We start from the raw sequence: 224,465 nt of genomic DNA, 5'->3' as shown, positions 1-224,465 counted from the left end.
AACTTGCGGAACCCACGCACGCGCCGGTACCGGCAAGGCCATACTAGGGGCCGCCACCGACAGCAAGGGGTGGTTATGGAGAGACAGAGAGACAGCGCAGTGTGAGGGGGCTCGAGGGTGGCAACCGGGACGACTGTGTTCAGCCGGGTGACGGTGGTCGCGCCAAGAACACGTATCGACGTGGCGCTCCCCGCCGGTGTCGCGGTGGCCGACCTGCTGCCGATGCTGCTCGAGATGGCCAAGGAGGCCACCCCGGACGGCGGCGCGCGGCACGGCGGCTGGTGCCTCGCCAAGCTGGGTGAGTCACCGCTCGACCCGAGCAGGACGCTCGCGTCGCTCGGTGTCGTGGACGGCGAGCTCCTGCAGCTGCGCAAGCGGGCCGAGAACCCGCCGCCGCCGCTTTACGACGACGTGGTCGACGCCATCGCGGAGTCGACGCCCGACAGCTACCGGCCGTGGACCAAGCAGACGGCGAACCGGATCGGCTACATCGCGGGCACGCTCGCGCTGGTCCTCGCCGCCGTCGCGGTGCTGATGACCGGGCCGCTGTTCGGCGGGGACGCCCTGCCCGCCGCGATCGCCGCCGGTGCGGCCGCGATCGTGTGCGTCGCGGTCGGCGCCACCATCGCGCGTGGCTACCAGGCGAAGACGGCCGGTGTGCTGATCGCCGCCGCGGGCGGCTTACCCATGGCGTTCGTGGCCGGCCTCTACATCGTGCCTGGCGCGACCGGGCGGGCCGGGCTGCTGCTCGCCTGCGCGCTGGTGCTGATCGTGTCCTCTGCGTCGATCATGCTGATCGGCGCGGGGGTGACGGTGTTCGTCGCGGCCGGTTCCGCGGGCCTCATCGGCGTCATCGCGTTCGCCATCGGCACCCTGATCGCCCACCCCGCGCCGGGCATCGCCGCGGGCACGGCCGCCGTGTCGCTGGCCGCGCTGTCCATGCTGCCCAGGATCACGATCCAGCTGGCGAGGCTGCCGCTGCCGAACGTCCCCGGCAACGCGGAGGACCTCAAGGAGGACAGCGGCTTCCCGGACTACCGGTCCATCGAACGCCGCGCGGGCCTCGCACACGAGTACATGACCGGCATGATCATCGGCCTCGGCTCGGCCACCGCGATCTCGGCGATCATCACCGCGAGCAAGGCCGACATCTGGGCCGTCCTCACGGCCATCTCGGCCACGCTCGTGCTGCTGCTGCGTGCCCGCACCTACGCCAACGGCAGCCAGGCCATCGCGCTGCTCGCCACCGGCATGTTCTCCGCTGCGGGCATCATGATCGGCTGGCTGTTCGCGACGGACACGTTCGGCCGCCTGCTCTGGGTGTTCGGCTCGCTCGTGCTGATCGCCGCCGCCGCACTGGTGCTCGGCGTGATCTTCCCCGAGCAGCGGTTCTCCCCGCCGCTGCGCCGGACCGTGGAGATCCTCGAGGCCGTGTGCATCGCGGTCATGCTGCCGCTCGCGCTCGCCGTGATGAACCTGTACGGCACGCTGCGGCACGTGAACATCCTGCCTGCCAACTAAGGCGTCGAGCCCGGTCCGCCCGGGCTGGCCGCCGACTGTGGAGTCCTCACATGGCGCTAACCCGAGCGACTCGGGTCCTGTCCGTTCTCGCCGCCACCTCGCTGCTGCTGGCGCCTGCTCTGCCCGCCGCGGCGCAGCCGTCGTCCACCCCGTCGGCGCCGGGACAGGGCATGGCGGAGCCGCCGCCGCTCCCGTCGGACTTCCCGCTCCCCGACGACGACGGGGCACCGGACCGGACCTATGAGAAGAAGACGGAGTGCGTGCGCTCGGCTGGGTCGCCGACGGTGCTGCAGACCAAGCCGTGGGGCCAGGACATGCTCCGCTTCGACGAGATCGCCAAGTTCGGGGCGACCGGCGCGGGCCAGAAGGTCGCGGTCATCGACACGGGGGTGACACCCCACGAGTTCTTCGGCGGCCGGATCAGCGGCGGCGGCGACTACGTCGTCGCGGGCGGCGACGGCCTCGAGGACTGCGACGGCCACGGCACCGAGGTGGCGGGCATCATCGCCGCGAAGCCGACCGACCCGGGGATCGGTTTCCGAGGCATCGCGCCGGACGCCGAGATCATCAGCATCCGCCAGTCCAGCGGGAACTACGAGTTCAGGGACGAGGCCACCAACCAGACGTTCAAGGCCGGCAACCTGAGCACGCTGGCGAAGGCCATCGTGCGTGCCGCGAACTCGGGCGCGGGTGTGATCAACATGTCGGTGGACTCCTGCCGGCCCACCTCGGCGGGTGCGATCAGCCCGCCGGAGCAGCAGGTGCAGCGGGCGCTGGAGTACGCCGTCGACGAGAAGAACGTCGTGGTCGTGGCGTCGGCGGGCAACCTGCCCGAGGGCGACTGCAAGGAGCAGAACAGCCCCGACCCGAAGAACCCGACGTGGCTCGTGATCCCGCCGTGGTTCTCGGACTACGTGCTGTCGGTCGCGGCCGTGCAGCGGGACGGCCAGGTCGCGGAGTTCTCGATCAACGGGCCGTGGGTGAGCGTCGCCGCGCCGGGCACCGAGATCATCTCGCTGGACCCGGCGAGCACCGGTCTCGCGAACCAGTCGGTCGACGAGAAGGGCAACGCCCAGCCGATCCAGGGCACGTCGTTCGCGGCACCGTACGTGGCGGGGCTGGCCGCCCTGGTGCGGCAGAAGTACCCGGAGCTGAACGCCCGCCAGGTCATGGAGCGGATCAAGTCGACGGCCGCGCACCCGGCGGCGAACGGCGGCCACGACAACCTCGTCGGCTACGGCATGATCAACCCGATCGCGGCGTTGACCGCGTTCATCCCGGCCGAGGAGGGCATCGCCCCCGACAAGGCCATCAAGGTGCCGTTCAGGATGCCGCCCGCCTACGAGCGGGACTGGACGCCGATGCAGGTCGCCATGATCGGTACGGGCGGCGGGCTGGGTGCGCTGCTGCTGACGCTGTTCGTGGTGCACACCGTGCGCCGCAACCGCCGCGACGACGAGGAACCTGCTCCGCGCGCCAGGGGTTGATCAGCGGGTCCTCAGCGCCATCGTGCGGACCTCGGCACGCAGGTCGTCGCGGGACAGCGGGTTCACGCTCATCCACTCGGCGTCCCCCGCCAGGCGGAACCGGCCACGCTCGGTGTCGAGCCAGCGCAGCTCCTCACCCATACGTGTCCACATCTCCTCGGTCTCGTCCCGCCTGGCGAGACCGATCTGACCGCTGCCTGCCACGGGCTGCAGGTGCGACACCATCCGCCGCGTCACGCGGTCGTCGATGCCCTGGGACCGGAGCACCTCGTCGACCTCCGGCGCCGTCAGCGGCTCGCCCCGCTCGACCAGCGCGGCGAACGCCTTGTCCAACGCCTGGCGGGGCAGGCTGAACGGCGCGGTGATCGGCGCCTCGGCACGCGGCACCAGCCGCACGAGGTCGTCGAGCGCGGCGTCGAGGGTCGCCGGCTTCATCCGGAGCATCCGCTCGGGCGACGCGAGGTCCTGGGTCACGAGCAACGCCTCGTCGCGGTGCACCAGCACGGCCGCGGCCAGCGTGATGTCCTCCTTGGCCAGCACCATGTCGACCACGCCGGTGCACGACCGCAGCAGGAACACGAAGTCCTCGGCCACGCCGAGCGGGCCGCTCTCGTCGGCGAGGCCGCGTTCGGTCAGCTGCTCACGGGCGGCGCCGAACAGGGCGCGCTGCTCGACGTCGGACTGCCCGGACGCCGGGATCTCCAACGGGAACGGGGCCTCGACCTCGGCGAACACGCACAGCAGGTCCACCTCGACCGGGTGCAGCAGGGTGCCGGCGTTGACTCTGAGGTCCACCCGTCAACCGTACTTGTAGGTACTCGCGTTGTCGGCGTCCACCTGGAGGTACGAGCTGGCGGTGTGCTCGGCCGCCAGCACGAACTCCTCCATGTGCGTGACCGCCAGGTTCAGCTGGCCGCGCAGTCCCTTCTCGCTGCCGAGCCGGTCGGTGAACTTCTCCGCAAGCTCCTGGCCGACCGGGCTGGTGCCCAGCATCGGCGCGTAGTCCGGGCTGGCCAGGTCCTCGACCTCGCGGGTGATGAGGTCCAACTGCTGGCGCACGTCCGCGACCGCCTGGGCGAACGCCTGCACCTGCGAAGGATCGACGGCCCAGCCGTCAGAAGAAGAGCCGCCACTCGTGTCGTCGACGTACATCCCTACCCCCTAGAGCCCGATCACCGGTGGCGCGGCCTTCTGGTCCGACGAGAACAGGTCCTCCTCCAGCGGCACTGTCCTGCGGTGCTCGCCGTCGTCCTCGCCGTCCTCGCGCCTGCCACCGGCGGCACCGCCGCCCTGGCCGAACGCGCCCGCCTTGCTGAACCGGCCACGACCGCGGAACTCGCGGTCGCCTCGGCCACCCGCGCCGCCCATCCCCGGGTAGCCCGAGCCGCCACGTCCGCCGGCTCCCCTGCCGCCCGCGCCACGTGCGCCCGCACCGCCCCGGCCCATCGGGCCGCCGCCCATCCCGCCCGCGCCACGCGCGCCGACGCCACCGCGCCCCATGCCCGCGGGCATCCCACCCGGGAAGCCGCCAAGGCCGAGCCCGCCGGTGCCACCGCCGGTGCCGATACCCGGCGTGCCGGGAGCACCGCCGCCGGGACCGAGCCCGGTCAGCGACTGCCAGCGGTCCGTCGGCCCGAACACGAACGACGGGTCGGTCGTGTGGTTGCCCTCGCTGGGCGTCGGGCTCGGCTTGACCACGCCACCGCCGGGCGGCGGCACCACCGGCACGCCGGGGCGGTCGATCGGCTGGCCGGGGCGCGAACCCGGTCCCTCACCGGGGTCCGAACCGTCCGACGGGCCGCCGAACTGCGGGGTGACCTGGTCGATGCCGAGCAGCGCGCCCTCGTAGCGCTCCATCGTCTGCACGGCCTTGCGCTTCATCTTCTTCTTGCTGTTGCCGAAGCCGAACGCGCTCGCGATGCCGCCGATGGCCGCGCCGAACGCGGCGCCGATGGGACCGCCGACCGCGAACCCGGCCGCCGCGCCGCCACCGGCGGTCGCCAGCCAGTTGTTCTTGGGCATGCCGGGCATCGTGTCCTGGGCGGAGCGCAGTGCGCCGCTCGCGTCGCGGATCGGGCCGGACATCTGCTGGGCGGTGGTGCCGAGCTCACCGATCCAGGCGGCGTTGGTCATGACCTTGCGGGTCGCCTCGTCGGCGGCCGTGCCACCCCAGAACTGCATCAGCTTGCCCAGTGCGCGTTCCAGGTCGTCCGAGGCTCGTGACACGTTGCCGCCGTGGCGGCTCCACTCGCCCGCCAGCGCCTCGAGCTGGGCCGGGCTCGACCGGTCCGCGACCATTCTGATCAGCGACTCGAGACCGAAGCCGTTCCAGTTGACCCCGCCTGTGACCCAGAGGTCGTTCTCCTCGCGCCTGCGCCTGCGGTCGTCCTGGGCTGCCTGCGCCGCTTGCAGGGCTTTCGCCCTGGCGTCCGCGACCTGCTGGAGGAGCTGCTCGAAGCCCACGGCCCCCACCCTCCGATCATCGATTCCGACGATCACGGTAGCGGATGACACCGACACAAAGCAGGCGAACCGGCCTCAACTTTCCGCAGGCAAACACTTCACCCGCGCACCGAGAGCGCCAAACCCCGCACGGCCGCCGCGAGATCGTGTCCGTGCATGGGGTTCACGGAAAGCCAACCACCGTCCTCGGTGTCGACCAACTGGAACCTTCCCCTTTCCGTGTCGAGCCAGCGCAGCTCCGCGCCGGCACGCCGCCACTGGTTGGCGTAGCCGCCCCGGGTCGCGAGACCCATCTGGCCGTTGCCCCTCACCGGCTGCAGGTGGGTGACGAGCCGTCGCGCGAGCCGGTCGTCGATGCCGTGCGCGGCGAGCAGCTCCTCCCACTCGGTCAGGTCCAGCGGCCTGCCCTGTCTGCCGAGCAGGTACCGGTAGACGCGGTCGAGCGCCGCCCTGGGTAGCGAGAAGGGCGCCGCCATCGCCGCGGGATGCTCCGGGACGAGCCGCAGCAGCTCGTCGACGGCGTCGTCGAAGGGCAGCTCCGCCATGCACACCGACTCGGGCGCGGCCTGCTCCTGGGTCACGAGCACGGCGAGGTCCTGCCTGACCAGCAGCACCGCACCGAGTGTGTCACCACCCACCGACAGAACGAGGTCGAGCGTCAGGCGGGCGTCCTGGAGCAGGTACGCGAAGGCCTCCGCGACCCCGAGCGGGCCTCGTTCGTCCGCGAGGCCGCGGGCGGCGAGCCGCTCACCCGCGGCACGCAGCACGGCCCGGCGCTCGGTGCTCGTGACCCCGCCGGAGGGCACCCGCAGTGGGAACGGCGGCGCGGCGTCGGCGGCCGCGCACAGCAGGTCGATCTCCGCTACGCCCACGGCCACCGCGGACCTGGCGCTGATGATCATCCGCCGTGTTTCACCGACGGTCGGTGCTCGTCGTGGCGGCGGAAGGAGTCGACGGTGTCGTCCTCGCGCTCCTGGTAGGCGCGGGCGGCCTCCTCCGCGCTGGTCACGAAGTCCTCCATCCGCTTCATCGCCTCGACGAGCATGGCCCGCAGCCCGTCGGCCGAGTTGAGGCGGTCGTCGAACTTGTTCGCGAGCTGCTGTCCGACGGGGCTGGTGCCCAGCTGCGGGGTCAGCTCGGCACCCTGCATCCGGTCGACCTTCGCCTGGACCGTGTCGAGGTAGGACCTGGCGCGGACGACGGCGTCGGTGAAGGCACGCAGCTCGTAGGAGTCGACCTGCCAGCCGTCCGGCTTCCCGGCGGGTGCGGCTAGCGAGGTCGGCTGCTGCGTGCCGGCCTGGGGCTTCGGGTCGGCGGGCGCGGGCATCTCGGCAGGTGGCGGCGGGGCGTCCGCCTCCGGCATCGGTGGTGGCGGCGGCGGGGCGTCCTCCGTCGAGGCCACGGTCAGGTTCTCGGCAGGCATGTCGTTTCCCCTTCGGTTGGCTAGAGCCCGATCACCGGTTTCGACGCCTTCTCACCCGTGTCGAACGGGTCCTCGCCGTCGAAGGGAACACGTCTGCGGTGCTGCTGGCCTGCCGCGGCACCCATGGCACCCATCCCGCCGCCGGTCACGGGCGCGCCGATCGGCCCGGTCATGCCGGGGGTCGAGGGGTGGGGTGGCGTCACGACGCCACTCGCCGCCGTGGGGATCGGCACGCCGGGCCGCCCGCTCACGCCACCGAGGCGCTCCGGGGAACCCGCACCGTCGCGTCCCGCCACCGGGGCCATGACGCCGGCACCGCCGTCGCCGCCGACCGTGCCACCGCCGACGGAGAAGCCGCCGAAGTCGTCGGGCACCGCGGCACGCCGCGCGGCGGACGCGCTGGTGTCGGTCATGCCGGTGAGCAGCTGCCAGCGCGGGTCGACGCCGTTCGTGGCGTTCACCTGCCCCAGCCACTGGTCGCCGCCCGGTGTGGTCGTCGACTCGTCCTCGCGGGGCCGCAGCACGGTGCTCTGGCCCTGGAACTGCGGTGTGGCCTGGTCGATGCCGACCGCGGCCGCCTCGAAGCGCTGCATCGTCTCGACCGCGACGCGCTTCATCTCCTCCTGCTCGGCCTGCGCCTGGAAGGCACTCTCCGAGCCCGCCGCGGTGGCGCCGACCGCGGCGCCGAGCGGGCTGCCGTCGGTCGCGGAGGAGGCCGCTTCCGCGCCGAGGGGCGCCGACCCGGGTACTGCCTGGGGCGGGGTGGCGGGGAGCCTCGGCATGGCGTCCTGCGCGGACTTGAGCGCTCCCGCCGCCTCGTCGATGGGGCCGCCCATGTCCCTCGCGGTGGTGCCGAGGTCACCGACCCACTGCGCGTTGAGCGCGACCGTGTTGCGGGCCTGGTCGGCGGACTCGCCCGACCAGAAGTTCATGAGGTCGTCCAGTGCGTCGGCCAGGTAGTCGGCTGCCGCGGTCACGCCGTCACCGGTCTCGCGCCAGTCGTCGGCCAGCCGTTCGAGCTGCGGCACGCTCGCCTTGTCCGAGACCATGCCGACCAGCTCCTCGAGGGTGAACGCGCTCCAGTTCACCCCGCCGCTGACATACTGGTCACCGGTGTTCCCCATTGGGTTCCCCGCTCCCGTTGGCCCCGACCTACGTACCTGACTGTAATGGGTCGTGAGCGGCGACGGCACTAGCCTGATCAGACGTCCGCCGTAGGCTCGATGACGTGCCACGAGTCCTGACCGTCTCGGACGAGGTCGTCGAGTCGCTGTGGACGGACCGGCTGCCGGAGCGTCACGGCGACGTCGACCTCGTGCTCGCCGCCGGCGACCTGCCGTTCGACTACCTGGACTTCCTGGCGTCGGCGCTGGACCGGCCGCTGGTGTTCGTGCCGGGCAACCACGACGCGGACCTCACGGGGTACAGCCCTCGGCGCGGCATGTGGCTGCACTCCGGTTTCCCGGCGCGGTACCCGGGACCGGCGGGCGCGATGAACGCCGACGGGCTGGTCGTGGAGGCCGCAGGTCTGCGGATCGCCGGCCTCGGCGGGTCGATCCGCTACAACGACGGCCCGAACCAGTGGACGGAGCGCCAGCAGGCCCGCCGCGCGTCCCGCCTGGTCCGCGCCGCGCGCCACCGGCCCGTGGACGTGCTGCTGACCCACTCGCCGCCCAGGAACGCAGGCGACCGCGAGGACCCGCCGCACCGGGGTTTCGAGTGCCTGCACACGGTCGTCGACCAGCTGGAGCCCGCTGTCCTCGTGCACGGCCACATCCACCCGCACGGACAGCCGGTGCCGGACCGTGTGCTGGGGAGAACGAGGGTGCTGAACACGGTCGGATACCGCATCCTGGACATGCCATGAACCGAGACACCGGCTTCCCGGTAGCCGACGCGGAGAACGACTTCCTGAGGGCCCGCCGCAGGCAGGTCCTGTCCCGTCTTGCCGCGTGGCTGCGGCGGGCGCCCGACGACGTCAACATCATGCTGCCGTTCGACGAGGTGGTGGCCGCGCTGGGTCGTCTCGGCGAGCGACGCCTCGGCCTGCAGGTGATCACCCTGGACTCGATCGTCGGCAGCGTGGACCGGTCGAGGGAGTTCGACCGCCGCTTCCGGCCGACGTCCGGGCAGGTCCGCGAACGCTGGCAACGCCTGGCGCTGGCCCAGCGCAGGGGCGAGTCGATCCCGCCGATCGACGTGTACCGGGTCGGCGACATGCATTTCGTGGTGGACGGGCACCACCGCGTGTCGGTGGCCCACGCGTTGGGGCTCAAGACGATCGACGCCTATGCGACGGAAGTCGTCACCCGCCTTTCCCCCAGCGGCATCCGCTATCGCGGCGACCTGCTGGTCAAGGACTACCGCCGAATCTTTCTCGACCGGGTACCGCTGACGGACGAGGCGCGCAAAGCCGTGAACCTGACGGACCCGTGGGACTACGCGGAGCTGGCGGAGGCGGTCGAGGCGTGGGGCTTCCGCCTGATGCAGGACGAGGGCCGCTACCTCGACCGCGCGACGGTGGGCCGGCGCTGGTACGAGGAGGAGTTCGTGCCGGTGGTCCGCATGCTGCGGCAGGCCGGGATGATCGAGACCCAGACCGAGGCGCAGGCCTACATGTGGGTGGCCTGCGAACGCTACCGCCTGATCAGGACCCATCGCTGGGACGACGAGGTAATCACGGCGGTCCAGAACAACAAACGCCGCTGACCCGTTCTTCGGCCTTTGTCAACCCCACCGACCCCGTCTGTGGACAACCCCGCCCTGTGGACAACTTTTTTTGCCATTCGCACCCCCTCCACCAGGATCGATATCGCGCCGCAATTCCGCGACGCCCATCGAGGGGAGTCCACAGAAATGAAAATTCTCGCCATCCCGGTCGTCATCACCGCCTGGCTGCTCGTCGCCACCGCCACGGCGACGGCCGACCCACAACCGTGTGAACGCGGCGAGTTCTGCGTCTGGCCCGCCGAGTCCTACGAGGGCGAGGTGTTCCGCGCAGCGTTGGAGAACACCAATCCCGGCGAATGCGCCCCACTACCGGAGGGATTCGACGCACGCTCGTTCGCCAACCGGACGAAGCGACCCGTCACCGTCTACCAGGGAAGGGACTGTTCGACCGAAGGTGAGTTCGACACGTATCCCGGCGGCGGCACGTTCGTCCCGGAAGCCCCTTATGTCGTGAGGGGGTTGCAAATCTGGGACAACTGACGCGACTGAGGCCCGTCTCAGCCCCGATGCTGAAAGGTGGAGGCACGTACGTGCGTTGATCCACGCAGGGGGTGGGGGCGATGTATGGCGACCCGGCGACGCCAGGGGCCCGACGGGGCCCATCGCTGGGCGGCTTCCTCGTCCTGACCGCCATCCTCTCCGTGGTGTCCATCGTCGCGATGGTGCGGTCCCTCGCGGCGATGACGTACCTGAACCTCCACTACCGGGCGGAGGTGGACCCGTTCTCCCGCGCCGTCAGCTACTACGTCTTCTACGGCGACGGACGCACGGAGTTCGCCACCGCGGTGATCGTCATGGCGGGCGGCACCCTCACGACACTGCTCGGCCTGCACGCCGCCGGTGTCCGGCTGGGCGTGCGTGCCGGGGTGTTCTTCGGCGTGTGGTGCACGAGCCTCACGCTGTGCGCGATCTTCCCGACCGACAACAGCAAGTCGATCACCAGCGTGTCCGGGCTGATCCACCAGGTCGCGGGGGCCTCGCTGTTCGTCAGCCTGCCACTGGCAGGCCTGGCGCTCGCGAGGCGGCTCGTGGCGGACGTGCGGTGGTCGCTGGTCGGGCGGGTGGTGCGGCGGATGGCCATGGCGGCGATGGGGCTGGCCGCGGCGTACCTGGCCACGAGGCTGCCGGACATCTTCCCAGGTCTGGCGATTCCGGGCATCCTGGATGGACGGGGCGTCTCCGGGCTCGTACAGCGCGCGCTGTTCGGACTTGAGATGCTGATGTTGATGGCGCTCGCGGTCCACCTGTTGCGAGTCACGGTCAGCGCGGCTCGTGGGCGTCGTCAGGAGCCAGCGAGAGCCGAGGCCACCGGATGATCGCACTCGCCATCGTGTTCGCCGTGCTCGGCGCGTGTTGCAGCGCGGTCGGGGCGCACCTACAGCACAAGGGCGTCCGCTCGGCCACGAAGGACACCGCCCTACGCCTACGCGCCGCGACGGCGTTGGTGCACAACCGCTCGTGGCTGCTCGGGTTCGCGGTGCTGTTCGCGTGCGCGGTGCTGCAGATCCTGGCGCTGGCACTGGCCCCGGTAACGATCGTGGCCCCGATAGTCGTGCTGGCACTGCCCGCGGTGGCCGTGCTGAACGCAAGATCGTCGGGCGAACACCTGGACAAAACGGCCATAGTCGCGACAGGAGCAAGCACCCTGGGCGTGGCACTGTTCGTAGCACTGGCCTCGAGCCACGCAACGGCAGTGCACTTCCCAAGCTCGGCCGTACTGCTGGCCTGCCAACTGACGGCCGGCGCAGTCACCCTGCTCGGCGTGGCAGGCGCTCTGTCCCACGGCCTGACCCGCTGCGTCCTGCTGGCAACAGGCGCAGGCTGCGCCTACGGCCTGGTATCGATCCTGGTGAGAGACGTGACGTACACCTTCCAAACCGAAGGCCCGGGCGGCGTCGCCCCACTATCGATAACCGCCCTGGTAGCAACCTTCGCCATAGGGTCGTGGTTCATACAGCTGGCCTACGCAAGCGGCCCACCAGACATAGTGGTGGGCTGCCAAACAGTGCTGAGCCCCCTGGCAGCCACAGCCTTCGCGATCTCCCTACTGGACGAGACAACAGAAGCAGGCGGCTGGACCGGCCTGGGCCTGGCAGCCGGCGCAGCAGTAGCCATCACGGGCGTGCTCCTGCTGGCCCGCCACCACCCAGAAGCAACGTCCCGAGCAACCCCCCACGCAGCAGAACACCACCTCTTCCGCACCACCCCACACCACTAACCGCCAACAGGAACCTCCACCCACCAGCACACCAAACCCTCAAACACCACGCGCCACGCCCCACGGCACCACCACGCCACCACACGGCCGAACCGCCGAACCGCCGAGCCACCGAACCACCGAGCCACCGAACCACCGAGCCACCGAGCCACCGAGCCACCGAGCCAAGGACGCACCAACCACACCATCGAGAACGCACCAACCACCACGCCGTAGCCGCGGCGTGGAGCCGCAGCATGGTCGCCTCGCCGAGCCCGCCTGCCCCGCCGACCACGATCGCCGAGGTCGCTGCCTGAACGTGGTTCGCAATGCCTCTGACACCACCGCTCCTGGCCGCTCAGCAGCACCGGCACCACCGCGCGGCCAGCGCCACCGGGCCGCGAGAGATGACCAACGGGCAAGGAGCACACCATCGGTGACGCACCAACCAAACCACCGCACCACCACCAACCGCATCGCGGCACCACGGCACCACGGCGAGGTAGACGGCCGAGTGGCCGTTTACCTCGATCATGTCGAGCCACGCGGTGCCATGATGTTCACCACGTCGTCCGGTTCGGTATTGCCGCGGTTGTGGCGGAACCGCCGTCAGAATGCCGAGGCGGGGCGGACAGCTCCTGTCGAGACTGGCTCGCTCGTTCGGCGCCATCGACGGACTCACCTGTACGGGTGAAACGTTCCACCGGGGAGCCGCGAAATCGCCAGGCCGGGTCGCGACGTCGCGACGTGCCCACGCCCGCTTGAGCACGGAACGGCTCACTCAGGCGCCGACAACGCCCGCAGTGCGAGGGTCACCCATCGCGCGCGGGCGGCCTCGGCCACGGTCTCGTCGGGGGCGGTGGCCAGCAACAACGTCAGGTCCTCCGCCGTTACGTCGGGTCGCAGCGCGCCCTCGGCTCGGGCGCCAGCCACCAAACGGGCGAGGACCTCCGCCGCGTGGTGCTCCACGCCGGGCGGCAGGGTGCCTGCCGCGTCGCGCAGCACTCGGTCGGCGGCCATGTCGACGACTATCCGTCGCAGCAGGCCGGCTATCTCCTCGTGCGCGGTGACCGCCCCACTTTCCACACGCGAGATGGCTGCGTCGAGCATCGCGCTGATCTCCCCGCCCAGCTCGGCCATGATCGCGCCGACCAGGTCTCCTTTCGTCGGGAAGTGCCGGTAGAGGGTGCCAACGGCGACACCCGCCCGTGCGGCGATGTCGTCCATCCCGGCGTCCGCCCCGCCGGCCACGATCATCTCCCTCGCCGCCGCGACTATCGCCGCGCGGTTTCGGATCGCGTCAGCTCTCATGGCCATCCCTTGTCGCGAAGGTGAACATCGGGTTCATGATATAACCTGAACCACTAATTCACTTTACTGGAGGCCTGCGTGTGGACCGAGGCGGACATCCCTGACCAGACCGGCCGGGTCGCGCTGGTGACCGGAGCGAACACCGGCATCGGCTTCGAGACGGCTCGGGCACTGGCGGCGCGCGGCGCCACCGTTGTGCTCGCCTGCCGCGACGACGCCAAGGCTCGGGCCGCGGTCGGCCGCATGGCCGAGACGAACAGCACCACCACCTCCGCGCCGGAACCGGTGGCGGTCAGGCTGGATCTCGCCTCGTTGGCGTCCGTTCGGGCGGCGGCAGCCGAGGTGCGGAAACGGTTTCCCCAGCTGGACCTGCTTGTCAACAACGCGGGAGTGACCAACCTCCAGGGCACCACCGCCGACGGGTTCGAAGCGCAGTTCGGGATCAACCATCTCGGGCATTTCGCCCTCACGGGGTTGCTTCTGGACCGCATCCACGGGCGGATCGTGACCGTCAGCAGCATCGGACACCGGTTCGGGCGGGCACGTGACTGGGAGTCGCCGCGCAACGCCTACGCGCGGGCCAAGCTCGCCAACCTTCTCTTCACGTTCGGCCTCAACCGGCGGGCCGACGGCCGAGCTGTTGCGATGGCAGCGCATCCTGGGGGCGCCACGACTTCGATCTTCCGGTCGTCGCCTGGCTGGTTCCGGGGGCTGAACCTCGCGGCTGCGCGGGCTCTCGGCCGCACACCGGCCATGGGCGCCCTGCCCACCCTTCGCGCGGCCACCGATCCGGCCGCGCGTGCCGGCGACTACTTCGGGCCGGACGGGCTCCTCGAGATCCGTGGGTATCCCACCGTCGTGGCCGCCTCGGCTCGGGCCCACGACGTCGACGCGCAGGACCGGCTCTGGACTCTTTCCGAGCGCCTCACCGGGGTTCGGTTCTGATCGCGGACGCCAGGGGTGCCCCGCCCGCCGGGACGGGGCACCCTCGGCGAAATCACTCCGCGTACGTCAGGTTCTTGCCGTTCGACGGGTCGAAGAGCTGGATCTTGTCCGCGTCGAACCAGACCTCCAGCGAGTTGCCCTCGTGGGCACTCGACGCCGCGGACAGGCGGGTCACCAGTTGCGAGCCGCTTTCCGGCACGTCGGTGGCACCCGCGTCGGCGGCCAGCTCCTCCAGTTCCGCCGACGTCGCGGCCTCTCCCTCGACCGTGAAGTAGGCGAACTTGTCGGAACCCATGGACTCCAGGACGTCGACGGTCGCGGTGAACGTGCTGCCGCTCGCCAGCGTCGTCTCGTCGATGACGCCCGCGTCCTCGAAGTGTTCCGGGCGGATGCCCGCGATCACCTCGCGCGGGGCGTTGGCCGACTCCGCCATCCGACGGATGCGGTCGGACAGCGCGACCTGACCAAGGCCCGTCGACAGTTGGCCGTTCTCCAGCGTGCCCGGCAGGAAGTTCATGGCCGGGGAGCCGATGAAGCCCGCCACGAACAGGTTCGCCGGGTTGTCGTACAGCAGCTGCGGCGAACCGATCTGCTGCACCATCCCGCCGCGGAGCACGACCACCCGGTCGCCGAGCGTCATGGCCTCCGTCTGGTCGTGCGTCACGTACACCGTCGTCGTCGCCAGCTGCTTCTGCAGTTTGGACACCGAGGTGCGCATCTGCACGCGGAGCTTCGCGTCCAGGTTGGACAGTGGCTCGTCCATCAGGAACGCCTTGGGGCTGCGGACGATCGCACGACCCATGGCGACACGCTGGCGCTGGCCACCGGAGAGGTTGGCGGGCTTGCGGTCGAGGTGCTGTGTCAGGTCGAGGATCTTCGCCGCCTCCTCGACCTTCTGCTTCACCGTCGCGTCGTCCACCTTCGCCAGCCGCAGCGGGAACGCCATGTTCTCGCGGACGCTCATGTGCGGGTACAGCGCGTAGGACTGGAACACCATCGCGATGTCCCGGTCCTTCGGCGCCTTCTCGTTCACGCGCACGCCGTCGATGCGCAGCTCGCCCGCGGAGATGTCCTCCAGGCCGGCGATCATGTTCAGCATCGTCGACTTTCCGCAGCCGGACGGGCCGACGAGGATGATGAACTCGCCATCCGCGATCTTTATGTCCACTTCGGACACGGCAAGGGCACCGTCCGGGTACCGCTTGCTCACCTTGTCAAGGACGATCTCTGCCATTTACCTCAGCCCTTCACGGCACCCGACGTAAGCCCCGCGACGATGCGGCGCTGGAAGAACAACACGAAGAGAATGATCGGGATGGTGATCACCACGGCTGCCGCGGAGATCGTCCCGACCGGGGCCTCGAACTGGGAGGCACCCGTGAAGAACGACAGCGCCGCAGGCACGGTTCGCGACGCCTCGGTGGACGTCAGCGAGATGGCGAACAGGAAGTCGTTCCAGCAGAAGATGAACACCAGGATCGCGGTGGTGAACACCCCTGGCGCGGCCAGCGGGGCGATGACCCGCCGGAACGCCTGCGCCGGTGTCGCGCCGTCCATCTTCGCCGCCTTCTCCAGCTCCCACGGGATCTCCCGGAAGAACGCCGACAGCGTGTAGATCGCCAGCGGCAGCGCGAAGGTGATGTACGGCAGGATCAGGCCCGGCCACGTGTCGAACAGCCCGAGGTTGCGCTCCATCTCGAACAGCGGCGAGACGAGCGAGACCTGCGGGAACATCGCGATCAGCAGGGACACGCCGACCAGGACCTGCTTGCCAGGGAAGTCCAGGCGCGCGATGGCGTAGGCGGCCATCGTGCCGAGCACCACCGCGATCAGCGTCGCGATGATCGCGATGCCGATCGAGTTGATCAGTGCCCGGAGGAACTCGCTGGTCGAGAAGATGTCCTTGTAGTTCTGGAAGGTCCACGCCGTCGGCCAGAAGTACTTGTCGGTCTGTGCCTCCGGCGTCTTGAAGGACAGGGAAAGCGTCCACAGCACCGGGACCAGTGCGTAGACCACCACCACGATGTCCACGATGGTCCAGCGGAGCTTGCGGCCACCGATCGTGGGACCGGAGGACTTCGCTTGCGCGGTGGTGGCCGCGGGAACGGCGACGTCGGTCATCAGCGCTTGCCTCCCGGGTCGTTTCCAGGCGCCGAGGCGCCGAACAGCTTGATGAAGATGAACGCGATGATGGCCACCGCGATGAAGATCAGCACGGACATGGTCGACCCGATGCCGAGGTTCAACCCCTTGATCAGGTTGTTGTACGTCTGCATGGACACCGACGACGTGTCGTTGGCGCCCTTGGTGAGCACGAAGATGTTGTCGAAGATGCGGAACGCGTCGAGCGTGCGGAACAGCAGCGCCACGAGGATCGCCGGCTTCATCACCGGGACCATCACCTTGGTGAACCGCTGCCAAGCGGTCGCGCCGTCCATCGACGCGGCCTTCAGCAGGTCGTCCGGCACCAGCGCGAGACCCGCCATCAGCAGCAGCGCCATGAACGGCGTGGTCTTCCACACCTCGGCGAGGACGATGATCGCGAGCGACGCGAACCGGTTGGTCAGCGGTGCGTCGGCGTTGAACAACGCGGTCAGCCAGCCGGTGTCGGTGTTCCACGCGTAGAACCACGAGAACGCCGCCACCACGGTCACGATGCCGTACGGGATCAGGGAAACCGTGCGGACCAGGCCGCGGCCGACGAGCGTGCGGTGCATGACCAGCGCCAGCACCATGCCGAGCACCAGCTCGATCACCACCGACACGATGGTGATCCCCGCGGTCACACCGAACGCGGTCCACCAGTAGCCGTCCGACAGCACGGCGATGTAGTTGTCCAGGCCGACGAACTGGCGCTGGTCGGGGAAGCGCAGGTCGTACCGCTGCAGGGAAAGCCAGATCGAGTAGATGATCGGCCAGCCCGTGACCGCGATCATCACGATCGCGGCGGGCGCGCACAGCAGTAACCCGAGTCTGCGTTCGGCCTTCTTCCCTTCGGACAGCGCCGGCTTGCCTTTCCTGGCCGGCACCGCGGCCGGCGCCTCAACCGTCTGGCTCATGCCGTCCCCTCCCCCGCTACGGCGCGCCGGAACGCTCCGCAGGCTCCGCTACACCGGCGCCCTTCGCGGTCTCGGTGACGGCCTGAATATCGATGATTCGCTCCGCTCATGGCAGCACCCCCTTGGAGTCCAGGGCCTTCTGCAGTTGGTCACGTAGTTCGTCCGCTGTGGACGACGGATCGATGTCCTGCGGCGGCGACAGGATCTTCGCCGTGATCGTCGACAGGTTCTGGTACACCACGGTCAACGGCCGCACCGATGCGTCCTGCAGCTCGTCGAGAATCGTCTGCCACATGGGGTAGGCCTTGACGAAGTCCGCGTCACCCTTGTCGTACACCGACTGGATCGTCGGCGGCACCCCGTCGTTGATCGCCGAGTACCGCTGGTTCTCCTTGCTGCGCAGGCACAACGCGGCCTCGAACGCCTCCGGCTTGTGCTGCGAGTACGCGCTCACCGCGAGGTTGTAACCGCCGACGGTGACCTTGCCTGGACCGTCGATGCCCGGGTAGTGCGCCCACTTGAAGTTCTTGGCGCGGTCGGGGTTCCCGGTCTGCATGGCCGCGTACACGTACGGCCAGTTGAGCTCGAACGCCGCCTTGCTGCCCTCGACCTCGAACGCCTGCTGCGTCTGCTGCTCCTGGAAGTTGGTGAGCGAAGGGTCGGTGATGCCCTGGCTCGTGATCTCCTTCAGCAGCTTCAACGCGTCCACGGCGCCGGAGTCCATGACGACCTTCTTGCCGTCGTCGGACAGGATGTGGCCGCCGTAGGAGGCGACCAGCGTGTTGTAGAAGACGACGAGGCCCTCGTACTGCGCGCCGGTGAAGACGACCTGGTAGGGCTTGCCCTGGTCCTTGAGCCGCTTCGCCTCGTCGATGATCTCCTGCCACGTCTCCGGCGGGGTCGGCGTCACCGTCGAGTCGTACCAGAGCAGCTGGACGTTGGTGTTCTTCGTCGCGGCGTAGAGCTTGTCGTTCCACATGGCCGTCTTGAGCGGCCCCTCGAGCACGTCGTCCTCGGCCTGCGACCTGTTCGAGCCCGTCCACTCCTCGAGCCACTTGGCCTCGGCGAACTCGGGCACCCAGGTCACGTCGAGACCGAGCACGTCCAGATCGGTGTCACCGGCCGCGAGCCTGCGGACCATCTGCTCGCGTTGGCCGTCGGCGTCGCGGGGCAGCTTGCGGTAGACGATCTCGTAGCGCCCGTTCGCCTTCTGGTTGCACTGGTCGATGACCGACTGGAAATGTTCCTCCGGCGCGTAGTAGACGTTGATCTCCGTACCGCCGTCCGAGCCGCAGGCGGCGACCAAGGGCGCCACCGCCAGCGCGACTCCGCTGACAGCGAGCATCCGCCATCGCATGTGAACCCTGCCTCCCTTCCCGCCCGCACGGGAGGCTGGCACCTCGACGTGCCGGGGGACGCGTGTGTCACGGTTCACTGAACCTAGGCCCGATGATCACGGGCCGCAAGCCAGACGGGCAACGATACGGTCAACGTGTGTAACACATCGACCGTGCGTGACGAATTACTCGATCACCGTCGACGGCCGCATCGCCAGCTTGGCGAGGAGGTCGCGCCCCTTCTCCGCGTTGCGGGGCTGGGCGAGCACGTCGTAGCGGCCCGCGACCAGTTGACTCGACGACGCGATCTCGCGGCCCGCACTGCGCGTGGTCGCGTACCCGACCGCGGCGAACACGAGCCCGAAGATCACCCCGGCGACCAACCCGACGAGGATGGGCGCGAACGACATCGTCTGGGAGCTGAACAGGCCGAGGAGCAGCCCAACGAACAGGCCGAACCAGGCCCCGGACAGCGCACCGGTGCCGAGCACCTTGGGCCAGGAGAGTCGGCCGATGACCCGCTCCACCAGCATCAGGTCAACCCCGACGATCGTGACCTCCTGGACCGGGAACTCGTTGCCGGCCAGGTACTCGACCGCGCGATGGGCCTCCTGGTAGGTGTTGTAGGACCCGATCGGCCAGCCAGTTGGCGGCGTCGGCACCTTGGGGAGCGCCTGTCCTCCCCGTGCCGAGCCGGAGAACGCACCGGTCACCGTTGCTCACCTCTGTTCAGCAGTTGACCCCATCCTGCCAACACAGGGCGAACGGTGCTAACCCGACACCACCAGCCCACATGCGGTTCCCGACACTCAGGACTCCGGCACAGTAGTTCCCGCAGGTCACCGAGTCACGCACCAGGACCCCGCGCCTCCGCACACGGCAGGCGAACCGCGGGGAGTGCGGCCCCCTGACCAGCGCGCACGGGATCTTGACCGCCCGTTCGCCACGCCGGACCCTCACCCGATCCCAGCAGGTTCGGACCCGATCAGTTGAACGGCCACCGCAGGTCAAACCGCATCGGCCAGGGCCGGCATGGAGGTGGTCGAACCCAACAGCCGTGCGGACGCCCCGATCGAGGCCCGAAACTGCTTCCCACAGCATCAAGTGGTCTCACGCCAGCCCCCACCCGATCCCGGGGGCACCCCGCCACGCCAGTTTACCGGGTGGGGGTGACGGGGAGGGGGTTGTCGATCTTGCCTGTGGATAACCGGTACGGCTGTGGACAGCTCAGCGGGTCCTGTACTCGCGCAGCAGGCCGCGGCTGATGATGGTCTTCTGGATCTCGCTCGTGCCCTCGCCGATCAGCAGGAACGGGGCCTCGCGCATCAGGCGTTCGATCTCGTACTCCTTGGAGTAGCCGTAGCCGCCGTGGATGCGGAAGCTCTCCTGCGTCACCTCGGCGCAGTACTCGGACGCCAGCAGCTTCGCCATGCCCGCCTCGACGTCGTTGCGTGCGCCGGAGTCCTTCAGGCGGGCCGCGTTCACCATCATCAGGTGCGCCGCCTCGACCTTGGTGGCCATCTCCGCCAGCTTGAACGCGATCGCCTGGTGTTGTGCGATGGGCTTGCCGAAGGTGCTGCGCTGCTGTGCGTAGTCCACGGCCAGCTCGAACGCGCGGATCGCGATCCCGCACGCGCGGGCGGCCACGTTGACGCGGCCGACCTCCACGCCGTCCATCATCTGCGCGAACCCGCGGCCCGACGCTCCACCCAGCACCGCCGAACCGGGCACCCGGTAGTCGGAGAACACGGCCTCGGTGGTGTCGACGCCCTTGTACCCCATTTTGTCGATTTTCCCGGGAATGGTCAGGCCCGGTGCCACCTCGCCGAAACCGGACGGCTTCTCCACCAGGAACGCCGTCAGGTTCTCGTGTGGCTTCTCCGCGTCCTCGTCGGTCCTCACCAGCAGCGCGATGAGGTTCGAGCTGCCGCCGTTGGTCAGCCACATCTTCGCGCCGTTGACGACATAGTCCTCGCCGTCGCGCCTGGCGCGGGTCTTGATCGCCGCCACGTCCGAGCCCAGGTCCGGTTCCGACATGGAGAAGGAGCCGCGCACCTCACCGGTCGCCATCCGGGGCAGCAGGCTCTGCTTCTGCTCGTCGGTGCCGTGCTGGCGGACCATGTGCGCCACGATGAAATGCGTGTTGATCACACCGGACACACTCATCCAGCCCCGCGCGATCTGTTCCACCACCAACGCGTACGTGAGCAGCGACTCGCCGAGACCGCCGTACTCCTCGGGAATCGTGAGGCCGAACAGCCCCATTTCCCTCATCCCGTCGACGATGTCCTGCGGATACTCGTCGGCGTGCTCGAGCGCCTGCGCGTGCGGAATGATCTCCTTGTCCACGAAGTCGCGGACCGTGGCGAGGATTTCCTGCTGGACATCGGTCAGGCCAGCGGTCTGCGCGAGGCGCGCCATCTGCGTGCTCCCTCCGGACGGCAACCGAGCTAGTTACCGGCCAGTATCCACCGGTTAACGCTCGTTCGCGCGAAGGTTGTGCGCAGGGCCACTGGACGAAGTCGCCGTCGGCTCAGCCGACGCTGTACTCGAACCTCGAGCCGCAGTCGCGGCAGTCGTCAGCGAGGACGTACACGTCCGCGCCGCACTGGCGGCACGAACGAAAGCTGCGCTCGAAGAGGTCGTCACGGCGGGAGCGGCCGAACAGGCGCGGCCCTCTCGCGTCGTCCCTGCCAAGTCGATGCTTACCCATGCCGGACAGCTCACCCGGACCACCCGCTGGGTGCCAAGTATTCTTCGTTATCTGTGCGTTATATCACCGCAACCTTCGACAATCCGTGACGTCGGCGAGCTGCTGGGTAATGAAGATGACCGAGCGTGGTCACATCACGACTGGGGAAACAACCGGGTGAACACTTCGCCGAACCCACCCTCGACGCGCACCTCGATCCGGCCCTCGTGATCACGTCGGGTTATTTGCTGGAAGTACCCGTCGTGCCACCAGTACACGTGCGGGCTGATCGGCCCGACCTCCATGTCGTAACCCGCGACCGCGTTGCCTGCCATCGCGTTCAGCGCCTCGACGACCTGGGCGTCACGCGGCACGTGGTACAGCAGCTGGTGGCGGAAGGGCACCGCGACGAGCACCCCGTTGGGCAGGTGGGCCTCTCCGGTCGTGCGCAGCACGACGTCACGCAGCACCAGCACGGTCGACGCCATGAACATCGACCCGACGAGGACCTCGACGCCGTCGTAGGTCGCGCGCTCGTCGGCCTCCTCGCGGCGCAAGTTGGCGAGGCCCGCCTTCCGCAGCCGCATCAGGCCGTGCTTGGCTACCTGTTCGTCGTTGAACGTGGCGACCGAGTCGGGCAGGTCCAGCGCGAGCAGTTCGAGCACTCCCGGCAGCGCCTCGCGGCCGTAGGACCACCAGTCGCCGTCCGGCAGCGTGCCGGCCTCGTACAGGCGCAGGTACGTGCGCTGCAACAGGTCGTCGGTGGGGACGTCGAACTCGTCCGGCCCGTCGAGGCTCGCGAGGAGGCGTCTGATGTGGTCGTCGACGATGGACGGCCACTTCTTGGCGGGCACGCGGGGATCGCCGAGGCGGCGCGCGAGGCTGCCGAGCCCGAACTGGCGGCCGTCGGCGTCCTCGACGTGTCCCGCGTAGACGGTGACCTCGTACCCCGCGACGGCCATGCTGCCCCGGACGAGGTCACGCAGGCGCTGTGCGGCACTGACGGTGAGCTCCGGCAGGGTCTCGTCAGCCGGTTCGTCCGGTTTATGGCTTCGGTTGAACAGCCCCACCGGGCAACCCTATTCGGCGGGCTTCTCCCGGTCTCCGGCAGTGTCCTCCTCGGACTTCTGTGGCAGCACGGAGTTGGTGCTGCGCTCGAGAAACCGCAGCAGCTCGACGGGGAACGGCAGCACGAGCGTGGAGTTCTTCTCGGAGGCGACCTGCACGACCGTCTCGAGCAGACGCAGCTGGAGTGCCGCGGGGGTGTCGCTCATGACCCGCGCGGCCTCGGAAAGCTTCTGCGACGCCTGGAACTCGCCGTCCGCGGAGATGACCCGCGCGCGACGTTCCCGTTCGGCCTCCGCCTGCCGCGACATCGACCGCTTCATCGACTCGGGCAGCGCGACGTCCTTGATCTCCACGCGGTCGATGTGCACGCCCCACTCGAGTGCGGGGTTGTCGATCATCATCTCGAGGCCCTGGTTGAGCCGCTCGCGGTTGGCGAGCAGGTCGTCGAGGTCGCTCTTGCCGATGATCGAACGCAGTGAGGTCTGCGCGACCTGCCCGATGGCGAACCGGTAGTCCTCCACCTTGACGACTGCGGCGACCGGGTCGACCACCTTGAAGTACACGACCGCGTCGACCCGCACCGTGACGTTGTCGCGGGTGATCCCGTCCTGCGCGGGGACCGGCATGGTCACGATCTGCATGTTGACCTTCTGCAGCCGGTCCGCGACGGGCATCAGCATCGCCAGCCCCGGCGAGCGCACGCTCGGCTGGACCCTGCCGAACCGGAAGACCAGCCCTTGTTCGTACTGCTTGACCACCCGAATGCTGGACGACGCACCGATCACGACCACCACGAGGATCAGCAGGATGATGTAGGCAACCATTGGCGCCTCCCGCGGCCAGTACCCCTCACGGCCGATGCTACGCCCGGCTCACCGCTCGGGTGTGGTGTCGCCGACCGCCTCCGCCATGGCCAGGGTTCGCCTCGCGTCGGCGACGTGGAGGTTCTCGATCATGCGACCGTCCACTGTGGCCACACCGCGGCCTGCCGCGCTCGCCTCCTCGAAGGCGGCGATCACCCGGTGGGCGTGTTCGACCTCCTCCGGCGACGGGGCGAAGATCTCGTTGCACGGTGCCACCTGGCTCGGGTGGACGAGCGTCTTGCCGTCGAAGCCGAAGTCCCTGGCCTGACGGCACTCCTGGGCGAACCCGTCCGCGTCCCGGACGTCGTTGTACACGCCGTCGAGGATCACCCGACCCGTCGCCCTGGCTGCCAGCACACACATCGACAGCGGCCCCAGCAACGGCGCCCGGCCGGGGACCTGCGCCGCCGTCAGCTCCTTCGCCAGGTCGTTCGTGCCGAGCACCAGTACCGTCAGTCGCTCCGAGGCCGACGCGATCGACACGCAGTCCAGCACCGCCACCGGGGTCTCGATCATCGCCCAGATGCCGGTGTGGTCCGGGGCGTGTGACAGCGCCTTCTCTATCGCGTGGACCTCGGCCGCCGAGTTCACCTTGGGGACCACCACGGCCGACGGGCCCGCCGCACCCACCGCCCGCAGGTCGTCGGCGTGCCAGGGGGTTCCGGCGCCGTTCACGCGGATGGTCACCTCGCGGTCGCCGTACGAGCCGACCGCGGCGCACACCCGTTCCCTGGCCGCCACCTTCGCGTCCGGGGCGACGGCGTCCTCGAGGTCGAGGATCAGCGCGTCGGCGGGGAGCGTCTTGGCCTTCTCCAGGGCGCGTTCGTTCGCGCCGGGCATGTAGAGCACGGAACGGCGCGGCCTCATTCGCCTGCCTCCTTGTACGCGGCGGCGAGTTCGGGGTCGCGCGCCGCCAGGTCGTCGGCCAGCGCCACGACCACCTGGCACTGCTTGACCGTCGCGTCGTCCTGCATCTTGCCGTCGAGCATGACCGCGCCGGTCCCGTCGCCCATCGCGGCGATCACGCGCCGCGCCCAGGCCACCTCGGCCGCGTCCGGGGAGAACACCTTGCGGGCTATGGCGATCTGCGCCGGGTGCAGGCTCCACGCGCCGACGCATCCCAGCAGGTAGGCGTTGCGGAACTGGTCCTCGCACGCCACCGTGTCGCGGATGTCGCCGAAAGGCCCGTAGTACGGCAGGATTCCGGCCCGCACACACGCATCGACCATGCGTGCCACCGTGTAGTGCCACAGGTCCTGCTGGTAGGTCGTCCGGCCCTCGGTCAGGCTCTCGCCGGTCGGGTCGGTCCTCACCAGGTAGCCGGGATGCCCGCCGCCGACACGGGTCGTCTTCATCCGACGGCTCGCGGCCAGGTCGGCAGGACCCAGCGAGATGCCCTGCATGCGTGGGCTCGCCAACGCGATCTCCTCGACCTGGGCCACGCCGCTCGCCGTCTCCAGGAGGGCGTGCACGAGGAGCGGACGCCGCAGGCCGGCACGCGCCTCGAGCTGGGCGAGCAGCCGGTCGACGTAGTGGATGTCCTCCGGGCCCTCGACCTTCGGCACCATGATCACGTCGAGCCTGTCACCGACCTCGGTGACCAGCGTCAGCAGGTCGTCGAGCACCCACGGGGAGTCGAGGCTGTTGACGCGCGTCCAGAGCTGCGTGTCGCCGAAGTCGACCTCGCGGGCGATGCGCACCAGGCCGGCCCGGGCGACCTCCTTGCGGTCGGCGGCGATGGCGTCCTCCAGGTTGCCGCACAGGACATCCGCGGTGCCGACCATGCCGGGGACCTTGGCCGCCATCTTCTCGTTGCCCGGATCGAAGAAGTGGATCATCCGGGAGGGGCGGAAGGGGATCTGCCGCAGCGGCTCGGGCGCGCCGACGGCCAGCGGTTGGAAGAAGTCCTTCGGTGACCTCACTACGAGCCTCCCTTGGCGCTACCTGCCGGTAACTTTAGGGCCTCGGAAACTCGCTCGCCGTACACGTGTCGGCTACGCCACCCTGTCATCGTGTCCTTGACCGTGCCAGAAAGCTTCAGCGAGGGGTTCGGCGAGGACGGCGCGGACTGGCTCGCCCGGCTGCCGGCACTCACCGCGTCGTGCCTGGCAGCCTGGGACCTGACCGTCGACGGGCCGGCCATGCACGGCGCCTGCGCCATCGTGCTCCCCGTCCGCCGGGCCGGCGGGGAACCGGCCGTGCTCAAGGTCACCTGGCCACACGACGAGGCGGAGCACGAGGCCCTCGCACTGTCCATCTGGGACGGTGCGGGCGCGGTGCGCCTGCTGGCACACGACCCCGAGGCCTGGGCGCTGCTCCTCGAACGCCTCGACCCGGCCGTCACGCTGGAGAGCGAGCCACTCCACGAGGCGCTGGCGGTCCTCGCGGGCATGATCCGCAGGCTGGACCGGCCGGGCCCACCCGGTGTCCGGCACATGCGCGACGTCGCCGCCCGCTGGGTCCACGAGCTCCCCGTCGAGAACGCGACCGGCCTCGTGCCGGACGAGCTGCTCGCCCAGGCCGTCGCCTACTGCCGTGAGCTGGGTCCGAGGGCGGGAGACCACCTGGTCAACGAGGACCTGCACTTCCAGAACGTGCTGCGCGGCGAGCGCGAGCCCTGGCTGGTGATCGACCCGAAACCGATCGTCGGCGACCGTGAGTACGGGCTGACGACGCTGCTGTGGAACCGCTTCGACGCGACCTCGGTCCGCGGCCGCCTCGCCACGGTGGTCGACCTCGCCGGGCTGGACCACGACCTGGCCAGGCGGTGGACGTTCACCCGCGTGGTCGACAACTGGCTGTTCGCGGGCGAGGGGAGCTGGCTCGCCGACCGGTGCGCCAGGATCGCCGTCGAGCTGGCCTGAGTCCGATCACCGCTGACCGCCGGGTGGGCCCGGCCGGGGACGGCTAGCCTTGCCAGCGTGAGCAGGGTGTTCGTCGCGCAGCTCGTCGGCCTGCCGGTGTTCGGGCCCGACGGCGAGTCGATCGGCAGGATTCGGGACGTCGCGGTCGTGTTGCGGACAGACCGCACACCACCGCGAGTGCTCGGCGCCGTCGTGGAGCTGACGACCCGGCGACGGATCTTCGTGCCGATGCTGCGGGTCACCTCGATCGACGCGAACGCGGTCACCCTCGCGACCGGGTCGGTGAACCTGCGGCGCTTCCACCAACGCCCCAACGAGGTGCTGGTCGTCGGCCAGCTGCTCGACGCGCGGGCGCTGGTCGTCGACACCGGGCGCCACGCCGTGCTCGTCGACGCCGCGATGGAACCGACCAGGACGCGTGACTGGGTGCTGAGCCGGGTCGCCATCCGCGAGCGGGGCGGCAGGCTCAGCAGGCGCGGCCCCATCCAGGTGCGGCGCTGGGAGGAGATCGAGGCACCCGGCGTCACGGACCTTGCGTCGGCGCCGCAGGAGACGACCCACCTGCTCAGTGTCTTCGAGGGCATGCGGGCCGCCGACGTGGCCGCAGCGCTGCGGGAGCTGCCCGCCAAGCGCCGCTACGAGGTGATCGACGGCCTCGACGACGAGCGTGTCGCGGACGTGTTCGAGGAGATGCCCGAGGCCGACCAGCGCGAGCTGCTCGCACACCTCGACGAGGAACGCGCGGCCGACATCCTCGAGGCCATGGACCCCGACGACGCGGCCGACCTGCTCGGCGAGCTGTCCGAGCTGGACCGCACGCGGCTGCTGTCGCTGATGGAACGGCAGGAGTCCGACCCGGTGCGCAGGCTGCTGGCGTACTCGGCGGACACGGCGGGCGGGTTGATGACCCCGGAGCCGATCGTGCTGATGCCGGACGCGCCGATCGCCGAGGCGCTCGCGATGGTCCGCAACCCGGACATCACCCCGGCGCTGGCGAGCATGGTGTTCGTGTGCCGACCGCCGTCCGCGACGCCGACCGGCCGTTACCTCGGCTGTGTCCACCTGCAGCGCCTGCTGCGTGAGCCACCGGGCGAGCTGGTCGCGAGCGCACTGGACACGGAGCTGGCGCGGTTACAGCCATCGGCGTCGCTCGGCGAGGTGACGAGGTACTTCGCCGCGTACGACCTGGTGTGCGGCCCGGTGGTGGACGAGACGGACCACCTGCTCGGCGCGGTGACCGTCGACGACGTGCTCGACCACCTGCTGCCCTCCGGGTGGCGGGACGCAGGCAGCGAGGAGCCAGCGGATGCCTGACCTGATGTCCCGTCGCCGCCTCGACCAGCCGAAACGGCCCGGCTTCCGGTTGTCGATCGACCCGGAGACGTTCGGGCGGCTCTCCGAGCGGCTCGCCAGGTTCCTCGGGACGGGCAAGTTCCTGTTCTGGCAGACGCTGCTCGTGGTCGTGTGGATCACGCTGAACCTGGTCGCGGTGTCGTTCCGCTGGGACCCGTACCCGTTCATCCTGCTCAACCTGGCGTTCTCGACGCAGGCGGCGTACGCGGCGCCGCTGATCCTGCTGGCGCAGAACCGGCAGGACAACCGGGACCGGGTGGCGCTGGAGGAGGACCGGGCCCGCGCGGCGCGCACCAAGGAGGACACGGAGTTCCTGGCGCGGGAGCTGGCGGCCCTGAGGCTGGCGGTCGGCGAGGTCGCGACCCGCGACTACCTGCGCAGCGAGCTGGACCGCCTCCGAGGCGACCTCAACCCAAAGAAGCCCCGCAAGCCCCGCCCGTCAGCGGAGACCGTGCGCGACGACCACCGCTGGGCCGACACCCACGCCGACTAGGCCCGCACTGAAGGACGCCTTCCTAACGCTGGGCGTAGTGAAGGACGCCTTCGTAACGCTGGGCGCACCGAAGGACGCCTTCGTAACGCTGGGCGCACCGAAGGACGCCTTCGTAACGCTGGGCGCACCGAAGGGCCCCTTCGTAACGCTGGGCGCACCGAAGGACGCCTTCAGTGCGTTGGGGCCGTCAGTCCGTCAGGCGGCTGCACAGGTCGCCGAAGGAGGCCAGCTCCTCGCGGTCGAAGTGGTCGACGAAGTGGCGGACGACGCCCGCGAGGTGGGTCCTGGCCGCGGCACGCAGGGTGTCGATGCCCTTCGTCGTGATGACCGCCACCACGCCCCGGCCGTCGCCGTCGAAGCGTTCACGGGTGACCATCCCGGCCACCTCCAGGCGGTCCACGAGACGGGTGACGCCCGAGCGGGACAGCAGCACCAGGTCGGCCAGCTCGGCCATGCGGAGTCGGCGCCCCGGCGCCTCCGCCAGCTGGACGAGCACGTCGTAGGCGCCGAGGGTGATCGGATGGTCGGCGACCAGCTCGGTCTCCAGCACACGCACGAGCCGCGCGTGGGCGCGGAGGAACGACCGCCACGCCTCGATCTCGGTCGGCGTCGGCAGTCGTGTTACCCCGGGTTCAGGCACGAGACGATCGTACGGAACGTGCCCGTAGCATGGTGGGGTGACCACACCAGATGTCGAGGCTGTGCGTGCGGCACTGGCCAACGTGCAGGATCCGGAAATCCACAAACCGATCACCGACCTGGGCATGGTCAAGAACGTGTCCATCGGTGACAACGGCACCGTGCACGTCGAGATCTTCCTGACGGTCTCCGGCTGCCCCCTGCGCGACAAGATCACCCAGGACGTGACGTCGGCCGTCTCGGCGGTCGAGGGCGTCCGGCACGTGACGGTCGAGATGGACGTCATGTCCGACCAGCAGCGCACCGAGCTGCGGCAGAAGCTGCGCGGTACCGCGGAAGAGCCCAGGATCCCGTTCGCCGAGCCCGGCTCGATGACCAGGGTGTACTGCGTCGCGTCCGGCAAGGGCGGCGTCGGCAAGTCCAGCCTGACGGTCAACCTCGCGGTCGCGATGGCCGCCCGTGGCCTGTCGGTGGGCGTGGTCGACGCCGACATCTATGGCCACTCGGTGCCCCGCATGCTCGGTGCCACCGGCAAGCCGACCCGCGTGGAGAAGATGATCCTCCCGCCTGCGGCCAACGGCGTGAAGGTCATCTCCATCGCCATGTTCACGCCGGGCAACACCCCGGTCGTGTGGCGCGGGCCGATGCTGCACCGCGCGCTGCAGCAGTTCCTGGCCGACGTCTTCTGGGGCGACCTCGACATCCTGCTCCTCGACCTGCCCCCGGGCACTGGCGACATCGCGATCTCCGTCGCCCAGCTGCTGCCCAACGCCGAGTTGCTGGTCGTGACCACGCCGCAGCAGGCGGCTGCCGAGGTAGCCGAGCGGGCGGGTGCCATCGCCATGCAGACGCGCCAGCGCATCGCGGGTGTCATCGAGAACATGTCGTGGCTGGAGCTGCCGGACGGGTCACGCATGGAGCCGTTCGGCTCGGGCGGCGGCCAGACGGTCGCGGACTCGCTGTCGAGGACCATCGGCGCGAACGTGCCGCTGCTCGGTCAGGTCCCGCTCGACCCGCGCGTGGTCAAGACAGGCGACGACGGCGAGCCGATCGTGACGTCGATCCCGGACTCGCCCGCCGCGGTGGAACTGACCCGCATCGCGACGAACCTGTCGACGCGGGCCCGCGGCCTCGCGGGTCGCATGCTGTCGGTCTCCCCGGCCTGACCGGACGCGCGACGTAGCCCGGACGTCAGGTGGCGTCCGGGTCGAACTTCGCGTCACCCGTCGCCGTCGGCTTCGGCTCCTCGGGCGCCGGGACGGGTGGGGCCGCCGGGGGCGGGGTGTGGCCGTTTGGCTTGGGCTCCGCCACGTCGATGTCGTCGAACAGGTGCCTGGTCACCGCGCGGCGGGGGTCGAAGTTACGCAGCTGCTGCAGGTCCTGCAGCGGCTTGCGCAGCTCGTCGAAGTCGTCGCCCATCTCGTTGCGGAGCTGCTCACGGGCGCCGGTCGCGTACTCGCGTACCTTGCGCACGTTGCGGCCGAGCCACGCCGCCGCCGACGGGAGTCGTTCCGGGCCGAGGATGAACAGGCCCGCCACGACCAACACGAGGATCTCGGACCAGCCGATGCTCTCGAACACTGCGCCAACCTCCGCAAACACCGCCCCGGCGACGCCTTCCAGCGTAGCCCGTCAATCGGACTGCAAAGTCACCTGAACCGTGAGCTCACTGCCGTCCCTGGCCAGCACGACCGGCACGGTCTGACCGATCTGGTAGTGCCGGACCGCGACGATCAGCTCCGCCGCGTTCGCGATCACGCGGTCGCCGACCTTGCGGATCACGTCGTTCTGCTTGATCCCCGCCTTGTCGGCGGCGCCGCCCTGGCGCACGTTCTGGATCCGCGCGCCCTCGGCCGTCTCCGCGGACACCGACGACGCGTTCACGCCCATGTCGGCGTGGTTCACCTTCCCCGACCTGATCAGCGCCTCGGCCACCGGCCGAGCGTCGTCGATCGGGATGGCGTAGCCGAGGCCGATGCTGCCGCCCTCGGACGAGGTGGAGATGATCGAGGAGTTGACGCCGACCAGCGCTCCGGTCGAGTCGACGAGCGCGCCACCGGAGTTGCCCTGGTTGATCGCCGCGTCGGTCTGGATCGCGTCGTAGGCCGCCGGCTCGCCGTCCTCGCCGCCGAGCACGACCGGCCGGTTCAGCGCGCTGACGATGCCCATCGTCACGGTGTCCGCCTGGTCCAGCGGCGAGCCGATGGCGATCACGGTGTCGCCTACGGCCAGGTCTGCGGACTTGCCGAACTGGATGACGGTGCTGACGTCGACATCGACCTTCACGACCGCGAGGTCCATCTTCGGGTCGGTGCCGACGAGCTTCGCCTCGGCGCGCTTGCCGTCGTTGAACACGACGGTGATCTTCTGCCCCTGGGACGCGGAGCCCTCGAGGGTCACGACGTGCTCGTTGGTCAGGATGTAGCCGCCGCTGTCGATGACGGCACCCGAGCCGACTCCCGCGCCCTGGTCCGTGCGTACCTCGATGGTGACGACCGCGGGCCGCACGCGCCGCGCGATGTCGGCGACCGAACCCGCCGGCCGCTCCTTCGCGGGCTCGACCTGGGCGAGCGTCGCGTCGCTATAGAGCTGGTCGCTGCGGTCGGCCACGAGGTAGGCGACGATGCCGCCGCCGATCCCGATGACCAGGGCGATCACGCCGAGGATCACCAGCGCGGACACCTTCACCCGCCTGCCGAACAGCACCTCGGGCAGGCTCAGCAGCTGCCCGGCGGGCCTGGCCGCCGGTTTCTCGTCGGTGCTCTCGCTGTCCGGCCCCACCGCGGGCGGTCCGATCACCGCACCGGCGGACGGGTCGCGCCACGGGTCGTGAGCCGCGGCCGGGTCCCACGGGTCCACGCCGTTGACCCCGTACTCGTCACCGGGTGGGCGCTGCAGGATCTCCCGGCTGCCGTCCGGCCTGCCGAACGCCGACGCGAGGGACTCCGGTGCGGGCGGCGCCGTCTTCAGGTCGCCGAGCGCGGGTCGCTGCGCGGTCTGGGGGGAGAACGCCCCGTCGACCCCGGACGGCCTGCCGAACACGGCGGCGGTCTGCGGGTCGACGTCGGGGCGGTGCAGGGGGCGTGGCCCGAGCCGGGGCCGGTCGTCGCCGCCGGGAACGGCGCTGCCGTTCGACGGCGTGCCCGGCTCGGAGTTCCACTGCTCGTTCATCGTCGCCAAGGGTGCCGTAGGAGCGGTGAAGTCAGCGTTCTATTCACGGGGTACGGACTTCACACCGATTTCACACGTGCCGATCAGCGCGCGTTGGTGGTACGCAGTGTCGCGTACCCGGCCTGCTGCATACTGCCGCCGACCACCGAGGGCCGGTCCCCGTTCACGGGTGAGCGCGGCGCCTGGTCGGCACTGCCACCGGTCGTCCCGACGACCGCCAGCGCACCGAGCACGAGCCCGGACACCACGACGCCTGCACCCTGTGCGGCGCGGCGACCCGGTCGGCGGCCGAGGACCGCGCGGCCCTCACCGAGCTTGGTCGAGGTGCCCAGTGGCGCGGTGCCGCCGAGCGCGGGCACCCGGTCGGGGCGCTGCACGGCGACCAGCTGGCCGTCCTGGGTCATGGCGAGGCCGTCCGGCATGTCCGGCATGTCGACCTCGTCGGGGATGGCACGCAGGCTCGCGAGCAGGCCGGCAGGCGCGGTGAACGCGTTGCCGGACTGGACGGCCGACGCCGCCTGCCGCTGTGCCCTGATCTCTGCCGCACAGAACGTGCATCTGGCCAGGTGCGCGGACGCCCGGTCGTGGGCCGTCGGCGAGAGCTCGCCGTCGACGAACGCCACCACCACGTCCGGGAGCAGATGCTGTTCGGACAGACCCCAACCGCGCTCGTCGGTCACGACCTACCCTCCCGTACGAGTTCCCGCCGCCGCTCGAGCGACGCGCGCAGTGCCTGTCGTCCCCGGTGGATCCTGCTGCGCACAGTACCCAACTTCACTCCGAGCGTGGCGCCGATCTCCTCGTACGAAAGGCCTTCGACGTCACACAGCACGACCGCGGCGCGGAACTCCGGGGGCAGCTCGTCCAGTGCGGCCTGCAGGTCCGGGTCCAAGTGCGTCTCGACGTAGACCTGCTCGGGGCTCGGGTCGTCACCGGCGAGCCGGTCGGTGTCGTCCGGGAGCCCCTCCATGCGCAGCCGCGAACGGCGGCGCGCCATGTCCAGGAAGAGGTTCGTGGTGATGCGGTGCAGCCAGCCCTCGAAGGTGCCGGGCTTGTAGTTCGCCAGCGACCGGAACACCCGGATGAAGGTCTCCTGGGTGAGGTCCTCTGCGTCGTGCGCGTTGCCGGTCAGCCGGTAGGCGAGGCGGTACACACGGTCGGCGTGCTCCCGCACCACCTCGTCCCATGACGGCGGTGTCCAGGTGGACGCGTCGTCGAGGGCTGCTACGGGTGCGGCGTCGGCGGTCTGCGTGGACATCGGGCGGTCTGCCACCTCTTCCGGGTCGGTAAACCCACTGGCTTCGTCAACGCTCGCCGTGCTCATCGTGTTCCCCATCCCCCGACCTGCCTCGTAGTGTCACCGATGACTATTTCTGGTGTCGTTGTGAAGCTAGTGAGAGTCGTCTGAGAAGCGCCTGAGAATCCAGAGGGCCCTTATCACCCGGTTCGGGGGCCGAGAACGCTAATCTCACACTTCGTGGCATCCGATACGCCGACGATCGACTCCGACGCGGTGCACGCGTACGTCGAGGGCTACCTCCCCGAGGAGGACGCGCTGGCCGCCGCCCGCAGGCGCGCGGACCAGCTGGGCGCCGGTCCCATCTCGCCGGCGTCGGGTGCGGCGCTCCGGTTCCTGGCGACCGCGCTGCAGGCCAGGGCCGTGGTCGAGGTCGGCACCGGGGCGGGCGTCAGTGGCCTGTACCTGCTGCGTGGGATGGCCTCGGACGGCGTCCTGACCTCGATCGACGTCGACCCGGAGCCCCAGGCGTCCGCCAAGCGCGCCTTCTCGGCCGCCGGGGTGCCACCCGGTCGCACGCGCCTGATCATGGGCCGCGCACTCGACGTGCTGCCCCGCCTGACCGAGGAGGCGTACGACCTCCTGTTCGTCGACGCGGCGAAACCGGAGTACCCGGGCTACCACGAACAGGGCGTCCGCCTGCTGCGGCCGGGCGGCGTGATCGCGTTCGCCGGTGTCCTGTGGGCCGGCCGGGTGGCGAACCCCTCCCGCCGCGACGCCGAGACCGTGGCCCTGCGCGACGTGGCGAGGCTCGTCCGCGACGACGACCGCCTGGTCCCGGTGCTTCTCCCCCTTGGCGACGGCCTGCTGGTCGCCGCCAAGTCCAGGTGACTCAGTTGTCCGTCGTGGCCACGTAGCCGCCGACCGTCAGGGCCGCGCCGACGCCGATCAGGAGTGTGGCCCAGCCGGGGCCGTTCAGCTCCACGTCACCGCCCCAGAAACCCCAGAAGACCGACGTGACCAGGGCGAACGGCATTAGGCACACCAGGCCCGCGATGGTCCCGGCGAGCCAGCGAACCCGCCGACCGCTGTGCTTGCCCGCGTCGCCGACCTGGGACATCTGCCACACGGCCCGGTAGGGGTCCTTCTCCGGAGGGGGCTCCATGCGCCAAGCGTAGAGACGGGACCCGCGCCGCGAGGCCGGAATCAGTCGACTCGCTCACCTTTGCCCAAAACGACAACGCCGCCTGAACTAACGGTCCACCGCTGTCGGTCCGCGGCGAGGTCCACGCCGATCTCGGCGCCCTCCGCGACCATCACGTTCTTGTCCAGGATCGCCCGGCGCACGACCGCGCCCTTGCCGACCCGCACCCCTGGCAGCAGCACACTGCCCTCGACCAGCGCGCCGTCCTCGATCATCACGTCGGCGCTGATCACCGACTCGCGCACCGACGAGCCCGAGACGATCGTGCCCGGCCCCACGATCGACTCGACCGCGCTCCCGGAGTTCACGAACTTCGCCGGCGGCAGCGGCGGCGTCGCCGTCCGGATGGGCCAGCGGTGGTTGTAAAGGTTGAACACCGGGTGCACGGACACCAGGTCCAGGTGGGAGTCGTAGTAGGCGTCGAGCGTCCCGACGTCGCGCCAGTAGCCGCGGTCGCGCTCGGTCGCGCCCGGCACCGCGTTGTCGTCGAAGTCGTACACGCGTGCGTCGCCCCGGTTCACCAGCATCGGGATGATGTCGCCGCCCATGTCGTGCATCGACTCGGGGTTCGCGGCGTCCTCGCGCAGGGCCTCGAGCAGGGTCGACGTGCGGAACACGTAGTTGCCCATCGACGCGAAGGTGACGTCCGGGTCGTCCGGCACCGACGGCGGGTTGGCGGGCTTCTCCAGGAACCGGGTGATCTTCCCGTCGGCGTCCGAGTCGATGCAGCCGAACGCCTTGGCCTCCGGCCTCGGCACGCGGATGCCCGCCACCGTCACCCCGGCACCGGAGTCGACGTGCTGCTCGACCATCTGCGCCGGGTCCATGCGGTACACGTGGTCGGCGCCGAAGACCACGATGTGGTCCGGCTTCTCGTCGTACACCAGGTTCAGCGACTGGAAGATCGCGTCCGCGCTGCCCGTGTACCACCTCGGGCCGAGCCGCTGCTGTGCGGGCACCGGGGTGATGTACTGCCCGAGCACGCTGGACAACCGCCAGGTCGTGGAGATGTGCTTGTCCAAGGAGTGCGACTTGTACTGCGTCAGCACGCACAGGCGGTGGAAGCCGGCGTTCACGAGGTTCGACAGCACGAAGTCGATCAGCCGGTAGTTGCCCCCGAACGGGACGGCGGGCTTCGCCCGGTCGGCGGTCAACGGCCACAGCCGCTTCCCCTCGCCACCGGCGAGCACGATCGCGAGCACGTGCGGCTGCTGCCACTTCACGGGCTGACCCTAACGGCGTAGCCACTGGTACGGCTACCTTGACGCACGTGCGTATCGGTCTGTTAACCCGGGAGTGGCCGCCGGAGGTCTACGGCGGCGCGGGCGTGCACGTCGAGTTTCTCGTGCCCCGCCTGCGTGAGCTGGTCGACGTGGACGTCCACTGCTTCGGCGGGCCCCGGTCCGGCGAGGGTGTCCACGCACACAACCCCGCGCCGGGGCTGGAGCACGCCAACCAGGCTCTGCGCACGCTGTCCGCGGACCTGTCGATCACCGCGGCCCTCGACGGCGTCGACCTCGCGCACTCGCACACCTGGTACGCCAACCACGCGGGCCACCTCGCGAAGCTGCTCCACGGCATCCCGCACGTGGTCACCGCGCACTCGCTGGAGCCGCGCAGGCCGTGGAAGGCCGAGCAGCTCGGCGGCGGCTACCGGCTGTCGTCGTGGGTGGAGCGGACGGCGTACGAGTCGGCGGACGCGATCATCGCGGTGAGCGAGGGCATGCGGGCCGACGTGCTCGACTGCTACCCGTCACTGGCGCCCGAACGGGTGAAGGTCGTCCGGAACGGCATCGACTCGACCTCGTACCACCCCGTGACGGAGTCGGACGCGCTACGCCACTACGGCGTGGACCCGAACCGCCCGACCGTGGTGTTCGTCGGGCGGATCACCCGGCAGAAGGGTGTCGGCCACCTCGTCGCGGCCGCACACCGGATCGACCCCGGCGCGCAGCTCGTGCTGTGCGCGGGTGCCCCGGACACGCCGGAGATCGCCGAGGAGACCGCCAGGGCGGTGTCGGAGCTGGCCGCGGCGCGGTCCGGCGTGTTCTGGATCCAGAAGATGCTCGAGCCAACCGAGGTACGGCAGTTCCTGGGCAACGCGACGGTGTTCGTGTGCCCTTCGGTCTACGAGCCGCTCGGCATCGTGAACCTGGAGGCCATGGCCTGCGGCACGGCCGTCGTCGCCTCCGACGTCGGCGGCATCCCGGAGGTCGTCGACGACGGCACCACCGGCCTGCTGGTGCACTACGACGAGGCCGACGAGTCGGCCTTCCGGACGGGCCTCGCGGACGCCGTGAACACCCTGCTGGGCGACCCCGAACGGGCGAAGGCCATGGGGGCGGCGGGCCGGAGGCGAGCGGTCACCGAGTTCTCCTGGGAGTCGGTGGCCGAGCAGACGGTCGCGGTGTACCGATCGGTGCTTGACTAACGCCCCATGCGGGCACAACTTGGCTCGGGTGAGGTGACGCTGCGCCGCTGGCGTGAGTCGGACGCGGGGGCGCTGTACGAGGTCGTCGTGGAGTCGATCGACCACCTCCGGCCGTGGATGGCGTGGGTGGCGGACGGCTACACCCCGCAGGCCGCCGCCGACTTCGTGACCAGCACCGCCGAGGACTGGGCCCGCGGCGCCGCCTACAACTACGCGATCTTCGTCTCCGGCAGGCTCGCGGGTGCGACGAGCCTGATGGCCCGCATCGGCCCTGGCGGCCTCGAGATCGGCTACTGGCTGCACCCCGCGTACGTCGGCGTGGGCGTGGCGACACGGGCGGCGTCCCTGCTGACGGCCGAGGCGTTCCGGCAGGGTGTGCGGCGCGTGGAGATCGTGACCGACGTGGCGAACCTGCGCAGTGCCGCCGTGCCGAAGCGCCTCGGCTTCGTGGAGGTGGAGCGACGGCCGCCCCAGGAGCCCCTCACTCCCGGCGAGGACGGCCTGGACGTCGTGTGGCGGCTCACCCCTGACCGGGGTTGATAGGGGAAAGCTCAGGGTTCTTCCTGAGAGCGTGTTCAGTCCAGGGGCAATAACTTCTTCCCATGGCACCTTCACGAATCCGGCTGGCACGCTTCACGGTCGCGTCCGCGATCGCCACCGGGCTGAGCCAGGTGGTGCTGGTGGTACTGTACAGCTGGACCCCGCTCGACGCGGCGACCGCGAGCACCATCGCGTTCCTCGCGGGCTCGGGGCCGCACTTCGTGATGGTCCGCTACTGGGCGTGGCCTCCCGGCAAGCTGCGGGCCCAGCTGACCACCTACCTGACGGTCACCCTCGCAGGTGGCGTCGCTTCCATCGCCCTGACGACCGCTGCCGAGAGCCTGGTCCTGCCGCTGCTGTCGCCCGGTTGGCAGCCGGTGGCGCTGACGGTCAGCTATCTCGCGGCCAGCGGACCGGTGCTCGTCGCCAAGTTCGCCATCTTCGACCGGGTCTTCGCCGCCCGTGCCGAGCGCGGGGCGCGGCACGCCGCACTGGCGCTGGCCGGCTGACGTGGCGGTCGGGTCGGCGGGGGGAGCCGACCCGACCGCCAGGATGGTCAGCCTGTGACGAGCGACAGGCCGTTCGCGCTCAGTGCCTCGGTGATCGGTTGGAAGTAGGTCGTGCCACCGCTGGTGCAGTTGCCGGAGCCGCCGGAGGTCAGACCCACGGCACGCACCGGGCCAGAGCTCGGGTTGGTCACCAGCGAGCCACCGGAGTCACCCGGTTCGGCGCACACGTTCGTGCGAATCATCTGGTTGACGCAGCCCTGCGAGTAGCAGACCGTCTGGTTCACGGCAGTGACCGTGCCGCAGCGCCAGCCAGTGGTGGAGCCGGACCGGCACACGGCCATGCCGACCGTGGCCGTCGCCGTGCCGGTGACGGGCACATCGCTGCCGCTCGAGTACCGGTCGATCAGCCCGGTCGAGACCGCCGAGCTGGACGTGACCCGGATGACGCCGTAGTCGTTCGTCGGGAACGACGAGGCCGAGCGCGTGCCGATGGTGCCGCCGCTACCCGACCAGCTGGCGCCCGCGGCGGTGCAGTGACCGGCCGTGACGACGTACCGGGTGCTGCCGGAGGCGGCGTTGAAGCCGAGCGAGCAGCGTGAGCCGCCCGTGGTGATGGCCTGGCCACCGATGAGGTTCCAGAACGTCCTCGGCGCCTCGGCGACGTGCTCGATCTTCACGGCGCCCGCGCCGAGGCCCGCGGCCCAGCTCGTCACGCCCTTGTCGGAGCCGTGCACCGAGACCACGACCGACCGCGTCGCGTCGTCGACGTGCCAGCCCGTCACCGTGCTCGGACGGCTCTGCGCCGCCTCGTTGAGCGAGGTCAGGGCCGCGGACAGGTCGGCGGCGCTCCGCTGTGTCACGGGGGACGCCGTCGCGGGTGTGGCCATGGTGAGTGCCACGCCGACGGCCACCACAGCGCTGGCCAACCGTGCGAAGGTGATGTGTTTCATCAGGACTTCTCCCTCGTCATGCTCGCAGGGGGAGGGAATTCGTCACCCGGGTTGGGTGATGTCCGATGAAGTTACTTATCGTGTTGTTTGTCCGATATCGGCCGTTCGGGGGCAACAGTTGCCAGTCATGCGTACGACGCCGCCAGCTCCACGAGGGTCCGGGCGGCGAAACCCGTCGCGCCCGCGACGACCTCGTCGTAGCCGCGGTCGGCCCGCGCCGGGCCCGCGATGTCGAGGTGCGCCCACGGCAGGTCGCCGGTGAACTCCCGCAGGAACATCGCCGCGGAGATGCCACCGGGGCCCGGCGGGCACTGCCGCACGTCGGCGACGTCGCTGTGCACCGCGTCCGCGAACTCCTCCGCGACCGAGTCGACGTCGGAGCCGAGCGGCATCCGCCACCACCGCTCACCGGCGGCCACACCCGCCATCAGCACCTGCTGGGCGACCGCGTCCGTCGACGCGAACACGCCACCGGTGCGCACGCCGAGGGAGATCTTCATGGCGCCGGTCAGCGTCGCGACGTCCACCAGCAGGTCGGGCTGCAGCCGGTCGACCGCGTACGCGAGGGCGTCGGCCATCACCATGCGGCCCTCCGCGTCGGTGTTGGTCACCTCGGTGGTGCGACCGCCGTAGTGCCGCACGATGTCGCCGGGCCGATACGCCGTTCCGGACAGGTGGTTCTCCGCGCACGACACCAGCCCGGTGACCCGCACGTCCAGCCCGAGCCGCGCGACGGCCTCCACCGCGGCGATGACCGCGGCACCGCCTGCCATGTCGGTCCGCATCAGGTGCATGCCCTCCGCGGGCTTCACCGAGATGCCACCGGTGTCGAACGTGATGCCCTTGCCGACCAGCACGACGTGCGGACGGCGCCGCCCGGACGGCCGGTGCGACAGCTCGACGAACCTCGGCGGCCGCGTGGACCCGCCGCCCACCGCGAGCACCCCGCCGAAGCCCTCCTCGGCCAGCCACTTCTCGTCCCGCACGACGACGTCGCTGACCTTGCCCGCCGTGCGCACGGCCATCCGCGCGAGCCACGCCGGGTCCTTGACGTTCGACGGCGTGTTCGCGAGGTCCCGCGCGAGCGCCGTCGCCTGCGCGAGCACCGCGGCCCGCCGCACCGCGCTCTCGACCGCCGCGTCGGTGGTCACCAGCCGGATGGTCGCCACGACCGGCGGCGCCGCCTCCGCGGTGACCACGAACCGGTAGCCGCCGAGCCGCAACCCGCACACCAGCTCGGCGACCTCTTCCGGCCCGACCGTCGGCGGCAGCTCCACCTGCAGCGTCCGCTCGGCGGTCCGGCCGGCACCCGTGTCCTGCTCGATCCTCGCGTTCAAGGCCTTGGTCAGCGCCGCACCCGCGGTGCGCCACTGGCCGGGCGCACCGTCACCGACCCCGGCCACCCACCGCACCGAGGACCCCACCGGACCCGGCTGGACCTCCCCGGCCCGGCCGGTGAACGCGATGGCGTCCAACCACTCGCCCGTCAGCTCCTCTCCCCGAGCCGACAGTGCCGCCGGTGCCGCACCACCAGCGGCGACCACCACGGCAAGCGGGGTGGTCCGCCGTGCCGTACTGGTCACCTCCACATCGGGAAGTGCCGTCGGTATCGCGGGAACCGGTGTTTGCAACGGACCTCCATACTCGACGGATCAACGACCCTGTTCGTCCACTCCGGACCGTCAGCCAGCCGTGGCCTTCAACGCGTCACCCAGGGCGCTTGCCTCTTCTGCCGACATCTCGACGACGAGGCGTCCACCGCCTTCGAGTGGGACGCGCATCACGATGCCCCGACCCTCCTTGGTCACCTCGAGGGGACCGTCCCCGGTCCGGGGCTTCATGGCCGCCATAGCGTGCTCCCTCCGTCATAGCCTGCCACCTCGGCCGGACTCACCCGGCCAAAGACCCTGACATTCTCCCCTATGGCATCTCGCGGGTGAAATCGAACCGATCACCTGCGTGTCGATGACCGGCCAAGACGCGCTCGACCCGCACTAGACTCGGACATCGTGCGAGCCCGGTCCGCGCTGTTCGACGTCTACGGCAGCTACCTCAGAGCCAGAGGTGGCTCCGCGACGATCGCCGCGCTGGTGCGGCTGCTGGAGCCGCTCGGCTTCGAGGCGCCCGCCATCCGCACGGCGGTGTCCAGAATGGTCCGTCAGGACTGGCTGCGGCCAGTCCGCCTGCAGGATGGGCCTGGTTACGCCCTGACCAGGCGTGCCGAACGCAGGCTCGACGAGGCCGCGGGACGCATCTACCGCACCAGACCCTCCACATGGGACGGCAGGTGGCACGTCCTGGTGCTCGAGGAGCTGCCGAACCGGGGTGCCCGGGACCGCCTCGACTCTTCCCTGCGACTGGTCGGCTACGGACCGTTGGGACCGACGACGTGGGTGGCACCCCGTCCGTCGCCGGAGCTGCCGGACATCCTCGCGGCGGAGGAGGTGGCCGCACGCGTCTTCCACGGCACCCACGACGGCGACGACGCCGGTCTGGCCGCGAGGGCCTGGGACCTTGACGCGCTGGGTGCCGACTACGCCGCGTTCGTGACGACGTGGCTCCCCGTAGTGTCCACAGTGGATGGAACAAGGCCGCCGGAGGCCTTCGCGGCGTCGCAGAACCTGCTGCACGCGTGGCGGAAGTTCCTGTTCCGCGACCCGGGTCTGCCACCGGCCGTGCTCCCGCCCGCGTGGCCGGGCACCGAGGCAGCGGCGTTCTTCGACGAGCACACCGCGCGGCTCGCCCCCGCCGCGGGGGCGTTCCTGTCCGACTGCCTCAGCAGAGGCACCCGCACCAGATCCAGCGCCTGAGGAGATGCCTTGACACCACTGCTGGTCGACGACCGCGACGGCGTACGCACGTTCACGCTCAACCGGCCGGAGGCGTTCAACTCACTGACGGCGGAGCTGAAGACCGCGTTGCGCGACGCCCTGACCGACACCGCGGCGGACCCGTCGGTGCGGGCGGTGGTGCTGACGGGTGCGGGCAAGGCGTTCTGCGCCGGGCAGGACCTGAAGGAACACATCACCGCGCTGGAGTCCCCCGAGCCGTTCACGACGGTGGCGGAGCACTACAACCCGATCGTCCGCACGCTGACGTCGATGCCGAAACCGGTGATCGCGGCGGTGAACGGCATCGCGGCGGGCGCTGGGGCGTCGTTCGCGTACGCGTGCGACCTGAGGGTGGTGTCGCGGTCGGCGAAGTTCCTGATGGCGTTCGCGACGATCGGCCTCACCGCGGACTCGGGCGCGTCGTGGACCCTGCCGAGGCTCGTCGGTTACGGCAGGGCGATGGAGCTGATGCTGCTGGCGAAGCCGGTGACCGCGGAACAGGCCGTCGCCCTGGGCATGGCGACGGAACTGGTCGAGGACGGCGAGGCCCTGTCGGCGGCGCAGGAACTGGCGGCACGAATGGCGACCGGGCCGACGACCGGTTACGCCAAGATCAAGGAGGCCCTGCTGACCGCGGCGGGTGCGAACCTGGAGAAGGCCCTCGCGACGGAGGAAAAAGCCCAGTCACAACTGGGCGGCACGGCGGATCATCGAGAGGCCGTGGACGCGTTCGTGGCCAAACGCCCCCCGACTTTCACCGGCCACTAGGTTCGGAATTCGGGTCGCGGGTCCGCCTGTTCGAGCGGCCCCGGGGTGGGATCACGGATTCGGTGCGGACGGCGTTCCCCGATTGTGGCCGAGCGCCGTCTCCCCGGAGATCTCCGTTGACGGGCGGAACTATGCCCAAAGATCAGGGGTGACACAACAGCCGCACACTGCGATGAATCCGGCCCGACCAACCCCTCGTACGCCGACAGAATGGCGAGCCGAAACCGCAGCTCAACGCAATCTCCCGCGAAAACGGCCAGAAGGCAGCCCCCACCCATTCCCGGGGGCGTCCCGCCTTGCCAGTCTACCGGTAGGGGGTGACGGAACGAGGGATGTCGATCTTGCCTGTGGACAACCGGGGCGGCTGTGGACAACTCGGGGGTTTGTGAAAAAACGCCTTATCAGTTCTCGGACTCGGCGGCGGCCAGTGCGGACTCGATGCGTTCCTTCGCGCCTGCCAGGTGGCGGTCGCAGATCTTGGCCAGGTTCTCGCCGCGTTCCCACAGTGCCAGCGACTCCTCCAGCGACAGACCGCCTGCCTCGAGCCTGGCCACCACCTCCGCCAGCTCGTCGCGGGCTGCCTCGTAGTCGAGGGTCGGGTCGGCACTCACTGGGCGTGGGTCTCCAATCGGCTGTGCGCGTTCACCAGGGCGGCGGCGACGGCCTGGTCGTACCCGACGAACGCCTCCGCGAAGTCGGCGCCGTCGCGCTCGGCCACCGCTTCCTCGATGCGCTCCAGCGCACGGCTCACGCGGTGTCGGTGCTGGGAGCCCCTGCCGAGCCACCACCGCATGCCAGCGTAGTCCGAGGTGGCCTCGGACAGGGCACGCAGACGCACGGGCAGGGTTCGGCACCCCGGCGTGTCGCAACCGGCGAGCAGCGCGGTCCAGCACTCGGCCGCGGCCCGGTCGGCCTCGCGGGCCCTGCGGGACACCACGTCCGCGGGAGTACGCAACGCCGGCTCATGTTCCATCGCCCGCGCGACGGTATGAGTGGCATCGATCGTCAACGGTAGGAAAATCGGTTCACGATCCAGTCTCGGCACCGCTACCTCCGCTCGCGTCACCCCAGGCGGACGCGATCGCGTGCACCGCGCCGTCGGAGACACGGACCCGTAGGCGAGTCCCGTCCGGCGCCTCTGCCGTCGAGCGGAGCACTCGTGGGTTTTCTTCGGCGTCCACCCACTGCACAACCGCGTACCCGCGGGCAAGCGTGGCGGCTGGCCCCAGTGTCGTCAAGCGGGCTCTTGTGTGGTCCAATGCGGACCTCTCTGCGGCCACGAGCGCCGCGACCGCCCGCCTTGATCGCTCCACGAGCATGCTGACCTGCGCACTTCGCTGTTCCAGCGGCGTCAGCGGGTCCGCGAGAACGGGTCTGCTGCGCAGCGCGTCGAGCAGACGACGTTCACGATCCACCCATCCGTGCAACGCCCGGCGCGCGCGGTCGCGCAGCTGGCGAACCCTGGCGGTCTCCTCGGCGATGTCCGGGACGACGCGCTTGCCCGCGTCGGTCGGGGTCGAGCAGCGGACGTCGGCGACGTGGTCGAGCAGCGGCGTGTCCTGTTCGTGCCCGATGGCGCTCAGTACCGGCGTGCGGCAGTCGGACACCGCGCGCAGCAACGTCTCGTCGGAGAACGGCAGCAGGTCCTCGACGCTGCCACCACCCCGCGCGATCACGACGACCTGCACGTTCTTGTCCCGGTCGAGCGCGCCGAGCGCGTCGACGATCTGCGGCACGGCGAGCGCGCCCTGCACGGCGACGTTCTCCACCCGGAAGCGCACCGACGGCCAGCGGGCACGGGCGTTGACCATCACGTCGTGCTCCGCCGCCGACGCGCGACCGGTGATCAGGCCGACCGTGTGCGGCAGGAACGGCGGCCTCTTCTTGCGGCGAGGATCGAAGATCCCTTCCGCGGCGAGGAGCTTGCGCAGCCGCTCGATCCGCGCGAGTAGCTCCCCGATGCCGACCGCGCGGATCTCGTCGGCACGCAGCGACAGCGTGCCGCGGTTGATGAAGAACACCGGGCGCGCGTGCAGGATGACCCGGGCGCCGTCCGACAGCGGCGGCTGGTGCTGGCGCAGCATGCCGGTCGGGCACGTGACGGTCATCGACACGTCCGCGGCCGGGTCGCGCAGCGTGATGAACGCGGTGCCGGTGCCCGGGCGGTTCGAGATCTGGGTGACCTGGCCCTCGACCCACACGTCACCGAGGCGGTTGATCCAGTCGGCGACCTTGCGCGCGACGGTCCGCACCGGCCACGGCGTCTCCGGGCTGGTGGCTGGATCCGTCACCGCTGGTCGCGCACCGTCGCGATGCGGCGGGTGAGCATCCCGACGAAGGACGGGCGGTTGCCGTGCGCGCGTTCGTACTCGAGCAGCTCGGCCAGCTCGTCGGCGGAGAAGCGGCGAAGCCGGGCACGCAGCTGGGGCAGGGACAGCTCGTCGTAACCCGCGGCCTCGGGCAACGACCTGGGGTCGTCCGCGGGAACCGGCGGCTCGACCGGGTCCTCGTCGACGTCCTCCAGGCCACCGAGGCCGTCGTGTGCGTCGGCCTCCTCGGCGAGGGCCCGCTCCTCCTGGGTCCACGGGTCGGGTGTGGCGAACGTCTCGGGGCTGTCGGTGTGGTGACCGTTACGCCGGTCCGGCTCGTCCTCGACACGGTCGAACGCCGACTCGAACGGCGCGGGCCTGCTGACGTCGAACCCGTCGTCCTGGGCGTCCTCGTCGAAGGTCGCCCACTCGGGCGTGTCCTCGACCGGGCGGAGGCCCGCGAGCACCTCGTCACCGCGAATGGCCAGCTCGGTGACCTGCTGCTGCACGCGCATGGAGACCTGAAGAGCCTGGCTCGCCACGGTGACCGGCAGCCCGGCGAGCTTGGCGGGCAGCGTGCGGGCCTGTTCCACGGCGGTGACGGCGAGGCCGGCCGCAACCCGAATCGGGAGCGGTAGTGACTTCATGCCGCCTAGCCTGCACCAGTGCGACCGATCTGCCTACACAGGAGTCCGGTACGTACGCTGGGTGCCATGACCAAGCGAGTTCTGCTGGCCAAGCCGCGTGGTTACTGCGCAGGCGTGGACCGTGCCGTGGTGACCGTCGAGAAGGCGCTCGAGACCTACGGCGCACCGGTCTACGTGCGCAAGGAGATCGTCCACAACAAGCACGTGGTGGAGACGCTGACCGAACGCGGCGCGATCTTCGTCGACGAGGCGGACGAGGTGCCCGAGGGCGCGCTCGTGGTGTTCTCCGCGCACGGCGTGTCGCCCGCGGTCCACGACCAGGCGGCGGCACGGCAGCTGCGCACGATCGACGCGACCTGTCCGCTGGTCACGAAGGTCCACCAGGAGGCCAAGCGCTTCGCCCGCGACGACTACGACATCCTGCTCATCGGCCACGAGGGCCACGAGGAGGTGGAGGGCACCGCAGGCGAGGCGCCCGAGCACGTCCAGCTGGTCGACACGGCCGAGGACGCCGCGAACGTCACCGTCCGCGACCCGTCCAAGGTCGTCTGGCTGTCACAGACCACCCTGTCGGTGGACGAGACGATGGTCCGCGTCAACCAGCTGAAGTCCCGGTTCCCCGAGCTGCAGAACCCGCCGAGCGACGACATCTGCTACGCCACGCAGAACCGCCAGGTCGCGGTCAAGGCGATGGCCCCGGAGTGCGATCTGGTGCTCGTGGTCGGCTCGCAGAACTCGTCCAACTCGAAGCGGCTCGTCGAGGTCGCCCTGCAGGCGGGCGCCCGGGCGTCGTACCTGGTCGACTACGCCCGCGAGGTCGACGAGACCTGGCTCGACGGCGTCGTCACGGTCGGCGTCACCAGTGGCGCGTCCGTGCCGGACATCCTGGTGATGGACCTGCTGTCGTGGCTGGCCGACCGCGGTTTCGCCGACGTACAGGAAGTGACCACCGCCAACGAGAAGGTCTCCTTCGCACTCCCACGCGAGCTTCGCAAGGCGCTGAAGGACAACGACCTCCTGGGCAGCGTCCGCTAGGCAGCCGCCATCGCCACGGCGCCGACATGTCGGCGCCGTGCGTACGCCGAACGAGACAGCCATCCGGAACGGCCCGGGCGACCAGCGCCCGGCCGACCGGCGTGTCAGCGGTAGCTCTCCGGCGGCCGCCGACGCGGCCGGTCAGACTCGCCACGGCCTTCCCTGCCAGCGTCACGACCTGCGTCACGACCACCTTCGCGGCCGGCCTCGCGCCTGCCACGGTCGTCGCGCGGCCCACTGCCCTCACCCGGCTCACGCCGACGCGGCGGCGGCTCGGCACCCCGACCGCGACCCCGCGCACCGTCCACGGGCGGCTCAGCCCGGCCACGGTCACCACGGGCCGCCGCGTCGCGACGCCTCGGTTCACGCGCGCCCTCCCGGCCGGCGTCCGCCGCACCCGGCTCGCGGGACGGCCGAGGGCCACGCCCCGGCACACGGCGACCGGACCGCTCGTCCACCGGCGCACCACCCGGCTCCGGACGACCACGGCGGGCCGGCGCGGCGGGGGCCGCGGGCGGTTCCGCGACAGGCCGGTCCCGGAGACCGCGCCCACCGGTGCCCTGGCCGGGCTGTTCGGCGAGCGCGACGTCGTCCTCACGGACGGCGCGTTCCCTCGCAGGCCGGTTGGGACGCGTGTGCGGGTTCGGGTCACGCTCCCGCCACCACCGGTACACCCCGATCGCGACAACGACGGCCGTCGTGATGCCCATAGTCGGGAAGTTGCTGGTCAGCGGAAGGGCCACCGACAGGAGCAGTGACTTCAGTCCACCGGACGTCTTCGGCCCGAGCAACGTGACCGCGGCGATCGCGGTGAACGCGAACACCAACGGAGGCTGGACTACCGGACTGAACAGGCTCCTTCTGCGCGCGAGGCAGACCGCGAGGACGCAGCCCACCGCGAAGGCACCCTGATAGATCCGGCCCAGCGACTCCTGTCGCTGCATGTCGACGAACGCGGCGATCGCAGTCACCCCGAACGCGAGTACGACTGCCCCCCACCAAGGCAGTCCACGGAACTGCCCGAAGATCGGACGGTCGTCCCACGCCAGTTCGGCGTCTGTTTCAGGATCGCTCCTGCGATCGCGGGTCGCGGTCACGGGGCACACGTTAGTGGGTCGAAGAGCCCGCTCGGCCAGCGTTCTGAAAACCGCACGCGTGATGCGACACCATGATGTGAAGCAGGACACACACGTTTACTGTCCGCTGCCAGGGCCTCCACCGCAGGCTTTGTTGAGTTGTCAGTGGTCAGCGGTCCATGGACACCTCCACATCGGGTAGTTCGCCGTACGGGTCGGGCGAGGACTCATCACGCGCCGTAGGCGAAACATTGTTGATCACTTCGTCCGACCGACGCACGGCAGGCAACGGCGTCGGACTCGCCGCGGCCTCGGTCAGAGGTAAGACCGCGGACGTGAACTGGGTCAGCGCGTCCAGCTCACGTCGCCGCGCCTGCAGGAACCGCTGCAGATGCGTGCTCGACACGTTGACGGCGTCCACCGCGTTCTCCGCGGTGCGGTGCGCGGCGAGCGCCTGCCCGCGCAACGCGTCGATGTCCGCCGCCAGCACCCGCTCGCTCGCCGCGAGCATGGCCGCCGACGCGATCACCGCGAAGCCCGTCGGCCCGCACACGAAAACGCGCCGGTCCAACAGCCAGCGGAGCAGGCTGGGGTCGGTGTCCAGCGCGGCGACCACCGCCGCGTCGGAGGGGACGAACATGATCGTGCCGTAGATCGCGTCCGCCCAGCGCTGGTATCCCTTCCCGGCCAGCTCCGCCGCCCGCGACCGGATGTTGCGCACGTGCACGCGTAACGCGTCCGCGCGCTCCTCAGGGTCCTCCGTCTCGACCGCCTCGATCCAGCAGGCGATGGTCATCTTCGCGTCGACCGGCACGAGCCGTCCGTCGCCGACGGAGAGCAGCATGTCCGGCCGCACGGACCCGCCCCCCGCGACGTCGGCCTGCAGCGTGAAGTGCAGGCCCTCACGGAGGCCGAGCGACCGTGCCGTCTCGACGAGGACCTGCTCGCCGAGCTCTCCACGCCCGCTGATCGACGCGAACATCACCTCGTAGCGGCGTAAGCCGGCCGCGTGCGCCTCGGACCGGTCGCGCTCCTCGCGCACGGCGGCCACGGCGTCGTCCAGCCTGCGCTGGCTGTCGTTGTACAGCCGCCGGAACAATGCCGCACCGCCGATGAGGAGGAGCAACAACACGAATGCGACGGTCCCCAACACCGCTGCCACCGCCGTCCCCTTTCTGCTGGTCGAGTCGAGTGGAATGCATCATGAACCAGAGCACCGACAATTCCGGGGAGGCGCCGTCGTGGCGGACTGGAGCAGGGACGAGTTCGACGACCTCTACGCCTCGGTGGGGCACGACCTGGACCAGGTGCCATGGGCGAGGCTGGCGCCGAACGCGACGCTCGTGGACTGGCTGGACCGCCGGACGATCATGCCGGGCAGCCGCGCCCTGGTGGTCGCCTGCGGGCTCGGCGACGACGCCGAGGAGCTCGCCGGACGCGGCTGCGCGGTCACGGCCTTCGATCTCTCGGCGACGGCGATCGGTTGGTGCCACAGGCGTTTCCCGGCCTCCTCCGTGACATACCAGACCGCTGACCTGCTGAGACTCCCTCCCGAATGGGCTCGCCGGTACGACCTGGTCGTCGAGATCAACACGATCCAGTCGCTGCCGCTCGAGCTTCGCGATGAGGCCGTGCGCGCGATCGCGGGCACGATCGCGGAGGGTGGTGCGCTGTTCGTCCGCTGCTTCGGCCGGGCTCCCGACGAGCCCGCCGACTCGCGGCCGTGGCCGGTGAGCCGCGCGGAGCTGGCGGTGTTCGAACAGGAGGGTCTGCGGGAGGCGGAGTTCGCCGAGGACTTCCCCGAACCGAACCGCCACCGGTGTTTCCGGCTGACCTACGAAAGAATTTTCTAACGATTTTCCTGGGGCCTGTCACCCGGTCGAGTGGCGCGCCTCCCCGTTTTTGTCGGTGCCCCGGCATAACTTGTCGACCATGCGAGTGCTGCACACTTCCGACTGGCACGTGGGACGGATGTTCCACGGCCGGGACCTGCTCGCCGACCAGGAGTCCGTCCTGGCCGGCCTTGCCGACGTGGTCGCCGGCGAGCGGGTCGACGTCGTGGTGGTGTCCGGCGACATCTACGACCGCGCGGTTCCCTCCGGCGAGGCGGTTTCGGCGTGCACCCGGGTGCTCGACCGGATCCGCGAGGCCGGCGCGCGGCTGGTGATCACGCCGGGGAACCACGACTCGGCGCCGCGCCTCGGCGCGTTCGCCGGGTTCGCGGCGGCAGGCGGCCTGCACCTGCGCACGCGGGTCGCCGAGCTCGACCGTCCCGTGCTGCTCGAGGACGAACACGGACCCGTTGCGCTGTACGGGATCCCGTATCTCGAGCCGGAGCCGGCGCGGCACTCGCTGGGGATCGACGCGACCGGACACGCCGGCGTGCTCACCGAGGCGATGCGCAGGGTGCGAGCCGATCTCGCCGCACGTGGACCGGACGTGCGGTCGGTCGTGCTCGCGCACGCGTTCGTCACGGGAGGCGCGCCGAGCGCGTCCGAGCGGACGATCTCCGTCGGTGGCGTCGAACAGGTCTCCAGCAGCGTGTTCGACGGCGTCGACTACGTGGCGCTCGGCCATCTCCACGGGCCACAAAGGCTGGCCGAGCACCTGCGTTACTCCGGAAGTCCAGTGGCGTACTCGTTCTCCGAGGCACGGCACCGCAAGTCGGTGTGGCTCGTGGAACTGGACGCCGGTGGGCTCGCCGGGGTGGAGCGCCGGGAGCTGCCGGTCCCGCGCGACCTCGCCACGGTCACGGGGAACCTCGACGAACTGCTCACGTCGCCGGCACACGAGCGGTTGGTCGACTCCTACCTGTCGGTGGAGCTGACCGACAGGGTGCGGCCAACGGACGCGTTGCGCCGCCTGCAGGGGCGGTTCCCGCACGCGGTACACGTCGAGTGGCGGCCGGCGAGCGGCCCGCTGGCGGCGTCACTGCGCTACGCCACGACCGTGCGCGACCGGTCGGACCACGACGTGGCGTGCGACTTCGTGACCGACTGCCGGGGTGCGGCGCCGACCGAACGCGAGAGCGCGCTCATGCGTGAGGCACTGGCGGCCGTGGCGAACGACGAGCGGGCGGAGCTCGCGCGGCAGCGCGGGAGTAGGGAGGCCGCATGAGCGGAGCTTGGCGTCGGTGTCGAGGTCGGCAGCTCGACCACGGAGGGTGCCGGTGAAGCGGAGCCCGCGCAGCGTTCCGACGCCACGAAGCGGTCGAGTGGGCGCGTGCTTACCTTCGGAGGCCCGGCTCCTGGCGGCGCCGAGCATGCGCGGCGCCGCCGTGAGTCGAGCGCGGTGAGGCTGCACCGACTGGAGCTGACCGCGTTCGGGCCGTACGCCGGTCGCGAGGTCGTGGACTTCGACCGGCTCGGCGCCGACGGTCTGTTCCTCCTGCACGGCGACACGGGCGCCGGCAAGACGACGCTGCTGGACGCGGTGGCGTTCGCCTTGTTCGGCGCCGTGCCCGGGGTGCGCGACCAGGCGAAGCGGTTGCGGTGTGACTACGCGGAGGTCGACGTGGTCACCGAGGTTCGGCTCGAGCTGAGCGTGCGTGGGCACCGACTGTTGCTGGTACGGAGTCCTGAGTACCCACGTCCGAAGAAACGGGGTGGTGGCACGACAAAACAGCAGGCGAAGGCGTCGCTGACGTGGGTCGGCACGGCACCGAGCGGGCACGTGCCCGACGGGCTGACGCGCATCGACGAGGTCGGTCGCACGGTCGAACGGCTGCTCGGGATGAGCAAGGACCAGTTCTTCCAGGTGGTCCTGCTGCCGCAGGGCGAGTTCGCACGGTTCCTGTGTGCGGAGACCACGGAGCGGGAGAAGCTGCTCGAGAGGCTGTTCGGCACGCAGCACTTCGCGCTGGTCGAGGAATGGTTCCGGAACCGGCGAGGGGAACGCGGTCGCGCGTTGGACGCGGGACGGCTGCGGTGTGTGCGGCTGGTCGCGCGACTGACACAGGCCGTCGGCGCGAAACCTCCCGACGGCGACGCACCACCCGACGGCAACGCACCGGCCGACGACGCGCCCACTGGCAACGCGACCGCAGGCAACGCGACCGCAGGCAACACAGCCTCGGGCAACGCAGTCGCGCACAACGCGATCCCGGATGACGGCACTGCGGGCAGCATGACCGCAGGCAGCGCGACCTCGGATGATGCGACGGCGGGCAGAACAGGGGCGGCTGACACGACCTCAGCCGCGGCTGAAGGCGATATTGCCGCTGGCCGCGTGGCCGCTGGCCGCATGGCCACAGGCGGCCTGGCAGCGGACGACGTGGCGGCAAGCGCCTCCGCGGCGGCCGAGCTGGCCGCAGACCGCCTGGCGGCAGGCGACGTGGCCGCGGACCGCGTGGCGGCAGGCGGCTCGGCGGCGGGCGACGTGGCGGCGGGCGGCATGGCTGCTGGCGGATGGCCTCCTGACAGCGTGGCCGCGGGTGACGTGGTGGACGAGGTGTGGCTGTCGGCGCTCGTGGGGGTTGTTGAGGCGGCGGCTGTGGAGGCCGTGTCGCGTGAGTTGGTGGCGGCTGTTGCTCGGGACGCGGCTGAGGCTGAGTGGCTTGCGCGGCGTGGGTTGGCCGATCGGGTTCGGCGGGTGGCTGCGGCGCATGCCGAGTTGGCCTTGTTGTCGGCGGAGGCGGAGTCGCGGGTGGGGTGGGCTGAGGAGTTGGCGGCGGCTCGGCGTGCGGCGCCGGTCGTGGCGGCTTGTCGGGAGCTCACTCGGGTCGAGGCGTTGATGGCCGCGGCAGAGGACGCGGTCGCTCGGTTGTCCGGGGGTACGCCCTCGGCCAAGGAGCTTCGCGTGTTGGTTGCCGGGTTCGGTGATGGCGGTATGACGCTTGGGGGTGATCGGCCTGGTCTGGGCGCTGGTGCGGTCGACGGGCCTGTCGTGGATGCGGATGCCGCTCGTGCCTGGGCCGGGTCGCTCCGGGAGGTTGCCGGGGCACTGGCCGGCCTCGTCGACGAGGCCGCCGTGCAGGTGACCGACCAGAAGCGGGTTGACGAGCTTCAGCGGCTCGAGGAACACGCAGACGCCACTGTGGTGTCCTGCGCGGAGCGGCTTTCGACTCTGCCACGTGAGCTTGACGGCACTCGGGAGACGCTCGCCGAGGCGGCTCGCGCGGTCGCGGAGCTGCCCGCTCTCGTGGCCTCGCGGGACGAGTTGACGGCCTTGACCCGTGATGCCGCCCAGGTGCCGGTGGCGCGGCAGGTCGTGCGTGAGCGGAGGGCCGCCGCGCAGGATGCCGTCGACGCGCACCAGGGTGCTCGGGAGTCCTTGCTGGACCTTCGGGAGCGGCGGTTCCTCGGGATGGCGGCCGAGCTTGCCGGTGGGCTCGTCGACGGTGACCACTGTCCGGTGTGCGGGTCGTCGGAGCATCCGGCGCCTGCGGCTGGCGTCGTCGCGCCCGTGACGGCTGCCGATGAGCGGGCGGCCGTGCGGGTCGAGCAGGACGCCGACCTGGTGCGGCAGGAGGCGACTCTTCAGCTGGAGCGTGCTGAGCACGGTCTCGCCACCGTGCTTGACCGGCTTCGTGGGCGGGAGGCTGACGAGCTCGAGCACGCACTTCGGGCGGCCGTCGAGGCTCATGAGCACGCTGTTCGGCTTGCCGGTGCGCATCGGCGGTTGCGCGAGCGGGTACGGGAGCTGGAGCGCGAGTCGGACGACGTCATCGCGCGGCTTCGGGACGCGGAGAAGGACGTGTCCGGGTACGCGCAGGAACGGGCCATGCTGGTCGAGCGGATGGCCGACCGGGCCGGGCGGTTGGCCGTCGCCCGGGGTGGGCATCGTGACGTTGCTGCTCGGCGGGCGGCCGCGCTTTCCGTTGCCGGGCGGTTGGATGGCTTTGCCTCGGCGCTGGCCGAGCGGGACGTGGCACGTGGGCGCGTCGAGGAACAGCGTCTCGTCGTGCGGGAGGCCGTCGCCGCTGCCGGGTTTTCCGATGTCGCGGCGGCGCTCGCCGCCGCGCGGCCCGATCATGCCGCGCTTGAACAGCGGCTACAGGACGCCGCGGCGCGGGAGGCCGGGTTGCGGCAGGTGTTGGCCGACCCCGAGCTTGCCGGGATCGATCCCGACACACGCGTCGAGGTCGGGGCTGCTGCCGACGCCTACTCCGTCGCCCGGGTCGAGATGGACGCGGCGGTGGCCGCTGCGCGGTTGGCTCGGCAGCGGGTTGTGGAGGTCACCGAGCTGGCTCGGCAACTGCGTGCCGAGTGGGCGGAGCTGGGGCCCGCCCTTGCCGAGTACGCGGAGCTGTCGGAGCTCACCGACGTCGTCAACGGGCGGGGACAGAACGCGCGGAAGATGTCCCTGCGGGCCTACGTGCTGGCCGCGCGGCTCGAGGAGGTCTCGGTCGCGGCCTCCGTTCGGCTGCGGAAGATGAGCGACGGGCGCTTCTCGTTCGTGCACACCGACGTCGCCGGGCCTCGGGGCAGGCGGGGTGGGTTGGGGCTCGACGTGCTCGACGCGTACTCCGGTGCCGTTCGGTCGGCCAAGACGCTGTCCGGTGGGGAGACGTTCCTGGCCTCACTCGCGTTGGCGCTCGGGTTGGCCGACGTGGTCGCCGCGGAGACCGGCGGTGCGCTGCTCGACACCCTGTTCGTGGACGAGGGCTTCGGGATGTTGGACGCCAACACGCTCGACGAGGTCATGGACACCCTGGACGAGCTTCGCGCGGGTGGACGTGTGGTGGGGTTGGTTTCCCACGTCGAGGAGCTGCGTGACCGCATTCCCACGCGGCTGCGGGTGCACAAGTCCCGCACCGGGTCGCGGGTGGAGCTCATCGCCTGATCGTCGCGGTCAGTCCAGGACCGCGGTCAGTAGCAGGTCGGCCGCCGGGCGGGTGGCGTTGATCAGTACCGCGTTGTGTTCGTCTGAGCCCAGGGTTCGTTCGCGGGCCTCCTCGAGTGTTCTGCCGAACGCCCTGTGGCGGGCTGTCAGACGTTCCCTTCTGACCGACTCGGCCGGGGACAGGAACCACGTTTCCGTCAGGTGGGTCCGCACCTCGTGCCACGGACTGGTTCCCAGCAGCAGGTAGTTTCCTTCCGTTACCACTATTCGGTGTTCGGGCTTGACCGGGACCGCACCTGCTATTGGTTCCTCTATTTCCCGGCGGAACTCCGGGGCGTAGACCGTCACCGTCGGCTCGGTTCTCAAGCGGTGCAGGAGATTCACGTAGCCTGCCGCGTCGAAGGTGTCCGGGGCGCCCTTTCTCGCCGTTCTGCCCAGCCTTTCCAGCTCGACCTGCGCCAGGTGGAAACCGTCCATTCCCACGTACACCGCCTCGTCGCCCAGAGCGGTCACCAGGCGTCCGGCCAGCGTCGACTTTCCCGCCCCGGGAGCACCGCAGATGCCCAGCAACACCCTTCCCGGGCCCAGGTTTCTGGCGCGCTCCACCAGAGCCGCCAGGTTCACGGCATCTGGCTCAGCATCGGCTTCACCCATGCTCTTGCTCCCTCGTGCTGGATTCGCACCGCCGCCGCCTGGTTCGCGTACCTGATCAGCGCCGGTACTTCGGCCGCGGTCGGGACCGCGCCCAGCCGCCCCACCGCCAGAGCCAGCGCACCGTGCCAGACGTCGCCCGCGCCCGTCGTGTCCCTGGCCCGCACCCGTCGTGCCGCCACCCTGCCCTGCGCCTCGCCCGTCGACCAGGTGACCGGGTCCGGACCGTTCGTCCTGATCACCACCGGGTTGGTCAGCAGGCTCGGCGACCTGAACGTCGACGAACAGGCGCAGACGTCGACGTACTGCAGAAGCTCCGCCAGGACGGGCTTCCAGCTGCCGGCATCCAGCACCACCGGGACTCCCCGTTCCCTCGCCGACCTGGCCGCGTGCAGCGCCAGCGCGGGGTGGTGTCCGTCCAGCAGCAGGGCGTTCGCGGACGTCAGGTCCACCAGCGGGGGTGCCGCCACGCCCGCCGCGTTGTGGGAGACCACCGTGCGTTCGCCGTCCGACGCTCGCACCGACACCGCGCTCACCGCGGGCGGGTCGGCCCGGTCCGGGAGCGCGTCCGTCAGCTCCACACCGCAGGACGACAGGTCCTCGGCGGCCAGCCGGGCCAGAGGATGGTTGCCCAGCACGGTGGACAGCCGGGCGCGGCCGCCCAGCGCGGCGACCGCCACCGCCGCGTTGGCGGCCGGGCCGCCCGCCGCCACCTCGACCGACAGCGACTGCACCTTCTCGCCCGGTGCGGGCAACGCCGTCACGCGCTGCACCAGGTCGACCGTGCACAGGCCGACCGCCACCACCAGTGTCACCGACTCAGTCCGGTGGTGAGGTCGACCTCCTCGATCGAGCCGTCGTCCGCCATGCGCAGCGCGCCCGTCAGCAGACCGACGACCGCGTTCATCGAGTGCGTCTTCGGGGACACGACCGCCACCCGCCGCCCGAGGCGGTGGACGTGCACGCGGTCCGCGATCTCGAAGACGTGCGGCATGTTGTGGCTGATCAGGACCACCGGCAGGCCGCGGTCGCGGATCCGGCCGATGAGCTCCAGCACCTTGCCGGACTCCTGGACACCCAGCGCGGCCGTCGGCTCGTCCATGATCACCACCCGGGAGCCGAACGCCGCCGCCCTGGCCACCGCGACCGCCTGGCGCTGGCCGCCGGACAGCGTCTCCACCAGCTGCGACATGGACTTCACGTCGATGCCCAGCTCGTCGAGCACCCGCCGCGCCTCGCGGCGCATGCCCTTCGTGTCCAGGCGGCGGAAGACCGTCCCCAGTGGATCGCGGCGCCTTCTCTCCCTGCCAAGGAACAGGTTCGTGGCGATGTCCAGCGCGGGCGCGAGCGCCAGGTCCTGGTAGACGGTCTCGATCCCGTGCTTGCGGGAGTCGAGCGGGCCGTGGAAGCGCACCCTCTCGCCGTCCACGAGGATCTCGCCCTCGTCCGGGATCACCGCGCCGGACAACGCCTTGATCAGCGTCGACTTGCCGGCGCCGTTGTCGCCGACCACCGCCAGCACCTCGCCGGACTCCAGCTCGAAGTCGGCGCCGTCCATCGCGGTCACCCGGCCGTAGCGCTTGACCAGGCCGCGCGCCTCCAGCACCGGGGTCATCGCTGCCTCCCTCGGGAGAACCGGTCGACCGCCACCGCGGCGATCACCAGCACGCCGGTCGCCACGTCCTGGTACAGGTTGTCGATCCCCGCCTGCGTCAGCCCGGACCGCAGCACCGCGACGATCAGCGCGCCGACCAACGTGCCCAGCACGCTGCCCCGCCCGCCGAACAGGCTGGTACCGCCGATCACCACCGCGGTGATCGAGTCCAGGTTGCCCAGCTGGAACGCGTTCGGGTCGGCGTTCGGCACCCGGCCCAGTGCCTGCCAGGCCGCGATGCCGTAGATCAGGCCGGCCACCAGGTAGACCGACAGGACCGTCCGGCGCACGTGGATACCCGACAGCCGCGCGGACTCCGGGTCGTTGCCGACGGCGTAGACGTGCTTGCCCCACGCCGTGCGCGACAGCGCGTACCAGAGGCCGAGGAACATCGCGAGCATGACCGCCATGCCGTAGGTGACCTCGATCTGCCCGAACAGGTACTGCGTCGTGCCGAGCCAGCCGAGCGTCCCGTCCGTGACCGGGAAGCTCTGGCCCTGCGCGTAGATCCGGCTGACCGCGGTCACGATCGTCAGCATGCCGAGGGTCACGATGAACGGCGGCAGCCGCAGACCCGTGACCAGGCCGCCGGTGACACAGCCGATCGCGCCGGCCGCGAGGATGCCGACGAGCAGCGCGACCACGCCGTCGGTGCCGGTCATCGCGAGCTTCGCGATCAGCAGCGTCGAGAACACCGCGATCGACGCGTTCGCGAGGTCGATGCCCGCCGTGAGGATGACGAGGGTCTGACCGAGCGCGAGCGTGCCGATCACCAGCGACTGCTGCACGACCAGCGACAGGTTGTCGACGTTGAGGAACGTGTCCGTCGTCAGGCCGAAGACGACGACCGCGACCACGAGCGCGATCGCCGGACCGATCGCCGGGGTGCGGAGGATGTACTCGCTCGGTGAAACGCGGGTCGTCATCCACTCAGCCCCAGCAGTTCTCGAGGCCCCAGGCGGTGTCCTTGCTGTCGATGCCCGCGATCGGCTTGTCGGTGACCACGGCGGTGTCGGTCTTGACGAACCCGCTGGGCTTCTTGCCCGACTTCGCGAACTCGACGGCGAAGTCCACGCCCTGCTCGGCCATCTTCTTCGGGAACTGCATGACCGTCACGGCGATCTCGCCGTTCTTCACCGCGGTGACGCCGTCGCACGAGCCGTCGATCGAGCCGATGACGACCTTGTCCGCCAGGTTCTTCGCCTTCAGCGCGACGTACGCGCCACGGGCCGCGGGCTCGTTGATCGTGTAGACGGAGTTCACCGTCGTCGCGCGCTGCAGCAGGTTCTCGGTCGCCTGCTGTGCCTTGTTCTGCTCGCCGTTGGTCGCCTCGGTGCCGAGGTCCTCCGGCTGCGCCGACTCGACGTAGCCCGCGTGGCGCTGCTCGGACACGGTCGAACCCGGGGTGCCGTCCAGGAGGATCGACCTGGCGGGCTGGCCGTTCAGCGCGGCCTTCACGTACTGGCCCTGCAGGCGGCCCGCCTCGGTGTTGTCGGTGGCGATGGTCGCGTCGACCGCGTCCTGCGGGTCGGTCTCGGTGTCGAGCGCGATCACCAGGACACCCTTGTCGCGGGCCTTCTTGATCGCCCCGAGGATGCCGGTCGAGTTGTTCGGCGTCACCAGGATCGTCTTCGCGCCCTGCTGGACGAGGTTCTCGATGGCGGCGACCTGGCCGTCGTTGTCGCCGTCGAACTTGCCCGCGAGCGCGACCAGTTCCGCGCCGTTCTTGTCGGCCTGTGCCTTGGCCGCCTCCCGCAACGCGACGAAGTAGGGATTGCTGTCGGTCTTGGTGACCAGGCCGATCTTCGTTTTGCCGTCCCCGGCGGCGTCGTCAGACCCGGACTTGGTACTGGTACAGCCGACCGCGAGCGCGGCGACCGCGACAAGCGCGACGAGGGCAGGACCTCGGCGTCCCATGGCTACCTCCAGAACAGGGCTGGTTTGCGGGGAAGTTATTGCGATCAGTACGGTGACGCAACCGTTTGCGCAAACGCTTGCGCCTTCCTCGATCAAGGAGCTGACCGTGGTCACGATGAAGGAGGTCGCCGAGCTCGCCGGCGTGTCCATCACCACCGTGTCGCACGTGGTCAACTCGACCAGATCCGTCGCGCCGGAGACGAAGGCACGCGTGCTGGCCGCGGTCGAGCAGACCGGGTACACCGGAGACGCTATCGCGCGGTCTCTCGTCACCGGCGGCACCCGAACCCTCGGCGTGGCGATTTCCCTGGTCGCGAACCCGTACTTCGCCGAGTTGCTGCGTTCCATGGAGCACGAGATCACCCGATCCGGTTACACGCTGGTGCTCGCGGACACGCACGACGAGCCGTCCGTCGAGCAGGCGGCGGTGCGGACCCTGCGGTCGCGGCGGGTGGACGGGTTGATCCTCACGCCGTCGCCGGGTGCCGTGGTGCTGAAGGAGCTGCGGCAGCTGCAGATCCCGCTCGTGCTCGTGGACCGCTTGACCACGGCGCAGGACCTCGACCAGGTCGGCCCGGAGAACATCTACGCGACGTCCGGGCTGGTGCAGCACCTCGCGTCGGTCGGCCACCGGCGGATCGGGATGATCAGCGGGATGGACGGGCTCGCGACCACGACCGAGCGGGTGCTGGGCTACCGGCTGGGGTTGGGGCGGTCGAAGCTGACGTGGGACCCCGCGCTGGTGGTGTCCGGCTCGTCGGCCGCGGAGCCGGCGGCCGAGGCGTTGCGGCAGATGCTGGCGCTGCCGTCGCCGCCGACGGCGGTGGTGGCGGGGAACAACGTGATGCTGTCGGGAGCACTGCACGAGTGCCGGGCGCAGGGGTTGAAGGTGGGACGCGACCTGGCGGTGGTGGGGTACGACGACGTCGACTGGGCGGACCTGGTGGACCCGCCGCTGACCACCGTGGCCCAACCGATCGCGGAGATGGGCCGCACCGCGGTGCGCATGCTGCTGGAACGGGTCGCGGACCCGTCGCGGCCCCCGACGACCGCCCGCCTGGCGACGACCTTCATGCACCGGAACTCGTGTGGCTGCGGCCTGTAGGCGGACCCCGCTGAAGGCGCCGCGCAAGCAAACCGTGCAACCCCGCGACGCCGTGAGTGGGACGCCGGATGAAGGCCCACTCACCGCGAGCGGAGCGAGCCGATGTCACAGCTCAGCTCGCCGACCACAGGTGCATGCCCGCATAGCTGCGCCACGGACGCCACCGGCTCGCGTAGGCCTCCAGCTCCGCCGGCGCCGACGGGATACCCAGGTTCGCCGCGCCCTTGCGCATGGCCACGTCACCGGTCAGCAGGATGTCCGGGGCGCCGAGGACACGCATCAGCACGTAACCCGCCGTCCACGGCCCCACGCCGGAGAACTTCTGCAGCGTTTCCGACAGCTCCTGGGGGTCCGCGCCCACGTGGACCTCCAGTTCACCCGACGCCAGCGCCTCGTTGACCGTGCCGATCGTGGCGATCCGTCGAGCCGGTCCTCTGAGGATCTCTCCCGCTCGTGTCGCGATCGCTTCGGGAGTGGGGAAAACCATCGTCAGCGGGCCGTCCGGGGTCGGGAGCCGGGTGCCCAGGCACCCGGTCAGGTTCGTCAGGGCTCTGCGGGCCGCAGCGACCGTGATCTGTTGGCCGATCAGGGCTCTGGTCACGATCTCCGCGCCGTCCACCGCGCCGGGCAGGCGCAGGCCGGGGGTCTTCCGCGCGTGCGCCTCGAGTCGCGGGTCCGCGCCGAGGACCTCGTTGACCGCACCCGGGTCGGCGTCGAGGTCCAGCAGGCGGCGCACCCGGGTCACCGCGCTGCCGAGGTCCCTCATGTCCGTCAGGGACAGCGTGCAGCTCAGGTGACCTGCCGAAGGCGTCAGCCACGCCGTTCCCACGCCGTGGGCCAGACGCATCGTCCTGCCGTACGCGCCGTCCACCACGGCTTCCACGCCCTGGACGGCCCTGGCCGCGAGGAAGCTCAGCAGCCCGTCGTAGTCGAACGGCTCCCGGTACGGCAGGCGCAGCGTCACCTTGCCGGGGGCGGTCGGGGTCGCGTGGCGCTTGGCCGCGACCCGCAGTCCCGTCGGCGTCGTCGCGAAGACCGCCTTGATCGTGTCGTTGAACTGCCGCACGCTCGCGAAACCCGCAGCGAAGGCGATGTCCGCCAGTGAGAGGGTCGTCGTCTCGATCAGCAGGCGGGCCGAGTGGGCGCGATGCGCACGGGCCAGGGCCAGCGGGCCCGCACCCAGCTCCGCGGTCAGGACCCGCGTCACGTGGCGGTCCGAGTAGCCCAGGCGGCGCGCCAGCCCCGGCACACCCTCCCGTTCGACCGTTCCGTCCGTGATGAGGCGCATCGCCCGACCCGCGAGGTCCGCCCGCAGGTTCCACTCCGGGGAGCCCGGCACCGAGTCCGGCAGGCAGCGGCGGCACGCCCGGAAGCCGGACTGCTGGGCCGCGGCGGCCGTCGAGAAGAACACCACGTTCGTGCGTTTCGGCATGATCGCCGGACAGGACGGGCGGCAGTAGATGCCGGTGGTCCGCACCGCCAGGATGAACTGGCCGTCGAAGCGGGCGTCCCTCGACATCGACGCCCGGTAACCCTGTTCCTCGTCTATCAGCACGTCGTCCATGCTGCCAGCGCCCACGGGGCAGGGCTCGCAGTATTCGGACATGACGACGGCCGCCCCCCGGATGGGCATCCGGGGGGCGGCCGTCTCGTATCAGGACCTACGCGACCGACTGGACGATCACGTCGCCGCTGCCCACGAGGATGTCCTCGTCGGTGCGGACCTCGACGTTGCCCAGCAGGACACGACCGGCCGCCGGGGCGGCCTTGGCGGTCACGACGCCCGACACCGTCCACGACGAACCCGCCGCGCGCTCCGCGTTCGCGTCCGTGATGGCCACGTTGCCGAACGCCGGGTTGGTGAACACGTCGAGGTAGTCGTACTCCGTGGTGCCGTCCGGCACCGCGAAGCCGTCGACCAGCGCGAGCCACTGACCCGCGGGCGGGTTGTTGATCGTCACTGCCTCTTCCGCGTCACCGTCGGCGCTCTGCCCCGCCAGCACACACGTGCCGGAGCCGCAGAAGTACAGGAACAGGTCGAGGTCGGAACCCTTGTCGGACGGGTTGCCGATCTTGGCCGTCACCTGTGTGGCGCCTGCCGTGACGTTGAAGGCGAACTGGGCCTGCGCGCCGTCCGCGATGGTCGGGCGGGCCACCTTCGCACTACCGAGGGTGGTGCCGACCGCGCGGCCGGTGAACGGACCGAACTCGTTTTTCAGCGTGTACTGGCGCGCCACCGGCTGGTTCAGCGGCGCGGACGCGATGACGTCGGGGTTCGGGGACACCGTCGCACCGAGCACCGCGATGGACACCGTGTACGGCGTCTTCACGGCGTCGGACGTGCGACGAGCCTCGACCACGATCTCCCACACACCCGCGGTCGGGTTGGCGTAGGTACGCGTCCTCGGGCTCTCCCCGCCGTTGCAGTCGTTCCCCGGCGGGACCGGCGGGTTGTAGCACTCCGGCGTCTGGGTGTCGTCCACCGGCACGCCGTACGGGTGGAACCGCAGGAAGCGGACCTGGCCGGCACCCGGCGTGTCGCCGCCGCCCTGCAGGTCGACCTTCAGTGCCGGCGTGTTGGCCGGGACCCGGACGAAGTAGCTGTCGAAGTCGTTCCTGCCGACCTGACCGCTGTGCTTGATCGTGTAGCCGTTCCCCGCCGTGAAGTCCTCCGCGGCGACGACCGTGTTCATCGTCTGGTACTCGATGCCCGTGGTGAGCGGACTGTCGAGCTCCAGGATCGCCGAGTGGATGCCCGCGGTGCGCGGGGTCACCGAGACGCGGTACTTCACGGCGCTGTTCAGCGGCAGCAGGATCGTGCCCGCCGACGTGAACGTGCCGTCGTTGCCCATCCACTGGAGGTTGTAGGTCGTGGGGCTCGACGGACCGGAGGTGCGCTTGAACGTGTACTCGCGCGTGTACCGGTCGCCTGCCTTCACGCCCTCGCGGTCGTAGATGCCGATGCCGATGCCCGGGGTGGGCCGGATGAAGCTCGACAGGACCGTGTTCACCGGGACGGACGAGGTGATCGTGGTCGTCTTGATGTCGTTCTTCAGCAGGTTCCACGCCTTGGGCACGTCGATCAGGCCGTTGCCCTGCTCGTAGGCCTGGTAGTTCGTCAGGAACCGCGCCGAGGACTTCATCGCCGTCCGCAGCTGGTCAGGACGGTGCGAGACGCCCTTCAGCTTGGCCGCGCCGACGAGCAGCGCCGCGGCACCCGCTGCCTGCGGGGACGCCATCGAGGTGCCCTGCAGCATCGCGTAGCCGGGCGGCAGGTTGTAGGTGCCGACGACCGGGCCACCCGGCATCCAGGTCGGGATCGTCGAGATCGCCGAGCCCGGCGCGACGATGTCCGGCTTGAAGCCACCGGCCTCGGTCGGACCCCGGCCGGAGAACGGGTGCAGGTTCTCGTCCTGGATCGTGTTCGAGCCGTAGTTGGCCTGCCAGGAGGCCTTCGTGATGTACGAGCCGACGCTCATGATCTTGCTGCCGAGCGACGGCTGGCTCGCGGTGTTGGCACCGGGGCCGTCGTTGCCCGCCGAGATGAAGATCTGGACGTTGTACTCGTCGATCAGCTCGTTGAAGAAGAGCTCGTCGTCGTCCTCGCCGTCGTTGATGAGGCCGAGGCCGCCGACCGACATGTTGATCACGTCGACGCCGTTCTGCGCTGCGTAGCGCATGCCCTCCATCATCGCGTGCGCGGTGCAGCCGGTGACGAACAGGCAGATGCGGACCGACACCAGCTTCGCGCCGGGGGCCGCGCCGTTCATCTTGCCGCCGAACAGGCTGTTGCCCGCCACGATGCCCGCGACGTGCGAGCCGTGCTCGCCGGAGACGATGCCGATGTTGACCGTGTTGTGCGCCGGGTCCGTCTGGACCACGAACGGCATCGACTCGCGGATCGGCGTCGCCGGGTTGTCGTGGCCGAACTCACCCTGGTCGTTCGCGACCTTGTAGTCGGTCATCGGCTTGTCGTCGGCGAAGCTCTTGTTCTGGTTCGTGTCCACCCACACCGTGTTGGTGGAGGTGTCCCACAGGACGCCGAACGTGCCGATGCTGCCCGCCGGGTTGCCGTCGCGGTTGACGTCGTTGCCCAGCTCGCCGCCCAGGCGCGGGTCGCGCTCGTTGAACACGCCGTACCGGAACTGCGCGGGCTGGCCCGGCGCCGGGTTGGACATGTCGATCCACGTCGGGTCGTCGTCGTTGTTGACGCCGTCGGTGAAGCCGGGGTCGGTGGCGGTGACCCAGTCGACGATCTTCTTCTCACCGGTGCTCGTCGTGTTGAGCGACGGGTGGCCGAGGTCCACGCCGGAGTCGATGATGCCGACGGTCACGCCGCGTCCGTCGAACTTGTTGTTCTGCTGCTGGGCGAACTCCGCGGCACTGGTGTCGCCGGTCGGCATGTACGGGTTGACCCGGGGCGTGTTCTTGCCCGGCGCGGGCTGCGGGTCGGGGTCGTCGATGCCCTGCGGACGCGGGTTGTCGAGCGCGACCACCTTGTCGAGGTCGAACGCACGCAGACCCGAGGCCTTCGCCGCCGTCTCGACCTTGTCGACGGGGATCTCCGCACGGACGTAGTTGATCTCGTCCGCGCGGTACTCGATCTTGGCGCCCGCGTTCTCCAGCTGGTCGACGGTCTGGTTGGTCTGGCCGTCCTTGGCGAGCACCATCACGGTGACGGTGCTCTTGCCGTCTTCCTTGGCCTGGATGAGCAGATCGCGGTCCTGTTTCCCGAGCAGGTCCTGAGCGTCTGGTGGTCTCGACGGGTCGGCGCTGGCGATCGTCGACGGCAGTGCGGCCGTCAACGAGATACCGAGCGCCGCCGCCGTGAGCACCGCGCCGATTCCCCGCCGACGCGATTCACGTTGGGTCATCCCAAAGTCCCTCTTCGTAGTACCGGGTCTCCTGATCGAGTCCACAGGTGCTCACGGAGTGTTGTTGAGCTGATTCGCCCTGACTAGGGCCCAAACGGCGCAATATTTCCGAGGTGCCACGGACGGCGTCCGCGTGGAGCACGTACAGTTACGCCAGTGAGCTTGACCCTCGGGATCGTGGGGCTGCCAAATGTTGGCAAGTCTACCCTCTTCAACGCCCTGACCAGCAACAACGTGCTCGCCGCGAACTACCCGTTCGCGACCATCGAGCCGAACGTCGGCGTCGTGCCGCTGCCGGAGCCGCGCCTCGACGTGCTGGCCCGCATGTTCGACAGCGCCAGGACCGTGTCCGCCACGGTGTCGTTCGTGGACATCGCGGGGCTCGTGCGCGGCGCCTCCGTCGGGCAGGGCCGCGGCAACCAGTTCCTCGCCAACATCCGTGAGGCAGATGCCATCTGCCAGGTCATCCGGGTTTTCGACGACCCCAACGTGGTGCATGTGGACGGCAAGGTCGACCCGTCAGCCGACATCGAGACGATCAACACCGAGCTGATCCTCGCCGACCTCCAGACCGTGGACAAGGCGTTGCCACGCCTGGAGAAGGAGGCACGCACCCGCAAGGAGGCCCGCCCCGCGCTCGATGCGGTGAACGCGGCACGGGCCATCCTCGACGACGGCCGGACGCTCTTCTCCGCCCAGTCCGAAGTAGACGTCTCCCTGTTCAGGGAGCTCTCGCTGCTGACGGTGAAACCCTTCCTCTACGTCTTCAACGCCGACGAGGGCGTGCTGTCGTCCGAGTCACACCGTGCGGAGCTGACCGAGCTCGTCGCGCCCGCGGCAGCCGTGTTCCTCGACGCGAAGGTCGAGGCGGAGCTGCTGGAGCTGGACGACGAGGAGGCCACGCGGGAGCTGCTCGAGTCCATCGGCCAGACCGAGCCGGGGCTGTACTCGTTGGCACGGGCAGGTTTCTCGACCCTCGGGCTCCAGACCTACCTCACGGCGGGGCCGAAGGAGTCCCGGGCGTGGACCATCCACAGGGGATGGACCGCGCCGCAGGCCGCCGGTGTCATCCACACGGACTTCGAGCGTGGCTTCATCAAGGCCGAGATCGTCTCCTACGACGACCTCGTCGAAGCCGGCTCCATAGCCGCGGCCAAGTCCGCGGGCAAGGTCCGCATGGAGGGCAAGGACTACGTCATGGCCGACGGCGACGTGGTCGAGTTCCGCTTCAACGTGTGAGCCTCAGACAGCGGCACGGCCGTTCGTCGCCTTGGTGGCGATGATCGCCGCGGCACGGATGGCCTCGTGCAGCTGCCAGACGGACTGGGCAGGGAGGTAGAAGCCCTCCCCGGGCGGCGGGACGACCGCCACCCGCCCGTCCGACACGGTGACCACGAGGGTGCGTTCGCGCTCCAGCGCGTCGACCACCGGCACTTCCCAAACTTCCTGCGCACTCATGGCCTCTCCTCAAAAAGGCTCCGGCGGTCGCTGTGCTCCGAGCAAGCTCCGCTCATTGCGACCTCTTGTCGCCTTACCGTTCGGAGGGTCGCGCGAGTGCTTATTCGCGTTACCAGACCGCCCTAACGGAGTAGCGATCGCGCGGTGGGCGCCAACTGGAGCTGCTCCGGCGGCTGCGCGAGCCGCTTGGTGAGGTCCGGGAGCACGCCGTGGGTCCAGCGGCCCTCGCGGCCGAGCAGGTGGACGTGTTCGACCAGCTCGTCGCGGCCCGCGAACGAGGCGATCCACACCACGACGTTCTCGTTCTCGCGAACCGGCAGTGCCGGGAAGTTGTTCTCCGCCCGCAGTGTGCGCAGGATCGCCAGCGGCTCGGCGCCGGTGTCGGTCAGGAGGGGCACGGCGTCGGTCCTGAAGACGTCCACGAACGCGTCCTCGCCGCCGGGCGGCAGGTGGTAGATGGTGACCGTCACCAGCGTGGTGGGGCCGCCGCGGGTGCGACCGGTCAGGTCGAGGTCCTTCTCCGGGCGGAGCAGCAGGACGTCGTCCGAGTCGATCATCGTGTCGTTGGCCGCAGCGCTGTGCGCACGCCAGACCGGACCGCCGTAGAACGCGGGCAGCGCCCGGCCCCTGGTGTCCATGTCGGAGTAGCCACGCAGCCAGACGAACCGGTCCTGGTCGTCGAGGTCGCGGAACTGGCCGAGCACCTGCGCCCCGACCGCCTCCTGCGGCTCGACGAACTCACGGTCGAACAGCTCCACCAGATCGTCGCGCCGGCCCGGGTGCAGGGTGTACTGCCGGAGCTCGAGAACCTCAGTCATCGCCGCCCTCTCGCGGTAGCCACCTGGGTGGGTGACACCTTATTGGGACACCCCGACATCGGTCAGACCGGTGGCGGCAACCGTGTGCTCCCGCCCGGAGACGTGTTTGATGAGGCAATGCCCGGTCTCCTTCTCGGTCCCCTGCTGCGACACGTCGACTCCCGGTCCGCCACCGTCTGGGTGGAGACCGACGCCCCCTGCACGGTGGCGGTCGCCGGGGCGCGGACCCGCACGTTCACCGCGGGCGGCCACCACTACGCGCTGGTCGTCGTCACCGGGCTGGAGCCGGGGACGTCCACGCCGTACGAGGTGGAACTCGACGGGGAGACCGTCTGGCCGCCGCCGGACTTCCCGCCCAGCCGGATCAGGACCTTTCCGGAGGAAGGGGACCCCGAGTTCGTCATGCTGTTCGGGTCCTGCCGCAAGCCGATCGACCCGGGACTCGGCTTCGACGCGCTCGCCGCGTACGCCAAGCGGATGCGCGACCAGGACGAGAAGGACTGGCCGGACGCCCTGATGCTGCTCGGTGACCAGGTCTACGCGGACGAGACCACCGACGCGACCAAGAAGTGGATCTCCGAACGCCGGTCGCTGGACAAGCCGCCCGGCGGGGAGGTCATCGACTTCGAGGAGTACACGCACCTCTACCACGAGTCATGGGACGAGCCCCTCGCCCGCTGGCTCATGTCGACCGTGCCCACCTCGATGATCTTCGACGACCACGACGTGCGGGACGACTGGAACACCTCCCAGACCTGGCGCGACGAGATGGCCCGCACCGACTGGTGGGACGAGCGGGAACGCGGCGCGCTCGTCAGCTACTGGATCTACCAGCACATCGGCAACCTCAGCCCGGCCGACCTCGACCAGGACGAGGTGTACCAGCGGGTCGTCAAGGCCGAGGGGGACGTCGGCGAGCTGCTGCACGAGTTCGCCGAGCGGGCCCGCCAGGAGGTCAACGGGAGCAAGGGCACCCGCTGGAGCTACCGGCGGGACTTCGGCAACGTGCGGCTCCTCGTGATCGACACCAGGTCCGGGCGCATCCTCTCCGGCGGTGCCCGGTCGATGGTCGGCGACGGCGAGTTCGAGTGGATCGAGGAGAACGCCACCGGTGACTTCGACCACCTGCTCATCGGGTCGTCGCTGCCGTGGCTCATGCCGCACGCGATCAGCTACCTCCAGACCCTGAACGAGGTGGCCTGCAGGCAACCGGGCTGGCGCGGGCGCCTCGGCGAGAAGCTGCGGCAGTCCGGTGACCTCGAGCACTGGCCGTCGTTCCGCGCCTCCTCCGACCGGCTCGCGAAGCTGGTCAGGCGGATCGCGGACACCGACACGGCGACCGTCAGCGTGCTCTCCGGGGACGTCCACCACGGCTACGCGGCGAAGGTGACCTTCCCGACGCCCGTGCGGGCGGCCGTCTACCAGCTGGTCTGCTCGCCGGTGCACAACATGCTGCCCTGGTACGTCAAGCCGTTCTTCTTCCTGTCCTGGCGCCGGTCGCTCGCGGCCGTGCTGCGCAGGCGGATGCTCAGGAAGGTCGACCCGCTGCCCGTCGACTGGGAGAAGGTCGGTGGACCGTGGCTCGGCAACATGGTCGCCACACTGCGTGCCTCGGGCCGCGACGCCGAGATGCTGATGGAGCGGGTGGAGGGCGAGGAGCTGAAGCGGATCGCGACGGTCCCGCTGAAGTGACGCCGTGAACAATGCCCGCATGACGACGCCGCACGGCCACCGACCGGGACCGCCGCAAGCGATGGGGCGGTTGCTGCTGCACACCGCGTACAACCCGATGGCGTTCCTGCTCGCGCTGACCGGTCCCCGGGTGACGATCAACGGGCAGCCCGCGAACGTGAGGTGGGGCGAGGTGGCGTTCAACCTGCCTGCCGGGAACCACCACCTCCGCGTCACGACCCGGTACCTCGGCGACTTCGGGCCCGCGGAGCTGCCGGTGGCGATCTACCCGGGGCAGGTCACCACGGTCTACTACCGGCCGCCCGCGACCAAGGGCATGAAGGGCGCGATCGGGTTCACGCCGCAGCCGACCCGCATGGCCTCGGTCATCGCGATCAACGTGGTGATCGTCCTCGCCGCGATCGCCGTCATCGTGTTCACCCGGCTGAACTGACCGCCGCCAGCACGCCGTCGATCTCCTCGGCGAGGGACACGTCCTGCGCGGTGATGCCACGCTCGGAGTGCGTGCTGCAGCTGAACGTGAGCGTGCGCCAGCGAATGTCGATGTCCGGGTGGTGGTTGTCGTTCTCGGCGATCTCCGCCACCCGGTTCACGACCTGGATGGCCTCGGGGAAACTCGCCAGCTCCACCTCGCGGACAAGCGCGCCCTCGTAGCGTCGCCACGCCTTGAGGCGACCGAGGGCCTTGCCGACTTCTTCGTCACTGAGCAGCTGGGGCATGCGTCCATGGTGACTGGTCGGCCCCCCCGTTGCACGGGGTACCCTGGCGGATCACACGGGAGTCCGGAGTGCCGGGCTGAGAGGAGGGCGGCCGCCCTCGACCGTTCGAACCTGATCCGGGTCATGCCGGCGCAGGGAGGGAGACGACGTTGCGGTTTCGCGCACTCATGGTGGCACTCGGCCTGTTGCTGGCCGGCTGTTCGCTCGGCAACGGGGACGACGGCGGTGGCGAGCGGAAGGTCGTGCTCGTCACACACGACTCGTTCGCGATGAGCGAGGACGTGCTCAGGGCCTTCACCAAGGAGACGGGGATCACGGTCGACGTCCGCAAGGTGGGCGACGCGGGCGCACTGACCAACCAGCTCGTGCTCACGAAGGGCAGCCCCATCGGTGACGTGGCGTTCGGTGTGGACACCACGTTCGCGTCGCGGGCTCTCGACGAGGGCGTGTTCGCGCCGTACGAGGTGAACGTGGACGGGCCGGGCGAGTACGCGCTCGACGACAGCGACCGGCTCACCGCGGTGGACCTCGGGGACGTGTGCCTGAACGTCGACCCGGCCGCGCTCGCCGCGAAGAACGTGCCCGTGCCCGCGAGCTACGCGGACCTGGCGAAGCCCGAGTACAAGGACATGCTGGTGGTCGAGGACCCGGCGACGTCCTCGCCGGGCCTCGCGTACCTGCTCGGCACCATCGCGAAGCTGGGTGGCGGCTGGCAGGACTACTGGAAGGCGCTGAAGGCCAACGGCGTCAAGGTGGTCAGTGGCTGGGAGGAGGCCTACACGCAGGACTTCTCCGGCTCGGCGGGCAAGGGGCCGAGGCCGATCGTCGTGTCGTACGCGTCGTCGCCCGCCGCGGAGCTGGACGAACAGGGCAACCCGCGCACGAAGGCCCTGCTGGACACGTGTTTCCGGCAGGTCGAGTACGCGGGCGTGCTCAGCAACGCCAAGCACGCCGCCGACGCGAAGAAGGTCGTGGACTTCCTGCTGTCCGAGGAGTTCCAGGCGCAGGTGCCCGACCAGATGTACGTCTACCCGACGCGAAAGGGTGTCGAACTGCCGGCGGCGTGGCAGAAGGCGGCGCCGCTGCCGACCGCGCCCGCCGAGCTGTCGCCCAAGGACATCCAGCGGAACCGGGAGCAGTGGATCGACGAGTGGCGCGGGCTAGTCGAGGGCTGAGGCCCGCGCGAGCGAACGGCCGGAGCGTCCGCCGTCTGGACTGACGAGCAGCGCAGGCCCCCGCGAGGAACGAGCCGGGGCCGAGCAGCACAGGAGGGAAGACGGCGGGTTAGCGGAGGGAAAGTGGAGCGAGCCATCAGACCCGGCACAACGCTCTTGGCGTTGGTGCCCCTGGGTTTCCTCGCCGTCTTCTTCGTGTGGCCGGTCGTCGCGATCATGCGGCTCGGCTTCGACGAAGGGGGCGTCCTGGCCACGCTCGGGACCGCCCGGGTGTGGCGGCTCGTCGGGTTCACCGTCGCACAGGCGGCGGGTGCGACCGTGGTGGCCGTGGTCGCCGGGCTGCCCGTCGCGTTCCTGCTGGCCCGCACGAACCTGCCGGGGCTCGGCATCATCAGGGTGATCATCCTGGTGCCGTTCGTGCTGCCGAGTGTGGTGGTGGGACTGGCGTTCCGGGCCATGCTGCCCGACGGCGGCGTGTGGGCGATCGTGCTGGCCAACGCGTTCTTCAACGTCGCGGTCGTGGCGCGGACGGTCGCCGGGCTGTGGACACACCTCGACCGGCGCGCCGAGGACGCGGCCCGTGCGCTCGGCGCGTCACGCCTGCGCACGTTCACGTCCGTGACACTGCCCGCGCTCGCGCCTGCCATCGGGTCCGCGGCGGCTGTCGTGTTCCTGTTCTGCGCCACCAGTTTCGGCGTGGTGCTGATCCTCGGCGGCGCCCGGCTGCGGACGCTGGAGACCGAGATCTACCTGCGGACAGTGGAACTCCTCGACCTCCCCGGCGCCGCCGCGCTGTCGTTGCTGCAGGTGGGCGCGGTCGTTGCGGTGCTGTCCGTCGGCGCGGTCGCCAGGCGCCGCAGGGAGACGGCGTTGCGGCTGCGTGGTCAGGCCGAGTCGGCACGCAGGCCGGCAGGCGGTGAGTGGGCGGTCGTTGCGGCGGCGTTGGGAGTGGTCGTGCTGCTGTGCGTGCCGATCGCGTCGCTCGTACTCCGCTCTCTGTCCACACCGGACGGTTGGGGGCTCGACGGCTACCGCGCGCTGACGGGCGTCGGCTACGAGGGCTCGCTGCAGATCTCCGGGCTGGACGCGGCGAGGAACTCCCTGGCGGCGGCCACGGACGCGACGCTGCTCGCCGTCACGCTCGGCACGATGGCGAGCGTGGTGCTGGTGACGCTGGCCCGCGACGGGCGCGGAACGACGGAGCGGGCGCCGTCTGGACTGACGAGCAGCGCAGGCCCCTGCGCGAGGAACGGGCCCAGGGGCCGAGCAGCGCAGGAGGGTAGACGGCGTCTGAGCGGAGGAGTGAAGCAACGCATCCGACACCGGGTGCGGTACGTCGAGGTCGTCGACACCGCGTTCATGCTGCCGCTCGGCGTGTCCGCGGTGACCGTCGGGTTCGGCTACCTGATCACGCTCGACCTGCTGCCGGGCGACCTGCGCACGTCACCGGTGCTCGTGCCGCTCGCGCAGGCGCTCGTGGTGACACCGCTGGTCATCCGCGTCATGCTGCCGGTGCTGCGGTCGATCGACGAACGCCTGCGGCAGGCCGCCGGGTCGCTCGGGGCGAGTCCGTGGCGGGTGTGGTGGGAGGTGGACGTGCCGATGGCCGGCCGGTCCCTGCTGACCGCCGCCGCGTTCGGGTACGTGGTGGCACTCGGCGAGTTCGGCGCGACGAGCTTCCTCGCCAGGCCGGACACGGCCACCCTGCCCGTCGCGGTGGCACGGCTGATTTCGCGGCCGGGGGAGCTGAACAACCAGATGGCGTACGCGGCGTGCACGTTGCTGGTGCTCGTCACGGTCGCGGTGGTCGCGGTCGTGGAACGGGTACGCGTACCGGTGGGAGAGTTCTGATGCTGTCCGTCACCGAGGTGACCGTGCGGTACGGGAGCCTGACCGCGGTGTCCGACATCGACCTCGCGGTCGCCGACGGCGAGGTCGTGGCGTTGCTCGGCCCGTCGGGCTGCGGCAAGTCGACGCTGCTGCGTGCCATCGCGGGCCTGGAGCCGCCTGCGCGGGGCGTGGTCCGGTGGGACGACACGGACCTCGCGGCCGTGCCGGTGCACCGCAGGGGCTTCGGGCTGGTGTTCCAGGACGGGCAGCTCTTCCCGCACCGGGACGTGGCCGGCAACGTGGCGTTCGGCCTGCGGATGCGGCACATGCCGACCGCCGACCGGCGCACCAGGGTCGCGGAGCTGCTCGAACTGGTGGGGCTCGGCGGCTACGAGCACCGCAGGGTGACCGAGCTGTCCGGCGGCGAGCAACAGCGGGTGGCGCTGGCCAGGGCACTCGCGCCGCGGCCGAGGCTGCTGCTGCTGGACGAGCCGCTGTCCGCGCTGGACAGGGCACTGCGTGAGCAGCTGGCCATGGACCTGGCAGGTGTGCTGCGGGTGGCGGACGCGACGGCGCTGGTGGTGACCCACGACCACGACGAGGCGTTCACACTCGCCGACCGGGTCGCGGTCATGCGTGCCGGGGCCGTCGTGCAGACCGGGCCGCCGGACGAGGTGTGGCGCCGCCCCGCCGACGAGGACACCGCCCGGTTCCTCGGCTGCGGCACGTTCCTGCCGGCCGAGGTGCGGGACGGCGTCGCGACGTGCGAACTGGGGTCGGTGGCGGTCCCCTGGGCGGCGGCAGGCCGCGTCACGCTGGGCCTGCGCCCGACCGCGCTGCGGCTCGACGAGGACGGGACCGTCACGGGCAAGCTGATCCGGTCCGTGCACCGCCGCGACCACGTCCGCCTCCAGGTGCGCCTGGACGACACGGACCGGCTCGTGGACGCGGTCGCCGGCATCGCGGAGACACCGGGCGACCGCGTGCGCCTACGACTCGACCCGGACGGCCTCGCGGTCGTCGGGGCGGCACCCTAGCCGTCCTTCGTGGACATCCGGCCGAGTGCGATCGAGTAGCCGATCACGATGTAGCAGACGGCCCGCAGCAGGCCCTCCATGATGCCGTCGGTCGGCATCGGGTCGCGGAGCACGTCCGCGAGGCTGTTCCAGCCGTCGGTCAGCAGGAACGGGTGCAGCCAGTCCAGCGCCGGGATGTTGTTGACGATGGTGAACACGATGATGCCGCCGAGCGCTGCGGCCATCACGACCAGCGGGTGCTCGGTGGCGGCCGAGATCGCGAGCGCGACCGCCGCGACCGCCCACACCTGGACGATCACCAGCACGGCCATCAGCCCGATGCGGCCGAGCGACTGGCCGAACGCCAACGTGTTGCCGGACATGGTGAGCAGCCCGTCGCCACCGAGGATCGCCATCCCCGCGAGGATCCCGACGACCGTGATGGTCAGGACCGCCGTGGCCGTCAGCACCGCGACACCGAAGGCCTTCACGGCCAGCAGCCGCACCCGGCTCACCGGGGCGAGGAGCAGCCCGCGCAACGCGCCCGTCGAGGTCTCACCGGCGATGGCGTCCGCCGACCACATGGCGCCGAGCATCGGCAGCAGCATCACCATGCACAGCAGCAGCACGAAGACCGGCAGGATCAGGCCGTTGTTCGCGACGAGCGCGGCGACGCCCTCGATCACCTGCGTGCCTGGCTTGTTCGTGTCCGGCACCGACGTGGCGACGGCCATCGCGATGCCCGCGAGGATCGGCCCGATCACCAACAGGCCGAACGCGACGAGCGTACGTGGCCTGCGGAACATGAACCGCAGCTCGGACAGCATGAGCCGCCCAAGCGGCGCCTTGGTGCGCTGCTCGGTGACGATGGGCGCGTCCAGCGCGAGCGTCATGACGGCTCCTCGAAAGTGTCCACGTCGGACAGGCCGTTGCCCTTCTCGGCGGACTCGGTGAGCCGCGTGAACAGCTCCTCCAGCCCGGTCCGCTGCCTGCGCACCTCGTGCACGGCGACTCCCGCGCCGACCAGCGTGGCGACCACCTCGGGGGCGGTCGTCGCGGCCAGGTCCACGTGCACGCCGTTCGGCACCTCGCGGGCCGGGATCCGGTTGTCCCGCAACGCGTTCACCGCGACCGTGACGTCCGGGGTGGACACCATGAGCTTCGCGTCGCCCGCTTCGAGCAGCTCGGTCAGGCCGCCCTGCGCGACCACCGCGCCCTTGTGCAGCACGGCGACGTGCGTGCAGGTGGCCTCGACCTCGGCCAGCAGGTGCGAGGAGACGAGCACGGTCGTGCCTGCCGCGTGCAGGTCGGCGATGACCGCCCGGACCTCACGGGTGCCTGCCGGGTCGAGGCCGTTCGTCGGCTCGTCGAGCACCACGAACCTGCGCGGGAGGAGCAGCGCCGACGCGAGGCCGAGTCGCTGCTTCATGCCGAGCGAGTAGCCGCGGTAGCGCCGGTTGGCGGCACCGGACAGGCCGACCCGCTCGATCGCCTGGCCGACCGCACGCGGGATGTCCTTGGAAGCGAGGCGCGGCTCGGCCGCCGCGACCCGCAGGAGGTTCTCCCGCCCCGACAGGAACGGGTGGAACCCGGGGCCCTCGACCAGCGCGCCGACCTCGGGGAGCGCCCAGCTCGCGCCGTCGGGCATCTTGTGGCCGAGCAGCTCGACCGTGCCCGCCGTCGGCAGTACGAGCCCGAGCAGCATCCGGATGGTCGTGGTCTTGCCCGAGCCGTTCGGTCCGAGCATGCCGAGCACCGCGCCCACCGGCACGTCGAGGTCGACGTGGTCGACCGCGACGGTCCTGCCGTAGACCTTCCGCAGGTTGCGGGTCCGCGCGGCCAGGCGGGGGAGAGCCCCCGCGGCGTGCACCGCGGGGGCCTCCTCGGTTTCCGTCATGTCGGTGACCGTACTCATTTGACGGTCTTGACGGCCTCGGTGACCACCTGCTCCGGCACCGCGCCGACCGCGACCTTGCCGTCCTCGGTGATCATGGCCGCGCCGACGCTGGTGGAGATCACGTAGCCGGTGCCGTAGGACCCGGTGACCTTCTTGCCGAACGTCCCGAGCAGCGCGAACAGGTCCTGGTCGGACGCACCCGCCATGTCCTCGGCACCCTTCAGCGCCTCGGCGGGCACCTTGCCGGTGGCCACGATGTCCCAGCCCCTGCCGACGGTCTTGAAGTCGACCTGCGACAGCCACTCCTCGATGCCCTGACCGTGGAAGTCCCGGTCGACCTTCTCCTCGGTCACGGTCGCGCCCTCGGGCGGTGTGAAGCTGAAGAGCTTCGGATCCTGTGCCGCCTCGCCGAACTTGGTGAAGCCGACCTTGATGGCCGGGTCGGCCTGCCCGTTGGCGAGCACCTCGACCGACATCGGGATCCGCAGCTTCGAGTCGACCGAGACGCGGATCTCGCGCAGCAGCGTCCGCTCGGTCGGCTTCGGCGTGAGGACCAGCTGGTAGACCGGCCGGTCGGCCACGCGTGCGGTGCCGTCGACGCTGACCGTCGAGTCCGCCTGCATCGCGGTGACCAGGTCGGCGGCGGCCTTGGCCGGGTCGGCGAACCTGCCCTCGAGCGGCTTCTGGGCCGCGTCCTCGGCGTGCGGCACCTTCGTGACCGTGCGGTTGTCGGAGTTCCACACCCAGACGGTCGAGCCGTCGTCGACGATCGTGGTCTCGCTCTGCATCCTCGGCACGGACATGCGTGCCTTGCCGCTGCCGTCGGACCAGACCTCGGCGGCGTCGCCGTTGCCGGGGTTGGCCGGTATCCCCGGGATGGGCAGCCCGAGGTGGTTCTGCACCTCGACGGAGCCGGCGAACGCGGGCAGCTTCATGTCGAGCACCGAAGCCACCAGTGCGTCGGCGCTGACGGGCGGCAACGCGGGCGGCGCCTCCCCAGCGCCTGCCGGCGTCGCCAGGACCACCAACCCGATGACCCCCGCCGCGGTACCGGCCGCCGCGAACGACAACGCGGTCTTTCTCGAGTTCATGTGCACCCCTCGCATCTGTCCCTGTTCGAGCCTGTGACGTCGAGGTTGCTCCCCTGTTACTGAGATGGGCCTGAGAGCGGACCGGAACCTGAGATTACGCTGAGACGAGGCACCGTGCCGGGGTCCGCACCAGGCATGCTGTGCGCATGAAGCCGCGGGTTCTGGTGGTCGACGACGAGTTGGGGGTCCGGCGCGCGCTGACACGCGGGCTCGGCGCGGAGGGCATGGACGTCGTGGCCGCCGCCGACGGGCCGTCCGCGCTGGACATCGCCAGGACCGGCGCGTTCGACGTGATCCTCCTGGACATCATGCTGCCGGGGCTGTCCGGCTACCGGGTGCTGCAGGCACTGCGTGCCGAGGGCGTGACCACCCCGGTGCTGCTGGTCTCCGCCAAGGACGGCGAGATCGACCAGGCCGACGGGCTGGACCTCGGGGCGGACGGGTACGTCGTCAAGCCGTTCTCGTTCGTGGTGCTGGTCGCGCAGGTCAGGGCCGTGCTGCGGCGCGGGGCGGCCGAGGGTGCCGAGCGGCGGCTGAAGGTCGGCGAGCTGATCGTCGACCGGGCCGTGCGGGAGGTGCGGTTCGCCGGCGAGCTGGTGCCGCTGTCGCCGAGGGAGTTCGCGGTGCTGGAGGTGCTGATCAGCCGGGCCGGTGCCGTGGTCACCAAGGACGAGCTGCTGAGGACCGTGTGGGGCGACGAGCTGGCCGCGACCCGCAACGCGGTCGAGGTGTACGTCGGCTACCTGCGGCGCAAGCTGGACGCGGTCGGCGCCGGGGGCATCGTGCGTACCGTGCGTGGTCACGGCTACCTGGCCTCGTCGTCCGAGCTGGACGCCGTGCTCGAGCCGAAGTCGCGGTGAGCGGAGCTTGCTGAGCGGCGTACTCGGCCGGATCGTCGGCAGGCTGTGGCTGCGGCGTTCGCTGCGGTTCCGGATCACCACCGTCGGCACGGCGGTCACCCTCGTCGTGTTCCTGACCCTCGCGTTCGTCACGAGCAAGCTCATCGGACCGCTGCTGGTGAGCGCGGCCGACGCCCAGCTCCAGCCGATCCTCACCACCGCGCTGACCGAGGTACGGGCGGGCCGACCGGTCAAGGCGGGCCCGGTCGGCATGGAGGCCCGCGTGCTCGACACGGCGGGCACGCCGGTCGACGGCGGCCCGCCGCCACCGCTGTCACGTGACGAGCTGCGCGAGCTCAAGGCCGCCACGCCGGTGCTGCGGCTGTCGGAGAACCCGCCACGACGGTGGATCGGCACGGTCACCAGCGCGCCGGACGGCTCGCAGCGGCTGGTCATCGTCGGCACGATCCTCACCGGCTACTACCCCGCCCAGCACCGGGCGCTGAACTGGCTGGTCGTCGCGGCCCTGCTCGGGTCGGCGGCGGGCGGGATCGCGACGTGGCTCGGGGTGCGGTCGTCGCTGCGGCCGGTGGAGCGGATCCGGGCGGCGGCGTCCCAGCTGCCCGCCGGGCGCAGGCTGCCGCTGCCGAGCGCGCACGACGAGCTGCGGTCGCTGGCGGCGGCGTTGAACAGCCTGCTGGCCCGCCGCGACGAGGCGACGGCCCGGCTGCGGCGGTTCACCGGCGACGCCGCGCACGAGCTGCGGTCGCCGGTCGCCTCGATCCGGGTGCAGGCCGAGGTCGCGGTGGCCAACCCCGACCCCGAGCTGTCGCAGGAGGTGCTCGCGGACGTGGTGTCGGAGTCGGAACGGCTGTCGTCGCTGGTCGAAGGGCTCCTGGCGCTGGCACGGTCGGACGCGGGCGAGTGGCCGGAGGCGTTGCCGGTGGACGTCGTGGCGGCGGCCCGCGCGGCGGTCGGCCGGCTCCCCGCAGGCGGGCCGGTGGTGGCGACGCACCTCGCACCGGGAGCCTGCTGGGTGGCGGCCGCACCCGCGGAGGTGGACCTGGTGCTGGACAACCTGCTGCGCAACGCGGCACGGCACGCGCGGGCGCGGATCGTGGTGACGGTCCTGTCCCGAGGCTCGGCGGTGACGCTGGTCGTGGACGACGACGGGCACGGCATCGCGCCGGAGCACCGGGAGCGGGTGTTCGACCGGTTCTACCGCGTGCAGGACCACCGCTCCCGCGACTCCGGCGGCTCTGGGCTCGGGTTGGCGCTGGTGGCGGAGGTCGTGGGGCGGCGGGGCGGCACGGTGAAGGTGACGGAGTCCCCGGAGGGCGGGGCCAGGTTCCAGGTCAGGTGGCGGGTGCTGACGTGATCACCGTGATCGTGGGGGCGGCCATCGTCCGCGGTCGTGCCCTCCTCGCACAGCAACGGTCCTACCCGCCGGAGGCGGCCGGTCTGTGGGAGCTGCCCGGCGGCCGGGTGGAGCGCGGCGAGTCCGACGTGGAGGCCGTCGTGCGCGAGTGCCGCGAGGAGCTGGGCGTCGAGGTCACCGCCCACGAGCCGATCGGGTCGGACGTGGCCCTGTCCGAGGCGAAGCTGCTGCGGGTCTACCGCGCCTCGCTGGTCGACCCGCTCGCCGAGCCCCAACCACACGACCACGCCGCACTGAGGTGGCTGGAGGTCGGACAGCTGGGCTCGGTCGAGTGGCTCCCAGCGGACCGCGTCCTGCTACCCGCGCTCCGACAGACCCTCCGCTGGGTGCACTGAAGGACGCCTTCCTGACGCCCAGCGTTACGAAGGCGTCCTTCAGTGCGTGCGGGCTAGGCGACGCCCGCCAGGCGTAGGACCGTCTTCAGGCGGTGGGCACCGCGTTCGGTGGCCCGTTCGCCGCCGACCGCGCGGATGCGGTCCAGCTCGGCCGGGTCGGCGAGCAGCTCACGGGTCCGTTCCCGCACCGGTCGCAGCTCCTCGACGACGGCCTCCGCGACCGCGTCCTTCACCTCGCCGTAGGACGTGAACCCGGCCACCACCTCGCGGGGTGGCTTGCCCTGGCAGGCGGCCAGGATGTCCAGCAGGTTCGCCAGTCCCGGCTGCTCCTCCGGCCGGTACTCCAGCCGCCCGAGGCTGTCGGTCACGGCACGTTTCACCTTGCGGCGCAACAGGTCCGGCTCGTCGAGCACGAACAGGACCCCGGCGGAGTCGCGGGCGGACTTGTCCATCTTCCTGCTCGGGTCGGCCAGGTCCCTGATCCGCGCGCCCGCTGGCGGGGTGACCGCCCTCGGGACCACGAACGCCTCGCCGTAGGTGCCGTTGAACCGCCTGGCCAGGACGCGCGCCAGCTCGACGTGCTGGGCCTGGTCGTCGCCGACGGGTACCTCGTCGACCCCCTGCAGGAGGATGTCGGCGGCCATCAGGACCGGGTAGGTGAACAGACCGACGCGGACCGGGGTGCCCTCGTGGGTGCGGTCGGTGCTCTTCTCCTTGAACTGGGTCATCCTGGCGGCCTCGCCGAACGCGCAGCCGCACTCGAGCACCCACGTGAGCGGCCCGAGCTGGGCCAGCAGGTCGGACTGCACGAAGAGGGTGCCCGGCTCGATCCCCGCCGCGACGAGGATGGCCATCAGCTCGCGCGTGCGGCCTCTGAGCTTCTGCGGGTGGTACGGCGAGGTCATCGCGTGCAGGTCGCTGACGAAGTACAGGTCGTCGGGACTCCCCTCGCGGGCCCAGCGGCGGATCGCGCCGAGGTAGTTGCCGACGTGGCCGGGACCGGACGGCGTGATGCCGGAGAGGCGGGTCATTCGAGGCTCCTCGGGGTTCGGGGCCACCCGCCGGAGCCCCTGACACACAGAAAGGCCGCCCGGTCGGGCGGCCTGTGTTCAACGCAACAGGAAATCGGCCGCCGTCAGGCGGCCCACCACATGGCTGTGATGTTGCGCATGCCCCACATCATACGGAACGTCGCAAGTATCAGGCCGCCTGCTTGGCCGCGACCTTGATCTTCGCTCGTTTCAGCGCCAGTACCGGACACTTCCTGCACCTGGACTTCGACCTGCAGCACTTCTTCTTGACCTTGCCCGCCTTGGTCCATTTGCGCACGTAGTCCGCGGCTGTCTTCTTACCCAAGCGTCGTCTCCAACCGTGCTGGGATTCGACTAAGGTTAGACTTACCTTTCTGCGGGGCGCCACCTCGGGCGGCTATCCTCGTCAGTGGCGCGTGATCTCGCGCCGAGCCAATGCCGCCAGACCACGAAGTACAGGAGCACGCGCGTGCCCACCGACACGATCACGCCCGCGATCGCCAGGACCGACCTCCGCAACGTCGCGATCGTCGCGCACGTCGACCACGGCAAGACAACCCTGGTCGACGCGATGCTCCGGCAGACCGGCGCCTTCTCGGCCCGTGCGGCCCTCGTCGACCGGGTCATGGACTCCGGCGACCTGGAACGTGAGAAGGGCATCACGATCCTCGCCAAGAACACCGCGGTGCACCGCGAGACGCCCGACGGGCCGGTCACGATCAACGTGGTCGACACCCCGGGCCACGCGGACTTCGGTGGCGAGGTCGAGCGTGGACTGTCGATGGTGGACGGGGTGGTCCTGCTCGTCGACGCGAGCGAGGGGCCGCTGCCGCAGACCCGGTTCGTGCTCCGCAAGACCCTGGCCGCGGGCCTGCCGGTCCTGCTGGTCGTCAACAAGGTCGACCGTCCGGACGCCCGCATCAGCGAGGTCGTCGACGAGACCCACGACCTGCTGCTCGACCTGGCCGGCGAGCTGGACTCGTCCAACGCCAACATCCTGGACCTGCCGGTCGTCTACGCGTCCGCGCGGGCGGGCCGGGCCAGCCTGAACCAGCCCGCCGACGGCGGAATGCCCGACAGCGAGAACCTCGACCCGCTGTTCGACGTGCTCCTCCAGCACGTGCCCGCGCCGTCCGGCGACCCGAAGGCACCGCTGCGCGCACTGGTCACGAACCTCGACGCGTCGAGCTTCCTCGGCCGCATCGCGCTGTGCCGGGTCCACTCCGGCACCATCCGCAAGGGCGAGCAGGTGGCCTGGTGCCGGGCGGACGGCACCATCACGAACGTCAAGATCACCGAGCTGCTGCTCACGCAGGCCCTCGACCGCGTCCCGGCCGCCAGTGCCGAGGCGGGCGACATCGTGGCCATCGCGGGCATCCCGGAGATCACCATCGGCGACACACTCGCCGACCCGGCCAACCCCGAGCCGCTCGAGCGCATCCACGTCGACGAGCCGGCCATCTCCGTCACCATCGGCGTCAACACCTCGCCGCTCGCGGGCCGTGGCGGCGGCTCGAAGGTCACCGCGCGGCTGGTCAAGAACCGCCTGGACACCGAGCTGGTCGGCAACGTCTCCATCCGCGTCCTGCCGACGGAGCGGCCCGACACCTGGGAGGTCCAGGGCCGAGGCGAGCTGGCGCTGGCGATCCTCGTGGAGACCATGCGCCGCGAGGGCTTCGAGCTGACCGTGGGCCGCCCGGAGGTCGTCACGCGGACCGTCGACGGGACGCTGTGCGAGCCGTTCGAGCGACTCACCGTGGACGCCCCCGAGGAGCACCTCGGCGCCATCACCCAGCTGCTCGCGAGCCGCAAGGGCCGTCTGGAGCACATGAGCGGGCACGGCACCGGCCGCGTCAAGGTCGAGTACGTCGTCCCGTCGCGTGGCCTCATCGGCTTCCGCACGGACTTCCTCACCGAGACGCGCGGCACCGGCATCGCGAACGCCATCTTCGAGGGCTACTTCCCCTGGGCGGGGTCGATCCGCGGCAGGCACTCCGGTTCGCTCGTCGCGGACCGGACCGGCTCGGTCACCGGCTACGCGATGATCCAGCTGGCCGACCGGGGCACGTTCTTCGTCGAGCCGGGCGCCGACGTGTACGAGGGCATGGTCGTCGGCGAGAACCCCCGTGCCGAGGACCTCGACGTCAACGTCACCCGCGAGAAGAAGCTCACCAACATGCGCTCCTCGACCGGTGACGAGCTGGAGCGGCTGGCGAGGCCACGCAAGCTGGTCCTGGAGGAGGCCCTCGAGTTCTGCGCTACCGACGAGTGCGTCGAGGTGGCGCCGGACGTCGTGCGAATCCGCAAGCTGATCCTCGACAGCACCCAGCGCGGCCGCGCCCGTGCCCGCGAGAAGTCACGCGACAACTGAGGGCTGCCAACACCAGGAACCTCGTAGCCGCCGAACGCGTCATTCCCACAGAGGTCTAGATTTCTGGCAAGGGGGGTGATGCTGTTGCGGAAGGCGCTACTCGCGATCGTCGCTCTGGTCGCTCTGGCGGCATGTACGCCTGCACCCCGGCGCGTCGACACCCCGTTCGTGTCCCCGTCCAACGCCCCGGTGGACGCGGGTGAGGTCGTGGTCGGCGTCGACTCCATCGCGGGCGGCTACAACCCGCACAACTTCGCCGACCAGTCGGCCATCACGACCGGCCTGTCGCAGATGCTGCTGCCGTCGGTGTTCCGGCCCGGCCCGGACGGCACCCCCCAGCTGGACCGCAACCTGATGGTGTCGGCGGCGGTCACCAAGGCCAAGCCGTACACGGTCACCTACCAGATCCGGGCCGACGCCTCCTGGTCCGACGCGGCCCCGGTGGCGGCGGAGGACTTCGTCTACCTGCGTGAGCAGCTCACCAGCCAGCCGGGCGTGGTCGACTCCGCGGGCTACCGGCTGATCACCGACATCAACGCCCGCGACGCAGGCAGGACCGTCGAGGTCGTCTTCTCGAAGCCCTACCCCGGCTGGCGGTCCCTGTTCACGAACCTCCTGCCCGCGCACCTGCTCAAGGACGCCCCCGGCGGCTGGTCCGGGGCGCTGCAGAACAACTTCCCCGCCACCGCGGGCCCGTACACGGTGAAGACGCTCGACGACGACCGGGGCGAGGTCGTCCTGGAGCGCAACGACCGGTACTGGGAGGACCCGGCCACGCTCGACCGGATCGTGCTGCGCCGTGCCGACGAGGCCGCGCTGGTCGAGGCGCTCGACCAGGGTCACGACCAGCTGGCGCTGGTGGACACCGACTCGGTCGGCGCCACGCGGATCGGCGACCTCGCACCGGCCGTGACCAGCTCGACCGTGGCCCGCCCGCAGGTGACGACCGTGTACCTGCGGCCGGTCCGCCAGCTCGCCGACCTGCCGGTGCGCCAGGCCGTCATGGCCATGCTCGACCGGACGAAGCTGATCACCGTCGGCACCGGCAACGGCCCGGCCGCCCAGCTGCGGGCCGACGCCCAGGTGCTGGCGCCGAGCATGCCCGGCTACGCGTCGACCATGCCGTCGGACATCGTCTACAACCCGGTCGCGGCGGATCCGCTGCTCACCGGCGCCGGCTACACGAGGACCAGCGCGGGCTGGACCCGTGACGGGCGGCCGCTCGAGCTGGTCATCGGCGCGGCGACCGAGCAGCCCGCCGACGTGCGGATCGCCAACGACATCCAGGGTCAGCTCGCCGCGGGCGGGGTGAGCGCGACGGTCGCCGAGCTGCCCGGCGCGGAGCTGTACCAGCGGCTCTACGCGACCAGCGGGTCGAACGTGGTGGACATCGCGGTGACCTCCCGGGCCACGGGCGGGGACCCGGCGACCATGCTCGCCAGTGACTACGGGTGCGTCACCGGCTCGGCAGGCCTGGTGCCGGCCAACCCGCTCGGCTACTGCGACGGCGGCCTCCAGCCGACCCTCGACGCGGCCCTCACCGGTTCACTCTCCGTGACCGACGCGCTGACGGCCGTCGAGCCCGCTCTCTGGCGTGCCGCGGTCGCGCTGCCGCTGTACCAGGAGGCCGACGTCCTCGCCGTGCGTGACGAGGTCACGGGCGTCACGGACGGTGCGGGGTTCGCGGGCCCGTTTGCCGGCGCCGCATTCTGGAATCGTTCCGCGCGTTAGGAAACCGCCCCGGTTACAGGGCAGTCACATTTGCCGCACACGCTATTCCCGGATTTACCACTTTCACGTTGCCGGTTCACGCCCATCCGGCCGACCTTCTGACCAAGACGCGTCGGCGCGCGGGTTGACGGGTCCATTAACGACACAAGCCCCATTAGTCTGCGGTCCGCGACGACTATTCAGCGCGCCGTAACCGCGGGATCGCTCCATGAGTCCGGCGTGTCACCCTTTGGTCACGATCAAGCGCATCCCCGTGACGGGAGTAGGGGAAGTTCCTACCGTCCTGCAACGGCATGTCGGCGTCTGGGCGCCGGCGCGTCACAAGATCGACATGACACTCGTCGCGCACCAGGAAAGAGACGACCGCTCGGTGGTATTAGGCTCCCCCGACCAGCCCCCGCCGCGCGGTACCCACCGGCTCCGTGCACGATGTGTCACGACAACACCGGGCGCACGCTCGTCGAGTGCGTGCTCGCTCATGGAGGAACTATCTTGATGCGGAAACAAGCGTGGCTCCGGGCCGCGGCCGGTCTGACGGCTGCCGCGCTGGTGCTCACCGCCTGCTCTCAGAAATCGAACGAGGGCACCAGCGACGACAACAACGACAGCGCGGCGCAGTCTGCCGGCTGGCCGGAAACCCCCCTCCCGGACATCAAGGAGGGCAAGAAGGGCGGCACGTTCCGGTTCGGTCTCACCGAGCCGACGGCGATCGACCCCTACAACGCCCAGGAGTCCGAGGGCCTGCTGGTCACCAAGTACCTCTTCACGGGTCTCATCCAGGTCGACCCGCTCGGCGAGGTCAAGCCCGGTGTCGCGACCAAGTGGGAAGCCAACGACGACTGCACCGAGTGGACCTTCGACCTGAAGACGGGCACGAAGTTCCACAACGGTGAGGAGGTCACCTCCGCGTCGTTCAAGCGTGGCTGGGAGCGCGTCGCCGCCAAGGACTCGGCCTCCGAGGTGGCCTACCACCTGGCGGGCATCGAGGGCTTCGACGAGATGCAGGCCGGCACGGCGACCTCGCTGTCCGGTGTGGACGCGACCGACCCGGCCAAGCTGGTCGTGAAGCTCGCCGACCCGAACTGCGAGTTCTACCTCCGCACCTTCCACCCGGTGTTCTCCCCGGTGCCGTCCACCGCGGGCAGCCCGACCAGCAACCCCGCCTATGTGGAGCAGCCCATCGGCAACGGCCCGTTCATGATGGACGGCCCGTGGCAGCACAACGTGGGCATCAAGCTCAAGCGCTTCGACGACTACAACATCGGCCACGCGGCCTACCTCGACTCGGTCGAGATCACGATCACCGCGAACGGCTCCCAGGACGAGTACGCCGGTTACCAGAACGGCACGTTCGACTGGGCCCGCATGCCGACGCCGGTGCTGCCGCAGGCGCGCTCGACCTACGAGCCGCAGAACCAGTGGATCACCCGTAACACCAACGGCATGAACTACCTGCTGGTCATGGTCACGCAGAAGCCGCTCGACTCGGCGAAGGCCCGCAAGGCCCTCTCGATGGCGATCGACCGCGACGCGATCATCAACGGTGTGTTCAAGGGCTCGCAGTCGCCCGCGGACTCGCTCGTGCCGCCCGCGTTCAAGGACGCTTACCAGAAGGGCGTCTGCGACGCCTGCGAGTTCAACCTCGACGAGGCCAAGAAGCTGGCCAAGGAGGCAGGGCTCACCGAGGGCACCGAGCTGAACTTCCAGTTCAACGTCGACGCCGGCCACGAGGAGTGGACCGCCGCGGTGAAGGACCAGCTCGAGACCAACCTCGGCCTGAAGGTCAACCTGGGCGGCGTCCAGTTCACCGACCTGCTGAACAACGAGCAGCAGCCGAACTCCACCGGCATCTACCGTGCCGCGTGGGGCGCCGACTACCCGACCCCGGGCAACTTCCTGGAGCCGCTGCTGTCGACCGGTGCCATCGGCGCCCCGGCCGACCAGCCGACCACCGGTGACAACCGCGGTCGCTACAGCAACAAGAAGTTCGACGACCTGCTCGACGAGGCCAAGGGCGAGAAGGACGACGCGAAGCGCGTCACTCTCTACCAGCAGGCCGAGAAGATCGCCATCGGCGACGACCTGGCGCTGATCCCGCTGTGGAACCGTACTCAGCACCGTCTGGCCAACACCTCGAAGTTCATCAACCTTCGCATGGACTTCAGTGAGAACCCGGACCTGTACGAGATCAGCACCAAGTAACTGAAAGACCTGGTTGGCCGTGGCCCGGCGTACTGTCGGGCCACGGCCACCGTCAGGTTGGACACCGTCGATCCGAGAAAGCCGGCGCTAACCAATGGGGAAGTTCGTCATCCGCAGGCTCGCCCAGGCCATCATGGTCGTGATAGCGGCGACGATCCTGCTGTTCATCGGCCTGTTCGTGCTCGGTGACCCGTTCGCCTCGAGTGGCGACAAGGTGGTTCCGCCTGCCACGCAGGAGATCCTCCGCGCGAAGTTCGGCATGGACCACTCCGTGCCGGTGCAGTACCTCACCTACCTCGGGAACCTGTTCACCGGTGACCTCGGGGTCGACTTCGACCAGCGCCGCCCCGTCGCGGACATGCTCGCGCAGGCGGTGCCCGCGACCGCGCGTCTCGCACTGGTCGCAATCATCCTAGACGTGATCATCGGCGTCGTCGCGGGAATTATCGCCGCGGTCTGGCGCTACTCCTTCTGGGACGTCCTGGTCACCATCCTCACCACGCTCGCCATCGGTGTCCCGGTCTTCGTGATCGGCATCTGGCTGCGACAGACCGTCTCCGGCGTGTGGGTGTTCCCGCAGGTGCCGAGAACGTTCACGGAACTGGCGCCGTGGTACACGGAAGTGCTCCTACCCGCGATAACACTCGCGATCGTCGACGCGGCGTTCATCGCCAGGCTCATGCGCGGGTCCATGCTGGAGGTCCTCCGCATGGACTACATCAGAACGGCGCGGGCCAAGGGTCTGTCCGAGCGCACCGTGATCATGAAGCACGCTTTCCGGAACTCGATCATCCCGGTGGTCACCTACGTCGGCATCAGCATCGGCGTGCTGCTCGGCGGCGCGATCATCACCGAGACGCTGTTCCAGTACAACGGTGTCGGCTTCCTGTTGTACAAGTCGATCCTGCAGAACAACAACCCGGTGATCATGGCGATCACGACGTTCGCCGTACTGGTATACGTGGGCCTCAGCATGATCGTCGACATCTTGTACGCGTATCTCGATCCACGGATCCGGTTGAGTTGAGCGGGGCTGCGAAATGACTTCTCCTGACACCCCGACCGACATGGCCACCGCCGCACAGGCGGTGGTCGTCGAGTCGGCTCACGAGGCCAAGGGCGAGCCGCCGGAGCCTGGCAAGAAAGAGCCGTCGCGCGGCCAGTTCGCCGACATGTGGCGCCGGTTCAAGCGCAACAAGCTCGCCATGACCGGGCTCGTCGTCGTGGCGATCCTGGTGATCCTCGCGCTGGTCCAGCCGTTCATCTCGCCGTACGACCCGTACGACCAGAACCTGATGAACACGATCGCCCCACCCGGTGGCGACCACCTGTTCGGCACGGACGCGCTCGGCCGCGACCTGTACTCGGAGCTGCTCTACGGCCTGCGCCTGGCACTCCTGGTCGGCATCGCGACCATGCTCGGCTCGATGATCGTCGGCGTCGCGCTCGGCGCGCTCGCCGGCTTCCGCGGCCGGATCTCCGACGCCGTGATCATGCGCACGACGGACATCTTCCTCGCGTTCCCGTACCTGATCGGCGCGATCCTGGTGGTCCGCACGTTCGGTTCCGGCGTCACGCAGGTGATCATCGCGCTGGTGGTGCTCGGCTGGCCGACGGCCGCACGGCTCATGCGTGGCCAGATGCTGGCGCTGCGCGAGGCGGAGTACGTGGAGGCGGCGCGCTCGATCGGCGCGTCCGACTGGCGGATCGTGGTCCGCCACATCCTGCCCAACGCCATCCAGCCGGTGTTCATCTACTCGTTCACCAGCATCGGCGTCGCGGTCGTCGCGATGGCCTCGCTCGCCTACCTCGGCGTCGGCGTGCCGCCGGACACCCCGGAGTGGGGTCGCCTGATCAACCAGGGCATCGAGCAGGTGCAGGTCGCGGGCAAGGACTACCTGTGGATCTTCCCGAGTGCCGCGATCTGCATCACGACCCTCGCCTTCGCGTTCGTCGCCGACGGCCTGCGTGACTCGCTGGACCCGAAGCTCCGGTAGTGCCGGAACGCTCCCACCACTAGGAGAAGTACCCAGATGACCGGCGCAGCCGACATCGACCTCGACGGGGCCCCCGCGCCCCTGCTGGAGGTACGCGACCTACGGGTCCACTTCAAGACCGACTTCGGCGTGGTCAAGGCCGTCGACGGCGTCTCGTGGCACGTCAACGAGGGCGAGACCCTCGCGATCGTCGGCGAGTCCGGCTCCGGCAAGTCGGTGTCGGCCATGACGATCCTGGGCCTCGTGCCGTCGCCGCCCGCGACCTTCCCGTCCGGCGACGTGTTCCTGCGCGGCCGGTCGCTGCTGAAGATGCCCGAGAAGCAGCAGCGCAAGCTGCGCGGCAGCCAGATCTCGATGATCTTCCAGGACCCGCTGACCGCGCTGAACCCCGTGTTCAAGGTCGGCGACCAGATCGCCGAGATGGTCCGCGTGCACCAGGACGTGTCCAAGGCCGTCGCGAAGAAGCGTGCGCTCGACCTGCTCGGCGAGGTCGGCATCCCGAACCCGGCGGTGCGGCTCAACCAGTACCCGCACGAGTTCTCCGGTGGTATGCGCCAGCGCGCGATGATCGCGATGGCGCTGGCCAACGACCCGCACGTGCTGCTGGCCGACGAGCCGACCACCGCGCTGGACGTGACCGTGCAGGCGCAGATCATGGCCCTGCTGCAGAAGCTCCAGGAGGACCGCAACACCGCGATCGTGCTGATCACGCACGATCTCGGCGTGGTCGCGTCCTACGCGAACCGGATCAACGTGATGTACGCGGGTCGGATCGTCGAGTCCGGCACCGCGGACGAGATCTTCTACTCGCCACGGCACGCCTACACCTACGGCCTGCTGGCCAGCCTGCCCAGGATGGACCAGAAACGGCAGGCGAGACTCCAGCCGATCAAGGGCATCCCGCCGTCACTGGCGCGGGTGCCGGAGGGCTGCCCGTTCCACCCCCGCTGCGTCTTCGCGACGGAGGCGTGTCTGCCGCAGGTGCCGGCGCTGGTGCCGGTGAACGGCTCAGCGCACCGCGCGGCGTGCGTGCACAGTGACCGGGTGGCGATGGCTTTCGAGGAGAGGGCGAGCTCGTGACGCAGGCAGACGGACAGGGCGGGGTCGGCACGGTGGAGCCCGCCGGCGAGCCGATGCTCCAGATCAACAACCTCGTCAAGCACTTCCCCATCCGCTCCGGCGTGTTCCTCAAGCGCACGATCGGCCAGGTCAAGGCGGTCGACGGGGTCAGCATCGACATCCACCGGGGACAGACGGTCGCGCTCGTCGGCGAGTCGGGCTGCGGCAAGTCGACGACCGCGCGGGCGATCCTGCGCCTGCTGGAGCCGACGAGCGGGCGGGTGGTGCTGGACGGCGTCGACGTCACCGCGCTCGGCAAGCAGGAGCTGCGCAGGGCCCGGCGGGACATGCAGATCGTCTTCCAGGACCCGTACGCGTCGCTGAACCCGCGCATGACGATCCGCCAGACCCTGGCCGAGAAGTTCCAGCTGCTCGGCCAGGAGTCGAGCCGCAAGACCATCAACACCCTGCTGGACACGGTCGGCCTGGCCGAGGAGTACGCGGACCGCTACCCGCACGAGTTCTCCGGCGGCCAGCGCCAGCGCATCGGCATCGCCCGCGCCATCGCGATGAACCCCAAGTTCATCGTGCTGGACGAGCCGGTGTCCGCGCTGGACGTGTCCATCCAGGCCCAGATCGTGAACCTGCTGGAGGACCTGCAGGACGAGCTGGGGCTGACGTACCTGTTCATCGCGCACGACCTGTCCGTGGTGCGGCACATCGCCGACCGCGTCGCGGTCATGTACCTGGGCAGCGTGGTGGAGATCGCCGAGCGCGACGAGCTGTTCGACCGGCCCCACCACCCGTACACGCAGGCGCTGATCTCGGCCGTGCCGATCCCGGACCCGAGGCTGGAGCGTCAGCGGGAGCGCATCGTGCTCCGCGGTGACGTGCCGAACCCGGCCAACCCGCCGTCGGGGTGCCGGTTCCGCACGCGGTGCTGGAAGTTCGAGCAGCTGTCCGAGTCCGAGCAGCGCAAGTGCGTCGAGGAGCCACCGCCCCTGTACGACGTGCCGGGTGCGCAGGGCCACCAGGCGGCCTGCCACTACGCCTCGCTCCGCGAGGTGGTGCGCGCCTGACCGCGTAGCCCGCCGCGGCCGGGAGGTCCCATGGGGAAGTTCCTGGCCAGGCGGGTGGCGCGGGCGGTCCTCGTCATCCTCGTGACCTCCTTCGGCGCGCTCGTCGCGGCGACGGAGTGGGGCGACCCGTTCCGGATGATCGGGCCGCGCATGCAGGACCCGAAGACGCGGGCGCTGCTGAACGAGACGTTCGGCCTGGACCAGCCGCTGGTCGTCCGGTACTTCCACTTCGTGGTGAACCTGGCGACCGGCGACCTCGGCATCGACTTCAGGAACCGCCGCCCGATCATCGACATGCTCGCGGAGACGGCGCCGAACACGCTGCGGCTCGCGCTCGCCGCGATGGCGATCCAGGTCGTCTTCGGTGTCACGCTCGGCATCCTCGCGGCCTGGTTCCGCCACTCGTTCGCGGACATCGTGATCACGGCCGTGGCGGTCGTGGTCACCTCGGTGCCGCTGTTCGTGATCGGCGTGTCGCTGCGGAACGCCCTGTCAGGGGTGTCGGTGTTCGGCTGGGAGGCCTTCCCGCTGATTCCCCGCTCCGTCGGCATCGAGACGACGTGGCTGCAGAACCTGGTCCTGCCCGCGATCACGCTCGGGTTCGGCGCGCTGGCGTTCACCGTGACGCTGACCCGGGGGCTCCAACAACCACCCGGTGATGGTCGCGGTCGCGGTGTACTCGGTCGCGTTGTTCGTGGTCGCCCTGATGGTGGTCGACATCCTCACGGCCTGGCTGGACCCGAGAATACGTACTACGGACTAGCCCCAATGCCGGTTGTTTAGATCGCCAAGGGTCTGCTTGTGGATCTTGGTCGCGCCTGTTTCCGCTGGTCGCCGATCGTCGAGTTGATCTTGCACTGGCTTAAACGACCGGCATTGGGACTAGCCCGGCCGCCGGGTTGCCCTGATCGGGCTAACGAGCGCGGATATCCTTGACCGCCTGGCTGGACCCACGGATACGGACCACTGATGACGCTTACCGCCGCGCCGCGCCTGTTACTCGTGCACGCGCATCCCGACGACGAGAGCCTCTGGACCGGCGGCACGATCGCGCGGTACGCGGCCGCCGGCGTGCAGGTCACGCTGGTCACGTGCACGTTGGGCGAGGAGGGCGAGGTCATCCCGCCCAGCCTGCGGTCGCTGGCCTCGGACGCGGCCGACCAGCTCGGCGGGTACCGCATCGGCGAGCTGCGGGCCGCCTGCTCGGCGCTCGGTGTGTCCGACCACCGCTGGCTCGGCGGCGTCGGCCGCTGGCGGGACTCCGGGATGGCCGGGACCGAGGCCAACCGGCACCCCAGGGCGTTCGCCTCGGGTGACCTGGACGAGCAGGCCGCCGCGCTCGCCGAGGTCGTCGAGCGGGTCAGACCCCAGGTCGTGATCACCTACGGGCCGGACGGCGGCTACGGCCACCCCGACCACGTCCGCGCGCACGAGGTCACCATGGCCGCCTGCGACGGCGTCGACCGGGTGTTCTTCGCCGTCACGTCCCGCGGGGCCACCGAGGCCGGTGTCGCGGCGCTGGCCGGGTACGCGGACCTGCCGTTCCGCCTGCCGGAGCCGGACGAGCTGCCCGTCACCGATGACGACGTGATCACCACGGTCGTCGACACGGCCGAGGCGCTCTCGGTCAAGATGCGGGCCATGGCGGCACACCCGACGCAGATCACCGTCTGGCACGGCGGCGAGGGCGAGCGCGCCTACGCCCTGTCCAACGGGATCGCGCAGCCCATCCCGCCCGCCGAGTTCTACCTGTTGGGACGCGGCCCCGCGGAGGGTGCCGCGACGGACCTGTTCGGCGGGCTCACGTGAGGGTCAGGGACTGGCTCGTCCTGACCGTCCTGGTGGTCGACGCGGTCGTCCTCGCGGTACTGGAGCTGATGTTCCTGCCGCTGGGCTTCGACGGCTACCTGCTGCCCCACACGCTGGGCGGCGCGCCTCTGCCGGTGAGCGCGCTGGTGGCCGCCTTGACGACTCCTTGGCTGGTCGGCGTCGCCGGGAGGGTGTCGCCGAGGATGCTCGTCGCGGCCGCTCCACTGATCGGGTGGTTCCTGGCCGTGGTCGTCTTCGGCATGTTCGGCCCTGGTGGGGACCTCGTCCTGGTCTCGGACTGGCGGTCGCTGCTGCTCTTCGCCTGTGGCGCCTTACCGTCGGCACTGGTGCTTGGCAAGGTGCTGGCCACCACACTGGGTCCGTCGCGGTGAGGTGGTGGCTGAGAGGGATACTAGCGGCGGTCGGTAACCTCATGACTTGCCGGACACGCTGTTAACAGGGAGAAGCAGTGACCTATGTGATCGCCGAGCCGTGTATTGACCTGCTCGACAAGGCCTGCATCGAGGAATGCCCGGTCGACTGCATCTACGAAGGGGACCGGATGCTCTACATCCACCCCGACGAGTGCGTCGACTGCGGTGCCTGTGAGCCGGTGTGCCCGGTGGAGGCCATCTACTACGAGGACGACGTCCCCGACCAGTGGAAGGAATACACCAAGGCGAACGTCGACTTCTTCGACGAGCTCGGCTCGCCTGGTGGTGCCGCCAAGGTCGGCAAGACGGCCCACGACCCCCAGTGGATCAAGGACCTCCCTCCCGTTCAGCACGACGAGTGACCCTCCCCGACTTTCCCTGGGACACGCTGGCCGACGCCGGTGCGCGCGCCCGTGCGCACCCCGACGGCGTCGTTGACCTGTCCATCGGCACGCCGGTCGACCCGGTGCCCCCGGTCATCCAGGAGGCGCTGACCGGCGCCGCGTGGATCCCCGGCTACCCGGCGACCCACGGCACGCCCGCGTTGCGTGAGGCCGCGCGCGACGCGCTGGCCAGGCGGTTCGGCGTGCGGGTCGACAGGGAGGCGATCCTGCCGACGATCGGGTCCAAGGAGTTGGTCGCCTGGCTGCCGACGCTGCTCGGCGTCGGTGCCGGCGACCTCGTCGTGATCCCGCCGCTCGCCTACCCGACCTACGAGGTGGGTGCGCGGCTCGCCGGTGCGGACGTCCTGCGGTCGGACAGCACGGTCGCCGTCGGCCCGGCGCGACCCAAGCTGGTGTGGCTGAACTCGCCGTCCAACCCGACCGGCCGCGTGCTGCCTGCCGACCACCTGCGGAAGGTGGTCGACTGGGCGCGTGAGCGCGGCGCGGTCGTGGCCTCCGACGAGTGCTATCTCTCCCTGGACTGGGACGCGTCGCCGGTCTCGATACTTCACCCGTCGGTGTCAGGAGGATCACTCGAAGGCCTCCTGGCCGTGCACTCGCTGTCGAAGTCGTCCTGTCTGGCCGGCTACCGGGCGGGTTACGTCACGGGTGACCCCGACCTGGTGGCCAGGCTGCTGGCGATCCGCAAGCACGCCGGCCTGATCGTGCCCGCCCCGGTCCAGGCCGCGATGACCGCCGCGCTGTCCGACGACACGCACGTGGCCGAGCAGAAGGCCAGGTACGCGGCCCGCCGGATCGTGCTGCGCAAGGCGCTCGAGCACACCGGCTTCACCGTCGAGCACTCCGAGGCAGGCCTGTACCTGTGGTGCACGAGGGGCGAGGAGGCGTGGGCGACGGTCGACTGGCTGGCCGCCCGGGGCATCCTGGTCGCGCCCGGCACGTTCTACGGGCCGACCGGCGACCGGCACGTCCGCGTCGCCCTCACCGCTTCCGACGAGCGGATCGAGGCGGCGGCGGCGCGGCTGGCGGAGTGAGCAGTTCCTCCGCGGTGCGGACGACCTCCTCGTAGGCGGCGTACCACTCGCCACGAGCCTGCGCCTGCCTGACACGTTCCCGCTCGACGAGCCTGCCCGCGACGAACGCCTCGTCGGGGTCCTCGCCGACCAGCCCGCGCACCCGGTCCTCGGCGACGCACGCGTCCTGGTGTTCGCCGAGCACGTCCTGCAGCCGCTTGGTCGCCTTGACCAGCCTGCGCACCAGCCTGCCTCCGTCGGTGGCCATCAGCTCAGCCGCGTACCGCAGCTTCTTGCCCCGGATGCGCAGCTCGTGCAGCACCTCGTCGGCGGGGTCCTGCCCCGCGGCCAGGACCGCCTTGCGCAGCTTGCGGAACGGGCGCGCGACCTCACGCGTGCCGACGGCCCCGGTCGGCGCGATGTCCGTGGCGGACAGGTCCGCGAGCAGCCGCTCGTACCGCTGGCCGCGCAGCGCCCGCGTCACCTTCCTGCGTGCCACCCCGCGTTCGGCCCGCAATCCTTTGAGGAGCCTGCCGAACGCGGCGAGCTCGTCCGGGGTGAAGCCGTCCGTCTCGTCCCGCAGGCGGCCGAGCAGCACGTCGAGGTCACGCAGCGGGCCGAGCTCGCCGAAGAACCAGCGCAGCTCGGCCTGGAGCGCGCCGCCGCCGTCGTGACCGGACACCCGCAGCGCGGCGCGGATCCGCCGTACCCCGACCCTCAGCTGGTGCACGCCCTCCGGGTCGGCACCCTCCAGCGCCACCTCGGCCTGCGCACGCAGCTCGTGCACCTGCTCGTCGATCCAGGTCTGCTCGGGTGGTGAAGAGGCGGTCATCCATCGATGTTAGTTCGCGTGCAGGGCCGCGTTCAGCTCCACGACTGCTCCGGTTCGCGCGACAGCCTCCACGACACCGGTCGCGGAGTTGCGCCGGAACAGGAGATTGTCCTGTCCGGACAGTTCCAGCGCCTTCACCAGATGACCATCCGGAAGGGTGATCTTCGTGCCTGCCGTGACGTACAGCCCCGCCTCGACGACGCAGTTGTCGCCGAGCGAGATGCCGATGCCCGCGTTGGCACCGATGAGGCAGCCCTCGCCGAGCGAGATCGTCTCCTTGCCGCCGCCGGACAGCGTGCCCATGATCGACGCGCCACCGCCGACATCCGACCCGTCGCCGACCACGACACCCGCGGAGATGCGGCCCTCGATCATCGAGGCGCCGAGCGTGCCGGCGTTGTAGTTGACGAAGCCCTCGTGCATGACGGTCGTGCCGGTGGCGAGGTGCGCGCCGAGCCGCACCCGGTCCGCGTCGCCGATGCGGACACCGGTCGGGACCACGTAGTCGACCATTCGGGGGAACTTGTCGATGCCGTAGACGGTGACCGCCCCACGCGAACGCAGCCGCATCCGGGTGGCCGCGAAGCCCTCGACGCGGCAGGGGCCGTGGTTGGTCCACACGACGTTGGTGAGCAGGCCGAACAGGCCGTCGAGGTTGCAGCCGTGCGGCTGGATCAGCCGGGTGGAGAGCAGGTGCAGGCGCAGGTAGACGTCGTAGGCGTCGGCGGGCGGCTCGGTCAGGTCGGTGATCCCGGTCCGCACGGCGACGACCTCGACCGCCCGGTGGTCGTCGGGACCGAGGAGTGCGGACACACCCGCGCCGAGCTCGTCGGTCGCCTGTTGCTCGGAGAGCAGCTGCGTGCCGGGCACGGCGTTGTCGTCCAGCTTGGGGTGCGGGAACCAGGTGTCGAGCACGGTGCCGTCGTCGGTGACGGTCGCCAGGCCGACGCCCAGCGCCCCGGAGGTGTCTGCACTAGTCACGGGGCAACGGTAGCTTCCTGTACGTGCCCGTGAACCTGGACCTTGCCGGTGACCCTGTCGAACTGACCGCCGCCCTGGTGGACATCCCGAGCGTGTCCGGTGACGAGGCGGCCATCGCCGCCGCCATCGAGACCGCGCTCCGTGCCCAGGCCCCGGCGCTGGAGGTGGTGCGTTCCGGCAACGCCGTGCTGGCGCGGTCGAACCTCGGCCGTCCGTCCCGGGTGGTCATGGCAGGCCACATCGACACCGTGCCGGTCAACGACAACCTCCCGGTCCGCCGCACCGAGGGCGTGCTGCACGGCCTCGGCACGGTCGACATGAAGAGCGGCGACGCCGTGATGCTGCACCTGGCGGCCACGCTGCCGTCGCCCCGCCACGACGTGACGTACGTGTTCTACGACTGCGAGGAGATCGAGGCGTCCCGCAACGGCCTGGGCAGGATCGAGCGCGACCTGCCGTCCTGGCTGGAGGGCGACCTGGCGATCGTGTGCGAGCCGTCGAACGGGACGGTGGAGGCGGGCTGCCAGGGCACGATGCGGGTGGAGCTGCGCACGTCGGGCCGTCGCGCCCACACGGCCCGCGCGTGGATGGGCGAGAACGCGATCCACGCCCTCGGTGACGCACTGGCCGTCCTGGCGTCGTACGAGGCACGAACCGTCGAGATCGACGGCTGCGTCTACCGCGAGGGTCTGCAGGCGGTGCGCGTCGAGGGTGGCGTGAGCGGCAACGTGGTGCCTGACCAGGCCGTGCTGACGGTCAACCACCGCTTCGCCCCGGACCGCACGCCCGCCGATGCCGAGGCCCACCTGCGCGAGGTGTTCGCGGGCTACGACCTGACGGTGACGGACTCGGCCGCGGGTGCCCTCCCGGGCCTGACCGCCCCGGCGGCGGCCGAGCTGGTGTCGGCCGCGGGCGGCACCCCGGTCGGCAAGCTGGGTTGGACGGACGTGGCCCGCTTCGCGGCGCTCGGCCTGCCCGCGGTCAACTTCGGCCCTGGCGACCCGGTCATGTGCCACACCCAGGAGGAGAACGTCCCGACCGAGCAGATCACCCGGTGCGCGAAGGTCCTGACCGACTTCCTGAGCTAGCCGCAGTCCGGCGACGGCCGCGGTGTCGCGGTCGTCGCCGAGTCGTCACCTGACCGCTCCGGGAAGCCGAGGTGCGACGCGTCGGCACCCACGGTGAGGTGGACGTACGCCGAGTTGCCCTGGCCGACCCGGTCACCGGCCGGCTCGACGGTGCCGGTCAGCTCCGCGGTACCGGCCTTGGTCGCGACGACCACGCCGGTCAGGGCCACCGGTGTCATGGCGGCGAGGTCCCACCGCCGGGTGGCGGTGGCCCGGCAGCCGCCGTAGGGCGCGGGCTCGGTGGTCACGCTGGTGCCGTCGGGCGGCGTCCGCCACTCGACGCCGTCGGCCAGCCGGACGGAGATGATCACGTCTCCCGGCTCCTTCGCGCAGGCCCCCACGGTCAGCGTCGCCGTCTCCCCGACGACGGGCGGGTGGGAGAGCGTGGCGACCACGGCGTAGTCGGACCCGAACTCACCACGGCCGAACTCCGCCGCACACGGCGAGGCCGGCTCGGTGTCGGCGGCAGGCCGCCCACAGGCCGACACCAACAGGCACAGCAGGACGACGAGCCACGGCATACCACCTACACGGACCGGACGCCGACACCGGTTGCACGGAAACGGTCGGTGGATCCAGAGGAGCGCCAGAAACTCGTCCGCCTTGAGCCCGGCCTGCCGAATGATCGATGCGAGAGTTCCCCGCTTCACGGTGCCGTGTTGCGGGACGATGACGGTACGACCGTCGGGATGCCGATAGACGGCGTGGCTGTCCTTGGCGCGAGCGTGGCCGAACCCGATCGATTCGAGCGCCCGCGTGACCTTCCGGACAGCGCCTCCCCTGGCCGGCCGAGCATCGTCGGGCGGGAATTGTCGGTGGTCTGCGGCACCCTGTCGGGCATGGAGTCACCGCGCAGCAAAGCCGCCCTGCTGACCGCCGTCGGGCAGGGTGCGACCTTCACCTACCTGCCGTTCTACGGGCACGCGCCCGAGCCCGACGGGTCGGTCGGCCCTGGCTGCCTCAGCCAGTGGTGGCCCGCGCCCTTCTCCGTCGACGGCAACACCTTCGCCACGGCCGAGCACTACATGATGTGGCGCAAGGCCACCCTGTTCAACGACCCCGAGACCGCGGGGAGGATCCTCGCCGCCGCCACGCCGAAGGAGGCGAAGGCCCTCGGCAGGCAGGCGCGGAACTTCGACCAGGCGGTCTGGGAGGCCACCCGCTACGAGATCGTCGTCGCGGCGGGCACGCACAAGTTCGGCCAGCACGACGACTTACGCGAGTTCCTGCTGAGCACCGGCGACCAGGTGCTCGTCGAGGCCAGCCCGCGCGACCGGGTCTGGGGCATCGGCCTCGGCAGGAACAACCCCGCCGCGCACGACCCCACGCTGTGGCGCGGCCTCAACCTGCTCGGATTCGCCCTCGGGGAGGTCAGGAGCGCGGCCACCCGTTCGTGAACAGCTTTCCTGTTCGGTGGCTGTCGGCCACGTTCCGGTTCGCGTGACCCAATAGACTCGCGCCAATGACGATCCAGCAGGAGGACAACGAGCACCCAGCCGAGAAGCAGCGCGGTCCGGTCGTGCTGCGCAGGTCAAGGCTTGTGGAACCCTCCACCACCGACCAGCGGCTGCTCGACTCCCGCGGCCCCGCCGACTGGGTGCACACCGACCCGTGGCGCGTGCTGCGCATCCAGGCCGAGTTCGTCGAGGGGTTCGGCGCGCTCGCCGAGGTGCCGCGCGCGGTCACCGTGTTCGGCTCGGCCCGCACGGAGCGCGAGCATCCCGAGTACAAGCTCGGCATGGACATCGGCGCGGCGCTGGCCAGGGCGGGCTACGCGGCCATCACCGGCGGCGGCCCCGGCATGATGGAGGCCGTCAACCGGGGCTGCTCCGAGGCGGGCGGCCTGTCGATCGGCCTCGGCATCGAGCTGCCGTTCGAGCAGGGCATCAACAAGTGGGTGGACCTCGGCGTCAACTTCCGGTACTTCTTCGCCCGCAAGACGATGTTCATCAAGTACGCGCAGGCGTTCATCTGCCTGCCGGGCGGCTTCGGCACTCTCGACGAGCTGTTCGAGGCGCTCACTTTAGTGCAGACGAAGAAGGTCACGAAGTTCCCGGTGGTCCTCTTCGGACGGTCCTACTGGGACGGCTTGTACAACTGGCTGCGCGACACCGTGTACGCCGAGGGCAAGGTCGGCGACAAGGACATGGCGCTGCTCCACCTGACCGACGACGTCGACGACGCCGTCCGCGTGGTCGAGGAGGCCTACCAGGCCTGGGAGGACACTCACTAGAGCACGTTTCCGCGACATCACCTTTTGTGACCTCGGTGTATCAGGCCGCGTTTTCGCCGGTACCCCGTGGCACGCTTGGTCGGTGAGCACACTTCGCTTCGGCAGCCGTACGGTCCCCCAGGACCGCGCACTGGTGATGGCGATCGTCAACCGGACCAGGGACTCCTTCTACGACCGAGGGGCCACCTTCGGCGAGAGGGAAGCCCTGGCGGCGGTGGACCGCGTGGTCGCGGAGGGCGCCGACATAGTGGACATCGGCGGCGTCCGGGCAGGCGCGCACGGCGAACACGTCGACACGGTCGAGGAGATCCGGCGAATCGTCCCTTTTGTGGAGAAAGTCCGGGAACGTCATCCCGACCTGGTGATCAGCGTGGACACCTGGCGCCACGACGTGGGCCGGGAGGCGTGCCTCGCGGGCGCCGACCTCATCAACGACACCTGGGCGGGCGCCGACCCGCGCCTCGCCGAGGTCGCCGCCGAGTTCGGCGTCGGCATGGTCTGCTCGCACACCGGGGGCGTCGCGCCGAGGACCGACCCGCACCGCGTCCGCTACCTGGACGTGGTCGCCGAGGTCACGGCCGAACTGGCGGCCCGCGCGGAGCGGCTCGTGTCGCTCGGCGTGCCTGCCGAGGGCGTCCTGATCGACCCGACGCACGACTTCGGCAAGAACACCTGGCACGGTCTCGAGCTGCTGCGGCGGCTCGACGAGCTCGTCGGCACCGGCTGGCCGGTGCTGATGGCGTTGTCCAACAAGGACTTCATCGGCGAGACACTCGGTGCGGCAGTGGCCGACCGGGTGGACGGCACCCTCGCGGCGACCTCGGTCGCGGCGATGGCAGGTGCGCGGGTCTTCCGCGCGCATGAAGTGGACAGAACCAGGAAGGTGGTCGAGATGGTGGCGAGTATCCGGGGCACCCGCCCGCCAGCCCGATGCCTGCGGGCGCTGGCGTGATGGACGTCGACGCGCGCACGTGGTTCGCGGAGCGAACCTGGCAGAGTCCCAAATGGACAGTAGGCGACCTGTTGCGGGCCAAGGGTTCCCGCACGGTGAGCGTCGTGATGCCCGCTCTGAACGAGGAGGCGACGGTCGCCGACGTGATCGCGTCGGTCCTGCCGCTGCACGGCAGCCTCGTCGACGAGATCGTCGTACTCGACTCCGGTTCGACGGACCGCACGGTCGAGGTGGCGCTCGCGGCAGGCGCGAAGGTGGTGCGGCGCGACGAGGTGCTGCCCGAGCTGGAACCCGTGCCCGGCAAGGGCGAGGTCCTCTGGCGGTCGCTGGCGGCGACGCACGGCGACCTGTTGGTGTTCCTCGACTCCGACCTCATCGACCCGGACCCGTTGTTCGTGCCCCGACTGCTGGGCCCGATGCTGCTGGAGCCGGACGTGCACCTGGTCAAGGGCTTCTACCGGCGCCCGCTGACGTCCGAGGGCGCCTCGGGAGCGGGCGGCGGCCGGGTGACCGAGCTGATGGCACGACCGCTGCTCTCGACGCTGCGGCCGGAGCTGACCGGGGTGATCCAGCCACTGGGTGGCGAGTACGCGGGCACGCGTGAGCTGCTCGAGGCGGTCCCGTTCGCGTCCGGGTACGGCGTGGAGATCGGCCTGCTGCTCGACGCGCACGCCATCGTGGGGCTGAGCGGGATAGCGCAGGTCAACCTGGGCGTGCGGCGGCACCGCAACCAGCCGCTGCAGGCGCTGGGGCTGATGGCGCGCCAGATCCTGGGCACCGCGCTGGCGCGGTGCGGGATGCTGCCGTCACACGCAGGCGAGCTGACGCAGTTCGTGCAGGTCGCCGACGAGTGGCTGCCCGACACCGCGGGAGTGGTCGTCGCGGACCGTCCTCCCATGCGTGACCTGCTGGTCCGTTGACTGTCAGTGCGGTATGCAATCCTGCTGACGTGACCACAGCACTGATCTATCTGGTCGTCATGATGCTCGTGGCGGCCGTGGTCTTCCTGCTTGCCTCGGTCGTGTTCGGACGGGGCGAGGAGCTGCCGGCGTTGCCGCCGGGCGCCTCGCCCACCCGTCTGCCCTCGGCCGGTGTCACGGGGGAAGACGTCAGGAGCCTCCGGTTCCAGCTCGTACTGCGCGGCTACAAGATGTCCGAGGTCGACTGGGTGCTGCGCAGGCTCGGCACCGAGCTGGAGGACCTGCGGACCGAGGTGGACGAGTTACGCGAACGCCTCGCGACGTCCGAGGCCGAGCAGAAGTGACGGCCGCGCTGCCCGGCGCGGACGGCGTGCCGCGCTGCCCGTGGGGCAACTCCACCGAGGACTACGCCGCCTACCACGACGAGGAGTGGGGCGTGCCGCTCCACGGTGAGTCGCAGCTCTACGAGCGGCTGTCGCTGGAGGCGTTCCAGTCCGGCCTGTCGTGGCTGACGATCCTGCGCAAGCGGGAGGGCTTCCGGCGTGCCTTCGCGGGCTTCGAGCCCAAGCGGGTGGCGGAGTTCGGGGACTCCGACGTCGAGCGGCTGATGAACGACGTCGCGATCGTCCGCAACAGGGCCAAGATCGAGGCGACGATCCGCAACGCGCACGCCATCGCCGACCTCGACGTGCCGCTCGACGACCTGCTGTGGTCGTTCGCGCCGGCAGCCAAGGGCCGCAGACGCCCGAAGCTGACCTCGGAGATCCCCGCGATCACCCCGGAGAGCAAGGCGATGGCCAAGGAGCTGAAGAAGCGCGGCTTCGCGTTCGTCGGCCCGACCACGGCCTACGCGATGATGCAGGCGATCGGCATGGTGGACGACCACCTGACCACCTGCTGGCGGGCGAGGCCCTAGGCGGCCAGCGGAGTCGCCTTCACGGTCGCGGTGGCCAGCTGGCGGAACTCCGCCTCGTCGGCGCTGCCGGTGATCAGCAGGACCGTGCCGTCCAGCTCGGTCACCCACGCAGCCTCGTCGCGGCGACCCGGGTAGCTGGTCCACGTCACGCCGCCGACGTCGACAGAACCGTTCGCCGCGGGTGCCTCGGTCTGCCCCGTCTCGGTCGTCAGCACGTCCGCCGGGTCACCGCCGGACTGGCTGAGCTGCAGGAACGCACCGGAGGGAGTCACCCAGCCGACCCGCACGACCACGTTCCCCGACGCGCCGGACCCGACCGGCCCGGTGGACGTCGAGTTGGCCCGCCACTTCCCTGGCACGCTGGGCGAACGGACCCCGAACTCGACGGACCCCGCGGTCCTGGACAGCTCACCCGAGGCGTCGGCCGACGGGATGCTCGCCGAGTCGACCGACGGTCCGCCGGGGCTGAACGAGCAGCCGCCGAAGAACCACAGCACCACGCCGATGATGGCCACGAGCAGGAGCACCGCGCCGAGCATGTCGCGCATGCGCAGCCCGGCACGTCCCGGATGTCTGTCCGTCACGCACGCCATCGTCGCAAACGGGCCGAGACGGTTCTCACCACCACCCACGTCGTGTGATCTGGGAAGATCGAGGGGTTCGTGCCAGGCGCGTCAGCCAGGGAGGCGACATGACCTCGACCCAGACCGTCAGCCAGGACCGCAGACCGGAGGAGCCGGACCGCAACCTCGCGCTGGAGCTGGTCCGGGTCACCGAGGCCGCCGCGATGGCCGCGGGACGCTGGGTCGGCCGAGGCGACAAGAACGGCGGCGACGGCGCGGCCGTCGACGCGATGCGCAAGCTCATCGGCACGGTCTCGATGCGTGGCGTCGTCGTCATCGGCGAGGGCGAGAAGGACCAGGCGCCGATGCTGTACAACGGCGAGAACGTCGGCAACGGCGAAGGCCCCGAGTGCGACGTCGCCGTGGACCCGATCGACGGCACGACACTGATGGCCAAGGGCATGCCCAACGCCATCGCCGTGCTGGCGGCCACCGAGCGGGGCGCCATGTTCGACCCGTCCGCCGTGTTCTACATGGAGAAGCTGGCCGTCGGGCCGGAGGCGGCGGACGTGGTCGACATCACCGCCCCGGTCACCGAGAACATCCGCCGGGTGGCGAAGGCCAAGCACACCGACGTGTCCGACGTGACGGTCTGCATCCTCGACCGGGCCCGGCACGCCGACCTGGTGAAGGAGGTCCGCGAGGCGGGTGCCCGCATCCACTTCATCAGCGACGGCGACGTCGCGGGCGCCATCTCCGCGGCACGGCCGAACACCGGCGTGGACATGCTGGTCGGCATCGGCGGCACCCCGGAGGGCATCATCGCGGCGTGCGCGCTCAAGTGCATGGGCGGGGAGATCCAGGGCAGGCTGTGGCCGCGCGACGAGGAGGAGCGGGAGAAGGCGCTGGCCGCGGGGCACGACCTCGATCGGGTGCTGGGCACGAACGACCTCGTGAGCGGCGACAACGCGTTCTTCTGCGCCACGGGCATCACCGACGGCGACCTGCTGCGTGGTGTGCACTACCGCAGCGGCGGGTGCACCACCCAGTCCATCGTGATGCGCTCGAAGTCCGGCACGGTGCGCATGATCGACGGCTTCCACCGCCTGGAGAAGCTGCGCCAGTACTCGACCGTCGACTTCGACCGGTTGACGGAGGCGGCGGCGCAGGAGACGCTTCCCCCGCTCCCGTAACGGTTGGATCACCGAGACAACGTCACCGCGTGTCGCGGCGTCTTCACCACATGCGCCGCACACTCCTGCTGGGATTTGCCGCGATAGCCGTCCTGTCGGTGTCCGCCTGTGGCGGCACCGACACCGCTGCCCCGGGCCCCGACCGGCCGACGGCGCCGACCACCACGACCTCGACGACGCAGAACGCGGCGCCGCAACCGGCCGAGGACGTGAAGCTGCCGCCCCTGCCCGAGGTGAAGGCCGCCAACGAGACGATCACGAAGACGACGCCGCCACCGCCGCCACCCCCGACCGGTGTCCCGTGCGGTGCGGGCGTCGACGCGTGTGTGGACCTGTCGTCGAAGCAGACGTGGCTGATCAAGGACGGTGCGGTCGTCTACGGCCCGGCGCCGATCACGTCCGGCCGTGCCGGCTACCGGACCCCGCCGGGCACCTTCTCGGTCGGCTGGAAGGACATCGACCACAAGTCGAGCGAGTTCAACGACGCGCCGATGCCGTTCTCGGTGTTCTTCAACGGCGGCATCGCGTTCCACCAGGGCAGCCTGAGCGCGGAGTCACACGGCTGCATCCACCTGTCCCGGGCCGCGGCAGAGGCCTACTACAACGCGCTGGCGGTGGGCGACAAGGTGCAGGTGGTCGCGTAGGTTTGCAACCCACGGCGCCCCCGCGTCGTGGGTAACGGGCATGAAACGCGAACTGGCCGGGCTGGCGCTGCTGGCCGCGGCGGTACTCTCGGGCTGCGCCGCACAGGCCTCGGCAGGCCCGGCACCGCACGAGAGTCCCACTCATGCAGTTGGGGGTCCCCCGGTTTCAACACTACCGGCAGGCACCGACAGTTCCGTTCCGGCGACGACCACGACGCCTCCGCCGCCCCCACCACCGTGCGGCCCGCAGATCCAGGCGTGCGTGAGCCTGTCGACCAAACAGGCGTGGCTGATGACGAACGGCGTCGTCAACCTCGGCCCGGTGCCCATCACCCACGGCGGCACCACCAACCCCACGCCGACGGGCACCTGGCCGGTCGCGTGGAAGGACCAGGAGCACACCAGCAGCATCTACGGCGACCCCATGCCGTACTCGGTCTTCTTCGCGCCGGGCGGCATCGCCTTCCACGAGGGCAGGCTCGACGAGGACTCACACGGCTGCGTACGCCTGAACATGGCCGACGCGCAGACGTTCTTCAACTCCCTGCCCGTCGGCGCCCTGGTCCAGGTGGTCGCCTAATGCACTGAAGGACCCCTTCGTAACGCTGGGCGTCAGGAAGGGGCCCTTCAGTGCACCCAGCGTTACGAAGGACGCCTTCAGTGCGCGGGCCGGTTCACACGTCGCTGGAGTGGCCCGGGAACAGGTGTGCTTCCGGGTTCAGTGCCACCGCGATGTTGTTCACGGCCGTCGCCGCCTCGCCGAAGCCCGTGGCGATCAGTTTGACCTTGCCGGGGTAGGCGGCGATGTCACCAGCCGCGTAGATCCGGTCCCGTGCGGTCTTCATCGTCGTGTCCACGGCGACCGCGCGCTTCGTGATCTCCAGACCCCACGACTCGATCGGCCCGAGGTCGGCGGTGAAGCCGAGCGCGGCGACCACCGTGTGCGCGGGCAGGACGACCGGTGACGGGTCCGACGCGACGGACAGCTCCACCTCGCCGAGCACGCCGTCGACCTCACGCAGCTCGGTCACCTGCGCGTCGGTGATGATCGGCACCCCCAGCTCACGCACCTGCCGCACGGTCGCCGCGAATGCCCGGAACTTGTTGCGGCGGTGGACGATCGTGATCGACCGCGCGATCCCGTGCAGCGAAAGCGCCCAGTCGAACGCCGAGTCGCCACCACCGACCACCACCACGTGCTGGTCGCGGTGCTCCTCGAGCGACGGGACGAAGTGCACCATGCCCCGCCCCAGCCAGCCGTCACCCGCGGGCAGCGGACGCGGGGTGAACTCACCCATACCGGCCGTGATCAGGATCGAACCGGTCCTGATGGGCGCACCCACGTCGAAACCGACCTCGTAGCCGCCGTCTGGCAGCTCGGTCACGGTCCGCGCACGCCTGCCGAGCAGGTATGCGGGCTTGAACTGGTCGGTCTGCTCGACGAGCGCCGCGACGAGGTCACGCCCGATGATCGACGGGAAGCCGGCCACGTCGAAGATCTTCTTCTCCGGGTACATGGCCGTCACCTGCCCCCCGGCCTCCGGCAGCGAGTCGACGATGGCCGTGGACAGCTCGCGGAAGCCCGCGTAGTACGCCGCGTACAGCCCGGTCGGCCCGGCGCCGACGATCAGGAGGTCGACTTCGGACGGGGTCTCGGTCATGCGCACCTACCGTGGTGGGGAACGTGTCCGGCAACACCACAAACTACCCGGGCGGCGTCCTTTCCGGGCGATCAGACTGATTGCATGACCGAGAATCAGTTCCGAGTCGAGCACGACACCATGGGCGAGGTGAAGGTGCCTGCCAGCGCGCTCTGGCGGGCCCAGACCCAGCGCGCCGTCGAGAACTTCCCGATCTCCGGGCGCGGCCTCGAACGAGCCCAGATCCGTGCCCTCGGCCTGCTCAAGGCCGCCGCCGCCCGCGTGAACGAGCGTCTGGGGGTGCTGGACGCCGACCTCGCGCGGGCCATCGCGACGGCAGCGGACGAGGTCGCCGAGGGCAGGCACGACGAGCACTTCCCCATCGACGTGTTCCAGACCGGCTCCGGCACCTCGTCGAACATGAACGCGAACGAGGTCATCGCCACGCTCGCCACCCGCGCGCTCGGTCGCGACGTGCACCCGAACGACCACGTCAACGCCTCGCAGTCGTCGAACGACACGTTCCCGACGACCATCCACGTCGCCGCCACCGAGGCCGTCGTCCGTGACGTCGTCCCCGCGCTCGAGCACCTCGCCGCCACCGTCGAGCGCCGTGCGGGCGAGTGGGCCGACCTCGTGAAGTCCGGCCGCACGCACCTGATGGACGCGGTCCCGGTGACACTCGGCCAGGAGGCGGGCGCGTGGGCCGCGCAGGTCCGCTACGGCATCGAGCGGCTGACGTCCACACTGCCGAGGCTCGGTGAGCTGCCCATCGGCGGCACCGCGGTCGGCAGCGGTCTCAACGCGCCGGACGGGTTCGGCACGGCCGTGTCCGAGGAACTCGCGACGCTGACCGGGCTCCCGCTCACCGAGGCACGCGACCACTTCGAGGCGCAGGCGTCCCAGGACAGCGTCGTGGAGCTGTCCGGCCAGCTCAGGGCCGTCGCGGTCGCGTTGTTCAAGATCGCCAACGACGTTCGCTGGCTGGGTTCCGGGCCGCGTACCGGGCTCGGCGAGCTGTCTCTGCCGGACCTCCAGCCGGGGTCGTCGATCATGCCGGGCAAGGTCAACCCGGTGATCTCCGAGGCCACGATGATGGTGGTCGCGCAGGTCATGGGCAACGACGCGGCCGTGGCGTTCGCGGGCTCGCAGGGCAACTTCCAGCTGAACGTGATGCTGCCGGTGATCGCCCGCAACGTGCTGGAGTCCGCACGGCTGCTGACCGCGGTCGCGAAGCTGTTGGCGGACAAGGTGTTCGACGGCGTCGTGGCCAACGAGGACCGGATGCGTGAACTGGCCGAGTCGTCGCCGTCGATCGTCACGCCCCTCAACCGCTACCTCGGCTACGAGGAGGCGGCGTCGATCGCGAAGCAGTCGCTCAAGGAGCGCAGGACGATCCGCGAGGTGGTGCTGGAGCGCGGCCACGTCGAGAACGGCAAGCTCACCGAGGCTCAGCTCGACGAGGCCCTCGACGTCCTGCGCATGGCCCGGGGCGGCTGACCCCACTCGACCTCGAGCGTGCGGCCGGTCCAGCGGGCCGCCAGCTCCTCCAGCGTGTCCGCGGCAGCCGTGAGGGCGTGCGCGGGGAACGGGAACGGCTCCTCGTGCAGCACGCCCCACGCGCCGCACGCACGCTGGTACAGCTCGCGCCGGTCCCGATGCTCGACGGCGTCGTGCACCACCCCGGCGAGCACCTCGGCGATGGCCAGCGACCTGCTGTTCGCCTTGAGCACCCGTTCGGAGCGCTGCCTGGCGTCGTGCCGCTTCCTGCCTGCCACCACCTGCATGTTGGCGAACACGCCGCCTGCCGCGATGCTGCCCCACACACCGTCGGTCAGGCGCAGCTCCCGTTCGGTCGCGAAGTGTGCGAGGTCGTGTGGCACCCGCCACTTGCGGTCGTACCCGGGCAGGACCAGCACCACGCCGTCGTCCCGGTACACCAGCGACCGGTAGCGACGCGGCTCGTACCGTTCGAACACCACGCGCATGGGTCAAGGGTCACACAGTCGGCGACCGATCTCCCCTGCCCAGACCCATTCCACAGCCGAGCGCGACGATCGCGGTGCCGCAGGCGGCGACGAGGGTGAGCGGCTGGCGACCGAGCAGCACGGCGGTGACGAGACCGGCGACCGGCATGAGGCCGGTCAGCACACCCGCCCGGTCCGCGCCCAGAACCGATACACCGGTGTACCAGAACGCGAAGCCGACGGTCGTGACGAGGACACCGAGCACGAGGATGGCCATCCCCTCGCCGGGCGTGGGCACCGGCCAGGCCGCGGTGCCGTCCTTCACGGTCGCCAGCACGGCCCCGCCGACCGCGGCGAACACACAGGACCACATGGACGCGCCCACCGCACCGAGCCGCCGCACGACCGCCACCCCACCGAGCGTGAAGGCCGCCTCGCACACCACGACCAGCAGTCCGAATGCCAGTCCGGGCCCGTGCCACGAGCCGCCGCCGCTGAGCACGACGACGCCCAGCCCGACGGTGACCGCGCCCAGGATCGCCGCCGGGTTGGGTCGGTGGCCACGCAGTGCCGGCGCGACGATGGCGAGGACCAGCGGCGACGCGCCGAGCATCGCGGCGATGAACCCGGGCGTGGCGTAGCGCTGGCCGACGAGGATGGCCGCGTTGAAGCCGAGCATGCCGAAGCCGACCATGAGACCGAGACCGACCAGGTCCCTCCCGGCGGGCACCGGCACCCGGCGGTCCTGGGCGACGAGCCAGCAGAGCAGGCAGGCGGCGCCGATGGCGTAGCGGATGGACTGGCCCGCGAGCAGCGGATAGCCGTCGAGCAGGCCGGTCACCGGGACGGACAGCCCGACCAGGGAGGTCGCGGTGGCGGCCATCGCGACGGCGTGGGACCGCGAGGTCGTGACGAGTTGCACCACCACACCTTCGCCGGTCGAGTGGTCCAGTCGTAAGCTCCACTTCGATGACTGACAACTGGACCACTCTGCGGGAGCTGCTCCTCCCCGCCGCAGGCGGTGGCCGGGGCCGGTCCGTTGAGGCGGCGTTGCGCGCGGCCATCCGCGACGGCCAGCTAGCGCCCGGCCTGCGGCTGCCGTCGAGCCGGGACCTGGCCGCGCAGCTCGGTGTGGCACGCGGGACGGTGACGGCCGCGTACGGCCAGCTCACCGCCGAGGGCTACCTGACGGCTCGGCGCGGCTCCGGCACGTCGGTGGCGTCGTCGCTCGGCGGCCCGGTGGCCTCGGCCGCTCCTGCTGCGCAGGCCACGCCATGGCGGTTCGACCTGCGGCCCGGTGTGCCGGCGCTGGGTGAGTTCCCTCGGGCCGAGTGGGTCGCGGCGACACGGTCCGCACTGGCCGAGCTGCCGGACGAGGCGTTGGGGTACCCGGACCCGGCGGGCCTCGCGGAGCTGCGGTCGGAGCTTTCCGCCTACCTGGGACGGGTTCGCGCGGTCTCGGCGACGGACCTCGTGATCACACACGGCGGCGCGGAGGGCCTTTCGCTGCTGGCGGCCGTCCTGCGCGCACACGGCCACACGACGATCGGCGTGGAGGACCCCGGCCATCCGGGTCAGCTGGAACTGTTGGGGGAACACGGTTTGCGACCCGCACCGGTGCCGGTGGACGGCGACGGGCTCGTGGTGTCGGCGATCCCTCCCGAGGTCCGAGCCGTGGTGGTGACGGCCGCACACCAGTTCCCGCTGGGCGTCGCGCTGCATCCGGCGCGACGCCACGCGTTGCTCGAGTGGGCGCGGGCGTGCGACGGCGTGGTGATCGAGGACGACTACGACGCCGAGCACCGCTACGACCGGCCCGCACTGCGTGCCATGCAGGCGATGGACCCCACAAGGGTGGTGTACCTGGGGAGCGTGAGCAAGACGCTCGCACCCGCGCTGCGGTTGGGCTGGCTGGCGCTCCCGCCCGCGTTGTACCAGAACACGGTGCGGCGCAAGCACTTGACGGACCTGGGGTGCTCGCCACTGCCGCAGGCGGCGTTCGCGCGGCTACTGCGGGGCGGCGGGTACGACCGTCACCTCCGCCGCGCCCGCGCCTCGTACCGCCGTCGCAGGGACGCGCTCCTGACGGCGGTTTCCTCGTTCCTGCCCGAGTGGCGACCGATCGGGGTGGCGGCGGGCCTGCACGTGGTGCTGCGCCTGCCGGACGGCGTGTCCGACTCCGTTGTCTCCCAACGGTTGGCGGACGCGGGCATCAACGCACCCGCCCTCTCCGGGTACACCAGACTCGGCACGCACCCCGGCCTCGTGCTCGGCTACGCGGCCACCACCCCCGACCGGTTGCGGGACGCGGTGGGGGAGATCGCCGCTATCGCGCGATGACGTGCGCGACGACGCAGCTGACGTTGTCCGGCCCGCCCTCGGCGTTCGCGAGCGCGACGAGCCGGTCGACGGCCTGCTGCGGCTCCTCGTTCGCCAGCACGTCCTTGATGGTGTCGACGTCGACGACGCGGTGCAGCCCGTCGGAGGACAGGAGGTACCGGTCACCCGCGCGCCCGTCCCTGACCTCGACCCCGGGGGTCTCGTCCGCGCCGGTCAGTGCCCTGGAGAGCAGCATGGTGTCGGGATGGGAGGCGACCTCGGCCTCGGTGAGCTTCCCTTCGTCCACCATGGCCTGGACCAGCGTGTCGTCGTGGGTGATCTGGAACAGCTCGCCGTCCCTGAGCAGGTAGGCCCGCGAGTCCCCGATGTGCACGAGACCGAGCCGCGACCCGGACCACAGGAGGGCGGTCAGCGTGGTGCCGCTGCCGTCCATGTCGCGGACGGCCTCCCCGGCGAGCCGGGCGGCGTCGTCCATGGCGTTGAGCAGATCCCCCACCCCGACCTGCCCGAGCGCCGCGATCGCGGCCTGGCTGGCGGCGTATCCCTTGTCCCCGAACCCGTCGGCGACGGCGAGGAGCTGTTCGCCCGCGTAGACGTGGTCCTGGTTGGCGGGCCTGACGAGCCCTCGGTCGGTGCGAACGGCGTACTCGACGGCGAGTGCTGCGGACATGGCGGAGTCCTTTCCGGACAGATACTCGACGAGGTCGGCCGCGAGCTGCCGCTTGGCGTCCGTGTCGGCCTCGACACGCTCCCAGTAGCGCCGGACCGCCTCGGCGGCCTCACCCGCGGGCAGCCCGACCACCGTGGTGATCTCGGCGAGCGGCATGCCGACCCGCCGCAACCAGGCCACGAGCCGGGCCTGGTCGAGCTGCTCGGGTGCGTACCGCCGGTACCCGTTGCCGGGATCGACGACGGCGGGCCTGAGCAGACCCAGCTCGTCGTAGAGCCGCAACGCCTTGGCCGACAACCGGGACGCCCTGGCGAACTCGCCGATGGTGAGCAGTGCCACGGTCCCTCCCTCGTTCTGGACTCCGTCAGCCTGTGCCTTCCCCTTCGGTCAAGGTCAACGCTTCACTCTCGCCCGGACGGTCGGCACCGCGAGTGCCGGCAGATCGTCTCCTGAAATTGTCGGTGGTCGGGTGCATGATGGCTGACGTGCTGATGAACGACGTGGTTGCCACCTCCTCGGTGGTTTCCGCGACCCGATCCCGGTTGGCCAAGGTGGACGCCCTGGCCGACCTGATCCGCCGTGCCGGCGGTCAGGTGCGGGCCGTCGTGGCGTTCCTCGCCGGCACGACGCTCCAGGGCCGCATCGGGGCCGGCTGGCGCACGCTGCTCAGCCTGCGGACCGCGCCGGCCGACGAGCCGTCCCTCACCGTCGCCGAGGTGGACCGGACCTTCGACGAGGTGGCCGTGACCAGCGGAAAGGGCTCGGCCACGCGGCGAACGGAGTTACTCGGCGCCCTGTTCGGCAAGGCCACGAAGCCCGAACAGGACTTCCTCCTACGCCTGGTCGCCGGCGAGCTGCGGCAGGGCGCGCTCGAGGGCGTCATGCTCGACGCCATCGCCAAGGCGGCCGAGGTCGACAAGGAGACCGTCCGCCGCGCGTTCATGCTCTCCGGGCAGTTACCCGACACCGCCGAGGCCGCCATGACCGGCGGCGCGGCGGCCCTGAACACGTTCGGGCTCCAGCTCGGCCGTCCCATCCGGCCGATGCTGGCCTCCCCGGCCGAGAACCTCGAGGAGGCGCTGGCCGGCGGCCCGAGCGTGGTCGAGTACAAGCTCGACGGCGCCCGCATCCAGGTGCACAAGGACGGCGACGACGTCCACGTGTACACGCGCACCCTGCGGGAGATCACCGCCGCGGTACCGGAGCTGGTGGCGCTGGTCCGGAACCTGCCCGCCCGTCAGGCGGTTCTGGACGGCGAGACCCTTGCCCTGACCGACGACGGCAGACCACGGCCGTTCCAGGAGACGATGAGCCGCTTCGGCGCGACGAGCGAGCGGGAGCTGCTGCTGCGGCCGTACTTCTTCGACTGCGTGCACCTGGACGGCACCGACCTGATCGACGCACCGCTGCGGGAGCGCAACGCCGCCCTCCACGAGGCGGTGGGCGACCTGGTGATCCCGGGCGCGCTGGAGCCGACGCAGGAGGAGGCCGACCAGTTGCTGGCCGACGCCCTGCGCCACGGGCACGAGGGGGTCGTGGTCAAGACCCTCGACTCGACCTACCAGGCGGGGCGGCGGGGCAAGTCGTGGCGCAAGGTCAAGCCGGTGCACACGCTCGACCTGGTGGTGCTGGCCGCCGAGTGGGGCCACGGCAGGCGCACGGGCAGCCTGTCGAACCTCCACCTGGGCGCCCGCGACCCGGACGGCGGCCCGCCGGTCATGGTGGGCAAGACGTTCAAGGGCCTGACCGACGAGCTGCTGGCCTGGCAGACCAGTGAGTTCCCCAAGTACGAGGACCATCGAGACGACTGGACGGTGTACCTGAAACCACACCTGGTGGTGGAGATCGCACTCGACGGGGTGCAGGTCAGCACCCGGTACGCGGGTGGTGTCGCGCTGCGGTTCGCACGCGTGGTCCGCTACCGGCCGGACAAGGAGCCCCCCGACGCGGACACGATCGACACCGTGCGGGCCATGCTTCCCGGCCGGAGCTAGGTACGCTGTGCAGACGTGCGCTTCCACACCGACACGCCTCCCGTGTACGACCTGACCTACGACGACGTCTTCCTGATGCCCAACCGCTCGGCGGTGGCGTCCCGGTTCGACGTCGACCTGGCCACCTCGGACGGGACCGGTGCCACCATTCCCGTCGTCGTGGCCAACATGACGGCCGTCGCGGGGCGGCGGATGGCCGAGACCATGGCACGCCGTGGCGGGCTGGTCGTGCTGCCCCAGGACGTCGACCCGGCCGCGGTGCGGGAGATCGTCGCGTGGGTCAAGTCACGGCACGTCGTGTGGGACACCCCACTGGTCCTGACCGCGGGCGACGCCGTGGCCGACGCGCTGAACCTGCTGCCGAAGCGGGCCCACGACGCGGTCGTCATCGTCGACGCCGACGGGCACCCCGTCGGGGTCGTCAACGAGGCGGCCTGTGTGGGTGTCGACCGGTTCACGCGGCTCGGCGAGGTGGCGGACCCGGCCATCCTGACCATGCCGCTCACGGCCGCTCCCCGGGACGTGTTCGACCGGCTCCACGGCGGTCGCACCGCCCGCGTGGCACTCGGCGTCGACGAGGAGGGCCGCCTGGCCGGCGTGCTCACCGAGGTCGGCGCGCTGCGGGCCGAGCTGTACCGCCCGGCCCTCGACGACAAGGGCCGCCTGCGGGTGGCCGCCGCGGTGGGCGTGAACGGCGATGTCGCGGCCAAGACCACCGCCCTGCTCGAGGCCGAGGTGGACACGCTCGTCGTGGACACCGCCCACGGCCACCAGGAGAAGATGATCACCGGGCTGAGGGCCATCCGCGCCGCGGCCGACGCGGTGAGCGAGCGGCACGTCACGATCGCGGCGGGCAACGTCGTCACCGCCGAGGGCACGCGTGACCTGGTCGAGGCGGGCGCGGACGTGGTGAAGGTCGGCGTCGGCCCCGGCGCCATGTGCACGACCCGCATGATGACCGGCGTGGGCAGGCCGCAGTTCTCGGCCGTGCTCGAGTGCGCCACCGCGGCCCGCGAGCTGGGCGCCCGCGTGTGGGCCGACGGCGGTGTCCGCCACCCCCGCGACGTCGCGCTGGCCCTGGCCGCGGGCGCGTCGAGCGTGATGGTCGGCTCCTGGTTCGCTGGCACGTACGAGTCACCGGGCGACCTGCTGCGCGACGAGCAGGGCCGGGCGTACAAGGAGTCCTTCGGCATGGCGTCGAAGCGGGCCGTCACCGCGCGGACCCGTGGCGAGGGCGCCTTCGACCGCGCCCGCAAGGCCCTGTTCGAGGAGGGCATCTCCACGTCCCGCATGCGCCTGGACCCGGCCGCCCCGAGCGTCGAGGACCTGCTGGACGCCATCTGCTCCGGTGTCCGCTCGGCCGCCACCTACACCGGCGCGTCCACACTGGAGGAGTTCCACGCGAAGGCGGTCGTCGGTATCCAGTCGGCGTCGGGGTTCGCGGAAGGCGCCCCCCGACCCCACGGCTGGTGACCTACGCGGCGAGCGCGTACTCGTAGGACGGTCGGTTGATCACCCGCACCAGCTGGCCGAGCACCACCAGCTCCGCGGCGAACAGCATCCGCTGCAGCAGTCCACTCAGGTCACCGAGCACGTCGGGCATCGGCCCGAGGTGGCAGGTCAGGAACACCACGAGCAGCACCGACGAGACCACGACGCCGACGTACAGCGACCGCCGGGCGGCGACCCGCCGTGCCACGAGGAAAGCCGTGATGGGCACGCAGAAGAACACGACACCCGCCGCGTACCGGTGGATCTGCGCGGACATCGACACCGACGCGTCGCCGGGGTCGGTCCGGAAGGCGGCGGCGAGCAGGAGTCCGAGGATCGCAAGCGAAAGCGACAGCTTCGGCAGCACGCCGGTCAGCAAACCCCTGGCCCACAGGCCAACGCCGACACCGGCGCCTGCCACGCACATCGCGAGCAGCGACGCGGGGAACATCCAGCCGGCGCCCGGCACGAAGACGTAGTCGGACATGGTGGTGTCGAGCGGGTTCATCCGGCCCGCGGCGACGATGTTCAACCCGCCCATGAGCAACGCGGCGAACACCAGACCCACCGCACCGAGGAAGACCCCGATCGGCGCCGGCCGCGGCGTGGGAAGAACCATGCCGCGGACCGGCGCCGAGCGTGCTGTGAGGACCAGGTTTGCCATGGCTCAACGGTCTCGTCCGCGAGACCGTCAAACCATCAGGGAAGCTCCCGAAACCAACCGGGGGTTTTCCCTACCCCGTCCCTTGGTCCGTCCCGCTCACCGTTGAGCGGAAGGGGTCAGGCGCCGTGGTCTTCGAGCATCTCCGTCACGAGTGCGGCGATCGGCGACCGCTCGGACCTGGTCAGCGTCACGTGCGCGAAGAGCGGGTGGCCCTTCAGCTTCTCGATGACCGCCGCCACGCCGTCGTAGCGGCCGACGCGGAGGTTGTCCCGCTGCGCGACGTCGTGGGTGAGCACGACCCGCGACCCGGCGCCGAGCCGCGAGAGCACCGTCAGGAGCACGTTGCGCTCCAGCGACTGTGCCTCGTCCACGATCACGAACGAGTCGTGGAGCGACCGGCCTCGGATGTGGGTCAGCGGCAGCACCTCGAGCATCCCTCGATCGAGGACCTCGTCGATCACCGGCTGGCTGACGAGCGCACCGAGAGTGTCGAAGACGGCCTGCGCCCACGGCGCCATCTTCTCGCTCTCGGACCCCGGCAGGTAGCCGAGGTCCTGACCGCCCACCGCGTACACCGGCCGGAACACGACGACCTTGCGGTGGAGGTTGCGCTCCATCACGGCCTCGAGCCCCGCGCACAGCGCGAGCGCCGACTTGCCGGTGCCTGCCCGCCCACCGAGCGAGACGATCCCGACGTCGGGGTCGAGCAGGAGGTCGAGCGCGACCCGCTGCTCCGCGGAACGCCCGTGGAGGCCGAACGCCTCACGGTCGCCACGCACGAGCCGCACCTGCTTGTCACTCGTCACCCTGCCGAGCGCGCTCGCGGACGACGACAGCAGCCGCAGGCCGGTGTTGGTCGGGAAGTCGCCTGGCGACTGGACCCCGAACTCGGCCAGCTCGGCCACGCCGTCCCGGTAGAGCGAGTCGAGCACCTCGGTGCTGACCTCGAGGTCGACCATGCCGGTCCAGCCGGACGGGGTGACCTCGTGGGCGCGGTACTCGTCGACCTCGAGGCCAACCGACGCGGCCTTGATCCGCAGCGGCATATCCTTGGTGATCAACGTCACATTGGCCGTGTGCGCGGCCATGTTCAACGCGCACGCCAGGATCCTGGCGTCGTTCGTGTCGGTGCGGAAACCCGACGGCAGGACCGCCGGGTCGGAGTGGTTCAACTCGACGTGCAACGTGCCGCCGGAGATGCCCAACGGGACCGGCGAGTCGAGCCGCCCGTGACGTTTCCGCAGGTCATCCAGTAACCGAAGCGCCTCCCTGGCGAACCAGCCAAGCTCGGGGTGATGCCGCTTGCCCTCCAACTCGTTGATGACGACGAGCGGCAGCACCACCGCGTGCTCGTCGAACCGGGACATGGCCCACGGGTCGGAGAGCAGCACTGAGGTGTCCAGGACATATGTCCGGCGCTGGTCGCCAGGGTCAGCGGAAGAGGATTGCGAAGCAGTCACGGCAACTCCTCGGCGAACGCGCACCCACGTCCGCGTGTTCCTCGAAGGGCCGGGCACCTCCCTGACCAGGTGAGACGACTGGGTCGTCACCACCCACGAGGGCCGGGTGCCGACCCCCGCGCGATCGTTGCCGTCACGACCAGGGCCTCCCGGGACGGAACGCGTGGGCGCGACCCGTCACTTTGGACGCTACCCGCGAATGCGCCCTTCTGACAGCCAGCCGCGCAGGTGATTTTCGTTTCGTGACCCGGCCTCGAGAACCGATCGAATGCAGCTTGCGCGCAGCAAGTCGACTACGCGGCGTGTCCGGTACCCCCGTTTGGATCATCCTCCGAACGAAGCGACACCTGGTGTTTACAAGCCCGCCACCTGGGGCGGAGCCTGCACCGGTGATCACTCTGCGCTTCACGAGGGATCGATGACGAACCCGTAAATGGCGAACATAAGGCATCCGGCAAGCACAACCGGCTATTTACCGAAGTGCACCCGAAAAGCGACGGAAATTGACGTCGACAAGACGCGATAACATCCGGGTTAATTTTCCGGACACCCCAGGACCTGTCGCCGACGCCGCGCCCTACACCACTTCGTGACCAGCGACAGCACCCCGGGCTGATCCCCACCCGCTCGTGGAGTGATTTCACACGCAATTAGCCAACGAGGCCCCGTAACAGGGACCCCGTCGGTAGCGCGGCGAGACCGTTGTGCTAAGAGCCGAATCTCCGATGACGGATGGCGTAGTCACGCAATGCACGCAGGAAGTCGGTCCGCCGAAAGTCGGGCCAGTACGCCTCACAGAACCAGAACTCCGAGTGGGCGGACTGCCAGAGCATGAACCCGGACAGCCGCTGCTCCCCGGAGGTCCTGATCAGCAGGTCGGGATCGGGCTGGCCGGACGTGTACAGGTGCTCGGCGATGTGGTCGACGTCGAGGACCTCGACCAGCTCCTCGATGGTCTTACCGGCCTCGGCCTGCGACTGGAGCAACTTGCGCACGGCGTCGGCGATCTCCCGTCGGCCGCCGTAGCCGACCGCGATGTTGACCTCCATGCCGGTGCGCCCGGTGGTGCGCTTCGCGGCGGCGACCAGCCGGTCCGCGGTCTCCCGGGGGAGGACGTCCAGCGCCCCGATGATCCGCAGGCGCCAGGGCCGGTCCGGCTCGGCCAGCTCGTCGACGACGCCCTCGATGACCTGTAACAACGGCTTCAGCTCGGAGTCGGGCCGCAGGACGTTGTCGGTGGAGAGCAGCCAGAGGGTGACCAGCTCGACCTCGGCCTCACGGCACCAGCTGAGCAGCTCCGCGATGCGCTCGGCACCGGCGATGTGGCCGTGCTTGGGGTCGGTGAAGCCGGCTTCGCGGGCCCACCGTCTGTTGCCGTCGAGGATGACACCGACGTGTCGGGGATGGCGGCCTGCGGCCTGCTGGACGAGCCGCCTGTCATAGGCGCCGTAGACGAGCTTCGCGGCTTTCTTGCGGAATCTCCGCCAGGCTGGTGTCACGTCCCTGCAGGGTACGCCGCTCCGGGGAGTGAGGGGCACACTGGAACCATGCAGCGAACCGAGACGGATCCGAGGTGGCAGGACCTCGCGGTGATCGAGAGGCTGGTCCGGGAGTCACGGACCGTAGCCGTCGTGGGCCTCAGCCCGGACCCGTCGCGCCCGAGCCACGGGGTGGCGAGGTACCTGGTGCGCGCGGGCCTGACGGTGTACCCGGTGAACCCGGCACTCACGTCGTGGGAGGGCCTGACCGCGTACAGGACCCTCGCCGAGGTGCCGAACCCGGTGGACATTGTGGACGTCTTCCGCCGTCCGCAGTACGCCGTGGACGTCGCCGCACAGGCGGTAGCCGCAGGAGCAGGTGCCCTGTGGCTGCAACTTGGCGTGATCTCCGCTGCGGCCGCGGACCTCGCCGCGAAGGGCGGCCTGGACGTGGTGATGGACCGCTGCCTGGCGGTCGAACACCGCGAAGTAGTGGGCTGGTCGTGACCCGATTCACACGCGAAGCAGGCCCAACCTACGGTCCCGTAGCCTCGGCACCATGACTGCCGAGACACTGGACCCGCAGCCAGGACCATCGATCAAGCCCCGCATGCGCGGGGTCATTCACTACTGGTCGTTCTGGGTGTCGCTGGTACTCGGCGGGGTGCTGATCTCACTCGCGGCGTCCACAGTGTCCGCGACCGCGGCGGTTGCGACGTCGATCTACGGCGCGACGGTGCTGGGGCTGTTCGGTGTGAGTGCGCTGTACCACCGCAGGTGGTGGGTGAGCCTGCGGGTTCGGGCGTGGATGAAGCGCCTGGACCACTCGATGATCTTCCTGTTCATCGCGGGGACGTACACGCCGTTCTCACTGCTGGCCATGCCCCGGTCGACGGGCATGGTGGTACTGACCATCGTGTGGGCGGGCGCGATCGCGGGGGTGGCGCTGAAGCTGCTGTGGCCGAACGCGCCTCGGTGGCTCGGGACGCCGATCTACATCGCGCTGGGCTGGGTGGCGATCTTCGTGCTGCCGGAGTTGTTGCACCATGCCGGTGTGGCCGCTCTGGTGCTTCTGTTGGTGGGCGGCGGCTTCTACACACTGGGCGCCGTCTTCTACGCGACCCGCTGGCCCAACCCGTGGCCCACGATCTTCGGCCACCACGAGTTCTTCCACGCCGCAACCGTCCTGGCCGCGATCTCCCACTACATCGCGATCTGGCTGGCCATGTATCCGTAGCCTGCGGTCGGATCGTGGCTCGACTACGACTCAAACAGCTCGCGTGTGTCAACGAGCTTATCGACCAGCCGACGAAAGCTGGCGCTCCGTCCCGCGGCCAAGGATATGTCCAGCCTGCTCGTCAGGCGAGGCTGCCAGACGGGCTTGACATACTTACTGCCTGTTTTGGCTACAGCTGAACTTATGACAGTGGCGCCACGTTTGTTCTGCTTGTATTCATTCAGCCCGATTTCGAGCGTCTCACAGGAAGCATAGATCCAGTCTTCGAAGGACCGCTCAGCAAGAACCACGACAACGGCCGCAGAAGTTATCGCCTTGGCCCTCTTGAGCATGTTCGGACCAAGAACGCAGGATTGGTCGTCGTCTGCATCCGCGATCACGAAGACCAACTTGCACCCGGGTCGGGCGGCAGCGACAGCCACGTATCCCTCGATCCCTCCAGGTGCGGTCATCGCTCCTCGACCATGAGTAACCACGGGCCGGCCTACTATGTCGGCGTAAACGCCGCACTCATTCAGTATTCGCCGCATCAACAGCGGCACGGCACCCATGTCACCCTTTCCTTCAACAACGAGGCCAATATGGCTGTCGTTGATATGCGCGTTCACGCGGAAGGATCCAGCGCGTCTGCCCGCAGCAGTGCACCTGGCGTAATCAAGCCACGCTTGACCGGCTCCCGCGTATGTTCTGCTACAGACGCTATTCTGGACGAGCCCTGTTCGGTCCACACCACTCGCAGGTCATCCATATCGAGATTGTCGACAATGTCAGCACTGTGCGTCGTTATCACTATCTGAGAGCCCTCTGAGTGTGAAGTCAGAACCTCCACGAGCGTCTGAAGGGCGCCGAGATGGATCGCTATCTCGGGCTCCTCAATCGCCAGCATCGCCGGCCGCCGCTGCTGAAGCATGGCGACCAGGATTCCGAACACACGAAGCGTCCCATCCGACATTTGCTTCGCAAAGAACTCCCTGGGTCCTTGCCCTAAATCCTGCACGAAGAGCATCGTGAGTCGATCTGCGACATGCCGAGGCTCGATTCTGACGATCCCTGGAACTATGACTGACAGTAACTCGGCCAGCTCTGAGCGATTGTGGGCAGACATCTCCTCGAAGACGCTCGCAATATTTGCGCCATCGGGTTCGAACTCTCTGACTGATGCCGGCTCCTGAAGATCGCTGATGCGCGACGGGTTGATCTCAAGAGTTTGCGCGGATTGCAGTACTATTCCCGTCAGATAAGCAGCAAACCCGCCACTCAATGTCACGGCGCTTTGTCCGGGCGGAACTCTTGCATGCGCCTCACGCATACTTAACAGCTTGTCGTCGCCACCAATGACTTCTGTATACGTGAGTGTTCCGCCTTCATGATCGAAATAAGACTGATCGCCAGACACATAGACCGCACCGCGCTCGCGCTTGACAGCGTACCGTTTTCCCTTGACCGAGCCGAGCCGTAGCTCGTAGAACGACGGCGGATTATCACCGACCTGATAGTCGATTCGGATCGCTGGATCGTACGGCCGCCCAGAACTCCGGTGTCGTAGCTGATCGAAACCACCACGCCGGGCGATGGCGGCGGGAAGGCCATGCAGCGGGATATCCCGCAGCAGCTTTAAGGCTGAGACAGCATTCGACTTCCCGCTACCATTGGGTCCAACGAGTGCCGTGAAGTCACCGAAATCTAGCTTGGCGGACCTATAGGAAAGATAGTTCGTTAAGCTCAGTGACAAGAATCGGACACTGGACAGCCAATCCGCTGCCACAGCGTCGTCAACATCCTCAACGTCGGTCACAGGTAGTAACATACTCGACTGCACGTCGTCCTCGCCGGGTCTACCTCCACGAACAGGCGCTCGGTGTCGGCTCAGTCAAGTGACATCCTGGCGTGTGTGGACGCACTCCAACCGCTGATTCGGGCGGCCAGTAACGAGTTGCTCGGGTACACCGTCGGCTCTGACCAGCTGATTCGGATGGCGCTCGATGCGCTCATCTCCGGTGTCGACACCCCTCCCCTTCGGTTGCTCGCCGGGCTCCGCCGTAGTGAGGAGCCCGACGCCCCCACGACTCTTCGCCCAGACCATGCGGAAGCTTGGGCTTGCCCTCGCCCTGCCGAGTGATCCAGTCCTGGACCGTTGGGCGGCTAGACAGGCCTGCCCTCGCGAACGCCGCGTCCACGATTATTCGGTTTCCGTAGCCTTCTGTGCCGTCTATCCAGTCCTCTCCTGCCAGCAGTTCGAGGGACAGCTTTGACTCGGCCAGCGGGTGGTTCGGTGGCAGCAGCACCAACGGGTCTCTCGTGATCAGCGTTAGCTTCAGTGCCGGGGACACCGCACCCGTCGTCGACACGAACGCCACGTCGGGTGCGCCCGTCGTCAGCGCGTCCGCCAAGCCGCGCGGCATAGCACGAAGCCTGAGGAGGACTGCAAATGTTCCGCCCGGTAACGCGCCAACAGTCCTGGCAGGTCCACCGGGACCGTTGTCAGCACCCGTTCTCGCAGCTCTTCCACCAGCTCCGTGCGGGCGGCCTCCCTCGTCGTCGCCGCCAACTCCATCATTTGGCGTGCCGCCGGGAGCAGGGTCCGGCTCTCATCCGTCAGCACCGGGCGGCCCGGGGCCCCTCGTGAACAGGCTCACCCCCAGCGAGCGCTCCAGCGTCTTCACCGTGGGCGTCGCCGGGTTGGGTGGGGGTGTCGCCGTACCGCTCATTAGCGGGGTTGGCGGGTCGCTCGTGCTTCGTCGTCGCCGGGGCTGGTGCCGGGCTGCTCTTCAAGGGCACCATGGGCCTTGCCGCCCGGCTGGCCGACCCCGCCGCGAAGGGCGAGGCGGCTGCCGGGATCTTCCTCGCCAGCTATCTCGGGCTGACCGTGCCGATCATGGGGCTCGGCGCGGCCGCCCGGTTCGTCTCCCTCACCACAGGACTGACGGTTCTGCCTGGTCATCCTCGTCCTGCTGGGGGTCGACCTACAGCTCTGGGCCCTTTGCGCGGAGGTCGTCGACTTTTGACATGGCCTCGCGCAACTCTGTCAGCCACTCTTCCGCGTGTTCGCCGACCATTCGGACGGCCCAGGCCAGTGCCTCTGAACGTGACCTCGCCACGCCTGCGTCCACCAGTGTGTCCAGGATCAGGCGTTCCTCCTGCCTCAGCCTGGTCATTACCGGCACCGACAGGGTGGTGAACAGCTCCTCCGTACCGCCCAGCCGCGCGCCCCACGCGACCTTTCGGCCATAGCGGTGCTCCGCCTGCCGCGCGATCTCTATGCGGTCGTCGCGCGTTTCCTCTCGGAAGCGGCTGATGCGTCCTGACTCAGCCGCCGACCTGGCCGCCTCGTCCGCGAACTCTCCCTCCAGCCCCGGCAGGGTGCCCACGACCGTGATCTCCTCGCGGTCCACGACCACGATCGGCGACTCCGTGAACCAGCCGTCCGGCAGCCGGCCCTCGAACCAGGCTGATGCGTCGCCCGCGTCCGGTAGGTCTGCCTGTTGCCAGCCGCCTCGGCCCCGGCCCTTGCCCGGGCCTGTCCAGCCTCGTCCTGGTCCCCAGCGGTGTCCTCTCGGTCCCATTTCGCACCTCCTGCTTACATGATTACATCGCTACCGAGGTTATGCGAGTAACCACGAAAGTGGAGTGGAGTTCGCGGTCAGCGAAGCGCGGCCACCAGGTCGGCCACCTCGGTCACCGGGCGGTCGCACACGTAACCCCGGCAGACGTACGCCGCCGGCCTGCCGTCTACCAGCGGGCGGTCGGTCAGTAGCGGTAGCGCGTTCGGCTCGCCTGCCAGTACCACCGCACCTCCTGGGGCATGTTCCACCGCCGCTCGCAGGAGTTCCGGTGACGTGCCCACTATCGCCACCTGCAGCGGGCCCGCCGCCATCGCCTCCGCCACGCTCAGCCAATGGCCTGCGAACCTCGGGGCCCTCGCGGCCAGTTGGCCGGCCCTGGCCACTGCCTCCTCCGCCGCCGTCCGGTAGCGGGATGCGTCTTCCGGGCCCACCAGCGCTGACGCCGCCAGCAACGCACCCGCCAGCGCCGACGCGCCCGACGGGCTCGCGTTGTCGCCCGGGTCCGACGGGCGCAGCACCAACACGTCCGCGTCGTCCGCGGTGTCGTGGTACACCCCTGGTGCCGACTGGTCTCCGAAACGGGACAGTGCCGTGTCCAGCAGCCCGGTCGCCTCCGTCAGCCAGCGTGGGTCCGCCGTCGCCTGGTGCAGGGTCAGCAACCCGTCCGCCAGGCAGCCGTAGTCCTCCAGCACCCCGGCCGCCGCGCCTGCCACGCCGTCGCGGGAGGCCCGGCGTAGGCGGTCCTCCACCAGGTGGGTCGACGTCACGAACTCCGCCGCCGCCACCGCCGCGGACAACCAGCGTGCGCCGAACGCCACTCCCGCCTGCGCCAGGGCGCCTATCGCCAGGCCGTTCCACGCGGTGATCACCTTGTCGTCGCGGGCCGGCTGTGGGCGGGTCAGGCGGGAATCCAGCAGCTTCCTGCGAACGTCGTCGAAGCGTTCGTCCACTTCGGACTTTCGTTGCAGGGTCGACGCGCCTTCCTCGAACGTGCCGGATGCCGTTACGCCGAACCACCTCGCTGCCGCTGCGCCGTCCTCCTCGCCCAGTACCTCGGTCAGCTGCTCGGGTGTCCACGCGTACGTCAGGCCCTCCACACCCTCTGTGTCCGCGTCCAGCGATGCCGCGAAGCCTCCCGCCTCGGTGCGCAGCCTGTTCAGCAGGAAGTCGGCCGTCTCCTCCGCCACCGCGCGGAAGCGGGGCTCACCCGTTCGCAGCGCCAGCCTCGTGTACAGGCGGAGCAGCAAGGCGTTGTCGTACAACATCTTCTCGAAATGTGGCACCACCCAGCCCGCATCGACGCTGTAGCGCGCGAAACCACCGTCCAGCTGGTCGTAGATGCCGCCGTTCGCCATCGCGTGCGCTGTCTCCGTCACTATCGACAGCGACTCGACCGAGCCGGTGCGTTCGTGGTGGCGCAGCAGGAACTCCAGCACCATCGACGGTGGGAACTTCGGTGCGCCACCGAAACCGCCGTTGCGTCGGTCGTAGTCACCCAGCACCGACGCCGCCGACGACGACAGCACCTGCTCGTCCACAGTGGACTGTGGTAGCGCGGCCGTTTGTTTGCGTAGTTCCTCCACTATGCGGCCACCCGCGTCGCGGACCTCGGCGTCGCGGGTCTGCCACGCGTCGTCGACCGCTGCCAGCAGCTGCGGGAACGACGGCATGCCCGGCCTCGGCGTCGGCGGATAGTAGGTACCGCACTGGAACGGTTCGCCCGCCGGGGTCAGGAAGCACGTCATCGGCCAGCCGCCCTGGCCGGTCATCGCCTGGGTGGCGGTCATGTAGACGGCGTCCACGTCCGGGCGCTCCTCGCGGTCCACCTTGATGTTCACGAACTTCTCGTTCATGACCGCGGCGATCTCGGGGTTCTCGAACGACTCGTGCGCCATCACGTGGCACCAGTGGCACGCCGCGTAGCCGACCGACAGCAGGATCGGCACGTCCCTGCGCCGCGCCTCCTCGAACGCCTCCGGTGACCACTGCCACCAGTCGACCGGGTTGTCCGCGTGCTGCAGCAGGTACGGACTCGTCGCGTTCGCCAGCCGGTTCGCCATGTACCAACCCTCTCAAACGAACCCGCGTGCTGCCGATGTCGCCCCATGGGGCAGTCATCACTCGCGTTGGAGCGGCTCTCCCGCCATCGTCTTGTCGAGGCGCCCGGCGATGTCACAGCCTCAGCCCATGGCCCCTGTCAAGCGACGTGCCGTCCTGCTGACCGCCGCCGCGGTCGCGATCGCCGCCGTCGGCGTTGCCGTGCCCGCCCCGGTCGCCGTCGCAGCAGCCGCCGCCGGGGTCGTCCCTGGGAAGGCCGAGCTGACGCTGGCACCCGGCGAGAGCGGCACGGTCGCCGCCGCCGTCACCACCCCCGCCGTCGCGCCCGACCCGGACATCGTGTTCCTCGCCGACACCACCGGCAGCATGGATCCCGCGCTCGCCAACGTCCGCAACGCCCTGCCGTCGATCATCGACGAGGTCCGGGCCACGCAGCCGTCCGCGCGGTTCGGGGTCGCCGAGTACAAGTCGCAGGCCGACGGCAGCCGGGCCTTCCGTGTCGACGCCGCCCTCACCGACGACCGGAACGCGGCCGTCAACGGTGCGCAGCAGTGGCTCTACAACGTGGGCGGTGGCGGCGGGCCGCAGAGTGACTTCCTCAACGCGCACTACCAACTCGCTACCGGCGCCGTCGAGTTCCGGCCGGTCGGCTCGCGGGTGGTCGTGTGGTTCGGTGACGCCCGGTCCGCCGACCCGAGCCTCGGCCACACGCTCTCCGACACGGTGAACGCCCTGCGCGCAGGCGGGATCCGGGTGATCGCCGTGCCTGTCGTCGGCACGTCCGCGCCGGGGCTCGACGAGCGGGGGCAGGCCACGAGCCTCACCAACCGCACGTTCGGGGTGCTCATGCCCAGCCAGAGCGCCGGCGGTGTCGCGACCGCGATCCTCGGCGGCCTCAGCACCCTGACCGTCCCGGTCGCGCCCGTGCCGGCCTGCGACCAGCAGCTCACGCTCACCCCGGACCGGCCGACTCGCATGGTCCGCAGCGGCGGCACCGCGTCGTTCACCGAGACGGTGGCCGTCGCGCCGAACACCGACCCCGGTACCTACCGGTGCACGGTCGACTTCCAGGTCAGCGGCACACCCGTGGGCATCACCCAGACCGTCACCGTGCGCGTGCCCGGCACCCTGCCGGTCCTGCGGATCAGTGACGTCACCGTCGACGAGGGTGACTACGGCACCTCGCCCGCGACGCTCACCGTCACCATGGACCGGCCGTCTACCGGGCGGGTGACCATCGACTGGGCGACCGTGGCGGGCACCGCTGGCATCTACGACTTCTCCGGGGGCAGCGGCACGCTGACGTTCGAGCCCGGTGAGACCAGCAAGCAGGTCACCGTCGACGTGATCGGTGACGAAGGCGACGAGCAGGACGAGTGGTTCACCGTCCACCTGTCCGACCCCGAGGGCGCCACGATCGAGAACGCCGACGGCGTGGTCACCATCCGCGACGACGACGAGACCCCGGTGGAGATCCGCATCAGCGACACGTCCGTGCCGGAGGCCGACGAGGACACGACCGGTGCCCTGACCGTGAGCCTCAACCGCCCCTCCGACCAGACGGTGACCGTCTACTGGCAGATGGCCCCGGGCACCGCGAGTGGCACCGACTACGACAACAGGAGCGGCTCGGTGGTGTTCGGACCGGGCTCGACCAGCGCGCAGCTCCCCGTGACGATCCGGGGCGACGACATCGAGGAGCCGGACGAGACGTTCAGCGTGCACCTGTTCAACCCGACCGGCGCGCTCATCGCGGACGCGGACGGCGTGGTCACGATCGTCGACGACGACGGTGCCGGACCGGCCGTGCGCATCGGTCGGGCGTCGGTGGCGGAGGGCTACGCGGGCACGACGCCGGTGACGCTGACGGTCGTGCTGGACCGGCCGAGCACGACGCCGGTGCCCGTGCAGTGGACGACCGAGGCCTACACCGCGAACGCCGACGACTTCGTGGCCGCCTCCGGCACGGTAACGTTCGAGCCGGGCCAGGTCAGCGCACAGATCACCGTCCAGGTGCGCGGCGACGCCGTGCAGGAGGGCGACGAGTGGTTCCTCGTCCACCTGAGTGGCGCGAACGTCGTCGACCTCGTCGGGTTCGTCACGATCACCGACGACGACGCCGACACGGGGCCACACCCGACGGTGCCGCCACCGGCGCTGCGGATCGGTGACGTGACCGTGCCGGAGGGCAACTCGGGCGACACGCCCGCGACGGTGACGGTGGCGCTGGAGCCCAACTCCCACCAGGTGAGCGTGCACTGGACGACCGACAACGGCACCGCGACCGCTCCCGGCGACTTCACGGCCGGCGCGGGCACGCTGGTGTTCGCGCCGGGTGAGACCAGCAAGCAGATCACCGTGCCCGTCACCGGCGAGTCGTCCTTCGAGGACACGGAGACCTTCGCGGTCCACCTGTCCGCGCCGGACAACGCGGAGATCGCGGACGGGATCGGCGTCGTGACCATCGCGAACGACGACGACGAGGACAGCGCGGCCGAGATCGGCGTCGACGACGCGACGGTCACCGAGAGCGCGGGCCAGGCGGTGGTGAACGTCCGGCTGACCTCGGCCAGGGACGAGGCCGTGACGGTGCGGCTGGCCACCGAGCCGGGCAGCGCGACCGACGGCTGCGACTACCACGGCGTCGACACCACGGTGACGTTCGAGCCGGGCGAGACGCTCGTGTCCGTGCCGGTGGAGATCGTCGGTGACACCGACCCGGAGCCTGCCGAGACGTTCACGGCCGAGCTGTCGGCCCCGGTCGGCGCGACCATCGCGGACCCGACCGCGATCGTGACGATCGAGGACGACGACGAGGCGGGCGACCTGCCGGTGGTCAGCGTGGCCGACGGGTTCGCGCCGGAGAACGCGGGCCAGGTGCTGTTCGAGGTGCACCTGACCAAGCCGGCGTCCGGCGACGTCACCGTGCACTGGACGACGGAGCCCGGGACCGCGACCGGGGCCGACTTCGACCAGGTCGCCGGCGACGTGACGTTCGCGCCGGGTGAGACGGTGCTGCAGGTCGGGGTGCCGCTGTACGACGACGACTCCTACGAGAACGACGAGACGTTCACCCTGACGCTGTCCTCGCCGGTCGGCGCGACCCTGGGTGACGCCGAGGCGGCCGGCGTGATCGTCGACGATGACGACTACGTGGGCACGCCGGTGGTGAGCGTGTCGGACGCGGCGGGACCGGAGTCCGGCGGACCGCTCGGCTTCGAGGTCCGGCTGTCGGAGGCCGTGCCGTCCGAGGTGACGGTCGACTGGACGACCACGGGCGGCACGGCGGTCGCGCCGTACGACTACGAGGCGTCCTCCGGCACGGTCGTGTTCGCCCCCGGCCAGTCCACTGCGACGGTGTGGGTGCCGCTGGAGGACGACTCCTCGACCGAGCCGGACGAGACGTTCACGCTGAGCCTGTCCGGCGCGTCGGGTGCCATGGTCGGCGACGGCGAGGCGGTGGGCACGATCGTGAACGACGACTACGAGACGGTCACCGGGTTCACGTGCTCGGCGAGCGCCGCGGACGTGCTGGGCAGCAGCACGGCGACCGCGGGCCGCGATCGCTGCGCCGACGACAGGAAGGTGGCAGGCCACGTGCGGCTGGGCGGCGGCCTGCTGACCGTCCGGGTGGACGGCCTGACGGCGACCACCGACGCGGCGCAGGGCGGCATGAGCGCGACGGCGGCGCTGCGGACCACGCGGATCAGCACGGTCGGCCTGCTGATCGAGATCGGCGAGACGACCTCGACGGCGATGGTGACGTGCGTGGCCGGCCCGAAGGGCGTGTCGCCGGCACTGTCGGGCAGCTCGACGATGGCGTGGCTGAAGGTCAACGGCAGGCGCATGCCGATCGGCACCGGCCCGGTGCGGATCCCGCTTGAGGTGGGGTCGCTGTCGCTGAACAGCACGGTGTCCGGTCCGGACGGCCTCACGCAACGGGCGTTCGACCTGCGGACGCCGCTCGGTGACGTGGTCGTCGGCTCGTCGTCGGTGGGGATGACCGGCAACCCCTGCCGTTAGTCGGGGGTGGTTGTGGCCGGTCGACAGATCCGCCGCCGACCTGCGGGTTCGTAGCGTTCCGGCCCATGAGGACACTGGTGTTGGGCCTGGTGCTGGCGGTCGTCCCGCCCGCTCCGGCCACTGTGGACGAGTATCTGTCGTCGGCTCTCGACTCGACGGGCCTGCCTGGCGTGTCGGTGGTGGTCACGCACGGGGACCACGTGGTGCGTGCCGCCGGCGCCGGGCACGACTCGCTCGGTCACCCCGTCACCGCGGACACCCCGATGCGGGTGGCGTCGGTGAGCAAGTCGTTCACGGCCGCCGCGGTGATGACGCTGGTCGAGGCGGACCGGCTGTCGCTGGACGACGAGGTGTCGTCGTGGCTCCCGTACCCGCGCGGGGTGACCGTGCGGCACCTGCTGAACCAGACGTCCGGGATCAGGGACAGCTCGGTGGACATAGGCCGCCTGACCTCGGCGAGGACGCTGGCGGAGTACGTGTCGCTGCTGTCGCCGATCGAACCGGCCGCGGCGCCCGGCACGTCGTTCTCGTACTCGAACGTGAACTACGACGTGGCGGCGCGGATCGTGGAGCTGGCGTCGGGCGAGCCGTTCGACGAGTACGTGGGCTCGGCGGTGTTCGGGCCGTTGGGCATGCGGCACAGCGAGGTCGGTGGCTGGGCGGCGGACGGTTACAACTCCCTGTTCGGCCAGTGGTTCTCCCGCCCGGAGCTGGCCGACGGCCCGAGGGTGAACGGCTCCGGCGCGGTGGTGACCACGGCGGCGGACATGGGTCGCTGGCTGATCGCCCAGACCGGCAACGGCGTGTTCCCCGAGTCCATGCTGGCGCCGATGCACGAGCCGTCCGAGGTGGACGACTACGGCATGGGGTGGGCGCCGGACGACAACGGACTGCTGGTCCACAGCGGCAACCTGTGGACCTACAACGCCGTCGAGGCGATCGACCCGAGGACGGGCTACGGCTACGCGGTGATGACGAACGGCGCAGGCATGCTCGACGACACCGGCGACATCCTCGCCGGCCTGGTGGCCTTGACGAGAGGCGAGACGCCGGAGACGCCGGGCGGCTCCCGCCAGCTGACGGAGTGGCTACTGGCCGCGGTGACCCTCGCCGCGGCGGTGCTGGGCGTGCTGGGCGTGGTCCGGTCGAAGCGCTGGGCGGGCCGGCGACGAAGCGCCGACCAGCGAGTCCGCTGGGTATCCGTGGCGGTCCGGCTGGTGCCACCGTTGCTGCCGGTCCTGTTGTTCGGGTTCTATCCACAGGTGGTCTCCTTCGTCAGTTCCGGGCGGACCGTCCTGTGGGCACAGCTCTTCTACTTCGCGCTGCCGCTGACTGTCGCACTCGCCGTCGCGGCGGTCGCCGGGCTGGCGATCCTCTGCGCACGGGTGGTGAGGTTGTGTTTCCCACGGTGAGCCTCGGGCTGCTCGCCGGCCTCGGCCTGGTCAGTGGGCTGGGCGTCGACAGCCTCCCCCTCTGGCGGGCTGCGCTCTACCTGGTCCTGGCCGTGCTCGCCTACCTCCACGGCCGGCGCCTCGACGGGCGGTTCGGGTGGCAGATCCTCCTCGGGGTCGGCGTGGCCGGGGCGGGAGTCGCGTTCGTCGACATCGGCGAGGCGACGTCCGCCCTGCTCAGCATGGCCGTCATGATCGGCCTGCCCTGGCTCGCCGGGCGTTACCGGCGCCAGCAGGCGCTGCTCATCGAGACCGAGCGGGAGCGGGTGCGGCAGCTGGAACGCGAGCAGGAGCACGTCGCCGAGCGGGCCAGGCTGAACGAACGCGGGCGGGTCGCAGCGGAGCTGCACGACTCCCTCGGGCACGAACTCGCCCTCATCGCGCTGCGGGCCGGGTCGCTCGAGCTGTCCCCGCAGCTCACGGCCGAGCACCGGCAGACCGCCGGGGAGATGCGGGCCTCTGCCGTCGCGGCCACCGACCGGCTGCGGCAGGTGCTCGAGATGCTGCGGGACCGCGACGAGGTCCCGCCGGTGGCGGAGATCGTCGGCCGCGCCAGGGACGCCGGGATGGTCGTGCACGTCGACGGGCTCGCGGTCATGCCGACCCTGGTCGACCAGGCCGTGCGCCGGGTCGTCAGGGAGGCACTCACCAACGCCGCACGTCACGCGCCGGGCGCCCCGGTCGACGTGCGGCTCGCGGTGACCGAACGCCGCGTCGCGCTCGTGGTGTCCAACCCGGCGGCGGAGGCCCGGCCCGGCGGCGGCAGCGGGCTGGTCGGATTGCGTGAACGGGTCCGGCTCCTCGGCGGCCGGCTCGAGACCACCCACGACCAGGGCCGTTTCGAGCTGACCGCGGAGGTACCCGTCGCATGATCCGGGTGTTGGTCGCCGACGACGAGGCGATGATCCGGGCGGGCATCCGGGCCGTCCTCGCGTCCGATCCGGGGATCGCCGTGGTCGCCGAGGCCGAGGACGGGCGGGCGGCCGTCGAGCTGACGCACGCCCACCGGCCGGACGTCGTGCTCATGGACATCCGCATGCCGGGGCTCGACGGGCTCGCCGCGGCAGCCGAGCTGCGGGACGTCGCGCCGGTCGTCATGCTCACGACCTTCGACGAGGACGAGTACGTCGCGAAGGCCCTCGCCGACGGCGCGAGCGGGTTCCTGCTCAAGGCGGCCGACCCGCGTGAGCTGATCATCGCCGTGCGGGCCGTCGCGGACGGGGCGGCCTACCTGTCGCCGCGTGTCGCGCACCGGGTGATCGCCGGGTTGCGGACCGGCGAGCTGACCAGGCCGGCCGCCGCGAAACGCAAGGTCGAGGCGTTGACGCCGCGTGAACGGGACGTCCTCGCGCTCGTCGGGCGCGGGCTGTCCAACCAGGCGATCGCACGCGAGCTGCACCTCGCCGAGGGGACGGTCAAGGCGCACCTGTCGTCGATCCTGCGGGGCCTGGACGTGCAGAACCGCGTCCAGGCCGCGATCACCGCCTACGAGGCCGGGATGACCGGGTAGTTCACTTCTTGTCGGCGTCGGCCGACGGTGCCTCTTCTGTGGGCTGGTCGGCCTTCTCGTCCGGGTCGTCGAACGACGCGGGCACCCGCTTGAGGTGCTTGGTCATCGAGCGGACCAGGAACGCGACCGCGATGAAGAACAGCAGCAGCACGAGCAGACCGACCGGCGACGACTTGCCGAAGTCCTCGCCCTGACCGCCCTTGTCGTCGTTCGACGGCGTGGGGGTGGGCTGGGCGACCTCGGCAACCGTCTGCCAGCCGGCCACGTCCGGCCCGACGAACAGGGGGCCGGAACCTGAGCTCATGCGCTTACCTTCTCCGTTATCCCCGAGAACAGGTCGTCCTCGGGCAGCGTCGTGTCGACGAGGGACCGCACCAGCTCGTACTCCTCGTACGGCCAGACCTCACGCTGGATCTCCAACGGCACGAAGAACCAGCGGCTGTTGGGGTCGATCTGCGTCGCGTGCGCGAGCAGGGCGGCATCCCTCTTCTCGAAGTATTCCCCACACTCGACGCGTGTCGTCACCCGGTCCGCGACGTCGCCCCGGTTCTCGTCCCACTTCTCGAGCCACTCGGTGTAGGGCGACTCCATGCCCCTGGCGAGCAGCGCCTCGTGCATGGCGACCAGGCGCTTACGCGAGAACCCGTGCCCGTAGTACAGCTTCAGCGGCGTCCACGGGTCGCCCGCCTCCGGGTGGAGGTCGGGGTCGCCCGCCGCGTCGAAGGCGGCGACGGACACCTCGTGGCACCGGATGTGGTCGGGGTGCGGGTAGCCGCCGTTCTCGTCGTAGGTGATGACGACGTGCGGCTTGAACTCGCGCATGAGCCGCACGAGCGGCGGGACCGACTCCTCGAGCGGCACCAGGGCGAAGCAGCCGTCCGGCAGCGGCGGCAGCGGGTCGCCCTCGGGCAGGCCGGAGTCGACGAAGCCGAGCCAGCGGTGCTCGACGCCGAGGATCTCGACCGCGCGGGCCATCTCCTTGCGGCGGTACTCGGGGATGTTCTCGGTCACCTCCGGGCGTTCCATGGCCGGGTTCAGGATGTCGCCGCGCTCGCCCCCCGTGCAGGTCACGACCATGACCTCGTGCCCTTCGGCGACGTACTTGACCATCGTCGCGGCGCCCTTGCTGGACTCGTCGTCCGGATGTGCGTGCACCGTCATCAGACGCAGCTTCTCCGCCATGACCTTCGCGTTCCTCCCATGGACGTCCCCCGGAGACATCCGCTCGTCGTGGTGAGCGGATACTCGGCTCGGACATACGAACCATTCCCGCCGGGTCCATTGTTCCCGCCGGGTACGACATTTTTCGTGGAGGCCCCGAGGATGACCGCCCCAGGTAGCACTCTGCTGGAGGATCGCTACGGCACGAGACCGAAGCGGGCCGGCAGGCGTACCTACTGGGTGGTCGGCGTCGTCGCGCTCGTCGTGAGCGGGGTGGTGGCGTGGGTCGGGTACGAGAACTTCGGCACCGCGCCCATCGAGACCCAGACCACGACGTTCGCCAACCTGCCAGGCAACCAGCTGAAGATGACGTTCGAGGTCACCAGGGACACGCCGGAGCGGCCCGCGGTGTGCATCGTCCGGGCACGCGTGCTGGCAGGCAACGAAGGGGGTCGCAAGGAGGTGTACATCCCACCTGCCGAGGGCGCCGTCACGATGACCACGGTCATCACGAGCAGCGGCGAACCGGTCACCGCCGATGTTTTCGGGTGCTCTTATCAGGTACCGGCATATCTTCTCAAGCACATGCCGCCAACAGGGTGAACTAGACCGCCGCCCGCTGGTCAATCGGTCAAAACGGACAAGCCTCGACTTGCGTCCGTGGTATTCTGACGTACCTGCACGGCCCCTTGCGGGCCGTGTTTTTCCGTTCCGGGTGTCCGCCGCCCGCCCGGAAACTACCGCCCCGAATCCCCGGGATCCGGAAGTATTGACGAGGAGTTGGTGACCGTGAGCGACACCCAGGTGACCTGGCTGACCCAGGAGGCCTACGGTCGGCTCAAGCAGGAGCTCGACGAGCTGATCGCGAATCGCCCGGTACTCGCCGAGAAGATCAACACGAGTCGCGAGGAGGGGGACCTCAAGGAGAACGGGGGCTACCACGCGGCACGTGAGGAGCAGGGGCAGAAAGAGGCGCGGATCCGCCACCTGCAGGAGCTCCTGCGCAGCGCGAAGGTGGGGGAGGCCCCGGAGAACGACGGCCTCGCCGAGCCGGGCAAGGTCCTCACGATCCGCTACGAGGGGGACGACGCGGACGAGAAGTTCCTGCTTGCCACGCGGGAAGAGGGAGCAGAGGGGGAGCTCGAGGTCTACTCCCCCGGGTCGCCACTCGGAAAGGCTTTGCTGGGGGCCAAGGAGGGGGAGACTCGGTCCTACGAGCTGCCCAACGGGTCCATGCAGAAGGTCACGCTGGTCAAGGCTGTTCCTTACGCTGGTTGATCGTTGCGCCGGTTCCGGGCTGGGGTGTGGGCGCCCGGTACCTGGTGAGAAGAAGCGCGAGTCGTCGAGGGCCTGGGTTGGCTTAGCCAGTTCGGGCCCTCGACGGGTTCTGGCTATCCGCCTTCCGCCACCCGCCGCAGCAGTGGGCGAACCCGGGGAGGCACCGGGGTCGACAGCGCTATCGACGTCGACGTCCGCCTGACCCACTGGACGTCCACCACCTCGTCGATGACGCGTTGCAGGTCGGCGTTCGACCTCGCGACCATGCGCACCAGCAGGTCGCCCTCGCCGGTCGTGGCGTGGACCTCGCAGACCTCGTCGATCGCGGCGAGGCGGTCCGCCACCTCCCCCCTGCGGCCCTGCGCTATCTCCAGGACCGCGAACGCCGTCAGGCCGTAGCCCATCGCGGCCAGGTCCAGGTCCGGCGGGAAGCCCTTCAGCAGCCCTCTCTGTTCCAGGCGGTCCATGCGTGCCTGCACGGTGCCCCTGGCCACGCCCAGACGGCGGGAGCACTCGAGCACGCCCAGCCTCGGCTCGTCGGTCAGCAGGAGCAGGAGTCTCGCGTCGAGCCGGTCGATCTCCACGGGCCCTCCCTACACAGACTGCTCATTCTGTTGAGCCAACCTGCCGGTGCAATGGGCACCTTGCCCAGTCGAATCCCTGAGTGTTGCGCATCCTGACCTGTCGAGCGGATCCTCGCAGGTACCGCGCTCGAACGAAAGGGGAGGCGTCATGACAGGCACTCTCGGCCAGGACCGACAGCTCGACGACGTCAGCTTCGACCAGCTGCGTCAGCTCGTGGGGCTCGTCGACTACGACTCGTCGAAGGACCCCTTCCCCGTCAGGGCCATGGACGCCGTCGTCTTCGTGGCCGGGAACGCCACCCAGACCGCGTGGTTCTACCAGGTCGCCTTCGGGATGCGGCTCGTCGCCTACTCGGGCCCCGAGACCGGGAACCGCGGCTACAAGTCGTTCGTGCTGACGTCCGGGTCGGCCCGGTTCGTGATCAACGGCGGGGTCGCGCCGGACAGCCCGCTCCACGACCACCACCGGGCGCACGGCGACGGGGTCGTCGACCTCGCGCTCGAGGTCGCGGACGTCGACCAGTGCGTCGCACACGCCAGGGCCCAGGGCGCGACCGTTCTCGAGGAGCCGCACGACGTGTCCGACGAGCACGGCACCGTGCGCATGGCCGCCATCGCGGCCTACGGGGAGACCCGGCACTCGCTCATCGACCGGTCGCGCTACGACGGCCCCTACCTGCCCGGGTACGTCGCGAAGGAGTCCGCGATCCCGGCACGCAAGCGGCTCTTCCAGGCCGTCGACCACTGCGTCGGCAACGTCGAGCTCGGCAGGATGGACTACTGGGTCGAGTTCTACAACCGGGTCATGGGCTTCGTGAACATGGCCGAGTTCATCGGCGACGACATCGCCACCGACTACTCGGCACTCATGTCCAAGGTGGTCTCCAACGGCAACCACCGGGTGAAGTTCCCGCTCAACGAGCCGGCCATCGCCAAGAAGAAGTCGCAGATCGACGAGTACCTGGAGTTCTACGACGGCGCCGGGTGCCAGCACATCGCCCTGGCCACGAACGACATCATCGCCACCGTGACGGCCATGCGGGAGTCCGGCGTCGAGTTCCTGGACACCCCCGACTCCTACTACGACGACCCCGAGCTGCGTGCGCGGATCGGCGAGGTCCGGGTGCCGATCGAGACGCTCAAGGAGCACCGGATCCTCGTCGACCGGGACGAGGACGGGTACCTGCTGCAGATCTTCACCGCTCCCATCGGGGACCGGCCGACCGTGTTCTACGAGCTGATCGAGCGGCACGGGTCGCTCGGGTTCGGCAAGGGGAACTTCAAGGCGCTGTTCGAGGCCATCGAGCGGGAGCAGGAGCGGCGCGGGAACCTCTGACCAGCTGGGACGGCCGTGCGGGTCACCGACCCGCGCGGTCTTTCGCGTCTACGGGGACTGGTCGGTCTTCGCCAGGTCGTTGAACGCGGGCGCGACCTGGTTGTCCGTCGGCTCGGGTGCGGGTGGCAGGTGGTCCGGGTCGACGCAGCTGCCCACGAGCTCGACCTGGCCGTCGTCGTGCTGGACGTAACGGCCGGGATCCGCGCAGCCCACCTGCTGGACGCTGAACACGGCGACCCCACCCAGCGCCAGGGCGGCCAGTGTCGCACCCGCCAACGGCAGCGCGCCCGCGATCCGTGCCCCGACCGCCATGCTCGTCTCCTGCGTCCATGTCAAATCCTTGTTGCAATCGAGAATACCCGGGTTCCGGACGAAGATGTCGGGGATGTGTCGATCCCGTGGTCCCTCGAACACGCCGAAGGGGCGCCCTCGGCGAGGGCGCCCCTTCGGGTCAGGTTCAGCCGAGGGCCTGGAGCAGGTCCTGTACCAGGTCGGTGGCGTCCTCGATGCCGACGGACAGGCGCACGACGTCCCCGGAGATCTGCAGCGGCGAACCGGTGGCACTGGCGTGTGTCATCCGACCGGGGTGCTCGATCAGCGACTCGACACCGCCGAGGGACTCGCCGAGGATGAACAGCTTCGTGCGTGCCACGACGTCCAGCGCGGCCTGCTCGCCGCCCGCCACCGCGAACGACACCATGCCGCCGAAGCGGCGCATCTGCTTGGCCGCGGTCTCGTGGCCGGGGTGCTCGGGCAGGCCCGGGTAGTACACCTTGGTGACCTTCGGGTGCCCGACCAGCGCCTCGACGATCCGCTCGGCGTTGTCGCTGTGCTTCTCCATCCGCAGCGCGAGGGTCTTCGCGCCACGCAGCGTCAGCCACGCGTCGAACGGGCCGGGCACGGCGCCCACGGCGTTGCGCAGGAACGCGAAGTTCTCGTTCAGCTCGTCGTCCGAGGTGATCAGCGCGCCGCCGACGACGTCGGAGTGGCCGCCGATGTACTTGGTGGTCGAGTGCAGCACCACGTCGGCGCCGAGACCGAGCGGCGACTGGAGGTACGGGGTGGCGAACGTGTTGTCGACGACCAGCTTGGCGCCCGCGCCTGCCGCGACCCGCGCGAGACCGGGGATGTCGGCGATGCCGAGCAGCGGGTTGGTCGGCGTCTCGGTCCAGACGACCTTCGTGTTGGGTCGGACCGCGGCGCGGGCGGCGTCGAGGTCGGCGAGGTCGACGGACGTGTAGTCGACGCCCCAGGCCGTCATGACCTTGTCCATCAGGCGGAAGGTGCCGCCGTAGGCGTCACCGCCGAGGATCACGTGGTCGCCGGGCCTGGTGATGGCACGCAGCGCGATGTCGGACGCCGCCATGCCGGACGCGAACGCGAGCGCGTGGCGACCGCCTTCGAGCGAGGCGAGCGCCTCCTCGAGCGCGGTGCGGGTGGGGTTCGCCGTGCGTGAGTACTCGTACCCACCCTCACGCAGGCCGCCGACGCCGTCCTGGGCGAAGGTGGCGGTGGCGTAGATCGGGACGATGACCGAGCCGGTCCGCGGGTCAGGCTGCTGACCTGCGTGAATCGCGCGTGTCTCGAATCCCCAACGACTCGTGTCCTCTTCCATGGTCACAGGCTACGGCGTTGCGGTGGAGCGTCCACCATGTGGGACTGGGGTCCAGAAGGGGAATAGCTACCGTCAGACTCGCCGCTCGCTGTAGCCGTACCTGAACGGGCCAAAAAGAGACGCCGGCGGGCTGATACCCGCCGGCGTCTCCTCACATCACGTCATCCCCACGGCTGCTGCGGCGGGCCACCCTGCTGGGGCGGCTGACCGTAGCCCTGCTGCGGGGGCTGACCGTAACCCGGCTGGGGCGGCTGGCCGAACCCCTGCTGCGGGGGCTGGCCGAAGCCCTGCTGCGGCGGGCCGCCGAAGCCGCCACCGGGAGGAGGTCCGCCGAAGCCGCCGCCGGGGCCACCGGGACCGCCGTGGCCGCCCGCGACGCCGAGCGCGGAACCCGCGCCGAGGAACTGCCTGGTCTGCGGGAAGAACCCGAGCGCGCCCGCCGCACCGATCACGATGCCGAACAGCAGCGTGAACACGATGCGGGTCGGCGTGTCGCCGTCCTCGGCCATGAACAGGATCGAGCCGAGCAGCAGCAGGACGCCGCCACCCACGACCACGTAGTGCGCGAAGCTCTTCTTCAGGTAGATCAGCGCGGCACCCGCGACGCCCGCGAGGCCGCCGAGCAGCAACACGACGATGTAGAAGTAGAACTTGCCGGGCACCGCGTCGGAGACCTGGCTCTCACACTGGTCCCTGACCTGCTCCGGCACGCCGGCACACGCGTCGGACGCCGCCGAGGACAGCTCGGAGAACAGGGTGATCGCGATGATCGCGCCGATGAGGCCGAGCACGCCGATGACGCCCATGACGATCAGCGAGATCATCTGGGTGTTCTGGCCCTGCCCGCCGAAGGTCGGGCCCTTGCCGAGGCCGGGCTGCTGGGCGAACCCACCACCCTGCGGCGGGTACCCGGGCGGCGGCTGCTGACCGTAGGGCTGCTGACCGAAGCCCTGGGGCGGCTGCTGGCCGTACCCGGGCGGGGGCTGCTGGCCGTAGGGCTGCTGCTGGCCGTAGCCCGGCTGGGCGGGGAAACCACCGGGGTCGGAACCGGGCGGCGGGGCGTAGGGCGGTGCCTGCGGCGGCATCGAGCCGGGGGGCACCATCTGCGTGGCACCGGAGTCCTGGCCGTGCTGACCGTACGAGCCCGGCGACACGACCTGCGTCGCGCCGGAGTCGTCACCGGGGCGTTGGCCCGGCTGGATCGCCTGTGTGCGCTCCACCCCGTCGGCGCCGGTCTGGCCGCCGGGCGGTGGCAGCGGCTGTCCCGGTTGGATGGCCTGTGTCGGGCCCGCGTTCGTCAGGGCGGGGTTCTCGTCCTCCCCCTGCTGCGGTGGCTGGCCGCCCTGCCACGGTTGGTTCGGCGGCTGCGGAGCGCTCATCGGACTACACCCTCTTCGAAACCGATTCGTCTACCTACGTGCGGGACAACGCTAGCCCATACAGGCATGTGCTGCCTGTAACAACCATCAGAACCCGATCGGGTCAACGTCCGGCGAGGAACCCGAGGAGGTCCTGCCTCGTCACGACGCCCGCAGGCTTGCCGTCCAGCAGGACGAGCGCGCCGTCCGCCGACGACAGGGCCGACATGGCCGCCGTGACCTGCTCACCTGCGCCGATGGTGGGAAGCGGGGGTGACATGTGGCTCTCCAGCCGGTCCGCGAGCGCCGCCTTGCCGGTGAACAACGCCTCGAGCAGGTCCCGCTCGTTGACCGCGCCGACGACCTCCGCGGCCATGACCGGCGGTTCGGCGTTCACGACCGGCATCTGGCTCACGCCGAACTCGCGCAGGATGGCCACGGCGTCCGCGACCGTCTCGTTGGGGTGCGCGTGCACGAGGTCGGGCATGGCGCCGCCGGTGCCCTTGCGGCGCAGCACGTCGCCGACGTTCGCCCCGGAGTGCTCAGGCGGCAGGAAGCCGTAGGAGGCCATCCAGTCGTCGTTGAAGACCTTCGACAGGTAGCCGCGGCCGCCGTCCGGCAGCAGCACGACCACGACGTCGTCCGGGCCGAGGCGCCTGGCCAGCCGGATCGCGGCCGCCGCCGCCATGCCGCACGAGCCGCCGACCAGCAGGCCCTCCTCGCGGGCGAGCCGCCTGGTGACGTCGAACGACTCCGCGTCGGAGATCGCGATGATCTCGTCGGCGACGTTCCGGTCGTACGCGTCGGGCCAGAAGTCCTCGCCGACGCCCTCGACCAGGTACGGCCGCCCGCTGCCGCCGGAGTACACCGAGCCCTCCGGGTCCGCGCCGACGATCCTGACCCGGCCCCCGGAGATCTCCTTGAGGTAGCGGCCGGTGCCGGAGATCGTGCCGCCGGTGCCGACACCCGCGACGAAGTGCGTCACCCTGCCCTCGGTCTGTCGCCAGACCTCGGGGCCGGTGGTCAGGTAGTGGCTCTCCGGGTTCTCCGGGTTGGAGTACTGGTCCGGCTTCCACGCCCCCTCGATCTCGCGGACGAGCCGGTCGGAGACGTTGTAGTAGGAGTTCGGGTGCTCCGGCGCGACCGCGGTCGGGCACACCACGACCTCGGCGCCGTAGGCCTTGAGCGCGTTCCGCTTGTCCTCGGACACCTTGTCCGGGCACACGAACACGCACCGGTAGCCCCTGCGCTGCGCGACCATGGCCAGGCCGACGCCCGTGTTGCCCGAGGTCGGCTCGACGATCGTGCCGCCCGGCTTGAGCTCGCCGGACGACTCGGCGGCCTCGATCATCCGCAGCGCGATGCGGTCCTTCACGCTGCCGCCGGGGTTGAAGTACTCGACCTTCGCGAGCACGGTCGCCGACACCCCCTCCGCCAGCGAGTTCAGCTTGACCAGCGGGGTGTTGCCCACCAGGTCGGTCACATGCTCGACGTACTCCACCTGCACTCCTCTCGGCTCCCTGGGCGCGAGCCTAACGAGGGGCCAATACCACTGTTCGCGCAGTTCACCTAACAGATTCAAGTTCAGTTTGAGCGCACGGCGAGTGACACACCACACACTCGATAACAACTCGGTGATCTACACCGGGACGTAACTACCGGCTGCGACACTCGGTCTGGGAGGACGGCGATGACTGGAGCCCGCGCACTCAAAGCGCTGATCTTCGCCGCCGGCTCGGTCGGCGGGTTGTCCGGAGCGGCATACGGCCTGCTCACGGGCCAGTCCCGGCGCGCGAGATCGATCATCGGCGTGCCGTGCGAGCTGCCGCTGAACGCCGACGGACGCTACCTGCCGGACGGTTCTGGGCCCTACCCGGCGAGCCGAGACGATGACTCTCTGTCATTCGCGATGCTCGGTGACTCGCTGGCGGCCGGGTTGGGCGCCGAGTTACCGGACCAGTTACCGGCGGCACGCCTCGCCAGGGGGCTCGCCGAGGAGCTGGACCGGCCGGTCCGGCTGGTCACGCACGCGATCAGCGGGTCACGCACCACCGACCTGGAGCAGCAGGTCGACCGCGCGCTGATCGCACCGCCGGACCTGGCGATGGTGATCATCGGCGGCAACGACGTGACGACCAGGACGAGCATCGGCACGTCCGCGGCCCTGCTCGGCAGCCAGGTGACGCGACTGCTGGAGGCCGGCACGACGGTCGTCGTCGGCACCTGTCCCGACCTGGGCATCATCCTGCCGATCCCGCAGCCGCTGCGGACGATCGCGAGCCGCTACTCGCTGTCGCTCGCGCGGGCGCAGCGCCGCGTGCTCGACGGGCTCGGCGTGCCCGCGGTGTCGATCGCGGCGCTGCTGACGCCCGAGTTCCTGACGCGTCCCGAGGAGCTGTTCTCCGCCGACCGCTTCCACCCCAACGGGAAGGGGTACGAGTTCGCGGCGAATGTGTTGCTCGCTCCATTGTGTGCTGCGATGCGCGTCGGCCGCGTAATCTCCTGGTCAGGTACCTGACGAAGGAGTTGGCATGCCAGAGGCGGTCATCGTGTCCGCGGTTCGCTCACCGATCGGGCGGGCAGGCAAGGGTTCCCTGGTCGACATCCGGCCGGACGATCTGGCCGCCCAGATGGTGCGCGCCGCGTTGGACAAGGTCCCTTCCCTGGATCCCACCGAGATCGACGACCTGATGCTCGGCTGCGGTCTGCCCGGCGGCGAGTCCGGTTTCAACATGGGCCGGGTGGTCGCGGTCCTGCTCGGCTACGACCACCTGCCCGGCTGCACGGTGACGCGGTACTGCGCGTCGAGCCTGCAGACCACGCGGATGGCCTTCCACGCGATCAAGGCGGGCGAGGGTGACGTGTTCGTCAGCGCCGGGGTCGAGACGGTGTCCCGGTACGTGAAGGGCAGCTCCGACAGCTGGCCCGACACGCACAACTCGCTGTTCGCCGACGCGGAGGCCCGCACGGTGTCGACGGCGGAGTCGAGCGGCGGCGAGTGGCACGACCCGCGCACGGACGGCGCGGTCCCGGACGTGTACATCGCGATGGGCCAGACCGCCGAGAACCTGGCGCTGTCCAAGGGCGTGACGCGCCAGGACATGGACGAGTTCGGCGTGCGGTCGCAGAACCGGGCGGAGCAGGCCATCAAGGACGGTTTCTGGGCGCGGGAGATCACGCCGGTGAAGCTGCCGGACGGCAGGACGGTCGACGCGGACGACGGGCCCCGTGCCGGGGTGACGTACGAGAAGACGGCGACGCTGAAGCCGGTCTTCCGGCCGGACGGCCGGGTGACGGCGGGCAACTGCTGCCCGCTCAACGACGGCGCGGCGGCTCTCGTGATCATGTCCGACACGAAGGCCGCGGCTCTCGGGCTGACGCCGCTGGCCCGGATCGTCTCGACGGGTGTTTCCGGTCTGTCGCCGGAGATCATGGGCCTCGGGCCGGTGGAGGCGTCGAAGCGCGCGCTGGCCAAGGCCGGCATGACGATCGACGACATCGACCTCGTGGAGATCAACGAGGCGTTCGCGGCTCAGGTCATCCCGTCGTACCGGGACCTCGGCATCGACATCGACAAGCTGAACGTCAACGGTGGGGCGATCGCGGTCGGCCACCCGTTCGGCATGACCGGCGCCCGCATCGCGACGACGCTCATCAACTCGCTCCAGTTCCACGACAAGCAGTTCGGGCTGGAGACGATGTGCGTCGGCGGCGGCCAGGGCATGGCGATGGTGCTGGAGCGCCTCAGCTGAATAATGCGCTCCCATGCGTCTTGCCATCCCCGCCATCGCGGTGCTCCTGTTGCTCAGCGCATGTGACACGGGCGAAGACGACGGCGCGGTCGACCTGCCACTGGGCGAGTCGACCGGCGCCGTCGAACAGATCTCCACGCCACCTTCCACGACGTCCGGGGACCTCGGGCCGGGCACCGGCACGGCCGGGTTGACCGTCACCGAGTCGGGCCTCGCCGACACGCTGGACTGCGGCACGGGCAACTACGTCGTGGTCGACGGCTCGAACAACGGCCTGACCATCACCGGCACGTGCACGACGGTCACGGTGAACGGGCACGACAACACGCTCCGCCTCGCCGAGGCGAGCGAGATCACGGTCGCCGGCGTGTTCAACACGATCGCCTGGGCTTCGGGCAACCCGACGGTCTCGGACACCGGGACCCAGAACAAGGTCGGCCAGGGCTGAGTCTCACCAGGCGGCGCGGCGTTCGTCCGGGAAGCCGGTCCACCGAAGCGAGGGCGGCAGGTGGGCCTGGTCGTTGAACATCACGACCGAGGGCGGCCAGCCCGGCCGGTACTGGATCACCGTGAGCGCCGCGTTGGCCGCGTTGATGCCCAGCCACCGGGCAGGCGGCGCACCGAGCGCGGCCCGCACGAACCAGCACACGATCTGGCTGTGCGTGATGATCAGGTCCGCCCTCGACACCGGCGCGGTGAACTCCGCGAGCGCGCGGTCCGCGAGCCCCGGGCCGATCTCGTGCTGCTGCGTCGTGTAGTCCGCGACGTGTGCGAGCGCGATCGGCGCGAACTCCGGTGCCAGCTCGGCCGCGGACGGCGCGTACGGCAGGTAGTCGCCGACCAGCGGGGACACCGAGACCGGCACTTCCTTCAGCGACGAGGACACGAGTGCCGCCGTCTCGGCGGCACGCCGGACCGGGCTGTGGAACACCTCGGTGAGCGGGACCGCCGACAGTCGTTCGCCGAGCAGCAGGGCCTGCGCGCGGCCCGCGTCCGTCAACGAGCCGGACGCCTCGCCGTGCCGTGCGAGGTAGAGGGTTCGCATACCGCTCAAACGCTCGGCGCCATCCGTGTGGCGGCCATGATCATGCGGTCGAACGCGTCCCCGTCCTTGGGGTCGTAGAGGCCGGCGAGCAGCTTCAGCACGAGCTTCATCAGGGTGGCCCTCGGTAGTCCGTACTTCGTGGCGGTGCGCATGACGACCGGGTTGCCGATGAGCCTGCTGAAGATGTTGCCGAGGCGGTAGTAACTGCCGAGCGACTGCTTGAGCGCGACCGGGTAGCCGTGCAACGCCTTCTCGCGTGCCGGTCCCTCCGCGCGGGCAAGCGCCTGCACGACAACCTCGGCAGCGAGCTTCGCCGACTCCATCGCGTACCCGATGCCCTCTCCGTTGAACGGGTTCACCATGCCGCCGGAGTCGCCGACGAGGAGCAGCCCACGCGCGTAGTGCGGCGTGCGGTTGAAGCCCATCGGCAGGGCGGCCCCGCCGATCTTGCCAATCGCGTTGTGCTCGCGGAACCCCCATTCCTCGGGTGTTCCGTCGAGCCACGAGCGCAGCAGCGCCCGGTAGTCGGTCTTGCCGAACGCCTTGGACGTGGAGAGGATTCCGAGCCCGACGTTGACGGTGCCGTCGCCCATGCCGAAGATCCAGCCGTACCCGGGCAGCAGCTTGGGCTCGGCCGGGTTCGACCGGTCCCACAGCTCCAGGTGCGACTCGAGGAAGTCGTCCTTGCTGCGCGGCGACGCGTAGTACCGGCGAACGGCCACGCCCATCGGCCGGTTCTCGATCTTGTCGATGCCGACGGACAGCGCGAGGCGCGCGGACACCCCGTCGCAGCCGAGGACGATCGGCGCCCGGTAGGTGACCTGCTCGCGTCCCGGCCCGGCCTTGGCGGTCACACCGGTGACCCGCCCGGTCCGCTCGTCGGTGACCGCGCCGGTGACGGTGGTCTGCTCCTGCAGCCTGGCTCCTGCGGCCTGGGCGGTGCGGGCGAGCATCTCGTCGAAGTCCTGCCTGGGGCGGACGACGCCGTAGGGCGGGAAGGTGGCGAGGTCGGGCCAGTCCAGTTCGAGGGTGACACCCCCGCCGACGACCCGAAGGCCCTTGTTGTGCAGCCAGCCGGCCTCCTCGCGGGTGTCCACCCCGAGGTCGATGAGCTGTTTCACGCCGCGCGGGGTGAGGCCGTCCCCGCAGACCTTCTCGCGCGGGAACGTGCTCTTCTCGAGGAGGAGCACGTCGAGCCCGGCACGGGCGAGGTAGGTGGCGGCGGTGGACCCGGCCGGGCCCGCGCCGACCACGATGACCTCGGCGTCCTCGGCCGGCTTCCGTCGGCTGGGCGTTCCCATCACGGCTCCTCGCGCTTGTGAAAACGTTCACGAACTGACCGCATTTTATCCCCACACGGGCGAACTCGGCGCACAGCCGAAACGGACATGGCCCGGAGAGCGATTTCAGGTTGTCACGACTCGCATCGCCTGGGGACCGATATGCCGAGCACTGTCGCGACCGCGCCCGTGGGCCAGGTCGCCGTCGTCACGAGCGCCATGATGGGTGTGACGTGCACGGCAGGCGCGCTGGGCACCTGGGCGGCGTGGCACCGGTACGGCGTGGCGGTGGCGTACGTGGCGGGTGAACCGGGCACGGGCGTGGCGGACTACGTCGGCGCGGCCAACACGGCGGCGAACGTGAACGTGTTGTGGCTCATGGCGTACGCGGTGACGTGTGTGACATTCCTGACCTGGTCGTGGCGGGCCAGGCTCAACGCGGAGCAGTTGACCCCCGTCCCGCACCGCCTGGCGCGCGGCTGGGTGGTCGCGGGCTGGGTGGTCCCCGCCTTCCCGCTCATCGCGATGGAGGACGTGTGGCGGACGTCGCGGCCGGACGTCCCCTCGGGAGTCGAGCACGCCAGAAGCCTGCCGAGGGCGCCGCTGGTCCGTTACTGGTGGTGCGCGGCGATGGCGTGCGTACTGGCGGGCGTGTGGCTGGTCGCGACCGTCGAGGGCGAGGCCACTCTGGACGCCCTGCTGAACACGGCATCGGCGATGACGGTGCTGGCGGTACTGCAGACAGTGGCGGCGGGCTTGGCGGTGCCGATGATCCGCCAGATCACACGGTGGCAGTCCCCGAACACTCCGCCCGAACTGCACTGAAGGACGCCTTCGTAACACCCAGCGCAACGAAGGACGCCTTCAGTGCGTTGGGGGCGCGGCGGGACCCACTCAGCCGGCCGGTTTCACCGCTCGGTGCAGTGCCACCACGCCCATCGTGAGGTTGAGCCACTCGACCTCGTCCCAGCCCGCCTCCGCGATCAGGACGGCCAGCGCGTGCTGGTCGTGCCAGTCGCGCATCGACTCGGCCAGGTACGCGTACGCGGCCTTGTTCGACGAGAACGGGCGCGTGATCCTGGGCAGCAGCGCCAGCACGACGTGGTGGTGCAACCACCGGATCGGCCGGAACACCGGCTGCGACACCTCGCAGATCACCAGCCGACCGCCCGGCCGCACGACCCGGCACATCTCCCGCAGCGCGGCAACCGTGTCGTCCATGTTGCGCAGCCCGAACGACACCGTCACGGCGTCGAACGAGTTCGAGGCGAACGGCAGGTGGAAGGCGTCCGCGGCGACCTTCGGCACGTCGCGGTGCAGACCGCTGCGCAGCATGCCCAGCGAGAAGTCCGCGGCGACGCACCACGCGCCCGACCTCGCGTACTCGGCCGTCGACACCGCGGTCCCCGCGGCCAGGTCCAACACGCGCTCGCCTGCCGCGGTGTCCAGCACCCGCCTGGTCAGCCAGCGCCACCGACGGTCGAACCCGAGCGTCATCACCGAGTTCGTGCGGTCGTAGCCCTTCGCGACGCCGTCGAACATCTCGGCCACGTCGCGTCGGTTCTTGTCCAGCCCGGCACGTGACATGCCCGAACCCTACGACACCCCCTAAGCCGCCAGCACGCTGGCGCTCACCTGCGCATAGTGCCCGAGCAGCTCGTCGCACACCGCGGGCCACGTCCGCCCGAGCACCGACTCCCGCGCCGCCGCGCCGAGCCGCCACCGCACCCCTCGCTCACGCAGCACGTCGACGTACCCGCGCAGCTCGGCGGTGAACCTGTCGTCGTCGTAGGGCTCCAGCAGGTAGCCGGTTCGCCCGTGTGCCACGAGGTCACGCGGCCCGCCCGCGTCCGGCGCCAGCACCGGCAGCCCGGACGACAACGCCTCCTGTGCCGCCTGGCAGAACGTCTCGAAGGGACCGGGGTGGACGAACACGTCGAGCGACGCGTACGCGGTCGCCAGCTCGGTGCCCGTGCGGAAGCCGAGGAAAGCCGCGTCCGGCAGCGCCGTGCGCAGGCTCTCCTCCGCGGGCCCCTCGCCGACGACCACCACGCGTACGCCCGGCATGCCGTTCAACGCGGCGAGCCGGTGCACGCTCTTCTCCGGCGCCAGCCTGCCGACGTAGCCGACGAGCAACTCGCCACGCGGCGCCAGCACCGACCGCAGTACCGGATCGACGCGCTGCGGCGTGAACAGCGACGTGTCCACACCGCGTGCCCAGCGGTGCACCCGCGGCACGCCGTGGTCGGTGAGCGCGCGGACGGAGTCGGACGACGGCGCGAGCGTGCGGTCGGCGTTGCTGTGCAGCTTGCGGATCCACCGCCACGCGGCACGCGCGCCGTGCCGGAGCCCGTACGCGGCGGCGAACCCCGCGACGTCCGTCTGGTACACGGCCACGGTCGGCACGCCGAGCCTGCGCGCGGATCTGAGCCCGGACGCGCCGAGCACGAACGGCGACGCGAGGTGCACGACGTCCGGCGCGAACTCGGACAGCGCGGCGTGCACCTTCGGCGACGGCACGCCGATGGGGAGTGAGCTGATGACCGGCAGGTCGACCGCGCGGACGCGGCGGACCTCCGCGTGCCGGTACCGGTCCTGACCTGGTCCCGGCGCCACGACGAGTGCGTCGTGACCCCGCCGCTCCAGGTGTTCCACGACGCGGAGAACCGAGTTCGTCACGCCGTTGACCTGTGGCAGAAAGCTCTCGGTGACGATGGCGACTCGCACGGACCGACCGTCGCAACCCGCTCTGTTGCCGGGAGAACGCTGACGTGACGTCCCGGCGAACGTTGCGCCAAGAGTTATGCGTCGTAGTCCACGGTGACCTCGGCGGAGATCGGCAGCGCCTGGCAGGTGAGCACGAACCCGGCGGCGACCTCGTCCTCCTCGAGGGCGTAGTTGCGGCGCATCTCGACCTGACCCTCGGTGACCTTCGCACGGCACGTGCCGCAGACACCGCCCTTGCACGCGAACGGCAGGTCGGCGCGAACGCGTTGCGCGGCATCGAGGATCGGCGTGTCGGCCGACAGGTCGAGGGTGGTCTCGCGTCCGTCGAGCAGCACGGTGACCCGCGCGACCGGACCCTCTACTGTGGACTCCTCGGACCGCTTGGGCTCGGGTGGCGGCTCGTCGACGTAGAACAGCTCGCGGTGGATGTTCCCGCGTGGCACGCCATGCGTGGCGAGCACGCGGTCGGCGTCCTGCAACATGCCGTAGGGGCCGCACAACCACCAGTGGTCCACATCGGACGTCGGCACGATCCCGTCGAGCAGTGCGGCGATCCGCTCCGCGTCGAGCCGCCCGGAGAACAGCTCGACGTCCCTCGGTTCGCGGGACAGGACGTGGACGAGCTGGAACCGTTGCGGGAAGCGGTCCTTGAGGTCGGCCAGCTCGTCGGCGAACATGACGGTGTCGCTGCGCCGGTTGCCGTAGAGGAGGGTGACGCTGGTGTCCTCTTCGGACAGAACAGCGGACATGATCGACAACGCCGGCGTGATCCCGGAGCCCGCGACGATGAAGGCGTGGTGGCGTCCGGTGCCGTCGGGGGTGAACTTCCCTTGCGGCGGAAGGACTTCGAGCGTGTCGCCCGGCTCGAGCGCGTCGACGATCCGAGCGGAGAAGAGCCCCTGCTCGACCCGCCGCACGCCGATGCGCGGCGCCGTGCCCGCAGGCGCGCAGATCGAGTAGGACCGCCGCTCCTCGACGCCGTCGACCTCCTGCCGGAGCGTGAGGTACTGGCCCGGCGAGAAGGCGAAGGCGTCCGCGAGGTCCTCGGGCACGTCGAAGGTGACGGCGACGGCGTCCGCGCAGAGCCGGTCGACCCTGGCGACGGGCAGCGTGTGGAAGGCCGGCCGCATCAGATCTCCTTGACGTGCTCGAACGGCTCGCGGCAGGCCTCGCAGCGCCGCAACGCCTTGCAGGCGGTGGAGGAGAAGCGCGAGAGCTCGGTGGTGTCGCGCGACCCGCAGCGGGGGCAGCGCACGGCGGCGCTGGGCGGCACGAGGTTGAGCGTGACGGGTCCGGCGCCGCGCTGCGGCGGGGCGATGCCGTGCTCCTCGAGCTTGCGCCGGCCCTCGGCGCTGATCCAGTCGGTGGTCCACGCCGGCGCGAGCACGATGCGGATCTCGACGCGCTCGTAGCCGGCGTCGAGGAGTCGCTCTTTCAGGTCAACCCGCATCTCGTGGAGCGCGGGACAACCGGAGTAGGTGGGCGTGATGGTGACCGTGACGACCCCGTCCCGCTCACTGACCTCCCGGAGAACGCCCAGGTCAGCGAGGGTGAGCATGGGCATTTCGGGGTCGAGCACCGTGGCGGCGATTTCCCGGGCTCCAAGTTGTCCACAGCCGTGGTGGTTGTCCACAGGCAAGATCGACAACGCCCCCTCCGTCACCCCCTGCCGGTAGACTGGCACGGCGGGACGCCCCCGGGATCGGGTGGGGGTTGGGTATGTGACTGGGCGATGATCTTGGTTGTTCGCGACGTCGTTCACCACGTCGCTCCGGGCAGTGAGCGGGCCAGGTGCTGCATCTCCGCCAGCAGGTAGCCCATCGCCTCGGTGTGGACGCCGTCCCGGCCCGCGCGGCCCGAGATCGCCGACAGCGGCTGCGCCTCCGGGCGAGGCAACGCCGCCGCCGTCAGGACCTGCGTCAGCACCTCGTCCACCTCGGACTCCACCGTCGCCGGGTCCACCGCGACGCCCGGCAGCCTGCGCTCCACCTCGTGCGGCGTGAACAGCTCCGCCACCAGCGGCCACACCCGCTCCAGCCCCGCGACCATCCGCTCCCGCGAGTACGCCGTGCCCCCCGCCAGCCGCAACGTCCACTGCGCCGCGTGGTCCCGGTGGTACGCCAGCTCCTTCACGGTCTTCGCCGCCACCGCGGCCAGCACCGGGTCCGCCGACGACGCCAGCCTCGTGAACACCGCCAGCCGCCACGTCGAGAAGACCAGCAACCGCGCGATCGTCGTCGCGAAGTCGCCGCCGGGGCCGGGGCCGCAGTCGATCTCCGTCAGGCGGACGTTGCGGAACTCGTGCTCGTCACGCAGGTACGCCAGCGCGTCCTCGTCACGGCCGCGACCCTCCACCTCGCCCGCCCGCGTCAGCAGCAGCCGCGCCTGGCCGAGCAGGTCCAGCGCGATGTTCGCCAGCGCGACGTCCTCCTCCAGCTCCGGCGCGCGTGAGCACCACTCCGTCAGCCGCTGCGACAGGACCAGCGCATCGTCCGCCAGCATCAGGCAGTACACCGACAGGTCCGACGCGGACACCTCCGGCACGGTCCGGTCCACACCGGACAACGGGTCGTCGAACCCAGTGCCGAACGCCCAGTGCTGCTCGTCACCCTCCGCGTTGATGGCGTCGTACGCATTGTCGAAACTCATAGGTGCGGCACGTCCTCCGGGATCGCGTAGAACGTCGGGTGCCGGTACACCTTGTCGCCTGCCGGGGCGAAGAACGGGTCCTTCTCGTCCGGTGACGACGCGGTGATCGACGCCGCGGGCACGACCCAGATGCTCACGCCCTCGTTGCGCCGCGTGTACAGGTCACGGGCGTTGCGCAGCGCCATCTCCGCGTCCGGGGCGTGCAGCGAGCCGACGTGCACGTGGTTCAGCCCGCGCTTGCCGCGCACGAAGACCTCCCACAGCGGCCAGGACGACCTGGTCACGCGACGACCTCCGCTCGCTTCGAGGCATACGCGGCGGCTGCGTCGCGAACCCACTGGCCATCCTCGTGCGCCTTGCGCCGGTGCGCGACCCGCTGTTCGTTGCACGGGCCGTTGCCGCCGACCACGCTCCAGAACTCGTCCCAGTCGATCTCGCCGAAGTCGTGGTGCCCGCGCTCGGCGTTCCAGCGCAGCTCCGGGTCGGGGAACGTGACACCCAGCGCCTCGGCCTGCGGCACGGACATGTCCACGAACTTCTGCCGCAGCTCGTCGTTGGTGTGCCGCTTGATCCGCCACGCCATCGACTGCTCGGTGTTCGACGACTCCGTGTCCGACGGCCCGAACATCATCAGCGACGGCCACCACCAGCGGTTCACCGCGTCCTGGACCATGCGCCGCTGCGCTTGCGTGCCACGCATCATGGTCATCAGCAGCTCGTAGCCCTGCCGCTGGTGGAAGGACTCCTCCTTGCAGATGCGGATCATGGCGCGGGCGTAGGGCCCATAGGACGTGCGGCAGAGCGGCACCTGGTTGCAGATCGCGGCGCCGTCGACCAGCCAGCCGACCACGCCGACGTCGGCGAAGGTCAGCGTCGGGTAGTTGAAGATCGACGAGTACTTCTGCCTGCCCTCGACGAGCTTGGTCGTGAGGTCCTCGCGGTCGGCGCCGAGCGTCTCGGTCGCCGCGTACAGGTACAGACCGTGGCCCGCCTCGTCCTGCACCTTGGCCAGGAGGATCGCCTTGCGGCGCAGCGAGGGCGCGCGGCTGATCCAGTTGGCCTCCGGCTGCATGCCGATGATCTCGGAGTGCGCGTGCTGGGCGATCTGGCGGATGAGCGTCCGGCGGTAACCGTCGGGCATCCAGTCCCTCGGCTCGACCCGCTGCTCGGCCTCGACCAGGCGCGTGAAGTCTTCCTCGCTCACGACCCGATGTTACATCTGAACGTGGATTTCGAGCAGAAGTGTTACATCCGGCGTCGGAGCCACCACACTGTGGGCACGGTCACAGCCCAGACCCCCAGCAGTGTCAACCCGACGGGGAGCAGCGTGACGATGGCGCCCCGGCCCGCCACCCGCACCAGCTCGGGGTTGTCCTGGCGGTACTCGACCTGCACGACGTCGCCGACCCTGAGCCCGGCGGGGTAGAGCACGCCGGTCTGCGGGATGTGTTCGGCACCGTCCGAGGTGTAGAAGCGCACGAGCGTTCGCGTGAAGTCGTCCGCCACGACCTGGGCGTTCGCGTAGCCGGTGTTGCTGTCGATGGAGATGTCCTCGGTCCACGCGGCGACGACGAGGACGACTCCGAGGAACGTGATGACCGAGGCGAGGGCCAGCACGCCACGCCTCACCCACCGCCGGGCGAGCGGCCTGCGAGTGTCGGTCACCTGCTGCACCACACCGTTGAGCGTAGCCACCCGTTCGGCGGCACGGGACAACCCTCCGCACACAGCCGAACGGCCCCGCTCACCCGACCGAGCGGCTCGGCTCGACACCCGGCTTCGATGCCACGGACCTGGGGCGACACTTCCGGCGCGGGAGTTTCACAGAATCCCGTCGGTCCGTACGAAAGGGCCGTGTATACCGCCCCATGGGGCCGACGTTCTCCGCGAGTCTCCGAAGAGCGCGAACACCGATTTCGGGGGCGCCACGCGGGTGAACGGATGACCCGTAACTCATCCGACTGGACCAACACGGACGGATTACTCCTTTTGGATTACGCCGTTCGTCGGGTCCGAAATTTATTCGCCGTCCGTAATATCCCGCAGCGTGCCTGGTCAGCCCTTCGAGTGACTGGGTGCTTAGCCATCGTGGAGGACGTGTGCAACGAAGAATTCTCGTCGGCCTTACCAGTGCCGCCCTGGTGGCGGCAGGGCTGGCGACAATGGGTCCGGCCGCACAGGCGGCACCACCTTCGGGTGACGCGGCGCGAACCGCCGCCCCGCTCGTCGACGATCTGCCCAACCCCGCTGAGGAGAAGCGTCGCGCCCTGCGCCAGGAGGCCCTCGCCGACGTACTGAGCGGTGACAGGAAGGCCGAGAAGCGCGGCGGCAGCACCGTCGTCAAGATGGGGACGAAGCCGGGTCCCAAGAGCAAGGCCAAGGCGAAGAACAAGGCAGGCAAGGTCGACCAGTACGTCGAGCTGTCGCGTGAGAAGACCGACAACATCTTCGTCGTGCTCGTCGAGTTCGGGAACGAGCGGCACCCGAACTACCCCGACCAGGACACCGATCCCAACACGGCGGGCCCGACGAAGTTCGACGGTCCGCTCCACAACGAGATCCCGGAGCCGGACCGCTCGAAGGACAACTCCACCATCTGGCAGGCCGACTACAACCGGCAGCACTTCCAGGACCTGTACTTCTCGACCGACCCCGGTGTGGACTCGGTCGCGAACTACTACGCGAAGCAGTCCTCCGGCCGTTACTCCGTGCAGGGATATGTCACCGACTGGGTGAAGGTCCGCTACAACGAGGCCCGGTACGGCCGCTCGAACGGCTACCCGTGCCCGGACAACATCTGCAGCAACTCCTACAGCCTCGTCGCCGACGGCGTGAACCAGTGGTACAACGACCAGATCGCCTCGGGCAAGACGGTCGAGCAGGTCAAGGCGCAGCTGGCCCAGTACGACGTCTGGGACCGCAACGACCACGACGGTGACGGCAACTTCGACGAGCCCGACGGCTACATCGACCACTTCCAGATCGTGCACGCGGGCGGCGACCAGGCCGACGGCGACCCGATCCAGGGTGAGGACGCCGTCTGGAGCCACCGGAGCTTCGCCTTCTCCAACACCACCTCGGGCCCCGAGGGCAACCTCGAGGGCGGCTCCCAGATCGGCACCACCGGCATCTGGGTCGGCGACTACACCATGCAGCCCGAGAACGGCGGCATCGGCGTGTTCGCACACGAGTACGGCCACGACCTCGGCCTGCCGGACCTGTACGACTTCTCCGGCAGCGGCGGCCAGAACCACCTCAACTGGTGGTCGCTGATGGCGCAGCAGCGTGTGTCCGGCCCCGGCGAGGTGCTCGGCTCCCGTGTCAACGACATGGACCCGTGGTCGAAGCTGCAGCTCGGCTGGCTGGACTACGAGGTCACCGTGGCGGGCCAGACGAAGACGCTCGAGCTCGGCCCGCACGAGTACAACTCGAACAAGCCGCAGGGTGTCGTGGTCGTGCTGCCCGACAAACCGGTGCAGTTCCAGTACGGCGCACCCGCCGCGGGCGCGAACCAGTGGTGGAGCACCAAGGGCGACGACATCGACACGTCGATGACCCGCACGGTCGACCTGACCGGCAAGACGAGCGCCGCGCTCGACCTGCAGGCCAGGTACGACATCGAGACGGACTTCGACTACCTGTACGTGCAGGCGTCCGTCGACGGCGGCGCCACCTGGCAGACGCTCGACGGCACCGTGGACGGCACGCCGTTCTCGCGGGACGCGGACGACCAGCCGGCGCTGACCGGCTCGTCCGAGGGCGCGTGGCAGGACATGCACGTGTCGCTGGACTCGCTCGCGGGCAAGACCGCCCAGCTGCGGTTCCGGTACAAGACCGACGGCGCGGTCGCGGAGAACGGCTTCTTCGCGGACGAGATCTCGATCACCGCCGACGGCCAGCAGATCTTCGCCGACGGCGCGGAGAACGGCGCGAACGGTTGGACGCTCGACGGTTTCCGCACCACGCAGCAGACCGAGACCGTCATGTTCGACAACTTCTACATCGCGTCGCACCGCACGTACGAGTCCTACGACCAGTACATGAAGACCGGCCCGTACAACGTGGGCGACCCGGCGAAGCCGGACTGGGTCGAGCACTTCCCGTACGAGACCGGCCTCGGCGTCTGGTACTGGGACACGTCGTACGACGACAACAACACCAGCCAGCACCAGGGCAGCGGACTCGTGCTGCCGGTCGACGCCCACCCTGCGCCGATCTACAACCTGGAGGGGCAGCCGTGGCGTGAGCGGATCGCGGGTTACGACGCGCCGTTCTCGCTGGAGAAGGCGGACTCGTTCACGCTGCACGTGAACGGCAAGCCGAGCTACATCCGCGGCCAGAACGCCGTGCCGCTGTTCGACGACACCAAGAAGTTCTGGTACGCCGAGCAGCCGAACGCGGGCGTGAAGCTCCCGGCCACCGGGACGACGATCCGCGTGGTCTCGGAGAACGGCACGTCCATGAAGATCAAGGTCGGCACGAAGTAACGGTCGACAGCAGGAGGGCCCCGCACTCGTGCGGGGCCCTTCGTCGTCAGTACCCGCCGTCCCCGCCGCCGTCGTGGCCACCGCCGAAGTCGCCACCGTCGTGGCCGCCGCTGTGGCCGCCGCTCCCCGCGTCGACGGCGAAACTGCTCTTCGGATAGCCGAAGTCCGCGAGCCAGCTGCCGAGGAACCAGCCGGACGAGGAAACACCGGCCGGCTCCGCCGACGCGCCTCGCAGAACTCTGACACCGGCACGGCGGCGGGGCGTGGCCGCGAGGGTGCGGGCGCCCCTGACCGTGATGCCGCGCAGCGCGAGGAGCCAGGCGGCGCCCAGCACCGCGACCACGCTCACGGCGATGCCCATGGCCACGTCAACGCCGCGGAGCACACCGTCCAGCGCGACCACGGGCGCGGCCACCGCGGTGATCGACCCGAGCGTCCGGCGCACCCGACCAGCCCGGAGTCCCGCGCCGACGACCCGTCTGCGCACGGCGGGCAGCTTCTCGTCGACGTGTTTCGACTTCCGCAACCCGGCCGGTCGGCTGTGGGTACCGAGCGCGCTGTAGACGGAACGTGAAAGCGGCTCGAGGTCGCGCGGCAGCCGCTGGCCCGTCCGCACGATGCCGCGTCGTCGTGACTGCCGCGCCGCGCCCCTGTCGACCAGCTCGCGGAGTGCCCCCGACACCGCGCCACGTGGGCCGCGCCAGGCGTAGCCCAGCTCGACGGTCGAGAAGTCGGCCGGGTCACGACGCGATCACGGCAGGGTCAGGATGGCCACCGCTACCCCCTGTAGCGCACCGGCGATGAGATCCAGCATGTGGCCAGTGTGCGTTCTACGCTCACCCACATGGAGGACTTCATCGCAACGATGCCCAAGTGTGAGATGCATCTGCACATCGAGGGCACGCTGGAGCCGGAGCTGAGGCGGCTGCTGGATGAGGGCGTGCGGGTCACCGTCAACTCCGACGACCCTGCCTACTTCACCGCGTACGTGCTGGAGAACCTGGTCACGGTGCAGCAGGAGCTGGGGCTCACCCGTGAGGAGATGATCACGTTGCAGCGCAACGCGATCGAGGCTTCGTGGGCGCCGCCGGCCGTGCGGCAGGAGGTGCTCGACCGCCTGGCGGCGCTGTGACCGGTGCTACCGGCTGACGAAGTCCACCCATGAGGCCATGGGGAAGGCGAGGACGGGCCCGGAGGGCTGCTTGGAGTCCCGCACCGCGGTAACCTGGCCGTTGGTGGCCACCTCAACACAGTTGGGGGCACCGGTGCTGCGACTACTCTTGCGCCATTCGGCTCGGGAAAGGTCCAGGGCGTTCATGGGCACTCCTAGCATGTGGGCATCTCGCCGGCGATCTCGGCAATAAGCCGGAGCGAGTCTTCCGGCGACAGGGCCATCGAACCAAGCATTCGCCACTCCAGCTTAGCGCGCGCCACATGCCGACCCTCCTCCAAGAACCCTCCAGTTCCTCGATTGTTTTGATGCACCAAGGGAGGTTGGGCGTCGAACTCCAACAACAGGAACGCCCCTTCAAGCCCAGGATGCGCACCCACCTCGAACGGCAACACACGGATATTGATCCGGGGGCGGTTGGCCATGTTCAGAAGATGCCGCAGTTGGCGATGCATCACTCCCGGCTCGCCTATCGGTCGCCTGAGCGCCATCTCATCGATGATCACATCGAGACTGGGCCCGTTGTACCGGCTGAGTAGCGCCTGCCTACCCATTCGAGTTCGCACCAGCTGGCTAGCCGCTCCCTCGGCATGCTGGAGGGAGCAGGCCCTGATCACCGCGGTCGCATAGTCGCCAGTCTGGAGCAGGCCCGGCACCACCTGCGACTCGTAGTTGTAGAGGGCAATCGCTTCGTTCTCGATGCGGACGAGGTCCTTCCAGTCGGAAGGGATGCCGCGCCCGATCTGGATCCAGTTCAGCTTGTCGCCCTCACGAACCAGGGTGAGTAGCTGTTCTCTCAGTTTGGAAGGGGCCTCCAGGTAGCCGAGCAGGGCAGCGACGTCGTCCGGGAAGAGCCCTCTGATCCCGGTCTCCATCCGGCTCACCTTGCTGACCGACCAGTCCAGCGCGTCGGCCACCTGCTGGCACGTCAGATCCTTCGCCTGGCGCAAAATCCTCAGTTCCGCGGAAACTCGCCGCTGACGCACGGATGCGCCCCTGTCATTGACCATGTGTCCACAATGGCCTGTTGCTCGCCTGGCAATAAACCTCGTTCACCCATTCGGAACCTCGAGGCCGAATGTGGCGATATTCCATCTCGCTAGCGCAGTGCGGCCTCCGCGACCGTGGCACGTAGCCGCCCGTGCAGATCCCGCAGCAACGCCCGGTTCGACCGGACCTCGACCACCCGCAGGCCACGCCCTGGTTTCAGCGCCGCCCGCAGGTCTCCGCCGCTCATGGCGCGTACGTAGTCCACGTGGTATCCGCGGCACAGGGACTCGATGTCCGCACCATGTGGCGTGCCGAAAATGCGCTCGAAACTGTTCTTGTACTCAGCCGCGCCTTGTTCTAGCAGAGTAAATATTCCGCCGCCATCGTCATTGTGAACTATCAGTGTCAAATTCGGGCGGTTTTCTGACGGTCCTATCAACAAACCATTCAGATCGTGCAGCAGGGTCAGGTCGCCGATCAACGCATAGGCCGGGCGGTCGGCGGCCAGTGCCATTCCGACCGCCGACGACACGTTCCCGTCGATGCCTGCCACGCCACGGTTGGCGTAGACCCGCACGTCCGAGCGCGGCTCGGCCACCAGGTCGATGTCCCGCACCGGGTTCGACGAGCCGAGGAACAGGGCCGCGTCCGTCGGCAGGGCGTCCATCACCTCGATGGCCAGCCTCAGGCCGGTGGGCCACTCCTGCTCGTCCAGCAGCTTCTCGATGGCGTTCGTCGCCACGGCGTCCGCGTGTCGCCAGGTGGTCAGCCAGTCCGCGTCCACGCCGTCGACCTGGGACATGTCGTCGAGGTCGAGCCAGCCGCGCACGTGTGACGCCACGTACTGCGGGTCCGTCCACTGCGGGTGGTCGCCGATGCCGTAGACCGGAGCACGGCCCATCAGGCCACGCACGCCCCTTGACAGCGTGGGGCGGCCTACGACTACGACAGCTTCTGGACGCATGGGTTCCGGCAGCTCACCCGCCGCAAGCAGCAGCGCACCACAACGCAACACGTTCGCGCCGCCGGACAGGGCGGCTGCCTGGCTCGTCGGCTCGGCGACGGCGGGCCAGCCCGCGCTGGCCGCGACCGCGGCCGCGGCCTGGGCACGGTCCTCGCGGCCACTGCCGAAGACCATCAGCGTCCGCGCGGGCAGCCGGAAGTCGACGCGGCTGCCTGCCATGGTCACCGGGGCCGAGGACGTGGTCCAGCGGAGGCCGCCCGCGCGGCCGTCCAGTGGCTCTGGCCAGCGGGGCTCGAACGTCGGGACCAGCGGCTCGCGGAACGGGACGTTGACCTGCACCGGCCGTCCGGTCTCCGCCTGCGCGACCGCGCGGCACACCAGGCCGCGCCACACCTGGTTCTGGCCCTCGCGACGCTCGGCGACGGGGAACTCGACGGCCACCGCCGCCGAGCCGAACAGCCCGCGCTGGTCGATGGTCTGGTTCGCGCCGGAGCCGTGCAGCTCGGGGGGCCGGTCGGCGGTGATCATCAGGAGGCCGATGCCGGAGTGGTGGGCCTCGAGGACCGCGGGGTGCAGGTTCGCGGCGGCCGTACCCGACGTGCACGCGACGGCGGTGGGACGGCCGCTGGCCCTGGACAGTCCCAGCGCCAGGAAGCCCGCCGAGCGCTCGTCGATACGCACGTGCATCGTGAGGCGGCCGTCGGCGTCGGCCTGGTGGATGGCCATGGCGAGTGCGGCGTTGCGGGAGCCCGGGCAGACGACCACGTGCCGCACGTCGTTGCGCACCAGCTCGTCAACGATGACCGTGGCCTGCGCGGTCGAGGGGTTCACGATCTCGCCTCGCCGGCTCCGCGGCACCGGAACGCTCCGTTCACGAAATCCCCTCGCCCTTTCCTCGGTGCCGGGTCGGTTCGCGGGTTGCGCTCACGTCGCCACCTCCCTCCGAGGTCAGTCGTCCCTGGCCTGCATCGCCCGGGTCCGGATGCCGGTCAGGGCGACCCGCCTGCCGAAGTCCGTCAGGCGGTCCTCGGCCACGATGCCGACGGTGCGCATGTCGGCCAGCAGCTCGTACACGGCACTGCGCACGCTATCGCTCGGCCACGGGGCATCGCCGCGACCTGTCTCGAAGAACACGATGGCGACGCGGTCGAGCAGCATGTCGACGTCGATGGTGTCGGCCAGGATCAGCATGCAGAGCAGCGGGAGGGCGGCCTGTGCGGCGACGCGGTCGGCGGGGGTCGCGAAGCCGCCGACCACCGCCTCGAACAGCAGGACGGGGTGGGCGAGTGCTCGTTCGCCCTCGTCGGTGCGGTCGAGGTCCTCGTCGAGCAGGCCGAGCTTCTGTGCCATCGCGCACAGTGGGCCGGAGCCGTCGCGGTCGTGGACCACCTGGCCGAGCGGGCGCGTGCCTGCGAGCAGCAGCTCCGGGGTGAGGTCGAGCGGCTTGGCGACGTCCGGCTCGACGCGAACCAGCAGCTCACGGGCGGTCTGGCTGCCGAAGGTGGCGCCGAGCGTGGTCATCCGCTCGGCGAGCATGAGGTCCTGCATGGTCTCGGTGTGGCCGTCGGGCAGCTGGTCGAGGACGGTCGCGGCGACCGCGAGGCGCTTGGCGTCGTCGGCGGGGTCCAGCTCGCCCGCGGCGATCGCACGTTCGAGTGCGCGGGTGATGGCGTCGTAGAGCGCCTGTTCACGGGGGCCGGGGTGGTCGAGCCAGCTGATGCGCAGGCCGGGTGGGGGCATGATGCCGGACTCGTGCGTGGCCTGGGCGTACAGCTCGAAGCTGCGGATGGCGTCCTGGGCCGAGGCGAGGATCTCGTGGGTGCGCGGACCTCGGCAGATCGCGGCGTAGCGGGGCTGGTCGAGGCGTTCGAAGAACCAGGCCGCCTCGTCGACGACCTCCCGCCAGGTGGGCATCGGGTCGAGGTCGACAGGCGGGTCGCGGAGCAGCTGGGGCAGGGTGAGCCAGAGGAAGTTCTGCACGTCGAACTGGGACATCAGGTAGTTCGGCCGGTCGTTGGACACGTCGTACCAGCACGCGGCGACCACCAGCCCGGCATCGTCGCGGTCGGCGAGCTCCTCGACCACGGCCTCGACATCCTGCATGACCTTCAGCTTCGCACGGCGATCCGTCCCGCCGCGATTTCTGGACGGCTCATATGCTCGGGCGCGTGTCCTCTGACGTGTCCGAGCTGTTCGACCCCGCCGCGTGGCGCGTGGTCGAGGGTTTCTCCTTCACCGACATCACCTACCACCGCGCCGTGTCGACGGGTGCCGTGCGGATCGCCTTCCACCGGCCCGAGGTCCGCAACGCGTTCCGACCACACACGGTCGACGAGCTGTACCAGGCCCTCGACCACGCCAGGATGACACCCGATGTCGGGTGTGTCCTGCTGACCGGCAACGGTCCGTCACCCCGCGACGGCGGCTGGGCCTTCTGCTCCGGCGGTGACCAGCGTATTCGTGGCCGGACGGGCTACCAGTACGCGTCGGGCGAGTCCGCCGAGACGGTCGACCCGGCCCGGGCGGGGCGCCTGCACATCCTGGAGTGCCAGCGCCTGATCCGCTTCATGCCGAAGGTGGTCATCGCGGTGGTGCCGGGTTGGGCCGCCGGCGGTGGGCACAGCCTGCACGTGACGTGCGACCTGACGCTGGCGAGTGAGGAGCACGCCAGGTTCAAGCAGACCGACGCCGACGTGGGCAGCTTCGACGGCGGGTTCGGGTCGGCGTACCTCGCGCGGCAGGTTGGCCAGAAGTTCGCCAGGGAGATCTTCTTCCTCGGCAGGACGTACTCGGCGGCCGACATGCACCGCATGGGTGCGGTGAACGCCGTCGTGCCGCACGCCGAGCTGGAGGCGACCGCCCTGGAGTGGGCGACCGAGATCAACGGCAAGTCGCCGACGGCTCAGCGCATGCTGAAGTACGCGTTCAACCTGATCGACGACGGTCTCGTCGGCCAGCAGCTGTTCGCGGGCGAGACGACCCGTCTGGCGTACATGACCGACGAGGCTGTCGAGGGTCGCGACGCCTTCCTGGAGAAGCGCCCGCCGGACTGGTCGCAGTTCCCGTACTACTACTGAGCCACGGCCGCCCCCGCCCTGGTGACCGCCGCCTGCCATGCCTCGTGGGCGGCGGTCACCTTGTGCCACAACGCATCCCTCCGTTCGGCGTCCACATCGGACAACGGGAGGCCGAAGACGTCCGCGAGGCAGGCGTACCAGTCGGTGCTCGTGTCCAGCTCCGTCGTGTTCTCCTCGTCGCCGAGGCGGCTGAGCACGCGGCCACGCAGGAAGTCCACGCCGGTCGTGTCTCGCCGGAAGACCGCCAGTGTCCTGACGAAGCTGGAGTCGCGGCTCGACTGCAGGTGTTCGTGCTGCTCCCGCAGATCGTCCGGGGTCGCGTTTCCTGGCGTGAAGTCCATGCCGTGCAGGGACATGCTCGGGTCGGCGTCGAAACGCCAGCCGCCAGGGGCGATCTCGGACGGGCGTAAGCGGTAGGTGTGCGGGCCCTGCGCGTAGGTGCCCTCGCGCAACGGCATCGGTTCGTGTGGACCGTCGCCAAGGCCCGTGTCGAGGTACCAGGCTCCGCTCGAGTTGGTGTCGGACGGCAGGTCCGTGACCGTCAGCGCCAGGTGGTTGCCGCCCACGTTCGGCGCGGCGTCGACGTGGCCCTGTACGCCGCCGCTGTGCCAGTGCACGGTGAAACCCAGCCAGCCCAGCAAGGTGGCCAGCGCGCCGTTCAGGTGGTAGCAGTAGCCGCCTCGGCCACTCACGAGGTAGCGCACCGAGTCGAGGGGCGCGATCGTCCTGCGCTCGCCGAGCCAGATCCACGCCGACTCGTACGGGATGCGTTCGACCTGCGCCCTGTGCAGCGCGTAGAGCGTCTCCACGGTGGCGGGCAGCGGGGTCGCGAAACCCAGTCTGCGCAGGTAGGCGTCCCGCAGCGGGGCGTCGACGGGTGGTGTGGTGACGGTCATGGGGCGAGCGTAGGCGGGGTGGCCGACAATTTCGATCGTGTTGCTGACGCCTGTGGACAACTCGGCGATCGTGGCCGCGCTGGCCGCCGCGCTCGATGGCGGGCCCGCGGTTCTGCCGCTGTCGGCCGACGACCCGCGGGCCGGGGAGCTGCGGTCCGCCATGGCGCCCGGCGAGCCGACCCTGCCAGGAACCGCCGTGGTGGTCGCCACTTCCGGGTCCACCGGGGCGCCCAAGGGGGTCGAGCTGTCGGCCACCGCGCTGCGTGCGTCCGCGGCCGCCACCCACGAGCGGCTCGGCGGGCCAGGGCAGTGGTTGCTCACGCTGCCCGCCAACCACATTGCCGGGGTGCAGGTCGTCGTGCGGTCGCTGCTCGCCGGGTTCGGGCCCGTTCTCCGTGGCACGCGACCGTTCGCGGACGCGGTCCGCTCGATGACCGGCCCGAGGCGGTACACCTCCCTCGTGCCGACGCAGCTGGTGCGGCTGCTCGACGATCCGGTCGGGCTGGAGGCGTTGTGCTCGTTCGACGCGGTGTTGCTCGGCGGTGCGGCAGCGCCCGCGTCGTTGGTCGACCGGGCGCGGGCGGCCGGGGTGCGGGTGTCGACCACCTACGGAATGTCGGAGACCGCCGGGGGGTGTGTGTACGACGGGCAGCCGTTGGACGGGGTGCGGGTGCGGCTGTCGGACGGGGTGATCTCGCTGGCCGGGCCGACGTTGGCGAGTGGCTATCGGCGGGATCCTGTCGGTACCTCGGCGGCCTTCGTCGACGGGTGGTTCCGGACCACCGACATCGGGGAGCTGTCGGCCGACGGGACGCTGTCCGTGTCGGGCCGAGCCGACTTCGTGATCAACACGGGTGGGGTGAAGGTCGCGCCCGCGGCTGTGGAGGCCGTGCTGGCGGAGCAGGCCGGGGTCGCCGAGGTGTGTGTGGTGGACCTGCCGGACGCGGAGTGGGGGCAGTTGGTGGCGGCCGCGGTGGTGCCGGTGGATGGTTCGTCGCCGCCGCTGGTCGACGACCTGCGTGCGGCGGTGCGTGCGCGCCTCGGTGGGCCTGCCGCGCCGAGGCTCGTCCGGTTCGTGACCGCGCTTCCGTTGCGGGGGCCGGGCAAGGTCGACCGGAGCGGGGTCAGGGACGTGCTGCGCGGGTCCTGAACCGCGGGCCGCTCTGCGTGGTCGGGGGCGGGCCACGCTCCCGGGCTCGTGTGGTCCTAGTTAGATGACCTCATGGCCACAACCGCACAGTGGGTAGCCGGGGCCCGGGTCCGCACACTGCCCAACTCGATCGCGCCGGTGATCGTCGGGGCCGGTGCCGCCGCGGCTGTCGACGGGTTCAGCTGGTGGGCGTCGCTGTTGGCGTTGGTCGTCTCGTTGGCGCTGCAGGTCGGGGTCAACTACGCCAACGACTACTCCGACGGCATCCGGGGCACCGACGACAAGCGGGTCGGACCGTTGCGGCTGGTCGCGTCCGGGGTGGCACCCGCGCGGGCGGTGCTCACGGCCGCGTTCCTGTGCTTCGGGGTGGCCGCGGTCGCCGGGCTCGTGCTGGTCGCGCTCACCGGGCACTGGTGGCTGCTCTCGGTCGGCGCGGTTTCCGTTGCCGCCGCGTGGTTCTACACCGGGGGGCCCCGGCCGTACGGGTACGCGGGGTGGGGGGAGGTGGCCGTCTTCGTGTTCTTCGGACCGGTCGCCGTACTCGGCACGCTGTACGTGCAGGCCGGTGCGCTCACCTGGCTCGGGGTGGGCGGGGCGGTGGCGCTCGGGTGTATCTCGGCGAGTGTGCTCGTCACGAACAACCTGCGGGACCTGCCGACGGACTCGGCCAGCGGGAAGATCACCATGGCGGTGCGGCTCGGGGACCGGCGGACGCGGACGTTGTTCGTCGTGCTCGTGGCCGTGCCGTTCGTCGTGTCGCTCGTCGCGGCGATCTGGGCGCCGTGGGTGTTGCTCGGGTTGCTCGCCGCCGCGCTCGTGGTGCCCGCCGTCCGCAAGGTGGTCGGCGGCGCGACCGGGATGGCGCTCATCCCCGCGCTGCGGGACACCTCGTTCGCGATGCTCGCCTGGGCCGTCCTCACCAGTGTGGGGTTGGCTTTCACCTAAGCGAGATACCAGCTTTTCACTTGTAACGGACAACCCGACATCGCCGACTGACTTCCCGACTGGGAGGTGCTGTTGTGGTTCGCAGAATATTTGTCTCGTTGTTCGTCGTGGCATTCCTGACGAGTTGTTCCAGCAAAGCTGCCGAGGAACAACCCACGAACCGCCCCAAGGCAAGTTCGGTAGAGCTGGCCGATGCGGAGACGACAACAACGACCCCGCCGCCGAACAAGGGTCCGATAGCGAAACGGCTGGGCGACCTCGCCGGAGCCGACTGCGCGGACACCAGCTTCGACAACTGTGCCATGACGTTCACCATCACGAAGGTCACCGACTGCACCGGCGGTTATCCAGGTGACGCACCGCCCACTGGTACAACCAGGAAACTGGTCTGGGTCGAGATCCAAACCGGACCCTCGTACACATTGACGGATCTCCCGTCCTACCTCGTCACGCGGTTCGCGGCAATCAACGCGGCAGGCGTTACTGGTGGAGACCTCAACCCGTCATCGCGGTGGGAATGTGCGCCGACACAGTCGAGTATCGGTTTTGGTGACGAGAACTGGCTGCCCAACAAAAAGTATGCGGGCGCCGTCGAAATCTATCTTCCGGATGATGCTGTGAAGATCACGAATGGCGACGGCTTCTGGGAGTGGGCCCTACAGTGATGATCACCACTCGCCGGTGGTCAGAAAGTGGTCGACCGTCTCGAGGTGGGGGTTCAGGTCCAGGCCCTGGGCCGCCAGCCAGGCGTCGTCGTAGTAGGTGTTGGCGTAGCGTTCGCCGCCGTCGCACAGGAGCGTGACCACGCTGCCGGAGCGGTCCGCTGCCCGCATCTCCGCGACGATCTGGAACGCGCCCCACAGGTTGGTGCCCGTCGAGCCGCCGACGCGGCGGCCCAGTAGTGGCTCCACCGCGCGGATCGTGGCCAGGGAGGCCGCGTCGGGGACCTTGATCATGCGGTCGATCACCTGGCCCACGAACGACGGCTCCACGCGGGGTCTGCCGATGCCCTCGATGCGGGAGCCCTGGCTCGCCGTCAGGTCCGGCACGGTGTCGCGCCACGCCTCGAAGAACACCGAGTTCTCCGGGTCCACCACCGCCAGGTTCGTCCTGAGGCGTTGGTAGCGGATGTAGCGGCCGATCGTCGCGCTCGTGCCGCCGGTGCCCGCGCCCACCACGACCCAGGTCGGCTCCGGGTGTGGCTCCAGGGCCATCTGCTCGAAGATCGACTCGGCGATGTTGTTGTTGCCGCGCCAGTCCGTGGCTCGCTCGGCGTGCGTGAACTGGTCCATGAAGTGACCGTCCAGCTCCTCGGCGAGGCGGTGGGACTCGGCGTACAGCCGGCTCGGCTCGTCGACGAAGTGACATCGGCCACCCTGCCGCTCGATCAGGGCCACCTTGCCCGCACTCGTGGTGCGTGGCATGACCGCGATGAACGGCAGCCCCAGCAGACGCGCGAAGTACGCCTCCGACACCGCCGTCGAGCCCGACGACGCCTCGATCACCGGCGTGCCACCGATGATCCAGCCGTTGCACAGCGCGTACAGGAACAGCGACCTCGCCAGGCGGTGCTTCAGCGAGCCGGTCGGGTGGGTCGACTCGTCCTTCAGGTAAAGGCGGACATTCCATTCGGGCGGCAGCGGGAACGGGAGCAGGTGCGTGTCGGCGCTGCGGTTGGCGTCCGCCTCGATCACCCGGACCGCCTCGCAGATCCAGTCGCGGGCCTTTCCGCTGCAGCGGTCGACCGCGGTCATTCTTCGCCGCGCAGCTCGCGGCGCAGGCGGTCCCTGGTCTCGGCTCGGGACGCCCCGCGTTCGGCCAGGCCCGCTGTCACGCGGCTGTTCAGGCCGCGGAACACCAGCAGCCCCAACGGGAAGCCGACCACCACGGCCACCGCGAGCGACACCAGCAGCGGCACGTCGAACAGCACCAGCGCGACCGTCACCACGGCGACGAGCGCGAGCCTGCCCAGCGTGTACAGGGTCAGGTCGCGTGCCAGCGTGCTCACGACAGAGACGTTACTCGTCAAGGTCATCCACCTGCGAGGTGTTCGGCCTGCCCTCGAACCGCGTGGACAGCACGAGGGTCGTGCGGGTGCGCGCCACGCCGTCGATGCGGCGCAGGCGCCCCAGTGTGCGCTCCAGGTCGTCCACAGTCGCGACGCGTACCTTGACTATGAAGGACTCGTCACCTGCGACGCGGTAGCAGGACTCGACCTCGTCGAGGGCGGCGAGCGCCTCGGCCACGTCCTCGTCGTCGGCGGTGTCCGTCGAGTAGATGCCGATCAGGGAGGTGACGCCGAGACCGACCATGCCGGGGTTCACCACGGCGTGGTAGCCGGTGATGACGCCGCTGGTCTCGAGCTTGCCGACCCGCTCGTGCACGGCGGAGGCGGACAGGCCGACCTGCCTGCCGAGCTCGGCGTAGGTCGCCCGGCCGTGCTCCCGGAGCGCGGCGATGATGCGGCGGTCGACGTCGTCCACGGCCGCACTCTAGCGGTGCGAACGCCGCGACCAGCACAGTCGGGCGGTGTCCGAAGCGGCCGTTTTGTCCCTTACTACCTCTTTACCATCAGACAACCGTTCGAGTACCCGATGGTCGAGATGCAACGATTGGGCTGTCCAGGTCAGATCAACTGAGGAGGACACGTGACTGCGGCACATGTCGGTGAGCGGCTCCTTACCCCCGGCGAGGTCGCGGCGTTGTTCCGCGTCGACCCGAAGACCGTCACCCGGTGGGCAACCGCCGGGCGCATCGGATCCATCCGTACCCCCGGCGGCCACCGCCGGTTCCGTGAGTCGGAGGTGAAGACCCTGCTCGCCGAGCTGACGACAGAGGCCAACCTCGCCAACGGCCACGCGTAAGTGCACGGATGGCCACCCGAGGCCCCGAAATCGGTCCAAACGGTCTAATCTCGATAGCAGGACCTCGGGAGGTGGCAGATGCTCTACTTGCTCGCCGCGATCGGCGCCGTCTGCGTCGTGGTGCTGCTGTGGCGGGCGTTCGTGGCGAACCCCACCACGGTCGGCACTGAACAACGTCGTGTGAGCCGGCCGACTCGTCGTCCTGGGCCGATGGCCCCCGATGACGATCCGGAGTTCCTTCGGAGCCTCAACGAGCGGAAGAACCCGCCTGATGCGGACGGCAAGCAACCGCCCGCATGACTGCGTGACTGTCCTGAAAGGCGCGTTCAACGAGTGAACGCGGCTTTCAGGGCAGTTGCTCAGCGCATGTAGTAGAACTCGCTCGGGAAGGCGTCCGCGACCGTGGCCGCCAGGTCCAGCAGCGAGAGCCTCGTCGCGGCACTCAGCCGGTCCAGCTCGATCTCCGCGCCCTCTTCCAGGTGCGGGTCGAACGGGATGCGGACCACCGCGCGGCAGCGGGCGCCGAAGTGCTGGGCCAGCTTGTCCAGGTCGACCGAGCCGGAGCCGGGGCGCACCGAGTTGATCACCGCGACCGAACGTGCGACCAGGTCGCCGTAGCCGTGGACGTCCAGCCAGTCCAGCGTCGCCGACGCCGAGCGGGCGCCGTCGACCGAGCCGGACGACACGACCACGAGTGAGTCCGCGAGGTCGAGCACGCCCTTCATGGCCGAGTGCATCAGACCGGTGCCGCAGTCGGTGAGCACGATGTTGTAGAAGTGCTCGAGCAGCGAGATCGTGCGCCGGTAGTCGTCCTCGCTGAATGCCTCCGACACGGCCGGGTCCTGCTCGCTGGCCAGCACCTCGAGGCGGCTCGGGCCCTGCGAGGTGTACGCGCGGATGTCGCTGTAGCGCTTGATCCGGTCGGCGTCACGCAGCAGGTGGCGGACCGTCGCGGTGGTCTCCAGCGGGATCTTCTGGCTCAGCGTGCCCCGGTCGGGGTTCGCGTCGACCGCGATCACCCGGTCGCCACGCAGTGAGGCGTACGTCGAGCCGAGCGTGGTGGTCGTGGTCGTCTTGCCGACGCCGCCCTTGAGGCTCAGCATCGCGATCTTGTAACAACCGCGCAGCGGCTGGTTGACCCGCGTGATCAGCTCGCGCCGGTGCGTCTCGTTCGGGCTCTCGCCGACGTTGATCAGCCGGCCGCTGGCGACGAACACGGCCTTGCGCCAGCCGGACTGCGGTGGGCGCTTGGTCTGCTTGATCAGCTTCTGCGACGACAGCTCACCGCCGTGACCGGTCGGCTGTGCCGGCTTGCCGGGTGGCTGCTGCTGGTACATCGGCTGCTGGTAGGGCCTGCCGGGCTGCTGCTGTTCCAGGTACTGGCGCGGCACCGGCTGCGAGCCAGACGGGGTCTGGTCCACGTTGTACGGGCCGGAGGAACCGGGTGGCACCTGGTACGGCCCCGAGCCCTGGGGCACCTGGTAGGGCCCCGAGGGGACCTGGTGCGGGCCGGACACCGCGGGCTGGGCCCCCGAGGGGGTCTGGTCGACGAAGTGCGGGCCGGACGAGCCCGGCGGCACCTGGTACGACCCCGAGACGGCCGGCTGCGAACCGGACGGCGTCTGGTCCACATAGGGCGCCTGGTAGCGACCGCTGCCCTGCGACTGCGACGGGTCGGTGTACTGCGGCTCCACGTGTCGCGGATACGACTGGGAGCCGGTCTGTTCCTCGTCCCCGAGCTGGGACACGAGCGGCCGGGGGCCGAAGTCTTGGGTAGGGGGTTCCTCACCTACGCCGCTGCGGGGTACGCCCCCTTCCGGCTCGCCGTGCGCACTCACCGCTGGGTTCCTCCCTAGAGAAACAACTGACCGGGACCGCCTCCGAACGCGACGGTAGTCGCAGGCGGTCGTGACAGTCGACACCGGGGGCTGTCGGTCTTCGCACTGGCAACCGATGGCTCGGTCCCGAGTCGGCGCAGGTCACGGACAGGTTTCGGTAGGCATACGGACGTCGTCGGCCAAGTGCGGGAACGGCCTGCCGCCGAACGGCGTCGGTCAGCCGACGGCGAGGAGGTCGCCGAGCGGGTCGATCATCGTCAGTGCCGGACCGGACGGGGTGGACCTGGTGGCCGAGGCGTCGTTGTTCGTCGACTTCGGCGAGAGGATGCCGTCGAGCGTGCCGGTCACGGGCGAGAGGACGTCGCCGACGGTGTCGACCAGGCCGCCGACGGGACCCTGCTGCTGCTCCTGCGCGGGCGGGGCCGGCTGCTCGGACTGCGACGACGAGGGAGGCGGGGTCTGCGTGTTGCTGCCGTTGGGGGTCGTCGTGCGGTGGTTGCCGCCGCTGGCGCTGCCGCCACCCTGGGCGGTGCCGGTGCTGCCGGTGCTGCCGGTACCGCCGGTGACGGGGGTGTCGGCCTGCCTGCCGCCCGCCGACGCGGGCGTGGTGGGCTGGACCTGCTGGTCGGGGGCCTGCTGGTGCTTCGGCTGCTGCCTGTCGTCGTGCGTCGAGGCGGGCGCGCCGATCACGGGGCCACTGCCCGGCGCGTGGCCGGGCGCGGCGGGAGCGTGTTCGGGGGCGGAGCCTGCCGTCGGCGCGGCGCCACCGGTGATGCCGAGTGCACCCGCGGCGAACGTGCCCGCCATGAGCAGGGCGCCCGCGGCTACGCCGAGGGTCCAGCGCTTGTGGCCCGCGGAGTCGACGTGCTCCTCGGTCGCGGCCTTGGTGGCCTCGGCGCGGCGGATCCCGAGCGGGTGACCTTCGCGTCCCAACATGCGATCGACCGCAATGCGTTCGTTACCCCCGAATGCCCCTGCGTACGTCACGAGACCCTCCAGACCCTGTTGGCATCACCCATATGGGCGAACCAAAGCGAACCCCGCAGCGGAGAGTACTGATAACGATGCGTGTTGTCCAACAAACGAGGTCAGCCGCCCGCGTAAGAATGCAACCCTGTCGTTACCAGGTTGATGAAGAACAGGTTGAAGATCATCGCCGCGAAGCCGACGATGTTGATCGCCGCGGCGCGCCCGCCCCGCCAGCCCGCGGTGGCCCGCGAGTGCAGGTACGCGGCGTAGACGACCCACGCGACGAACGCGACGGTCTCCTTGGGGTCCCAGCCCCAGAACCGGCCCCACGACTGCTCGGCCCAGATCGCGCCGAAGATCACTCCGGCCGTGTAGATGGGGAACGCGAACACGGTCGTGCGGTAGGCGACCTGGTCGAGGACCTCCGCGGCGGGCAGCCGCGTCGCCCAGTCCGGCTTGCGGACCTTGATCAGGTACAGCACGCTCACCACGCCCGGCACGAGGACCATGCCGCTGCCGAGCGCGATCGAGAACACGTGGATCACGAGCCAGTACGACTGCAGCGCGGGCTGGACCGGGGCGGCCGTGGTGTAGAGGACGACCCCGCCGAGGAACATCAGCGCGATCACCGGCAACAGCACCCACACACCGAGGTGGCGGACCGGGTACTTGCGCATCACGACGAGCCAGGTGACCACGGCGACCAGGCAGAGCGTCGCGCCGAACTCGTACATGTTGCCCCAGGGGGCACGCTGGGTGGCGAGACCACGCAGCGCGAGCGCGGCGAAGTGCAGCACGACGCCGAAGACGGTGAGCGAGACGGCCAGCTTGCCGATCCGCTCGGCACGCCCGGCGCGGGCGGGCTCGTCGGCCACGGCCTCGGTGTCGTCCGTCTCGACCTCGGACGGACCCCCGGCGCCGACCAGCTCCCGCTGCTTGACCTCGGCGCGCTGCTTGTGGCCGAACGCCTGCTCGTACAGGTAGAAGAGCATCGCGACCACGTACGAGCCGACGGCGATGCCGTAGCACCAGTCGCTGTAGTTCGACATCGTCTGGTTGATGTCCATCAGGGTTCCCTCCCGGCTACCGCGCCTTCACGTTCTTCCAGCGGTGTCAGCTCCGCCAGCAGGTCGTCGGTGACGCGACCGAACTCCTCGCCGTAGCCCGCCTGGTCGGTGCGGGCGAGGCCGCCGAGCCGCAACACCGTACCGCCGTCACCCGGTACGGCGCGGACCCACAACCTGCGCCTCTTGATCACGAGCGACGTGCCGAGGCCGAACACGATCAGCACCGCGAACACGAGCACGAAACCCTGCGCGGGGTCGTGCGAGACCTGCAGGTACACCCAGCGCTGCACGCCGTCGAAGCTGATCTTCGTGCCGTCGTCGAGGGTGATCTGGTCGCCGGGGCGCAGGTTCTCCCGCGCGACCCGCTTGAGCCTGCCGGAGTCGACCATGTCCTGGTTGACCTCGTAGATCGACTGGCCCCGGCCGGACTCGTTGCCGAGGTCGCCCTTCATGACGTCGACGGCGACGGCCGGGTCACGCAGGTCGGGGAAGCCCGAGTCCATGAGGTCGCCGGAGAAGACCGCGGTCGGCGCGAAGAGGCCGGTGATCGCGAGCTGCTCGGTGCGCCGCTTGGCCGGGTCGCTCACGCCGGGCGGGTCGAACTTGGTCGCGCCCTCCGACAGGTAGGTCAGCTGGTTGACCGGCCGCCACTGGGTGGTGTGGGTGCGGGTCTGGCCGTCGGGGAAGGTGACGGTGAAGGTCGGGGCGTAGCCGTGGCTCAGCAGGTAGACGCGGTCGCCCGCGGTGCGCAGCGGCGAGTTGACCTCGAGCGGGTACGGGCGCCAGGTGTTGGTCGTGAGGTCGTCGCCGGACTGGTAGTCGATGTCGGCGCGGAAGTAGTCGGCCTGCCCGCTCGGCAGGTAGTTCGCGGTGAAGTCGTTGACCCTGACGCAGAACGGGTCGAGGTCGGTGCCGTCGACACGCAGGCCGGGGTGGAAGGTGTCGTAGTTCAGCGTGCCCGAGTTGCAGAACTGCGAGCCGTTGGCCAGCACGATGACCTGGCCCTCGTACTGGAACATCTTGCCGATCGCGAGCGCGACGATGAGGCCGAGCATGGCGAAGTGGAAGACGAGGTTGCCGGTCTCGCGCAGGTAGCCGCGCTCGGCGGAGACACTGCGCGCGCCGTCGTCCTCCTCCCGTTCGACCAGGCGCCAGCCCCGCAGCCGCTGTTTCGCCGCGGCCATGACCTCCTGCGGCGTCTCCGTGACGGTCGCGGTGTGGTGGTGGGGCAGCCGAGACAGGTTGCGCGGGGTGATGACCGGCCTGCCGCGCAGGGCCTTGGCGTACTCGAGGGTGCGCGGGAGCAGGCACCCGACGAGCGAGATGAACAGGAGCAGGTAGACGGCGGAGAACCAGACGCTGCCGTAGACGTTGAAGAACTCGAGCCGGTCGAGCAGCCGTCCCCACCAGCCGTGGCTCGCGACGTACTCGTCGACCTTCTGGAAGTTGAGGGAGCGCTGCGGGAGCAGGGCGCCGGGCAGGGCCGCGAGCGCGAGGAGGAACAGCAGCACGAGCGCCGTGCGCATCGAGGTGAGGCCGCGCCAGGTGTTGCGCAGGAAGGCGGTCACAGCGGCAGCTCCGTGTCGGTGATCACGGCGTACTTGAGCCAGGAGGTCAGCTCACCCCACAGGCCGGTGACGAGCAGGACGCCGACGACCATGAGCATGCCGCCGCCGACCAGCTGGATGGTGCGGGCGTTGCGCCGCAGCCAGCCGTTGGTGCGGACCGTCCACCGCGCGCCGAGCGCGATGAGGAGGAAGGGGACGCCGAGCCCGACGCAGTAGACGAGGACCAGGAGGAAGCCGCGGACCGCGGTGCCGCCGGTGCTGGCGGCGACGACCATCACGCCGGAGAGGGTCGGGCCGATGCACGGCGTCCAGCCCAGGCCGAAGACCGCGCCGAGCAGGGGGGCGCCGACGAGGCCCATGCGTGGCACCCGGTGGATGCGGATGTCCCGCTGGAGACCCGGGACGAGGCCGACGAACACCAGCGCCATCGCGATGATGACCACGCCGCCGACGCGCTGGATGACGTCCTGGTTGGCGAGCATCGCGTCACCGAGCCACCAGACGACCCCGCCGATCCCCGCGGCGAACACCACCGTGAACCCGAGGACGAACAACGCGACCGCGCCGAGGACCCTGGCCTTCTTGCCCTTCTCGTCCGGGGTGTCCGCGCCGACGAGGGCAGCCAGGTAGGCGAGGTAGCCGGGGACCAGGGGGACCACGCAGGGGGACGCGAACGACAGCATTCCCGCGAGCAGCGCCACGCAGGCGGCCAGCAAGAGCGGCCCGCTGGTGGCGAGAGCGGTCGGGTCCACGCGGATCAGGGTAGGCATGGGACCTAGGTCCTGGAGGGACCGGGTCACCCCCACCCGGCACACCAGGTGCCCGGCGGGAGTCGTTTGGGGAGTTCCTGCTCGCATGCAACGGATCGGGCCACGACCCCGTTGAGGATCCGACCACGAAGTCGACTAGCCGATCTGGGGAGTGGCCGATGGAGTTCGCCGAGTATGTGGAAAGGCAGCGGCCCGCGCTGATGAGGTTCGCCACGGTCCTGACCTGCCGGACGTGGCTCGCCGAGGACGTGGTGGGTGACGTGCTCGGCCGGGCGTTCGAACAGTGGGACCGGATCTCGGCGATGGACCGGCCGAACGCCTACGTGCGGCGCATGATCGTCAACGAGTACCTGTCCTGGCACCGGCGGCTGGCCCGCACGATGCCGAGGGCCGAGGTCGTGCCGGACCGGACGGAGTACGGCGACGGATCCGACGAGCGGGCCGAACGGGACGCGATGATCCGCCGCCTGGCGGGCCTGCCGCGCAAGCAGCGGGCGGCGGTGGTCCTGCGTTACTACGCGGGCCTTCCCGACGCCGAGATCGCCGTGCAGCTCGGCTGCAAGGAGGCGACGGTGCGCAGCCAGATCCACCGGGCACTCGCCGCGCTGCGCATCGACATGACGTCCGATTCCCCCGCTTTCCAGGAGACACCATGAGCGACCTGCATACCCTGCACGACGCCTTCGCCGAGCTGGAGCGGCGGGCCGACGCCGCGTCGGCCGACATGCGGGCCACGCGGCCACGCCGCGCCCTCGGCCTGCGACTGGTACCGGTTGCCGCCACGGTCGTCGTGGTCGCCGGGCTCGCCGCCGGGGCCGTGTGGATCACGGGCGGTGGGTCCGCTCCGCAGGCCGGCGGACCGCCATCGACCACGGCGACGACCACCTCCGAGACGCGAAGCCCGATGCCCCGAGACCCGGACGAGCTGCTCACCCGCTTCAGGGCGGCACTCGGCGACGCGGCCACGGTCGAGGTCACCGAGGGCGTGACCGACTCGAGGGGGCCGGTGATCACCGGTTTGCTGACCTCGGCCGCGGGCACCGGCGGATTCGACCTCCGGATGTTCGTCGACGAGTACCCGTCCGACCCGGAAGAGACGAAACGGAACTGCGACGAGACGCCGGGCTGTGAGACGAGCACCCTGCCCGACGGTTCGGAACTGATGGCCAGTCCATCACCCCTCGAAGGGACCGCGGTCGGCTACGGGGTCGGCCGCACCTGGCCGGACGGGCGAGTGCTCCAACTGGCCGTCAGCAACCAGGAGAGTCCCAAGGGAATGGGGCAGGTCTTCGGCCCGCAGCCCCCGCTGACCAGAGACCAGGCGAAGGCGATCGTCACGTCCGACCAGTGGTGAACGGGTGTCGGCCGGGCCTGGGGCCGGCCGACACTCACTTCTCGTCCACGAGCCGGTCCAGCAGCGGGGTCAGGTCGGTGGCCAGGAGGTCCCGCAGGTACACCGCCGCCACGCGGTGCTCCTTGTCCAGGACGATCGTGGAGGGGACGGCCGCGCGGGGGTAGCCCTGCAGTGCCAGCAGTGAGCGCATGCCCGGGTCGTAGATCGACGGGTAGGTCAGGCCGGTGTCGCGCACGAAGTCCTGCGGGAAGCTGCGGTCGTCGTCCCGCACGTCGATGCCGAGGACCTGTACGTCCTTGTCCCTGTACTCGCTCCACACCTTCTGCAGCTGCGGCGCCTCGACCCGGCACGGCGGGCACCACGCGCCCCAGAGGTTCAGGACCACGACCTTGCCCTTGTAGTCCGACACCTTCAGCTGTCTGCCCTCCTCCAGCAGGCTCTCGCCTTCGAGGGGGGCGATCTTCTGGCGGTCGCCGCCGTCGTAGGTGATGTCGGTCTTGCCGCCGGGGCTCACGAAGTTGAACTCCGTGCCGGTCTCGACCGCGTCCTTGCCGGTCGAGCAGCCCGCGACGAACACCAGAGCCAGGAGGAGCGCCAGCTTCCTCATGCGCCCGTCACCTTGGGGCTGCTCGCGCCTGCCGGCTCGGTGTAGCGGATCGCCACCAGGGTCTCGTCGTCGAACAGGAGGCTGGTCAGGGACGCCAGGGAGCACTCCCTGCGCCTCGGGTCGTGCCACAGCCGCCTGCCCTCCAGGAACCTGCGGATCGTCCAGATCGGCAGCTGGTGGGACACGCACACCGCCTCGTGGCCCTCGGCCTCGGCCCTGGCGCGGTAGACCGCGCCCAGCATGCGCCGCGCGACGTGCAGGTACGGCTCACCCCACGACGGCAGGAACGGGTTGCGCAGGCGGGGCCAGTGCTTCGGGGAGCGCAGCGCACCGTCGCCGATGGACACCCGCTCGCCCTCGAAGGTGTTGTCCGCCTCGATCAGCTGCTCGTCGGTGGCCAGGGTCAACTGGTGGGAGTCCACGATCGGCGCCGCGGTCTCCTGGGCGCGCTGGAGCGGGGAGGCCACCACGTGCGTGATGTCCTCGCCCGCCAGCTGTTCCGCCACGACGAGTGCCTGGCGCTGGCCCGCCTCCGACAACCTGAAGCCCGGCAGGCGCCCGTACAGGATCCCGGTCGGGTTGTGGACCTCCCCGTGGCGCAGCAGGTGCACGACAGTCCGGACGCTCACTTCTCCCCCTCGGCCGCCGCGGTGGCCGCCGCCGGGAGGGCGGCGGCGATCACGTCGAACGTCTCGTCCGTCATGGCCACGTTGACGAACCACGCCTCGAACGCGCTCGGCGGGGCGTAGACGCCACGCTCCAGCAGTGCGTGGAAGAAGGCCGGGAAGCGGCCGGTCGCCGACACCTTGGCCGACGCGAAGTCGCGGACCGGCGACTCCGTGAAGAACACGCTGAGCAGGTTGCCCGCGAACTGGACCCGGTGCGGCACACCGGCCTTCGTCAGCGCGGACCCCAGCAGCGCACCCAGCCGCGTGGCGTTCGCGTTCAGCTTCGTGTACGTCTCGGGCACCGCCTCGCGCAGCGACGCCAGGCCCGCGGCGACCGCCACCGGGTTACCCGAGAGCGTGCCCGCCTGGTAGACGGGGCCCTCGGGGGCCAGGAACGCCATGACGTCAGTACGGCCGCCGAACGCCGCCGCGGGCAGCCCCCCGGACATGACCTTGCCGAACGTGTAGAGGTCGCCGGGCACCGTGTCGAGGCCGTACCAGCCGCTCCCCGTCACGCGGAAGCCCGTCATGACCTCGTCCATGACCAGCAGGGCGTCGTGCTCGCGGGTGATCTCCCGCAGGCCCTCGTTGAAGCCGGGCTCCGGCGGGACCGCACCCATGTTGCCCGCCGCCGCCTCGGTGATCACGGCGGCGATCTGGTCGCCGTGCTCGGCGAAGGCGGCACGGACCGCGGCCAGGTCGTTGTACGGCAGGACGATCGTGTCGCCCGCCTGCGCGCCCGTGACGCCAGGCGAGTTCGGCAGGGCGAACGTCGCGACGCCGGAGCCCGCCTCGGCGAGCAGCGCGTCGACGTGGCCGTGGTAGCAGCCCGCGAACTTCACGATCTTGGGCCGGCTGGTGAAGCCACGCGCCAGCCGGATCGCGCTCATGGTGGCCTCGGTGCCGGAGTTGACCAGCCGCACCCGCTGGACGGGATCCACGCGGCGGATGATCTCCTCGGCGAGGTCGATCTCGGCCTCGGTCGGGGTGCCGAAGGACAGGCCGCCGACGGCCGCGTTCCGCACCGCCTCGACGACCGGCGGGTGCGCGTGCCCGTGGATCATCGGACCCCAGGAGCTGACGAGGTCGACGTAGCGGTTGCCGTCGGCGTCCCACAGGTACGGTCCCTCACCCCGGACCATGAACCTCGGGACGCCGCCGACCGCCTGGAAGGCACGGACCGGGGAGTTCACGCCGCCAGGGGTCACCGACTGGGCGCGCTTGAAGAGTGCCGCGGACTGTTCGGTCGTCACCCGATCAGTCTTACACCGCTATTTTCCGCGCTTCGGCCGGGCACGGACGGCGAGGATGACCTGCCGCACGGCGTCCAGCACGAGGAGCGCGGCGACCGTGCCGAGCAGGATCGCGAGCGACATCCAGCTGCCGACCCAGCGGGTGGACTCCAGCACGATGTCGTCCGGGTAGCGCTCGACGACGTTGGCGATGCCGCGTGGCCACACGTCGAAGGAGAACCAGACGGCGACCGCGGCGAGGACCAGCTCACCGAGCGCGACGAACAACCGCCTCGGCTCGTGCAGCGGACCCGTCTCCGTCGGCGGCGGGACGAAGGGCTCCTCGGTGGCCACGGTCACGTGTCTACCTTCTCACGGCCGCCGGCGGGCGTGCTGCCGGCGCTCCTTGTACTCGGCGAAGTACTTCGTCGACTCCGGGCGGAACATGTAGATGACCGCGGTCACGCCGAACGCGACCTCGGCGAGGCTCCACATGAGCGACAGCTCCGCGCCGCTCGAGGCGACCGCGGTGAGGAAGCTCCACACACCCATCGCCGTGTAGATGGTCAGCACGACACGTGCCCAGTTGCGTCCGGTGCGCATCTTCACCGCGAACAGGACGAACAGGCCCGCGAAGAGCGCGATGCTGACGCCCAGCATGACCTGCATCGCACCGACCATCGCGGGCACGGACATCCGCTGGTCGGGCGGCAGGCTGTCGAGCGTGTCGGTGACCCAGCCGGTCAGCAGCGCACGGTCGAACAGCACCGTGGCGACCGTGCCCGCCGCGCTGACGACCACGCTCGCGAGCACCGCCTGGAATGCCGACTCGATGGCCTTGGGCCGGGTGATGGGCTTGGGCGCGTCCACGACGTTCATTCTTCCTCCACCAACCGGACCAGTGCCGCCCGCAGTGCCTCGCCGTCCTGCGCCCACGCGATGACCACGGTGCCGTCGTCGAGGCGGAGCGGCACCTCGGTGGTTTTGCGTGGAGAGGTCCAGCCGCCGCCGAGCACCCGGGCGCCCGCCGCCGCGCCGACGTCGGTGACCTTCGTGATGGTCTTCGCGTCCAGCTCCTCACGACCCTGCCACAGCGTCGTCGGGGTCAGCTCGACGCGGTAGACCTTGCGGCGTGCGTTCACCCACAGCGCGGCGACGCCGAACAGGACGATGCCGACGATCAGCCACTCGACGCCGTGGACGGGCCCGGTCGTCGCCTCGAGCCCGGCGCCGATGGCCGCGAACGCGGGTCCCCAGAGCAGCGGCCACCGGGACGACCCGGGTTCGGTGTAGAGGACCGGCTGATCCGTCACGGCCGCTCCGGTCCGCTCACAGCACCTGGCGCGGTGGGAAGTACCTGCGCGCGGACGGCGACCACAGCAGTGCGAGCCCGACGAGCGCGAACATGGCGCTGAGGATGCCGAGCTGCGTGCCGTTGAGCAGCAGGTGGAACAGGACGAGCACCACGCTGAAGATCGTGACGAGCGTGCGTGCGCGCCTGGTGCCCTCGGTCGCCTTGTAGCCGAACAACGCCAGCAGCACCGTGAACGCGAGCGCCGCGATGGTCACGATCCACAGGATCTGGTTGACCGCCGTGGCGATCTGGTCCGGCGAGATCTTGGCGTTGGTGTTGCGCTTGATCTCGTTGTCGATGATGTCCTGCTTGTAGATCAGCGACGCGACCATGCTGATCAGCCAGATCAGCCCGGCGGCCACGAAGAAGTAGAAGGAGATGCGGAGCGTGCGCGGCGGGGGCTCCTCGAAGCGGCGTTTGGCCTGTGCGCGAAGGGCCTGCTCCCTGGGCGGCGGCGGGGCCTTCTCCAGGTCTGCCATGAGCGGCTCGGCGTCGGCTCGCCGCACCTTGGCCCTGGCCTCCGCGACATCAGCCGCACCGCCTTTGTCGGTGCCCGCCGGTAGCGTGGAACTCGGGGGGTCCCCGGCCGCACCAGTGGGACTCTCGTGCGATGGATCGGCTGTCGAGCCAGGGTTCTCGGTCGCGTCGTCCGCGCCGGTCGGGGCCTGGTCTGCCTGCGTCGGCTCCTCGGAGCCCGAATTGCCTGGCTTCGTCACGGGCGGCAGGTTACCTGTGCCTTTCCGTCCTATCGCAGCCAGGCCGCCGCCTCGGCGGCCCAGTACGTCAGCACGATGTCCGCCCCGGCGCGGCGGATGGATGTCAGCGACTCCAGGATCGCGGTCCTGCGGTCACACCAGCCCGCGGCGGCGGCCGACGAGATCATCGCGTACTCGCCGGAGATCTGGTAGGCCGCCACGGGCACGTCCGAGGTCTCCGCCACGGCACGCACCACGTCCAGGTACAGCATGGCCGGCTTCACCATGACCATGTCCGCGCCCTCGTCGAGGTCCAGCCGGACCTCGCGCATCGCCTCACGCAGGTTGGCCGGGTCCTGCTGGTAGGTCCGCCGGTCGCCCTCCAGCGAGGACTCCACGGCGTCGCGGAACGGGCCGAAGAACACCGACGCGTACTTCACCGCATACGCGAGGATGCCCGTGTCCGTGTGTCCCTCGGCCTCCAGCGCGTCGCGGATCGCCCCGACCTGGCCGTCCATCATGCCGCTCGGGCCGAGCACGTGGGCGCCCGCCTCGGCCTGGGCGACGGCCATGCGGCCGTAGGCCTCCAGCGTCGCGTCGTTGTCGACGCGGCCGTCGGGGGTCAGCACGCCGCAGTGGCCGTGGTCGGTGAACTCGTCCAGGCACAGGTCCGACATGAGCACCGTCTCGTCGCCCAGCTCGGACCGCAGGTCCCGCAGTGCGACGTTCAGCACCCCGTCGGGGTCGACACCGCCGGAGCCGACCGCGTCCTTGTGCTCCGGCACGCCGAACAGCATCAGCCCGCCGACACCCGCCTGGACCGCCTCGACGGCGGCCTTCCGCAGGCTGTCACGGCTGTGCTGGACGACACCGGGCATGGTCGCGATCGGGACCGGCTCGGTCGCGCCCTCCTTGACGAACATCGGCAGCACCAGCTGGCTGGGGCGCACCGTCGTCTCGGCCACCATGCGGCGCATCGCGGCGGAAGTCCGCAGGCGCCGTGGTCGCTGGGCAGGGAACATCTCGGACTCCTAGCGGCGGGCCCGCTTCGTCTTGCGGGGCGGCGGGAGGGCGCCCTCGGCACGCAGCCGTGCCGCGTGCTCGGCGAGCGCGTCGACCAGCGACGACACCTGCGCGATCTCGGGCTGCACGTCGACCCGCAGACCGAACTCCCGCGCGGTCTCCGCGGTCTTCGGGCCGATGCAGGCGACGAGCGTGCGGGTGTGGGGCTTCCCCGCGATGCCGACGAGGTTGCGCACGGTGGAGGACGACGTGAAGCACACGGCGTCGAAGCCACCCGTCTTGATCATCTCGCGGGTCTCGGCGGGCGGCGGCGCGGCACGCACCGTGCGGTACGCGGTGACGTCGTCGATCTCCCAGCCCCGGTCGCGAAGACCGGCCGCGAGGGTCTCGGTGGCGATGTCGGCACGCGGCAGCAGCACCCGGTCGACCGGGTCGAGGATGTCGTCGTAGGGCGGGAACTCGTCGAGGAGCCCCTCTGACGACTGCTCGCCGGAGGGCACCAGCTCGGGGATGATGCCGAAGCTGCGCACCTTCTCGGCCGTGGCCTCGCCGACGCAGGCGATCTTCACACCGGAGAACGCACGCGCGTCGAGGCCGAACTCCTCGAACTTCTCCCACACGGCACGCACGGCGTTGGTCGAGGTGAAGATCAGCCACTGGTAGCGGCCGTCCACCAGGCCCTTGACCGAGCGCTCCATCTGCGCGGGGCTGCGCGGCGGCTCGACGGAGATCGTCGGGACCTCGGACGGGACGGCGCCGTGCAGCCGCAGCCGCTCGCTCATCTCGCCGGCCTGGTCCTTGGTGCGTGGCACGAGCACACGCCACCCGTAGAGCGCCCGCGACTCCCACCACGACAGCTTGGTGCGTGCCGCGACGGCCTGGCCGACCGTGACGACGAGGTTGCCGCCGATCTCGCCGGCGTCCTGCGCGAGGGTGGCGAGCGTGGAGTCGAGCGTGCGCTGACCGGCACCGGTGCCGTCCGCGGTCACCGCGACCGGGGTCTGCGGCGCCAGGCCGTGCTCGACCAGGGCCGACGCGGCCTCGGCGAGGTGGCTCGACGACGCGAGCAGCACGAGCGGCCCCGGCGTCTTGGCGAGGCCCGCCCAGTCGACGTCGCCCCGGACGTCGACCTCGGTGTGGGTGCCGCCGAGCGCGATGCCCGCGTAGGCGGGCACGGCGGTCGCGGTCGGCACGCCGGGCACGACGTCGAACACCGCCGCCGTCCGCGCCACGGCCTGCGCCTCGGCGACCAGACCGGAGTGCGTCAGCGGGTCGCCGGACACTAACCGGACGACGACGCGTCCGGCCCTCGACTCGTTGACGAGGTCCTTGGCGACGTCCGCCGGCTCACCGACGGCCGGGCGCACCTCGGCCTCGGCATCGGCCAGGGCCAGCACGCCGGAGGGTACGTCCGGGTCGATCACCAGGAGCTCAGCACGCTCGATGAGCTCCTGGGCCCGGACGGTGAGAAGCCCGGCGTCGCCGGGCCCCGAGCCAACGAACGCGATGCGTCCGGAGGACTTTCGGGTACGGGTGGTCATTATCTCGGCCACTTCCTCTTATTACCTGTTGTGCTCGTCGCTGAACAACACGCCCGCTCCGAGCTCGAGCAGCTCGGCGGCCAACGCACGCCCGAGTCGCTCACCTTCTGTCAGGTCACCGGTGGCCGACGCCCGGATCAGGTCGACAGCGGGCCCTTCGGCCTGGCTGCCGGGCGTCCAGTTGGCGGCCGCGACCCCACGCAGCGACAGGCGGTACACGATCCTGTCTGCGGCGTCGAAGTCCTCGACCACGTCGGCCAGTGCGCCGACCGGGGCCTGGCAGCCGGCCTCGAGCGCGGCCAGCATGGCCCGCTCCGCGCCGACCGCTGCCCTGGTGGCCGCGTCGTCCACAATGGACTGGAGTAGGTGCTCGGTGTCCACGTCGTCGACCCGGCACTCCACGGCCAGCGCCCCCTGCGCCGGCGCGGGCAGCACCTGGATCGGGTCGAGGACCTCGGTGATCACGTCGAGCCTGCCGAGCCTGGCGAGGCCTGCTCTCGCGAGCACCACCGCGTCGAGCTCGCCGTCGGTCACCTTGCGGATCCTGGTGTCGACGTTGCCCCTGATGGGCACGATCTCGAGTCCCAGGCCGAGCGCCTGGATCTGGGCCGCCCTGCGGGGCGACCCCGTGCCGACCCGCGAGCCCTGCGGCAACTCGCCGAGGGTGAGCCCGTCACGCGCGATGAGCGCGTCCCTGGGGTCCTGCCGAGGTGGTACGGCGGCGAGGGACAACCGGGGGTCGGGTGCGGTCGGCAGGTCCTTGTACGAGTGCACGGCCACGTCGACCGTGCCGTCGGCGAGCGCGTCGCGCAGCGCGGAGGTGAACACGCCGATCCCGATCTCCGCGATGGGGGCGGACGACCTGTCGCCCGGCGTCACGACGGTGATCAGCTCGGTCCGCGCGCCCTCGGCCTCCAGCTGGGCCGCGACGGTGCCGGACTGGGCGAGCGCGAGCGCGCTGCCCCTGGTCCCGATCCGGATGACACGGCTCATGCGCGCTCACCCGACTGTCGGCTCGGCGGGGCGGCGATCGTCGCGGGCGTGGCGGGGTCGAGCAGGAACAGCTCGCGCAGTGCCTCGGCGTACTCGACGCCGTTCGGGCCGGACGCCAGCTCCTTCACGCGGACGGTCGGGGTGTGCAGCAGCTTGTCGACCACGCGGCGGACGGTCTGCGCGACCTCGGCGCGGACCGTCGGCTCCAGGTCGACGCGGGAGTTCAGGCGCAGCAGCTCGCCGTCGACCACCTCGGCCGCGCGGCGGCGCAGGGCGGTCACCGTCGGGGTGACCTCGGCCGAGCGCTGCGTGGCGAGGTAGGCGGCGACCTCGTCGGCGACGATGCGCAGGGCGCGGTTGGTGTCCAGGCCGCTCGGCGACTCGGCGAGCCTGCGCTGGAGGCTCTCCAGGTCGACGATCGTCACGCCACGCACGGCGGCGGCGTCCTCGGCGACGTCGCGTGGCAACCCCAGGTCGCACACCACGAGCGGGCGCGTCCTGGCGTCGATCATGCTCGCGTCGAGCACGGTGGCGGTCGCGCCGGTGCACGACACGACGACGTCGGCAGCCGCGATCTGGGCAGGCAGGTCGTCGAGGCCGACGGCGTGCGCCGGCGTGCCCTGTTCGACCTGCAGCTCGGCGAGCCGTGCGCCGGAGCTCCGGGTGCGGTTGGCGACGACGATCTCGCCGATGCCCGCGCGGCGCAGTGCGGCGGCGGACAGGCCGCCCATGGAGCCGGCGCCGACGATCAGCGCGCGGCGGCCGTTCAGGCCACCCAGGACGGCGGACGCGTCGGCCAGCGCCTCGGAGACGACGGAGCCACCCGCCGCGTCCAGCTCGGTCTCGGTGTGGACGCGCTTGCCGACCCGCAGTGCGCGCTGGAACAGCTCGTGCAGCGTGCGGCCTGCCGTACCGGCGGCACGTGCCGTGTTGTAGGCCGTGCGAACCTGGCCCAGGATCTGGGCCTCGCCGATGACCATGGAGTCGAGACCGGAGCCGACCTTGAACAGGTGCTCGACGGCCGCGACCGCGTAGTGGACGTACAGGTGCTCGTACAGCTCGGCCACGTCGAGGCCCGAGTGCCTGCTGAGCACCCCGACGACGTCCGACAGACCCGCGTGGAAGGCCTGCACGACCGTGTAGACCTCGACCCGGTTGCACGTGGTGACCATCGTGGCCTCGACGACGTTCTCACAACGCATGAGCTCGTCGAGGAACTTGTCCACCTCGCCCGCCGGCACCGTGGCGCGCTCCAGCACCCGCAGGTCCGCGGACCGATGCGAGATGCCAACCGCCAGGACACTCATCTTCTGACCACCGCCCCGTTGTCAACACTGTGGCGCGGCGTACCGTTTACCCGGCCACTGATCCGTGGCTGCGGCGCGGTCTCCCCGGTCGGCGCACTGTCGGCGCGCCTGGCCTGGTGGAACGACAGGATCTGCAGTTCCACCGCGAGATCGACCTTGCGGACCTCGACCGTCTCCGGCACCTGGAGCACGACAGGGGCGAAGTTCAGAATGCACTCCACCCCCGCGGCGACCAGCCGGTCGCACACCGTCTGCGCTGCGGCAGGCGGTGTGGCGATGACACCGATGGTGATCTCCTTGGCCCTGCACACCGGCGGGATGTCGTCGATGTGGTTGACCGGGATCCCCCCGACGGGCACGCCCATCAGGTCGGGGTCGACGTCGAAGAGTGCGGTCACCGGGAAACCTCTGCCAGGGAACCCGCCGTAGTTGGCGAGCGCATGTCCGAGGTTACCGATCCCCACCACTGCCACGCTCTGTTCACGCGTGAGCCCGAGTACTCGTTCAATCTGGTCGATGAGTACCTCGACCTCGTACCCGACACCACGCGTGCCGTACGTGCCGATGTAGGACAGGTCCTTGCGGAGCTTCGCGGAGTTGACGCCGGCCGCCACCGACAGCTCCTCGCTGGACACCGTGCCGATGCCCTGCTCCTTCATCCCGGAGAGAACCCGCAGGTAGACCGCGAGGCGCGCGACAGCGGCCTCGGGGATGGCCCGGGGGGAGAGCGCGCCCTGACCGTTGGTCAGCGGCGGCATGGGGGCGGTGACTTCCGCGGCGTTCTCTGCGGGCGGTACTGGCCTTCTACCGTTCGAGCCGGACTGGCCGCGCTGCGCCACGCTGATACTCCTCGAAAGACTCGCCCCTGGGATTGTTCATACGGTAGCCGCTTGTGAACGCAGGCACAAAGTCGCCGGTTAGAGCCGGTTTTTCACACCCGACCCCAGGTGTAGCAAAGACGGGTGGCCGGGGCCTGGTGACGCTCTAGTGGGCCCCTCTAGTCCACCGACACGTCCACGGTGTGCCAGCCGGTCGCGCCGTCCGGCGCGGGCTCGGCCTCGGCGTCGGTCTGGGTGTAGCCGGAGTTGTCGGTCGCCCGGACCTGCAGGCGGTGGCTGCCCGGCTTCAGGTCCACCCTCACCCGCCACATGCGCCACGTGTTGACGTCGACCTCGGTGCTCAGCTGCGCGTCGTGCCAGTCGTCGTCGACCCGGACCTCGACCCGGCGGACGCCGACGGTCTGCGCCCACGCCGTGCCCGCGATGGTGTTGGTGCCCGCCTTCAGGGTCGTGCCGTCCTGGGGGTTGTCGATGCGCGACTCGGTCTTGATCGGCCCCTTGACCGACCAGCCGCGCGGGATCCAGTAGCCCTGCTTGTCCGCGAAGGTCGTCAGCTCCATGTCCACCACCCACTTGGTGGCGGAGACGTAGCCGTACAGGCCGGGCACGACCATGCGTGCCGGGAAGCCGTGCTCCTGCGGCAGCGGCTCGCCGTTCATGCCGATGGCGAGCATGGCGCCGCGGTTGGCGTCCAGGAGCGCGTCGATCGGGGTGCCCGCGGTGAAGCCGTCGATGCTGGTGGAGAACAGCTGGTCGGCGCCCGGTTTGACGCCTGCCTCCATGAGCAGGTCACGCAGCGGGACGCCGATCCAGTCGGCGTTGGAGATCAGGCCGCCGCCGACCTCGTTGGACACGCACGACAGCGTCACCGGGCGTTCGATGAGCGCGCGTTCGCGGATGTCGTCGAAGGTGAACTCGACGGGCTTGTCCACGAGGCCGTGGATGCGCAGGCGCCAGTCCTGTGCGGCGACGCGCGGCAGGGTGAGCGCGGTGTCGATGCGGTAGAAGTCACGGTTGGCCGTGATGAACCTGGCGCTGCCGCTGCTCGCGAAGTCCGCGTTGGGCGGCAGCTTCGGCGCGGGGCTCGCCGGCACGAGGCGGCCGACCTCGGCCCGCGACTCCTCGACGTCGACGTGGTTGCCCGCCAGCTGCCCGATGACCCCGCCCGCCCCGGCGCCGATCACGACGCCCGCGCTCGCGCGGAGGAAGGCCCGCCTGCCTTCCCGGTCCTGCTCCGCGGGCCAGGCCTTGGCGTGCAGCCAGTTGAAGACGACGAGGCCGACACCCATACTCGCGGCGGGGGCGAGGATGCCGAGCTGCCCGAGGTCGGGACGGCTGAGCACGGCGACGAAGCCGATGATCCCCTGCACGCCCGCGACGACCAGCCCCGGCCCGGGGCGGGTGCGTGACAGCAGGCCCGCGGCCACGGTCAGTGCGATGACGACGATCGTGACGCCGATGAACAGGACCGTCTTGTCCGCGGTCCCGAAGGTGTTCTTGGCCCACTCGACGACCGGTTGCGGCGAGATGTCGCGCACCCAGTTCCCGACGGCGACGTACGGCGAGGAGGACGGCCCCACGAACGCGGCGACGAGGTGACCGACGCCGAGCGCCGCGAGGAGTGAGATGACCGCGACGCCGATCGCGCGGCCGCGAGACAGCCGGTTGACGGGCGCGGGCGTGGCGGACGCACGCGTGTCGAGTTGCACACCTCTACGTTCGGCGCGGAACCCCGTTCGGTTCAACCGAATCCGGATTACGTGTTTCTTATCCGCCCGACCGGTGGGCTCCCGGTTACGCTCAGTACCCGGCGAGTGCGGCGCGTAGCCGCGGCTCCTCCACTCGCCAGTACCCGTGTTCCTCGCCGTCGACCAGGATCACCGGGACCCTGTCGCCGTACTCGGCACGCAGCGACGGGTCCGCGTCCACGTCCTCGAGGGTCCACGAGACGCCCATGTCGTCACAGATCCGTCGCACGTCGGCCTCCGCCACCTCGCACAGGTGGCAGCCCTGCCTCGTCACCACTGTTACCACTCAGGTGACGCTACCGCGCAGGGTCGACCTGCGGACCTTGCCGGTCGGCGAGTGGGGCAGCTCGTCCGCGAACTGGACGGTGCTCGGCACCTTGAAGCGGGCCAGCCGCGAGGCGCAGTGGTCGCGGACCTCGTCCTCGGTCAGGGTCGCACCCGGGGCGAGGACCAGCACGGCCATCACCTGCTCGCCCGTCCGGTCGTCCGGGACGCCGACCGCGGCCGCCTCGGCCACCTCCGGCAGCTCGGCGAGGACCCTCTCGACCTCGTTCGGGTAGACGTTGAACCCGTTGACGATGATCAGGTCGCCCGCCCGGTCCACGAGGCGGAGGTCGCCGTCGGAGTCCAGGTAGCCGACGTCGCCCGTGCGGAACCAGCCCTCCTCGTCAGGGCCGCCCGTGCCATCGGGCCAGTAGCCGCTGAACAGGTTGGGGCCCTTCGCCGCGATGCGGCCCGTCTCCGGCTCGTCCTCGTCGAACCAGCCCTCCTCGTCCGGGTCGGCCGCGGTACCCGCCGGGTCGCCGTCGGTGTCCACCAGGCGCAGCTCGACGCCGGGCAGGGGCCGGCCGACCGAGCCGGGCTTGGCCACCCCGCCGACGAGGGTCGACGTCAGCACGGGGCCCGTCTCCGTCAGGCCGTAGCCCTCGAAGACGTGCAGGCCCGTCGCGTCCTTCATGGCTGACAGGACCGAGGGCGACAGCGGGGCGGCACCCGAGGTCATCAGCCGGACCGAGGCCAGCCCCCGCGCCAGGTGCTCGGGATCGGCGGCCGTCAGGGCCTGGTACATCGCCGGGACACCGACCAGCGCGGTCACCTCGTTGTCCGCGCAGACCTTCAGGGTCCGGTCCGTGCCGAAGCTGTCCAGTAGCACTGCCGTGGCCGCCGCCGATGTGACCTGCAGGAGGCCCGGTCCGAGGCCGTAGAGGTGGAACAGCGGGACCACCAGCAGGACGCGGTCGGACGCGGTTACCGGGGCGGGCCTCAGCTGGGCGCACTGGCGGACGTTGGAGAGCAGGGCTCGGTGGGACAGCATCACGCCTCGGGGCACACCCGCGGTACCGGACGTGTAACACAACACGGCCGTGTCCTCGCCGCTGTTCCGCGCCTCGACCGGCTCGGCCGACGCGTCCGGGTCGGGGACCGGGACGGTGTCGCCGACCACCAGGGTGGCGCCACTGTCCTCGACCAGGTTCGGCAGCTCGGGGGACGTCGCGGCGGCCGGGACCGCCACGCCGCCCGCGCGCAGGATGCCGAACAGGGCGACGCAGAACTCCGGACCGTTGGGGAGGGGGACCACGACCCGGTCACCGGGCCGAAGCCCTGCCGCGTCGAGCGTCCCGACGTAGGCGTCGACCGCGGCGTTGGTCCGGGCCCAGTCCATCGTCCGGCCGGAGGCGGCATCGACGAGGGCGGCACGGCGCGGTGCCCGCTCGGCCGCTTCCGCCACCAGTTCGGCAACGTTGCCGGTCAGGGCGTCGACCATGAAAACCCCTTCGCTAGACGCAACTTTCCGGCAGTGTGGCACGACTCACTTACGTCATGGTTGTCCGGCTCGTGAGTCTCTCAGGAGAAGGTCCCTACCTACTACCCAGTAACTACACGTATGCTGCCAAGGTCGCCGGTCGTGCCGCGCTCACCACCGGAGGGCCAGCCGAGGGAGTCGTGCATGCAGACCGTAAGCCCAGCTCAGCGGGCCTCGGTCACGGTTGCCCGGATCCCGCGACAGGAGTCTGCCGTGGAGGCCTTCGAGCCCGGTGGATCGTGGGAGCTGGTGCGCGCTGCCCAGGATGGCGACCGGGGCGCGTTCGCACTGCTCTACGACAAGTACGTCGACGTCGTCTTCCGCTATGTCCTCTTCCGGGTCAACGACCGGGAGCTGGCCGAGGACGTCACCAGCGAGACCTTCCTGCGCGCGCTGCGCCGGATCTCCTCGGTGACCTACCAGGGCAGGGACGTCGGCGCCTGGTTCGTCACCATCGCACGCAACCTCGTGCTGGACCACGTCAAGTCCAGCAGGTTCCGGCTGGAGGTGACGACGGCCGAGGTCGACGAGTCCGGCCGCGTCGAGTCCGGCCCCGAGCAACAGGTACTGGCGGGCGCGACCCGTGCCGTGTTGCTGGAGTGTGTGCGTCAGCTGGGGGCTGACCAGCGGGAATGCATCGTGCTCCGGTTCCTGCAAGGGCTGTCGGTCGCGGAGACGGCGGTCGTCATGGCACGCAACGAGGGGGCGGTGAAGGCGTTGCAGCACAGGGCCGTGCGCCGACTGGCCCAGTTGCTGCCGCCGGAGGTTCGCTGAGGCCGTAACTTCGGCGGCGGCGGACTCGTTTTCCCTGTTGTGGACGGCGAGAACAGAGGCACGTACGACCGGACGGTCGTGCATGCCCTCCGGTCGCTGGCGCCGCTGACGGGTCCCACTCCCGGGGAGCGCCGGCGGATGCGCGACCGCATCCTGCTCGCCCTGGACGGGGAAGCCGACGAACCAGACGCGGTGGCTCTCACCGAACCCGCCGCAGGCCCGCCCGGAGAGACCGAGGCGGAGGCAGAGCCAGCCGTCAGAACCGAACCCGCACCGCGAACCAGGCCGTCACGGCCTGCGAACCGGGAGCAGGCGGGAGCCACACGTCCGGGTGAACGAAGGGGCAGACGGAAGGGCGCACTCGCCGGCGCCCGGGGGCGGCTCGCCGTGGCGTCGGTGGCCCTGCTCGCGCTCGTCGGATCGCTGACGGGCATGAGCGTGCTCCTCTCCAGGGACGCGCTGCCCGGCGACGCCCTCTACGGCGTCAAGCGCACGGCCGAGGCCGCCTCGCTCGGCCTGACCTTCGGCGAGGAACCCAAGGCACTCAAGCACCTCGAGTTCGCCGCCGCGCGGATCACCGAGATCGAGACGCTCGCACGCCGCTACCCCGACCCCGCCGACGCGCCGGTCGGCGGCTACCTCACCGCGCTGACCGACTTCGACAACGACGCCATCACCGGCACGCGCCAGCTGATCGTCCTCGCCACCAGCACCGACGGCCGCCTGCTCGACTCGCTGCGCGACTGGTCGACGCAGCAGGCGGCACGGCTGCGGGGTGTGGCCACCCACCTGCCGGAGGACGTGCGCAACCGCTCGACCGCCACGCGCGCCCTGCTCGACCGCATCACGGCGCGAGCGCAGGCCCTGCGGCCCCGTATGGAATGCGTCCAGGTCACCTCCGGTTCGTCCGACGACATCGGCCCGCTGCCCGCGACCAGCGCGTGCCGGGAGGACCCCGCGGCCGCGACGGGCCTGCCCAGTGTGCCGGTGACCCCCGACAACTCCGTGCCGCCGACGTCCGGTGCCGCGGAGACACCCAGCGCGCCGCTGCCGCCTGCCCAGCCGACCCCGGACGTGCCGCTGGTGCCGGTGCCCGGCGCGACGGTCTCCGTGCCAGGTCCGACGGAACGGCCGACGACCCCGGACACCTCGACGCCGCCGTCCACGCCGCCGCTGATCGAACTGCCGCCGCTGCTCCCGGGCCTGCCGCCGCTGCGGATCGGCTGAGTGACCCGCAACGTCGTCAGGGCTGCTCGCTACGCTGTGGGACGACGTGACCGCTGAAACAACCCGACCGCGGAGGCGATGCCGTGTCCCTGTGGCGTGGCCGTGCGAAGGAGCCCGAGCTGGTCGCGGCGATCGCCGGTGAGGCGTCGGCCGAAGCCGCGTACACCCTCGAGCGGGCCGAGCAGCCCATCGCACCGGTCGACCTCACCGCCGCGGCGTTCTTCGACGTCGACAACACGATGATGATGGGCGCGTCGATCTTCCACTTCGCGAGGGGCATGGCCTCGCGGAAGTTCTTCACGACCTCCGACCTGGCGAAGTTCGCGCTCCAGCAGGTCATGTTCCGGGTCGGCGGTCGCGAGAGCCAGGACGGCATCCGCACCGCCCGCGAGTCCGGGCTGTCCTTCGTCGCCGGGCACTCCGTCGCCGAGCTCACCACGCTCGGCGAGGAGATCTACGACGAGCTGATGGCCGACCGGATCTGGCCCGGCACGCGCTCGCTCGCGCAGATGCACCTCGACGCGGGCCAGCGTGTCTGGCTGGTCACCGCGACGCCCGTCGACCTCGCGGCCATCATCGCGCGCAGGCTGGGCCTCACCGGCGCCCTCGGCACGGTCCTGGAGAGCGAGAAAGGCGTGTACACCGGACGGCTCGTCGGCGAGATGCTGCACGGGCCGGCCAAGGCGCACGCCGTGCGCGCGCTGGCCGCCAGGGAGGGCCTCGACCTGCGGCGCTGCACCGCCTACTCCGACTCGGCCAACGACGTGCCCATGCTGTCCGTGGTCGGCACGGCCGTCGCGATCAACCCGGACGGCACGCTGCGGGAGACCGCCCGCAGGCGTGGCTGGGAGATCCGCGACTTCCGCACCGGGCGGAAGGCGGCGAAGATCGGGGTGCCCTCGGTGCTCGGCGCGGGGGCCGTCGCGGGCGCCGTCGTGGCAGGCCTCGCCTACCGGAAGAGGGTTTCATGACCGGGATCGTCGTGCTGCTGGTCGCGGTCATCTGCCTTGGCGTGGGGTTCGTGATGGGGCGGCGCAACGGGATCGAGTCCGAGATGCGCCGCCAGCTCCGCGAGAAGGACAAGGACTGGCCCTACTAGCCCCGGAAGACCGACCGCCGTTCGGCCACCATGCTGTCCAGCGTCTTCTGGATGGTGTCCCGGACGTACTCCGCCAGCTCCAGGCCGACGCCGTGGTCGTCGGCCTCGGCCTGGTCGACCAGGCCGGTGTGGATGGGCTCGCCGAAGTCGATGCGCCACTTGGTCGGCAGCGGGATCGCGCCCAGGGGGCCCAGTAGCGGGAAGAACGGCGTGACCGGCAGGTACGGCAGACCGAGCAGCTTCGCGAGCGGCTTCAGGTCGGCCACCTTCGGGTAGATCTCCTCAGCGCCGACGATCGAGCACGGGACGATCGGCACGCCCGCCTTCATGGCCGTGCGGGCGAACCCGCCCCTGCCGAACCGCTGCAGCCGGTAGCGCTCGCTGAACGGCTTGCCGATGCCCTTGAAGCCCTCCGGCCACACGCCGACCAGCTCACCCGAGCGCAACAGGCGCTGCGCGTCGGCACCGCACGCCAGGGTCTGGCCGGTGCGGCGGGCCAGCGCGGACAGCCCCGGCACCTTGAACACCAGGTCGGCACCCAGCATGCGCAGGTGCTTGCCACGCGGATGGTTGTCGTGCACGGCGATGGCGGTCATCACCGCGTCCCATGGCAACGTGCCGGAATGGTTGGCCACGATCAACGCCCCGCCGTCGACGGGCAGGTTCGCGGCGCCGGTGACCTCGACGCGGAACCAGCGCTCGTAGATCATTCGCAGCGGTGGCATGACCACCGCGTCGGTGAGCTGGGGGTCGAAGCCGAACTCGTCGACCGGGTAGTCGCCGCGCAGGCGGTTGCGGACGAAGCCCGCGAGCCTGTCGGCCACGGACTCGGGTCGGGGCCGCAGCTCGGTCACGGACGCGAGCGGGCGCGGCGGTCTGACGGTGGGCTCGGGCGCCCGAGGGCGCAGCGGGATGACGTCGGCTTCCTGAACAGGCACTCTTCTACTCCCTGGGGAGCCCGAAAGCTCTAGCGGCCGCGGACGTAGTCGTCGAACGCGGCGGCGGTGGTCCACTTCGGCGTGAACCCGAACGTGGTCTTCAGCCGGGTCGTGTCGATGACGCGGCCGTAGTCGAGCAGCCGCGCCTGGCCGGGTGAGAGGTCCACCCGGCCACCGGCCAGCCGGGCGGCGGCGCCGATGGCGGCCCGGGGCATCGGCAGCGGCACGCGACCCGCACGGCGGATCGCCTGGGAGAGCATCAGCACCCCGTCGCCGCCCGCGTTGAACACGCCGGGCAGGTCGTGGGTGATCGCGCGGTCGAGCACCGCGAGCGCGTCAGCGAGGTGGAGCAGCTGCACGCGTGCGTCGAAACCGAGCACGGTCGGCACGACGGGCAGGGAGAAGTACCTGGTCAGGGCGTTGTCCACGCCGGGGCCGATGACGTCGGCCAACCGCAGCACGGTCAGCGTGACGTCGGGGCGGCGCCGGGCGAAGCCGCGGACGTAGCCCTCGACCTCGACCGTCTCGGGCGCGTCCTGCTCGGTGAACACGGCAGGTGAGCTCGCGCTCGCGCCGTACACCTCCGCGGTGGACTTCAGGACCAGCTTGCGCACGCTGCGTGCCCGCTGGCAGGCGGACAGGAGGCGCATCGTGCCGATGACGTTGAGCTCCTTGATGGCGGCCCGCCTCGACCCGACACTGGGTCGGGGCGCGGCGTGCACCACCGTGTCGACCCCGGCGGAGTCGATCAGCTTCGCGATGCGCGGGCCACGGATGTCCGCGCTCACGAACTCGACCCGCGTCGAACCGGTCGCCACGGGTGGCGCGGTGTCGACGCCCAACACCCGCTCGATGACCGGGTCGGCCGCCAACCGTGCGGCCAGCCGGCCGCCGAGCTGGTCGGCGACTCCGGTGACGAGGACAACCCTGGGCGCCATGCGACTCCGATGAATCATCACGATTGGGCGAAACGCGCTTAGCACGCGTCGGGACCGCTCGCGACTCTACATCCGAATCGTGATCGATTCGTCATCGGCAACGAGGAGTTAACGCAGGTCACACACCATGTTGGTGGATGTCACTCGTTTGGCGGACACCCACCCACAGGCGTTACTTCTTCAGTTTGCGACGCTGCACGCGGGTCTTGCGAAGGAGCTTGCGGTGCTTCTTCTTGGACATGCGCTTGCGTCGCTTCTTGATGACCGAGCCCATACGGAACCTCTGCTTCAGTCTTGTGGTCGGGTCAACCTGGAACGGCAACGACCACTCGACCAACATCCGGCGACGGACGCGCCCCATGACACCAGGCAACGGGCATCAAGATTACCTGGGGGTCACGGGGCGCTCGGCACCGGCTACCTAGCCGGCGTCGAAATAGGCGCTGCGCAGGTAGTCGTGGACCGCCTGCTCGGGCACCCGGAACGACTTGCCGACCCGCACCGCGGGCAGCTCGCCGTTGTGCACCAGCCGGTACACGGTCATCTTCGAAACTCGCATCATGGTGGCCACCTCGGCCACGGTCAGGAACTGCACCTGTGCGAGACCAGGTGGCTCCGGTTCTTTCCTGTTCGCCGGCATGCTCACCGCGTCCTTCGACACGTGTCGCGCCGCCGGCTTCCCCACCGACGGTATCGACACGCACGTGCTTCTCCCGAGACTAGCGGGACTGGTGTGACTGATGCGATGCCCGCGCCGAATTTCCTGCGCAAGATCAGGACGGGTCGTGGGCCTTCCCCAGCTCCTGCGACCGGTCGCGGGCGGCCTCGATGGCGTCCAGCAGCGCGGCGCGCACCCCGTGTTTCTCCAGCTCACGGATGGCCATGATCGTCGTGCCCGCCGGGGACGTGACGGCCTCGCGGAGTATCACCGGGTGCTCCCCGGTCTTCGCGAGCATCGTGGCGGCGCCCACGGCCGACTGGATGATCAGCTTCTCGGACACCGCACGCGGCAGGCCGAGCAGGATCCCGGCGTCGATCATGGCCTCGACCAGGTAGAAGAAGTACGCGGGCCCGGAGCCGGACAGCGCCGTGACGGCGTCCTGCTGCGACTCGGGCACCCGAACGACCATGCCGACGACCGACAGCAGCTCCTCGACGACCGCCAGGTGGTCGTTGGTGGCGTGCCTGCCGGGCGAGATGGCCGACATGGCCTCGCCGACGACCATCGGCGTGTTCGGCATGACCCGCACGACCGGCACACCGTCGTCGAGGCTGCGCTCGTAGAGGCTCGTCGGCAGCCCCGCGCACAGCGAGACGACCAGCGTGTCGGCGGTCGCGTGCGGGGCCAGCTCGTCGAGGAGCGGTTCGATGTCCTGGGGCTTGACGGCGACGATCAGGACGGCCGCCTCCTTCGCCGCGGTGGCGACGTCCACGGCGGCCACGCCGTAGCGGGCGGTCAGCTCGGCGGCGCGCTCCGGATGCCGTTCGGTGAACATCAGCTCTTCGACCCGGCGACCGCCGGTGAGCAGCCCGGACAGGAGCGCCTCACCGATCTTGCCTGCCCCGAGCACCGCGATGGAATCTGTCATGCGGGACAGCGTGCCACGCTAGCGTTCCCGGGCATGTCCTCCGGTTCCGCCTTCCCACTCGGGCTCGTCGTCGGCATCGCGCTGACGGTCCTGGCGTTCGTGCTCTCACGTTCGCGCCGCCGCCCGCCACCGCCGCCGTTGGACGAACTGGTCGCCCTGGTCAGCGAGGAGACCCTCGTGCGGGCACGTCAGCTCGTCGCAGAGGGCCGCATCGTGCACGCGGTCAAGGCGGTACGGGACGAGACCGGAATGGACCTCAGGAGCGCCAAGGCGGTCGTGGACACCCTTCCCCGACCGGGCCGGGGCGACGACGGCCTCGGTCGCGCCAGGAACGACTAGGGCTTCGCGGACAGCGCCAGCTGGCGGGCCTGGCAGACGAGGCGGCCGGTCGCGTCGACGACCGTGGCGTCGGCGTCGAACCACGGGCCGTGGACGGCCTTGCAGTCGACCTGGATGCGTAGCCAGCCGGGGGCGGGGCGGGAGCGGAGCAGTGCGGTGAGCTGGACGGTCGGGGACCAGCCGAAGCGGCCGAGGTTGAACGTCACCGGCGGCGAGATGTCGCCGACCAGCAGAGCGAAGTAGGGGTCCACCTGCTCGTTGCGCGGCCTGGCCCATAACCGCAGGCGCGGCGGGTCGCTCGTCTGGCCGTGCAGGAACCCCGCGCCGTTCGGGTCGAGGCGCACGTCGCAGCCCTCGATGAGGCGGAACACCGACGCCAGGGGCAGCGATGCCATGTCCAGTGCGTTGCCGGGTGGCTCGGCGGGCAGGTTCGGCAGGTCCGACCACGCCGCCCGCTCGCGGGGCAGGCGCCCGGTGGTCACCACGCCCTCGACGCACGACTGGCCGCGCTGCTCGAGCTGCACGCTCACGACCGTCGTCTGGCGGCCGTTCTTGCGGATCTCGGTGCGCAGCAGCACCGGCCCCAGCTCGGGGGCACGCAGGAAGTGGGCGGTGACCGTCAACGGGTCGGCGCCGGGCGAACCGGCGCCTGCCGCCGCCACGCCGACCCGCGCCAGCATCGCCAGGAGGAACCCGCCGTGTGGTTTGCCGCCGATGGTCCACGGGGCGGGGAGGGTGGCGGCGAACGTGCCGTCTCCCAGGGGACGGACCCGTGAGGCGGTCGTGAACGGCCCGGCCGAACCCTGCCCGGCGCGCGCGTCGCCGTGGCCCGCAAGACTGCTCATGATTATTACCCTGCCACGTCCGGGGGCCCTTGATCAGACCGTGGTACCAGATTCTTGATCACTTACGGGATACCAAGGCGCGCAAGAAGAACGCGGTGTTCGCCGGACGCTCCGCCAGCCTGCGCATGAGGTAGCCGTACCACTGCACGCCGTAAGGGACGTACACGCGGACCGTGTGGCCGCTGTCTGCCAGCCGGGTCTGCTCGTCGGGTCTGATCCCGTACAGCATCTGGAACTCGAAGCTGCCCGGCTTGCGGCCGAGCGAGTCCGCGCGGGTGCCGATGATCTCGACGAGGCGCGGGTCGTGCGTCGCGAACATGGGGAAGCCGTCACCGCGCAACAGGACGTTCGCGCAGCGGACGTAGCTCAGGTCGACCTGGTGGGGGTCGGGGTAGGCGACCTCGGGGGGTTCGGCGTAGGCGCCCTTGCACAGCCGCACGCGCGAGCCCGTGCCCGCGAGGCGAGCCGAGTCCAGCTCGGTGCGGTGCAGGTAGGACTGCAGGACCGCGCCGACCCACGGCCACGTCGCCCGCAGCTCGGCGAGCACGCGGAGGGTGGAGTCGGTGGTGGTGTGGTCCTCCATGTCGAGGGTGACCGTGGTGCCCGCCTGCTCGGCCCTGGCGCAGATGCGGGCGGCGTTCTCGACGGCGAGCCGGTCGTCGAGTGCCTGCCCGACCGCGGAGAGCTTGACGCTGACCTCGGCGTGCTTGGCCAGGCCGTCCGCCTGGAGGCCGTCGAGGAGGTCGAGGTAGGCCTGGACGGTCTGCTCGGCGAGCGCCTTGTCGGTGGTGTCCTCGCCGAGGTAGTCCAGGGTGACGTTCAGTCCTCTGGCGACGAGCTCACGGGTGACGTCGATCGCGTCGGCGGTGGTCTCACCGGCCACGAACCGCCGGACGACGTCGCGGCTCACCGGCGCGGTCGCGACCTGACGACGGATCACGTCGTTGCCGGCCGCGGCCAGGATCAGGCTGCGTAGGGGGTGCACGAACCGGACTCTACGGCCCGTCACCCGACCGTGGGTCGCGAGCGACTCGGATCACCCCGGTGGATCACCGGCCGGGCCGGGACGCGTTGTCGGCCAGGTCGCGAAGCATCCGGGCGACAGTGCCGCCACGAGGCGCCGTCGAAGAATTCCTTGCCTGCCCAGATGGTTGCGCAGGCAGCCCCCACCCATTCCCGGGGGCACCCCGCCACGCCAGTCTATCGGCAGGGGGTGACGGGGAGGGGAAAGTCGATCTTGGCTGTGGACAACCCGGGCGGCTGTGGACAAACCGCTACTGGCCCAGGTGCAGGCGGGCGAACAGCAGTGACTCCGCCAGGTCCTTGGTCCGGTCGGCAGGGGTGTGGGCCCTGCGGGTGTTGATCTCGACGATCACCTGTCCGTCGAAGTCGGCGACCGACTCGCAGACCTCCGCGCACGGCTGGTTGCCCCGCCCAGGGACCAGGTGCTCGTCGGTGGGCAGACCCGTGCCGTCTGCCAGGTGGACGTGGCGGAGCGCGCCGCCCATGCGGCGGCGCAGCGCCACGGCGTCCGTCCCCGCCGTGGCCGTGTGGGACAGGTCCAGCGTGTAGTTGCGGTAACCCACGTCCGTCGGGTCGATGGAGGGGGCGAACGCCGACACCTCGCGCCCGAACCGCCGCACCGGGAACATGTTCTCCACCGCGATGGCGATGCCCGACCGGTCCTCCAGCTCCGCCACCAGGTCGGCGAAGCCCTCCGCGTAGCGGCGTTGCCAGCGGAACGGCGGGTGGATCACGACCGTCGGCGCGCCCAGCTCCTCCGCGGCCGCCACCGAGCGGCGCAGGCGCTCCTCCGGCAGCGGCGACCACACCCGCTGCGTGATCAGCAGGCAGGGCGCGTGCACGGCCATCACGGGCACGCCGAACTGTGTCGACCGACGCCTGAGCCCCGCCGGGTCCTGGCTGAGCGGGTCGGCCCACACCATCACCTCGACGCCGTCGTAGCCGAGCGTCGCCGCCGACTCGAAGGCCGAGGACGCCGAACGCGGCCACACCGAGGCCGTCGAGAGGCCGACGCGGACGGCCACGTCAGCGGTTCAGCAGCAGCAACGCAGCGGGTGACACCGTCACCACGAGGCCGACCAGCACCGCGAGGACCGTGGTCTGCAGGTCCTCCGCCCGGCGGATCTTCCTGACGATCAGCACGAGACCCGTGGTCACGACCAGCGCCACCACCAGTGCGGCAGCGGGCAGGAAGCCCCAGAGCCAGTTGAACCCCAGCCACACCGCGGCGCCGCCGATGACGCCGAGTGCGAGCTGGCCGATCATCACCACCCACTCGCCGACCGCCGAGCGCTCACGCGGCTCGTCGTCGAGGTCGTCGTCCTCGAGGTCCTCCAGCTCGTCGAGGTCGTCGTCGTCGAGGCGGCGGCGGTCGTCCTCGACGACCAGGTCGTCGTACTCGCCGGTCTCGTAGCGGCGCTCGGCCGAGTCGTACCGGTCGGCGGGGTAGCGCTCGCCGGTGTCGTACCGGTCGTCGGGGTCCGCGGCCGGGTACGGGGCGCGGTAGTCGTCCTCGTCCGGCGGCATGTCCGCGTACGGGTCGTGCTGCGGCGGGTAGACCGGCGAGATCTGCGTGCGGCTGTCCCCACCGGGAGCAGGCCTGCGACCGGTCATCGAACCGTCGACCGGGACGCGGCCCGGCACCCTCGGCAGCTCCTCGGTGGTCTCCGCCGACGCGCCCGAGGACATGGGCGGCATCGACGGCGGCGGCGGGGCGTCCGAGTCGAGCCTCGGCCGGATGCCGGAGCGGTCCCGCGTGCCACCCGCCGGGGGCGGCAGCGGCACCCGCTGGGACTGCTGGGGGCGGGGCAGCTGCTGCGACGGCTGCGGCAAGTAGCCGCGCGCGGTCGGCTCGGCGGGTGCGCGGCCGGGCTGGGGCATGCGGCTCGACGACTGCTGACCCGGTCCCGGCCCGGGGTTGGGGCGGGGCTGCTGGGACGGTTGTGGCGGCAGGGGTCTCGGGATGTGCTGCGAGGACTGCTGACCCGGCTGCGGCGGCAGGGGCTGACGGCGTCGCGGCTCCGGCTGGCGCTGGTAGTCGGGCGGCGGGGCGCCCCTGCGGTGCGAGGTGCGCTCCGGCGGCGGCATGTCGTCGCGGATGGCCTGCATCTCGCCCGACTCCGAGAGGACGCGCTCGATGATCTGCTGCGCGCCGGTGTCGTTCATGTCGTCCGCACGACGACGACGGCGACGGGGTTGGTTGCCCGACTCCGCGCCGTACTTGGCGAGCAGCTCAGCGACAGTGCGCTGCGGCTGCTCGGGTCCGCCTTCGTGACTCATCGACTCCACCGTGCCCGGTGCCGGCCAGTTCGTCCAGCGACGGCATCCTCCAGGCCCTCATCCTCGCAACGTGCAGACCACATTATGAATGGCCTCCGGTGACGTACTCGCCGCGCATCACGGCTCCTCCCCATCAGCCTGGTCGAGCCGTCGCAGGATGACTCCCTCACGCAGCGCCCACGGACAGATCTCCAACTCCTGAAGTGACAGGGCACGCATCGTGGCCTGCGCCACCAACGCGCCCGCGACGAGCTGGTGCGCGCGGCTCGCACTCACCCCGTCGAGCTCGGCGAGGTCGGCGGCGCTCATCCGCGTGATGAACGCGCTGAGCTGCCGCAACCCCGACTCCGTGAGCACCCGGCGGACCCGCAGGCCCGCCGAGGACGGCGCCGCGCCGGTCAGCCGCGCGAGCGTGCGGAACGTCTTCGACGTCGCCACCGCGCGGTCCGGCCTGCCCTGTTTCGCCATCTTCCTCGCCACCGGCGCGAGCTGGTCGGCGAGCCACTCGACGGTCGACGCGACGTCCGCCCGCGTCGGCGGGTCGGTGGTGAAGCGCTCCCGGGTGGTCCGACCGGCACCGAGCGGCACGGACTTGGCGTACTCGGGCGCCTCGTCCATGCCGATGGCAAGTTCCAGCGAACCGCCGCCGATGTCCACGACCAGCAGGCGCCCGGCCGACCAGCCGAGCCACCGGCGTGCGGCCAGGAACGTCAGCTTCGCCTCGTCCTTGCCGGTGAGGACCCGCAGCTCGACGCCGGTCTCGTCGCCGACCCTGGCCAGCACGTCGGCGACGTTCCCGCATTCGCGCACCGCCGAGGTCGCGAAGGCCATCAGGTCCGCGCAGCCCAGCTTCGCGGAGGAACGCTTGGCGTCGGCGACCGTGCGGACCAGGTCGTCGACGCCCTCGTCGGACAGGTCGCCGCCGTCAGTGAGCCGTTCGGCCAGACGCAGGACCGTCCGCTGCGAGCTGGCGGGCATCGGGTGCGCGCCACGATGCGCGTCCACGACAAGAAGGTGGACGGTGTTGGACCCCACGTCCAAGACCCCTAGGCGCACGGGGCGAAAGGTTACCTGTAGGTCGCGACTTGGGAAGGGTTTCCGTCACGATTCGAACTTGTACCCCAGGCCACGCACGGTGACGAGGTGCCTCGGCGAGGCGGGGTCCGGCTCGATCTTGGAACGCAGCCGCTTGACGTGGACGTCGAGGGTCTTCGTGTCGCCGACGTAGTCCGCGCCCCACACCCGGTCGATCAGCTGGCCGCGTGTGAGCACCCGCCCGACGTTGCGCAGCAGGTACTCCAGCAGGTCGAACTCCTTCAGCGGCAGCGGGATCTCGGTGCCGTCGACGGTCACGACGTGCCGCTCCACGTCCATCCGGACCGGGCCCGCGGCGAGCACCTGCGGCAGCAGTTCGCCGTCGCCGGACTCGCCGCCTCGGCGCAGCACGGCGCGTACCCGGGCGATGAGCTCACGGGCCGAGTACGGCTTGGTCACATAGTCGTCGGCGCCGATCTCCAGCCCGACGACCTTGTCGATCTCGCTGTCGCGTGCCGTGACCATGATCACGGGCACCGTCGAGCGCTGCCGCAGCGCCTTGCACACGTCGGTGCCGCTCATCCCCGGCAGCATCAGGTCCAGCAGCACGATGTCCGCGCCGTTGCGGTCGAACTCCTCCAGCGCCTGCTGGCCGGTGCTCGCGACCGCGGCCGTGAAGCCCTCTTTGCGCAGCAGGAAGGCCAGCGGGTCGGCGAACGACTCCTCGTCCTCGACGATCAGCACCCTGGTCACTGCTTTCCTCCGTTGTTGGAGTTGGGATGCGCGGGTATGCGCAGCGTGAACGTGGACCCGGTGCCCGGCCGGCTCCACAGCTTGACCTCGCCACCGTGGTTGGCGGCGACGTGCTTGACGATGGCGAGGCCGAGGCCGGTGCCGCCGGTGGCGCGGGAGCGGGCCTTGTCGAGCCGGTAGAACCGCTCGAAGACGCGCTGCTGCTCCTCCTCGGGAATGCCCATGCCCCGGTCGGTCACGGACAGCTCGACGAAGTCGCCGACCTGGCGGCGGCTGATCGAGACCGGGCTGCCCGGGCTGGAGTAGGCCACGGCGTTCTCCAGGAGGTTCGCGAGCGCGGTGACCAGCAGCGTGCGGTCGCCCTCGACGAGCAGGCAGGAGTCCGTGTCGGTGGCGATGTCGATGCCGGTGTTCTCGGCCGAGAGCTTGGCCCGGCCCAGCGCGTCGCGCACCACGGCGTCGATGTCGACCGCGTTCAGCTCGGGGAGGCGTTCCGCGCCCTGCAGGCGGGACAACGCGATGAGCTCGGTGACCAGGGTGCCGAGGCGGGTGCCCTCGTGGAGGATCTTGGTGGTGAAGCGGCGGACGGCCTCCGGGTCGTCCGCCGCGTCCAGCACCGCCTCGGCGAGCAGCGCCATGGCACCGACGGGGGTCTTCAGCTCGTGGCTGACGTTGGCCACGAAGTCGCGGCGGGTGGCCTCGAGGCGGACCGCCTCGGACTCGTCCGAGGCGTCGACGGCGAGGAAGCCGTCGCCGAGCGGCCGGATCTCGCCACGCACCGCCTCCGGGCCCCGCCCGAAGCTGCGTTCCTGGGGCCGCAGCTCGATCTCGACCGTCTCACCGGTCTCCTTGACCAGCTCGGCGGCCTTCTTGGTGTGGTTGTCCACGCGGCGGTTGCGGACGACCCCCAGTTCTTCGGCGCGCGGGTTGTGCTGCACGACGTCGCCGAACTCGTTGAGGATGACGACCGCGTTGTGCGACGACTGGACCAGGCGTTGCAACAGGACCGAGATGGTCGGTCCGGCGGGAGGCGCCGCCGCCGCCCGGTGTCGTGCCCTGGCGATCCCCGCACCGGCCAGAAGGCCGACGACCAGTGCACCGGCTGTCAGGAAAGTCCAGACCAAGTCGGTCACGAACGAATCGTAAGCAGGTCAGGGGTGGTGTGGACCAGTGCGCCACGGGCATAGGTGATTGTTCCGACACCCAACAGAGCTGTTGTTCTTCCTGGCGTCAGCCGCAGTTCACCCGATCGTGTCCAACCGGGACAGGTCCTCGTCGGTCAGTCGCAACCCGGCGGCCGCGACGTTCTCCTCCAGATGCGCCGGATCGCCGGTGCCGGGGATGGCGAGGACGTTCGGGCCCCTGTGGAGGGTCCACGCGAGCCGGACCTGGGCCGGGGTGGCGTCGTGTGCCCTCGCGACCTCGGCGACCACGTCCGTGCCGGTCTCGTCGGCGGGTGCGAAGGGCGACGCGCCGGGCACGCTCGCCCCGATGGCGAAGAACGGGACGAACGCGACACCGTGCTCCGCGCACAGCTCGATGAGCGCGTCGTCCTCGCGGCGCGTGGTCAGTCCGTACTGGTTTTGGACGCACACGACCGGTGCGACGGCCATGGCCTCCTTCAGGTGGTCCGCGCCGATGTTGGAGATACCGAGATGCCGAATGAGACCCTCCTGCTGGAGCTCGGCGAGGGCCTCGAACCGGTCCCTGAGCGAGTCCGTGCCCCGGTCCAGCCCCTGGCCGATGCGGAGGTTGACGACCTCGAGGCGGTCGAGGCCGAGCTGGCGGAGGTTCTCCTCGACCTGGCCTCGGAGTCCGTCCTTCGTCGTCACCTGGTGGAAGGCGCCACTGGAGTCGCGCCCCGGCCCGACCTTGGTGGTGATCACGAGGTCCTCCGGGTAGGGGCGCAGGGCGGTGTTGATCAGCTCGTTGGCCGAGCGGGGACCCGCGAAGTAGAAGGCCGCGGTGTCGATGTGGTTGACACCAAGCTCGACGGCCCTCCTGAGCACCCCGATCACCTGGTCGCGGTCGCTGGGCGTGCCGTCGGACCTGCTCATGGTGCGCATGGCCCCGTAGCCGAGGCGGTTGACGGTGCGGTCCCCGAGCTGCCAGGTCCCGGCGGCGTTGGCGTTCGTTGTCATGGTTCCCACCATGGCCGCGCGGCGTTGACCCTGCTCGAATTGGCAACTTCTTGCCGACTTCGACGCGGGGACCACCTGGCGAGGAGACTCGGGGGTATGAGCACTTCTGTCGTCCACGGCGAGGAGGAGCTGTTCGCCCGCACGGGACACCTGTTCGCGACGGCTTCGGAGATCGTCTGCGCGGCACGCGACCTGAGCACGTGGGCGTGGACCCGACGTGCGCCCACGCCGCCGTCCACACCCAGCCGGGTGCGCAAGCTCCACCAGCCGGGGGCGCTGCTGAACCCGTCGACGGCGCAGCACCTGCGTGCGGTGGCGGCGCTGGGGGCGTCGATCCGCATCACCCAGGCCGACCTGAACGAGACGATCATCATCGACGGGCGGTTCGCGATCCTCGCGGGTGACCTGCGGGACGGTCTGCGCAGCTACGGGGTGGTGTCGGAGCCCGCGGTGGTGCAGAACGTGCAGTCGCTGTTCGACGCGGCGTGGCGGTCGGCCACCGAGCTGGACGTCTACGACGCGCAGAACGCGGAGCTGTGCGCGATGGCGCCCCGGGTAATGGAGCTGCTGGCGACCGGGTGCAAGGACGAGACCGCCGCGCGGACGCTCGGCCTCGGGGTTCGGACCTACCGGCGGCGGGTCGCCGAGGTGATGGCGGCACTCGGTGCGGAGTCGCGCTTCCAGGCAGGAGTGCGAGCCCGCGAGCTGGGCCTGATCTAGCCCCCCACCCCCACCCCGCAGACTGCACTGAAGGACGCCTTCGTAACGCTGGGCGTAACGAAGGACGCCTTCAGTGCAGTTGTCGGTGCGGGGTCAGCGGCCCTGGTTGGCGACCGCGGCGGCGGCCTTCTCCGCCTCCTCCGGGTCCAGGTAGGTGCCGCCCGGGTTCAGGGGTTCCAGCTGCTCGGAGAGGTCGTACCGCAGCGGGATGCCGGTCGGGATGTTGAGACCGGCGATCGCCTCCTCGGAGACCTTGTCCAGGTACTTCACCAACGCGCGCAGCGAGTTGCCGTGGGCCGCCAGCAGGACCGTCCTGCCCGAGCGCAGGTCCGGGACCACCGAGGACTCCCAGTACGGGAGCATGCGCGCGACCACGTCCTTCAGGCACTCCGTGCGCGGGCTGTCGATGCCCGCGTAGCGCGGGTCCGCGTCCTGGGAGAACTCGGAGCCGAGCTCGATCTCCGGAGGCGGGGTGTCGTAGGAGCGACGCCACTGCATGAACTGGTCCTCGCCGAACTCCGCGAGGGTCTGCTTCTTGTTCTTGCCCTGCAACGCGCCGTAGTGGCGTTCGTTCAGGCGCCAGTCCCGCCGGACGGGGATCCAGTGGCGGTCCGCGACGTCGAGGGCGAGGTTGGCCGTGGCGATGGCCCTCCGCAGCACCGAGGTATGGACCACGTCGGGCAGCAGCCCCGCCTCGCGGAGCAGCTCGCCGCCCCGCCGGGCCTCCTTCTCGCCCTTCTCCGACAGCGGCACGTCGACCCAGCCGGTGAACAGGTTCTCCGCATTCCAGACGCTCTCACCGTGACGGAGAAGAACCAGCGTTCCCACCGAGGAGCCGTACATCGATCCAGACATGTCCCGCAGCCTGCCAGACCAATGCAAACAATGAGTGAGGACCCACGGCCGGGTCCACCCGTTCGGGGCAAGCTGAGTGCTCCGAACAACCCTTGGTGGATCAAGGTCGTAAGGGTCGTGATCAGATCGTTACCTACGGAGCGCGATTACCCCTTCGCGTATCGAACAGTGGCCTTGTGTAACCGCCCGACTTCTGACAGGTTGACGAAGCCCTTGCGGATCAGCTCCCACGCACTCCCTGATCCGTCGGGGCAGCAGTACGGCTCGTCTCCCCTGCCGAGCCGTACCCCGCCCGGATACCCAGGGTGCCCCCCGCTCAGGGCTCCGACGCGGCGGGAACCTAAACGCGGGGCGGCTTGGGATCGCGACTCCCCCCTCGCCCAAGCCGCTCCGCGAACCCACCGTGCATACAAAATCAAACGTCCCGCGACGGCGTCAGCATGTGCTCGAACGCCTTCAGGTTCGCGAGCGACTCCCCGCGTGACAGCCGCCAGTCGTACTCCCGGCGGATCGACGTGGCGAAACCCAGCTCCAGCAACGTGTTGAAGTCGCCGTCGGCCGCCTCCAGCACCTGGCCGAGCAGCCGGTCCAGCTCGTCGGGTGTCACCGCTTCGTGGGACACCCGGCCGACGAGGTAGATGTCACCCAGCTGGTCGACGGTGTAGGCCACTCCGTAGAGCTTCGCGTTGCGCCGCAGCATGAACCGGTACACGTCCTCGTGCGCCTCGTCCGGCCGCCTGCACACGAACGCCTCGACCACCAGCGCGTGCGGGTTTTCCCGCAACCACACGTTGGTCTGGAGCTTCTTCGTCCCGGGCAGCGTCACGAAGTACCGGCCGGTGCCCGGCGTCGTGAACTTCAGCTCACGCTCGCCGAGAAACTCCTCGATGACCTCGGACACGCTCACACCGCCACCTCACCCGCTCCGCGGCGCCGGAACGCTCCGCAGACTCCGCTCACGACCCCACCTCACCCGCTCCGCGGCGCCGGAACGCTCCGCAGGCTCCGCTACACCGCCGCCCTCCGCAAGCTCGGCAGCGCCGTGAACAACGACGGTTCGCTCCGCAAGCTCCGCTCACACCGCCACCTCCGCAGCGAACAACGCACGCCGGAACGCGGACGCCGCGTCGGCATAGCCCGCGACGAGCGCGTCGGTCGTACGGTCCCACGAGAACCCGGTGGCGTGCTCGACGGCGCCCGCGGCCAGCTTCGCGCGTGACTCCAGCGCCGCGACCAGCGCGGACGCCCACGTGTCCGCCCGGTGCCCGGCGACCAGCAGGCCCGACCGCCCGTCCGCCACGGCAACGGGCAGCCCACCGACCGCGGCGGCGACCACCGGCGTGCCACACGCCTGTGCCTCCAGCGCGACCAGCCCGAACGACTCGTTGTGGCTCGGCACCGCGACGACGTCGGCGGCCACGAACACGTCCCGCAGCGCCGCGCCCCTTCGCGGCGGCATGAAGCGCACGACGTCGGCGATCCCCAGCGACTCGGCCAGCTCCTGCAGTGCGGTCGGCGCCTCGAGCCCCGTGCCGGACGGGCCGCCGACGACGGGCACGACCAGCCGCGACCGTGGCACGGCACCCCGCGCCAGCAGCTCGGCGGCCGCGCGGAGCAGCACGTCGGGCGCCTTCAACGGCTGGATCCGCCCGACGAAGGTCAGCACGATCGCGTCCGCCGGGATGCCGAGCACCTGCCTGGCCTCCTGCTGGGACCCCGGCCTGAACAGGTCGAGGTCCACGCCCGGCGCGACCGTGTGCACCTTGTCCGCCGGGGCCCCGTACAGGTCGACGAGCTGACCCGCCTCGACGTCGGTGTTCGCGATCAGCTGGTCCGCCTCGTCGACGACCTGCTGCTCGCCGATCTCCCGCAACCTCGGCTCCGGGGTGTCACCCTCCGCGAGCGCCGCGTTCTTGACCTTCGCGAGCGTGTGCGCCGAGTGCACGAGCGGCACGCCCCAGCGGTCCCGCGCGAGGAAGCCGACCTGGCCGGACAGCCAGTAGTGCGAGTGGACGAGGTCGTAGTAGCCGGGCTCGTGCCGTGCCTCCGCCCGCAGCACACCCGCGGTGAACTGGCACAGCTGCGCGGGTAACTCCTCGCGGGCGAGCACCTCGTACGGACCGGCGGTGACGTGGCGCACCAGCACCCCGGGCGCCAGCTCGGCGACGGGCGGCAGGTCCGAGGACGTCGCGCGGGTGAACACCTCGACCGCGACACCCTGTCTGGCCAGCCGCGTGGCGGTCTGCGTGATGTAGACGTTCATGCCACCCGCGTCGCCGGTGCCAGGTTGCTCCAGCGGCGAGGTGTGCAACGACAGCACGGCGACCCGTCGGGGCAGCCTGCGCAGCCTGACGACGGACCCATCTCGGACCGACACATCCACCCCCGACTCAGTGGTTGGTGACCGACCCCGCGAACTCGAGCAGGGCCGCGTTGAACTCCTCACGACGTTCCGTGAACGGCAGATGTCCTACCGAAGAGATCCAACGCATTTCGGCGCCCGGAATCTTCCCCACGGCGTACTCCGCGCTGCTCGGTGCCACCACCGCGTCCTCGGTGCCGTGCACGACGAGGGTGGGCACGTCGACCGAGGCGAGCACGTCCGCGCTGCCGACATCCCGTCTGAACAGCGCTTTTCGCACGGCGGGCGGCACGGACAGCATCTCGCCGACGTGCCGCTGGACCTCGGGTCCCGGCCGGGGAGCCGCCGTCATCCGCTTCGCGAGGGTCGTCAGCGCGGGGACGGCCTCGTCGGGGTCGTCGGACAGGCTGGGCCGCATGGTCCCGTCCCACGCGGCGCCGATCGCGCCACCGGGCCGGTCACGGCCCATTTCCGTCAGCGCACCGACCAGCACCAGGCCCGCCACGCCCGCGGTGCCGCGTTCGCGCAGGTAGTCGGTGACGACGAGACCGCCGTAGGACCAGCCGACGAGCAGCGCGGGGCCGCCGGCACGGGCCAGCACCGCGGCGATGTCGTCCGCCCAGGTCGAGGCCCGGTCGTAGCCGCTGACGGGGATGTCGGAGGAGCCGTGTCCACGCAGGTCGAGAGCGATCAGCCGGTGCCGGGCGGCCAGCTCGAGGTCGTCGAGCTGGCCGTCCCATGCCCGGTTCGAGGACGCCCAACCGTGTACGAACACGATCGGGAATCCCAGCGGGTCACCGACGGAACGCACCGCGAGGCGCACCCCCTCGGCACCGCGAAGGTGGTCGTGCACTAGCTGAGCGCCGACATGGACTTCCACTGGTCCCACGAGATGAGCCAGTCGAACACGTCCGAGGTGGTCGGGAAGTTGGCCACCGAGCCGGAGATCTCCACCGGGTCGCCGATCAGCGCGCTGTCGAAGTAGGCCTTGGCGTCCGGCTCCAGCAGGTTGACGCAGCCGTGCGAGCTGTTCTTCTTGCCGATGTTGGCGTGGTTCTCCTCGTTCTCGTGGATGAACTCGCCGTGGTTGGAGATGCGGACGGCCCACTTCTTCTTGACGTTCGTGTAGCCGTACTTCGGGTTGGAGAAGTCGCCGATCGGCTCCTTCGACATGACGATCACGGTGCCGTTCGGCGTGGTGCGGTCCGGGTCGCCGTCGAGGCCGTTGCTGGACGGGTAGCTCGCGACCAGCCCACCGTCGCGGTACACGTTCATCACGTGGTCCGGCGTGTTGATCTTCACGACCTGGTTGCGGCCGATGGTGAAGTTCGTCGACAGGTCGGACTTGCCGTACGCGCCGCCGCCGTAGGCGACGCCGTACAGCTTCGCGTTGACGGTGACCTGCGTGTTCGCCGGCCAGTACTCCTTGGGCCGCCAGTCGACCTGGCTCTTGCTGACCCACGCCCACGAGCCCTCGACGGGCTGGGAAGTCTGCACCTGGAGCGCCTTCTCGACGGCGGCCTTGTCCTGCGGGCCACCCTCGGGGAACTTGATGCTGATCGGCATGCCGACGCCGACACTCGCGTTGTCACCGGGGTTGATCGTCGCGCGTGGCGTCGACGCCGGGGTCAGCGTGGTGAACGAGCCCTTCGAGGTGGTCACCTTGCCCTGGGCGTTCTTGGCCGTCGCCGTGTAGCTGTAGGTCTTGCCGTAGCCGAGCACCTCGCCGGACGCCCAGCTCTTCTTGTCCTCCGCGATGGCCCCGTTGACCGGCTGTCCCTCGGCGTTGGTGACAGTCGCCTCGGTCAGCTCACCCCCGGCCACACTGATCTTGACGGGTTCGGTCACCGCGACGTCCTTCGCACCGTCCTGCGGCGCGAAGGCGATCTTGGCGGCCGCCGCGTTCTTCTGCATCGGCCCGCCGCCGCTGGGGCTCCCGCCCTCGTCGGACGTGCAGGACGCGAGCAACGTGATCGTGGCGACCAACGTCGCGGCCATGCCGAGCAGCCGCCGTCCGGATCTCACCGTTAAAACCTCCGCCTGACTCAGTCCCTCTGTGGTAGGACGCCTTACTGCCGTCGAGGGTGTGTACCAGAGAGTGTGACGGTCGTCACTAAGTGTCTCTCCGTAAAGTCGGTTACCCCCAGAGGGAGGATCCTCAACGTGAACAACCTCGGCACAGCGATTGTTACCGGTGCGAGTTCGGGCATTGGCGCCGCCACGGCCAGACAGCTCGCGAAGGCGGGATTCCGCGTCGTTTTGGGCGCCAGACGACTCGATCGTCTGAATTCGGTGGCGGCCGAGACCGGTGGTGTGGCCCTGCCACTCGATGTGACGGATCCCTCGTCAGTGGCCGAGTTCGTCGAGGCGGCCGGCCCGTGCCGCGTGCTGGTGAACAACGCGGGTGGCGCGATGGGCCTGGCGAAGGTCGCCGACGCGGACGAGGACCACTGGCGCTGGATGTGGGAGACGAACGTGCTCGGCACGCTGCGGCTCACCAGGGCGTTGCTGCCGGCACTGGTCGCCTCGGGCGACGGGCACGTGGTGACGATCACGTCGGTGGCGGCCTACGAGGTGTACGACAACGGCGCTGGTTACACGAGCGCCAAGCACGCCCAGTCGGCGCTGCACCGGACGCTGCGGGGCGAGCTGCTCGGCGATCCGGTCCGGTTCACCGAGGTGCTGCCCGGGCTGGTGGAGACGGAGTTCTCCCTGGTCCGCTTCGAGGGCGACGAGGAGCGGGCGGCAGGCGTGTACTCCGGGATCACGCCGCTGACGGCCGACGACGTCGCCGACGTGGTGACGTTCGCGGTCACCAGGCCCCCACACGTGAACCTAGACCAGATCGTCATGAAGCCGAGGGCGCAGGCCTCGGCGACCCGCGTGCACCGGGACTAGAGCGCGCAGCCGACCAGCACGGGCTCGGGCACCAGGGTGACGCCGAACTTCGCCACGACACCGTCGCGCACCTCGCGCGCCAGGGCGAGGACGTCCTCGGTCGTCGCGCCGCCTCGGTTCGACAGCGCCAGCGTGTGCTTGCCGGACAGGGTGACCGGGGCATCGGGGCCCGGGTAGCCCTTCGCGAAGCCGGCGCGCTCGATCAGCCACGCCGCGGACAGCTTCGCCGTGCCGACGCCCGCCGGGTAGCTCGGCACCGGGGTGTCCGCGCCGACGACCGACTCGATCCTCGACAGGACCTCGGGCAGCTCGACGTCCGTCACGACCGGGTTGGTGAAGAACGAGCCGACGCTCCACGTGTCGTGGTCGTCCGGGTCGAGGACCATGCCCTTGCCACGCCGCAGCTCCAGGACCGCGGCGCGGGCGTCCGAGGCCGGGACCTGCCTGCCCTGCCGCACGCCCAGCACACGCGCGAGCTCGGTGTAGCGGATCGGCGCCGACTGGCCGCCGTCGGCCAGCTCGAAGCGGACGCGGAGCACCACGGCACGATCGGTGTTCTTGAGCATGCTCGTGCGGTACCCGAGGGCCAGTTCGTCGGCCGCGAGCGTGCGCACCTCGCCGGACGCGCGGTCGAGCAGGTCGACCGAGATCAGCAGCTGCGCGATCTCCACGCCGTACGCGCCGACGTTCTGGACCGGCGTCGCACCGACCGAGCCGGGGATGCCGGAAAGGCACTCCAGTCCGCCGAGACCGGCCTCGACGGTCTGGCGCACCACGGCGTCCCAGTCCTCGCCCGCCTCGACGGTCAGTGCCACGCGGCCGTCGCCGAGGGAGTCGATCTTGCTGCCGAGGTTGGCGACCCGCACGACCGTGCCCTCGTAGCCCTCGTCGGCGATCACCAGGTTCGAGCCGCCGCCCAGGACCAGCAGACCGTCCTTGGCCGCGCGAACCGCCTCGACCACGTCCTCCGAGGACTCCGCGGACACGAACCGGGTGGCGGGGCCGCCAACGCGGAGCGTCGTGTAGCCGGAGAGCGGTACCGCGGCGAGTGGGAGGCTGGTCATGGGCGCCAACGGTAACCTCCCGTTCATGCCCAGCCGCTTCGAGCACCGTGCGAGCTTCGCCGCGCCCGTCGACACCGTGTACGCCACCCTCGTCGACAAGGCCTTCCTGACCGCCCGCCTGAACGACCTCGGTGGCAAGGGTGCGGCACTGCTCGACCACCGGACCAGCGACAACGGCGCCGAGCTGCGGCTGCGGCAGGGGGTGGACGCCCAGCGGCTGCCCAGCGCGGTCCGGTCCATCCTCAGCGGCGACCTGATCGTCGAGCGGGAGGAGCGCTGGCGCGGCCACGAGGCAGACGGGCGGGCCACGATCAACGGCGTGCCCGCCGAGATCCGCTTCCGCGACAGGCTGGCGCCGAAGGGCGACGGGACCGAGCTGACGGTGGCCGCCGAGGTCAGGGTCAGCATCCCGCTGATCGGCGGGAAGATCGAGAAGGTGGTCGCCGAGCAGGTCACCAGGCTGCTCGAGGCCGAGGCGGAGTACGCCGAGAAGTGGCTGGCCGAGCACGCCTGAGGCCGCTCGGCAACCCGACCCGCGGCACCACCAACCCCAACCGCCTGCGGCGAAGTGACCGCTGGATCACGGGCACGCCGTGGGTCCGCGACGTCCTCGCCGCCGACGCGCTGGTCGTGGACCTCGGGTACGGGGCGTCGCCGGTCACGACCGTCGGGCTGGCGCGGCGGCTGTCGTCGGTGGCGGCCGTGCGGGTCCTCGGGCTGGAGATCGACACCGAACGGGTGACGGCCGCGCTGCCCGCGGCCGACCCGCCCCGCCTGGACTTCCGGCGCGGCGGGTTCGAGCTGGCCGGGACACGGCCCGCGCTGGTGCGGGCGTTCAACGTGCTGCGCCAGTACGAGGAGGCCGAGGTCGCGGCGGCGTGGGCGACCATGACCGACAAGCTCGCGCCCGGCGGTCTCCTGGTCGAGGGCACCTGCGACGAGCTGGGCAGACGCTGCTGCTGGGTCACGCTCGACGCGGCGGGCCCGCGCACCCTCACGCTGGCGTGCCTGCCCTCCGACCTCGAGAGCCCCGCCGACCTGGCCGAACGGCTGCCGAAGGTGCTGATCCACCGGAACGTGCCCGGCGAGCGCGTGCACGCCCTGTTCACCGCGCTGGACCGCTGCTGGGCCCACGCGGCGCCGTTCGCGAACTTCGGACCGCGTGCCCGCTGGACCGAGGCGGTGGCGCTCCTGGCGGCGGACTGGCCCGTGCTGGACCGGCGGCGGCGTTGGCGCCTCGGCGAGGTCACGCTGGACTGGGACGCCGTCAGACCCAGCTAGGCAGCGGTTCGGTGGCTCGCAGCCAGCCGTGCGGGATGCCGTCGACACCGACGCGGCCCGCGATGACGCCGCCGACGATCGCGCACAGCGTGTCGACGTCGTGGGCGAGCGGAGCGACCGTTCGGATCGCCGCCTCGTAATCGTCCGGGTGACGGGCGACCACCCACAGTGCCAGCGGCACGGTGTCCGGGGCGCTCAGCCTGCGGCCGATGCCCAGCGCCTTGGCGGCATCCTCGGGTGCCGCGTCGGGCAGGTCCGCGGCCCGGCGGACGCCGTCACGCACCTCGCCCGGCGGGGTGTGCGCGAGGACCGCGTCGAACAGCTCGGCTGGTGGCACGGCGGCGGCCACCGCGACGGCGACCGCACCGGCCACGCCCTCCGGATGGGTGTGGGTGACACGGGCGGCGGCGTCGGCCTCGGTGGCCGCGCGGGCCGGGTCGCCGGTGAACCACGCACCGAGCGGCGCGGCGCGCATGGCGCCACCGTTGCCCCAGGAGCCGGTGCCGTCGAACGAGCGTGCCGCCAGCTCGCGGAGGCTCGCGCCCTCCTCGACCCGGCGCATCATCGCGTCGACACCGGGGCCGTAGCCGCGGCCGATGTCGTAGTGCGCGACGAAGCTCGCGGCCAGGGCGTCCGGGTCGAGGTGGCCGTGGGTGTCCAGGACGTGGAAGACCGAGCACGCCATCTCGGTGTCGTCGGTCCACCGCCACGGGTCGGACAGCTCCCGGCGCCTGCGCTCGAGGTGGAGCCGCTCGCCGTACGCGTCCCCGACGGCGGTGCCCACCAGGCTCGCCAACGACCGCTCCCGCATGGACGAAGTCTGCGGTTGACATTGACGCTGCGTCAACTTCTACCGTGGGCACATGGCCTGGTCGATCGCGCAGGTGGCGCGGATGTCGAAGGTGACGTCCCGCACGCTGCGGCACTACGACGAGATCGGGTTGCTGCCGCCCGCGTGGGTCGGCGGCAACGGCTACCGCTACTACGAGCAGGAGCAGCTGCTGCGGCTGCAGCAGATCCTGGTCATGCGGGAGCTGGGGCTCGGGCTGGACGCGATCAAGGAGATCGTCCGGCACGGCCGCGACCAGGCCGAGGTGCTGAGGATGCACCGGGGGTGGCTCCTGGCCGAGCGCGACCGCTTCGCGCGGCTCGCGAGGACCGTCACCCGCACCATCGAGGAGCTGGAAGGAGGTGAGAACGTGACATCGATGGACCACTGGTTCGAGGGTTTCGACTCCGCGAAGCAGGCGGAGCTGACCGAGGAGGCGCGACAGCGCTGGGGTGCCGAGCAGGTCGACGCCGCCAACGCGCACGTCAGGGGCAAGTCGAAGGAGTGGTGGCAGTCGCAGGGCCGGCAGTGGGCCGAGCAGGTCGGCACACTCGTCGCCCTGATCGACGCCGGCCACCAGCCGGGGGACGCCGAGGTGCTCGACGCGCTCGACGGCCACTACCGCTGGCTCTGTGGCTACTGGACGCCCAACCGCGAGTCCTACACGGGCCTCGGCGACCTGTACGCCGACGACCCGAGGTTCCGCGCGAACTTCGACCGGACGGACCCGCGCCTCGCGGAGTTCATGCGCGCGGCCATGGCCGCCTACGCGCAGGCCCGGCTCTAGCGGTGGGGGGAGCTGCAGATCCCCTCACCGGTCGTAGGTGATGACCAGCGCGTCGCCCGCCCGGTCGTACGCGGTGAGCCGCCAGTCGACCTGCGCGAACCCGTGCCGGAGGAACGGCATGCCGGTGCCGATGGTGAGCGGCCCGAGCTTGACGACCAGCCGGTCGATCTCGTCGTAGAGCGCTCCGGCGAGCGTGGCACCGCCGACCAGCCAGATGTCCTTGCCCCTCTCCTGCTTCAGCTCCCGGACCCGCGCCCCCGGATCGGTGGACACGACCTCGACGTGCTCGCTCGTCAGCGTCCGCGAGAACACGAGGTGGCGCAGGTGCGGGTAGGCGTCCTGGAGGCCCGCCGCGAGGCCGACCTCGAAGCTGCCGCGTCCCTCGACGACCGTGTCGAAGTGGGTGCCCTCCGCCGTGATGCCCATGGCCTCGCGCGCGGGCCCCGGCAGCGTCTCGGGGAACTCCTCGACGAGGTAGGAGATGTACTCGGGCGGCATGGGCCAGATCCCGGTCGGGTCGCCACCGCCCGGCGCGGCGATGTGACCGTCGATGGTGGACGCGACGAGGTAGACGAGCTTGCGCATGATCATCCAATCTACCCTCGCCACCACTAGGGTCTTGGCACGTGGAGTTCAGTGCTTACCTCGAGCAGATACGGGAGCAGGCGGACGCGTTCCGTGCCGCGGCGGTCACGGCCGGCCCCGACACGGCGGTGCCGACCACTCCAGGGTGGGACGTACGACGACTCGTCGCGCATCTCGCGCGGGTCTACAGCTGGGTCATCGGCGCACTCGACACCGACCCGGGCGCCGAACGGCCGACCCGGGAGCGACCGCCGGAGGAGTGGGACGCCGTGGTCCCGTTCTTCGACGACAGGCTGGACACCATGCTCACCGGGCTGCGTGAGCGCGGCCCGGACGCGGCGGTGTGGGCGTTCGGGAATGACAAGACGGTCCGGTTCTGGGCTCGCAGGCAGGCACACGAGACCGCCATCCACCGGCTCGACGCCGAGCACGCCGCGTACGGGGACACCGTCGACCACCTGACCTACGCACCCGACTTCGCCGCGGACGGCGCCGACGAGGCACTCACGCTCATGATCCGCGACCGGATCGAGGTCGGCGGGACCGTGCTGTTCCACGCCGCCGACGCGGGCAGGGCGTGGCTCGCCACGCTGACGCCGGGCGCGGCACCCGAGATCGGCCCGGCGACCGTGGTCGACGCCGACGCGTCGGTCGTCGGCACCGCGGACGCCGTCTACCGGGCCGTGTGGGGGCGGCCGAGCTCCGCCGTCGTCGGGGGAGACCCAACGCTCGTCGCCGCTCTGCGCACTCCGTGAAAGGTTCCTCATGCCCCGTCGTTACGTGATCACCTTCGGCTGCCCCGACCGCATCGGCATCGTGGCGACCATCGCGTCGTTCCTCGCCGAGGTCGGCGGCACGATCGTCGAGGCCGCCTACCACACCGACCAGGACACGGGCTGGTTCTTCACCCGCCAGGAGGTGGCCGCCGACTCCCTGCCGTTCGACGCGGACGAGCTGCGGTCGAGGTTCGCCGCCGCGGTGGCGGGCCTGGACGGCACGTGGCAGGTCCTCGACACGGGTGTGCGCCGCCGCGTGGTGATCATGGTGTCGAAGGAGGGCCACTGCCTGTACGACATCCTGGGCCGGGTCGCGTCCGGTGAGCTGGAGGTGGACGTCGCCGCGGTGATCGCCAACCACCCCGACCTGGCGACCATCACCGAGGCACACGGGATTCCCTTCCACCACATCCCGTTCCCCGCCGAGGGCAAGGAGGCGGCGTTCGCGGAGGTGGCGAAGCTGGTGGCGGAGACGGACCCGCACGCGATCGTGCTGGCGCGGTTCATGCAGATCCTCCCGGCCCACCTGTGTTCGGAGTGGGCGGGCAGGGCACTGAACATCCACCACAGCTTCCTGCCGTCCTTCGTCGGCGCGAAGCCGTACCACCAGGCCCACCGGCGCGGCGTGAAGCTGATCGGCGCGACGTGCCACTACGTCACCGCTGAGCTGGACGCGGGCCCGATCATCGACCAGGACGTGATCCGGGTGGGTCACGGCGACTCGATCCCGGACATGGTCCGCAAGGGCCGCGACATCGAGAAGGTGGTGCTGGCACGCGGTCTGCGCTGGCACCTGGAGAACCGGATCCTGGTACACGGCAACAAGACCGTGGTGTTCTAGGTGCTTCCGGTGATCGACCTGCGGTCGCCGGACGTGCCGGGACGGATCGCGGACGCGTGCACGTCCACCGGCTTCTTCTACCTGTCGGGCCACGGAGTCCCGCCCGCGCTGAGGTCCGGACTGGACCGCGCGGCGCGCGAGTTCTTCGCCCTGCCGGAAACCGGGAAGCGGGAGATCGCCATGGCCCGTGGCGGACCGGCGTGGCGCGGCTGGTTCCCGGTGGGCGGCGAGCTGACCTCGGGCGAGCCGGACCTCAAGGAGGGCCTGTACTTCGGTGCCGAACTGCCCGAGGGCCACCCGCTTCCCCTGCACGGCCCCAACCTGTTCCCCCGGCAGGTCCCGGAGCTGCGCGGACTGGTCCTGACCTACCTCGACGAGCTGACCCGTGTCGCCCAGGAGGTGATGCGTGGTGTGGCGCTGAGCCTGGACCTGCCTGCCGACTACTTCTCCGCCGGCTACACGGCGGACCCGACCGTGCTCTTCCGGATCTTCCACTACCCGCCGGGTGGCGACGGGGGTTGGGGCGTCGGCGAACACACGGACTACGGCCTGCTCACGCTGCTGCTGCAGGACGACAACGGCGGTTTGCAGGTCCACACCCCGCGCGGTTGGCTGGACGCACCCCCGCTGCCTGACACCTTCGTGTGCAACATCGGCGACATGCTGGAACGGCTGACGAACGGCTGGTATAGGTCGACACCACACCGTGTCCGCAACACCTCAGGCAGGGACCGATTGTCCTTCCCGTTCTTCTTCGACCCCGACTTCACCGCCGAGGTCCCGCCACTGCCGTCGAGAGCCGCGACAGCTCCCGACGGGAGACGACGCTGGGACGGGGAGTCGCCACTGGCGTTCACGGGCACCTACGGCGAGTACCTGACGGCGAAGGTGGCCAAGGTCTTCCCCGAGCTGTTCGCCGAAGTGGGGCAACCCCGCAGGCCGTAGCGACGTCTTCCACACGGGGCACGTACCGAGCAACCTATCGAGGGCGGAGGGTCCCGACCGGGACTCTCCGCCCGTCCATTCGCTCAGAGCAGGCGGAAGACCGTGCACACCCACCGGACGTCCTCCAGGTCGAACCGGGTCGCCGCCGCGAAGGTGCGCCGCAGGCCCGGGCGTGCCAGGTAGTCGATGACGACGCTCGCCTCCACGGCCGTCGGTGACGGGTAGCAGTGGAGCACCCGCCGCAGCTCGTGCCTGCCGTTCGCGGTGCGCTGCCGGCCGACCAGGTCGTCGATGGCGTCGGCGGGCAGCACCGGCGCGAGCTGGGCGGCGGGCCGGTGGCCGTTGAGAGCCTCGAGAACCAGCCGCAACATCCGCCGCAGTGCCGGGGGCGGAGGCTGTCTCGGCTCGGGTGGCGGCTCCGGGACGGGTGGTGGGACCAGCCGCAGCCTCGGCGCCTGCCTGCGGGGGCCGCGGGGCCTGCGTACCGTGGCGGGGTCGCAGCCGGGCAGCGCACGCAGACGACCGTCGTCGTCACCGTCGTCATCGGGGATGGCCGTGAGGATCACGACGAACAGAGCGTTCGTCCCGACGACGACGGGATCACGTTCACTCGATGGCGTCGGCGGTCACCGAGCGCGACGACCTACCGGCCCAGGCCCTCGACCACTTCGGCGTTGGGCAGTGACGCGAGGACCGAGCCGGGGATGAGGATCTTGCCGGCGCGGATGCCGCTGCCGATGACCAGCTCTGGTGCGGCGGCCACGGCGGCGTCGACGAGGATCGGCCAGTCGGCGGGCAGCCCGAGCGGGGTGATCCCGCCGTAGGCCATGCCCGTCAGCTCGACCGCCGTGTCCATCGGCGCGAACGACGCCTTCCGGACGTCGAGCCGCTTGCGGACGACCCCGTTCACGTCCGCACGGGTGGTGGCCAGGACCAGACAGGCGGCGAACCGCTCCTCACCGGCCCGCTTGCCCGCCACGACCACGCAGTTGGCCGAGGCGTCCAGCGGCGACCCGTAGGTCTCGCAGAACGCGGCGGTGTCGGCGAGGTCGGGGTCGATGGCCGTGACGCCGACCAGTTCGGGATCGTGCAGCGCGGCCAGGGCCTTCGCGACCGGGTCGGCGAGCAACTCCGGGTGTTCCGCTGCGGGCACGACGGTGAGCGAGCCCGCGATGGTCCAGCTCACCATCGGTTGCCGCGCTGGACTTCGATGAGACGGGGCCGGACATCCACGATGTAGACGAGGGTGGCGACGAGGCCGGCGATCCAGAGGATCCAGCCGATCCCGGTGAGCCCGAAGAGGATGAGCGCCACGGTGCCGCCCGCGGTAATGCCCAGCCAGGCGGGCTTGGTCATCCGGTCGATGGCCGTGTAGGCGTCCGGCCGCTGCATCAAGGCATGGATGAACGCGTAGACCCCGACGGGGACTCCGCACCATTTGATGACCACGAGGATCGCGAACGCTTCGACCGGCACGCTTCAAGACTACGTGTGGGGCGGCGGCTGTGACCAGCGGGACCGGGCATAACACGCACTCCGCCCCCGCCGCGCTGTGCGGCGGCGGGGGCGGTGACCTGCGACGTTACTTGGTGTTCGGCTTCGTCGCGCCGTTGGTCCTGCGGGCGTTCGCCGCGCTCTTCGGCGCGGCCTTGGCCTGCGCCGTGCGGTTGGCGGCCTTCCGGGTCGTGCTGCGCACCTCGTGCGCGGCGTCGTCACCCAGCTGCTCGACGGCCACGGCGGTGTCCATGGCGGCCTCGGAGACGCGGCGGGCGGTCTTCTCGCCGACGGAACGGGTCCGGCGGGTCACCTTCGCGAGGACCTCCTCGGCCAGCTCGCGGGCGTCCCCCGCGGCGTCGCCGACGCGCTCCTGCATCGCGGCGATGGCCTCCTCCAGCTGGTCGATGGTCCTGCTGACCTGCGGCTGGGCCTTGACCTTGCCCCACGCGTCCTCGCCCTGGTCGGCGAGCTTGTGGTACAGCTTCTGCGCGGCGTCGGTGTACTCATCGACGAGCTTGCGCAGCTCGGCCGGGTCCACCCGCTCGCGCAGCCCCGCGAGGTCCCTCGGCAGCGTGTCGACCGCGCCCTTCGCGGACGTGGTGCCCTCGTTGACCCTGGTGCGGGCCTTGTTCACGGCGTCGACCACGGCCTGGGTGGCCAGGTCACCGGCGCCGAGAGCGGCGAGCAGCGGCGTGCGGATGCCTTCCGCGGCCGTGCTGAGCACGGCGACGGCCTGCTCACGGGCCTTCTTGACGTCCTCGGTCTTCGGCAGCAGTGCGGGCATGTCGTTCACTCCTTGTTCTCGGGCTCCTGTGTGGCGTTCTCGCGGCGGAAGGACTCGTACACGTCGAGCAGGATCTGCTTCTGACGTTCGGTGAGCGTCGTGTCGACACGCACCGCGTCCACCACCGGTCCGCCCTGCGGCAGGTCGAGAATTCCCGCCTGTACGTAGAGCGCCTCGGCCGAGATCCGCAGACCCCTGGCGATCTGCTGCAGGATCTCCGCGCTCGGCTTGCGCAGTCCCCGCTCGATCTGGCTGAGGTAGGGGTTGGACACCCCGGCGAGCTTCGAGAGCTGGCGCAACGAGATCTTCGCGTTGTTGCGCTGCTGCTTGATGTACTCGCCGATGTCCCGTCCGAGGTCGGCGACCTTGTCGATCGGGTTCTCGTTCACCGGGTGCCACCTCCTCGTGACAACTTCGACCGTACGCGCGAGTGCTAGCAGTTGCAAGCGGACTGCTTGCACTCGTGAGGCAGGTCGCAAGTAGGACATGATCCGACCTAGATGGGCTTTACCGTGGTCGGCATGAGCGAGGTAGACGAACCCCAGCCGACAGGAACGCCCACGTGGTTGGACCTGCACGTACCGAACCTGACCGAGGCAATGGAGTTCTACGGCACGGTGTTCGGCTGGTCCTACGACGAGAACGAGCTGGGCACGACGTGCTTGCTGCGTGGCCGCCCGGTGGCAGGCATGCGGGTCGGCACGGGTGGCTGGCGGGTGCACCTGGCCACCGACGACTGCGACACGACGGCCAAGGCCGTGGTCGCCTCGGGCGGGTCCGTCGTCGAGGAGCCGCACGACGTCGGCGACCTGGGACGGGCGGCGCTGGTGGTCGACCGCGTCGGCGCGACCGTCGGGCTGTGGCAGGCGGGTACGTTCCCCGGCTGCGGGCTGGTGAACGAGCCGGACACGCTGGTGCGCAACGACCTCGTCACCGGATCGCCCGGTCCGGCGCGGGAGTTCTACGTCACCGTCTTCGGCTTCACCCTCGACGGCAACCCGGACGTCGACTTCGACTTCACGTTCCTGCGACGGCCGGACGGGCACGAGGTCGGCGGCATCATGGGCCTGCCGGGCGCCCCGTCGGCGTGGCACACGGTGTTCGAGGTCGCGGACACGGACGCGACACTCGCCAGCGCGGGTGCGTCCGTGGTCCCGGAGGACACGCCCTACGGCAGGTCAGCGACGTTCGTCGACCCGTTCGGGGTCGACCTGTCGGTCATCACGCGGCCCTAGCCGTTCGCGGACCCACGCCTCGACCACGTCGGCCGTTGCGTCGACCGAGCTGGTCGTCGTGTCGAGGAGGGTCATCGGCGGGTCGGTGCGTGCGGTGCGGACCCACTCGGCGAACCGGAGCATCTCGTCGATGCGTGCGTCGTCCCAGCCACGCCAGGCCGGCCGGTCTCGCAAACGTTTGCGAAGTACGGCGTCGTCGCAGGTCAGGGCCAGGTAGTGGATCGGGTCGAACAGGACGCGCTCCGGCCAGTTCTCGAACTGCGGCGGCGCTACCGTCCCGCACAGCACGACGGGTCTGCCCGACTGCTGGATGCTCGCCGCGAGCCGCAGCCAGGTCCTGCGGAACGCCGCCGAGTCGCCACTCGGGTCACGCAGCGCGCCGACCCACAGCAGGTCCTGCTCGACCACGACACACCGGTCGGCGAGGCGGTCCACCAGGACGCGCCCGACCGTCGACTTGCCCGTCCCGCTCGGCCCGGTCACCGCGAACAGCGGAAGGCGCCGGAACGGTTCCCGGTGGCCGCACGCGGCACACACCAGGACCGTGCCGGCGCCGTCGGCCGTGACGGCCGGTTCGTCGGTCCAGCGCCCGCAACCCGCGCAGATCATCGGGTTCACGGGCGCGAAGCTATCGTCGTCCCGCTCAGTCGAACAGTCCCTCGAGGAAGCTCTTGCGCCGGTGGCCGTGGTGCCCACCGTGGCCGTAGCCGCGGGGCGAGTCGCGGTAGCCGCCGCCCTGGTAACCGCGGGGCGAGTCCCGGTAGCCGCGGGGCGAGTCGCCGTAGTGGCCGACCTGTGGCGGCGGGGCACCCCGGTACGCGTCGCCCTGGTACGGCGGCGGCGCCGAGGAGGCGTACCGCTGCTCCGCCTGCAGGATGGACTCCAGCTCGCCGCGGTCGAGGAAGATCCCGCGGCAGCCTTCGCACTGGTCGATGTGGATGCCTTGGCGATCCACCGTGCGCAACGTGTTCTGACACTTCGGGCAAATCACACATACAACACTAGCCAGAACTCGCGGGACGTGACCACCAGTGGCCGGCGCTCACACTGCGCGCCACCGTGATATGTCCGGTTCACACATGGTTCGGACCGTGTTCGCTACCTAACGTCTAGTGACATGCACAGTGGCCCTGCTCACAGTTCCCCGACCCGCGTCGTGTCCGCGAGCCTCATCGGCACGACCGTCGAGTGGTACGACTTCTTCCTCTACTCCTCCGCCGCCGCACTGGTGTTCAACAAGCTGTTCTTCCCGACGGCGGACCCGCTGACCGGCACGCTGCTCGCGTTCACGACGTACGCCATCGGCTTCCTGGCCCGGCCCGTCGGCGGTTTGGTGTTCGGCCACTTCGGCGACCGGATCGGCCGCAAGAAGCTGCTGGTCGTCAGCCTGCTGATGATGGGAGGGGCCACGTTCGCGATGGGCCTGCTGCCCACGTACGCGACCGTCGGCGTCGCCGCACCGCTGCTGCTCACGCTGCTGCGCCTGGTCCAGGGCTTCGCGCTCGGCGGCGAGTGGGGCGGCGCGGTGCTCATCGTGTCCGAGCACGGGTCGGCGGACCGGCGGGGGTTCTGGGCCTCGTGGCCGCAGTGCGGCGCGCCTGGGGGGAACCTGCTGGCCACGGCGGTGCTGGCGGTGCTCGCGGCCGTGCAGTCCGACGAGGCGTTCCTGTCGTGGGGCTGGCGGATCCCGTTCCTGCTGTCCGCGGTGCTGGTCGTGGTCGGCCTGTGGATCCGGCTCGCGGTGGCGGAGTCGCCGGTGTTCCTGGCCGCGCGGCGGAAGGCGCCCGCCGTCGAGAAGGCGCCGATCGTGGACGTGTTCCGGCGCAGCCGGCGCCAGGTCCTGATCGCGATAGGCGCGCGGATGGGCGAGAACGTGTCGTACTACGTGATCACCGCGTTCATCCTGGTGTACGTGACCGAGTCGCTCGGGCTGTCGAAGTCCGTCGGCCTGAACGCGGTGCTGATCGGCTCGGCCGTCCACTTCCTGACGATCCCGCTGTGGGGCCTGCTGTCCGACCACGTGGGCCGCCGGGCGGTGTACCTGTTCGGCGCGGTCGGCATGGCCGTGTGGTCGTTCGTGTTCTTCGCGCTCCTCGACACGCGGTCGTTCGGCGTGATCGCGCTGGCCACAACCATCGGCCTGGTGCTCCACGGCGCGATGTACGGGCCGCAGGCGGCGTTCTTCTCCGAGCTGTTCGGCACGCGGGTGCGGTACTCGGGCGCGTCGGTGGGCTACCAGCTGGCGTCGATCCTGGCCGGGGCGGTGGCCCCGCTGATCGCGGTGGCGCTGCTCGACGCGTGGGACTCGACGGTGCCGGTCTCGCTGTACGTGGTCGCCATGTGCGCCCTGACGGTGATCGCGTTGCTCGCGGCACGGGAGACGAGGGGCACGTCACTGGAGCAGGCCGAGCCCGCTCCCGCCGAGGTCCTCCAAGTGACACCATGACCAGCGTGGACGTGGCCGTGACCAACGCCGTGCGCAGGCTGCTTGACCTGCTCGCCGCGGACGCGAGCAGCGAGCAGCTGGCGCACGTGCCGGTGGCGGACCTGTCCGACGCGGAACGCGCCGAGCTGGCGCGGGCGACCGAGGTCGCGCTGCGGATCCGCCACACACTGACCGAACACCGCCGCAGGGAGGCGGAGCTGCGGGCGCTGTTCGACACGGCCAGCGACCTGTCGAAACTGCGTGACCTGGACGCGGTCCTGCGCTCGATCGTCCACCGGGCACGCATGCTGCTGCGTGCCGACCTGTCCTACCTGAGCCTGAACGACGAGGCGGCGGGCACGACGTACATGCGGGTGACGGACGGTTCGGTGTCGTCGCTGCTCCCGAGGCTGCGGATCGGCCACGGCGAGGGTCTCGGCGGTCTGGTGGCACAGACCGCCCACCCGTACGCCAGTGCGGACTACCTGACCGACCCGCGCTTCGCCCACACGGCGGGCATCGACGACGCGGTGTCGGCGGAACGCATGGTGGGCATCCTCGGCGTGCCGCTCATGTTGGGCAGCAAGGTGATCGGTGTCCTGTTCGCGGCGGACCGGCAGCGCAGGGAGTTCACCGCGGAAGAGGTGGCCCTGCTGTCGTCCATGGCCGACCACGCGGCGGTGGCGATCGACAACGCGCAGCTGTTGGAGGAAACCCGCCGCGCCAACGAGACCATCACGGCGAACAACGCCGCGATGTACCGCGCGGAGGACGCGCACGACCGGCTGATGGACCTGGTCCTGCGCGGCGGCGAGGTGGCGGAGGTCGCCGCCGAGGTGGCCGCGGTCCTGGCGGGCGGCATCGTCTTCTTCGACGCCACGGGCGAGGAACTGGCCCAGGTACGGCAGTTCCCCGACGCGCCTGCCGACACGGACCCGGCGACCGGTCCGCTGCGGGCCGGTCGACGTGGTGCCACCGACCTCGCGGCAGCCGGCGTCGTGGTGGGAACCAGCAGTGCGGCAACGCGTTCCGGGTTCGCCGGGGCGCTGGGGACGGCCGTGGCGTGGCCGGAGGAGGCCGTCGCGGCGTCGCGGGCGGCCGGCCGGGCGGTGCGGGTCGGCGACCACTGGGTGTGCGCGGTGCTCGCCGGGCCAGAGGTGCTCGGCAGCCTCGTCCTGACCGGCCGACCCTCCCTCGACGAGGGCGACCGCAGGCTGTTCGAGCGGGCCAGCGTGGTCGCGGCACTGTTGCTGCTGCTCCGCCGTTCCGTGGCGAAGGCGGAGGACGAGGTCAGAGGCGAGCTGCTCACCGACCTCCTCACCGATCCCCAACGCAACCCGGCGGCCCTGCTCGCCCGGGGCAGGCGTCTGGGCATCGACCTCGCCGCACCGCATGCCGTGCTCATCGCGCAC

236 protein-coding genes, 1 pseudogene and 1 riboswitch (1 of these 238 running past the window's edge) are annotated in these 224,465 nt (G+C 70.3%); of the genes and pseudogenes, 97 read left to right on the top strand and 140 right to left on the bottom strand.

Translation table 11 applies throughout. From position 1 onward, the window contains the following. Positions 1–117 precede the first annotated feature (117 nt). Positions 118–1,521 carry a type VII secretion integral membrane protein EccD gene (gene eccD, locus CLV71_RS27085; RefSeq protein ID WP_133905649.1) on the top strand — a complete coding sequence of 468 codons (1,404 nt, stop codon included), beginning with the start codon at positions 118–120 and terminating at the stop codon, positions 1,519–1,521. A gap of 50 nt (positions 1,522–1,571) precedes the next feature. Next, on the top strand, positions 1,572–3,008 hold the full coding sequence (mycP, locus tag CLV71_RS27080) for a type VII secretion-associated serine protease mycosin (protein ID WP_133905648.1): 1,437 nt from the start codon (positions 1,572–1,574) through the stop codon (positions 3,006–3,008). Here the strand turns inward: mycP and CLV71_RS27075 are convergent, their stop codons facing one another. The 6 genes from CLV71_RS27075 to CLV71_RS27055 form a co-directional block, all read right to left on the bottom strand. Then, positions 3,009–3,803, bottom strand: coding sequence for an ESX secretion-associated protein EspG (locus CLV71_RS27075; RefSeq protein ID WP_133905647.1), 795 nt, complete (start codon positions 3,801–3,803; stop codon positions 3,009–3,011). It abuts the gene before it with no gap. A 3-nt stretch (positions 3,804–3,806) separates the two neighbouring features. Continuing rightward, entirely contained in the window at positions 3,807–4,160 is a 354-nt protein-coding gene (locus CLV71_RS27070; RefSeq protein WP_133905646.1) for a hypothetical protein, read from the bottom strand. Positions 4,161–4,169: 9 nt separating this feature from the next. Beyond that, positions 4,170–5,471, bottom strand: a complete 1,302-nt coding sequence (locus CLV71_RS47940) for a WXG100 family type VII secretion target (RefSeq protein WP_166664272.1) — start codon at positions 5,469–5,471, stop codon at positions 4,170–4,172. Between the two features lie 98 nt (positions 5,472–5,569). After that, positions 5,570–6,373: an ESX secretion-associated protein EspG gene (locus tag CLV71_RS27065; RefSeq protein ID WP_133905645.1), complete on the bottom strand. Its 804-nt coding sequence runs from the start codon at positions 6,371–6,373 to the stop codon at positions 5,570–5,572. After that, positions 6,370–6,894, bottom strand: coding sequence for a hypothetical protein (locus tag CLV71_RS27060; protein WP_133905644.1), 525 nt, complete (start codon positions 6,892–6,894; stop codon positions 6,370–6,372). Before CLV71_RS27060 ends, CLV71_RS27065 begins: the two co-directional genes overlap by 4 nt. A gap of 20 nt (positions 6,895–6,914) precedes the next feature. Beyond that, a complete protein-coding gene (locus CLV71_RS27055) occupies positions 6,915–8,018 on the bottom strand; it encodes a hypothetical protein (protein ID WP_133905643.1) in 1,104 nt (367 codons plus the stop codon). Between the two features lie 104 nt (positions 8,019–8,122). On the opposite strand from CLV71_RS27055, the gene CLV71_RS27050 reads away from it, so the two are divergent. The 5 genes from CLV71_RS27050 (at position 8,123) to CLV71_RS47935 (ending at position 11,842) form a co-directional block, all read left to right on the top strand. Beyond that, positions 8,123–8,761 (top strand): metallophosphoesterase family protein, encoded by a 639-nt coding sequence (locus tag CLV71_RS27050; RefSeq protein WP_133905642.1) that lies wholly within the window; start codon positions 8,123–8,125, stop codon positions 8,759–8,761. After that, on the top strand, positions 8,758–9,603 hold the full coding sequence (locus CLV71_RS27045; RefSeq protein WP_133905641.1) for a ParB N-terminal domain-containing protein: 846 nt from the start codon (positions 8,758–8,760) through the stop codon (positions 9,601–9,603). The genes CLV71_RS27050 and CLV71_RS27045 overlap by 4 nt, the downstream gene beginning before the upstream one ends. Positions 9,604–9,642: 39 nt before the next feature. Further along, entirely contained in the window at positions 9,643–10,104 is a 462-nt protein-coding gene (locus CLV71_RS27040; protein WP_341771674.1) for a peptidase inhibitor family I36 protein, read from the top strand. A gap of 80 nt (positions 10,105–10,184) precedes the next feature. Then, the gene (locus tag CLV71_RS27035; RefSeq protein WP_133905640.1) at positions 10,185–10,940 is read left to right on the top strand and encodes a DUF998 domain-containing protein; all 756 of its coding nucleotides are present in this window, start codon (positions 10,185–10,187) and stop codon (positions 10,938–10,940) included. After that, entirely contained in the window at positions 10,937–11,842 is a 906-nt protein-coding gene (locus tag CLV71_RS47935) for a DMT family protein (protein ID WP_166664271.1), read from the top strand. Before CLV71_RS27035 ends, CLV71_RS47935 begins: the two co-directional genes overlap by 4 nt. A 756-nt stretch (positions 11,843–12,598) precedes the next feature. Here the strand turns inward: CLV71_RS47935 and CLV71_RS27025 are convergent. Then, positions 12,599–13,132: a TetR/AcrR family transcriptional regulator gene (locus tag CLV71_RS27025; RefSeq protein WP_166664270.1), complete on the bottom strand. Its 534-nt coding sequence runs from the start codon at positions 13,130–13,132 to the stop codon at positions 12,599–12,601. 78 nt (positions 13,133–13,210) lie between these two features. On the opposite strand from CLV71_RS27025, the gene CLV71_RS27020 reads away from it, so the two are divergent. Continuing rightward, entirely contained in the window at positions 13,211–14,077 is an 867-nt protein-coding gene (locus tag CLV71_RS27020) for an oxidoreductase (protein ID WP_208297771.1), read from the top strand. A 52-nt stretch (positions 14,078–14,129) separates the two neighbouring features. Here the strand turns inward: CLV71_RS27020 and CLV71_RS27015 are convergent, their stop codons facing one another. The 11 genes from CLV71_RS27015 to CLV71_RS26965 form a co-directional block, all read right to left on the bottom strand. Next, the gene (locus tag CLV71_RS27015) at positions 14,130–15,311 is read right to left on the bottom strand and encodes an ABC transporter ATP-binding protein (RefSeq protein WP_133905636.1); all 1,182 of its coding nucleotides are present in this window, start codon (positions 15,309–15,311) and stop codon (positions 14,130–14,132) included. A 5-nt stretch (positions 15,312–15,316) separates the two neighbouring features. Continuing rightward, complete coding sequence (locus tag CLV71_RS27010) at positions 15,317–16,198, bottom strand: carbohydrate ABC transporter permease (protein WP_133905635.1); 882 nt, start codon at positions 16,196–16,198, stop codon at positions 15,317–15,319. After that, complete coding sequence (locus CLV71_RS27005; protein ID WP_133905634.1) at positions 16,198–17,136, bottom strand: carbohydrate ABC transporter permease; 939 nt, start codon at positions 17,134–17,136, stop codon at positions 16,198–16,200. Before CLV71_RS27005 ends, CLV71_RS27010 begins: the two co-directional genes overlap by 1 nt. A gap of 106 nt (positions 17,137–17,242) precedes the next feature. Beyond that, on the bottom strand, positions 17,243–18,493 hold the full coding sequence (locus CLV71_RS27000) for an ABC transporter substrate-binding protein (protein WP_133905633.1): 1,251 nt from the start codon (positions 18,491–18,493) through the stop codon (positions 17,243–17,245). A 165-nt stretch (positions 18,494–18,658) separates the two neighbouring features. After that, positions 18,659–19,186, bottom strand: coding sequence for a YflT domain-containing protein (locus CLV71_RS26995; RefSeq protein ID WP_133905632.1), 528 nt, complete (start codon positions 19,184–19,186; stop codon positions 18,659–18,661). Between the two features lie 514 nt (positions 19,187–19,700). Next, positions 19,701–20,894: an acyl-CoA dehydrogenase family protein gene (locus CLV71_RS26990; protein ID WP_133905631.1), complete on the bottom strand. Its 1,194-nt coding sequence runs from the start codon at positions 20,892–20,894 to the stop codon at positions 19,701–19,703. A 112-nt stretch (positions 20,895–21,006) separates the two neighbouring features. Continuing rightward, complete coding sequence (locus CLV71_RS26985) at positions 21,007–21,186, bottom strand: hypothetical protein (RefSeq protein ID WP_133905630.1); 180 nt, start codon at positions 21,184–21,186, stop codon at positions 21,007–21,009. Between the two features lie 134 nt (positions 21,187–21,320). Then, positions 21,321–22,235: a hypothetical protein gene (locus tag CLV71_RS26980; protein ID WP_133905629.1), complete on the bottom strand. Its 915-nt coding sequence runs from the start codon at positions 22,233–22,235 to the stop codon at positions 21,321–21,323. Positions 22,236–22,244: 9 nt separating this feature from the next. Beyond that, positions 22,245–23,057: a slipin family protein gene (locus CLV71_RS26975; protein ID WP_133905628.1), complete on the bottom strand. Its 813-nt coding sequence runs from the start codon at positions 23,055–23,057 to the stop codon at positions 22,245–22,247. 48 nt (positions 23,058–23,105) lie between these two features. After that, complete coding sequence (locus tag CLV71_RS26970; RefSeq protein ID WP_133905627.1) at positions 23,106–23,963, bottom strand: HpcH/HpaI aldolase/citrate lyase family protein; 858 nt, start codon at positions 23,961–23,963, stop codon at positions 23,106–23,108. Beyond that, entirely contained in the window at positions 23,960–25,018 is a 1,059-nt protein-coding gene (locus CLV71_RS26965) for an HpcH/HpaI aldolase/citrate lyase family protein (protein WP_133905626.1), read from the bottom strand. Before CLV71_RS26965 ends, CLV71_RS26970 begins: the two co-directional genes overlap by 4 nt. A gap of 90 nt (positions 25,019–25,108) precedes the next feature. Here CLV71_RS26965 and CLV71_RS26960 point away from each other — a divergent pair, with 90 nt between their 5' ends. Genes CLV71_RS26960 through CLV71_RS26950 form a run of 3 tightly spaced genes read left to right on the top strand, consistent with a single transcriptional unit; the run spans position 25,109 to position 27,806 of the window. Next, positions 25,109–25,960 (top strand): aminoglycoside phosphotransferase family protein, encoded by an 852-nt coding sequence (locus tag CLV71_RS26960; RefSeq protein ID WP_133905625.1) that lies wholly within the window; start codon positions 25,109–25,111, stop codon positions 25,958–25,960. Between the two features lie 57 nt (positions 25,961–26,017). Then, the gene (locus tag CLV71_RS26955) at positions 26,018–27,274 is read left to right on the top strand and encodes a magnesium transporter MgtE N-terminal domain-containing protein (protein WP_133905624.1); all 1,257 of its coding nucleotides are present in this window, start codon (positions 26,018–26,020) and stop codon (positions 27,272–27,274) included. Further along, positions 27,267–27,806, top strand: coding sequence for a DUF1003 domain-containing protein (locus tag CLV71_RS26950; RefSeq protein ID WP_133905623.1), 540 nt, complete (start codon positions 27,267–27,269; stop codon positions 27,804–27,806). Before CLV71_RS26955 ends, CLV71_RS26950 begins: the two co-directional genes overlap by 8 nt. A 187-nt stretch (positions 27,807–27,993) precedes the next feature. On the opposite strand, the gene CLV71_RS26940 is transcribed toward CLV71_RS26950, so the two are convergent. Next, the gene (locus CLV71_RS26940) at positions 27,994–28,446 is read right to left on the bottom strand and encodes a MarR family winged helix-turn-helix transcriptional regulator (RefSeq protein ID WP_243866726.1); all 453 of its coding nucleotides are present in this window, start codon (positions 28,444–28,446) and stop codon (positions 27,994–27,996) included. 37 nt (positions 28,447–28,483) lie between these two features. Between CLV71_RS26940 and CLV71_RS26935 the strand changes: the two genes are divergently transcribed. Then, positions 28,484–29,611 (top strand): Mrp/NBP35 family ATP-binding protein, encoded by a 1,128-nt coding sequence (locus tag CLV71_RS26935; protein ID WP_133905621.1) that lies wholly within the window; start codon positions 28,484–28,486, stop codon positions 29,609–29,611. A gap of 25 nt (positions 29,612–29,636) precedes the next feature. Here the strand turns inward: CLV71_RS26935 and tatB are convergent, their stop codons facing one another. The 4 genes from tatB to sigE form a co-directional block, all read right to left on the bottom strand. Then, positions 29,637–30,026: a Sec-independent protein translocase protein TatB gene (gene tatB, locus CLV71_RS26930; RefSeq protein ID WP_133905620.1), complete on the bottom strand. Its 390-nt coding sequence runs from the start codon at positions 30,024–30,026 to the stop codon at positions 29,637–29,639. A gap of 51 nt (positions 30,027–30,077) precedes the next feature. Then, positions 30,078–31,616: a S1C family serine protease gene (locus CLV71_RS26925; protein WP_133905619.1), complete on the bottom strand. Its 1,539-nt coding sequence runs from the start codon at positions 31,614–31,616 to the stop codon at positions 30,078–30,080. An 83-nt stretch (positions 31,617–31,699) separates the two neighbouring features. After that, entirely contained in the window at positions 31,700–32,296 is a 597-nt protein-coding gene (locus tag CLV71_RS26920; RefSeq protein WP_243866725.1) for an anti-sigma factor family protein, read from the bottom strand. Then, positions 32,293–32,940, bottom strand: a complete 648-nt coding sequence (gene sigE / locus CLV71_RS26915; RefSeq protein ID WP_133905718.1) for an RNA polymerase sigma factor SigE — start codon at positions 32,938–32,940, stop codon at positions 32,293–32,295. The genes CLV71_RS26920 and sigE overlap by 4 nt, the downstream gene beginning before the upstream one ends. 153 nt (positions 32,941–33,093) lie before the next feature. On the opposite strand from sigE, the gene CLV71_RS26910 reads away from it, so the two are divergent. Next, a complete protein-coding gene (locus tag CLV71_RS26910; RefSeq protein WP_133905618.1) occupies positions 33,094–33,744 on the top strand; it encodes an O-methyltransferase in 651 nt (216 codons plus the stop codon). A 1-nt stretch (position 33,745) separates the two neighbouring features. Here CLV71_RS26910 and CLV71_RS26905 read toward each other — a convergent pair whose 3' ends face one another. Next, on the bottom strand, positions 33,746–34,018 hold the full coding sequence (locus tag CLV71_RS26905) for a hypothetical protein (protein WP_133905617.1): 273 nt from the start codon (positions 34,016–34,018) through the stop codon (positions 33,746–33,748). 41 nt (positions 34,019–34,059) lie between these two features. Continuing rightward, on the bottom strand, positions 34,060–35,280 hold the full coding sequence (gene glgC, locus CLV71_RS26900; protein WP_243866723.1) for a glucose-1-phosphate adenylyltransferase: 1,221 nt from the start codon (positions 35,278–35,280) through the stop codon (positions 34,060–34,062). 47 nt (positions 35,281–35,327) lie between these two features. Here glgC and glgA point away from each other — a divergent pair, with 47 nt between their 5' ends. The 3 genes from glgA to CLV71_RS26885 all read left to right on the top strand — a co-directional run bounded on the left by glgA (position 35,328) and on the right by CLV71_RS26885 (position 37,537). Further along, positions 35,328–36,488 carry a glycogen synthase gene (glgA, locus tag CLV71_RS26895; RefSeq protein ID WP_133905616.1) on the top strand — a complete coding sequence of 387 codons (1,161 nt, stop codon included), beginning with the start codon at positions 35,328–35,330 and terminating at the stop codon, positions 36,486–36,488. Between the two features lie 6 nt (positions 36,489–36,494). Beyond that, the gene (locus tag CLV71_RS26890; protein WP_133905615.1) at positions 36,495–37,028 is read left to right on the top strand and encodes a GNAT family N-acetyltransferase; all 534 of its coding nucleotides are present in this window, start codon (positions 36,495–36,497) and stop codon (positions 37,026–37,028) included. Between the two features lie 62 nt (positions 37,029–37,090). Continuing rightward, positions 37,091–37,537 (top strand): GtrA family protein, encoded by a 447-nt coding sequence (locus tag CLV71_RS26885; RefSeq protein WP_133905614.1) that lies wholly within the window; start codon positions 37,091–37,093, stop codon positions 37,535–37,537. Positions 37,538–37,584: 47 nt separating this feature from the next. Here the strand turns inward: CLV71_RS26885 and CLV71_RS26880 are convergent, their stop codons facing one another. The 3 genes from CLV71_RS26880 to CLV71_RS26870 all read right to left on the bottom strand — a co-directional run bounded on the left by CLV71_RS26880 (position 37,585) and on the right by CLV71_RS26870 (position 40,337). Continuing rightward, on the bottom strand, positions 37,585–38,487 hold the full coding sequence (locus tag CLV71_RS26880; RefSeq protein WP_133905613.1) for a S1 family peptidase: 903 nt from the start codon (positions 38,485–38,487) through the stop codon (positions 37,585–37,587). Positions 38,488–38,612: 125 nt separating this feature from the next. Next, on the bottom strand, positions 38,613–40,118 hold the full coding sequence (locus CLV71_RS26875; RefSeq protein ID WP_133905612.1) for a leucyl aminopeptidase family protein: 1,506 nt from the start codon (positions 40,116–40,118) through the stop codon (positions 38,613–38,615). Positions 40,119–40,169: 51 nt separating this feature from the next. Further along, positions 40,170–40,337 (bottom strand): DUF3117 domain-containing protein, encoded by a 168-nt coding sequence (locus tag CLV71_RS26870; RefSeq protein ID WP_133905611.1) that lies wholly within the window; start codon positions 40,335–40,337, stop codon positions 40,170–40,172. A gap of 159 nt (positions 40,338–40,496) precedes the next feature. On the opposite strand from CLV71_RS26870, the gene CLV71_RS26865 reads away from it, so the two are divergent. Together CLV71_RS26865 and CLV71_RS26860 are read left to right on the top strand one after the other, a co-directional pair. Then, on the top strand, positions 40,497–41,297 hold the full coding sequence (locus CLV71_RS26865; RefSeq protein ID WP_133905610.1) for a PaaX family transcriptional regulator: 801 nt from the start codon (positions 40,497–40,499) through the stop codon (positions 41,295–41,297). A gap of 9 nt (positions 41,298–41,306) precedes the next feature. Continuing rightward, a complete protein-coding gene (locus CLV71_RS26860; RefSeq protein ID WP_133905609.1) occupies positions 41,307–42,086 on the top strand; it encodes an enoyl-CoA hydratase-related protein in 780 nt (259 codons plus the stop codon). Positions 42,087–42,487: 401 nt separating this feature from the next. On the opposite strand, the gene CLV71_RS26855 is transcribed toward CLV71_RS26860, so the two are convergent. From CLV71_RS26855 to CLV71_RS26840, 4 genes are read right to left on the bottom strand one after another with little or no spacing between them, the layout of a single operon-like run. Beyond that, the gene (locus CLV71_RS26855) at positions 42,488–42,697 is read right to left on the bottom strand and encodes an exodeoxyribonuclease VII small subunit (protein ID WP_208297770.1); all 210 of its coding nucleotides are present in this window, start codon (positions 42,695–42,697) and stop codon (positions 42,488–42,490) included. Then, the gene (locus CLV71_RS26850) at positions 42,694–43,059 is read right to left on the bottom strand and encodes a sugar ABC transporter substrate-binding protein (protein WP_243866722.1); all 366 of its coding nucleotides are present in this window, start codon (positions 43,057–43,059) and stop codon (positions 42,694–42,696) included. Before CLV71_RS26850 ends, CLV71_RS26855 begins: the two co-directional genes overlap by 4 nt. 52 nt (positions 43,060–43,111) lie before the next feature. Continuing rightward, positions 43,112–44,377, bottom strand: coding sequence for an exodeoxyribonuclease VII large subunit (gene xseA, locus CLV71_RS26845; RefSeq protein WP_133905608.1), 1,266 nt, complete (start codon positions 44,375–44,377; stop codon positions 43,112–43,114). Further along, on the bottom strand, positions 44,374–45,042 hold the full coding sequence (locus tag CLV71_RS26840; RefSeq protein ID WP_133905607.1) for a lipid droplet-associated protein: 669 nt from the start codon (positions 45,040–45,042) through the stop codon (positions 44,374–44,376). Before CLV71_RS26840 ends, xseA begins: the two co-directional genes overlap by 4 nt. Positions 45,043–45,108: 66 nt before the next feature. On the opposite strand from CLV71_RS26840, the gene CLV71_RS26835 reads away from it, so the two are divergent. Then, positions 45,109–46,077, top strand: a complete 969-nt coding sequence (locus CLV71_RS26835) for a 4-hydroxy-3-methylbut-2-enyl diphosphate reductase (RefSeq protein ID WP_133905606.1) — start codon at positions 45,109–45,111, stop codon at positions 46,075–46,077. A gap of 104 nt (positions 46,078–46,181) precedes the next feature. Here the strand turns inward: CLV71_RS26835 and CLV71_RS26830 are convergent, their stop codons facing one another. Further along, the gene (locus CLV71_RS26830; RefSeq protein ID WP_341771673.1) at positions 46,182–47,174 is read right to left on the bottom strand and encodes a DUF6542 domain-containing protein; all 993 of its coding nucleotides are present in this window, start codon (positions 47,172–47,174) and stop codon (positions 46,182–46,184) included. A gap of 148 nt (positions 47,175–47,322) precedes the next feature. Continuing rightward, on the bottom strand, positions 47,323–48,315 hold the full coding sequence (gene rmuC, locus CLV71_RS26825) for a DNA recombination protein RmuC (RefSeq protein WP_133905604.1): 993 nt from the start codon (positions 48,313–48,315) through the stop codon (positions 47,323–47,325). A 79-nt stretch (positions 48,316–48,394) separates the two neighbouring features. On the opposite strand from rmuC, the gene CLV71_RS26820 reads away from it, so the two are divergent. The 3 genes from CLV71_RS26820 to CLV71_RS26810 all read left to right on the top strand — a co-directional run bounded on the left by CLV71_RS26820 (position 48,395) and on the right by CLV71_RS26810 (position 53,936). Beyond that, a complete protein-coding gene (locus CLV71_RS26820; protein ID WP_166664268.1) occupies positions 48,395–49,006 on the top strand; it encodes a class I SAM-dependent methyltransferase in 612 nt (203 codons plus the stop codon). A gap of 79 nt (positions 49,007–49,085) precedes the next feature. Beyond that, the gene (locus tag CLV71_RS26815; RefSeq protein ID WP_133905602.1) at positions 49,086–50,270 is read left to right on the top strand and encodes an exonuclease SbcCD subunit D; all 1,185 of its coding nucleotides are present in this window, start codon (positions 49,086–49,088) and stop codon (positions 50,268–50,270) included. 174 nt (positions 50,271–50,444) lie between these two features. Further along, positions 50,445–53,936, top strand: coding sequence for an AAA family ATPase (locus CLV71_RS26810; RefSeq protein ID WP_166664267.1), 3,492 nt, complete (start codon positions 50,445–50,447; stop codon positions 53,934–53,936). A 9-nt stretch (positions 53,937–53,945) separates the two neighbouring features. Here CLV71_RS26810 and CLV71_RS26805 read toward each other — a convergent pair whose 3' ends face one another. Genes CLV71_RS26805 through CLV71_RS26785 form a run of 5 tightly spaced genes read right to left on the bottom strand, consistent with a single transcriptional unit; the run spans position 53,946 to position 58,158 of the window. Next, entirely contained in the window at positions 53,946–54,590 is a 645-nt protein-coding gene (locus CLV71_RS26805) for a nucleoside/nucleotide kinase family protein (protein WP_133905600.1), read from the bottom strand. Further along, entirely contained in the window at positions 54,557–55,393 is an 837-nt protein-coding gene (locus tag CLV71_RS26800) for a PfkB family carbohydrate kinase (RefSeq protein WP_133905714.1), read from the bottom strand. Before CLV71_RS26800 ends, CLV71_RS26805 begins: the two co-directional genes overlap by 34 nt. Positions 55,394–55,398: 5 nt before the next feature. Next, a complete protein-coding gene (locus tag CLV71_RS26795) occupies positions 55,399–56,202 on the bottom strand; it encodes an ATP-binding cassette domain-containing protein (RefSeq protein ID WP_133905599.1) in 804 nt (267 codons plus the stop codon). Continuing rightward, positions 56,199–57,167 carry an ABC transporter permease gene (locus tag CLV71_RS26790; protein WP_133905598.1) on the bottom strand — a complete coding sequence of 323 codons (969 nt, stop codon included), beginning with the start codon at positions 57,165–57,167 and terminating at the stop codon, positions 56,199–56,201. Before CLV71_RS26790 ends, CLV71_RS26795 begins: the two co-directional genes overlap by 4 nt. Positions 57,168–57,171: 4 nt before the next feature. Then, positions 57,172–58,158 (bottom strand): substrate-binding domain-containing protein, encoded by a 987-nt coding sequence (locus CLV71_RS26785; protein ID WP_133905597.1) that lies wholly within the window; start codon positions 58,156–58,158, stop codon positions 57,172–57,174. Between the two features lie 115 nt (positions 58,159–58,273). On the opposite strand from CLV71_RS26785, the gene CLV71_RS26780 reads away from it, so the two are divergent. After that, positions 58,274–59,263: a LacI family DNA-binding transcriptional regulator gene (locus CLV71_RS26780; protein WP_133905713.1), complete on the top strand. Its 990-nt coding sequence runs from the start codon at positions 58,274–58,276 to the stop codon at positions 59,261–59,263. A gap of 112 nt (positions 59,264–59,375) precedes the next feature. Here CLV71_RS26780 and CLV71_RS26775 read toward each other — a convergent pair whose 3' ends face one another. Beyond that, positions 59,376–60,827, bottom strand: coding sequence for a DNA-3-methyladenine glycosylase 2 (locus CLV71_RS26775; RefSeq protein WP_133905596.1), 1,452 nt, complete (start codon positions 60,825–60,827; stop codon positions 59,376–59,378). 97 nt (positions 60,828–60,924) lie between these two features. Beyond that, positions 60,925–64,137 (bottom strand): S8 family serine peptidase, encoded by a 3,213-nt coding sequence (locus CLV71_RS26770; RefSeq protein WP_133905595.1) that lies wholly within the window; start codon positions 64,135–64,137, stop codon positions 60,925–60,927. Positions 64,138–64,293: 156 nt separating this feature from the next. Here CLV71_RS26770 and ychF point away from each other — a divergent pair, with 156 nt between their 5' ends. After that, on the top strand, positions 64,294–65,376 hold the full coding sequence (gene ychF / locus CLV71_RS26765; protein ID WP_133905594.1) for a redox-regulated ATPase YchF: 1,083 nt from the start codon (positions 64,294–64,296) through the stop codon (positions 65,374–65,376). A 3-nt stretch (positions 65,377–65,379) separates the two neighbouring features. Here ychF and CLV71_RS26760 read toward each other — a convergent pair whose 3' ends face one another. Beyond that, positions 65,380–65,595, bottom strand: a complete 216-nt coding sequence (locus CLV71_RS26760; protein ID WP_133905593.1) for a hypothetical protein — start codon at positions 65,593–65,595, stop codon at positions 65,380–65,382. 122 nt (positions 65,596–65,717) lie between these two features. Next, positions 65,718–66,413 (bottom strand): NIPSNAP family protein, encoded by a 696-nt coding sequence (locus CLV71_RS26755; RefSeq protein WP_133905592.1) that lies wholly within the window; start codon positions 66,411–66,413, stop codon positions 65,718–65,720. A 117-nt stretch (positions 66,414–66,530) separates the two neighbouring features. Between CLV71_RS26755 and CLV71_RS26750 the strand changes: the two genes are divergently transcribed. After that, the gene (locus tag CLV71_RS26750; protein WP_133905591.1) at positions 66,531–68,105 is read left to right on the top strand and encodes an alkaline phosphatase D family protein; all 1,575 of its coding nucleotides are present in this window, start codon (positions 66,531–66,533) and stop codon (positions 68,103–68,105) included. Between the two features lie 19 nt (positions 68,106–68,124). Beyond that, positions 68,125–68,538: a hypothetical protein gene (locus CLV71_RS26745; protein ID WP_133905590.1), complete on the top strand. Its 414-nt coding sequence runs from the start codon at positions 68,125–68,127 to the stop codon at positions 68,536–68,538. On the opposite strand, the gene CLV71_RS26740 is transcribed toward CLV71_RS26745, so the two are convergent. Next, complete coding sequence (locus CLV71_RS26740; protein WP_133905589.1) at positions 68,522–68,824, bottom strand: 4a-hydroxytetrahydrobiopterin dehydratase; 303 nt, start codon at positions 68,822–68,824, stop codon at positions 68,522–68,524. The two genes, CLV71_RS26745 and CLV71_RS26740, sit on opposite strands and share 17 nt — an antisense overlap. 45 nt (positions 68,825–68,869) lie before the next feature. After that, positions 68,870–68,979, top strand: a riboswitch (TPP riboswitch). 12 nt (positions 68,980–68,991) lie between these two features. Between CLV71_RS26740 and CLV71_RS26735 the strand changes: the two genes are divergently transcribed. The 3 genes from CLV71_RS26735 to CLV71_RS26725 all read left to right on the top strand — a co-directional run bounded on the left by CLV71_RS26735 (position 68,992) and on the right by CLV71_RS26725 (position 72,866). Continuing rightward, positions 68,992–69,999, top strand: coding sequence for a thiamine ABC transporter substrate-binding protein (locus tag CLV71_RS26735; protein ID WP_133905712.1), 1,008 nt, complete (start codon positions 68,992–68,994; stop codon positions 69,997–69,999). A gap of 162 nt (positions 70,000–70,161) precedes the next feature. After that, positions 70,162–71,850, top strand: a complete 1,689-nt coding sequence (locus tag CLV71_RS49490; protein ID WP_424923908.1) for an ABC transporter permease — start codon at positions 70,162–70,164, stop codon at positions 71,848–71,850. Beyond that, positions 71,847–72,866 (top strand): ABC transporter ATP-binding protein, encoded by a 1,020-nt coding sequence (locus CLV71_RS26725; RefSeq protein WP_133905711.1) that lies wholly within the window; start codon positions 71,847–71,849, stop codon positions 72,864–72,866. Before CLV71_RS49490 ends, CLV71_RS26725 begins: the two co-directional genes overlap by 4 nt. Here CLV71_RS26725 and CLV71_RS26720 read toward each other — a convergent pair. From CLV71_RS26720 to CLV71_RS26710, 3 genes are read right to left on the bottom strand one after another with little or no spacing between them, the layout of a single operon-like run. Then, positions 72,863–73,738: an ABC transporter permease subunit gene (locus tag CLV71_RS26720; RefSeq protein WP_133905588.1), complete on the bottom strand. Its 876-nt coding sequence runs from the start codon at positions 73,736–73,738 to the stop codon at positions 72,863–72,865. The genes CLV71_RS26725 and CLV71_RS26720 overlap by 4 nt on opposite strands. Continuing rightward, positions 73,735–74,742 carry an ABC transporter ATP-binding protein gene (locus CLV71_RS26715; protein ID WP_133905587.1) on the bottom strand — a complete coding sequence of 336 codons (1,008 nt, stop codon included), beginning with the start codon at positions 74,740–74,742 and terminating at the stop codon, positions 73,735–73,737. The genes CLV71_RS26720 and CLV71_RS26715 overlap by 4 nt, the downstream gene beginning before the upstream one ends. A 14-nt stretch (positions 74,743–74,756) precedes the next feature. After that, on the bottom strand, positions 74,757–75,833 hold the full coding sequence (locus CLV71_RS26710) for a LolA family protein (protein ID WP_133905586.1): 1,077 nt from the start codon (positions 75,831–75,833) through the stop codon (positions 74,757–74,759). A 146-nt stretch (positions 75,834–75,979) separates the two neighbouring features. Here CLV71_RS26710 and CLV71_RS26705 point away from each other — a divergent pair, with 146 nt between their 5' ends. Genes CLV71_RS26705 through CLV71_RS26695 form a run of 3 tightly spaced genes read left to right on the top strand, consistent with a single transcriptional unit; the run spans position 75,980 to position 78,445 of the window. Beyond that, on the top strand, positions 75,980–76,693 hold the full coding sequence (locus CLV71_RS26705) for a response regulator transcription factor (protein WP_133905585.1): 714 nt from the start codon (positions 75,980–75,982) through the stop codon (positions 76,691–76,693). 7 nt (positions 76,694–76,700) lie between these two features. Continuing rightward, positions 76,701–78,050, top strand: coding sequence for a sensor histidine kinase (locus CLV71_RS26700; protein WP_243866721.1), 1,350 nt, complete (start codon positions 76,701–76,703; stop codon positions 78,048–78,050). Then, positions 78,047–78,445, top strand: a complete 399-nt coding sequence (locus tag CLV71_RS26695) for a (deoxy)nucleoside triphosphate pyrophosphohydrolase (protein WP_133905584.1) — start codon at positions 78,047–78,049, stop codon at positions 78,443–78,445. Before CLV71_RS26700 ends, CLV71_RS26695 begins: the two co-directional genes overlap by 4 nt. Before the next feature lie 53 nt (positions 78,446–78,498). On the opposite strand, the gene trpS is transcribed toward CLV71_RS26695, so the two are convergent. Both trpS and CLV71_RS47930 read right to left on the bottom strand, forming a co-directional pair. Next, the gene (gene trpS, locus CLV71_RS26690) at positions 78,499–79,476 is read right to left on the bottom strand and encodes a tryptophan--tRNA ligase (protein WP_133905583.1); all 978 of its coding nucleotides are present in this window, start codon (positions 79,474–79,476) and stop codon (positions 78,499–78,501) included. Positions 79,477–79,645: 169 nt separating this feature from the next. Next, positions 79,646–79,801 (bottom strand): hypothetical protein, encoded by a 156-nt coding sequence (locus CLV71_RS47930; protein ID WP_166664266.1) that lies wholly within the window; start codon positions 79,799–79,801, stop codon positions 79,646–79,648. A 144-nt stretch (positions 79,802–79,945) separates the two neighbouring features. Here CLV71_RS47930 and typA point away from each other — a divergent pair, with 144 nt between their 5' ends. From typA to dapC, 12 genes are all read left to right on the top strand, one after another. Further along, on the top strand, positions 79,946–81,847 hold the full coding sequence (gene typA / locus CLV71_RS26685) for a translational GTPase TypA (RefSeq protein ID WP_133905582.1): 1,902 nt from the start codon (positions 79,946–79,948) through the stop codon (positions 81,845–81,847). Between the two features lie 78 nt (positions 81,848–81,925). Further along, positions 81,926–83,578, top strand: coding sequence for an ABC transporter family substrate-binding protein (locus CLV71_RS26680; RefSeq protein WP_133905581.1), 1,653 nt, complete (start codon positions 81,926–81,928; stop codon positions 83,576–83,578). 495 nt (positions 83,579–84,073) lie between these two features. Continuing rightward, complete coding sequence (locus tag CLV71_RS26675; RefSeq protein ID WP_133905580.1) at positions 84,074–85,780, top strand: peptide ABC transporter substrate-binding protein; 1,707 nt, start codon at positions 84,074–84,076, stop codon at positions 85,778–85,780. 94 nt (positions 85,781–85,874) lie between these two features. Further along, positions 85,875–86,807: an ABC transporter permease gene (locus CLV71_RS26670; RefSeq protein WP_133905579.1), complete on the top strand. Its 933-nt coding sequence runs from the start codon at positions 85,875–85,877 to the stop codon at positions 86,805–86,807. A 13-nt stretch (positions 86,808–86,820) separates the two neighbouring features. Next, complete coding sequence (locus CLV71_RS26665; protein WP_133905578.1) at positions 86,821–87,777, top strand: ABC transporter permease; 957 nt, start codon at positions 86,821–86,823, stop codon at positions 87,775–87,777. 36 nt (positions 87,778–87,813) lie between these two features. After that, positions 87,814–88,857: an ABC transporter ATP-binding protein gene (locus CLV71_RS26660; protein ID WP_133905577.1), complete on the top strand. Its 1,044-nt coding sequence runs from the start codon at positions 87,814–87,816 to the stop codon at positions 88,855–88,857. A gap of 53 nt (positions 88,858–88,910) precedes the next feature. Further along, the gene (locus CLV71_RS26655; protein ID WP_133905708.1) at positions 88,911–89,915 is read left to right on the top strand and encodes an ABC transporter ATP-binding protein; all 1,005 of its coding nucleotides are present in this window, start codon (positions 88,911–88,913) and stop codon (positions 89,913–89,915) included. A 30-nt stretch (positions 89,916–89,945) separates the two neighbouring features. Continuing rightward, the gene (locus CLV71_RS26650) at positions 89,946–90,698 is read left to right on the top strand and encodes an ABC transporter permease (RefSeq protein ID WP_133905576.1); all 753 of its coding nucleotides are present in this window, start codon (positions 89,946–89,948) and stop codon (positions 90,696–90,698) included. Positions 90,699–90,884: 186 nt separating this feature from the next. After that, positions 90,885–91,724, top strand: coding sequence for an N-acetyl-1-D-myo-inositol-2-amino-2-deoxy-alpha-D-glucopyranoside deacetylase (mshB, locus tag CLV71_RS26645; protein ID WP_133905575.1), 840 nt, complete (start codon positions 90,885–90,887; stop codon positions 91,722–91,724). Further along, entirely contained in the window at positions 91,721–92,116 is a 396-nt protein-coding gene (locus CLV71_RS26640; protein ID WP_133905574.1) for a hypothetical protein, read from the top strand. The genes mshB and CLV71_RS26640 overlap by 4 nt, the downstream gene beginning before the upstream one ends. 77 nt (positions 92,117–92,193) lie before the next feature. Continuing rightward, positions 92,194–92,520: a ferredoxin gene (gene fdxA, locus CLV71_RS26635; protein WP_133905573.1), complete on the top strand. Its 327-nt coding sequence runs from the start codon at positions 92,194–92,196 to the stop codon at positions 92,518–92,520. After that, complete coding sequence (gene dapC / locus CLV71_RS26630; protein ID WP_133905572.1) at positions 92,517–93,596, top strand: succinyldiaminopimelate transaminase; 1,080 nt, start codon at positions 92,517–92,519, stop codon at positions 93,594–93,596. Before fdxA ends, dapC begins: the two co-directional genes overlap by 4 nt. Here the strand turns inward: dapC and CLV71_RS26625 are convergent. Together CLV71_RS26625 and dapD are read right to left on the bottom strand one after the other, a co-directional pair. Beyond that, entirely contained in the window at positions 93,544–94,407 is an 864-nt protein-coding gene (locus tag CLV71_RS26625) for a CHAD domain-containing protein (RefSeq protein ID WP_133905571.1), read from the bottom strand. The two genes, dapC and CLV71_RS26625, sit on opposite strands and share 53 nt — an antisense overlap. 9 nt (positions 94,408–94,416) lie before the next feature. Beyond that, the gene (dapD, locus tag CLV71_RS26620) at positions 94,417–95,388 is read right to left on the bottom strand and encodes a 2,3,4,5-tetrahydropyridine-2,6-dicarboxylate N-succinyltransferase (RefSeq protein WP_133905570.1); all 972 of its coding nucleotides are present in this window, start codon (positions 95,386–95,388) and stop codon (positions 94,417–94,419) included. 23 nt (positions 95,389–95,411) lie between these two features. On the opposite strand from dapD, the gene dapE reads away from it, so the two are divergent. Next, positions 95,412–96,476: a succinyl-diaminopimelate desuccinylase gene (gene dapE, locus CLV71_RS26615; protein WP_133905569.1), complete on the top strand. Its 1,065-nt coding sequence runs from the start codon at positions 95,412–95,414 to the stop codon at positions 96,474–96,476. Here the strand turns inward: dapE and CLV71_RS26610 are convergent. Both CLV71_RS26610 and CLV71_RS50180 read right to left on the bottom strand, forming a co-directional pair. Next, the gene (locus tag CLV71_RS26610) at positions 96,473–97,036 is read right to left on the bottom strand and encodes a hypothetical protein (protein ID WP_243866720.1); all 564 of its coding nucleotides are present in this window, start codon (positions 97,034–97,036) and stop codon (positions 96,473–96,475) included. The two genes, dapE and CLV71_RS26610, sit on opposite strands and share 4 nt — an antisense overlap. Before the next feature lie 96 nt (positions 97,037–97,132). Then, positions 97,133–97,270: pseudogene (locus tag CLV71_RS50180) on the bottom strand (type II toxin-antitoxin system HicA family toxin); the annotation flags it as partial. Between the two features lie 84 nt (positions 97,271–97,354). Between CLV71_RS50180 and CLV71_RS26605 the strand changes: the two are divergent. The 6 genes from CLV71_RS26605 (at position 97,355) to CLV71_RS26580 (ending at position 101,536) form a co-directional block, all read left to right on the top strand. Beyond that, positions 97,355–97,912, top strand: coding sequence for an NADAR family protein (locus CLV71_RS26605; protein ID WP_133905568.1), 558 nt, complete (start codon positions 97,355–97,357; stop codon positions 97,910–97,912). Between the two features lie 65 nt (positions 97,913–97,977). Next, positions 97,978–98,748, top strand: coding sequence for an LOG family protein (locus tag CLV71_RS26600; protein WP_133905567.1), 771 nt, complete (start codon positions 97,978–97,980; stop codon positions 98,746–98,748). An 82-nt stretch (positions 98,749–98,830) separates the two neighbouring features. Further along, positions 98,831–99,700, top strand: a complete 870-nt coding sequence (gene folP, locus CLV71_RS26595; RefSeq protein ID WP_133905566.1) for a dihydropteroate synthase — start codon at positions 98,831–98,833, stop codon at positions 99,698–99,700. Then, positions 99,700–100,620: a glucosyl-3-phosphoglycerate synthase gene (locus CLV71_RS26590; protein ID WP_133905565.1), complete on the top strand. Its 921-nt coding sequence runs from the start codon at positions 99,700–99,702 to the stop codon at positions 100,618–100,620. The genes folP and CLV71_RS26590 overlap by 1 nt, the downstream gene beginning before the upstream one ends. Positions 100,621–100,649: 29 nt before the next feature. Continuing rightward, positions 100,650–100,964: a DivIVA domain-containing protein gene (locus CLV71_RS26585; RefSeq protein ID WP_133905564.1), complete on the top strand. Its 315-nt coding sequence runs from the start codon at positions 100,650–100,652 to the stop codon at positions 100,962–100,964. Then, positions 100,961–101,536, top strand: coding sequence for a DNA-3-methyladenine glycosylase I (locus CLV71_RS26580; protein WP_133905563.1), 576 nt, complete (start codon positions 100,961–100,963; stop codon positions 101,534–101,536). The genes CLV71_RS26585 and CLV71_RS26580 overlap by 4 nt, the downstream gene beginning before the upstream one ends. Here CLV71_RS26580 and CLV71_RS26575 read toward each other — a convergent pair. Continuing rightward, entirely contained in the window at positions 101,533–102,120 is a 588-nt protein-coding gene (locus tag CLV71_RS26575; RefSeq protein WP_166664264.1) for a DUF4245 domain-containing protein, read from the bottom strand. The two genes, CLV71_RS26580 and CLV71_RS26575, sit on opposite strands and share 4 nt — an antisense overlap. 107 nt (positions 102,121–102,227) lie before the next feature. On the opposite strand from CLV71_RS26575, the gene glpX reads away from it, so the two are divergent. From glpX to CLV71_RS47925, 3 genes are all read left to right on the top strand, one after another. After that, a complete protein-coding gene (glpX, locus tag CLV71_RS26570; protein ID WP_133905561.1) occupies positions 102,228–103,292 on the top strand; it encodes a class II fructose-bisphosphatase in 1,065 nt (354 codons plus the stop codon). 50 nt (positions 103,293–103,342) lie between these two features. Then, a complete protein-coding gene (locus CLV71_RS26565) occupies positions 103,343–103,936 on the top strand; it encodes a L,D-transpeptidase (protein WP_133905560.1) in 594 nt (197 codons plus the stop codon). A gap of 262 nt (positions 103,937–104,198) precedes the next feature. Then, positions 104,199–104,516, top strand: a complete 318-nt coding sequence (locus CLV71_RS47925; protein ID WP_166664263.1) for a L,D-transpeptidase — start codon at positions 104,199–104,201, stop codon at positions 104,514–104,516. Positions 104,517–104,610: 94 nt separating this feature from the next. On the opposite strand, the gene CLV71_RS26555 is transcribed toward CLV71_RS47925, so the two are convergent. Further along, a complete protein-coding gene (locus tag CLV71_RS26555; protein ID WP_133905558.1) occupies positions 104,611–105,597 on the bottom strand; it encodes an NAD(P)/FAD-dependent oxidoreductase in 987 nt (328 codons plus the stop codon). Positions 105,598–105,681: 84 nt separating this feature from the next. Between CLV71_RS26555 and CLV71_RS26550 the strand changes: the two genes are divergently transcribed. After that, positions 105,682–107,076 (top strand): class II fumarate hydratase, encoded by a 1,395-nt coding sequence (locus CLV71_RS26550; RefSeq protein ID WP_133905557.1) that lies wholly within the window; start codon positions 105,682–105,684, stop codon positions 107,074–107,076. Here CLV71_RS26550 and CLV71_RS26545 read toward each other — a convergent pair. Continuing rightward, entirely contained in the window at positions 107,028–107,564 is a 537-nt protein-coding gene (locus tag CLV71_RS26545) for a hypothetical protein (protein WP_133905556.1), read from the bottom strand. The two genes, CLV71_RS26550 and CLV71_RS26545, sit on opposite strands and share 49 nt — an antisense overlap. A gap of 10 nt (positions 107,565–107,574) precedes the next feature. Continuing rightward, the gene (locus tag CLV71_RS26540; protein ID WP_243866719.1) at positions 107,575–108,465 is read right to left on the bottom strand and encodes a DMT family transporter; all 891 of its coding nucleotides are present in this window, start codon (positions 108,463–108,465) and stop codon (positions 107,575–107,577) included. Between the two features lie 47 nt (positions 108,466–108,512). Here CLV71_RS26540 and pdxR point away from each other — a divergent pair, with 47 nt between their 5' ends. Continuing rightward, positions 108,513–109,883 (top strand): MocR-like pyridoxine biosynthesis transcription factor PdxR, encoded by a 1,371-nt coding sequence (gene pdxR, locus CLV71_RS26535; protein WP_133905555.1) that lies wholly within the window; start codon positions 108,513–108,515, stop codon positions 109,881–109,883. Here the strand turns inward: pdxR and CLV71_RS26530 are convergent. After that, on the bottom strand, positions 109,870–110,892 hold the full coding sequence (locus CLV71_RS26530) for a MerR family transcriptional regulator (protein ID WP_133905554.1): 1,023 nt from the start codon (positions 110,890–110,892) through the stop codon (positions 109,870–109,872). The genes pdxR and CLV71_RS26530 overlap by 14 nt on opposite strands. Positions 110,893–111,038: 146 nt before the next feature. On the opposite strand from CLV71_RS26530, the gene CLV71_RS26525 reads away from it, so the two are divergent. Then, entirely contained in the window at positions 111,039–112,547 is a 1,509-nt protein-coding gene (locus CLV71_RS26525; protein ID WP_133905705.1) for an ATP-dependent DNA ligase, read from the top strand. Positions 112,548–112,562: 15 nt separating this feature from the next. After that, positions 112,563–114,020, top strand: a complete 1,458-nt coding sequence (locus CLV71_RS26520) for a GuaB1 family IMP dehydrogenase-related protein (protein ID WP_133905553.1) — start codon at positions 112,563–112,565, stop codon at positions 114,018–114,020. A gap of 1 nt (position 114,021) precedes the next feature. Here the strand turns inward: CLV71_RS26520 and CLV71_RS26515 are convergent, their stop codons facing one another. From CLV71_RS26515 to CLV71_RS26505, 3 genes are all read right to left on the bottom strand, one after another. Further along, positions 114,022–114,702 (bottom strand): DUF998 domain-containing protein, encoded by a 681-nt coding sequence (locus CLV71_RS26515; protein ID WP_133905552.1) that lies wholly within the window; start codon positions 114,700–114,702, stop codon positions 114,022–114,024. Positions 114,703–114,818: 116 nt separating this feature from the next. Next, positions 114,819–116,162 carry an RNA 5'-3' helicase PhoH2 gene (locus tag CLV71_RS26510; protein ID WP_279588756.1) on the bottom strand — a complete coding sequence of 448 codons (1,344 nt, stop codon included), beginning with the start codon at positions 116,160–116,162 and terminating at the stop codon, positions 114,819–114,821. 707 nt (positions 116,163–116,869) lie between these two features. Continuing rightward, positions 116,870–117,661 (bottom strand): isoprenyl transferase, encoded by a 792-nt coding sequence (locus tag CLV71_RS26505; RefSeq protein WP_133905550.1) that lies wholly within the window; start codon positions 117,659–117,661, stop codon positions 116,870–116,872. 48 nt (positions 117,662–117,709) lie between these two features. Between CLV71_RS26505 and CLV71_RS26500 the strand changes: the two genes are divergently transcribed. Together CLV71_RS26500 and trhA are read left to right on the top strand one after the other, a co-directional pair. After that, a complete protein-coding gene (locus tag CLV71_RS26500) occupies positions 117,710–118,147 on the top strand; it encodes a CoA-binding protein (RefSeq protein WP_133905549.1) in 438 nt (145 codons plus the stop codon). A gap of 52 nt (positions 118,148–118,199) precedes the next feature. Next, positions 118,200–118,877, top strand: a complete 678-nt coding sequence (gene trhA / locus CLV71_RS26495) for a PAQR family membrane homeostasis protein TrhA (protein WP_133905548.1) — start codon at positions 118,200–118,202, stop codon at positions 118,875–118,877. Between the two features lie 23 nt (positions 118,878–118,900). On the opposite strand, the gene CLV71_RS26490 is transcribed toward trhA, so the two are convergent. The 5 genes from CLV71_RS26490 to CLV71_RS26470 all read right to left on the bottom strand — a co-directional run bounded on the left by CLV71_RS26490 (position 118,901) and on the right by CLV71_RS26470 (position 124,500). Continuing rightward, positions 118,901–119,485, bottom strand: a complete 585-nt coding sequence (locus CLV71_RS26490) for a hypothetical protein (protein ID WP_133905547.1) — start codon at positions 119,483–119,485, stop codon at positions 118,901–118,903. Continuing rightward, positions 119,482–120,672 carry an AAA family ATPase gene (locus CLV71_RS26485; protein ID WP_166664262.1) on the bottom strand — a complete coding sequence of 397 codons (1,191 nt, stop codon included), beginning with the start codon at positions 120,670–120,672 and terminating at the stop codon, positions 119,482–119,484. Before CLV71_RS26485 ends, CLV71_RS26490 begins: the two co-directional genes overlap by 4 nt. Before the next feature lie 193 nt (positions 120,673–120,865). Beyond that, the gene (locus CLV71_RS50700) at positions 120,866–121,279 is read right to left on the bottom strand and encodes a LysR substrate-binding domain-containing protein (protein ID WP_133905545.1); all 414 of its coding nucleotides are present in this window, start codon (positions 121,277–121,279) and stop codon (positions 120,866–120,868) included. Between the two features lie 561 nt (positions 121,280–121,840). Further along, positions 121,841–122,440 (bottom strand): hypothetical protein, encoded by a 600-nt coding sequence (locus CLV71_RS26475; RefSeq protein ID WP_133905544.1) that lies wholly within the window; start codon positions 122,438–122,440, stop codon positions 121,841–121,843. Positions 122,441–122,517: 77 nt separating this feature from the next. After that, a complete protein-coding gene (locus CLV71_RS26470; protein WP_133905543.1) occupies positions 122,518–124,500 on the bottom strand; it encodes a thioredoxin domain-containing protein in 1,983 nt (660 codons plus the stop codon). Positions 124,501–124,627: 127 nt separating this feature from the next. Between CLV71_RS26470 and CLV71_RS26465 the strand changes: the two genes are divergently transcribed. The 4 genes from CLV71_RS26465 (at position 124,628) to CLV71_RS26450 (ending at position 131,482) form a co-directional block, all read left to right on the top strand. Further along, positions 124,628–128,521, top strand: coding sequence for a Calx-beta domain-containing protein (locus CLV71_RS26465; RefSeq protein WP_166664260.1), 3,894 nt, complete (start codon positions 124,628–124,630; stop codon positions 128,519–128,521). A gap of 65 nt (positions 128,522–128,586) precedes the next feature. Further along, complete coding sequence (locus CLV71_RS26460; RefSeq protein WP_133905541.1) at positions 128,587–129,933, top strand: serine hydrolase domain-containing protein; 1,347 nt, start codon at positions 128,587–128,589, stop codon at positions 129,931–129,933. Then, entirely contained in the window at positions 129,918–130,844 is a 927-nt protein-coding gene (locus tag CLV71_RS26455) for a sensor histidine kinase (RefSeq protein WP_133905540.1), read from the top strand. The genes CLV71_RS26460 and CLV71_RS26455 overlap by 16 nt, the downstream gene beginning before the upstream one ends. Further along, positions 130,841–131,482: a response regulator gene (locus CLV71_RS26450; RefSeq protein ID WP_133905539.1), complete on the top strand. Its 642-nt coding sequence runs from the start codon at positions 130,841–130,843 to the stop codon at positions 131,480–131,482. The genes CLV71_RS26455 and CLV71_RS26450 overlap by 4 nt, the downstream gene beginning before the upstream one ends. Position 131,483: 1 nt before the next feature. Here the strand turns inward: CLV71_RS26450 and CLV71_RS26445 are convergent, their stop codons facing one another. After that, the gene (locus CLV71_RS26445; RefSeq protein ID WP_243866718.1) at positions 131,484–131,786 is read right to left on the bottom strand and encodes a hypothetical protein; all 303 of its coding nucleotides are present in this window, start codon (positions 131,784–131,786) and stop codon (positions 131,484–131,486) included. Then, positions 131,783–132,664, bottom strand: a complete 882-nt coding sequence (gene mca, locus CLV71_RS26440; RefSeq protein ID WP_133905538.1) for a mycothiol conjugate amidase Mca — start codon at positions 132,662–132,664, stop codon at positions 131,783–131,785. Before mca ends, CLV71_RS26445 begins: the two co-directional genes overlap by 4 nt. Before the next feature lie 141 nt (positions 132,665–132,805). On the opposite strand from mca, the gene CLV71_RS26435 reads away from it, so the two are divergent. Beyond that, complete coding sequence (locus tag CLV71_RS26435) at positions 132,806–133,246, top strand: DUF4307 domain-containing protein (protein WP_133905537.1); 441 nt, start codon at positions 132,806–132,808, stop codon at positions 133,244–133,246. Between the two features lie 177 nt (positions 133,247–133,423). After that, positions 133,424–133,921 (top strand): transcription elongation factor GreA, encoded by a 498-nt coding sequence (gene greA, locus CLV71_RS26430; protein WP_133905536.1) that lies wholly within the window; start codon positions 133,424–133,426, stop codon positions 133,919–133,921. 113 nt (positions 133,922–134,034) lie between these two features. Here the strand turns inward: greA and CLV71_RS26425 are convergent, their stop codons facing one another. After that, entirely contained in the window at positions 134,035–134,505 is a 471-nt protein-coding gene (locus tag CLV71_RS26425; RefSeq protein ID WP_133905535.1) for an Lrp/AsnC family transcriptional regulator, read from the bottom strand. Between the two features lie 148 nt (positions 134,506–134,653). Here CLV71_RS26425 and hppD point away from each other — a divergent pair, with 148 nt between their 5' ends. Next, positions 134,654–135,841 (top strand): 4-hydroxyphenylpyruvate dioxygenase, encoded by a 1,188-nt coding sequence (gene hppD, locus CLV71_RS26420; RefSeq protein ID WP_133905534.1) that lies wholly within the window; start codon positions 134,654–134,656, stop codon positions 135,839–135,841. Between the two features lie 48 nt (positions 135,842–135,889). Here the strand turns inward: hppD and CLV71_RS26415 are convergent, their stop codons facing one another. The 4 genes from CLV71_RS26415 to CLV71_RS26400 form a co-directional block, all read right to left on the bottom strand. After that, positions 135,890–136,153 (bottom strand): hypothetical protein, encoded by a 264-nt coding sequence (locus CLV71_RS26415; RefSeq protein ID WP_133905533.1) that lies wholly within the window; start codon positions 136,151–136,153, stop codon positions 135,890–135,892. 145 nt (positions 136,154–136,298) lie between these two features. Continuing rightward, complete coding sequence (locus tag CLV71_RS26410) at positions 136,299–137,456, bottom strand: cystathionine gamma-synthase (protein WP_133905532.1); 1,158 nt, start codon at positions 137,454–137,456, stop codon at positions 136,299–136,301. A 161-nt stretch (positions 137,457–137,617) separates the two neighbouring features. Next, on the bottom strand, positions 137,618–138,835 hold the full coding sequence (locus CLV71_RS47920) for a hypothetical protein (RefSeq protein ID WP_166664258.1): 1,218 nt from the start codon (positions 138,833–138,835) through the stop codon (positions 137,618–137,620). 103 nt (positions 138,836–138,938) lie between these two features. Further along, positions 138,939–140,315 carry a cystathionine beta-synthase gene (locus CLV71_RS26400; protein WP_133905531.1) on the bottom strand — a complete coding sequence of 459 codons (1,377 nt, stop codon included), beginning with the start codon at positions 140,313–140,315 and terminating at the stop codon, positions 138,939–138,941. A 189-nt stretch (positions 140,316–140,504) separates the two neighbouring features. On the opposite strand from CLV71_RS26400, the gene CLV71_RS26395 reads away from it, so the two are divergent. Genes CLV71_RS26395 through CLV71_RS26385 form a run of 3 tightly spaced genes read left to right on the top strand, consistent with a single transcriptional unit; the run spans position 140,505 to position 143,014 of the window. After that, on the top strand, positions 140,505–141,332 hold the full coding sequence (locus CLV71_RS26395; RefSeq protein WP_133905530.1) for an SGNH/GDSL hydrolase family protein: 828 nt from the start codon (positions 140,505–140,507) through the stop codon (positions 141,330–141,332). Positions 141,333–141,345: 13 nt separating this feature from the next. Then, positions 141,346–142,566: an acetyl-CoA C-acetyltransferase gene (locus CLV71_RS26390; protein WP_133905529.1), complete on the top strand. Its 1,221-nt coding sequence runs from the start codon at positions 141,346–141,348 to the stop codon at positions 142,564–142,566. A 13-nt stretch (positions 142,567–142,579) separates the two neighbouring features. Beyond that, positions 142,580–143,014, top strand: a complete 435-nt coding sequence (locus CLV71_RS26385; protein WP_133905528.1) for a DUF3060 domain-containing protein — start codon at positions 142,580–142,582, stop codon at positions 143,012–143,014. A 3-nt stretch (positions 143,015–143,017) separates the two neighbouring features. Here the strand turns inward: CLV71_RS26385 and CLV71_RS26380 are convergent, their stop codons facing one another. Next, entirely contained in the window at positions 143,018–143,611 is a 594-nt protein-coding gene (locus CLV71_RS26380; RefSeq protein WP_208297769.1) for a histidine phosphatase family protein, read from the bottom strand. A 5-nt stretch (positions 143,612–143,616) separates the two neighbouring features. Beyond that, complete coding sequence (locus CLV71_RS26375) at positions 143,617–144,912, bottom strand: geranylgeranyl reductase family protein (RefSeq protein ID WP_133905526.1); 1,296 nt, start codon at positions 144,910–144,912, stop codon at positions 143,617–143,619. 141 nt (positions 144,913–145,053) lie between these two features. Between CLV71_RS26375 and CLV71_RS26370 the strand changes: the two genes are divergently transcribed. After that, positions 145,054–145,716: a DUF4328 domain-containing protein gene (locus CLV71_RS26370; protein ID WP_166664257.1), complete on the top strand. Its 663-nt coding sequence runs from the start codon at positions 145,054–145,056 to the stop codon at positions 145,714–145,716. A 69-nt stretch (positions 145,717–145,785) separates the two neighbouring features. Here CLV71_RS26370 and CLV71_RS26365 read toward each other — a convergent pair whose 3' ends face one another. The 8 genes from CLV71_RS26365 to CLV71_RS26330 form a co-directional block, all read right to left on the bottom strand. Beyond that, positions 145,786–146,478, bottom strand: coding sequence for a demethylmenaquinone methyltransferase (locus CLV71_RS26365; RefSeq protein ID WP_133905524.1), 693 nt, complete (start codon positions 146,476–146,478; stop codon positions 145,786–145,788). A gap of 21 nt (positions 146,479–146,499) precedes the next feature. Then, positions 146,500–147,618 (bottom strand): glycosyltransferase family 4 protein, encoded by a 1,119-nt coding sequence (locus CLV71_RS26360; protein ID WP_133905523.1) that lies wholly within the window; start codon positions 147,616–147,618, stop codon positions 146,500–146,502. Between the two features lie 74 nt (positions 147,619–147,692). Further along, positions 147,693–148,748 (bottom strand): 1,2-phenylacetyl-CoA epoxidase subunit PaaE, encoded by a 1,056-nt coding sequence (gene paaE / locus CLV71_RS26355; RefSeq protein WP_133905522.1) that lies wholly within the window; start codon positions 148,746–148,748, stop codon positions 147,693–147,695. After that, positions 148,748–149,251, bottom strand: a complete 504-nt coding sequence (gene paaD / locus CLV71_RS26350; RefSeq protein WP_279588758.1) for a 1,2-phenylacetyl-CoA epoxidase subunit PaaD — start codon at positions 149,249–149,251, stop codon at positions 148,748–148,750. Before paaD ends, paaE begins: the two co-directional genes overlap by 1 nt. Positions 149,252–149,376: 125 nt before the next feature. After that, positions 149,377–150,267 (bottom strand): 1,2-phenylacetyl-CoA epoxidase subunit PaaC, encoded by an 891-nt coding sequence (paaC, locus tag CLV71_RS26345; protein WP_133905521.1) that lies wholly within the window; start codon positions 150,265–150,267, stop codon positions 149,377–149,379. Then, positions 150,264–150,551: a 1,2-phenylacetyl-CoA epoxidase subunit PaaB gene (gene paaB, locus CLV71_RS26340; RefSeq protein ID WP_133905520.1), complete on the bottom strand. Its 288-nt coding sequence runs from the start codon at positions 150,549–150,551 to the stop codon at positions 150,264–150,266. Before paaB ends, paaC begins: the two co-directional genes overlap by 4 nt. Beyond that, a complete protein-coding gene (gene paaA, locus CLV71_RS26335; protein WP_133905519.1) occupies positions 150,548–151,471 on the bottom strand; it encodes a 1,2-phenylacetyl-CoA epoxidase subunit PaaA in 924 nt (307 codons plus the stop codon). Before paaA ends, paaB begins: the two co-directional genes overlap by 4 nt. Before the next feature lie 41 nt (positions 151,472–151,512). Further along, positions 151,513–151,944: a DUF3592 domain-containing protein gene (locus tag CLV71_RS26330; protein WP_243866717.1), complete on the bottom strand. Its 432-nt coding sequence runs from the start codon at positions 151,942–151,944 to the stop codon at positions 151,513–151,515. Positions 151,945–152,366: 422 nt separating this feature from the next. On the opposite strand from CLV71_RS26330, the gene CLV71_RS26325 reads away from it, so the two are divergent. Further along, positions 152,367–154,754 (top strand): immune inhibitor A domain-containing protein, encoded by a 2,388-nt coding sequence (locus CLV71_RS26325; RefSeq protein ID WP_243866716.1) that lies wholly within the window; start codon positions 152,367–152,369, stop codon positions 154,752–154,754. Positions 154,755–154,800: 46 nt separating this feature from the next. Here CLV71_RS26325 and CLV71_RS26320 read toward each other — a convergent pair whose 3' ends face one another. After that, entirely contained in the window at positions 154,801–155,436 is a 636-nt protein-coding gene (locus CLV71_RS26320) for a hypothetical protein (protein ID WP_133905518.1), read from the bottom strand. 162 nt (positions 155,437–155,598) lie between these two features. On the opposite strand from CLV71_RS26320, the gene CLV71_RS26315 reads away from it, so the two are divergent. Next, complete coding sequence (locus tag CLV71_RS26315) at positions 155,599–155,886, top strand: hypothetical protein (protein ID WP_133905517.1); 288 nt, start codon at positions 155,599–155,601, stop codon at positions 155,884–155,886. 6 nt (positions 155,887–155,892) lie between these two features. Here the strand turns inward: CLV71_RS26315 and CLV71_RS26310 are convergent, their stop codons facing one another. The 4 genes from CLV71_RS26310 to CLV71_RS26295 form a co-directional block, all read right to left on the bottom strand. After that, positions 155,893–156,072 (bottom strand): DUF397 domain-containing protein, encoded by a 180-nt coding sequence (locus tag CLV71_RS26310; protein WP_133905516.1) that lies wholly within the window; start codon positions 156,070–156,072, stop codon positions 155,893–155,895. 8 nt (positions 156,073–156,080) lie between these two features. Further along, complete coding sequence (locus tag CLV71_RS26305; RefSeq protein ID WP_133905515.1) at positions 156,081–156,935, bottom strand: helix-turn-helix domain-containing protein; 855 nt, start codon at positions 156,933–156,935, stop codon at positions 156,081–156,083. 89 nt (positions 156,936–157,024) lie between these two features. Further along, complete coding sequence (gene menD, locus CLV71_RS26300; RefSeq protein WP_341771672.1) at positions 157,025–158,737, bottom strand: 2-succinyl-5-enolpyruvyl-6-hydroxy-3-cyclohexene-1-carboxylic-acid synthase; 1,713 nt, start codon at positions 158,735–158,737, stop codon at positions 157,025–157,027. 90 nt (positions 158,738–158,827) lie between these two features. After that, entirely contained in the window at positions 158,828–159,982 is a 1,155-nt protein-coding gene (locus tag CLV71_RS26295; protein WP_133905513.1) for a hypothetical protein, read from the bottom strand. Positions 159,983–160,047: 65 nt separating this feature from the next. Between CLV71_RS26295 and CLV71_RS26290 the strand changes: the two genes are divergently transcribed. Continuing rightward, on the top strand, positions 160,048–160,956 hold the full coding sequence (locus tag CLV71_RS26290) for a 1,4-dihydroxy-2-naphthoyl-CoA synthase (protein ID WP_243866715.1): 909 nt from the start codon (positions 160,048–160,050) through the stop codon (positions 160,954–160,956). Here the strand turns inward: CLV71_RS26290 and CLV71_RS26285 are convergent. Further along, positions 160,950–161,852 carry an arylamine N-acetyltransferase family protein gene (locus tag CLV71_RS26285; protein WP_133905511.1) on the bottom strand — a complete coding sequence of 301 codons (903 nt, stop codon included), beginning with the start codon at positions 161,850–161,852 and terminating at the stop codon, positions 160,950–160,952. The genes CLV71_RS26290 and CLV71_RS26285 overlap by 7 nt on opposite strands. Before the next feature lie 37 nt (positions 161,853–161,889). On the opposite strand from CLV71_RS26285, the gene menE reads away from it, so the two are divergent. From menE to CLV71_RS26270, 3 genes are all read left to right on the top strand, one after another. Beyond that, on the top strand, positions 161,890–163,002 hold the full coding sequence (gene menE, locus CLV71_RS26280) for an o-succinylbenzoate--CoA ligase (RefSeq protein WP_243866714.1): 1,113 nt from the start codon (positions 161,890–161,892) through the stop codon (positions 163,000–163,002). A gap of 72 nt (positions 163,003–163,074) precedes the next feature. Continuing rightward, positions 163,075–163,947 (top strand): 1,4-dihydroxy-2-naphthoate polyprenyltransferase, encoded by an 873-nt coding sequence (locus CLV71_RS26275; RefSeq protein ID WP_133905510.1) that lies wholly within the window; start codon positions 163,075–163,077, stop codon positions 163,945–163,947. Positions 163,948–164,054: 107 nt separating this feature from the next. Then, positions 164,055–164,612 (top strand): hypothetical protein, encoded by a 558-nt coding sequence (locus tag CLV71_RS26270; protein ID WP_133905509.1) that lies wholly within the window; start codon positions 164,055–164,057, stop codon positions 164,610–164,612. A gap of 3 nt (positions 164,613–164,615) precedes the next feature. On the opposite strand, the gene cds1 is transcribed toward CLV71_RS26270, so the two are convergent. The 3 genes from cds1 to CLV71_RS26255 are packed head-to-tail and all read right to left on the bottom strand — an operon-like array spanning position 164,616 to position 166,430. After that, complete coding sequence (gene cds1 / locus CLV71_RS26265; RefSeq protein ID WP_133905508.1) at positions 164,616–165,701, bottom strand: L-cysteine desulfhydrase Cds1; 1,086 nt, start codon at positions 165,699–165,701, stop codon at positions 164,616–164,618. Next, positions 165,698–165,955 carry a DUF4229 domain-containing protein gene (locus CLV71_RS26260; protein ID WP_243866713.1) on the bottom strand — a complete coding sequence of 86 codons (258 nt, stop codon included), beginning with the start codon at positions 165,953–165,955 and terminating at the stop codon, positions 165,698–165,700. Before CLV71_RS26260 ends, cds1 begins: the two co-directional genes overlap by 4 nt. A gap of 10 nt (positions 165,956–165,965) precedes the next feature. Beyond that, positions 165,966–166,430, bottom strand: coding sequence for an Lrp/AsnC family transcriptional regulator (locus CLV71_RS26255; RefSeq protein ID WP_133905506.1), 465 nt, complete (start codon positions 166,428–166,430; stop codon positions 165,966–165,968). Between the two features lie 165 nt (positions 166,431–166,595). Between CLV71_RS26255 and CLV71_RS26250 the strand changes: the two genes are divergently transcribed. Both CLV71_RS26250 and CLV71_RS26245 read left to right on the top strand, forming a co-directional pair. Then, complete coding sequence (locus tag CLV71_RS26250) at positions 166,596–166,811, top strand: BldC family transcriptional regulator (RefSeq protein WP_133905505.1); 216 nt, start codon at positions 166,596–166,598, stop codon at positions 166,809–166,811. A 78-nt stretch (positions 166,812–166,889) separates the two neighbouring features. Next, entirely contained in the window at positions 166,890–167,111 is a 222-nt protein-coding gene (locus tag CLV71_RS26245) for a hypothetical protein (protein ID WP_133905504.1), read from the top strand. Positions 167,112–167,170: 59 nt separating this feature from the next. On the opposite strand, the gene CLV71_RS26240 is transcribed toward CLV71_RS26245, so the two are convergent. The 5 genes from CLV71_RS26240 to CLV71_RS26220 all read right to left on the bottom strand — a co-directional run bounded on the left by CLV71_RS26240 (position 167,171) and on the right by CLV71_RS26220 (position 173,023). Continuing rightward, positions 167,171–168,505, bottom strand: coding sequence for an AAA family ATPase (locus CLV71_RS26240; protein WP_133905503.1), 1,335 nt, complete (start codon positions 168,503–168,505; stop codon positions 167,171–167,173). A 360-nt stretch (positions 168,506–168,865) separates the two neighbouring features. Continuing rightward, a complete protein-coding gene (locus tag CLV71_RS26235) occupies positions 168,866–169,585 on the bottom strand; it encodes a hypothetical protein (RefSeq protein WP_133905502.1) in 720 nt (239 codons plus the stop codon). 152 nt (positions 169,586–169,737) lie between these two features. Further along, positions 169,738–170,685, bottom strand: coding sequence for a c-type cytochrome biogenesis protein CcsB (gene ccsB, locus CLV71_RS26230; protein WP_133905501.1), 948 nt, complete (start codon positions 170,683–170,685; stop codon positions 169,738–169,740). Next, positions 170,685–172,211, bottom strand: a complete 1,527-nt coding sequence (gene resB, locus CLV71_RS26225) for a cytochrome c biogenesis protein ResB (RefSeq protein WP_133905700.1) — start codon at positions 172,209–172,211, stop codon at positions 170,685–170,687. The genes ccsB and resB overlap by 1 nt, the downstream gene beginning before the upstream one ends. Before the next feature lie 38 nt (positions 172,212–172,249). Further along, entirely contained in the window at positions 172,250–173,023 is a 774-nt protein-coding gene (locus CLV71_RS26220) for a cytochrome c biogenesis CcdA family protein (RefSeq protein ID WP_133905500.1), read from the bottom strand. A gap of 158 nt (positions 173,024–173,181) precedes the next feature. Between CLV71_RS26220 and CLV71_RS26215 the strand changes: the two genes are divergently transcribed. Together CLV71_RS26215 and CLV71_RS26210 are read left to right on the top strand one after the other, a co-directional pair. Further along, positions 173,182–173,679, top strand: coding sequence for a SigE family RNA polymerase sigma factor (locus tag CLV71_RS26215; protein ID WP_133905499.1), 498 nt, complete (start codon positions 173,182–173,184; stop codon positions 173,677–173,679). Beyond that, a complete protein-coding gene (locus tag CLV71_RS26210) occupies positions 173,676–174,377 on the top strand; it encodes a hypothetical protein (protein WP_133905498.1) in 702 nt (233 codons plus the stop codon). The genes CLV71_RS26215 and CLV71_RS26210 overlap by 4 nt, the downstream gene beginning before the upstream one ends. 34 nt (positions 174,378–174,411) lie before the next feature. Here CLV71_RS26210 and CLV71_RS26205 read toward each other — a convergent pair whose 3' ends face one another. The 15 genes from CLV71_RS26205 to CLV71_RS26135 all read right to left on the bottom strand — a co-directional run bounded on the left by CLV71_RS26205 (position 174,412) and on the right by CLV71_RS26135 (position 188,149). Then, complete coding sequence (locus CLV71_RS26205; RefSeq protein WP_133905497.1) at positions 174,412–174,984, bottom strand: TlpA disulfide reductase family protein; 573 nt, start codon at positions 174,982–174,984, stop codon at positions 174,412–174,414. Continuing rightward, a complete protein-coding gene (locus CLV71_RS26200) occupies positions 174,981–175,613 on the bottom strand; it encodes a histidine phosphatase family protein (protein WP_133905496.1) in 633 nt (210 codons plus the stop codon). The genes CLV71_RS26205 and CLV71_RS26200 overlap by 4 nt, the downstream gene beginning before the upstream one ends. After that, positions 175,610–176,905 (bottom strand): glutamate-1-semialdehyde 2,1-aminomutase, encoded by a 1,296-nt coding sequence (gene hemL / locus CLV71_RS26195; RefSeq protein ID WP_133905495.1) that lies wholly within the window; start codon positions 176,903–176,905, stop codon positions 175,610–175,612. Before hemL ends, CLV71_RS26200 begins: the two co-directional genes overlap by 4 nt. An 18-nt stretch (positions 176,906–176,923) precedes the next feature. Beyond that, on the bottom strand, positions 176,924–177,244 hold the full coding sequence (locus tag CLV71_RS26190) for a hypothetical protein (RefSeq protein WP_133905494.1): 321 nt from the start codon (positions 177,242–177,244) through the stop codon (positions 176,924–176,926). Between the two features lie 12 nt (positions 177,245–177,256). Beyond that, positions 177,257–177,763 (bottom strand): hypothetical protein, encoded by a 507-nt coding sequence (locus CLV71_RS26185; protein WP_133905493.1) that lies wholly within the window; start codon positions 177,761–177,763, stop codon positions 177,257–177,259. Next, positions 177,760–178,197, bottom strand: coding sequence for a DUF3093 family protein (locus tag CLV71_RS26180; protein ID WP_133905492.1), 438 nt, complete (start codon positions 178,195–178,197; stop codon positions 177,760–177,762). Before CLV71_RS26180 ends, CLV71_RS26185 begins: the two co-directional genes overlap by 4 nt. 16 nt (positions 178,198–178,213) lie before the next feature. Beyond that, positions 178,214–178,954: a hypothetical protein gene (locus CLV71_RS26175; protein ID WP_133905491.1), complete on the bottom strand. Its 741-nt coding sequence runs from the start codon at positions 178,952–178,954 to the stop codon at positions 178,214–178,216. A 29-nt stretch (positions 178,955–178,983) separates the two neighbouring features. Further along, positions 178,984–179,955 carry a porphobilinogen synthase gene (gene hemB, locus CLV71_RS26170; RefSeq protein ID WP_133905490.1) on the bottom strand — a complete coding sequence of 324 codons (972 nt, stop codon included), beginning with the start codon at positions 179,953–179,955 and terminating at the stop codon, positions 178,984–178,986. A gap of 9 nt (positions 179,956–179,964) precedes the next feature. Next, complete coding sequence (locus CLV71_RS26165; protein ID WP_133905489.1) at positions 179,965–181,497, bottom strand: bifunctional uroporphyrinogen-III C-methyltransferase/uroporphyrinogen-III synthase; 1,533 nt, start codon at positions 181,495–181,497, stop codon at positions 179,965–179,967. A gap of 21 nt (positions 181,498–181,518) precedes the next feature. Further along, positions 181,519–182,490 (bottom strand): hydroxymethylbilane synthase, encoded by a 972-nt coding sequence (hemC, locus tag CLV71_RS26160; RefSeq protein WP_133905488.1) that lies wholly within the window; start codon positions 182,488–182,490, stop codon positions 181,519–181,521. Continuing rightward, positions 182,487–183,797 (bottom strand): glutamyl-tRNA reductase, encoded by a 1,311-nt coding sequence (locus CLV71_RS26155; protein ID WP_133905487.1) that lies wholly within the window; start codon positions 183,795–183,797, stop codon positions 182,487–182,489. Before CLV71_RS26155 ends, hemC begins: the two co-directional genes overlap by 4 nt. Then, positions 183,794–184,555: a redox-sensing transcriptional repressor Rex gene (locus CLV71_RS26150; RefSeq protein ID WP_133905699.1), complete on the bottom strand. Its 762-nt coding sequence runs from the start codon at positions 184,553–184,555 to the stop codon at positions 183,794–183,796. Before CLV71_RS26150 ends, CLV71_RS26155 begins: the two co-directional genes overlap by 4 nt. A 239-nt stretch (positions 184,556–184,794) precedes the next feature. Further along, positions 184,795–186,345, bottom strand: coding sequence for a molybdopterin-dependent oxidoreductase (locus CLV71_RS26145; protein ID WP_341771671.1), 1,551 nt, complete (start codon positions 186,343–186,345; stop codon positions 184,795–184,797). Between the two features lie 91 nt (positions 186,346–186,436). Next, positions 186,437–186,670: a glutaredoxin family protein gene (locus tag CLV71_RS26140; protein ID WP_133905486.1), complete on the bottom strand. Its 234-nt coding sequence runs from the start codon at positions 186,668–186,670 to the stop codon at positions 186,437–186,439. Continuing rightward, the gene (locus CLV71_RS26135) at positions 186,671–188,149 is read right to left on the bottom strand and encodes an AMP-binding protein (protein ID WP_133905485.1); all 1,479 of its coding nucleotides are present in this window, start codon (positions 188,147–188,149) and stop codon (positions 186,671–186,673) included. A gap of 183 nt (positions 188,150–188,332) precedes the next feature. On the opposite strand from CLV71_RS26135, the gene CLV71_RS26130 reads away from it, so the two are divergent. The 4 genes from CLV71_RS26130 (at position 188,333) to CLV71_RS50175 (ending at position 191,288) form a co-directional block, all read left to right on the top strand. Beyond that, positions 188,333–188,962 (top strand): sigma-70 family RNA polymerase sigma factor, encoded by a 630-nt coding sequence (locus CLV71_RS26130; RefSeq protein ID WP_133905484.1) that lies wholly within the window; start codon positions 188,333–188,335, stop codon positions 188,960–188,962. Between the two features lie 138 nt (positions 188,963–189,100). After that, positions 189,101–190,189 carry a DUF5667 domain-containing protein gene (locus CLV71_RS26125; RefSeq protein ID WP_133905483.1) on the top strand — a complete coding sequence of 363 codons (1,089 nt, stop codon included), beginning with the start codon at positions 189,101–189,103 and terminating at the stop codon, positions 190,187–190,189. 83 nt (positions 190,190–190,272) lie between these two features. Beyond that, positions 190,273–191,160, top strand: coding sequence for an HAD family hydrolase (locus CLV71_RS26120; protein WP_133905482.1), 888 nt, complete (start codon positions 190,273–190,275; stop codon positions 191,158–191,160). Further along, positions 191,157–191,288, top strand: a complete 132-nt coding sequence (locus tag CLV71_RS50175) for a hypothetical protein (protein ID WP_279588755.1) — start codon at positions 191,157–191,159, stop codon at positions 191,286–191,288. Before CLV71_RS26120 ends, CLV71_RS50175 begins: the two co-directional genes overlap by 4 nt. Here CLV71_RS50175 and CLV71_RS26115 read toward each other — a convergent pair. The 5 genes from CLV71_RS26115 to proC all read right to left on the bottom strand — a co-directional run bounded on the left by CLV71_RS26115 (position 191,285) and on the right by proC (position 194,753). Continuing rightward, positions 191,285–192,226, bottom strand: coding sequence for a lysophospholipid acyltransferase family protein (locus CLV71_RS26115; protein ID WP_341771670.1), 942 nt, complete (start codon positions 192,224–192,226; stop codon positions 191,285–191,287). The two genes, CLV71_RS50175 and CLV71_RS26115, sit on opposite strands and share 4 nt — an antisense overlap. A gap of 29 nt (positions 192,227–192,255) precedes the next feature. Beyond that, positions 192,256–193,164, bottom strand: a complete 909-nt coding sequence (locus CLV71_RS26110; RefSeq protein ID WP_133905480.1) for an NAD-dependent epimerase/dehydratase family protein — start codon at positions 193,162–193,164, stop codon at positions 192,256–192,258. 172 nt (positions 193,165–193,336) lie between these two features. Beyond that, the gene (locus tag CLV71_RS26105) at positions 193,337–193,438 is read right to left on the bottom strand and encodes a 30S ribosomal protein bS22 (RefSeq protein ID WP_018684825.1); all 102 of its coding nucleotides are present in this window, start codon (positions 193,436–193,438) and stop codon (positions 193,337–193,339) included. A gap of 147 nt (positions 193,439–193,585) precedes the next feature. Next, the gene (locus tag CLV71_RS26100) at positions 193,586–193,804 is read right to left on the bottom strand and encodes a helix-turn-helix domain-containing protein (RefSeq protein WP_133905697.1); all 219 of its coding nucleotides are present in this window, start codon (positions 193,802–193,804) and stop codon (positions 193,586–193,588) included. Positions 193,805–193,937: 133 nt separating this feature from the next. Next, complete coding sequence (gene proC, locus CLV71_RS26095) at positions 193,938–194,753, bottom strand: pyrroline-5-carboxylate reductase (RefSeq protein WP_133905479.1); 816 nt, start codon at positions 194,751–194,753, stop codon at positions 193,938–193,940. A gap of 33 nt (positions 194,754–194,786) precedes the next feature. On the opposite strand from proC, the gene CLV71_RS26090 reads away from it, so the two are divergent. Continuing rightward, entirely contained in the window at positions 194,787–195,092 is a 306-nt protein-coding gene (locus CLV71_RS26090) for a hypothetical protein (protein WP_133905478.1), read from the top strand. Here CLV71_RS26090 and CLV71_RS26085 read toward each other — a convergent pair. From CLV71_RS26085 to CLV71_RS26050, 8 genes are all read right to left on the bottom strand, one after another. After that, positions 195,089–195,937 carry a thioesterase family protein gene (locus CLV71_RS26085; protein WP_133905477.1) on the bottom strand — a complete coding sequence of 283 codons (849 nt, stop codon included), beginning with the start codon at positions 195,935–195,937 and terminating at the stop codon, positions 195,089–195,091. The two genes, CLV71_RS26090 and CLV71_RS26085, sit on opposite strands and share 4 nt — an antisense overlap. Before the next feature lie 58 nt (positions 195,938–195,995). Further along, positions 195,996–196,922, bottom strand: coding sequence for a proline dehydrogenase family protein (locus CLV71_RS26080; RefSeq protein WP_133905476.1), 927 nt, complete (start codon positions 196,920–196,922; stop codon positions 195,996–195,998). 289 nt (positions 196,923–197,211) lie between these two features. After that, a complete protein-coding gene (locus tag CLV71_RS26075) occupies positions 197,212–197,985 on the bottom strand; it encodes a sugar phosphate isomerase/epimerase family protein (RefSeq protein WP_133905475.1) in 774 nt (257 codons plus the stop codon). Between the two features lies 1 nt (position 197,986). Then, a complete protein-coding gene (locus CLV71_RS26070; protein WP_133905474.1) occupies positions 197,987–199,240 on the bottom strand; it encodes a hypothetical protein in 1,254 nt (417 codons plus the stop codon). Positions 199,241–199,357: 117 nt separating this feature from the next. Continuing rightward, the gene (locus tag CLV71_RS26065; RefSeq protein ID WP_133905473.1) at positions 199,358–200,296 is read right to left on the bottom strand and encodes a Ppx/GppA family phosphatase; all 939 of its coding nucleotides are present in this window, start codon (positions 200,294–200,296) and stop codon (positions 199,358–199,360) included. Between the two features lie 45 nt (positions 200,297–200,341). After that, entirely contained in the window at positions 200,342–201,028 is a 687-nt protein-coding gene (locus tag CLV71_RS26060) for a response regulator transcription factor (RefSeq protein WP_133905472.1), read from the bottom strand. Beyond that, positions 201,025–202,152: a sensor histidine kinase gene (locus CLV71_RS26055; RefSeq protein ID WP_243866730.1), complete on the bottom strand. Its 1,128-nt coding sequence runs from the start codon at positions 202,150–202,152 to the stop codon at positions 201,025–201,027. Before CLV71_RS26055 ends, CLV71_RS26060 begins: the two co-directional genes overlap by 4 nt. A gap of 117 nt (positions 202,153–202,269) precedes the next feature. Further along, positions 202,270–203,169 (bottom strand): oxidoreductase, encoded by a 900-nt coding sequence (locus CLV71_RS26050; RefSeq protein WP_133905470.1) that lies wholly within the window; start codon positions 203,167–203,169, stop codon positions 202,270–202,272. Between the two features lie 96 nt (positions 203,170–203,265). Here CLV71_RS26050 and CLV71_RS26045 point away from each other — a divergent pair, with 96 nt between their 5' ends. Next, positions 203,266–203,889, top strand: coding sequence for a helix-turn-helix domain-containing protein (locus CLV71_RS26045; RefSeq protein WP_133905469.1), 624 nt, complete (start codon positions 203,266–203,268; stop codon positions 203,887–203,889). A 93-nt stretch (positions 203,890–203,982) separates the two neighbouring features. On the opposite strand, the gene CLV71_RS26040 is transcribed toward CLV71_RS26045, so the two are convergent. The 5 genes from CLV71_RS26040 to CLV71_RS26020 all read right to left on the bottom strand — a co-directional run bounded on the left by CLV71_RS26040 (position 203,983) and on the right by CLV71_RS26020 (position 209,104). After that, positions 203,983–204,744, bottom strand: a complete 762-nt coding sequence (locus CLV71_RS26040) for a phosphoglyceromutase (RefSeq protein WP_243866712.1) — start codon at positions 204,742–204,744, stop codon at positions 203,983–203,985. Between the two features lie 415 nt (positions 204,745–205,159). Then, a complete protein-coding gene (locus CLV71_RS26035) occupies positions 205,160–205,651 on the bottom strand; it encodes a type III secretion system chaperone family protein (protein WP_133905468.1) in 492 nt (163 codons plus the stop codon). Positions 205,652–205,819: 168 nt separating this feature from the next. Continuing rightward, the gene (gene mshA, locus CLV71_RS26030) at positions 205,820–207,121 is read right to left on the bottom strand and encodes a D-inositol-3-phosphate glycosyltransferase (protein ID WP_166664256.1); all 1,302 of its coding nucleotides are present in this window, start codon (positions 207,119–207,121) and stop codon (positions 205,820–205,822) included. 13 nt (positions 207,122–207,134) lie between these two features. Then, a complete protein-coding gene (locus CLV71_RS26025; RefSeq protein WP_424923907.1) occupies positions 207,135–207,959 on the bottom strand; it encodes an alpha/beta fold hydrolase in 825 nt (274 codons plus the stop codon). Then, positions 207,959–209,104, bottom strand: coding sequence for a L,D-transpeptidase (locus CLV71_RS26020; RefSeq protein WP_133905695.1), 1,146 nt, complete (start codon positions 209,102–209,104; stop codon positions 207,959–207,961). The genes CLV71_RS26025 and CLV71_RS26020 overlap by 1 nt, the downstream gene beginning before the upstream one ends. A 165-nt stretch (positions 209,105–209,269) precedes the next feature. Here CLV71_RS26020 and CLV71_RS26015 point away from each other — a divergent pair, with 165 nt between their 5' ends. Then, positions 209,270–210,004, top strand: coding sequence for an SDR family NAD(P)-dependent oxidoreductase (locus tag CLV71_RS26015; RefSeq protein WP_243866711.1), 735 nt, complete (start codon positions 209,270–209,272; stop codon positions 210,002–210,004). On the opposite strand, the gene CLV71_RS26010 is transcribed toward CLV71_RS26015, so the two are convergent. Further along, a complete protein-coding gene (locus CLV71_RS26010) occupies positions 210,001–211,068 on the bottom strand; it encodes a UDP-N-acetylmuramate dehydrogenase (RefSeq protein WP_133905466.1) in 1,068 nt (355 codons plus the stop codon). The genes CLV71_RS26015 and CLV71_RS26010 overlap by 4 nt on opposite strands. 25 nt (positions 211,069–211,093) lie before the next feature. On the opposite strand from CLV71_RS26010, the gene CLV71_RS26005 reads away from it, so the two are divergent. Both CLV71_RS26005 and CLV71_RS26000 read left to right on the top strand, forming a co-directional pair. After that, positions 211,094–211,582: a DUF2505 domain-containing protein gene (locus tag CLV71_RS26005; RefSeq protein ID WP_133905465.1), complete on the top strand. Its 489-nt coding sequence runs from the start codon at positions 211,094–211,096 to the stop codon at positions 211,580–211,582. Continuing rightward, on the top strand, positions 211,561–212,349 hold the full coding sequence (locus tag CLV71_RS26000; protein WP_133905464.1) for a class I SAM-dependent methyltransferase: 789 nt from the start codon (positions 211,561–211,563) through the stop codon (positions 212,347–212,349). The genes CLV71_RS26005 and CLV71_RS26000 overlap by 22 nt, the downstream gene beginning before the upstream one ends. On the opposite strand, the gene CLV71_RS25995 is transcribed toward CLV71_RS26000, so the two are convergent. Then, a complete protein-coding gene (locus CLV71_RS25995) occupies positions 212,336–213,160 on the bottom strand; it encodes an ADP-ribosylglycohydrolase family protein (protein ID WP_133905463.1) in 825 nt (274 codons plus the stop codon). The genes CLV71_RS26000 and CLV71_RS25995 overlap by 14 nt on opposite strands. A 52-nt stretch (positions 213,161–213,212) precedes the next feature. On the opposite strand from CLV71_RS25995, the gene CLV71_RS25990 reads away from it, so the two are divergent. After that, a complete protein-coding gene (locus CLV71_RS25990) occupies positions 213,213–213,965 on the top strand; it encodes a MerR family transcriptional regulator (RefSeq protein ID WP_133905462.1) in 753 nt (250 codons plus the stop codon). Between the two features lie 24 nt (positions 213,966–213,989). Here CLV71_RS25990 and CLV71_RS25985 read toward each other — a convergent pair whose 3' ends face one another. Then, a complete protein-coding gene (locus CLV71_RS25985; protein ID WP_133905461.1) occupies positions 213,990–214,550 on the bottom strand; it encodes a dihydrofolate reductase family protein in 561 nt (186 codons plus the stop codon). A gap of 41 nt (positions 214,551–214,591) precedes the next feature. Here CLV71_RS25985 and CLV71_RS25980 point away from each other — a divergent pair, with 41 nt between their 5' ends. From CLV71_RS25980 to CLV71_RS25970, 3 genes are read left to right on the top strand one after another with little or no spacing between them, the layout of a single operon-like run. Next, complete coding sequence (locus CLV71_RS25980; RefSeq protein WP_133905460.1) at positions 214,592–215,305, top strand: maleylpyruvate isomerase N-terminal domain-containing protein; 714 nt, start codon at positions 214,592–214,594, stop codon at positions 215,303–215,305. Positions 215,306–215,315: 10 nt separating this feature from the next. Next, positions 215,316–216,167: a formyltetrahydrofolate deformylase gene (gene purU, locus CLV71_RS25975; protein WP_133905459.1), complete on the top strand. Its 852-nt coding sequence runs from the start codon at positions 215,316–215,318 to the stop codon at positions 216,165–216,167. Continuing rightward, complete coding sequence (locus CLV71_RS25970; protein ID WP_133905458.1) at positions 216,168–217,112, top strand: isopenicillin N synthase family dioxygenase; 945 nt, start codon at positions 216,168–216,170, stop codon at positions 217,110–217,112. 83 nt (positions 217,113–217,195) lie between these two features. On the opposite strand, the gene CLV71_RS25965 is transcribed toward CLV71_RS25970, so the two are convergent. The 5 genes from CLV71_RS25965 to CLV71_RS25945 all read right to left on the bottom strand — a co-directional run bounded on the left by CLV71_RS25965 (position 217,196) and on the right by CLV71_RS25945 (position 219,782). Continuing rightward, a complete protein-coding gene (locus CLV71_RS25965; RefSeq protein WP_133905457.1) occupies positions 217,196–217,678 on the bottom strand; it encodes an Rv3235 family protein in 483 nt (160 codons plus the stop codon). A gap of 77 nt (positions 217,679–217,755) precedes the next feature. Then, positions 217,756–218,301, bottom strand: a complete 546-nt coding sequence (locus tag CLV71_RS25960) for a YbaK/EbsC family protein (protein ID WP_133905456.1) — start codon at positions 218,299–218,301, stop codon at positions 217,756–217,758. Next, positions 218,295–218,588, bottom strand: coding sequence for a DUF2516 family protein (locus tag CLV71_RS25955; RefSeq protein ID WP_133905455.1), 294 nt, complete (start codon positions 218,586–218,588; stop codon positions 218,295–218,297). The genes CLV71_RS25960 and CLV71_RS25955 overlap by 7 nt, the downstream gene beginning before the upstream one ends. 106 nt (positions 218,589–218,694) lie before the next feature. Next, complete coding sequence (locus tag CLV71_RS25950; protein WP_133905454.1) at positions 218,695–219,393, bottom strand: hypothetical protein; 699 nt, start codon at positions 219,391–219,393, stop codon at positions 218,695–218,697. Between the two features lie 5 nt (positions 219,394–219,398). Beyond that, on the bottom strand, positions 219,399–219,782 hold the full coding sequence (locus CLV71_RS25945; RefSeq protein ID WP_208297768.1) for a helix-turn-helix domain-containing protein: 384 nt from the start codon (positions 219,780–219,782) through the stop codon (positions 219,399–219,401). A gap of 132 nt (positions 219,783–219,914) precedes the next feature. Between CLV71_RS25945 and CLV71_RS25940 the strand changes: the two genes are divergently transcribed. Continuing rightward, positions 219,915–220,628 carry a VOC family protein gene (locus CLV71_RS25940; protein WP_133905453.1) on the top strand — a complete coding sequence of 238 codons (714 nt, stop codon included), beginning with the start codon at positions 219,915–219,917 and terminating at the stop codon, positions 220,626–220,628. On the opposite strand, the gene CLV71_RS25935 is transcribed toward CLV71_RS25940, so the two are convergent. Together CLV71_RS25935 and CLV71_RS25930 are read right to left on the bottom strand one after the other, a co-directional pair. Continuing rightward, positions 220,572–221,237 (bottom strand): P-loop nucleotide/nucleoside kinase family protein, encoded by a 666-nt coding sequence (locus tag CLV71_RS25935; RefSeq protein WP_208297774.1) that lies wholly within the window; start codon positions 221,235–221,237, stop codon positions 220,572–220,574. The two genes, CLV71_RS25940 and CLV71_RS25935, sit on opposite strands and share 57 nt — an antisense overlap. A gap of 34 nt (positions 221,238–221,271) precedes the next feature. Continuing rightward, positions 221,272–221,619 (bottom strand): TFIIB-type zinc ribbon-containing protein, encoded by a 348-nt coding sequence (locus tag CLV71_RS25930; RefSeq protein WP_133905451.1) that lies wholly within the window; start codon positions 221,617–221,619, stop codon positions 221,272–221,274. Positions 221,620–221,745: 126 nt separating this feature from the next. On the opposite strand from CLV71_RS25930, the gene CLV71_RS25925 reads away from it, so the two are divergent. Both CLV71_RS25925 and CLV71_RS25920 read left to right on the top strand, forming a co-directional pair. Beyond that, a complete protein-coding gene (locus tag CLV71_RS25925) occupies positions 221,746–223,074 on the top strand; it encodes an MFS transporter (RefSeq protein WP_133905450.1) in 1,329 nt (442 codons plus the stop codon). Continuing rightward, positions 223,071–224,465 carry the 5' portion of a helix-turn-helix domain-containing protein gene (locus CLV71_RS25920; protein WP_133905449.1) on the top strand. It continues 588 nt past the right edge of the window, so only the first 1,395 of its 1,983 coding nucleotides appear in the window; its start codon is at positions 223,071–223,073; its stop codon lies beyond the right edge, outside the window. The genes CLV71_RS25925 and CLV71_RS25920 overlap by 4 nt, the downstream gene beginning before the upstream one ends.

The sequence above is a fragment of the Actinophytocola oryzae genome, from assembly GCF_004364325.1.
In the GTDB taxonomy this organism is placed as follows: domain Bacteria; phylum Actinomycetota; class Actinomycetes; order Mycobacteriales; family Pseudonocardiaceae; genus Actinophytocola; species Actinophytocola oryzae.
The sequence above is the reverse complement of the archived record's forward strand: the minus strand, read 5'-3'. Positions and strand labels throughout refer to the sequence as shown.

Excerpts from the sequence above, each read along its gene's own strand:
- mycP (WP_133905648.1), top strand. The coding sequence starts at position 1,572 with ATGGCGCTAACCCGAGCGACTCGGGTCCTGTCCGTTCTCGCCGCCACC.
- CLV71_RS27070 (WP_133905646.1), bottom strand. The coding sequence starts at position 4,160 with ATGTACGTCGACGACACGAGTGGCGGCTCTTCTTCTGACGGCTGGGCC.
- CLV71_RS27065 (WP_133905645.1), bottom strand. The coding sequence starts at position 6,373 with ATGATCATCAGCGCCAGGTCCGCGGTGGCCGTGGGCGTAGCGGAGATC.
- CLV71_RS27060 (WP_133905644.1), bottom strand. The coding sequence starts at position 6,894 with ATGCCTGCCGAGAACCTGACCGTGGCCTCGACGGAGGACGCCCCGCCG.
- CLV71_RS27055 (WP_133905643.1), bottom strand. The coding sequence starts at position 8,018 with ATGGGGAACACCGGTGACCAGTATGTCAGCGGCGGGGTGAACTGGAGC.
- CLV71_RS27045 (WP_133905641.1), top strand. The coding sequence starts at position 8,758 with ATGAACCGAGACACCGGCTTCCCGGTAGCCGACGCGGAGAACGACTTC.
- CLV71_RS27035 (WP_133905640.1), top strand. The coding sequence starts at position 10,185 with ATGTATGGCGACCCGGCGACGCCAGGGGCCCGACGGGGCCCATCGCTG.
- CLV71_RS47935 (WP_166664271.1), top strand. The coding sequence starts at position 10,937 with ATGATCGCACTCGCCATCGTGTTCGCCGTGCTCGGCGCGTGTTGCAGC.
- CLV71_RS27025 (WP_166664270.1), bottom strand. The coding sequence starts at position 13,132 with ATGAGAGCTGACGCGATCCGAAACCGCGCGGCGATAGTCGCGGCGGCG.
- CLV71_RS27015 (WP_133905636.1), bottom strand. The coding sequence starts at position 15,311 with ATGGCAGAGATCGTCCTTGACAAGGTGAGCAAGCGGTACCCGGACGGT.
- CLV71_RS27010 (WP_133905635.1), bottom strand. The coding sequence starts at position 16,198 with ATGACCGACGTCGCCGTTCCCGCGGCCACCACCGCGCAAGCGAAGTCC.
- CLV71_RS27005 (WP_133905634.1), bottom strand. The coding sequence starts at position 17,136 with ATGAGCCAGACGGTTGAGGCGCCGGCCGCGGTGCCGGCCAGGAAAGGC.
- CLV71_RS27000 (WP_133905633.1), bottom strand. The coding sequence starts at position 18,493 with ATGCGATGGCGGATGCTCGCTGTCAGCGGAGTCGCGCTGGCGGTGGCG.
- CLV71_RS26990 (WP_133905631.1), bottom strand. The coding sequence starts at position 20,894 with ATGGCGCGCCTCGCGCAGACCGCTGGCCTGACCGATGTCCAGCAGGAA.
- CLV71_RS26985 (WP_133905630.1), bottom strand. The coding sequence starts at position 21,186 with ATGGGTAAGCATCGACTTGGCAGGGACGACGCGAGAGGGCCGCGCCTG.
- CLV71_RS26975 (WP_133905628.1), bottom strand. The coding sequence starts at position 23,057 with ATGGTTGCCTACATCATCCTGCTGATCCTCGTGGTGGTCGTGATCGGT.
- CLV71_RS26970 (WP_133905627.1), bottom strand. The coding sequence starts at position 23,963 with ATGAGGCCGCGCCGTTCCGTGCTCTACATGCCCGGCGCGAACGAACGC.
- CLV71_RS26950 (WP_133905623.1), top strand. The coding sequence starts at position 27,267 with ATGCCTGACCTGATGTCCCGTCGCCGCCTCGACCAGCCGAAACGGCCC.
- CLV71_RS26925 (WP_133905619.1), bottom strand. The coding sequence starts at position 31,616 with ATGAACGAGCAGTGGAACTCCGAGCCGGGCACGCCGTCGAACGGCAGC.
- sigE (WP_133905718.1), bottom strand. The coding sequence starts at position 32,940 with ATGAGCACGGCGAGCGTTGACGAAGCCAGTGGGTTTACCGACCCGGAA.
- CLV71_RS26905 (WP_133905617.1), bottom strand. The coding sequence starts at position 34,018 with ATGGAGCCCCCTCCGGAGAAGGACCCCTACCGGGCCGTGTGGCAGATG.
- CLV71_RS26890 (WP_133905615.1), top strand. The coding sequence starts at position 36,495 with ATGCGGGCACAACTTGGCTCGGGTGAGGTGACGCTGCGCCGCTGGCGT.
- CLV71_RS26885 (WP_133905614.1), top strand. The coding sequence starts at position 37,091 with ATGGCACCTTCACGAATCCGGCTGGCACGCTTCACGGTCGCGTCCGCG.
- CLV71_RS26880 (WP_133905613.1), bottom strand. The coding sequence starts at position 38,487 with ATGAAACACATCACCTTCGCACGGTTGGCCAGCGCTGTGGTGGCCGTC.
- CLV71_RS26870 (WP_133905611.1), bottom strand. The coding sequence starts at position 40,337 with ATGGCGGCCATGAAGCCCCGGACCGGGGACGGTCCCCTCGAGGTGACC.
- CLV71_RS26850 (WP_243866722.1), bottom strand. The coding sequence starts at position 43,059 with ATGGAACATGAGCCGGCGTTGCGTACTCCCGCGGACGTGGTGTCCCGC.
- CLV71_RS26840 (WP_133905607.1), bottom strand. The coding sequence starts at position 45,042 with ATGAAGTCACTACCGCTCCCGATTCGGGTTGCGGCCGGCCTCGCCGTC.
- CLV71_RS26835 (WP_133905606.1), top strand. The coding sequence starts at position 45,109 with ATGACCAAGCGAGTTCTGCTGGCCAAGCCGCGTGGTTACTGCGCAGGC.
- CLV71_RS26815 (WP_133905602.1), top strand. The coding sequence starts at position 49,086 with ATGCGAGTGCTGCACACTTCCGACTGGCACGTGGGACGGATGTTCCAC.
- CLV71_RS26805 (WP_133905600.1), bottom strand. The coding sequence starts at position 54,590 with ATGGGTGAAGCCGATGCTGAGCCAGATGCCGTGAACCTGGCGGCTCTG.
- CLV71_RS26795 (WP_133905599.1), bottom strand. The coding sequence starts at position 56,202 with ATGACCCCGGTGCTGGAGGCGCGCGGCCTGGTCAAGCGCTACGGCCGG.
- CLV71_RS26790 (WP_133905598.1), bottom strand. The coding sequence starts at position 57,167 with ATGACGACCCGCGTTTCACCGAGCGAGTACATCCTCCGCACCCCGGCG.
- CLV71_RS26785 (WP_133905597.1), bottom strand. The coding sequence starts at position 58,158 with ATGGGACGCCGAGGTCCTGCCCTCGTCGCGCTTGTCGCGGTCGCCGCG.
- CLV71_RS26780 (WP_133905713.1), top strand. The coding sequence starts at position 58,274 with ATGAAGGAGGTCGCCGAGCTCGCCGGCGTGTCCATCACCACCGTGTCG.
- CLV71_RS26775 (WP_133905596.1), bottom strand. The coding sequence starts at position 60,827 with ATGGACGACGTGCTGATAGACGAGGAACAGGGTTACCGGGCGTCGATG.
- CLV71_RS26770 (WP_133905595.1), bottom strand. The coding sequence starts at position 64,137 with ATGACCCAACGTGAATCGCGTCGGCGGGGAATCGGCGCGGTGCTCACG.
- CLV71_RS26760 (WP_133905593.1), bottom strand. The coding sequence starts at position 65,595 with ATGAGTGCGCAGGAAGTTTGGGAAGTGCCGGTGGTCGACGCGCTGGAG.
- CLV71_RS26755 (WP_133905592.1), bottom strand. The coding sequence starts at position 66,413 with ATGACTGAGGTTCTCGAGCTCCGGCAGTACACCCTGCACCCGGGCCGG.
- CLV71_RS26750 (WP_133905591.1), top strand. The coding sequence starts at position 66,531 with ATGCCCGGTCTCCTTCTCGGTCCCCTGCTGCGACACGTCGACTCCCGG.
- CLV71_RS26745 (WP_133905590.1), top strand. The coding sequence starts at position 68,125 with ATGACGACGCCGCACGGCCACCGACCGGGACCGCCGCAAGCGATGGGG.
- CLV71_RS26740 (WP_133905589.1), bottom strand. The coding sequence starts at position 68,824 with ATGCCCCAGCTGCTCAGTGACGAAGAAGTCGGCAAGGCCCTCGGTCGC.
- CLV71_RS26735 (WP_133905712.1), top strand. The coding sequence starts at position 68,992 with ATGGTGGCACTCGGCCTGTTGCTGGCCGGCTGTTCGCTCGGCAACGGG.
- CLV71_RS26720 (WP_133905588.1), bottom strand. The coding sequence starts at position 73,738 with ATGACGCTCGCGCTGGACGCGCCCATCGTCACCGAGCAGCGCACCAAG.
- CLV71_RS26715 (WP_133905587.1), bottom strand. The coding sequence starts at position 74,742 with ATGACGGAAACCGAGGAGGCCCCCGCGGTGCACGCCGCGGGGGCTCTC.
- CLV71_RS26710 (WP_133905586.1), bottom strand. The coding sequence starts at position 75,833 with ATGAACTCGAGAAAGACCGCGTTGTCGTTCGCGGCGGCCGGTACCGCG.
- CLV71_RS26705 (WP_133905585.1), top strand. The coding sequence starts at position 75,980 with ATGAAGCCGCGGGTTCTGGTGGTCGACGACGAGTTGGGGGTCCGGCGC.
- trpS (WP_133905583.1), bottom strand. The coding sequence starts at position 79,476 with ATGACCCGCCTCTCCGGCATCACGCCGTCCGGTCCCGGCCACGTCGGC.
- CLV71_RS26680 (WP_133905581.1), top strand. The coding sequence starts at position 81,926 with ATGCTGTTGCGGAAGGCGCTACTCGCGATCGTCGCTCTGGTCGCTCTG.
- CLV71_RS26675 (WP_133905580.1), top strand. The coding sequence starts at position 84,074 with ATGCGGAAACAAGCGTGGCTCCGGGCCGCGGCCGGTCTGACGGCTGCC.
- CLV71_RS26670 (WP_133905579.1), top strand. The coding sequence starts at position 85,875 with ATGGGGAAGTTCGTCATCCGCAGGCTCGCCCAGGCCATCATGGTCGTG.
- CLV71_RS26665 (WP_133905578.1), top strand. The coding sequence starts at position 86,821 with ATGACTTCTCCTGACACCCCGACCGACATGGCCACCGCCGCACAGGCG.
- CLV71_RS26660 (WP_133905577.1), top strand. The coding sequence starts at position 87,814 with ATGACCGGCGCAGCCGACATCGACCTCGACGGGGCCCCCGCGCCCCTG.
- CLV71_RS26655 (WP_133905708.1), top strand. The coding sequence starts at position 88,911 with ATGCTCCAGATCAACAACCTCGTCAAGCACTTCCCCATCCGCTCCGGC.
- CLV71_RS26650 (WP_133905576.1), top strand. The coding sequence starts at position 89,946 with ATGGGGAAGTTCCTGGCCAGGCGGGTGGCGCGGGCGGTCCTCGTCATC.
- mshB (WP_133905575.1), top strand. The coding sequence starts at position 90,885 with ATGACGCTTACCGCCGCGCCGCGCCTGTTACTCGTGCACGCGCATCCC.
- CLV71_RS26625 (WP_133905571.1), bottom strand. The coding sequence starts at position 94,407 with ATGACCGCCTCTTCACCACCCGAGCAGACCTGGATCGACGAGCAGGTG.
- CLV71_RS26610 (WP_243866720.1), bottom strand. The coding sequence starts at position 97,036 with ATGCCGTGGCTCGTCGTCCTGCTGTGCCTGTTGGTGTCGGCCTGTGGG.
- CLV71_RS26605 (WP_133905568.1), top strand. The coding sequence starts at position 97,355 with ATGGAGTCACCGCGCAGCAAAGCCGCCCTGCTGACCGCCGTCGGGCAG.
- CLV71_RS26600 (WP_133905567.1), top strand. The coding sequence starts at position 97,978 with ATGACGATCCAGCAGGAGGACAACGAGCACCCAGCCGAGAAGCAGCGC.
- CLV71_RS26590 (WP_133905565.1), top strand. The coding sequence starts at position 99,700 with ATGGACGTCGACGCGCGCACGTGGTTCGCGGAGCGAACCTGGCAGAGT.
- glpX (WP_133905561.1), top strand. The coding sequence starts at position 102,228 with ATGACCTCGACCCAGACCGTCAGCCAGGACCGCAGACCGGAGGAGCCG.
- CLV71_RS26565 (WP_133905560.1), top strand. The coding sequence starts at position 103,343 with ATGCGCCGCACACTCCTGCTGGGATTTGCCGCGATAGCCGTCCTGTCG.
- CLV71_RS26555 (WP_133905558.1), bottom strand. The coding sequence starts at position 105,597 with ATGACCGAGACCCCGTCCGAAGTCGACCTCCTGATCGTCGGCGCCGGG.
- CLV71_RS26550 (WP_133905557.1), top strand. The coding sequence starts at position 105,682 with ATGACCGAGAATCAGTTCCGAGTCGAGCACGACACCATGGGCGAGGTG.
- CLV71_RS26545 (WP_133905556.1), bottom strand. The coding sequence starts at position 107,564 with ATGCGCGTGGTGTTCGAACGGTACGAGCCGCGTCGCTACCGGTCGCTG.
- pdxR (WP_133905555.1), top strand. The coding sequence starts at position 108,513 with ATGACTGACAACTGGACCACTCTGCGGGAGCTGCTCCTCCCCGCCGCA.
- CLV71_RS26515 (WP_133905552.1), bottom strand. The coding sequence starts at position 114,702 with ATGGCAAACCTGGTCCTCACAGCACGCTCGGCGCCGGTCCGCGGCATG.
- CLV71_RS26500 (WP_133905549.1), top strand. The coding sequence starts at position 117,710 with ATGCAGCGAACCGAGACGGATCCGAGGTGGCAGGACCTCGCGGTGATC.
- trhA (WP_133905548.1), top strand. The coding sequence starts at position 118,200 with ATGACTGCCGAGACACTGGACCCGCAGCCAGGACCATCGATCAAGCCC.
- CLV71_RS50700 (WP_133905545.1), bottom strand. The coding sequence starts at position 121,279 with ATGCCGCGCGGCTTGGCGGACGCGCTGACGACGGGCGCACCCGACGTG.
- CLV71_RS26475 (WP_133905544.1), bottom strand. The coding sequence starts at position 122,440 with ATGGGACCGAGAGGACACCGCTGGGGACCAGGACGAGGCTGGACAGGC.
- CLV71_RS26470 (WP_133905543.1), bottom strand. The coding sequence starts at position 124,500 with ATGGCGAACCGGCTGGCGAACGCGACGAGTCCGTACCTGCTGCAGCAC.
- CLV71_RS26465 (WP_166664260.1), top strand. The coding sequence starts at position 124,628 with ATGGCCCCTGTCAAGCGACGTGCCGTCCTGCTGACCGCCGCCGCGGTC.
- CLV71_RS26460 (WP_133905541.1), top strand. The coding sequence starts at position 128,587 with ATGAGGACACTGGTGTTGGGCCTGGTGCTGGCGGTCGTCCCGCCCGCT.
- CLV71_RS26450 (WP_133905539.1), top strand. The coding sequence starts at position 130,841 with ATGATCCGGGTGTTGGTCGCCGACGACGAGGCGATGATCCGGGCGGGC.
- CLV71_RS26445 (WP_243866718.1), bottom strand. The coding sequence starts at position 131,786 with ATGAGCTCAGGTTCCGGCCCCCTGTTCGTCGGGCCGGACGTGGCCGGC.
- mca (WP_133905538.1), bottom strand. The coding sequence starts at position 132,664 with ATGGCGGAGAAGCTGCGTCTGATGACGGTGCACGCACATCCGGACGAC.
- CLV71_RS26435 (WP_133905537.1), top strand. The coding sequence starts at position 132,806 with ATGACCGCCCCAGGTAGCACTCTGCTGGAGGATCGCTACGGCACGAGA.
- hppD (WP_133905534.1), top strand. The coding sequence starts at position 134,654 with ATGACAGGCACTCTCGGCCAGGACCGACAGCTCGACGACGTCAGCTTC.
- CLV71_RS26415 (WP_133905533.1), bottom strand. The coding sequence starts at position 136,153 with ATGGCGGTCGGGGCACGGATCGCGGGCGCGCTGCCGTTGGCGGGTGCG.
- CLV71_RS26410 (WP_133905532.1), bottom strand. The coding sequence starts at position 137,456 with ATGGAAGAGGACACGAGTCGTTGGGGATTCGAGACACGCGCGATTCAC.
- CLV71_RS47920 (WP_166664258.1), bottom strand. The coding sequence starts at position 138,835 with ATGAGCGCTCCGCAGCCGCCGAACCAACCGTGGCAGGGCGGCCAGCCA.
- CLV71_RS26395 (WP_133905530.1), top strand. The coding sequence starts at position 140,505 with ATGACTGGAGCCCGCGCACTCAAAGCGCTGATCTTCGCCGCCGGCTCG.
- CLV71_RS26390 (WP_133905529.1), top strand. The coding sequence starts at position 141,346 with ATGCCAGAGGCGGTCATCGTGTCCGCGGTTCGCTCACCGATCGGGCGG.
- CLV71_RS26385 (WP_133905528.1), top strand. The coding sequence starts at position 142,580 with ATGCGTCTTGCCATCCCCGCCATCGCGGTGCTCCTGTTGCTCAGCGCA.
- CLV71_RS26380 (WP_208297769.1), bottom strand. The coding sequence starts at position 143,611 with ATGCGAACCCTCTACCTCGCACGGCACGGCGAGGCGTCCGGCTCGTTG.
- CLV71_RS26375 (WP_133905526.1), bottom strand. The coding sequence starts at position 144,912 with ATGGGAACGCCCAGCCGACGGAAGCCGGCCGAGGACGCCGAGGTCATC.
- CLV71_RS26370 (WP_166664257.1), top strand. The coding sequence starts at position 145,054 with ATGCCGAGCACTGTCGCGACCGCGCCCGTGGGCCAGGTCGCCGTCGTC.
- CLV71_RS26365 (WP_133905524.1), bottom strand. The coding sequence starts at position 146,478 with ATGTCACGTGCCGGGCTGGACAAGAACCGACGCGACGTGGCCGAGATG.
- paaE (WP_133905522.1), bottom strand. The coding sequence starts at position 148,748 with ATGCGGCCGGCCTTCCACACGCTGCCCGTCGCCAGGGTCGACCGGCTC.
- paaC (WP_133905521.1), bottom strand. The coding sequence starts at position 150,267 with ATGAGTTTCGACAATGCGTACGACGCCATCAACGCGGAGGGTGACGAG.
- CLV71_RS26315 (WP_133905517.1), top strand. The coding sequence starts at position 155,599 with ATGGAGGACTTCATCGCAACGATGCCCAAGTGTGAGATGCATCTGCAC.
- CLV71_RS26310 (WP_133905516.1), bottom strand. The coding sequence starts at position 156,072 with ATGAACGCCCTGGACCTTTCCCGAGCCGAATGGCGCAAGAGTAGTCGC.
- CLV71_RS26305 (WP_133905515.1), bottom strand. The coding sequence starts at position 156,935 with ATGGTCAATGACAGGGGCGCATCCGTGCGTCAGCGGCGAGTTTCCGCG.
- CLV71_RS26295 (WP_133905513.1), bottom strand. The coding sequence starts at position 159,982 with ATGCAGGATGTCGAGGCCGTGGTCGAGGAGCTCGCCGACCGCGACGAT.
- CLV71_RS26285 (WP_133905511.1), bottom strand. The coding sequence starts at position 161,852 with ATGACCGTCACCACACCACCCGTCGACGCCCCGCTGCGGGACGCCTAC.
- CLV71_RS26275 (WP_133905510.1), top strand. The coding sequence starts at position 163,075 with ATGGCCACAACCGCACAGTGGGTAGCCGGGGCCCGGGTCCGCACACTG.
- cds1 (WP_133905508.1), bottom strand. The coding sequence starts at position 165,701 with ATGACCGCGGTCGACCGCTGCAGCGGAAAGGCCCGCGACTGGATCTGC.
- CLV71_RS26245 (WP_133905504.1), top strand. The coding sequence starts at position 166,890 with ATGCTCTACTTGCTCGCCGCGATCGGCGCCGTCTGCGTCGTGGTGCTG.
- CLV71_RS26235 (WP_133905502.1), bottom strand. The coding sequence starts at position 169,585 with ATGTTGGGACGCGAAGGTCACCCGCTCGGGATCCGCCGCGCCGAGGCC.
- ccsB (WP_133905501.1), bottom strand. The coding sequence starts at position 170,685 with ATGGACATCAACCAGACGATGTCGAACTACAGCGACTGGTGCTACGGC.
- resB (WP_133905700.1), bottom strand. The coding sequence starts at position 172,211 with ATGCGCACGGCGCTCGTGCTGCTGTTCCTCCTCGCGCTCGCGGCCCTG.
- CLV71_RS26220 (WP_133905500.1), bottom strand. The coding sequence starts at position 173,023 with ATGCCTACCCTGATCCGCGTGGACCCGACCGCTCTCGCCACCAGCGGG.
- CLV71_RS26215 (WP_133905499.1), top strand. The coding sequence starts at position 173,182 with ATGGAGTTCGCCGAGTATGTGGAAAGGCAGCGGCCCGCGCTGATGAGG.
- CLV71_RS26210 (WP_133905498.1), top strand. The coding sequence starts at position 173,676 with ATGAGCGACCTGCATACCCTGCACGACGCCTTCGCCGAGCTGGAGCGG.
- CLV71_RS26205 (WP_133905497.1), bottom strand. The coding sequence starts at position 174,984 with ATGAGGAAGCTGGCGCTCCTCCTGGCTCTGGTGTTCGTCGCGGGCTGC.
- CLV71_RS26185 (WP_133905493.1), bottom strand. The coding sequence starts at position 177,763 with ATGAACGTCGTGGACGCGCCCAAGCCCATCACCCGGCCCAAGGCCATC.
- hemB (WP_133905490.1), bottom strand. The coding sequence starts at position 179,955 with ATGTTCCCTGCCCAGCGACCACGGCGCCTGCGGACTTCCGCCGCGATG.
- CLV71_RS26165 (WP_133905489.1), bottom strand. The coding sequence starts at position 181,497 with ATGACCACCCGTACCCGAAAGTCCTCCGGACGCATCGCGTTCGTTGGC.
- hemC (WP_133905488.1), bottom strand. The coding sequence starts at position 182,490 with ATGAGCCGTGTCATCCGGATCGGGACCAGGGGCAGCGCGCTCGCGCTC.
- CLV71_RS26155 (WP_133905487.1), bottom strand. The coding sequence starts at position 183,797 with ATGAGTGTCCTGGCGGTTGGCATCTCGCATCGGTCCGCGGACCTGCGG.
- CLV71_RS26150 (WP_133905699.1), bottom strand. The coding sequence starts at position 184,555 with ATGCCGCCGCTGACCAACGGTCAGGGCGCGCTCTCCCCCCGGGCCATC.
- CLV71_RS26135 (WP_133905485.1), bottom strand. The coding sequence starts at position 188,149 with ATGGTCGACGCCCTGACCGGCAACGTTGCCGAACTGGTGGCGGAAGCG.
- CLV71_RS26130 (WP_133905484.1), top strand. The coding sequence starts at position 188,333 with ATGCAGACCGTAAGCCCAGCTCAGCGGGCCTCGGTCACGGTTGCCCGG.
- CLV71_RS26125 (WP_133905483.1), top strand. The coding sequence starts at position 189,101 with ATGCGCGACCGCATCCTGCTCGCCCTGGACGGGGAAGCCGACGAACCA.
- CLV71_RS50175 (WP_279588755.1), top strand. The coding sequence starts at position 191,157 with ATGACCGGGATCGTCGTGCTGCTGGTCGCGGTCATCTGCCTTGGCGTG.
- CLV71_RS26110 (WP_133905480.1), bottom strand. The coding sequence starts at position 193,164 with ATGGCGCCCAGGGTTGTCCTCGTCACCGGAGTCGCCGACCAGCTCGGC.
- CLV71_RS26105 (WP_018684825.1), bottom strand. The coding sequence starts at position 193,438 with ATGGGCTCGGTCATCAAGAAGCGACGCAAGCGCATGTCCAAGAAGAAG.
- CLV71_RS26100 (WP_133905697.1), bottom strand. The coding sequence starts at position 193,804 with ATGCCGGCGAACAGGAAAGAACCGGAGCCACCTGGTCTCGCACAGGTG.
- proC (WP_133905479.1), bottom strand. The coding sequence starts at position 194,753 with ATGACAGATTCCATCGCGGTGCTCGGGGCAGGCAAGATCGGTGAGGCG.
- CLV71_RS26090 (WP_133905478.1), top strand. The coding sequence starts at position 194,787 with ATGTCCTCCGGTTCCGCCTTCCCACTCGGGCTCGTCGTCGGCATCGCG.
- CLV71_RS26085 (WP_133905477.1), bottom strand. The coding sequence starts at position 195,937 with ATGAGCAGTCTTGCGGGCCACGGCGACGCGCGCGCCGGGCAGGGTTCG.
- CLV71_RS26070 (WP_133905474.1), bottom strand. The coding sequence starts at position 199,240 with ATGAGTCACGAAGGCGGACCCGAGCAGCCGCAGCGCACTGTCGCTGAG.
- CLV71_RS26050 (WP_133905470.1), bottom strand. The coding sequence starts at position 203,169 with ATGACAACGAACGCCAACGCCGCCGGGACCTGGCAGCTCGGGGACCGC.
- CLV71_RS26045 (WP_133905469.1), top strand. The coding sequence starts at position 203,266 with ATGAGCACTTCTGTCGTCCACGGCGAGGAGGAGCTGTTCGCCCGCACG.
- CLV71_RS26040 (WP_243866712.1), bottom strand. The coding sequence starts at position 204,744 with ATGTCTGGATCGATGTACGGCTCCTCGGTGGGAACGCTGGTTCTTCTC.
- CLV71_RS26020 (WP_133905695.1), bottom strand. The coding sequence starts at position 209,104 with ATGGCCGCGACGTTGGTCGCCACGATCACGTTGCTCGCGTCCTGCACG.
- CLV71_RS26010 (WP_133905466.1), bottom strand. The coding sequence starts at position 211,068 with ATGACCAGCCTCCCACTCGCCGCGGTACCGCTCTCCGGCTACACGACG.
- CLV71_RS26005 (WP_133905465.1), top strand. The coding sequence starts at position 211,094 with ATGCCCAGCCGCTTCGAGCACCGTGCGAGCTTCGCCGCGCCCGTCGAC.
- CLV71_RS25995 (WP_133905463.1), bottom strand. The coding sequence starts at position 213,160 with ATGCGGGAGCGGTCGTTGGCGAGCCTGGTGGGCACCGCCGTCGGGGAC.
- CLV71_RS25990 (WP_133905462.1), top strand. The coding sequence starts at position 213,213 with ATGGCCTGGTCGATCGCGCAGGTGGCGCGGATGTCGAAGGTGACGTCC.
- CLV71_RS25985 (WP_133905461.1), bottom strand. The coding sequence starts at position 214,550 with ATGCGCAAGCTCGTCTACCTCGTCGCGTCCACCATCGACGGTCACATC.
- purU (WP_133905459.1), top strand. The coding sequence starts at position 215,316 with ATGCCCCGTCGTTACGTGATCACCTTCGGCTGCCCCGACCGCATCGGC.
- CLV71_RS25960 (WP_133905456.1), bottom strand. The coding sequence starts at position 218,301 with ATGGTGAGCTGGACCATCGCGGGCTCGCTCACCGTCGTGCCCGCAGCG.
- CLV71_RS25950 (WP_133905454.1), bottom strand. The coding sequence starts at position 219,393 with ATGCCCGCACTGCTGCCGAAGACCGAGGACGTCAAGAAGGCCCGTGAG.
- CLV71_RS25940 (WP_133905453.1), top strand. The coding sequence starts at position 219,915 with ATGAGCGAGGTAGACGAACCCCAGCCGACAGGAACGCCCACGTGGTTG.
- CLV71_RS25935 (WP_208297774.1), bottom strand. The coding sequence starts at position 221,237 with ATGATCTGCGCGGGTTGCGGGCGCTGGACCGACGAACCGGCCGTCACG.
- CLV71_RS25925 (WP_133905450.1), top strand. The coding sequence starts at position 221,746 with ATGCACAGTGGCCCTGCTCACAGTTCCCCGACCCGCGTCGTGTCCGCG.